General features: G+C 46.4%; 205 protein-coding genes and 3 riboswitches (1 of these 208 cut by a window edge). Of the genes, 79 read left to right on the forward strand and 126 right to left on the reverse strand.

Features of this window, described 5'->3' with window-relative positions; genetic code table 11:
• A protein-coding gene (locus MKY24_RS25385; RefSeq protein WP_339202408.1) for an ATP-dependent DNA helicase crosses the window boundary here: on the reverse strand, positions 1–1,069 show its beginning. 1,304 nt of this gene lie to the left of the window's left edge; the window shows 1,069 of its 2,373 coding nt (coding positions 1–1,069); the start codon lies at positions 1,067–1,069; the stop codon falls past the left edge of the window.
• A gap of 168 nt (positions 1,070–1,237) precedes the next feature.
• On the opposite strand from MKY24_RS25385, the gene MKY24_RS25390 reads away from it, so the two are divergent.
• Both MKY24_RS25390 and MKY24_RS25395 read left to right on the forward strand, forming a co-directional pair.
• Entirely contained in the window at positions 1,238–2,314 is a 1,077-nt protein-coding gene (locus MKY24_RS25390; RefSeq protein WP_076156555.1) for a diguanylate cyclase, read from the forward strand.
• A 134-nt stretch (positions 2,315–2,448) separates the two neighbouring features.
• On the forward strand, positions 2,449–2,622 hold the full coding sequence (locus MKY24_RS25395) for an aspartyl-phosphate phosphatase Spo0E family protein (protein ID WP_013312483.1): 174 nt from the start codon (positions 2,449–2,451) through the stop codon (positions 2,620–2,622).
• A 105-nt stretch (positions 2,623–2,727) separates the two neighbouring features.
• Here MKY24_RS25395 and MKY24_RS25400 read toward each other — a convergent pair whose 3' ends face one another.
• A complete protein-coding gene (locus MKY24_RS25400) occupies positions 2,728–3,627 on the reverse strand; it encodes a LysR family transcriptional regulator (RefSeq protein WP_023990853.1) in 900 nt (299 codons plus the stop codon).
• Between the two features lie 131 nt (positions 3,628–3,758).
• On the opposite strand from MKY24_RS25400, the gene MKY24_RS25405 reads away from it, so the two are divergent.
• Positions 3,759–4,130 (forward strand): CidA/LrgA family holin-like protein, encoded by a 372-nt coding sequence (locus MKY24_RS25405; protein ID WP_013312485.1) that lies wholly within the window; start codon positions 3,759–3,761, stop codon positions 4,128–4,130.
• A complete protein-coding gene (locus tag MKY24_RS25410) occupies positions 4,127–4,804 on the forward strand; it encodes a CidB/LrgB family autolysis modulator (RefSeq protein ID WP_013312486.1) in 678 nt (225 codons plus the stop codon). Before MKY24_RS25405 ends, MKY24_RS25410 begins: the two co-directional genes overlap by 4 nt.
• A gap of 115 nt (positions 4,805–4,919) precedes the next feature.
• Here MKY24_RS25410 and MKY24_RS25415 read toward each other — a convergent pair whose 3' ends face one another.
• From MKY24_RS25415 to MKY24_RS25425, 3 genes are all read right to left on the reverse strand, one after another.
• Positions 4,920–6,623, reverse strand: a complete 1,704-nt coding sequence (locus MKY24_RS25415; RefSeq protein WP_279833472.1) for an FAD-dependent oxidoreductase — start codon at positions 6,621–6,623, stop codon at positions 4,920–4,922.
• 228 nt (positions 6,624–6,851) lie between these two features.
• On the reverse strand, positions 6,852–8,342 hold the full coding sequence (gene glpK, locus MKY24_RS25420) for a glycerol kinase GlpK (protein ID WP_339201108.1): 1,491 nt from the start codon (positions 8,340–8,342) through the stop codon (positions 6,852–6,854).
• Positions 8,343–8,398: 56 nt separating this feature from the next.
• Positions 8,399–8,956, reverse strand: a complete 558-nt coding sequence (locus MKY24_RS25425) for a glycerol-3-phosphate responsive antiterminator (protein ID WP_272639411.1) — start codon at positions 8,954–8,956, stop codon at positions 8,399–8,401.
• A 369-nt stretch (positions 8,957–9,325) separates the two neighbouring features.
• Between MKY24_RS25425 and MKY24_RS25430 the strand changes: the two genes are divergently transcribed.
• Positions 9,326–9,823 carry a DUF1036 domain-containing protein gene (locus tag MKY24_RS25430; RefSeq protein ID WP_025721808.1) on the forward strand — a complete coding sequence of 166 codons (498 nt, stop codon included), beginning with the start codon at positions 9,326–9,328 and terminating at the stop codon, positions 9,821–9,823.
• Positions 9,824–10,027: 204 nt separating this feature from the next.
• Here MKY24_RS25430 and MKY24_RS25435 read toward each other — a convergent pair whose 3' ends face one another.
• On the reverse strand, positions 10,028–10,981 hold the full coding sequence (locus MKY24_RS25435) for an alpha/beta hydrolase (protein WP_068939039.1): 954 nt from the start codon (positions 10,979–10,981) through the stop codon (positions 10,028–10,030).
• A gap of 260 nt (positions 10,982–11,241) precedes the next feature.
• Here MKY24_RS25435 and MKY24_RS25440 point away from each other — a divergent pair, with 260 nt between their 5' ends.
• Complete coding sequence (locus tag MKY24_RS25440) at positions 11,242–11,877, forward strand: NAD(P)-dependent oxidoreductase (protein ID WP_023990858.1); 636 nt, start codon at positions 11,242–11,244, stop codon at positions 11,875–11,877.
• A gap of 158 nt (positions 11,878–12,035) precedes the next feature.
• Here the strand turns inward: MKY24_RS25440 and MKY24_RS25445 are convergent, their stop codons facing one another.
• The 8 genes from MKY24_RS25445 to kduI form a co-directional block, all read right to left on the reverse strand.
• The gene (locus MKY24_RS25445; RefSeq protein ID WP_339201109.1) at positions 12,036–13,223 is read right to left on the reverse strand and encodes a cation:proton antiporter; all 1,188 of its coding nucleotides are present in this window, start codon (positions 13,221–13,223) and stop codon (positions 12,036–12,038) included.
• 313 nt (positions 13,224–13,536) lie between these two features.
• Positions 13,537–14,124, reverse strand: coding sequence for a GNAT family protein (locus tag MKY24_RS25450; RefSeq protein ID WP_023990860.1), 588 nt, complete (start codon positions 14,122–14,124; stop codon positions 13,537–13,539).
• A gap of 65 nt (positions 14,125–14,189) precedes the next feature.
• The gene (locus MKY24_RS25455) at positions 14,190–15,551 is read right to left on the reverse strand and encodes an MFS transporter (RefSeq protein WP_023990861.1); all 1,362 of its coding nucleotides are present in this window, start codon (positions 15,549–15,551) and stop codon (positions 14,190–14,192) included.
• A 92-nt stretch (positions 15,552–15,643) separates the two neighbouring features.
• Positions 15,644–16,795 carry a winged helix-turn-helix domain-containing protein gene (locus tag MKY24_RS25460; protein WP_339201111.1) on the reverse strand — a complete coding sequence of 384 codons (1,152 nt, stop codon included), beginning with the start codon at positions 16,793–16,795 and terminating at the stop codon, positions 15,644–15,646.
• Positions 16,776–18,014, reverse strand: coding sequence for an MFS transporter (locus MKY24_RS25465; protein WP_025721977.1), 1,239 nt, complete (start codon positions 18,012–18,014; stop codon positions 16,776–16,778). The genes MKY24_RS25460 and MKY24_RS25465 overlap by 20 nt, the downstream gene beginning before the upstream one ends.
• Before the next feature lie 247 nt (positions 18,015–18,261).
• A complete protein-coding gene (kduD, locus tag MKY24_RS25470; protein ID WP_028540798.1) occupies positions 18,262–19,038 on the reverse strand; it encodes a 2-dehydro-3-deoxy-D-gluconate 5-dehydrogenase KduD in 777 nt (258 codons plus the stop codon).
• A gap of 49 nt (positions 19,039–19,087) precedes the next feature.
• On the reverse strand, positions 19,088–19,732 hold the full coding sequence (locus MKY24_RS25475) for a bifunctional 2-keto-4-hydroxyglutarate aldolase/2-keto-3-deoxy-6-phosphogluconate aldolase (protein WP_025683172.1): 645 nt from the start codon (positions 19,730–19,732) through the stop codon (positions 19,088–19,090).
• A gap of 79 nt (positions 19,733–19,811) precedes the next feature.
• Positions 19,812–20,642 carry a 5-dehydro-4-deoxy-D-glucuronate isomerase gene (kduI, locus tag MKY24_RS25480; RefSeq protein WP_076264530.1) on the reverse strand — a complete coding sequence of 277 codons (831 nt, stop codon included), beginning with the start codon at positions 20,640–20,642 and terminating at the stop codon, positions 19,812–19,814.
• Between the two features lie 340 nt (positions 20,643–20,982).
• On the opposite strand from kduI, the gene MKY24_RS25485 reads away from it, so the two are divergent.
• Positions 20,983–21,939, forward strand: coding sequence for a sugar kinase (locus MKY24_RS25485; RefSeq protein ID WP_339201112.1), 957 nt, complete (start codon positions 20,983–20,985; stop codon positions 21,937–21,939).
• Here MKY24_RS25485 and MKY24_RS25490 read toward each other — a convergent pair.
• From MKY24_RS25490 to MKY24_RS25500, 3 genes are all read right to left on the reverse strand, one after another.
• A complete protein-coding gene (locus MKY24_RS25490) occupies positions 21,936–22,112 on the reverse strand; it encodes a hypothetical protein (RefSeq protein WP_175405226.1) in 177 nt (58 codons plus the stop codon). The genes MKY24_RS25485 and MKY24_RS25490 overlap by 4 nt on opposite strands.
• A 9-nt stretch (positions 22,113–22,121) precedes the next feature.
• On the reverse strand, positions 22,122–23,135 hold the full coding sequence (locus MKY24_RS25495) for a LacI family DNA-binding transcriptional regulator (RefSeq protein ID WP_023990869.1): 1,014 nt from the start codon (positions 23,133–23,135) through the stop codon (positions 22,122–22,124).
• 224 nt (positions 23,136–23,359) lie between these two features.
• On the reverse strand, positions 23,360–24,769 hold the full coding sequence (locus MKY24_RS25500) for an MATE family efflux transporter (protein WP_023990870.1): 1,410 nt from the start codon (positions 24,767–24,769) through the stop codon (positions 23,360–23,362).
• Positions 24,770–25,126: 357 nt separating this feature from the next.
• Between MKY24_RS25500 and MKY24_RS25505 the strand changes: the two genes are divergently transcribed.
• From MKY24_RS25505 to MKY24_RS25515, 3 genes are all read left to right on the forward strand, one after another.
• On the forward strand, positions 25,127–26,134 hold the full coding sequence (locus tag MKY24_RS25505; protein WP_339201113.1) for an acryloyl-CoA reductase: 1,008 nt from the start codon (positions 25,127–25,129) through the stop codon (positions 26,132–26,134).
• Positions 26,135–26,417: 283 nt separating this feature from the next.
• Positions 26,418–26,978: an RNA polymerase sigma factor gene (locus tag MKY24_RS25510; protein ID WP_339201114.1), complete on the forward strand. Its 561-nt coding sequence runs from the start codon at positions 26,418–26,420 to the stop codon at positions 26,976–26,978.
• Positions 26,938–28,623 carry a DUF4179 domain-containing protein gene (locus tag MKY24_RS25515; RefSeq protein WP_339201115.1) on the forward strand — a complete coding sequence of 562 codons (1,686 nt, stop codon included), beginning with the start codon at positions 26,938–26,940 and terminating at the stop codon, positions 28,621–28,623. The genes MKY24_RS25510 and MKY24_RS25515 overlap by 41 nt, the downstream gene beginning before the upstream one ends.
• A 108-nt stretch (positions 28,624–28,731) precedes the next feature.
• On the opposite strand, the gene MKY24_RS25520 is transcribed toward MKY24_RS25515, so the two are convergent.
• The 13 genes from MKY24_RS25520 to MKY24_RS25580 form a co-directional block, all read right to left on the reverse strand.
• On the reverse strand, positions 28,732–29,556 hold the full coding sequence (locus MKY24_RS25520; protein WP_339201116.1) for a carbohydrate ABC transporter permease: 825 nt from the start codon (positions 29,554–29,556) through the stop codon (positions 28,732–28,734).
• Positions 29,556–30,422, reverse strand: coding sequence for a sugar ABC transporter permease (locus tag MKY24_RS25525; RefSeq protein ID WP_339201117.1), 867 nt, complete (start codon positions 30,420–30,422; stop codon positions 29,556–29,558). Before MKY24_RS25525 ends, MKY24_RS25520 begins: the two co-directional genes overlap by 1 nt.
• 16 nt (positions 30,423–30,438) lie before the next feature.
• Positions 30,439–31,671: an extracellular solute-binding protein gene (locus tag MKY24_RS25530; RefSeq protein WP_339201118.1), complete on the reverse strand. Its 1,233-nt coding sequence runs from the start codon at positions 31,669–31,671 to the stop codon at positions 30,439–30,441.
• Positions 31,672–31,825: 154 nt separating this feature from the next.
• Positions 31,826–32,626, reverse strand: coding sequence for an ABC transporter permease (locus MKY24_RS25535; protein WP_339201119.1), 801 nt, complete (start codon positions 32,624–32,626; stop codon positions 31,826–31,828).
• Positions 32,623–33,351 (reverse strand): ATP-binding cassette domain-containing protein, encoded by a 729-nt coding sequence (locus tag MKY24_RS25540; RefSeq protein ID WP_339201120.1) that lies wholly within the window; start codon positions 33,349–33,351, stop codon positions 32,623–32,625. The genes MKY24_RS25535 and MKY24_RS25540 overlap by 4 nt, the downstream gene beginning before the upstream one ends.
• A 345-nt stretch (positions 33,352–33,696) precedes the next feature.
• Entirely contained in the window at positions 33,697–35,775 is a 2,079-nt protein-coding gene (gene abc-f / locus MKY24_RS25545; RefSeq protein ID WP_339201121.1) for an ABC-F type ribosomal protection protein, read from the reverse strand.
• Positions 35,776–35,878: 103 nt separating this feature from the next.
• Positions 35,879–36,022, reverse strand: a complete 144-nt coding sequence (locus MKY24_RS25550) for an RAxF-45 family protein (protein ID WP_016822706.1) — start codon at positions 36,020–36,022, stop codon at positions 35,879–35,881.
• 80 nt (positions 36,023–36,102) lie between these two features.
• A complete protein-coding gene (locus MKY24_RS25555) occupies positions 36,103–37,281 on the reverse strand; it encodes an MFS transporter (protein WP_023990880.1) in 1,179 nt (392 codons plus the stop codon).
• A gap of 69 nt (positions 37,282–37,350) precedes the next feature.
• Positions 37,351–37,450, reverse strand: a riboswitch (purine riboswitch).
• A 57-nt stretch (positions 37,451–37,507) separates the two neighbouring features.
• Positions 37,508–38,467 carry an alpha/beta fold hydrolase gene (locus MKY24_RS25560; protein ID WP_071558075.1) on the reverse strand — a complete coding sequence of 320 codons (960 nt, stop codon included), beginning with the start codon at positions 38,465–38,467 and terminating at the stop codon, positions 37,508–37,510.
• 11 nt (positions 38,468–38,478) lie between these two features.
• Positions 38,479–39,528 carry a glycoside hydrolase family 130 protein gene (locus tag MKY24_RS25565; RefSeq protein WP_028540809.1) on the reverse strand — a complete coding sequence of 350 codons (1,050 nt, stop codon included), beginning with the start codon at positions 39,526–39,528 and terminating at the stop codon, positions 38,479–38,481.
• Positions 39,529–39,588: 60 nt separating this feature from the next.
• The gene (locus tag MKY24_RS25570; protein WP_028540810.1) at positions 39,589–40,422 is read right to left on the reverse strand and encodes a carbohydrate ABC transporter permease; all 834 of its coding nucleotides are present in this window, start codon (positions 40,420–40,422) and stop codon (positions 39,589–39,591) included.
• Positions 40,423–40,424: 2 nt separating this feature from the next.
• Positions 40,425–41,309: a sugar ABC transporter permease gene (locus MKY24_RS25575; RefSeq protein ID WP_053326360.1), complete on the reverse strand. Its 885-nt coding sequence runs from the start codon at positions 41,307–41,309 to the stop codon at positions 40,425–40,427.
• A 66-nt stretch (positions 41,310–41,375) separates the two neighbouring features.
• Positions 41,376–42,695, reverse strand: coding sequence for an extracellular solute-binding protein (locus MKY24_RS25580; protein WP_068939071.1), 1,320 nt, complete (start codon positions 42,693–42,695; stop codon positions 41,376–41,378).
• Between the two features lie 235 nt (positions 42,696–42,930).
• Here MKY24_RS25580 and MKY24_RS25585 point away from each other — a divergent pair, with 235 nt between their 5' ends.
• From MKY24_RS25585 to MKY24_RS25595, 3 genes are all read left to right on the forward strand, one after another.
• Positions 42,931–44,106, forward strand: coding sequence for an AGE family epimerase/isomerase (locus MKY24_RS25585; protein WP_339201123.1), 1,176 nt, complete (start codon positions 42,931–42,933; stop codon positions 44,104–44,106).
• Complete coding sequence (locus MKY24_RS25590; RefSeq protein WP_023990887.1) at positions 44,103–45,302, forward strand: glycosidase; 1,200 nt, start codon at positions 44,103–44,105, stop codon at positions 45,300–45,302. The genes MKY24_RS25585 and MKY24_RS25590 overlap by 4 nt, the downstream gene beginning before the upstream one ends.
• A gap of 247 nt (positions 45,303–45,549) precedes the next feature.
• The gene (locus tag MKY24_RS25595; protein WP_023990888.1) at positions 45,550–46,563 is read left to right on the forward strand and encodes a substrate-binding domain-containing protein; all 1,014 of its coding nucleotides are present in this window, start codon (positions 45,550–45,552) and stop codon (positions 46,561–46,563) included.
• Between the two features lie 155 nt (positions 46,564–46,718).
• On the opposite strand, the gene MKY24_RS25600 is transcribed toward MKY24_RS25595, so the two are convergent.
• On the reverse strand, positions 46,719–46,931 hold the full coding sequence (locus MKY24_RS25600; RefSeq protein ID WP_023990889.1) for a cold-shock protein: 213 nt from the start codon (positions 46,929–46,931) through the stop codon (positions 46,719–46,721).
• Positions 46,932–47,050: 119 nt separating this feature from the next.
• Positions 47,051–47,566, reverse strand: a complete 516-nt coding sequence (locus MKY24_RS25605) for a DUF2179 domain-containing protein (RefSeq protein WP_023990890.1) — start codon at positions 47,564–47,566, stop codon at positions 47,051–47,053.
• A gap of 156 nt (positions 47,567–47,722) precedes the next feature.
• Between MKY24_RS25605 and MKY24_RS25610 the strand changes: the two genes are divergently transcribed.
• Complete coding sequence (locus MKY24_RS25610) at positions 47,723–47,899, forward strand: CsbD family protein (RefSeq protein ID WP_339201124.1); 177 nt, start codon at positions 47,723–47,725, stop codon at positions 47,897–47,899.
• A 255-nt stretch (positions 47,900–48,154) separates the two neighbouring features.
• Positions 48,155–49,198, forward strand: a complete 1,044-nt coding sequence (locus MKY24_RS25615) for a stalk domain-containing protein (RefSeq protein WP_069080708.1) — start codon at positions 48,155–48,157, stop codon at positions 49,196–49,198.
• A gap of 79 nt (positions 49,199–49,277) precedes the next feature.
• On the opposite strand, the gene MKY24_RS25620 is transcribed toward MKY24_RS25615, so the two are convergent.
• A complete protein-coding gene (locus tag MKY24_RS25620; RefSeq protein ID WP_339201125.1) occupies positions 49,278–50,075 on the reverse strand; it encodes a copper amine oxidase N-terminal domain-containing protein in 798 nt (265 codons plus the stop codon).
• Between the two features lie 332 nt (positions 50,076–50,407).
• Between MKY24_RS25620 and MKY24_RS25625 the strand changes: the two genes are divergently transcribed.
• Positions 50,408–52,963 carry a LamG-like jellyroll fold domain-containing protein gene (locus tag MKY24_RS25625; protein ID WP_339201127.1) on the forward strand — a complete coding sequence of 852 codons (2,556 nt, stop codon included), beginning with the start codon at positions 50,408–50,410 and terminating at the stop codon, positions 52,961–52,963.
• 104 nt (positions 52,964–53,067) lie between these two features.
• Here MKY24_RS25625 and MKY24_RS25630 read toward each other — a convergent pair whose 3' ends face one another.
• Together MKY24_RS25630 and MKY24_RS25635 are read right to left on the reverse strand one after the other, a co-directional pair.
• Positions 53,068–54,249: an NAD(P)/FAD-dependent oxidoreductase gene (locus tag MKY24_RS25630; RefSeq protein ID WP_023990895.1), complete on the reverse strand. Its 1,182-nt coding sequence runs from the start codon at positions 54,247–54,249 to the stop codon at positions 53,068–53,070.
• 27 nt (positions 54,250–54,276) lie between these two features.
• Positions 54,277–54,708 (reverse strand): DUF1641 domain-containing protein, encoded by a 432-nt coding sequence (locus tag MKY24_RS25635; protein ID WP_013312528.1) that lies wholly within the window; start codon positions 54,706–54,708, stop codon positions 54,277–54,279.
• Positions 54,709–55,209: 501 nt separating this feature from the next.
• On the opposite strand from MKY24_RS25635, the gene MKY24_RS25640 reads away from it, so the two are divergent.
• Entirely contained in the window at positions 55,210–55,605 is a 396-nt protein-coding gene (locus tag MKY24_RS25640) for a rhodanese-like domain-containing protein (RefSeq protein ID WP_076295219.1), read from the forward strand.
• Between the two features lie 24 nt (positions 55,606–55,629).
• Here MKY24_RS25640 and MKY24_RS25645 read toward each other — a convergent pair whose 3' ends face one another.
• Positions 55,630–56,463, reverse strand: a complete 834-nt coding sequence (locus tag MKY24_RS25645; RefSeq protein WP_076295218.1) for an HNH endonuclease signature motif containing protein — start codon at positions 56,461–56,463, stop codon at positions 55,630–55,632.
• A gap of 264 nt (positions 56,464–56,727) precedes the next feature.
• Between MKY24_RS25645 and MKY24_RS25650 the strand changes: the two genes are divergently transcribed.
• Positions 56,728–58,221 carry an alpha-amylase gene (locus tag MKY24_RS25650; protein ID WP_076295217.1) on the forward strand — a complete coding sequence of 498 codons (1,494 nt, stop codon included), beginning with the start codon at positions 56,728–56,730 and terminating at the stop codon, positions 58,219–58,221.
• Positions 58,222–58,285: 64 nt separating this feature from the next.
• Here MKY24_RS25650 and gpmA read toward each other — a convergent pair whose 3' ends face one another.
• From gpmA to MKY24_RS25675, 5 genes are all read right to left on the reverse strand, one after another.
• A complete protein-coding gene (gpmA, locus tag MKY24_RS25655) occupies positions 58,286–59,035 on the reverse strand; it encodes a 2,3-diphosphoglycerate-dependent phosphoglycerate mutase (RefSeq protein ID WP_025721385.1) in 750 nt (249 codons plus the stop codon).
• Between the two features lie 134 nt (positions 59,036–59,169).
• Complete coding sequence (locus MKY24_RS25660; protein WP_023990900.1) at positions 59,170–59,910, reverse strand: Bax inhibitor-1/YccA family protein; 741 nt, start codon at positions 59,908–59,910, stop codon at positions 59,170–59,172.
• Positions 59,911–60,058: 148 nt separating this feature from the next.
• Positions 60,059–60,346, reverse strand: a complete 288-nt coding sequence (locus tag MKY24_RS25665; RefSeq protein ID WP_023990901.1) for a hypothetical protein — start codon at positions 60,344–60,346, stop codon at positions 60,059–60,061.
• Positions 60,347–60,589: 243 nt separating this feature from the next.
• A complete protein-coding gene (locus MKY24_RS25670) occupies positions 60,590–62,884 on the reverse strand; it encodes a glycoside hydrolase family 2 TIM barrel-domain containing protein (RefSeq protein ID WP_076295216.1) in 2,295 nt (764 codons plus the stop codon).
• Positions 62,885–63,084: 200 nt separating this feature from the next.
• Positions 63,085–64,149 carry a LacI family DNA-binding transcriptional regulator gene (locus tag MKY24_RS25675; protein WP_025721381.1) on the reverse strand — a complete coding sequence of 355 codons (1,065 nt, stop codon included), beginning with the start codon at positions 64,147–64,149 and terminating at the stop codon, positions 63,085–63,087.
• Positions 64,150–64,329: 180 nt separating this feature from the next.
• Here MKY24_RS25675 and pepT point away from each other — a divergent pair, with 180 nt between their 5' ends.
• Entirely contained in the window at positions 64,330–65,565 is a 1,236-nt protein-coding gene (pepT, locus tag MKY24_RS25680; protein WP_023990904.1) for a peptidase T, read from the forward strand.
• Positions 65,566–65,765: 200 nt separating this feature from the next.
• Positions 65,766–66,602 (forward strand): methyl-accepting chemotaxis protein, encoded by an 837-nt coding sequence (locus tag MKY24_RS25685; RefSeq protein WP_023990905.1) that lies wholly within the window; start codon positions 65,766–65,768, stop codon positions 66,600–66,602.
• Positions 66,603–66,790: 188 nt separating this feature from the next.
• Here MKY24_RS25685 and MKY24_RS25690 read toward each other — a convergent pair whose 3' ends face one another.
• Complete coding sequence (locus MKY24_RS25690; RefSeq protein WP_023990907.1) at positions 66,791–67,666, reverse strand: hypothetical protein; 876 nt, start codon at positions 67,664–67,666, stop codon at positions 66,791–66,793.
• 560 nt (positions 67,667–68,226) lie between these two features.
• On the opposite strand from MKY24_RS25690, the gene hxlA reads away from it, so the two are divergent.
• On the forward strand, positions 68,227–68,862 hold the full coding sequence (gene hxlA / locus MKY24_RS25695) for a 3-hexulose-6-phosphate synthase (protein WP_013312540.1): 636 nt from the start codon (positions 68,227–68,229) through the stop codon (positions 68,860–68,862).
• 5 nt (positions 68,863–68,867) lie between these two features.
• Entirely contained in the window at positions 68,868–69,425 is a 558-nt protein-coding gene (gene hxlB / locus MKY24_RS25700) for a 6-phospho-3-hexuloisomerase (RefSeq protein WP_075154913.1), read from the forward strand.
• A 121-nt stretch (positions 69,426–69,546) separates the two neighbouring features.
• On the opposite strand, the gene MKY24_RS25705 is transcribed toward hxlB, so the two are convergent.
• The 9 genes from MKY24_RS25705 to MKY24_RS25745 all read right to left on the reverse strand — a co-directional run bounded on the left by MKY24_RS25705 (position 69,547) and on the right by MKY24_RS25745 (position 82,594).
• Positions 69,547–71,238 carry a glycoside hydrolase family 43 protein gene (locus tag MKY24_RS25705; protein ID WP_069081202.1) on the reverse strand — a complete coding sequence of 564 codons (1,692 nt, stop codon included), beginning with the start codon at positions 71,236–71,238 and terminating at the stop codon, positions 69,547–69,549.
• 50 nt (positions 71,239–71,288) lie between these two features.
• Positions 71,289–73,421 (reverse strand): endo-1,4-beta-xylanase, encoded by a 2,133-nt coding sequence (locus MKY24_RS25710; RefSeq protein WP_339201130.1) that lies wholly within the window; start codon positions 73,419–73,421, stop codon positions 71,289–71,291.
• A 61-nt stretch (positions 73,422–73,482) separates the two neighbouring features.
• Complete coding sequence (locus MKY24_RS25715) at positions 73,483–74,406, reverse strand: carbohydrate ABC transporter permease (RefSeq protein WP_028540826.1); 924 nt, start codon at positions 74,404–74,406, stop codon at positions 73,483–73,485.
• A gap of 420 nt (positions 74,407–74,826) precedes the next feature.
• Positions 74,827–75,807 carry a sugar ABC transporter permease gene (locus MKY24_RS25720; RefSeq protein ID WP_023990911.1) on the reverse strand — a complete coding sequence of 327 codons (981 nt, stop codon included), beginning with the start codon at positions 75,805–75,807 and terminating at the stop codon, positions 74,827–74,829.
• A gap of 14 nt (positions 75,808–75,821) precedes the next feature.
• Complete coding sequence (locus tag MKY24_RS25725; RefSeq protein WP_023990912.1) at positions 75,822–77,489, reverse strand: ABC transporter substrate-binding protein; 1,668 nt, start codon at positions 77,487–77,489, stop codon at positions 75,822–75,824.
• Between the two features lie 211 nt (positions 77,490–77,700).
• The gene (locus MKY24_RS25730; protein WP_264454406.1) at positions 77,701–79,464 is read right to left on the reverse strand and encodes a sensor histidine kinase; all 1,764 of its coding nucleotides are present in this window, start codon (positions 79,462–79,464) and stop codon (positions 77,701–77,703) included.
• Positions 79,461–81,092 (reverse strand): response regulator, encoded by a 1,632-nt coding sequence (locus MKY24_RS25735; RefSeq protein WP_339201133.1) that lies wholly within the window; start codon positions 81,090–81,092, stop codon positions 79,461–79,463. Before MKY24_RS25735 ends, MKY24_RS25730 begins: the two co-directional genes overlap by 4 nt.
• 273 nt (positions 81,093–81,365) lie before the next feature.
• Entirely contained in the window at positions 81,366–82,139 is a 774-nt protein-coding gene (locus MKY24_RS25740; protein WP_028540834.1) for a class I SAM-dependent methyltransferase, read from the reverse strand.
• Positions 82,140–82,252: 113 nt separating this feature from the next.
• Positions 82,253–82,594: a cupin domain-containing protein gene (locus MKY24_RS25745; RefSeq protein ID WP_071558067.1), complete on the reverse strand. Its 342-nt coding sequence runs from the start codon at positions 82,592–82,594 to the stop codon at positions 82,253–82,255.
• A gap of 224 nt (positions 82,595–82,818) precedes the next feature.
• On the opposite strand from MKY24_RS25745, the gene MKY24_RS25750 reads away from it, so the two are divergent.
• The 4 genes from MKY24_RS25750 to MKY24_RS25765 all read left to right on the forward strand — a co-directional run bounded on the left by MKY24_RS25750 (position 82,819) and on the right by MKY24_RS25765 (position 86,223).
• Entirely contained in the window at positions 82,819–84,054 is a 1,236-nt protein-coding gene (locus MKY24_RS25750; RefSeq protein WP_053326373.1) for an FprA family A-type flavoprotein, read from the forward strand.
• Positions 84,055–84,090: 36 nt separating this feature from the next.
• On the forward strand, positions 84,091–85,284 hold the full coding sequence (locus tag MKY24_RS25755) for an FAD-dependent oxidoreductase (protein WP_339201134.1): 1,194 nt from the start codon (positions 84,091–84,093) through the stop codon (positions 85,282–85,284).
• A 2-nt stretch (positions 85,285–85,286) separates the two neighbouring features.
• Positions 85,287–85,457 carry a rubredoxin gene (gene rd / locus MKY24_RS25760; protein ID WP_007432984.1) on the forward strand — a complete coding sequence of 57 codons (171 nt, stop codon included), beginning with the start codon at positions 85,287–85,289 and terminating at the stop codon, positions 85,455–85,457.
• 61 nt (positions 85,458–85,518) lie between these two features.
• On the forward strand, positions 85,519–86,223 hold the full coding sequence (locus MKY24_RS25765; RefSeq protein ID WP_048481570.1) for a Crp/Fnr family transcriptional regulator: 705 nt from the start codon (positions 85,519–85,521) through the stop codon (positions 86,221–86,223).
• Positions 86,224–86,355: 132 nt separating this feature from the next.
• Here the strand turns inward: MKY24_RS25765 and MKY24_RS25770 are convergent, their stop codons facing one another.
• The 4 genes from MKY24_RS25770 to MKY24_RS25785 form a co-directional block, all read right to left on the reverse strand.
• A complete protein-coding gene (locus MKY24_RS25770) occupies positions 86,356–88,116 on the reverse strand; it encodes a glycosyltransferase 87 family protein (protein WP_339201135.1) in 1,761 nt (586 codons plus the stop codon).
• Positions 88,117–88,215: 99 nt separating this feature from the next.
• On the reverse strand, positions 88,216–88,926 hold the full coding sequence (locus MKY24_RS25775; RefSeq protein ID WP_339201137.1) for an MBL fold metallo-hydrolase: 711 nt from the start codon (positions 88,924–88,926) through the stop codon (positions 88,216–88,218).
• Between the two features lie 360 nt (positions 88,927–89,286).
• A complete protein-coding gene (locus MKY24_RS25780; protein WP_076264553.1) occupies positions 89,287–89,928 on the reverse strand; it encodes an SDR family oxidoreductase in 642 nt (213 codons plus the stop codon).
• 100 nt (positions 89,929–90,028) lie between these two features.
• Positions 90,029–90,628, reverse strand: coding sequence for a TetR/AcrR family transcriptional regulator (locus tag MKY24_RS25785; RefSeq protein WP_053326378.1), 600 nt, complete (start codon positions 90,626–90,628; stop codon positions 90,029–90,031).
• Positions 90,629–90,871: 243 nt separating this feature from the next.
• On the opposite strand from MKY24_RS25785, the gene MKY24_RS25790 reads away from it, so the two are divergent.
• The 5 genes from MKY24_RS25790 to MKY24_RS25810 all read left to right on the forward strand — a co-directional run bounded on the left by MKY24_RS25790 (position 90,872) and on the right by MKY24_RS25810 (position 94,347).
• A complete protein-coding gene (locus MKY24_RS25790) occupies positions 90,872–91,612 on the forward strand; it encodes a phosphate ABC transporter ATP-binding protein (protein ID WP_339201138.1) in 741 nt (246 codons plus the stop codon).
• Positions 91,609–92,370, forward strand: coding sequence for an iron export ABC transporter permease subunit FetB (gene fetB, locus MKY24_RS25795; RefSeq protein WP_023990927.1), 762 nt, complete (start codon positions 91,609–91,611; stop codon positions 92,368–92,370). The genes MKY24_RS25790 and fetB overlap by 4 nt, the downstream gene beginning before the upstream one ends.
• 124 nt (positions 92,371–92,494) lie before the next feature.
• Complete coding sequence (locus MKY24_RS25800; RefSeq protein ID WP_013312557.1) at positions 92,495–92,782, forward strand: general stress protein; 288 nt, start codon at positions 92,495–92,497, stop codon at positions 92,780–92,782.
• Between the two features lie 234 nt (positions 92,783–93,016).
• Positions 93,017–93,313, forward strand: a complete 297-nt coding sequence (locus MKY24_RS25805) for a hypothetical protein (protein ID WP_339201140.1) — start codon at positions 93,017–93,019, stop codon at positions 93,311–93,313.
• Positions 93,314–93,444: 131 nt separating this feature from the next.
• Positions 93,445–94,347: an AraC family transcriptional regulator gene (locus tag MKY24_RS25810; RefSeq protein ID WP_069081064.1), complete on the forward strand. Its 903-nt coding sequence runs from the start codon at positions 93,445–93,447 to the stop codon at positions 94,345–94,347.
• Positions 94,348–94,678: 331 nt separating this feature from the next.
• On the opposite strand, the gene MKY24_RS25815 is transcribed toward MKY24_RS25810, so the two are convergent.
• Together MKY24_RS25815 and MKY24_RS25820 are read right to left on the reverse strand one after the other, a co-directional pair.
• Positions 94,679–94,852 carry a hypothetical protein gene (locus tag MKY24_RS25815; RefSeq protein WP_023990932.1) on the reverse strand — a complete coding sequence of 58 codons (174 nt, stop codon included), beginning with the start codon at positions 94,850–94,852 and terminating at the stop codon, positions 94,679–94,681.
• Positions 94,853–95,336: 484 nt separating this feature from the next.
• Positions 95,337–95,786 (reverse strand): hypothetical protein, encoded by a 450-nt coding sequence (locus MKY24_RS25820; RefSeq protein WP_339201141.1) that lies wholly within the window; start codon positions 95,784–95,786, stop codon positions 95,337–95,339.
• A gap of 310 nt (positions 95,787–96,096) precedes the next feature.
• Here MKY24_RS25820 and MKY24_RS25825 point away from each other — a divergent pair, with 310 nt between their 5' ends.
• Complete coding sequence (locus MKY24_RS25825; protein ID WP_339201142.1) at positions 96,097–97,278, forward strand: serine hydrolase domain-containing protein; 1,182 nt, start codon at positions 96,097–96,099, stop codon at positions 97,276–97,278.
• Here MKY24_RS25825 and MKY24_RS25830 read toward each other — a convergent pair.
• Positions 97,264–97,707, reverse strand: a complete 444-nt coding sequence (locus MKY24_RS25830) for an Lrp/AsnC family transcriptional regulator (RefSeq protein ID WP_028540848.1) — start codon at positions 97,705–97,707, stop codon at positions 97,264–97,266. The genes MKY24_RS25825 and MKY24_RS25830 overlap by 15 nt on opposite strands.
• A 156-nt stretch (positions 97,708–97,863) precedes the next feature.
• Here MKY24_RS25830 and MKY24_RS25835 point away from each other — a divergent pair, with 156 nt between their 5' ends.
• Positions 97,864–99,042, forward strand: coding sequence for an MFS transporter (locus MKY24_RS25835; protein WP_209940646.1), 1,179 nt, complete (start codon positions 97,864–97,866; stop codon positions 99,040–99,042).
• A gap of 134 nt (positions 99,043–99,176) precedes the next feature.
• Here the strand turns inward: MKY24_RS25835 and MKY24_RS25840 are convergent, their stop codons facing one another.
• The gene (locus MKY24_RS25840; RefSeq protein WP_023990938.1) at positions 99,177–99,884 is read right to left on the reverse strand and encodes an SDR family oxidoreductase; all 708 of its coding nucleotides are present in this window, start codon (positions 99,882–99,884) and stop codon (positions 99,177–99,179) included.
• A gap of 59 nt (positions 99,885–99,943) precedes the next feature.
• Positions 99,944–100,888, reverse strand: a complete 945-nt coding sequence (locus MKY24_RS25845) for an AraC family transcriptional regulator (RefSeq protein ID WP_028540849.1) — start codon at positions 100,886–100,888, stop codon at positions 99,944–99,946.
• A gap of 161 nt (positions 100,889–101,049) precedes the next feature.
• Between MKY24_RS25845 and MKY24_RS25850 the strand changes: the two genes are divergently transcribed.
• The 3 genes from MKY24_RS25850 (at position 101,050) to MKY24_RS25860 (ending at position 109,365) form a co-directional block, all read left to right on the forward strand.
• Positions 101,050–103,248 carry a glycoside hydrolase family 52 protein gene (locus tag MKY24_RS25850; protein WP_339201145.1) on the forward strand — a complete coding sequence of 733 codons (2,199 nt, stop codon included), beginning with the start codon at positions 101,050–101,052 and terminating at the stop codon, positions 103,246–103,248.
• Between the two features lie 35 nt (positions 103,249–103,283).
• Complete coding sequence (locus MKY24_RS25855; RefSeq protein WP_339201146.1) at positions 103,284–105,452, forward strand: alpha-glucuronidase family glycosyl hydrolase; 2,169 nt, start codon at positions 103,284–103,286, stop codon at positions 105,450–105,452.
• 319 nt (positions 105,453–105,771) lie between these two features.
• Positions 105,772–109,365 carry a family 14 glycosylhydrolase gene (locus tag MKY24_RS25860; RefSeq protein ID WP_339201147.1) on the forward strand — a complete coding sequence of 1,198 codons (3,594 nt, stop codon included), beginning with the start codon at positions 105,772–105,774 and terminating at the stop codon, positions 109,363–109,365.
• A gap of 391 nt (positions 109,366–109,756) precedes the next feature.
• On the opposite strand, the gene MKY24_RS25865 is transcribed toward MKY24_RS25860, so the two are convergent.
• The 4 genes from MKY24_RS25865 to MKY24_RS25880 form a co-directional block, all read right to left on the reverse strand.
• On the reverse strand, positions 109,757–110,785 hold the full coding sequence (locus MKY24_RS25865; protein WP_104411506.1) for an NADH:flavin oxidoreductase/NADH oxidase: 1,029 nt from the start codon (positions 110,783–110,785) through the stop codon (positions 109,757–109,759).
• Between the two features lie 318 nt (positions 110,786–111,103).
• Positions 111,104–112,408: an extracellular solute-binding protein gene (locus MKY24_RS25870; protein WP_028540854.1), complete on the reverse strand. Its 1,305-nt coding sequence runs from the start codon at positions 112,406–112,408 to the stop codon at positions 111,104–111,106.
• 106 nt (positions 112,409–112,514) lie between these two features.
• Positions 112,515–114,161, reverse strand: a complete 1,647-nt coding sequence (locus MKY24_RS25875) for a response regulator (protein WP_053326389.1) — start codon at positions 114,159–114,161, stop codon at positions 112,515–112,517.
• Positions 114,154–116,013: a histidine kinase gene (locus MKY24_RS25880; RefSeq protein ID WP_023990949.1), complete on the reverse strand. Its 1,860-nt coding sequence runs from the start codon at positions 116,011–116,013 to the stop codon at positions 114,154–114,156. The genes MKY24_RS25875 and MKY24_RS25880 overlap by 8 nt, the downstream gene beginning before the upstream one ends.
• Before the next feature lie 122 nt (positions 116,014–116,135).
• Here MKY24_RS25880 and MKY24_RS25885 point away from each other — a divergent pair, with 122 nt between their 5' ends.
• Together MKY24_RS25885 and MKY24_RS25890 are read left to right on the forward strand one after the other, a co-directional pair.
• Positions 116,136–117,032, forward strand: coding sequence for a sugar ABC transporter permease (locus tag MKY24_RS25885; RefSeq protein ID WP_013312582.1), 897 nt, complete (start codon positions 116,136–116,138; stop codon positions 117,030–117,032).
• Positions 117,032–117,862, forward strand: a complete 831-nt coding sequence (locus MKY24_RS25890; protein WP_013312583.1) for a carbohydrate ABC transporter permease — start codon at positions 117,032–117,034, stop codon at positions 117,860–117,862. The genes MKY24_RS25885 and MKY24_RS25890 overlap by 1 nt, the downstream gene beginning before the upstream one ends.
• A gap of 101 nt (positions 117,863–117,963) precedes the next feature.
• Here the strand turns inward: MKY24_RS25890 and MKY24_RS25895 are convergent, their stop codons facing one another.
• On the reverse strand, positions 117,964–119,652 hold the full coding sequence (locus MKY24_RS25895; RefSeq protein ID WP_028540856.1) for a methyl-accepting chemotaxis protein: 1,689 nt from the start codon (positions 119,650–119,652) through the stop codon (positions 117,964–117,966).
• 326 nt (positions 119,653–119,978) lie between these two features.
• Between MKY24_RS25895 and MKY24_RS25900 the strand changes: the two genes are divergently transcribed.
• Positions 119,979–121,181, forward strand: coding sequence for a GTP-binding protein (locus tag MKY24_RS25900; RefSeq protein WP_279833306.1), 1,203 nt, complete (start codon positions 119,979–119,981; stop codon positions 121,179–121,181).
• 61 nt (positions 121,182–121,242) lie between these two features.
• Here the strand turns inward: MKY24_RS25900 and lepB are convergent, their stop codons facing one another.
• Positions 121,243–121,863: a signal peptidase I gene (gene lepB, locus MKY24_RS25905; RefSeq protein WP_068939127.1), complete on the reverse strand. Its 621-nt coding sequence runs from the start codon at positions 121,861–121,863 to the stop codon at positions 121,243–121,245.
• 331 nt (positions 121,864–122,194) lie between these two features.
• Here lepB and MKY24_RS25910 point away from each other — a divergent pair, with 331 nt between their 5' ends.
• The 3 genes from MKY24_RS25910 (at position 122,195) to MKY24_RS25920 (ending at position 126,369) form a co-directional block, all read left to right on the forward strand.
• A complete protein-coding gene (locus tag MKY24_RS25910; protein WP_076295202.1) occupies positions 122,195–123,547 on the forward strand; it encodes a right-handed parallel beta-helix repeat-containing protein in 1,353 nt (450 codons plus the stop codon).
• Positions 123,548–123,659: 112 nt separating this feature from the next.
• Positions 123,660–125,192 (forward strand): MFS transporter, encoded by a 1,533-nt coding sequence (locus MKY24_RS25915; protein ID WP_028540860.1) that lies wholly within the window; start codon positions 123,660–123,662, stop codon positions 125,190–125,192.
• Between the two features lie 49 nt (positions 125,193–125,241).
• Positions 125,242–126,369, forward strand: coding sequence for a glycoside hydrolase family 88 protein (locus tag MKY24_RS25920; RefSeq protein WP_023990952.1), 1,128 nt, complete (start codon positions 125,242–125,244; stop codon positions 126,367–126,369).
• 77 nt (positions 126,370–126,446) lie between these two features.
• Here the strand turns inward: MKY24_RS25920 and MKY24_RS25925 are convergent, their stop codons facing one another.
• From MKY24_RS25925 to MKY24_RS25940, 4 genes are all read right to left on the reverse strand, one after another.
• On the reverse strand, positions 126,447–127,403 hold the full coding sequence (locus MKY24_RS25925; protein WP_028540861.1) for a polysaccharide deacetylase family protein: 957 nt from the start codon (positions 127,401–127,403) through the stop codon (positions 126,447–126,449).
• Between the two features lie 195 nt (positions 127,404–127,598).
• On the reverse strand, positions 127,599–129,557 hold the full coding sequence (locus MKY24_RS25930; protein ID WP_339201149.1) for an acyltransferase family protein: 1,959 nt from the start codon (positions 129,555–129,557) through the stop codon (positions 127,599–127,601).
• Between the two features lie 276 nt (positions 129,558–129,833).
• Positions 129,834–131,183, reverse strand: a complete 1,350-nt coding sequence (locus MKY24_RS25935; protein ID WP_013312591.1) for a sodium-dependent transporter — start codon at positions 131,181–131,183, stop codon at positions 129,834–129,836.
• Positions 131,184–131,345: 162 nt separating this feature from the next.
• Positions 131,346–133,898 (reverse strand): DUF2339 domain-containing protein, encoded by a 2,553-nt coding sequence (locus MKY24_RS25940; RefSeq protein ID WP_339201150.1) that lies wholly within the window; start codon positions 133,896–133,898, stop codon positions 131,346–131,348.
• 717 nt (positions 133,899–134,615) lie between these two features.
• Here MKY24_RS25940 and serS point away from each other — a divergent pair.
• Complete coding sequence (serS, locus tag MKY24_RS25945; RefSeq protein ID WP_339201151.1) at positions 134,616–135,905, forward strand: serine--tRNA ligase; 1,290 nt, start codon at positions 134,616–134,618, stop codon at positions 135,903–135,905.
• A gap of 113 nt (positions 135,906–136,018) precedes the next feature.
• Here the strand turns inward: serS and hmpA are convergent, their stop codons facing one another.
• Positions 136,019–137,248, reverse strand: coding sequence for an NO-inducible flavohemoprotein (gene hmpA / locus MKY24_RS25950; RefSeq protein WP_339201152.1), 1,230 nt, complete (start codon positions 137,246–137,248; stop codon positions 136,019–136,021).
• Between the two features lie 402 nt (positions 137,249–137,650).
• Between hmpA and MKY24_RS25955 the strand changes: the two genes are divergently transcribed.
• Positions 137,651–139,192 (forward strand): family 43 glycosylhydrolase, encoded by a 1,542-nt coding sequence (locus MKY24_RS25955; RefSeq protein WP_339202411.1) that lies wholly within the window; start codon positions 137,651–137,653, stop codon positions 139,190–139,192.
• A gap of 172 nt (positions 139,193–139,364) precedes the next feature.
• Here MKY24_RS25955 and MKY24_RS25960 read toward each other — a convergent pair whose 3' ends face one another.
• Positions 139,365–141,314 (reverse strand): FAD-dependent oxidoreductase, encoded by a 1,950-nt coding sequence (locus MKY24_RS25960; RefSeq protein WP_023990959.1) that lies wholly within the window; start codon positions 141,312–141,314, stop codon positions 139,365–139,367.
• Between the two features lie 36 nt (positions 141,315–141,350).
• Positions 141,351–142,622 carry an OFA family MFS transporter gene (locus MKY24_RS25965; protein WP_023990960.1) on the reverse strand — a complete coding sequence of 424 codons (1,272 nt, stop codon included), beginning with the start codon at positions 142,620–142,622 and terminating at the stop codon, positions 141,351–141,353.
• A 212-nt stretch (positions 142,623–142,834) separates the two neighbouring features.
• Here MKY24_RS25965 and MKY24_RS25970 point away from each other — a divergent pair, with 212 nt between their 5' ends.
• Positions 142,835–143,371 (forward strand): PadR family transcriptional regulator, encoded by a 537-nt coding sequence (locus MKY24_RS25970; RefSeq protein ID WP_028540865.1) that lies wholly within the window; start codon positions 142,835–142,837, stop codon positions 143,369–143,371.
• Positions 143,372–143,466: 95 nt separating this feature from the next.
• On the opposite strand, the gene MKY24_RS25975 is transcribed toward MKY24_RS25970, so the two are convergent.
• From MKY24_RS25975 to MKY24_RS25995, 5 genes are all read right to left on the reverse strand, one after another.
• Positions 143,467–144,177: a GntR family transcriptional regulator gene (locus MKY24_RS25975; RefSeq protein WP_023990962.1), complete on the reverse strand. Its 711-nt coding sequence runs from the start codon at positions 144,175–144,177 to the stop codon at positions 143,467–143,469.
• A 202-nt stretch (positions 144,178–144,379) separates the two neighbouring features.
• Positions 144,380–145,789, reverse strand: a complete 1,410-nt coding sequence (locus MKY24_RS25980; protein ID WP_339202413.1) for a glycoside hydrolase family 1 protein — start codon at positions 145,787–145,789, stop codon at positions 144,380–144,382.
• 73 nt (positions 145,790–145,862) lie between these two features.
• A complete protein-coding gene (gene celB, locus MKY24_RS25985; RefSeq protein ID WP_023990964.1) occupies positions 145,863–147,191 on the reverse strand; it encodes a PTS cellobiose transporter subunit IIC in 1,329 nt (442 codons plus the stop codon).
• An 84-nt stretch (positions 147,192–147,275) separates the two neighbouring features.
• A complete protein-coding gene (locus tag MKY24_RS25990) occupies positions 147,276–147,608 on the reverse strand; it encodes a PTS lactose/cellobiose transporter subunit IIA (RefSeq protein ID WP_013312602.1) in 333 nt (110 codons plus the stop codon).
• Positions 147,601–147,918 (reverse strand): PTS sugar transporter subunit IIB, encoded by a 318-nt coding sequence (locus MKY24_RS25995; protein WP_013312603.1) that lies wholly within the window; start codon positions 147,916–147,918, stop codon positions 147,601–147,603. The genes MKY24_RS25990 and MKY24_RS25995 overlap by 8 nt, the downstream gene beginning before the upstream one ends.
• A gap of 510 nt (positions 147,919–148,428) precedes the next feature.
• Between MKY24_RS25995 and MKY24_RS26000 the strand changes: the two genes are divergently transcribed.
• Positions 148,429–149,544 (forward strand): WG repeat-containing protein, encoded by a 1,116-nt coding sequence (locus tag MKY24_RS26000; RefSeq protein ID WP_339201153.1) that lies wholly within the window; start codon positions 148,429–148,431, stop codon positions 149,542–149,544.
• 72 nt (positions 149,545–149,616) lie between these two features.
• On the opposite strand, the gene MKY24_RS26005 is transcribed toward MKY24_RS26000, so the two are convergent.
• Positions 149,617–150,054 carry a hypothetical protein gene (locus MKY24_RS26005; RefSeq protein WP_160788296.1) on the reverse strand — a complete coding sequence of 146 codons (438 nt, stop codon included), beginning with the start codon at positions 150,052–150,054 and terminating at the stop codon, positions 149,617–149,619.
• 325 nt (positions 150,055–150,379) lie between these two features.
• On the opposite strand from MKY24_RS26005, the gene MKY24_RS26010 reads away from it, so the two are divergent.
• Complete coding sequence (locus MKY24_RS26010) at positions 150,380–151,747, forward strand: transcriptional regulator (RefSeq protein ID WP_141697523.1); 1,368 nt, start codon at positions 150,380–150,382, stop codon at positions 151,745–151,747.
• Positions 151,748–152,644: 897 nt separating this feature from the next.
• Here MKY24_RS26010 and MKY24_RS26015 read toward each other — a convergent pair.
• The gene (locus tag MKY24_RS26015; RefSeq protein WP_081327507.1) at positions 152,645–153,322 is read right to left on the reverse strand and encodes a hypothetical protein; all 678 of its coding nucleotides are present in this window, start codon (positions 153,320–153,322) and stop codon (positions 152,645–152,647) included.
• A 17-nt stretch (positions 153,323–153,339) separates the two neighbouring features.
• Positions 153,340–153,870 (reverse strand): matrixin family metalloprotease, encoded by a 531-nt coding sequence (locus MKY24_RS26020; protein WP_069081041.1) that lies wholly within the window; start codon positions 153,868–153,870, stop codon positions 153,340–153,342.
• A gap of 811 nt (positions 153,871–154,681) precedes the next feature.
• Between MKY24_RS26020 and MKY24_RS26025 the strand changes: the two genes are divergently transcribed.
• Positions 154,682–154,861 carry an aspartyl-phosphate phosphatase Spo0E family protein gene (locus MKY24_RS26025; protein WP_339202415.1) on the forward strand — a complete coding sequence of 60 codons (180 nt, stop codon included), beginning with the start codon at positions 154,682–154,684 and terminating at the stop codon, positions 154,859–154,861.
• 84 nt (positions 154,862–154,945) lie between these two features.
• Here MKY24_RS26025 and MKY24_RS26030 read toward each other — a convergent pair whose 3' ends face one another.
• From MKY24_RS26030 to MKY24_RS26045, 4 genes are all read right to left on the reverse strand, one after another.
• A complete protein-coding gene (locus MKY24_RS26030; protein ID WP_069081040.1) occupies positions 154,946–155,194 on the reverse strand; it encodes an AbrB/MazE/SpoVT family DNA-binding domain-containing protein in 249 nt (82 codons plus the stop codon).
• Positions 155,195–155,464: 270 nt separating this feature from the next.
• Positions 155,465–155,623, reverse strand: coding sequence for a hypothetical protein (locus MKY24_RS26035; protein WP_167348642.1), 159 nt, complete (start codon positions 155,621–155,623; stop codon positions 155,465–155,467).
• Between the two features lie 9 nt (positions 155,624–155,632).
• A complete protein-coding gene (locus MKY24_RS26040) occupies positions 155,633–156,199 on the reverse strand; it encodes a hypothetical protein (protein ID WP_339201156.1) in 567 nt (188 codons plus the stop codon).
• 13 nt (positions 156,200–156,212) lie between these two features.
• Positions 156,213–157,799, reverse strand: a complete 1,587-nt coding sequence (locus MKY24_RS26045; protein WP_254348344.1) for a DUF4173 domain-containing protein — start codon at positions 157,797–157,799, stop codon at positions 156,213–156,215.
• Positions 157,800–157,946: 147 nt separating this feature from the next.
• Between MKY24_RS26045 and MKY24_RS26050 the strand changes: the two genes are divergently transcribed.
• Positions 157,947–159,683 (forward strand): ABC transporter substrate-binding protein, encoded by a 1,737-nt coding sequence (locus MKY24_RS26050; RefSeq protein WP_053326412.1) that lies wholly within the window; start codon positions 157,947–157,949, stop codon positions 159,681–159,683.
• A gap of 212 nt (positions 159,684–159,895) precedes the next feature.
• Here MKY24_RS26050 and MKY24_RS26055 read toward each other — a convergent pair whose 3' ends face one another.
• Positions 159,896–161,296: a transcriptional regulator gene (locus MKY24_RS26055; RefSeq protein WP_023990971.1), complete on the reverse strand. Its 1,401-nt coding sequence runs from the start codon at positions 161,294–161,296 to the stop codon at positions 159,896–159,898.
• A 213-nt stretch (positions 161,297–161,509) separates the two neighbouring features.
• On the opposite strand from MKY24_RS26055, the gene MKY24_RS26060 reads away from it, so the two are divergent.
• Positions 161,510–161,755 carry a hypothetical protein gene (locus tag MKY24_RS26060; protein ID WP_013312611.1) on the forward strand — a complete coding sequence of 82 codons (246 nt, stop codon included), beginning with the start codon at positions 161,510–161,512 and terminating at the stop codon, positions 161,753–161,755.
• A 42-nt stretch (positions 161,756–161,797) separates the two neighbouring features.
• On the opposite strand, the gene MKY24_RS26065 is transcribed toward MKY24_RS26060, so the two are convergent.
• On the reverse strand, positions 161,798–162,757 hold the full coding sequence (locus tag MKY24_RS26065) for a WYL domain-containing protein (RefSeq protein WP_023990972.1): 960 nt from the start codon (positions 162,755–162,757) through the stop codon (positions 161,798–161,800).
• A gap of 112 nt (positions 162,758–162,869) precedes the next feature.
• Here MKY24_RS26065 and MKY24_RS26070 point away from each other — a divergent pair, with 112 nt between their 5' ends.
• A complete protein-coding gene (locus MKY24_RS26070) occupies positions 162,870–163,817 on the forward strand; it encodes a Gfo/Idh/MocA family oxidoreductase (protein ID WP_049828356.1) in 948 nt (315 codons plus the stop codon).
• Between the two features lie 25 nt (positions 163,818–163,842).
• Here MKY24_RS26070 and MKY24_RS26075 read toward each other — a convergent pair whose 3' ends face one another.
• The 16 genes from MKY24_RS26075 to MKY24_RS26150 all read right to left on the reverse strand — a co-directional run bounded on the left by MKY24_RS26075 (position 163,843) and on the right by MKY24_RS26150 (position 180,918).
• Positions 163,843–164,859 (reverse strand): asparaginase, encoded by a 1,017-nt coding sequence (locus MKY24_RS26075; RefSeq protein ID WP_013312613.1) that lies wholly within the window; start codon positions 164,857–164,859, stop codon positions 163,843–163,845.
• Between the two features lie 232 nt (positions 164,860–165,091).
• The gene (locus MKY24_RS26080; protein ID WP_254348340.1) at positions 165,092–165,859 is read right to left on the reverse strand and encodes an amino acid ABC transporter ATP-binding protein; all 768 of its coding nucleotides are present in this window, start codon (positions 165,857–165,859) and stop codon (positions 165,092–165,094) included.
• A 4-nt stretch (positions 165,860–165,863) separates the two neighbouring features.
• Complete coding sequence (locus MKY24_RS26085) at positions 165,864–166,580, reverse strand: amino acid ABC transporter permease (RefSeq protein WP_023990975.1); 717 nt, start codon at positions 166,578–166,580, stop codon at positions 165,864–165,866.
• A gap of 30 nt (positions 166,581–166,610) precedes the next feature.
• Positions 166,611–167,420 carry a transporter substrate-binding domain-containing protein gene (locus MKY24_RS26090; protein ID WP_023990976.1) on the reverse strand — a complete coding sequence of 270 codons (810 nt, stop codon included), beginning with the start codon at positions 167,418–167,420 and terminating at the stop codon, positions 166,611–166,613.
• Between the two features lie 142 nt (positions 167,421–167,562).
• Positions 167,563–168,372: a nickel import ATP-binding protein NikE gene (gene nikE / locus MKY24_RS26095; RefSeq protein WP_023990977.1), complete on the reverse strand. Its 810-nt coding sequence runs from the start codon at positions 168,370–168,372 to the stop codon at positions 167,563–167,565.
• Positions 168,373–168,410: 38 nt separating this feature from the next.
• Positions 168,411–169,235, reverse strand: coding sequence for an ABC transporter ATP-binding protein (locus tag MKY24_RS26100; protein WP_068939150.1), 825 nt, complete (start codon positions 169,233–169,235; stop codon positions 168,411–168,413).
• 20 nt (positions 169,236–169,255) lie between these two features.
• Complete coding sequence (gene nikC / locus MKY24_RS26105) at positions 169,256–170,086, reverse strand: nickel ABC transporter permease subunit NikC (protein ID WP_080682961.1); 831 nt, start codon at positions 170,084–170,086, stop codon at positions 169,256–169,258.
• Entirely contained in the window at positions 170,086–171,030 is a 945-nt protein-coding gene (gene nikB, locus MKY24_RS26110; protein ID WP_339201157.1) for a nickel ABC transporter permease subunit NikB, read from the reverse strand. Before nikB (MKY24_RS26110) ends, nikC (MKY24_RS26105) begins: the two co-directional genes overlap by 1 nt.
• Before the next feature lie 46 nt (positions 171,031–171,076).
• Positions 171,077–172,702: a nickel ABC transporter substrate-binding protein gene (nikA, locus tag MKY24_RS26115; RefSeq protein WP_339201158.1), complete on the reverse strand. Its 1,626-nt coding sequence runs from the start codon at positions 172,700–172,702 to the stop codon at positions 171,077–171,079.
• Positions 172,703–172,844: 142 nt separating this feature from the next.
• The gene (locus MKY24_RS26120; RefSeq protein WP_023990982.1) at positions 172,845–173,621 is read right to left on the reverse strand and encodes a dipeptide/oligopeptide/nickel ABC transporter ATP-binding protein; all 777 of its coding nucleotides are present in this window, start codon (positions 173,619–173,621) and stop codon (positions 172,845–172,847) included.
• Complete coding sequence (locus MKY24_RS26125) at positions 173,618–174,535, reverse strand: ATP-binding cassette domain-containing protein (RefSeq protein WP_339201159.1); 918 nt, start codon at positions 174,533–174,535, stop codon at positions 173,618–173,620. The genes MKY24_RS26120 and MKY24_RS26125 overlap by 4 nt, the downstream gene beginning before the upstream one ends.
• Entirely contained in the window at positions 174,535–175,350 is an 816-nt protein-coding gene (nikC, locus tag MKY24_RS26130) for a nickel transporter permease (protein ID WP_053326421.1), read from the reverse strand. Before nikC (MKY24_RS26130) ends, MKY24_RS26125 begins: the two co-directional genes overlap by 1 nt.
• A 14-nt stretch (positions 175,351–175,364) precedes the next feature.
• Positions 175,365–176,294: a nickel ABC transporter permease gene (gene nikB / locus MKY24_RS26135; protein WP_023990985.1), complete on the reverse strand. Its 930-nt coding sequence runs from the start codon at positions 176,292–176,294 to the stop codon at positions 175,365–175,367.
• A gap of 15 nt (positions 176,295–176,309) precedes the next feature.
• Entirely contained in the window at positions 176,310–177,890 is a 1,581-nt protein-coding gene (locus MKY24_RS26140; protein WP_076156651.1) for an ABC transporter substrate-binding protein, read from the reverse strand.
• Between the two features lie 216 nt (positions 177,891–178,106).
• Positions 178,107–178,311: riboswitch (cobalamin riboswitch) on the reverse strand.
• A gap of 688 nt (positions 178,312–178,999) precedes the next feature.
• A complete protein-coding gene (locus tag MKY24_RS26145; protein WP_279833241.1) occupies positions 179,000–180,307 on the reverse strand; it encodes a nucleobase:cation symporter-2 family protein in 1,308 nt (435 codons plus the stop codon).
• Positions 180,301–180,918: a xanthine phosphoribosyltransferase gene (locus tag MKY24_RS26150; RefSeq protein ID WP_053326423.1), complete on the reverse strand. Its 618-nt coding sequence runs from the start codon at positions 180,916–180,918 to the stop codon at positions 180,301–180,303. Before MKY24_RS26150 ends, MKY24_RS26145 begins: the two co-directional genes overlap by 7 nt.
• Before the next feature lie 158 nt (positions 180,919–181,076).
• Positions 181,077–181,180, reverse strand: a riboswitch (purine riboswitch).
• Between the two features lie 351 nt (positions 181,181–181,531).
• Here MKY24_RS26150 and rhaB point away from each other — a divergent pair.
• The 5 genes from rhaB (at position 181,532) to MKY24_RS26175 (ending at position 188,678) form a co-directional block, all read left to right on the forward strand.
• On the forward strand, positions 181,532–183,013 hold the full coding sequence (rhaB, locus tag MKY24_RS26155) for a rhamnulokinase (protein ID WP_279833237.1): 1,482 nt from the start codon (positions 181,532–181,534) through the stop codon (positions 183,011–183,013).
• A gap of 15 nt (positions 183,014–183,028) precedes the next feature.
• On the forward strand, positions 183,029–184,285 hold the full coding sequence (gene rhaA / locus MKY24_RS26160) for an L-rhamnose isomerase (protein WP_053326424.1): 1,257 nt from the start codon (positions 183,029–183,031) through the stop codon (positions 184,283–184,285).
• 52 nt (positions 184,286–184,337) lie between these two features.
• Complete coding sequence (gene rhaD, locus MKY24_RS26165; protein ID WP_023990992.1) at positions 184,338–185,183, forward strand: rhamnulose-1-phosphate aldolase; 846 nt, start codon at positions 184,338–184,340, stop codon at positions 185,181–185,183.
• A 192-nt stretch (positions 185,184–185,375) separates the two neighbouring features.
• A complete protein-coding gene (locus MKY24_RS26170) occupies positions 185,376–186,269 on the forward strand; it encodes an AraC family transcriptional regulator (protein ID WP_028540885.1) in 894 nt (297 codons plus the stop codon).
• 138 nt (positions 186,270–186,407) lie between these two features.
• Complete coding sequence (locus tag MKY24_RS26175) at positions 186,408–188,678, forward strand: GDYXXLXY domain-containing protein (protein WP_179085441.1); 2,271 nt, start codon at positions 186,408–186,410, stop codon at positions 188,676–188,678.
• Positions 188,679–188,826: 148 nt separating this feature from the next.
• On the opposite strand, the gene mmuM is transcribed toward MKY24_RS26175, so the two are convergent.
• Positions 188,827–189,774 (reverse strand): homocysteine S-methyltransferase, encoded by a 948-nt coding sequence (gene mmuM, locus MKY24_RS26180; RefSeq protein ID WP_339201161.1) that lies wholly within the window; start codon positions 189,772–189,774, stop codon positions 188,827–188,829.
• A 334-nt stretch (positions 189,775–190,108) separates the two neighbouring features.
• Between mmuM and MKY24_RS26185 the strand changes: the two genes are divergently transcribed.
• Together MKY24_RS26185 and MKY24_RS26190 are read left to right on the forward strand one after the other, a co-directional pair.
• Entirely contained in the window at positions 190,109–191,164 is a 1,056-nt protein-coding gene (locus MKY24_RS26185) for an AEC family transporter (RefSeq protein WP_025720201.1), read from the forward strand.
• A gap of 17 nt (positions 191,165–191,181) precedes the next feature.
• A complete protein-coding gene (locus tag MKY24_RS26190) occupies positions 191,182–192,201 on the forward strand; it encodes a 2-hydroxyacid dehydrogenase (RefSeq protein WP_339201162.1) in 1,020 nt (339 codons plus the stop codon).
• A gap of 50 nt (positions 192,202–192,251) precedes the next feature.
• Here MKY24_RS26190 and MKY24_RS26195 read toward each other — a convergent pair whose 3' ends face one another.
• Both MKY24_RS26195 and MKY24_RS26200 read right to left on the reverse strand, forming a co-directional pair.
• Positions 192,252–192,989, reverse strand: a complete 738-nt coding sequence (locus MKY24_RS26195; protein ID WP_069081035.1) for a response regulator — start codon at positions 192,987–192,989, stop codon at positions 192,252–192,254.
• Complete coding sequence (locus tag MKY24_RS26200) at positions 192,986–194,572, reverse strand: ATP-binding protein (RefSeq protein ID WP_339201163.1); 1,587 nt, start codon at positions 194,570–194,572, stop codon at positions 192,986–192,988. The genes MKY24_RS26195 and MKY24_RS26200 overlap by 4 nt, the downstream gene beginning before the upstream one ends.
• A gap of 290 nt (positions 194,573–194,862) precedes the next feature.
• Between MKY24_RS26200 and MKY24_RS26205 the strand changes: the two genes are divergently transcribed.
• Positions 194,863–195,045, forward strand: coding sequence for a hypothetical protein (locus tag MKY24_RS26205; protein WP_013312637.1), 183 nt, complete (start codon positions 194,863–194,865; stop codon positions 195,043–195,045).
• A 98-nt stretch (positions 195,046–195,143) separates the two neighbouring features.
• Here the strand turns inward: MKY24_RS26205 and MKY24_RS26210 are convergent, their stop codons facing one another.
• From MKY24_RS26210 to rlmN, 3 genes are all read right to left on the reverse strand, one after another.
• Positions 195,144–196,076, reverse strand: coding sequence for a dihydroorotate dehydrogenase (locus MKY24_RS26210; RefSeq protein WP_023991001.1), 933 nt, complete (start codon positions 196,074–196,076; stop codon positions 195,144–195,146).
• Positions 196,057–196,758, reverse strand: coding sequence for a dihydroorotate dehydrogenase electron transfer subunit (locus MKY24_RS26215; protein ID WP_023991002.1), 702 nt, complete (start codon positions 196,756–196,758; stop codon positions 196,057–196,059). Before MKY24_RS26215 ends, MKY24_RS26210 begins: the two co-directional genes overlap by 20 nt.
• A gap of 139 nt (positions 196,759–196,897) precedes the next feature.
• Positions 196,898–197,995, reverse strand: a complete 1,098-nt coding sequence (gene rlmN, locus MKY24_RS26220; RefSeq protein ID WP_339201164.1) for a 23S rRNA (adenine(2503)-C(2))-methyltransferase RlmN — start codon at positions 197,993–197,995, stop codon at positions 196,898–196,900.
• Positions 197,996–198,311: 316 nt separating this feature from the next.
• Here rlmN and MKY24_RS26225 point away from each other — a divergent pair, with 316 nt between their 5' ends.
• Positions 198,312–199,181 carry a GyrI-like domain-containing protein gene (locus MKY24_RS26225; protein WP_076295188.1) on the forward strand — a complete coding sequence of 290 codons (870 nt, stop codon included), beginning with the start codon at positions 198,312–198,314 and terminating at the stop codon, positions 199,179–199,181.
• A 90-nt stretch (positions 199,182–199,271) separates the two neighbouring features.
• On the opposite strand, the gene MKY24_RS26230 is transcribed toward MKY24_RS26225, so the two are convergent.
• Positions 199,272–200,177, reverse strand: a complete 906-nt coding sequence (locus tag MKY24_RS26230; protein WP_339201165.1) for a LysR family transcriptional regulator — start codon at positions 200,175–200,177, stop codon at positions 199,272–199,274.
• A gap of 157 nt (positions 200,178–200,334) precedes the next feature.
• On the opposite strand from MKY24_RS26230, the gene MKY24_RS26235 reads away from it, so the two are divergent.
• Entirely contained in the window at positions 200,335–201,075 is a 741-nt protein-coding gene (locus tag MKY24_RS26235; RefSeq protein WP_339201166.1) for an SDR family NAD(P)-dependent oxidoreductase, read from the forward strand.
• Positions 201,076–201,162: 87 nt separating this feature from the next.
• Here MKY24_RS26235 and MKY24_RS26240 read toward each other — a convergent pair whose 3' ends face one another.
• Both MKY24_RS26240 and MKY24_RS26245 read right to left on the reverse strand, forming a co-directional pair.
• A complete protein-coding gene (locus tag MKY24_RS26240; protein ID WP_076292934.1) occupies positions 201,163–201,651 on the reverse strand; it encodes a hypothetical protein in 489 nt (162 codons plus the stop codon).
• Between the two features lie 159 nt (positions 201,652–201,810).
• The gene (locus MKY24_RS26245) at positions 201,811–202,161 is read right to left on the reverse strand and encodes a helix-turn-helix domain-containing protein (protein ID WP_013312645.1); all 351 of its coding nucleotides are present in this window, start codon (positions 202,159–202,161) and stop codon (positions 201,811–201,813) included.
• Positions 202,162–202,321: 160 nt separating this feature from the next.
• Between MKY24_RS26245 and MKY24_RS26250 the strand changes: the two genes are divergently transcribed.
• Complete coding sequence (locus tag MKY24_RS26250; RefSeq protein ID WP_023991008.1) at positions 202,322–202,873, forward strand: NAD(P)H-dependent oxidoreductase; 552 nt, start codon at positions 202,322–202,324, stop codon at positions 202,871–202,873.
• Positions 202,874–202,905: 32 nt separating this feature from the next.
• Positions 202,906–203,616: an SDR family oxidoreductase gene (locus MKY24_RS26255; RefSeq protein ID WP_023991009.1), complete on the forward strand. Its 711-nt coding sequence runs from the start codon at positions 202,906–202,908 to the stop codon at positions 203,614–203,616.
• Positions 203,617–203,729: 113 nt separating this feature from the next.
• Here the strand turns inward: MKY24_RS26255 and MKY24_RS26260 are convergent, their stop codons facing one another.
• Complete coding sequence (locus MKY24_RS26260) at positions 203,730–204,458, reverse strand: YheC/YheD family protein (RefSeq protein WP_023991010.1); 729 nt, start codon at positions 204,456–204,458, stop codon at positions 203,730–203,732.
• A 281-nt stretch (positions 204,459–204,739) separates the two neighbouring features.
• Between MKY24_RS26260 and MKY24_RS26265 the strand changes: the two genes are divergently transcribed.
• The 4 genes from MKY24_RS26265 (at position 204,740) to MKY24_RS26280 (ending at position 207,341) form a co-directional block, all read left to right on the forward strand.
• Positions 204,740–205,285 (forward strand): glutathione peroxidase, encoded by a 546-nt coding sequence (locus tag MKY24_RS26265; RefSeq protein ID WP_028540895.1) that lies wholly within the window; start codon positions 204,740–204,742, stop codon positions 205,283–205,285.
• A 132-nt stretch (positions 205,286–205,417) separates the two neighbouring features.
• On the forward strand, positions 205,418–205,996 hold the full coding sequence (locus tag MKY24_RS26270) for a TetR family transcriptional regulator (RefSeq protein ID WP_075154961.1): 579 nt from the start codon (positions 205,418–205,420) through the stop codon (positions 205,994–205,996).
• A gap of 31 nt (positions 205,997–206,027) precedes the next feature.
• Positions 206,028–206,768, forward strand: coding sequence for an SDR family oxidoreductase (locus MKY24_RS26275; RefSeq protein ID WP_339201167.1), 741 nt, complete (start codon positions 206,028–206,030; stop codon positions 206,766–206,768).
• A gap of 36 nt (positions 206,769–206,804) precedes the next feature.
• Positions 206,805–207,341 (forward strand): Crp/Fnr family transcriptional regulator, encoded by a 537-nt coding sequence (locus MKY24_RS26280; RefSeq protein ID WP_023991014.1) that lies wholly within the window; start codon positions 206,805–206,807, stop codon positions 207,339–207,341.
• On the opposite strand, the gene MKY24_RS26285 is transcribed toward MKY24_RS26280, so the two are convergent.
• The 8 genes from MKY24_RS26285 to MKY24_RS26320 all read right to left on the reverse strand — a co-directional run bounded on the left by MKY24_RS26285 (position 207,274) and on the right by MKY24_RS26320 (position 214,126).
• On the reverse strand, positions 207,274–207,795 hold the full coding sequence (locus MKY24_RS26285; protein ID WP_023991015.1) for a DinB family protein: 522 nt from the start codon (positions 207,793–207,795) through the stop codon (positions 207,274–207,276). The genes MKY24_RS26280 and MKY24_RS26285 overlap by 68 nt on opposite strands.
• A 67-nt stretch (positions 207,796–207,862) precedes the next feature.
• Complete coding sequence (locus tag MKY24_RS26290; RefSeq protein ID WP_339201168.1) at positions 207,863–208,807, reverse strand: YafY family protein; 945 nt, start codon at positions 208,805–208,807, stop codon at positions 207,863–207,865.
• 109 nt (positions 208,808–208,916) lie between these two features.
• Entirely contained in the window at positions 208,917–209,273 is a 357-nt protein-coding gene (locus MKY24_RS26295) for a nucleotide excision repair endonuclease (protein WP_023991017.1), read from the reverse strand.
• A gap of 156 nt (positions 209,274–209,429) precedes the next feature.
• A complete protein-coding gene (locus tag MKY24_RS26300; protein ID WP_023991018.1) occupies positions 209,430–210,170 on the reverse strand; it encodes a YheC/YheD family protein in 741 nt (246 codons plus the stop codon).
• A gap of 16 nt (positions 210,171–210,186) precedes the next feature.
• A complete protein-coding gene (locus tag MKY24_RS26305; protein ID WP_023991019.1) occupies positions 210,187–211,299 on the reverse strand; it encodes a 2-aminoethylphosphonate aminotransferase in 1,113 nt (370 codons plus the stop codon).
• A complete protein-coding gene (gene aepY, locus MKY24_RS26310) occupies positions 211,296–212,456 on the reverse strand; it encodes a phosphonopyruvate decarboxylase (RefSeq protein WP_028540900.1) in 1,161 nt (386 codons plus the stop codon). Before aepY ends, MKY24_RS26305 begins: the two co-directional genes overlap by 4 nt.
• A complete protein-coding gene (gene aepX / locus MKY24_RS26315) occupies positions 212,456–213,355 on the reverse strand; it encodes a phosphoenolpyruvate mutase (RefSeq protein WP_023991021.1) in 900 nt (299 codons plus the stop codon). Before aepX ends, aepY begins: the two co-directional genes overlap by 1 nt.
• Positions 213,356–213,397: 42 nt before the next feature.
• A complete protein-coding gene (locus MKY24_RS26320) occupies positions 213,398–214,126 on the reverse strand; it encodes a YheC/YheD family protein (protein ID WP_053326440.1) in 729 nt (242 codons plus the stop codon).
• Between the two features lie 295 nt (positions 214,127–214,421).
• On the opposite strand from MKY24_RS26320, the gene MKY24_RS26325 reads away from it, so the two are divergent.
• Positions 214,422–215,621: a glycosyl hydrolase family 28-related protein gene (locus MKY24_RS26325; protein ID WP_339201169.1), complete on the forward strand. Its 1,200-nt coding sequence runs from the start codon at positions 214,422–214,424 to the stop codon at positions 215,619–215,621.
• 118 nt (positions 215,622–215,739) lie between these two features.
• Positions 215,740–216,363 (forward strand): GPR1/FUN34/YaaH family transporter, encoded by a 624-nt coding sequence (locus MKY24_RS26330; protein WP_023991024.1) that lies wholly within the window; start codon positions 215,740–215,742, stop codon positions 216,361–216,363.
• Positions 216,364–216,448: 85 nt separating this feature from the next.
• Here MKY24_RS26330 and MKY24_RS26335 read toward each other — a convergent pair whose 3' ends face one another.
• Positions 216,449–217,435: an aldo/keto reductase gene (locus tag MKY24_RS26335; protein WP_076156694.1), complete on the reverse strand. Its 987-nt coding sequence runs from the start codon at positions 217,433–217,435 to the stop codon at positions 216,449–216,451.
• A 240-nt stretch (positions 217,436–217,675) separates the two neighbouring features.
• On the opposite strand from MKY24_RS26335, the gene MKY24_RS26340 reads away from it, so the two are divergent.
• On the forward strand, positions 217,676–218,383 hold the full coding sequence (locus MKY24_RS26340; RefSeq protein WP_023991026.1) for a phosphodiester glycosidase family protein: 708 nt from the start codon (positions 217,676–217,678) through the stop codon (positions 218,381–218,383).
• A gap of 53 nt (positions 218,384–218,436) precedes the next feature.
• On the opposite strand, the gene MKY24_RS26345 is transcribed toward MKY24_RS26340, so the two are convergent.
• On the reverse strand, positions 218,437–218,928 hold the full coding sequence (locus MKY24_RS26345; RefSeq protein ID WP_076156697.1) for a hypothetical protein: 492 nt from the start codon (positions 218,926–218,928) through the stop codon (positions 218,437–218,439).
• 116 nt (positions 218,929–219,044) lie between these two features.
• Between MKY24_RS26345 and MKY24_RS26350 the strand changes: the two genes are divergently transcribed.
• On the forward strand, positions 219,045–220,229 hold the full coding sequence (locus MKY24_RS26350; RefSeq protein ID WP_023991028.1) for a copper amine oxidase: 1,185 nt from the start codon (positions 219,045–219,047) through the stop codon (positions 220,227–220,229).
• A gap of 203 nt (positions 220,230–220,432) precedes the next feature.
• On the opposite strand, the gene MKY24_RS26355 is transcribed toward MKY24_RS26350, so the two are convergent.
• A complete protein-coding gene (locus MKY24_RS26355) occupies positions 220,433–221,062 on the reverse strand; it encodes a YfbR-like 5'-deoxynucleotidase (protein ID WP_023991029.1) in 630 nt (209 codons plus the stop codon).
• Positions 221,063–221,249: 187 nt separating this feature from the next.
• Between MKY24_RS26355 and MKY24_RS26360 the strand changes: the two genes are divergently transcribed.
• The 5 genes from MKY24_RS26360 to MKY24_RS26380 all read left to right on the forward strand — a co-directional run bounded on the left by MKY24_RS26360 (position 221,250) and on the right by MKY24_RS26380 (position 226,320).
• Complete coding sequence (locus MKY24_RS26360) at positions 221,250–221,945, forward strand: response regulator transcription factor (RefSeq protein ID WP_076156699.1); 696 nt, start codon at positions 221,250–221,252, stop codon at positions 221,943–221,945.
• On the forward strand, positions 221,938–222,942 hold the full coding sequence (locus tag MKY24_RS26365; RefSeq protein WP_076156702.1) for a sensor histidine kinase: 1,005 nt from the start codon (positions 221,938–221,940) through the stop codon (positions 222,940–222,942). Before MKY24_RS26360 ends, MKY24_RS26365 begins: the two co-directional genes overlap by 8 nt.
• 102 nt (positions 222,943–223,044) lie before the next feature.
• Positions 223,045–223,806 carry an ABC transporter ATP-binding protein gene (locus MKY24_RS26370; RefSeq protein ID WP_053326448.1) on the forward strand — a complete coding sequence of 254 codons (762 nt, stop codon included), beginning with the start codon at positions 223,045–223,047 and terminating at the stop codon, positions 223,804–223,806.
• Positions 223,796–225,736 carry an ABC transporter permease gene (locus MKY24_RS26375; protein ID WP_076156705.1) on the forward strand — a complete coding sequence of 647 codons (1,941 nt, stop codon included), beginning with the start codon at positions 223,796–223,798 and terminating at the stop codon, positions 225,734–225,736. Before MKY24_RS26370 ends, MKY24_RS26375 begins: the two co-directional genes overlap by 11 nt.
• Before the next feature lie 188 nt (positions 225,737–225,924).
• Positions 225,925–226,320 (forward strand): hypothetical protein, encoded by a 396-nt coding sequence (locus MKY24_RS26380; RefSeq protein WP_025719181.1) that lies wholly within the window; start codon positions 225,925–225,927, stop codon positions 226,318–226,320.
• Positions 226,321–226,400: 80 nt separating this feature from the next.
• On the opposite strand, the gene MKY24_RS26385 is transcribed toward MKY24_RS26380, so the two are convergent.
• Entirely contained in the window at positions 226,401–227,375 is a 975-nt protein-coding gene (locus tag MKY24_RS26385; protein ID WP_076156709.1) for an aldo/keto reductase family protein, read from the reverse strand.
• Positions 227,376–227,537: 162 nt separating this feature from the next.
• A complete protein-coding gene (locus tag MKY24_RS26390) occupies positions 227,538–228,500 on the reverse strand; it encodes a radical SAM protein (protein WP_028540917.1) in 963 nt (320 codons plus the stop codon).
• Between the two features lie 233 nt (positions 228,501–228,733).
• On the opposite strand from MKY24_RS26390, the gene MKY24_RS26395 reads away from it, so the two are divergent.
• The 3 genes from MKY24_RS26395 (at position 228,734) to MKY24_RS26405 (ending at position 230,665) form a co-directional block, all read left to right on the forward strand.
• The gene (locus MKY24_RS26395) at positions 228,734–229,180 is read left to right on the forward strand and encodes a MarR family winged helix-turn-helix transcriptional regulator (protein ID WP_023991037.1); all 447 of its coding nucleotides are present in this window, start codon (positions 228,734–228,736) and stop codon (positions 229,178–229,180) included.
• Positions 229,181–229,247: 67 nt separating this feature from the next.
• Positions 229,248–230,063: an NAD(P)H-binding protein gene (locus tag MKY24_RS26400; RefSeq protein ID WP_339201170.1), complete on the forward strand. Its 816-nt coding sequence runs from the start codon at positions 229,248–229,250 to the stop codon at positions 230,061–230,063.
• Positions 230,064–230,188: 125 nt separating this feature from the next.
• Positions 230,189–230,665, forward strand: a complete 477-nt coding sequence (locus MKY24_RS26405; protein ID WP_023991039.1) for a DsrE/DsrF/DrsH-like family protein — start codon at positions 230,189–230,191, stop codon at positions 230,663–230,665.
• Positions 230,666–230,686: the final 21 nt, after the last annotated feature.

Consider the following 230,686-nt stretch of genomic DNA (forward strand, 5'->3'; position numbering starts at 1 on the left):
CACTGATTATACCATCCGAGGCATACGCCACATCCAGCGAAAATTCAAAGGGACATACCTTATGCTTGCGCGCATAATGCTCAATCACCGCCCGGGTCATTAACGTCTCATTCGCCAAAATATCGGATACCGCACCGTTGATCCGGTCGTAATAGCCCTCGCACATGCTGCATGATCCAGCATCACAATCATTTTCATCCTTAAAGCAAATTTTATCCTTCGCAGTCAAAGTCACCACATGCATGTGCAGCCCTTGGGCCTGCATTCTAGCGTAAGCTTCTTCGGCTGCTGCCCGAGTCGTGGTACGAGCCGTCACATAATATACTCGCCTAACCTGGCCCTCACCGATAGCCTTGATCGCAGGAAACAAGGTGGATACCGTTTTACCAATACCTGTAGGTGCTTTGGCAAACAGGTTAACCCCTTCGGCAATCGTCTTGTACACCGAACCCGCGAGAGTTCGCTGACCCGAACGATACGTATCAAAGGGAAAGTTCAACATAGCAATGCTGGCATCCCGCTTTTCCGCATGTGCTCTCAGCAGGAATGCATACGGTGCATAACCAGCAATCATCTCTTGTGCGAAAGCTTCTAGCTCAGCAAAGGATAGCTCGCGCCTAAATCGGCGAATGTCTTCACTGTGTGCCTGTACATAAGTAAGCTGGACCTGCATGGAATGCTGTTGTTCCTCACGAGCAATCATATAGGCATACAGAAATGCTTGTGCCCAGTGTACGGGTTGACCGTCACCCTGAATATCTTCGAGGGGCAAAGAGATCGATTTAATTTCATCAACCGTCCATACGCCATCCAGCTCAATCAGTCCGTCACAGCGACCTTCAATGATAAACAATTCGTCCTTATACGAAATTTCTGTACGTAAATGTACCTCTTTGCGGTCATGCTCCTTGTAACCTTTCTGGATAACCTGATGCACGCGAGTTCCTTCGAGCATACTGCTATTCGAGCGAAAGCCGCTATGAATGCTGCCGCTCCGATGCACATACTCCACAAGAGGACGCACCGATATGTGAATTGGTTCCTTCATACGATCACCCGTTCCGGTCATAGTCCTTTCACTGTACCACGTAGATAAACGAAACGTAAGGGACATAAGAATCGTTTGTGGTCGATTGGTATTCACTCATGCCTACTTTTTACCGAAATATAGAAACGAGGCCTTTTGCTTTATTCCCCACGATACTACAACTCTCATTTCAGCATAAAGGATAGGGATATGTTAAAAGAATTAATTAACAATTTTGCGTTATTAACAAGCTTCTTATTCTTTGGAAATTTATTTTTCCGGAAATATGAGCGTTACCTAAAAAAACATGTATTCATTTATCGGGTAATGAACGGTTTAATGCTGGGTCTGTTTGGCATTCTGTTAATGATGACCGGTTTATGGATCCGTGGGCACTTTGTGGTCGATCTGCGCCAATTGGCGATTATCATTTCTGTTTATATGGGAGGATCGGTATCCGGTCTGCTGACTACCTTGATCATAAGCCTGTACCGTATTTACATCACAGGTGGTTGGACAGATGTTTCTCTGACTGCTACCGTCAATTGCTTCATGACACTGGGCATTTCACTTATCTTTATTCGAGAAAAAAGCCTAACACTCCGCAAGTGGATGTCGGCCGTGCTTGGAGCTGCTATAGTGTCGCTGTTATCTACTTTCTATGTGGTTAATCCTCCTGATAATGAATCTATGATAATAATCACAACCGTTAAGTTACTTGGCGGCCTGTTCACTTATTTTATGATGTCCCATATCAAAAAAACAGAACGGGCTGTTCATCTGTTGGAAGAAGCTGCAAATCGGGATCATTTAACCGGACTCTACAGTCCGCGTGCTTTCGATGCGCTATTTGAAGAGGTCTTTCATACTTCCAAGACTACAAAACAGCCCTTTGGACTCGTGATGCTGGATATTGACCACTTTAAAAATATTAATGATACGTATGGTCATTTGAACGGAGATACCGTCTTAAGCCAATTAGGAATGCTGTTAATCCGGGAATCTACAACGAGGGCGTACCCCTCCCGTAAAGGCGGAGAGGAATTTGCCATTCTGATTGGAAATTGCGATAGTCAGAAAGCAGCAAGCTTTGCCGAAAAGATTCGGAAAGCTGTGGAAAATGAACGTTTTCTTTTGAATGACGGAACCTCGATCTCTCTAACCGTATCCATTGGAGCAGGCAGTTCACCTGTCATTGCATCGAGGCACTTACTGGAAAAGTCAGATGAGGCATTATATGAAGCTAAGCGTTCAGGACGCAATCAGGTGAAACTGGCAAAACCATAAATATTAGTCGCTAAATGTCAGGAAAGCTGGATTATTGTTAATAAAAAGTGGTAAAATGGAAATAACATCGTTATCAAAAAAACTTCTGCCGCTAGTGGAGACATGCCTTACAATCGACATGGGGGGTGGGCTTTGTGAACCTCGAACAATTGGAAAAACTCATGGAAAAAGAACGCCGTGAACTGAATCGCATGGCTGACTTACACGGATTAAAAGATGAACGTGTATTGGACAAATCCTCCAGACTTGACCGTATTATGGACAAGTACCTTCACACCAAGCGTGCAATAAACCAAACACACTCATAGAAGCAAGCTACATCGCTGCCCCTCAGGGCAGCTTTTTTATGATGTAAGCAGTATTCGTCCTCCTTCGGTGCACCTCTGCATCGTACTCACCTTCTTGTTGACTGACTATTTTCCGCCATATTCCGTCCGCAACAATTGTTGTGTGAACGATATCCATTCTCTGGCGGCAAAGGACAGATAACGATCGTTCCGCCAGATCATCCCCAAATGCCAAGGGATGACGGGGTCCACCAATGGAAGAACACGCAAGCGCTCGGAATCCAGATCTCGGCATATAGCCTCCGGCAACAGTGCTACTCCCAGGTTTGCAGCAACCATTTCGCTAATCAGATCCCATTGTGAGCTTTCGTAGACTACACGCGGCTGAAAGCCAGCACGAACACATTCCGCAATGATACGGTCATGCAGCGTAAAATCCTCACGGAACAGTACAAACGCCTCCTCCGCCAACGCAGATAATGGTACCTCCTTGCACTCTGCCAGTGCATGCGTAGGATGAACGAGCAAATTCAGCTTTTCCTCCACAAACAGAAATGTCTCAAACATATCTCCAACCGCAGGCAGCACAATCACCCCGATATCCAATGCCCCGGCTTCTACGTCCTGTTCCACTTTCTTCGCCCCGTCCTCAAATAATTGAATGGTCACATCAGGATATGCCTTATGGAATTCTCCAATGACACGCGGAAAAAAGCTTGATCCGACCATAGGGGGCAGGCCAATACGGATATGTCCCTTTTTCAGGTTCATCAAATCACTCAGCTCCGAGGACAGGCTTTGAAAGGACTTTACAATCGCTTGTGCTTGAAGCTCAATTACCTTTCCCGCGTCCGTCAGTTCGATTCTTTTGCCAATTCGGTCGAACAAAGCGACCCCCAATTCATCTTCCAGACTTTTAATCGTCTTACTGATCGTCGGCTGGGTAATAAACATGCTCTGGGCTGCCTTTGTAAAGCTACGCAACCGCGCGACTTCCAAAAAGTATTGTAAATGTCGGATATCCAAAGCTACACCTTCTCCCATAGACAAACGGAATAGATTACATTCTTTATATGCATTTTACTCATGAAAGCTTGTGATGTAAAATTTCATTACAGTTTGAAAATAACCGATCTCAAAGATAGGAGCCATTATATATGAAAAGCTTCATACGCGGTGTCCTCCAGATCGCCGTCCTGATGGCCTTTTCGCTCATCCTGAACGCGGTAGTCTCTTGGCTCCACCTGCCTGTACCCGGTAGTATCATTGGTATGCTGATCCTTTTTATTCTGCTGCAAACCGGCTTGGTCCGGCTAAGCTGGATTGAAGTTGGTGCAAATTGGTTGCTGGCCGAGCTGCTATTATTCTTTATCCCCTCCGCTGTCGGCGTTATGAATTATTGGCCGATGCTGGAACACGATGGTATGAGCATTATGCTGGTCGTGTTGCTCGGCACCTTTCTGGTGATGGCCTGCACAGGTATGGTCGCTAGTCTGCTTGGTAAACGAAAGGAGCATAAATCATCATGACCGGTCTTCTATGTATTGTATTGACACTCGCTATTTACTGGATGGCCAAACGCATGTACCGCACACTACCCAAGGTGTATTTGTCTCCATTGCTCATTACACCTATTGTTATCATTTTGATTTTGACGCTGACGGGTGTGAACTACCGTTCTTATAATTCGGGCGCTCACTTGCTGTCCATGCTGCTACAGCCAGCTACGATTGCATTTGCTGTCCCTTTGTACCGATATTTCCCTGTGTTAAAAAAACACGCGACCCAAATCGTGCTTAGCGTGCTGTCTGGGTCTGTTGTAGCCGTGTTGTCCTCCATGGCGCTTGCTAAGTGGATGCACCTGAATTCTTCGCTGCTGAGCAGCCTGATTCCTCGCTCCATTACGACGCCCATTGCGATGAATGTATCGCAAACGATTGGCGGCAATCCGACGGTCACGGCTGTATTCGTTATTCTGACCGGATTGAGCGGTCTTATTATCGGTCCGATGATTGTAAAACTGTTCCGTATCGAAAATGAAGTCTCACGTGGGGTGCTGCTCGGTACCGGTGCTCATGGTACAGGCACTTCCAAAGCATTCGAGTTCAGTTCGCTGACGGGGACGATATCCAGCATCTCGATGGTGCTCGCCGCTCTCTTTACCTTGGCGGCTGCCCCGTTCCTGTTCCACTTGATGCTGTAAGCCATCTGTATACAAAGAAGCAGCGATTCTCTTGTTATGAAGAATCGCTGCTTCTTTGCTTTCAGTCCATGTCTCAAAGCAATGGATGGCTCAAGGATATATATCCCTCGCGGCCTCAAATAGCTTTAACGTCACCGGGTTTCACCTCTACCTCTACAGGCGTTACAGCTTCATACAGGTAAGCATCCAGCTCAGCCGTATATTGTCGTTCTTGCGCGGCGCTCCAGCCTGCATGTTCGGACATCAATGCAATGGCGGGCTGTTTCCAGCGCTTCACCTCGTCAATCTGGAAGAACAGAGCCCCAGTTCGGCGTATAAAAAAGTCAGACGGTGTCACTGTCATTTCCTGTTCCATCGCATACAGGAGCGGGGCACGCACTTCCACAGGCAGCGCCGCTTCCTTCTCGGTAGCCTCCTTCATGCTCTGTGCCGCTATGGCAAACAATCGCTCTGTGTTGGAGCCATAGCGGGTAGCCCATGCTCTAGCTATATCCGGCGACAGGCCGAGCGCAACACCTGCTGCGGTTTGCTTACCTACGTACGCGTCCCAGCCCGCTGAGCCTCCTACGCTGCCACCCGAAATCGGGATATGTCTGGTGCGGCATGCCCGGAAGCTCTGCCCATGCAAGCGCCCCAGCTCCTGTACCGCACGATCCACGACGAGTTCGGACATTTTCCGGTAGCCCGTCAGCTTGCCGCCTGCAATCGTGATCAGACCTGAACGGGATTCCCAAATTTCGTCCTTGCGTGAAATTTCCGAAGGGCTTTTACCGTCTTCATAAATGAGCGGCCGTACCCCTGCCCAACTGGATTCTACATCCGTAACAGTCAGCTTTACATCCGGAAACATTCCGTTGATCGCTTGAAGCACATAGGCCCGATCTTCGGCGGTCATCCGGGGATGCGCCGTATCCCCCTCATACACCGTGTCGGTCGTACCTGCATAGGTTTTTCCATCACGTGGGATGGCAAATACCATGCGTCCATCCGGTGTATCGAAGTACACTGCCTGTTTGAGCGGAAAGCGCTCAGCATCGAACACCAGGTGAATACCTTTCGTCAGGCGAAGCACCTTGCCCTCTTTGGAGCGATCCATTTCCCGTAACGTGTCTACCCATGGTCCGGCTGCATTAATAACCAGCGAAGCTCGAATTTCGTATGGTTTTCCCGTTACCCGGTCCGTTACGCTTGCACCGCTTATTCGTCCTTCGTCATACAGCAGCTTGTCAGCCTTGGCATAGTTCACCGCCAGCGCCCCTCGTGTAACAGCTTCCTTCATGACCTCAATCGTCAGGCGAGCGTCATCTGTGCGGTACTCTACATAGCTGCCGCTTCCCTTCAGTCCATCACGCTTCAGCAAAGGCTCGCGCTCTAGTGTAGCTTGGATGTCCAGCATGCGGCGGCGCTCACTACGCTTAACACCAGCAAGGAAATCATATACCAGCAGCCCGACAGAGGTGGTGAATGCGTTAAACGTGCCGCCCTTGTGAAAAGGAAGTAGCATACGCTCGGGTATGGTCACATGTGGACCATTTTCGAATACGATTGCCCGCTCCTTCCCGACCTCGGCTACCATCTTAACTTCAAACTGCTTCAAATAACGAAGACCACCATGCACTAGCTTGGTCGAGCGACTGGACGTACCCGCTGCGAAATCCTGCATCTCCACCAATGCTGTCTTCAAACCACGATCCGCCGCATCCAGCGCAATACCCGCCCCTGTAATGCCGCCGCCAATGATTAAAATATCAAAATGCTCATGTCCCATACGTTCCAAAACAGCGGTTCTCTCCTGCGCAGCAAATCCCTGTTCTCCCATCATTTATCCCTCCAGCTTTGTATATATTCACGATGCAATCTGCCAACCGAATCATCATAAGGTACAAAAAAAGACCACGAACATCGCTGCGGCGGATGCCGAGCGGTTCATGGTCTCTCCAAGTCTCCTGACGAGTATTAACTTATCTATATCGTAGCACACACGGTACGCTATGAAAAGGGAAATCTGCCTGTTGCCAGATGGCTCCCTTCTATCGCAAAACCGTCTCTACTTGAACGCCATTGCGGCATGAACTGCCTTTTTCCAGCCACCATAAAGCTCAGTCCGCATGTCCTCACTCATGGACGGAGTAAAGGTATGATCACTCTGCGCATATCCCCGGACTTCATCCAGACTGCTCCAAAACCCGACTGCCAGTCCCGCTAAATACGCCGCACCGAGTGCAGTTGTCTCGTTCACAGCAGGTCGTTCTACAGGCAGATCGAGAATATCGCTCTGGAACTGCATCAGGAACTCGTTCATCACTGCGCCTCCATCTACACGCAATGAACGCACAGGTACACCCGAATCGCTCGCCATGGCAGTTAGGACATCTTTAGTCTGGTAGGCCAGCGATTCCAGTACCGCTCGTATAAAGTGCTCCTTGGTCGTTCCCCGCGTCAAACCAAATGTCGCGCCGCGCACGTCACTGTCCCAATACGGGCTGCCTAGACCTACAAAGGCCGGGACAAAATATACCCCTTCCGTCGAGGTCACACGCGCCGCATACGCTTCACTATCTTTGGCCTCGCGGAACATGCGCAGCCCATCACGCAACCACTGAATAGCAGACCCAGCTACAAAAATGCTGCCCTCCAGCGCATACTTTACCTGACCATTCAGCCCCCATGCAATGGTCGTAATCAGTCCATGTTCCGAGTCACAGGGTTCATCTCCGGTATTCATCAGCATAAAGCATCCCGTACCGTATGTATTTTTAATCATGCCCTTGTCAAAGCATCCCTGACCGAACAGAGCTGCTTGCTGATCGCCCGCCGCTCCGGCAATAGGGATTTCCTGCCCAAAAAAGTGATAATCCACCGTATGAGCATATATCTCAGAAGATGATTTCACCTCTGGTAGCATAGACGCAGGAACGCCGAGAATATCCAGCAGCTCCTCATCCCATTTTAGCTCATATATGTTGTACATGAGTGTGCGGGCCGCATTGGAGTAGTCCGTTACATGTGCTTTACCACCGGACAATCTCCAGATTAGCCAGGTATCAATCGTACCAAACAGCAAATCCCCGCGCTCCGCTTGAGCTCGTGCTCCTTCGACGTTGTCGAGTATCCATTTGACCTTGGTCCCAGAAAAGTAGGGATCAATGAGTAGTCCCGTTTTGCTATGAAAAATATGATCAAATCCACGGCTTTTCAATTCCTCGCAGATTCCGGTTGTTTGCCGTGACTGCCACACCAGCGCATGATATACAGGCAGACCCGTATGTTTATCCCACACCACTACGGTTTCCCGTTGATTCGTAATACCAATCCCGGCAATTTGGCTGGCTTTCACACCTGATTCCGACAGGCAGGAGGCGATGACGGCCAAAATAGAGCTCCATATTTCATTTGCGTTTTGCTCTACCCACCCCGGCTGGGGAAAATACTGTGGGAACTCCCGTTGTGCCTTGTATACCACTTTTCCCTGCCGATCAAACAAGATGGCCCGCGAACTGGTTGTGCCCTGATCCAAGGCAAGAATGTATTGCTCCATCGTTTCCCAGCCTCCTTGCATATTTATGTATTGTATCCACTTGATTCAAATAAAAGCTATTGCTTATAATGCTCGAACAGTTGTTTATTGGAGGTCGTAACTGCTGTAGCTCCCGCAGCCAACGCCGCTTCCACATCCTCTGGGGTGCGAATAAGTCCGCCCGCCAAAATAGGAATGCCCGTGCGTTCGCTGACTTCCCTAATCATCGGTGGAACAACACCGGGCAGCACCTCAATATAATCAGGTCGTGTTTTTTCCACCAGCGCGTAGCTTTTTTCCAGCGCAATCGTATCAAGCAGAAACACCCGCTGCACAGCAAGAATCCCCTTCTTTTTAGCGGTTGCAATCACCCCGGATCGGGTCGAAATAATCCCAAACGGCTTAATTTCCTGACATAAATATTCAGCCGCATACTCGTCATTCTTCAAGCCTTGCACCAGGTCGGCATGCAGAAGCATTTGCTTGTTGCGACTCCTAGCCATCTGGTACAGGTTGCGCAGCTGCGCTACATGCGTATCCAGAAAAACCGCATACTCATAAGAGCTGTCCAAAATACCCTCCAGCTGCTTCATATGCTTAGCTGCAGGTAAAATGCGTTGTCCCTGAAATGGCATGGATATCCCCCTTAAAGCTGAATGTCGGTCAAACTCGTTCAAATTTTATATTATCACTCTGTTCGACGAAGGTGAAGCGGTTTCAAAAGAATACCCCTTTATACTCCATATGTGCCTTTATTTCTAAACAACATCCATGGATCATCTCTATTGGCTGCCACATCTGCCAGGTTCCTGGGATATTGTGGTTGGAGCTCCCCATCATCCCCAACTGTGCGCTCGATTACTCCCGCCTCTTTTACTTCCCTACCACAAAAACATTGAGATATTGCTTTCTTTTTTGTGCTTTTTAAGCATCCATATGTCTATTTCATTTTCGAAAAACTCGCATAAATTAATATTAATCTTTCAAAGAATGGAGTGAATAGAATGGGTTTTTATGTTCGTAACAGTACACCTAACCCTATTTCGGTTGCTGTTGGATACTATGATTCTGGTTGTAGTCCTATCACCTATGCTAAGAGAGGGTGGTACCGTATAGAACCCGGTAGGCGCGCACTTCTTGTAGCTGGATCAGCAGCAAACCAATTTTTTTATGTCTATGGACATGACAGTTTTGGTAATTGGTGGGGTGGTGGTTTCTACACAGATGTTCCTAGAGAGGCTTTCACAAGATGCTGGATAGCAGGTTGCCAAGGTCAAGGCTGTAGAAGTGTGGGGTTCGATGAGATTAATGTTGGTAATTTCGAAAACTACACACTAAACCTTGTAGATAGTACCCAAGGTGCCTCTAAGTCAAGACGTACTCTAGTGGCGAAAAAAAGAAAGGCCAATTTTAAATTAGGGAAGTTCAGCTTTATAAAATCACCTGGAAAATTAGGGAAGTTAGGCAAGAATAGAAAACCACTATATGGTAAACGCAACTAGAATTATATATACAGAACCAAAAGAAGCACCTCCAGCCATGAACTGGGAGGCGCTTCCTTACATACTCGCTTCGTATTCCTTCGCTCGTCTGTAAAGCGTGTTTGGCTTCATGCAGATCCGATTTATTTCTGCCCTTACTGTTATGCTTTAACTGTACCCCTTTACCCAGCACGATCGCTGCTATCCTCTCAGCCTGAAGCTAATCTAGCCTTCAAACCCTCGGCGCAGCCATGAGGTAGCGAGCGTGATCGCACCGCGCTTGGCCGCTGTTTCCGACAATGGGTTCAGCATCACAAAGTCGTGGATGATGCCTTGAAAGCGTGCAGCGGTCACATCTACCCCTGCTTCACGCAGCTTGTTCGCATAGGCCTCACCTTCATCGCGCAGCACATCGGCCTCGCCTGTAATGACCAGCGCACGCGGTAGCCCTTTGAGCTGTTCTGTGGTGGCACGTAACGGGGACGCCGTGATCTGCGCTCGTTCGTTGGGATCCGTCGTATATTGATCCCAAAACCATTGCATTCCTTCGCGGCTCAGGAAATATCCTGTGGCGAACTCCTGGTATGATTCCGTGTCAAAGGAAGCGTCCGTCACCGGATAAAATAACAACTGCTGCCGGATGGAAGGACCACTGCGTTCTTTGGCCAGCAGCGTTACGGCCGCGGTCATGTTACCGCCGACACTGTCTCCGGCTATCGTCAGCGTATCGGGCTTCAATCCATGCTCGCGCCCATGCTGCGCCACCCATTGAACGACCGCGTAAATTTCCTCAATTGCCGTCGGATATTTAGCTTCAGGTGACAAGCTGTATTCCGGGAATACAACTGCTGCCTGTGAGCCGACTGCCAATTCACGAATCAGACGATCATGCGTATGGGCATTACCGAATACCCAGCCTGCTCCGTGAATATATACAATGACTGGGAGATCGCTTGTCACCTGTTGTGGACGAACAATTCTGACCTTCACCTCACCGCCAGGCCCACCTGGAATAGACAGATCTTCTACATCTGCGGCGGGTTTGTCTGCTGGACCGGATTGAACCTCATTGACCGTTTCACGTCCTTTTTCAGGACCCAAATCATATAGAAACGGAGGCTTGGCATTGTCGTCTGCAAATTTCTGCGCTGCGGGTTCAAGCTGTACTTTTTTACTCATATCGTTTCACTCTTCCTTTCTTATCTGTGCTCTACATATATCCAATATGGCTTAAGTTTGCTCATTCAGTTTCACCTTATATATTTAAACGAGTTCCTCTCTTTCCAATCGGAGGACTTTAGTTTGCCCAACAGAAGAGCTTGACTTTTGTTTTATATTGTAACTATAATAGTTACATGTTAAAGTTCGTAAATGTACCAGGTACACTTACGATCAAACTAATGAATCATCCAAATCATATTTATAGGAGGCTATCTATTATGAAAATTGCAGTTATTGGTGCAACCGGTAAAGCAGGAAGTAATATCGTAAAAGAAGCATTAGACAGAGGACATGAAGTAACCGCAATCGTCCGTGACTTGGCTAAAGTAACGGAAAGCCGTGCTACTGTAGTACAAAAAGACGTTTTTGATCTGAAAACAGATGATCTGAAAGGTTTTGACGTAGTCGTTAATGCTTTTGCCGCTCCACTCGGACAAGAGCATCTGCATGTCGATGCAGGTAACGTACTGATTGAAGCCCTGCGTAATGTATCCGGTACTCGCCTAATTGTCGTAGGTGGTGCAGGCAGCTTGTTCACTGACGAATCCCAAACACTTTTGGTAAAAGATACTCCTGGCTTCCCGGATTTCGTATATCCTACAGCAAATAACCAAGGAAAAAACCTGGAAATTCTGCGTGGTACCCGCGACCTGAACTGGACTTTCATTAGTCCTTCCGCTGAATTTGCACTGGGCAAACGTACAGGCTCTTACCAAGTGGGAAAAGACACTCTGTTGGTTAATTCCAAAGGTGCAAGCTATGTCAGCTATGAAGATTATGCAGTTGCCGTAGTGGACGAAATCGAAAAACCGCAACATCTGAACCAACGTTTCACAGTGGTGTCCGAGTCTTAATTTTTCTATTCTTGCAGCGTTTATAGCATAAAAGAGACCCTTCGCCCATTTTCTCATGCTGCATGGAAAGTCCGCTTTACTCTAAATCAGACTTTCCATGCACGCTATGAGAAGCTGAACCCGAAGGGTCTTTTTGTTATGACCTGTTGATACTCTCGTTATGAATTGTCAGTGCTGACCTTCTTTTCTATATCGTGAGCGGAAGTCTCCCTCTTATCGCTAAAACACAGCTTGAGAATCGGAGGCGAAGCCAAGGTCATCAGAATGATGGCAATGATCACCGATGTAAAATATTGCTGTGCCAACAGACCCGTCTGTAGACCGGTAGCTGCAATAATAAGTGCGACCTCGCCGCGAGATATCATCCCGGAGCCGATCGCAAGGGCAGAACGGTTATCAAAGCCCGTCAGCCGCGCCCCGAGACCTCCCCCGATTAGCTTTGTCACCAGCGCAATCAGTGTCAAAACAACAACAAATCCGAGCTGCTGCCCTACTCCCTCAAAGGAAACATTTAATCCGATGCTGACAAAAAATACAGGAACAAAGATGGAATAAGCGATGGGCTCCACCTTTTCTTCTACGACGTGCTTAAAGCTGGTTTGTGCAATGGCAATCCCGGCCGCAAAAGCCCCGATAATACCTGCCATCCCCAACATATCCGCAAAATACGCAAACCCAAAGCAAATAATCAACGCAGTCGTGATGACTGCTTCAGTCACCTTGAGTGGAGCAAGTATTTTCATAATCCATGGAACAACGAACCAGCCACCCAGAATAGCTACCACGAAGAAAACTAGCTTTTTGCCAACAAGAAGCCCCAGCGAAGTTTCTCCACCCATACCGAATATACTCATTACTACCGCTAGTAGCACCACGACGAGCACATCATCCAGCACTGCCGCACCCAGAATAGTCGAGCCTTCCCGGGTATTCAGCTTATTCATATCCTTGAGTACCTGTACCGTAATGCTTACAGAGGTAGCACTCAGAATAATTCCTAGAAACCAGCCTTCATGCACCGAGAATCCAAAGGCTTCCCCTACACCAAAACCGCAAATTAGCGGTAAAATAATACCTCCAACCGCCACAGCTACGGCAGGCTTCCAGTTACGTCGAAGTTGATCCAGATCCGTCTCCAGTCCAGCAATGAACATCAGCAGCAGCACGCCGATTTCAGACATATTATGAATCAACGAATCATTCTGAACCCATCCTAATACGGCTGGACCCAGCACAATTCCTGCGATTAGCTTTCCCAACACCGCTGGTTGAGCGAGCTTGACAGACAAATGACCCGCGACTTTTGTGAACAACAGAATCAGCAGTAGATACAATGTAAATTGCATAGGCTGATAACCTCCCTTGGTTTAATCCTTGAACTTATTTGCGCATAATTCACGATATTGAAGAAAACTAATAATCATAAAATGCTAAACAAACGTGCAAAATATGTGTCTGACCTTAACGGACAACTCGCAAAATAAAAAGGGGAACCCGAGATACAGCACAGGTTCCCCTAAAAAAGACATAAAGGAGCCTTGGTGACAGGCTCCTCCGGTAATTCATATATTCATTTGATGTTGTCGGTCATACTTGCGCAAACAAGCAACTTTATCCTTTAATTATATCTCTTCTGTAAACCCGTGTAAACGTGTTGAATTAACTTTCTGCTTTTTTCACATAGCGGTCGCGGTATTCGTGGTCCAGCATACTCATCAGAATCGAATCATGGTATTCATGATTGTAGAATAAAGCATCCCGTTGTACACCTTCACGCTGAAAGCCTACTTTTTCATAGCAACGAATGGCACGTTCATTAAAATCAAATACATTCAGCTCAATCCGATGCAGATTACAGATACCAAATCCGTAACCCAGCATGAGTACAAGCGCTTCGGTGCCGTAGCCTTTCCCCTGATTTCCCTGCTCATTGATTGCAATACGGATGTTGGCGCTGCGGTTCAAGCTGTCCATATCCTGCAGGGCTATATCCCCAATGACACGATCATCTTCGCGAAGCGCAATCAACAGAAGCAGGCTTGAGGCTTCCTGTCCTTTAGCTTCAATATAACGGGCAATTTGATCCTTGGTAAAGCTGCGTTGTGTGCCTGTCAGCCGCCTCACATCCTGATCGAACAATGTATTATAGTATAGCTCGGTGTCCTCTACGTTAACGGGACGCAAGTATACCCGTGATCCTTCAAGTAACCGTGCCACAGGCTCTGAGGATGAAGTTTGTTGAGTCATCATGATCTCTCCCATGCTAAAAATATAAATGACGAAAATCAAAGCAAATTATTGCGCAAGATCGACTACGCAAGGTCTGCATTTTGCTCCGTAGTCAGGCTAGAATCGGCGAGGGACTCGCGCCAAATTACAGATTGAAGCAACAGTCCCGTCAAACCCAGGATTCCAACAGTCATTCCGATCCAGACAAAAGCCGTGCCCGCCCCTGCTATTCGGATCAATACTCCTCCGGCAAGCGGTGAAACGACCATGATTGCTCCAATCACGGTACTTTGGATACCAAAGACGCGTCCTACCATATCAGCAGGGGTTTTGGCTTGTAATATATAGTTCTGGGTGATAATGTACAGGCCGTTGCCCACGCCCAGCACAGCCCCGATCATAAGCAGTACAGGCAATCCAGTTCCAGGTTGCGCCCAGCCTAAAGCAGCAATAGCTCCGCCAACCAGCACATATCCACCACCGAGCCCCCAGCCTGCGCTTATGCGATTCAAGCGATTAAGCACAAGCATGCAGCCGACGGCGCCAGCCCCAATGGCTGAAACCAGCCAGCCAAGCAGCGATTCATTACCTGGAGCGAGCACTCGCAGCAATGTAGGGAACTGGTAGTCGATCATGAGAATGGCGATTAAGCCGAAAAGTCCGAATATGAGCGTATGCAAAAGCATTCGACTGCGCCATAAGAACGCCCAGCCCTCACGCCATTGGTTGAAAAAACGAGATGCGCGGACATGCTCCTCCCGCATTTTAGCTTCATCAGCCTCAGGCGCTGTATGCGCAGCCGACTTTCCTTGCTTCTCGGCTGCAACAGCTTGTTGGTCTGCGCTGACCAGCGCCGGACCGATTCCGCGCAGCGGCCACAGCAGCAGGCCGGAACAGAGACGCAGCAATGCATTGAGAATAATGCATGCCTGGGGGGACAACACAGTCAAGGTCATAGCGCCCAGTAATGGCCCTGCCACTTTGGAGGCCTGATTGACCAACCCATTCAGCGAGGTTGCCCGAAATAGGTCGTCGCTGGTGACTACCGTGCGGGTCAAGCCTTGCTGTGAAGGCATTTGGAATACGCCAGCCGCCGCGCGCAGACCAAGCAAAGGCAGCAGCCACGCCGGGCCCGGGACGGCGAGGATGGCCAGCGTCAATAAGGCAATAGCTGCATCGCAGACGATCATCAGCCTGGCCTTGTGTACCCGGTCGGCTAACGTGCCCGCGATGGAACCCAGCAGCAGACCCGGTAGGGCCATCACTACCGGAATCAGTGCAATCATCATAGGGTCGGCTTCCCAGCGATAGGCAACAAGCACCTGAATGGCGATAGCATCAAACCAATCGCCAAAGGAAGCAGCCGTGTGCGCTGCAAACATCCGCCGAAAACGGCCATTGCGCCAAATGCTAGGCGTGGATTGCAGTTCTTTCTTTTCCTTCATTATCTACTCACCCTGCTCTCATTTTCAGCTTCTTTAGCAATAAGAACATTCTAGCGGGTCTATATCAGAGGAAAATCAGACAGCTAAAAACATCAGACGACAGAAAGTGTTTGTTCCAACCAGCGCCTTAGCGCTGGACGATGCAGTGTTAAACTGTTATCCCGGTCAAGCCGATCATATTGAGCCGCATATTTCTCTTCCAGCATGGGATAGGAGCCGCAAAGCTTCAAAAAACTGCGGATTTGGCAGATCGCTTTGATTTTTAGCAATTCCTGTTTAGCCATATCAAGGGTGCCCAGCCCTTCATCCATGAGCCGCTCGGCGTTGCCCACATCTCCAGTACGTAAAAGCATAAGTCCGCGCATCATGCGATAACGGCCCAGTTCGCGCAAATACGGAGCTTCCGACAGCATGCCTTCCAGACGATCAGACAGTTCCGCAGCCTTTTCCATATGATTGGAAGCCAGATGCATGTACATCTCCATCAGTGCAACAGGCATCACAAATTTATCGAGATCATCCCGCTCCATGACCCTCAAGGTCAGTGGTAGACCTTCCTGTGCGCGTTCAGGTTTTCCATTTTCCACATAAGCCTCCAGGATGTTGAGAATGCGTAATTCCCGTTCCTGATCACTGGACAGCAGCCTGCTGGAAAGCGCACACTCACATAGAGCAAGCCCCTCATCCGTCACCCCTGCTGTGCACATATATAGCAGCAGCATCCAATACAGTCGGTCTGCGCGTGTAAAGTCCTCCCGCTCCAAGAACCAGGACATATCCGCCTGTACAAAACGGGTATACATTTGATAAAAGACAGACAATTCAAAACCCATCTGCTCCTGCTGGGCAGCCAACGCTACGATGGAGTTCCCCTGCCCCAACAGCTGGTATTTCCGGAATAGTCCATGTACGGCGTCCTGCACCTCCTGATCGTGCAAGGACGGATGATTCTGTGGCTGCACGTCAGTCAAGGTCAAGCTGTAGCCATACCCTCTGACCGTATGAATACGGAGCACATCCCATGATTTAAGTTTTTTGCGCAATCTGTAGATATGATCATCCACCGTACGCTCCACCGGATACTCCAGCGGCCACACACGATCCAGCAGTTGTTCCCGGGTGAACACCTGATTCCGGTTATCGTACAGAAAGCGCAACAGCGCAAACTCTTTAGCCAACAACATAACACGACCTGCACTACAGATCACACTGTAACCGTCTGCATCAAATTGCAGTCTGATCATCCACCTCGCCTCCGACATATCGTTTCTTGGCTGCACCCAGCCCTATAAACATAAGCAGAACACTCAGGCACAAGAGCAGCAGCAGCGGAATTGTCCAGCCTTGTGTCGCATCATGCAAATAACCGAACAGTGTCGGCCCGGTCGCTGCTAGCAAATAACCAAAGGATTGCGCCATACCAGACAGCTCTGCTGCCTGCTGCGGTGTCCGCGTCCGCAAATTAAAGAACATCATCACTAACGGGAAAGCAAAACCACCCGCTATACCGATACAAATGACCCAAATCACACTCCACTGTGTAGCTCCAAGCAGAAATCCACCCAGACCGATAAAATACAGCGCAGCCATAATCAGAACCAATACCCGCTGATCCTTCACCCGTGCCGCCCAAATAGGCACAATAAAGGTAAATGGCATTTGCGAAAACTGCAGCACAGACAGCATCCATCCCGCAGTCTCTGAATCCATTCCCTGTCCGCTCATCATTTCTGGAAACCAGGCGGCAGGAACATAGAACAGAGCAGATTGCAGCCCCATAAACAGCGTCACCTTCCAAGCCAAAGACGATGTATATACATTCACGGTTCGGGCAGACACTGCCGCTTTATTGGCTGTTTTGCGTGCCTTAAGGAGCTGGGGCACCCAGAGTAAAATACCTACGACACCCACAATCCCCCATATTCCCAAAGCACCTCGCCAGCCCATACCTCCATTTATAGCCAGCGGTATACTCAGGCCAGATGCGGTTGCTGCGACCACATTCATGGATACTGAGTATACGCCGGTCATCAGTCCGCTGTTGCGAGGAAACTCCTCTTTGATCAGACTGGGCAGCAACACATTACACACGGCAATAGCCAGTCCCAGCATGGCGGTCCCGACAAATAATGCGGTCACCCCCAGCGTTGAGCGCACCACAATACCTGCGGTCAACAGCAGCAAGGCTGCAAAAATAATAAGAGACGACCCGAAGCGGCGCGACAGTTTGGCTACAAAAGGCGACAACAGGGCAAAAGCCAGCAGCGGCAATGTCGTTAATAGGCCACTCAGTGTATTCGAAATATGCAAAGAATCCTTAATCAAACCGATAAGAGGTCCTACCGAGGTAATCGAGGCGCGCAGATTGGCACCTACCAGAATGATCCCTACGGCAAGCACCCAAGGACCGGCATGCCACAAAGATTTGTATACCAAAGCTCGTTGGTGTTGCTGTGAACTCATCTCTCCATTCTCCAATCCATCTGTATTATGCTCAAAGGCTCCAACCAAGTGTACGGCTGGAGCCTAGCAATTTTTATCTCATTAAATTATAAAGGCATTCGTGCCATATGCATAGGACGGATCGATACAGCGCCCCAAGTCTTCAAGTTCACCATATAGCTTCATTGAAAAAATAAAAGCTGCCTGAAAGGATAGTTTCCTTTGGAGGCAGCTTTCAGTTCATAAACTCCGATGCGACCAGCGCTGCTTAACGTACCAACCAGCCGCCGTCCACCGCCAAGATATGACCGTTCATGTAGTCGGAACCCTGACTGGCGAGGAAAACCACAACTCCCATCAAATCAGACGGATCGCCCCAACGACCCGCAGGAATACGCGACAAGATTTCTTGATTGCGACTTTCATCCGCACGGATTGGAGCCGTGTTTGCCGTAGCAATATACCCCGGCGCAATCGCATTAATCTGAACGTTATGAACCGCCAGCTCGTTCGCAAATGCCTTGGTCAAACCAGCTACCGCATGCTTGCTCGCTGTATACGGCGGAACGAATTTGCCACCCTGAAAAGCAAGCATAGAAGCGACATTGATAATCTTCCCGCTTTTTTGCTCTACCATTACCTTTGCCACTTCCTGGCTCAGATGATATACGGCATTGAGGTTGATCTCCATGACAGCATCCCAATCCTCATCTTTATACTCCAGCAGAGGGGCGCGACGAATCGTACCTGCATTGTTTACAAGGATATCAATTTTACCGAATTCATTGACGCATTCTTCTACAATTTTTTTAATGGATTCTTTTTGCGTCAGATCCGCCTCATGAAAGACAACCTTCACACCTGTAGGTTCGAGCAGACGTCTTGTTTCTTCATAATCATCATTGTTAGCTACAATGAACAGGTCTGCACCCGCTTTGGCCAAAGCTACGGAATACCCTTGACCCAAACCACTGTTGCCTCCTGTTACAATCGCCGTTTTACCTTTTAGACTGAAAAAATCCAATGAAAAATTGTCCAGACCCATGTCTACGCCTCCATCACAAATTAGTATAAAAACCTATATTTCCTGAAGCCTACAGCGCTGCGCGTACTTCCTTATATTTAGCTACATAACGTGCTGCATTTTCTGTGATCAAGTCGTAGCGACCTTCCTTGGCTGGAGCCGTCAAATTACCCCCAATTCCCACGGCTACACATCCATTACGCAGCCAGGTTTCCATATTGTCCAGATCAACGCCACCGGTTGGCATAATCTGTACATGAGGCATTGGACCTCTGACGGCCTTAACAAAGTCCGCTCCCATTGCACTTCCTGGGAACAACTTCACGACATCGCTACCCAATTTCATGGCTTCCTTAATCTCATTCAGCGTCATACAGCCGGGCATATAAGGAATCGCGTACAAATTGCATAGCTTCGCTGTTTCTTCTTCAAAAGAAGGACTCACAACAAACTCTGCTCCGGCCAGAATAGCAATTCTCGCCGTCAGTGACTCCAATACCGTTCCTGCACCAATCACTGCCCGATCTTTAAATTCGTCTCTCAATCTTCGAATGACCTGATCCGCATCCGGCGTCGTAAATGTAAGCTCAATATTATCCAAGCCGCCTTCAATGCAGGCTTTAGACATTAGATATGCTTCCTCCGCCGTGTTTCCCCGAATGACTGCGACGACACCTACTGAAGTGATATGTTCCAAAACTTTCTTTTTCGTCATGTTCCTGATCCTTTCCACGAATGGGATGATCATGTACCCTCAGCCGCTTGCAGGTCTACGCTCCAACACACTGATCGGATTAACGCAACTCGCTCATGGCAACCTGATCCATGTCTTTGTATGTTTTATTTTCACCGGCCATGCCCCAAATGAAGGTATAGCTGCCCGTAGCCGCACCGCAGTGGATAGACCAAGGTGGAGAAATAACGGCTTCATCATTCTTCATCACCAGATGGCGCGTTTCGTTCGGTTCACCCATCAGGTGGAACATTCTCGCATTCTCATCCAGTTCAAAGTAGAAATACACTTCCATACGACGGTCATGAACATGTGTCGGCATGGAGTTCCACACACTGCCGTTCTCCAACGTCGTCATCCCCATAACCAATTGGCAACTTTGAATGCCTTCATCATGGATAAAGCGACGCAACGTACGGTTGTTGGCTGTTTCCTGCGAACCCAGACTTTCAGACGGTACATCGGCAAAAGACTGCTTTGTCGTCGGATACGTGGTATGAGCCAAAGCTGAAACGATATAAAATTTCGCAGGCTTTTCACTGGAATCGCTTTCAAAGATCAACTCCTTGCCACCTTTACCTACGTAGAGACAGTCTTTTGTGGCCAGCTCGTAAGTTTCACCGTCCACCTTGACCGTACCGCTGCCGCCGACATTAAAAATGCCCAGTTCGCGGCGCTCCAGGAAAGTTTCCGCTTTGATTTGATCGCTACCTTCCAGTGCAACAGATTTATTCACGGGATAAATGCCCCCGATAATGACACGATCTTCATGCGTATAGACCAGCTTTACCTCCTCAGGTACAAACAGTTCCTGGATCAGATAGTGCTGACGCAACTCTTCAGTCGTAAAATGCTTGGCATGTTCGGGATGAGTTGAATAACGCATTTCCATAAAAACATTCCTCCTGTTTAGATAAACTTTTTTATCAACGGAATTGTTATAAAAGCGGTTTCTAACTCTACTTCTTAGCTAGAATTGTAATAATTATCTAAGAGGGTGTCAACCCAAAACTTCACTATTCCTAGAAAAACCCTTAATACACACGAAGTTTTACACGATTTTCACCTTTTGATAAACAGAATCGAATTTTTTTATCTATATTACCCAAAAAGTTTTTAACAGATATATCAACTTCATCATTGTGAAAAACCGATTTATGTGATAATTTCAATTTATTCAGTTGGTGCATGCGCTTACAGATTAAGTTTACTAAACATAAGGAGGAATACAAATGACCGCAACATTGGATGCTGTTACCTTCGGAGAACCGATGGCCATGTTTTATGCCAATGAAGCAGGCTCTCTGGATGAGGTGCGTTCATTCACCAAAGCGTTGGCCGGGGCAGAGACGAATGTTTCAGCCGGTTTGGCGCGTTTAGGTCTACGGGCGGGACTCGTGACCAAACTCGGCGAGGATGCGTTCGGCAAGTTCATTGCCAGTGCGCTACGTCAAGAAGGGATCGACACCCAGAACGTCATGTTTACCAAAGACCACTCTACCGGCATGCTGATTAAATCCAAAGTTACAAGTGGGGACCCAGAGGTGGAATACTTTCGCAAACATTCCGCCGCCTCCACACTAAGCATCGCTGATTTTAACGAGGCTTACTTTTCCGGAGCTCGCCATCTGCATTTTACAGGTATTTCTGTCGCCCTCTCCCCTGAGTGCCGTGATTTCGCACGACATGCGCGGCAATTTATGAAAAAGGCTGGCAAAACCGTATCCTTTGATCCGAACCTCAGACCCAAATTATGGCCTGACACGCAAACGATGGTGGAGGCGATTAACGAAGCATCTGAGGGGTGCGACTGGCTTCTACCCGGCATTCATGAAGGTAAAATATTGACAGGCTACACCTCACCGGAGGATATCGCTTCCTTCTATCTTGACCGAGGTACCTCGCTGGTCATCATCAAGTTGGGAACCGAAGGTGCATATTACAAATCCGCAGATTCTGAGGGATACGTCAAACGCTTCCGCGTAGAGCATGTTGTTGATACCGTAGGCGCGGGTGACGGATTTGCCGCAGGTGTTATCAGCGCGCTACTGGAGGGCTTGCCCCTGGCAGAGGCCGTCAAACGCGGTAATGCCCTTGGCGCACTGGCTGTCATGTCAGCTGGAGATATGGACGGCTATCCGACACGAGCCGAGCTGGAATCCTTTTTGCTCAGCGCCAGCACGAATTAATCCGGTTTTATTCCCCGCATAGCCTTCACCGCTATTAGCGCAAGCTCAACAAGGCCGAATCCAAAGTCAGCCTTAACTTCCAATAGCCCGTATTCGCGTTTGTACGATCTGAGCAGCATACGCATACTCAGATCGTACAAAGGAATACGGGCTATTTTTATAATACATGACACATTGCTCGTCTACAGCGTTTTGACGGATTCTCCCCGATTAATATCCGGTACAAATCGGTAGATAATCGGAACCGATTCGCCGCCCTCCTCAATGCTGGACAGCAGCGTCTTTGCCGCTTGCTTCCCCATATCCGCAATCGGTTGTGTAATAGTCGTAATCGGCGGATTGTAAATATGGGCAAACTCCGCATCGTCAATCCCGATAATAGACAACTCCACCGGAATGCGTATACGACGGGCATTCACATATTTCAGCGCTTCTGCTAGCACAATATCATTCCCGGCCAACAGCGCAGTCGGCGGCTCTGGCAGCTGGAACAACTCCTTCAGTGTCTGCTGGATTTCTTCTCTCGGCACACTGCGCATATACTCTTCTCGAAATGGCAAGCCATGCTCCTCCAGCGCCTTTTTGTATCCGCTGAGCCGCTCCACCCGTGGAGTAATCCGATTCAAGCCAAGGGGCAAAGTAATCAGCGCAATTCGCTCATGTTTGTGAGCCACAAGTTCCTGAATCGCCAGCTTAATCGCCATTTCGTTATCCAGCAGCAGGCTGCGCGTATTCACCCCGTCTACCAAACGGTCCAAAAACACTAACGGATACTTTTCACGAATGAGCTGGTTGTAAATATCTGCATGCTTGCCTGTCGGGAAGATGATCAGGCCGTCCACCTGCCGAGCCTTGAGCATCTCAATATATTGGCCCTCCTTGTCCGGGTTTTCATCGGCGTTGCAAATGATCACCTGAATGCCAAAACGCTGCAATTCCTCCTCAATCGCACGGATAGACTGGATCGAAAGGGTATAGTCAATGTTGGCTACAATGACCCCGACCATAAACGTCCGGTTTTGCTTCAAGCTGCGGGCCAGCCCGTTAGGCTGATAGTTCAGCTCTTGAATAACCTCGGCAATCCGGTCTCTGGTCTGGTCGCTCATATATTTATATCGTTTGTTCAGAAATTGCGAGACAGTGCTTTTAGACACTCCTGCCTTCTGGGCAACATCTTCAATCGTCGGCTTCTTCATCGGTACACTCCTTGTCTTTCATGTACTGCGTTAGTGCAACAAAAGTATATCTTTTTTTTAGTAAATTTACCATACTTCTATTTATGAATGCCATTATGATATAAGTCGAACTTCAAAGTTGCCTATCGTGCCACCGTGTAGAAGTATGGTTCTCCAGCAGCAAAAAGAGGCAGCTCAAGATGTTCTCTTGAACTGCCTCCACGTAACCATAAATACTGCTCGGATCAGTGTGCTGGAACGGGCGTTGCAGACTGATCTGGTGTATCGTGCTCGACCAGCGCATGTTTTTCCCATAACCGGCTTTTCCAGCGGGCATACATGATGACAGCACGAGTCCATTCATCAGCAGCAATCGCCAGCCACACTCCGGCGAGCCCCATGTCCAGCTTGAACACAAGCAGATAACCAAGCGGCAAGCTCATGCAGACCATGGAGATCAGGCCCATAAAGACCGGGAACTTCGCATCTCCAGCAGCACGCAACGAGTTAATAATGACGATATTCGTTGTCCGACCAGTTTCTAGCAGAATGCTAAGTAAAATGACCTGTGCTCCCAAACGAATAATTTCAGGATTTTCCGTGAACAAACCAAGCAAGGGAACACGGAAAAAGATGACCACCGCATCAATAATCACGGTCACGAGCAACGCCCATTTCACACTGGTCAGTACACGTTTATAGGCAGTATCCTTCTGTCTGGCTCCCACGAGCCTTCCTACCACAATAGCCGTACCCATACCGACTGCCATACTGAACAAGTAAATATAGCTTGAAATATTATTCGCATATTGACGTGTCGCCATTGCTTCTGCGCCCAGATAAGTCACGTACAGTGTGAAGATGAGCTGACACGACTGATACATAATGGACTCCAGCGCGGATGGTACACCAATGCGCAATATTTTAGAGATGAACTTTTTGGACAGTTGGACGTAATATTTCCACTCGACACGAACCTCAGTGACCCGGTACATCAGCCAGAAGAAGATCAAGAGACAAATAAAGCGGCTACCTACTGTAGAAATAGCAGCACCCTCTACTCCAAGTGCAGGCATTCCCCAATGCCCAAAAATCAAAACATAGTTGCCGACCACGTGGATCACGTTCATAAAAACCGATACATACATCGTTTCTTTGGTAAAACCATGTGTACGAATGGTCGCGGCCAGCGCATTAATCAATGCTTGAAGAAAAATGGCACCCCCGACGATGCTCATATACGACTCCGCGTAAGCCAGAATCTCACCCTGGACATTCAGCCATTGCAACATGTGCGTACCAAATACAAGAAAAATTACGCTAAGTAAAAGACCTACCATCAAATTCAACGTAATGGCCGTACCTGTAACCTGGGCCGCTTCGACTAGTTTCTTAGAACCGATATATTGAGCTACGACGATAGCAGCGCCGTTGCCGATAACCTCCAGTACAAGGATGGCAATTGAAATAATTTGATTGGACGCGCCCACACCCGACACTGCATTATCAGATACAGAACTGATCATGAACGTGTCGACGCTCCCCATTAGCATAAACAGAAACAATTCAAGGAAAATAGGCCATGTTAAACGGAACAAATTCAGTTCCTTAGCTTCGGACAATACCGAACCTTTTTTTAGTGCTCTGGTTGTCATTCATTCACCTTTCTTCATAGATTTATTTAACGATCAAAAGGTATGTTAGCACAGTCATTCTGAAAATACATCCCGTTTACGTAAAATGATTTGCAAAATGCGTAAGAATTCATTTATCACTCTCTTTATAATTGATTATCGAACTTTATTGAAACAGAATATTGAAAGAATATACCAGGAATCTGGTCTTTTCGACGTAATTATGAGCTAAAGAGTATAATAGAATACGAGCCTGTGAGCATTGCCGCTGACAGGTTGTGAAGATTGTTGTATGCTTCCTAAGCATAATTTGTGAATTAAAGATGGAATATATAGGACATTCATAGGGTTAAAAGGTAATAAAGGAGGCTTTTACAGATGACTCAATCATTTCAAGCTCTTGTCGTCGATCAGACGCAGGACGGTGAAGTTCAAGCAGAGGTACGTTCTCTGGAAGCTAGCAGTTTACCTGCTGGAGAAGTATTGATTCGTGTCGCTTATTCCAGCATCAATTATAAAGATGGGCTTGCTGCCCGCAAGGATGGCAATATTGTCAAAGCCTATCCGTTCGTACCAGGCATAGATTGCTCGGGGACCGTCGTCTCTTCGGAGGACAGCCGCTTTAGCGAAGGACAAGCGGTGCTCGTTACCGGATACGGGCTGGGTGTGTCTCAATTCGGGGGATTCAGCCAATATGCACGTGTGCCTGCGGACTGGGTGGTTCCACTTCCAGACGGACTCACGCCGAGAGAGGCGATGATTTTCGGGACAGCTGGATTCACCGCAGCCCTGTCGTTATATCGGCTGGAGCAAAACGGCGTTACTCCGGAGCAGGGCAAGGTACTCGTCACCGGAGCGACGGGCGGCGTAGGCGGGGCAGCCATTGCCCTGCTGAACAAGAGAGGCTATCATGTCGTAGCCAGCAGTGGCAAGGCTGATGCTCACGATTACCTCAAGGCGCTCGGAGCAGCCGAGGTCATTTCCCGCGAGGAGGTCTACGACGGTGCGGAGAGCATCCGCCCGCTGAGCAAGCAGCTTTGGCAAGCGGCTGTTGATCCTGTAGGCGGAAAGCCGCTCGCTTCGCTGCTCAGCCAAATCGCCTACAACGGCTCTGTAGCCGTGAGCGGCCTGACGGCAGGCACCAAGCTGCCTACGACGGTGCTGCCGTTTATTTTGCGGGGCGTAAGTCTGCTGGGCATAGACTCTGTCTTCTGCCCATACGACACCCGCATAGCGATCTGGAAGCAGCTCGGCAGCGAATGGAAGCCGGAGCGGCTGGAGCAGCTCGTTGAGCGCGAAGTCGGATTGGCTGACCTGCCAAGCGCGCTCGAAGACATCCTTGCAGCCCGCTCGCAAGGAAGAACGCTAGTACGACTGGTTGACTAAGCGAGTAGGTCCGCAAGCTAATCCGTTAACGCGGTTTCGCGTGAAGGAATGTTCATTCCGTAAGCTCTAGCTTCGGAAAATGTAAGAAGCCTGTAAATCTGCATTTTTTGAGATTTACAGGCTTCTTTTCGTTTATTGCTACTTCCTTATCCATAGATGAGCAAACAACATAGATACATCATGGTACATTTGAAGCAGAGGATTTACTTTTCGCAACCAAATGAACCTTTTGAGGACCTCAGTTGTTATATAGATAAACTGCACGAGAAAGGAGAGCACATCATTGGAGAGTAATCGAGAGTTGTTTGATTTGTATCAACGAGATGTATACCGAACCTGCTACTACATGGTACATAATGCATCGGATGCAGAGGATTTAACACAGGAAGTGTTTATCATCCTGTTTCGCAGCAATCGTGAACAGATCGAACAACTAAAAGCCTGGATTATGAAAATTACGGTCAATCATTGTCTGAATTTCCTTAAACGCCAGAAAAGCCTGCATTTGAAGGTATCGGCTAATCCCTATCTATTTAGCAGGGCGGAAGGTAAGCCTGTAGACAGGCTGGTGGAAGAACGCGAATCGGCAGAGGAATGGGCCGTTTATATGAATCGTCTTCCAGCCAAAATCCGCGCTGTGCTGACACTCCGCTATATGCATGATTTCACGCTGGCGGAAATATCAAAACTGCTGGAAATTCCGCTAGGAACCGTCAAATCGAGGAATCACAAAGGAATAAAGTTATTGGGGCAAATACTGCGGGATGCAGGGGTACAAATTCCCGAGATGGAAGGAGAGAACTATGAACAACGTAGAAAAGGCATTGAAGCGCAAGTTAAATGATGATTCGGAGATGGCCTATCCTGACTTCGATGAGATGTGGAACCGGATGGAACAGACAGGGCATACTGCCCCTACGCTAACCGACACTTCCGATTCATTCACTCCGCACCGACACAGAAATTGGCGCAAAATAGCTATCGCCGCCTCTCTGAGTGCACTTCTCGTTGCCGTTCCCGTCTATGCCGCCATCCATTATAATTGGGGCGATCTGCTGCACGGAAGAAGCGGCATTCAGACGGCACTAAATCAAGACCTTGGACAGCCCTTGGAGCAATCCGTAACCAGAGACGGAGTGAAGCTGACGCTGCATACCGCTATTGTCGATGAGAACCGGACCGTGATTCTGTACAGCTTGGAGGTCGGAAAACGCGCAGACAACGAGTTTTGGAATGTCAAAGGCGTATCACTTAAAAGTGCTGCGGGGAAAAGCAGTGCGGGCGAGTATAGCTTTCAACAATGGGACGAGAAAAACCAACGTTATAACGGCTACTTTGAAAGCGATTGGACACCGCAGCAAGAAACAGAGAACGTGCGACTGACCGTAGATCATATTGAGCTCACCAGCGTTCAGGAACTGGATTTGCCACTCGATATCAAATCGCCTCAGATGCAGACGTTCAAGCTGGATCGTAACGGCTTACAAGATTTGAAGGTACAGGTATTCGAACAAGGGAAGGATAAGCTAATGCTGTCCTCGGCAATTACCTTCGATTCGTCCAAGCCGAGGGAATGGGACAATCCACAAATCATTGCCTACAAAGGTGGAGAACCTGTGCGGCCTCAGCCTGGAGGAGCTTTTGGTACACCCGGAGAGAATGGGGAATACACAGCCCAGCAGTATTTTACTAAAGCAGATATACCGGAAGGACAGACTACTTTCAAACTGCAATATGCGCAAACTGAGAAAAGTATAAATGAACCCATAAACCTTGATCTGCAGCTAAGCAAGAAGAAAATGGAAAGCGGAACGATTAAAAGCGTGCTGAACACCCCATTGGAGAACGGCAATCCGAATTTTACGCTAGAACAAATGATTGTCACACCTACACAAATCCGTGTCACGATCAGAAGCGAAAAAAAATTCGCCATGTTACCTTATCAAAAATACTTTCTTTCTGTGAACGGCACAACGCTGGAGGGTAGTCGTTGGTCTTCACCTGATCAGGAACACGATCTGAACACGATCCGTTTTGAACGACCGTCCAGTCTTGTGATTACCAAGGACACTCCTGTTACTTTTACAGGCAAATACAAGGTTACGACCCATTCGGATGACAAAACGCCACAGCGTTTAACTGATATTTCTGAGCAAAAGCAGACGCTAACGACGCAAATCGGTGGCTATCCTGTGAAGTGGACCTACTACAAACAGGGATCGGACTTATTCGTAGAAACCGAAAGCGAGGATGCTCACTTTGGAGGGATCAACCAGACGCATATTGGCCTGGGTAAAGAACGGATTATCGGCAAGCCAATCACAGCCAATTTCGCCGGAGACGGCAATAACAAGGCAGTGGATGTCTACAAGAACTTCAAAGGGAAGGAAGCTTCTATCTATATGTTCTATTATACAACGGACGACCCAGAAGCAGAGACAACCATACCCTTGCGGCCTCTGACAAGCAACAGCAAAGCAGCTAAATAGCAATGTTATAAAAAGAGGGTCCTCTATACCTGTGTGAACCGTGGTATAGGGAACCCCTTTTTATTTTCCTAGTAAGGCACAGTCTGCCTGAGACGATTGACTCCCGCCCTACTTCACAGAACCTTGCGTAACGCCATTGATAATCCATTTTTGTGCAATCAGATAGACAATAATCATCGGCAGCAAGGCCATCAGGTACGAAGCAAAAGCCAGATTAAAGTCGGTATTGAACTGCCCCTGGAACACATACTGAACGAGCGGCAGTGTATACTGCTCTGCATCGCTGATAATAATGAGCGGCAGCAGGAAGTCGTTATATGTGGACAGACAAGTGAGAATTCCCACCGTAGCACTAATCGGCGCCATCAGCGGGAATATAATGCGCCAAAAAGTACCCCATGTCGTCGCACCATCTACCGTGGCTGCCTCTTCCAATGCCACCGGAATGGAGCGAATATAACCGACATACACGAAGACATTAAACGCCAAACCATACACCGTATGCAGCATAATAAGACCCAACAGATTAGTCATATGAAGGCCCGAGGCCAGTTTTACAATCGGCAGCATGATGATCGGGAACGGTATAAACATGGCGCTCACAAAGTAAAAATATAATCCCTTAAAAAAGCGTCGCTGCATATTACGGGCAATCGCATAAGCGACCATCGAATTGGTTAGCAAAGTCAATATGACCGTCGATGTCGTGACCATCACACTGTTCTGAAAAGCGCTGAAGAAGTTGGTCATTTCTACTGCACGACTAAAATTTTCCCAATGCAGCTCGATCGGAAAGGCAAAGGCGGAATGCGCCATCTGCTCGGGATTTTTAAGGGCTATCGTCACCGTCATATAGAGGGGAAACAGAATAAATATTGTCCCCAACGCTACCAGAAGCAGCACAGGCCAGTTGGTACGTCTGCTTGTTTTCATCAGTTATCCATCTCCCTTCTCTGGAGGAATCGCAGCTGTAAGATGGAAATGATCGCGATCACAATAAAGTAAATAACAGAGTTAGCCGACTGATAAGCAAATTCTCCGCCTCTAAAGCCTCCGGTGTATATCAGGTGGGAAATCGACTGGGTGGCCCGTCCCGGCCCGCCATTCGTCAAAGCCACGATCTGATCGAACACCATCAGGGAATTTTTCATCGCCAATACCATATTGATCGTAAAAAATGGAGCAATTAACGGAAAGGTAATGCTCCAGAATTCGCGCCATTTACCCGCACCGTCCAAATTGGACGCCTCATACAGACTTGTCGGAATGGTTTGCAGCCCGGCCAGATAGAGAATCGTATTAAAGGCAATCCCCTGCCATACAGCTACGATGACAACCCCCACCCAAGCCAGTTGTTCGCTGCCCAAAATGTTCGTCGACAATGAGGTAATCCCTAAATTTTGCCCCCAAATCGTAAACACGTTCGAGAACAAGTAATTGAATATGTAACCCACGATTAGCACGCTCAAAATATTAGGCAGAAAATAAATACCGCGGAAAAAGTTACGAAACCGTATTTTAGCATTCAGCCCTAGCGCAATCAGCAAACTAAGGATATTAGTCGCAATGGTAACCACAATCGCAAATTTGAAAGTAAACCAGTATGCGTTCCCCATATTGTCATCCTGAAACAAATTAATATAGTTCTTAAACCCGACAAAGTGATACTGATGACCAAAGCCGTTCCAGTTCGTGAGCGAATAATAAAAGCCCTGCAAGGCAGGCAAGGTCAAAAATACAAAAAACAATAGCACCGCCGGCACCGTCATCCAGTAAAAAGTCGTTAGTCGCTTATTCATGTCTCCTCCTCCTCTCCTATCGGCGGTTAGCTACCTTATTCCACTCACTGTCTAGCTTGGCCAGATAAGCGTCGATGTCTCTGTTTTGCAGGAAGGCCTGCACAATAGAATTCAATTGGACCGCTTTGGGAATATAGTGATCGGCAAAATCAATGACGCGGCCCGATTTAAAATAAGGCAACAGCTCCGCCACACTCGGATCATCCTGCGTAACTCCCTTCACCGCCGAAAACAGCGTTTGCTCTGTAATGTATTGCTTGCTGTTCTCCGGCTTCAACAAGAAGGCAATGAACTCCTCGGCTTCCTTTTTATGCGGAGTGCTCTCCGATACGGCCAAGAGCGTATCTATACCGGACACCAGTTTGACCGCCTTTTCGTCATTCCCTGTCGGTAATGGGAAAAAACCAAGCTCCACTTTCGGGTTGGCTTTGCGAATTTCAGATATGGCCCACGAGCCCTGAATGTACATCAATCCCTGCCCGTTAGCGAAGGCACGATTACCGTCGGCATAGTTTTTGCCAAAATTATCACCATGCCCGTATTTCAATAGCTCCAGCTGCTTTTCAGCAACCTCGCGGTACTTGTCCTGAAAGGTGACCTGATTTTCACGCCGTTGCAGGAAAAAATCAATGCCCACCAGATTCGGGCCCAGCGCATTAAAGGGGAGGTTCGTTTGCCAATCATCTTTATATGTAAAATAGAACGGGATTTTCCCAGCAGCTTTGATCTTTTGCGCCGTTGCAATCAGATCATCCCACGTTTTGGGCACCTGTAATCCCATTTCCTTAAAAAGCGTTTTGTTATACATCACACCATTTGCATTCGCAGCATAAGGAATTCCATACACAGGATCGGCCCCGGTCACATCCTTAAGCATTTTGAGGTAAATCGGGTCAATCGTACGTGGCAATTCTGTATTCGCCAGATCCGTAAAAATACCGCTTTGTGCCAAAATGGAGTAGGTATCTGTGGCCCCAAGCCCCACAACGTCAGGTACATCGTTTTTGACAACCCGGGTCAATAACACGGTCTCTGCCTCTGGCGGGTTGATCTGTGTCACTTCAATACTGGGATGTTCCTGATTGAATTGAGAGATTAGCTTATCGAATGAACCCTTGGCCTCCGGCTTGTTTTGAAAAAACTCAATTTTCACCTTACCCGAAGCATCGCCCTTGTTGCATGCGCTTACAAAAACAGCCAACAAAAGGATCGCCGCCAGTGTAGACAGCTTTTTGACCCAACTCCACATGCTCATACCTCCTTTTCCCCTATGTCAATCTATGCGGGACTAGACAATTAATACCCGTCCCTTATGGAAAAGAAACGATAAAAGATCCAACTGACCCTCAAGCGGTCAATTGGATCTTTCTTTTACTTTTATGATGTTCAGGCTACGGATGCCCCTAATACAGATAATCATCAGTCACAAAACGGCGGTATGCGCCCCAAGTAAAAAAGATAAGATATAGACTAACCACGGTGATAATCGCCCTATCCACAGACGAATTCCCGATTAAGGACCTATCTAATCCTGTATGCTGCATATATGGAATAACCATAAATGCGATCACATTGTATAGGTATGGGATATGAGAAACAAAAGAGACCAATTTTAAATACAATGAATCAAACAACAAAGAGCCCAGATTGTAAACCATACAAACACCGATGGCATACGTCACACTTTTGCTATACATAGCGATAAAACAATAAAAAGAGCTTATTGCTAATAATGAGGCAAGCGCCCAACCATAGTATTTAAGCATCTGCAGTCCTTGAGATCCGGACAGCCCCGCATCACTTACATCATAGGAAAGAGTCCATACTTCAACGATCACCTGCGAGGATACTGCAAATACAATGAGAAGAAACAAAATAGTAACATTTAAAACCAGCAGCTTACTCCAGAAAATCTGTCCGCGGGTAAATCGGCGCATAAATAACAAACGCAGTTGCCCGCTTCGAAATTCCTCTGTGTATACAGCAGCAGCTAAAGCAGCCACAGCTATGTTGCATACTAAAAACAAATTCTCACGCAGACCAGTAACGACAAAGTTTAAGGATAATACCTCTACAGGAACCTTCATCGTGCGCAAAAAATATACTCCTGTCGAACAGGCTAGAATCGGTATACATAATACCATGAGCCAGAACCACTTTCGTCTCCACAATCGCTCGAACTCGCTGTATATTAATGATTTCATAGTCCCATCAATCCCATAAAAGCATCCTCTAGCCGTTGGCCGTCCTCTACTAATTGATCAGTAGGTCCCTGCCAAACTAGCCTGCCCTCTTTGATAACAACGAGTTCATCACACATCTGTTGCAGTTCATCCAACAAATGACTGGAGATAAAAAAGGCATAATTCGCTGAATCACGTAGCTGAAGCACAATATCTTTCAGCTCCTGCATTCCCATAGGATCCAGCCCATTGGACGGTTCATCCAGCAATAAAAGCTCAGGAGTCCCCAGCATGGACTGCGCAATACCTAGCCTTTGCTTCATTCCCAGCGAATAGGTTTTCACCTTGTCATCTCCCCGTGTTTCCAGCCTCACCTTTGTAAGCAACTCTTCAATATGTGTCTCCCGATCTGAGGACGCAATCTCAAAGTGTAACCGTGACAAATTGCGCAAAACCTGCCTGCCTGTCATATAATCAAAAAAAACCGGAGATTCAATAATAGCCCCCACCTTGGACAGCGCCTTTTCCCGATCCGTCTGTACATCATATGAGGCTATCTTTACAGAACCGCTGGTTGGCTGCATTAATCCGGTCATGATTCGCATCATTGTAGTTTTACCAGCTCCATTAGGTCCGATGAATCCATATATCTTCCCTTTCTGAAGTTTAAAAGAAACACGGTCTAACAAGTGCCCTTTTCCCATTTTTTTCGTTACCTGACTGACCTCTAGTAAGGAGTCCGACATACTATTCCCTCCATCCATAACAAATCACAACATAGTTCCAACGCGTGCATTTGATATGTAAGATCATGATGGATAACACAAACTTCATTTAACAATGAATCATATTATTTTATTCAATTTAAAAAGTATCATATGTTGCGAAATGCAAACAACTTTCTTTATATGTAAAATATAATAACAATAATATATCAATACCATTTATCTTAATTAATGGTCATTAATTTTTGTGATGATATCTTTGTCTTTTCACTGCAAAAAAGGTAGCCCTTCAGTAAACGTTCTACCTCAGGACTACCCTCTATATAAAATAAACTGTTTTCTATCCAGTAACTACTAGCCTGTCACCTACTCCAGCTCAACCCACTCGCCGAGCAACGCATCCAGCTCGGCTTGCAGCCGCTCACGTGCGTCCCACAGCTCCGCCATGTGGATCGTGTCGCCGCTTGTGCCGAGCAGCTCCAGCTCGGCATCCGCCGCCGCCAATTCTGCTTCTTTGGCGGCGATGGCCCGCTCCAACCGCTCGCTGGATGCAGCGGGCGTGCGTGATGGCTTCGCGGCCTTCGCTTCGCGTGCCCCAGACCCGGCAGCGGGGGCCCCCAAGCGACCTGCCGACTCGGTGCGAGCACGACCCTTATCGGCTCCCGAGGTCGCTCCCGTACGCGCAGCCGTCTCTGGGCCCTTGCTCGCTGCACTGGAATGCGCAGCCGTGCCCGAGCCGCCATCGGATGCGACTCTACTTGCAGATGCCAAGCGTACCCCGGCATCCCCCTCACTTAGCAAGCGGGCGTTTTCCAGCTCCCGCTTCTTCGCTCGGTACTCATCAAAGCTGCCCAGATAAAAGGTCAGCTTTCCAGCCTCCAGCTCCCACACGCGTCCTGCCAGCTTATTCACAAAATAGCGGTCATGTGAAATCGCCAGTACCGTTCCCGTGTAGGTGTCTAACGCTTCCTCCAGCGCCTCGCGTGAGTCAATGTCCAGATGGTTCGTCGGCTCATCCAGCACCAACAAATTTGGCTTTTTCATGACCAGCAACGCCAGCCGCAAGCGGGACCATTCGCCACCGGACAGCATGCTCACGGGCTTAAACACATCGGCACCGTAAAACAAATACTTCGCTAGCAACCCGCGCGCCTCGCCTTCTTCCACCCCTGCTTCCTCCTTGAAGTAAGCAAGCACAGTCGCTCGGCTATTCCGCTCTCTCTCTTGCTGCGCCAAATATCCATACTCCACGCGCGCACCCCACTGGACTGTGCCTGCATCCGCGCTTTCCTGACCAAGCAGCAGCTTGAGCAGCGTCGTTTTGCCTGAACCGTTATCGCCCAGCAAGGCCACCTTTTCACCGAATTCCAAGCTGCCCGTTGCCCCGTTTAATATCTGACGCTCTCCATAGGCTTTAACGATTTCTTCAAACTGTAGCACCCGGCGACCGGAACGATCCTCCAGCTTTAAGTGAAATTCCGCCCCCTGCGGGTCCAATACAGGCCGCTTCACCAGCTCCATACGCTCCAACGCCTTACGAATGGAGGCTGCTTTTTTGAAAAACTTTTCGTTGTCGCCATTGCGCCCCCACTCTTCAAAACGCCGAATGGCCTCTTTCATCTTTTTAATCCGCTTTTGCTGTTCCTTATAATCTTCAAATTGCAGTAGCAATCGTTCTTCCTTTTCCTTAACATAGCCGCTGTAGTTCGTATAATACGTAAACGCCTCGCCATCCTCAAGCTCAATCATTTTAACGGCGACCCGATCCAGAAAATAACGATCATGAGATACAACCACACACGCACCTGTGTAGCCCTGCAAAAATTGCTCCAGCCATTCCAGCCCCTTCAAATCCAGATGGTTGGTCGGCTCATCCAGCAGCAACAAATCCGGCCGCCCGATGAGCTGTGATGCCAGCGCTATTTTTGTTTTCTCTCCACCTGACAGCGAGCCGAAGCTGCGCGTATACATTCCTTTGGGAATACGCAGACCATCCGCTACCTGATCAATATTTGCATCCATTTCATAGCCGCCGTTGCGCTCAAACCGTTCCTGCAAGGCAGCATACGATTGCAGCAGCTTCTCCAGAAGGCCTACGTCTGCTGCCACAACCGGATCTGACATTTCCCGTTCCAGTGTGCTCATCTGATTGCGGCAATCCTTCAGCTCACGATAGGCGTAAGCCAGCGTTTCGTACACAGTAAAACTCTCAAACTCCGCCGGAATTTGCGGTAAATAGCCGATTTTCGTATCCTTGGCGATGACGAGCTGCCCTTCATCCGGGCGGGACAAACGTGCGATTAGGCGTAATAGGGTGGTTTTACCGCTTCCGTTGCGGCCGATGAGTCCCACCTTTTCTCCTGTATGGATATCAAACGATGCACCATCCAAAATCAGATTGGCAGCGTGGTATTTTTTCAATTGTTGACCGTTTACTATATACATGTTCAGGCTCTCCTTTATTTAGGAAGACCCTTACCTGGGTAACACAAAAAGAGCCGCAGGAGCAACCCCGCGACTCTTCGGAAGATACAGCAATCCGTTCGAGTTAAGGTAGGCGTCTTCTCGCGATGTTTACAACCGTATGATTAAAATTGGACAGACTTCTCCCGTTGTATGGAAAAGCATGAACAATGCCAGCCATAGCAATCGGCAGCTGGCTAATACGGTTGTTCAGCATCTCGTGATTCACCTACCTCACCTCCTTCTTCATAATTGTGTGTAGTATAACATGTTTGCTCGCATTATAAAAGAGGGCGATGGTTCAGCGAATTATGAAACAGAGTGGTGCCCTCTGACAGCCTGTGATGTCCCCGCTCTGGTAATCGAAAATACGCCGCAGACAAAAGCAACAATCACAAATGCCCCACCCACCCAAGCGTTCGTGGCAACAGATTCACTATTCTCAATCACTACTCCTCCCAGGGCAGAACCGAGAGCGATCCCGACCTGGAGTGCGGAGAAATTAAAGCTTTGCTGAATACTACCCGATTCGGGTGCATTTTCAATAAGATAACTTTGCATCGGGGGCGACAAGGCCCAACTCAGTATGCCCCAGATGATCAGTAGTGGCGCAAATACATAAATCGAGTGGATTGAGAATGGCAGCAAGAACATCACGGCGATAAACACGCCTACGACGACTAGAATACTTTTCGCTGTGCCGAACCGATCTGCCAAAGAGCCGCCAATAAATCCGCCGCTCACTGCCGCCAGCCCAAAGACAAAATAGGCCACACTAATCCACGAAGCGTTTAAGCCCATCATATTTTCTAAAAATGGAGTGAAATACGCATATAACGTGTAATGGCCCGCCAGTGTCAGCGTGGTCACCAGATGAGCACTGATGACTTTAACATTTTTTAAGGATTTCAGCTGATCGCGCATAGGCACAACATGTTCCGTCGGAATCCGCTCCATAAACAAGTTGATAACGATCATAGCAACGACCGTCAACAAGGCAATGATCAGGAAAAGCACCCGCCAGCCAAACGCATTTCCAATCAGCACCCCGGCTGGAATACCTAGAACGATGGAGGAGCTAACCCCCATGGAGATGACACCAAGGACACGGGCCTGATAAGCCTTGGACACCACTTTGACTGCAATGGTCAACGACAATGTCACGATCAGCGACCCGCTTGCAGCGGTAACGATACGGGATACAAACAAGACAGCATAATTCGGACTCCAGAAGGCCAGCAGACTTCCCAGAATAAAGATAAACATCGACCACAGGTACAGTCGTTTTCGTTCAATTTTGGCGGTCAACGCCAACAAAGTTGGCCCAGCAATAGCATACACGAGCGCATAGATCATGATAAGCTGTCCTGCCGTGCTTACGGAGACATTCAAATCCTGCGCAATTTGGGGTAGCACGCCACCGATAATCAGCTCTACCAAACCCACCGTAAAGGTCGCAATCGTTAAAATAACTACTTTGAAGTTCATTACATTAGCTCCTTTGCTGTCATGTAAATTCCCTCGTATTACGCAAAAAAATCCTGACCACAAGAAATGTACAAGACGTACACTTTTTGTAATCAGGATTTATCGGTTCCTGGTAGAGACCCTCAAACCATATTATTGAGGTTATACAAATGGGGCATTCATTTATTACGCATTCACGAAGGTTATAGCTATTACTATAAAGGAGCCTGTGGCTAAGTTCAACCCCCTACAGCCGCAAAAATTCGCTCATGGCACGATCCGACAGATAGGGTAGATACTCATGACCGTATTCGTGATACAGGAGTATTTCCTTGTCTGATACGATTTTATTGTACACCGCAAACTGCGTGGAGGGTGGACAGATGGTGTCCGACAGCCCTGTCACAAACAACACACGACCACGAATACGATCTGCCAAATGTTGAATATCGATGTAGCCTAGTCGGTGAAAGAGCTCCTCCTCGCGCATATGATTCGGATCAAACCAACGAAAATAATAAACCAGTTCTTCATATGCAGATGTAGTGGCATCCAGCGCCCAAGCTCTTTTATAGTCCGACAGAAATGGATATACCGGAACTGCCATACGGACACGTGGCTCCAATGCAGCGCAGGCAACCGTTAAGGCCCCTCCCTGGGAGCAGCCAAATGCGCCGATCCGTTCAGGGTCGACCTGCTCCATAGACATCAGAATGCGTACCGTCTGCACGGTATCCAAAAATACATTGCGGTAATACATCCGATCCGGGTCCGGGTCGTCAATCCCCCGGATGATATGGCCGCGAACCGTCGTTCCCTGAACCTGCAAATTGTCCTCGGACAGCCCACCTTGCCCCCGGCAATCCATAGCCAGCACGGTGAATCCGTGTGCCGCATAGCTCACCTTGTCGAACCAGTCACCACTGTCGCAGGAATATCCATGAAACATGGCCAACGCTGGACCTTGTTCCGTAAGGTGCTTAGGACGAGCCAGCTTCCCATGAACCTTCGCTCCGCCCACTCCAGTAAAATATAGATGGTAACACTCCACCATGGGAGAGACAAAATCAGCAGGCTCCAGTGTATAATCAAGCGGCTGCCGCTCCAGCTCCTGTAATGCCCGTTCCCAGTATGCGTCAAAGTCCAGCGGCTTCGGGTTACTCCCCATATATGACTGCAATTGCTGTAAAGACATATCCTCTGGCATTCAAGTTCCTCCTACATCCGGCCCGACTCACGGTCGTCTGCGACCACTTCATCCGTTGCGATAACATACTTCATAATGTCAGTTACTGTCGTGTATGCGATACCTACATACGTGTCAGCGGCTCCATAATAAATCGCAATCCGCCCAGTGTCCGCATCATGTAGCGTAGCACACGGGAAAACCACATTCGGCACAAAGCCCCGTTCTTCGTACCATTCCTCTGGGGTCAGCACGAAATTCGAGGAACGATATTTAACTTTAGACGGATCATCCAGGTCAAGAACGGCTACGCCCATACTGTATACCAGCCCATTGCACGTGCCCGTCACCCCGTGGTAGAACATCAGCCAACCCTCGGTCGTCTCAATCGGGGCCGGTCCGCCGCCAATCTTTACCGATTGCCACCAGCCCTGTCCGCCCTTGCTCATGACATGACGGTGCTTGCCCCAATAGACCAAGTCAGGACTTTCACTTAGAAAAATGTCGCCAAACGGTGTATGTCCGCTGTCGCTCGGACGGGATAGCAACATAAAGTTTCCGTTTAGCTTGCGGGGCAACAGCACACCATTGCGATTAAACGGCAGGAACGGATTTTCCAATCGTACAAAGCTTTTAAAATCCTTTGTTTGTGCTATCCCCAACGCTGCACCGTAAAAATCTGTACACCAGATGATATAATACGTATCCTCCACGCGGACCAGACGCGGATCGTAAGCATAATTAGGCTGGTAATCGCTTCCTTCCTCATCGACCAAATGCAGACGTTCTGTCTCAATGTCCCAAGCCAACCCGTCGTCACTCCAGCCTAGATGCAAATGCGGACGTCCATTAATCGTTTCAGCCCGGAATACCCCTACAAACCGTCCCTCATACGGAGCTACTGCACTGTTGAAAATACGGGCAATACCCGGCACCGGATTGCGTCCAATGACTGGGTTTTCAGTATGCCTCCACACCGGAGCCTCGCTACCTTCCGGCTTATCCTGCCACGGCATTTTCGACAGACTTTCTCCCAAAATTCGTACGTCACCTACATCCAAATCCACATTCAATTTACTCATACGTATATTCTCCTCTCACCGAGATACTTGATCTCATCATTTTTCTATTTCGCCGTTATTCTATTTCACTGAACCCTGCGCGAATCCGTTATAGATATATTTTTGTAATGATAAAAACGCAATCAGCGTCGGAATAATGGCAATGATAATGCCCGCGCTAATAACTTCCCATTGCGAGCCATATGGCCCTTTAAACTTGAACAGCGCCGTCGATATAACCTGAAGGCTTGTTTTGGGCATATACAGGAACGGGGTGTAAAAGTCGTTGTAAATATTAACGCCTTTGATAATGATCACCGTCACAATGGCAGGCTTCAGCAGGGGCAAGATAATGCGCCAGTAGATCGTCAGATAGGAGGCCCCATCCAGCATGGCTGATTCATCTAGCGCCACCGCAATGGAATCCAGAAATTGCAGAAAAATATACACTGCAATAATATCCGTTCCCAAATACAGCAAGATCGCCGCCCAAGGCGTGTTAAACAGCTCCAGTTTGTTGATAATTTGAAATGTCGATACCTGTGTCGTTACCCCCGGAATGAGGGTCGCGAGCAGGAACGCTCCGAGCATAAGACTTTTGCCCTTAAATTTAAAACGGTTCAAAATATACGCGATCATGGAACCCGTTAACGTGGCTCCGATGATCGAAATCAACAGGATAAAAGCTGTGTTCACAAATCCGGTCAGCATATTTCCGTTAATAAAGGCTTTGGTATAGTTAGCCCAATTCAGCCAGTTCACGGGGGGAGTCAGAGGACTGGTTGCCGCATATTCAGTCTTCGTCTTCAAAGATGCAAACAAAATGACGACAATCGGCAGCAGTGCAATGAACGCACCTAGTAGTAGCGCCGCATACTTGATGCTGCTAGCCAGTATTATTTTCAGCTTATACATGATTAGTCCTCCTCTCCCCGAATTAGCAACCGTTGAAGCAACGTAACAGCGATTACGATCAGCAGCAGAACAACCGCCATCGCCGAGGCCAAACCGACCTTGCTGTATTTGAATGCCACATCAAGCGTTTGAATGACGAATGTTTCGCTACCGTTGGAGCCACCGGTCATAATATACGGAATATCGAATGCACTGACCGCACCGCTAATTGCCAAGATGAGATTCAACTGCAAAATCCGCTTGATGCTCGGCAAAATAATTGAGCGGAACTGATGCCAGCGGTTGGCTCCATCGATATCGGCTGCTTCATACAAATCACTGGATATGGAAGAAATCGCACCGAGAAACACAATAAAGTTAAAGCCCATGTATCTCCAGATCGACGTGCCAGCCAGCGAAATATTGATAATCTCCGGGTTGCCCAGCCACAGCTTGACATACGAACCCAGCCCCACTGCCTGAAGCAGGGTATCGAGCGTGCCGTCTGGCTTAAAAAAGAAAAGAAAAATAAAACCAATGGCCACCCCGTTCATTAGGGAAGGAAAAAATAAAACGCCTTTAAAGAAATTTTTAAACCAGGTCTGAAAGCTGAGAATGGTTGCAAAATAAAGGGCCAGACCCATCTGTACAAACGTGGCTACAAAGTAATACAGACTGACCTTAAACACCGAGAAATACTCGGGGTCGGTAAAGATTTTGATATAGTTTTCAAAACCCACATATTCCAGACGCTTACTATAGCCGTTCCAGTCCGAAAAGCTGTATTTAAACATATTGATCACCGGCAAGTACGCAAAAGTGATCAGCAGCGCTAGCGGAATAAATGAAAAGGCAACAATAATCGCCAATCTTTGTTTGGAGTAGCTGAGATTCGAAAATTTTAACATGCTGCACCTCCTGGCTATCCGTCCATCGACTGCTACGTCGATCCTTTTTTTCGTCAGTTCAGATGGCTATTTTGCTTCCTTTGCAGCCACTTCAGCACGCGCCTTCACCCATGCATCGTTCAGGTCTTTCATAATGGCGTCATACGATTCCGGGCGGTTACCAACCGCTGCCTCAATAATGCGTTTCTTGAAATCAGGCTGCCACAAACCAATTTCGCCCATTTTATCTATTTTATCAACAATTCCTTCCTGTCCTTTTTGAGACGGAGTAAGCGTTTCAAAAACGACTCCCTGATCTTCGTATTGCTTCAAAATGCTAGGCATTGGGGCACCCTTCAGCGGACTAATACTGCCTGCCTGCTCTACAGCATAGTTGGACTTTTCGGTAAACCAGTCCACCCAAGCACGGGCCGCCGCTTTATTTTCACTGTTTACGTTAATACCGAGATTAAAATCACCCGCTAGCGGTACAAGTACCTTCGAGGCATTCGTCGGGAAAGGCATAAAACCGATATCTTCCTTGTTAGGAGCTGTGCTTTTGATCTGGTCAATCGCCCAAGAGCCAAGTACCATCGCACCGATTTTGCCTTGAGCGAGATCCGCCTTGGAGGTCTCCCAATCCGTAGTCGTTGGATCTTTTTCAATCAGGCCTTTTTTAGCCGCATCGTACAGGACCTTATACAGTTCATAGTGGGGCTGGCCCTTCGTGAAATTGTCATCTGTATTCGGTTGTGTGACATTCACATATTCCTTCGTACCCGCCAATGTTGCCAGACTAGACTCCCACTGGGTCAGTGCCCAACCAGAGGCATAGTTCGTAAACAGCGGCACTGCCTTGGTTTTGTCCTTAATCTGCTGTAACGCTGTCAGGAATTGATCCGGTGTTTTGGGAAGCTGCGTGATTCCTGCGTCCTTGAACACCTTTTTGTTATAAATCACACCAGAGTAAACCATCGCAATTGGAATACCGTAGCTGTTATGATCCACCGTACGTTCTTCAAGGCCGGTATACTTGTTTTTCATCTCCTCATAAGTACCCAGCGGCTCGAAAAAGTTGGGCAGCTCTTCAACTGGAATACTGCCAGGAATCAGCAAAACATCTCCATAATCCCTGGTCCCCATACGGATTTTAATTTGACCCTCATAATCGGCCAATGCCTGAAAATTGACCTTCACGTTCGGATAAAGTTTGTTAAATTCCTTGGCGTAATCCTGAAATACGGTATCCACAATATCAGTCCGCTGTGTGATAACCGTAATTTCACCTTCCACACCCTTCGGATCAGAGCTGGCAGCTGGCTCATCCTTCTTTGAGGTACAGCCAGTAAACAGCCCCGCTAACAAAACCACGGATAGTAATGACATCAAAACCTTGGACAACTTCATGAGACGACTCCTCCTGTTGTTTTCGAATAAGGTTATCGTTAAAGTAACAAAATCATTTTATTATGTTAGCGCTTACTATGTCAATTGCAATATTCTTTTTGTAAAGTGGAATGGGTCACATCTTATAAAAAAACACCAATTTAGCATGGTTGACAGTTTACAAACAGCTAGATATGATAATCCTGTAAAGTTAACGATAACCTAATAATTCATTTTCCGAAGGAGGCTTTGTCTCTTGGAAACATTACTGGACGAAATTAGACAGGAATGGAAGGAGCACATACTCCCATTCTGGCTTGGACTGAAGGATGAGACACACGGTGGGTTTTACGGCGAGGTGGACGTGGATCTGCACACTCATAACCAAGCCGACAAAGGCGGGATTGCCACTGCACGGCTACTCTGGTCATTCTCGGCGGCTGCCCGTGTAACAGGGGAAAATACCTATGCAGAAGCCGCACGACATGCATTCACATTCCTGCGGAATCACCTGCTTGATCCATTACATGGAGGAATGTACTGGATGGTGGACTACACCGGGCAACCCGTGGACACGTGCAAGCATGTATACGCGCAGGCATTTGCGATCTATGCGATAGCAGAGTATGCACGTGCCACAGACGACCCGAATGCATTACCACTAGCTATGGAGCTGTTCCATCTGCTGGAGCAAAAAGGATATGATCGCACCCGACAGGCATACGGCGAACAATATGACCGCTTGTGGAACACGCAGCCTAATGAGCTACTCAGCGAAAATGGGGTTACCGCGCATATCACCATGAATACGCATATTCATGTTTTGGAGGCGTATACCCAATTGCTGCGCGTCTGGCCAAATGAAGAGGTTCGAAATGCGCTGACGAACGTACTGGATATTTTATATCATCGTGTTTACGATGCTTCTGCCCGACGATTGGGGGTATTCTTCGACCGTGAATGGCGCTCTCTGCTTGACCTGACCTCATATGGTCACGACATCGAAGCCAGCTGGTTGATTGAGGACGCTATGAGTGTGCTGGGTTATTACCCGTCAGAATACGTGGATATGGTGATGGATATTGCCAATGCGGTAGCAGAGCGCGCTGTTCAGCCAGACGGATCGCTCATCAATGAGCGGGAAGGAGAGCGAGTAGACACCTCACGTATCTGGTGGGTACAGGCCGAGGGGATGGTTGGTTTTTACAATGCGTTTCAACGTACAAAAGACGAACGTTTTTTGCGAATTGTGAAAAATCTATGGTCCTATACCCGGCAATATATCATCGATCCGCGCCCCGGAGGCGAATGGTTCTGGTCAGTTCAAGCGGATGGTAAGCCTGATGCGAGAGAGATTGCAGGACCCTGGAAGTGCCCTTATCACAACAGCCGATTTTGCATAGAAATGCTAGAAAGGATGGAAAACCAATGATCCATAGCAAATACAATGAGCTGCGGTTGCAGCAAGAGGAACTGATTACACGCCCCAATGAGGTTAAAGCTACCTTTTATAATGGTATCTACGAACGCTACCTCTATCCAGTGCTCACACGCCATCATGTTCCACTTCACTGGCGGTTTGATCTGGATGCGCAAACTAATCCCTTTTTCATGGAGCGGCTGGGTGTAAATGCGGCATTGAATCCAGGGGCAATCTATCATGAAGGAAAATACATTCTTGTTTCGCGTACCGAGGGACTGGATCGAAAATCATTTTTCGCTTTAGCAGAGAGCGATAACGGCATTGATCAATTTCGATTCATTGACGCCCCCCTAGTATGGGAGGATATCGACCCAGAAGAAACAAATATGTACGATATGCGGCTGGTGAAGCATGAGGACGGCTGGATTTACGGTATTTATTGCTCAGAGAAAAAAGACCCTGACGCACCACCTCACGATACCTCCAGTGCTGTCGCTCAGGCCGGACTGGTCCGTACTCGTGATCTTCGTACATGGACCCGGCTTCCCAACATCACTACCCAATCCCCACAGCAGCGCAACGTTGTCCTGCACCCTGAATTTGTGGACGGTCAATATGCCTTCTATACTCGTCCCCAGGACGGGTTTATTTCCACCGGTTCAGGCGGAGGCATCGCCTTCGGCCTGTGCAAAGATATTACACAACCCGTGATTGAACACGAAACCGTCATTGATGAGCGTTGTTATCATACGGTGTACGAAGCCAAGAATGGTCAGGGCCCTGCCCCGATCAAAACCAGTCGCGGCTGGATTCATATCGCTCACGGGGTACGCAATACGGCCGCTGGGTTGCGGTATGTGCTGTATACCTTTGCCACCAGTCTGGAAGACCCTACGCGCGTCATCGCCAAGCCCGGCGGGCACTTTCTGGCTCCTTATGATGAGGAACGCGTGGGCGACGTTTCGAATGTTATTTTTTGCAATGGGGCAGTCGTTAACGAACAAGATGAAGTCTTTATTTACTACGCATCCAGTGATACCCGTATCCACGTAGCGACGACCACCATCGCTCGACTGGAGGACTACACCTTCAATACACCATCCGACCCGTTGCGCTCTCTCAGCAGCGCCGCTGTTCGTCGTGAGCTAATTCATCACAATGAAGCGCTATTGCAAGCACACTCCCGTCCTTCCCAGCGGACATAAGCCGCAGGCTTTATCCTGCTTGCGGAACCATGTATACTATCCATAGAACAACTGTTACCCGCAGGCTAATAGTTGTTCTATGGGCAGCCATGCTGCCAGTCTTTGTATCTTTACAGGACAGCAACCCTGCTAAGTCTTTTGGATTTTTACAGGCGGCTAAGCTACTGATATATTCCCCAGCATTTTGCATCCATTCTCTGGATTAGGCAAAATGCTTATCTTTTTAAAATTGGAAGGCGGAACAGGAATGAAGAGCAACGTAACGATGCGGGATATTGCAGATAAGCTGGGAGTAAGCAGCGTGACCGTGTCGAAGGCGCTCAATGACAAGGATGGGGTTAGCGAGGAGCTAAAAGAGCGTATTAAGACGCTCGCAGGAGAAATGGGTTATCGTTTCAATACCGTTGCCAAGTCCATGAAGGAGGGCCTCACCTATAACATTGGTGTTGTCATCCCTGAACGTTTTACCGGCCCCGGCCAATCGTTTTATCTGCACATCTACCAGCAAATTTCACGGGCACTGGAGCCATACGGCTACTACGGCATCCTTCACATCCTCCATCGCGAAGACGAAGAACAGCTTAATCTGCCACGTATCTATTACGACCGCAAGGTGGACGGCTTCATTCTCCTGGGCCAAGTGAGCAAGCCATATATTGAGCTTGTACAAACCATGGACCTGCCCAAAATGTTTCTCGATTTTTATGATGAGCATGCCGATATCGACTCCGTGGTGACGGATAATTTTTACGGAGCCTACGAGCTGACCAACTATTTGATCGCCCAGGGACACCGGGATATTGCATATGTGGGTAATATCTATTCCACCAGTAGTATTCAGGATCGTTTCCTCGGCTACTATAAATCCTTGCTGGAGCACAGGTTGCCCCTCCGTAACGAGTGGGTGCTCAGTGACCGGGACGACGAAGGTACTTATGTTGAAATGGAGCTTCCTCAGCCGCTACCAACTGCCTTTGTATGTAACTGCGATCAGGTCGCTCACAATCTGGTGCATAAGCTCATTGGTCTGGGATACCGCGTACCTGAAGACTGCTCTGTGGTCGGCTTTGACAACGATGTATACGCCACTCTTATTGTTCCGCAACTGACCACGGTCGGAGTAGACATCGAGCAGATGGCACGTACCGCGATTGATTCGATGATGAAAAAAATAAGCCATCCCGGTAGCCGCTTTGGTCGAGTCCTGGTGCAGGGACATATTGTATATCGTGATTCCGTGCAGCCCATCCAGAGACCATGATCAATGCATACCTTACTTGGGGACAGGTCACCCCTACTCTAATTTCCACAACCAAAAGCCGCTCAGCATGTCGCTGGAGCGGCTTTTGACGTTCATAAATTCTGCAGTGTGATCATCGTACTCACATTCAATTGTAGATTTTGCAAAATCCTGGACTAGGAGCGCTGGGCGACAAAGGAATTGCCCGCCCGATTGAGAATCGGCAGCATCCGCATTTCTTGCCCCATCGAGGCTTGGCAAAGTGGACAAGCTGGCTCGTTTAAAAAGGTGAAATCCGTTCGCATCCAACCGTTGCAACCCTCGTTTGTACACGACCAAATAGCCGTATTTTCCTCTGGAATGATTTCCGGGGCCTGGCGTCTGTACATCTATATCCCCCCTCGGTTTTTATAGGGTAATATCCCCTGTCGGCTTACTGTTAATTTCCACCTGTCCGGGTATTAATATGCTCTAACGTCCAAAAAATATGCGCAATTTACCAAAATGTTTATTTACGGATAGCCTTGGTCCAGAAGCCGCCATGAAATTGCTTCGGCTCTACCGTAATGACAAAAGCCTTAGGATCCAGCTCCAGAATGGACTGATACAGCTTATTCTGGTTTTTACGTTTAGCCAAAATTTCCATCACCAGGCGCTCTCCATCACGTCCACTGCCCAGCCAGGCTGTAACACCGTATCCTTTGTCCCGCAGCGCATTGGCAATTCCTCCATTGATCTCATTACTGATCACCTTAACGGTGACATAACCAAGCGCTATTTTTTCCTCAATCCATGCTCCAATAAGAATGCCCAATGCATAGCCAATGGCATATACTGCAAGACTTGCCACTTGATCCAGGTACTTAAGCACAACATTCAAGCCCAACACATAGACCGTAACTTCCACGGTGCTAATGAGCGCAGCAATGTACTTCTGTCCTTTCAGCGTCAGAATCATGCGCAGTGTATACGCCGATACGTAAATAATTTGAATAACAAGAATAAACAATAAAATTTTGAGCATGCGCTCACTCCCCACTTCACGTTCTGATTTAACCCGTATCCAACATTATACCCCCGTCTGTGATATACAGCCTCTGGTTTCGTATTACCCTCGCTCGGGTAATGACTAACTACAGCATGCTGAATGAAAGTTCGATCACATAAGGAGGGCTCCAACATGAAGGATAACGGAACTAGCGATAAAATCAAAGGTAATGTGAACAAAGCCAAAGGTGAAATCAAGGACCAAATCGGGAACGCTACCAATAATAAGTCCCTTCAAGCCGAAGGTAAACTGGATAAGGCCAAAGGCCATCTTCAGGAAACAGCAGGCAAACTGAAGGACGGCAAATAATCCTGAATGGATAACCTCGACGCACTGTTTTACCAACAAGTCTCGCTGTCTTGTGCAGCGGGCTTGTTTTGTGTTGTTCGGATACTTTTGGAAAAACTTTTGCGCAAACAGGGCAACTTTTACGGTTGCTGTTGCGTCTAACCAATATAAGCACAACCCATAATGACTCTCCAACCTGTTGGATTTTGTAGGCATTAATGTTACTCTAGTCTATGAACCAGGCTATAATTCTTAAATAAAGGGGTAGACCAACGAATGAAATCACTGAAATCTATCAAAAAACCTGTCATCATCACTGCCGTATCCGCCTTGGCCATATCCGGGGCTCTTTTCAGCCAATCCACATATGCCGCACAAGTGACTAAGCCGATCCAAGCAGTATATAACAATATCAAAATCATCTACAACGGAACCGAGGTTCCTTATGATGCCAAAACAGAACCGTTCCTGCTGGATGGCGTAACGTATATCCCACTGAAGCTGGCAGGTACAGCTTTGGATAAAAAGGTAACATGGGATGGTACAAACAAACGCGTAGTCATTGCCGACAACGGCGTTCCGATTGATCAGTCTACAGTTACGGCGTTGAACAACCAGATTACGACGCTGACTCAAGAGCTCAACACAGCGAAAGCAGCGAACACGACGAAGGACGCTACCATTGCTCAATTGCAAAAAGACAACCAGACGCTAAAAGATGACGCGAGCAAAAGCAGCTCTAGCACCTTGAAAGATCTTCAAAAGCAACTGAACAAGGATTACAGCGATTCCTACAACACCAACTCGGATATTACGCTGGATGGTAACAAAAGCGATATTACAGTAACCATTGAAATGACAAAATCCAGATGGGATGATCTATCCGATAGCAGAAGGGAAAGCTACCTGGAGGACATCGTGGATGATATTTTGAAAGAGTACAAAGATGCCGATATTGAAGGCACAGTGAAAAATTCCAGTAATAGGGATAAATTAGCAACCTTTACAACCAACAGCAAAGGTGATGTGACAATTAAGAAATTAGCCTCTTCTCTGGATACAAGTACGATCCAACGTAATTTGTCCGATAGATATGGCACCTATAGCGGAGTCGGCTTTGATTTCACCGTAAGAGGTGACAGCAGTGAAGCCACCGTTGATGTCTATGTAAATTCGGATGACTGGAATAAACTTTCCAACAATCAAAAAAACAACCTGACAGACGGCGTTATTAATTATCTTAAAGACAGAGAGTCTGTATCCAAAGTCGTGGGATACGTACGCAATAAAGGAAACAGCAGCCAAATTATTACCTTCTAAGATTAATCTTTCAAAAAAAGCGACAAAGGCCCTTAAGCCTTTGTCGCTTTTTTATGATGTACAAGCAACATACATTCCACTACTTAATTAATCTGCCAACAGAAGTAATATATTTTATATAATCTTCATCCGCATTGGTTGTATCGATATTCATTGTATAAACCAAATTACCAGGACTGGTTATTTTAACTTTGTAAAACATACTGGGTTTAGAATAAGGATATACACTATAGGTCCCTTTGCTATAAACAATCATAGGATTAAAGTCAATTTGCTTGAAGGCGGGCGATAAGTCACTCTTATACGTAGCATGAATATTCAATACACCTTGCCTTTGATCCCAGTCAAAGGAAATAAGATCAAATGCATTCGCATCAATGACTTGGGCCAAGTCTTGTCCCTTAAACCTCATAAGAACTGGACTTTCCGTAAAGCTATCATGCCTTAGCTTCAATAAGCCACGCTTGGAATCCCACTCCATCTTCGCATCTGTATCTTTCAACAAAATGGATACCGGTAAAAACATTGCATTACTTAGCATGATAGGGACTGTGTCCATTGTCATGGGTTCGCCGTTAACCGATATATCGGGTGATCCAATCGTTGCCGTTACATTACGGTCTAACAGATCAACAGAAGCGGTTTTGTTCGCTGCATTATAAGTTACTTTACCGCCCAGTATATCCTCAGCCACTTGGAGCGGTATAAGCAGCCTTCCCTTCTTATCCACAAAGGGGGATGCAGGGAAGGTGTATAAAACGTAATGATCATTGACCTTCAAGTGTATGGGGGTATGATCTTGAGCCGATGCCAAATTCGAGTTTGTAGTAGCAAAACTTAGTACAATCATAAGGCAGACCAACAGTCTGATTTTCATAATGCTCTCCTTTGTTAGCGTTTAGGCTAAAACAAAAATTTGTTCAAGTAACAGTTCTTACGACTTATTTTTCATAACTAGCTTATCCTCACAAAAACATAACGTCAACCATAATTTATAATTTTTACCTAAATAAAGACCATACCATCCAGTTGGCTCACTCTAAAATAATGAGGATTCACCTTACAGGTATATCTCGGTGTTGGATGCTAAAACCTTCCTTATAGCCATATAATTCATAAATACATTAATAATATTTATAAATAGAAAGGTATTTAGCAATGAAAGCAGAATATATCTCTGTATTCCAATTTAGAAAGGGGCAAATGTGTATGATGAGAAGTTTTGTTAAACGTAAAGTCAGGAAAAGTATTGCAATAACACTAACATTATTATTAGCAATCGCAAGCGCACCATTAGGTGCAATAGACGCGGCGGCAACGGTGCCAGACCAGAACAATAAGCAGGATGCGCCAACCTTCTCTAATGTATCGGTTCATGACCCTTCCATTGTCAAAGACGGTGACACTTATTATGTATTTGGGTCACATATCTCTGCGGCGAAGTCAAAAGATCTTACAAACTGGACTTCTTTTGCAAACGGTTACACCACGCCTGGGAACACACTTTACGGGGATTTATCGAAGAATCTGGCCGGATCTTTCGCTTGGGCGGGTGAGAATGATGCGGATAGTAAGGGAGGATTCTCGGTATGGGCGCCCGATGTATTTTGGAATGAGCATTATGTCAATGAGGATGGGACAAAAGGGGCATATATGATTTATTATAGTGCATCTTCCACCTACATTCGTTCCGCGATCGGCATTGCAGTTGCACCCAAAATCGAGGGTCCATATCAATATGTGGATACCATTATACACACTGGTTTTACGAAGGAGACTGCTTTCGATAAAGATAGCAAGGTAGATAAAAAATGGACAAATACGCCGATTCAACAACTTATTAAGGAAGGCAAGCTTGAGGGGCCCAGACCAGGATGGTTTAATACCGATGGTTCTTATGCGAATCGGATGTTCCCAAATGCAATCGATGCAAGCGTTTTTTACGATGCAAACGGTCGCTTGTGGATGACGTATGGATCATGGTCCGGGGGAATATTTTTACTGGAGCTGGATAAAGCAACTGGCAAACCCATGTACCCAGGTAAAGATGGAACTACAGAAGACGGTCGGCTCATTGATCGTTATTTTGGCACCAAGATCGCAGGTGGATACGGTGAGTCAGGGGAAGGTCCGTATATTGAATACAACCAGGAGACGGGTTATTACTATTTGTATGTAACCTACGGTGGCCTTGCAGCAGACGGAGGGTATAACATGAGGTTATTCCGTTCCAAGAGTCCGACAGGACCTTATAAAGATGCCAAAGGACAGAATGCTGTTTTTCCAGCAAACACCAAAAATATAACTTATGGCAACAAGTTAATAGGTAATTTCTTGTTCGATAGTAAAATAGGTGACCCCGGTACAGGCACTGGCTACGGCTATGTTTCCCCTGGACACAATTCTGTATACACCGATCCTGCTACTGGACAAATGTTTGTCGTCTTTCATACCCGATTCCCTCATCAGGGGGAGACACATGAGCTGCGTGTACACCAAATGTTCATGAATCAGGAGGACTGGCCCGTCGTAGCTCCTTATCGTTACGGTGGCGAGACGCTTACAAAGCTAGATGAGAAACAATTCATTGGCGATTATCAATATGTTAATCATGGCAGTGATTCTTCGGCTACGATCAAGAATACGCAATTCATTCAGCTTAAAGCAGATCATACCATTGAAGGCGATGTGCAAGGAACATGGCGCAAGTCGGGGGATTCGAATATCCAATTAACACTAGATGGTGCTGTATTGGATGGGGTGTTCTTAAGACAATGGGATCAGGTTACGAATCAATACATCCTGGCGTTTACAGTTTTATCGAATAAAGGTGAGATGGCTTGGGGCAGTAAGCTCCCTGATATGACCGATACGACAGTAGTGGACAGTGTGTATCGTGAATTAGATCTTGGCGATACAAGTCGGGTGACGGCTAGCCTGAATCTTCCGAAGGAAGGCAGTCGGCAATCCCGGATTACCTGGAAAACTTCAGACCAAAGCGTCATTACGGATACAGGTGAAATCAAGCGTCCAGGAATCGGAGAAAAGGCTGCATCTGCCACTTTGACAGCTACCATTACCAAGGGAGAACGTAGTCGGGACAAAATTTTTAACATCACGGTATCCCCTTATGAGAAGGCAACATTGACTGCGTCATACACGTTTGAAAATAATCTGGAGGATCAGCAAGATGCTTTTGCTAATGGGGAAGTTATCGGTGACCGAATCGATCGCCAGGGAGGAAGTGTGTCCTACGCTGAAGGCGTAAGAGGCCAAGCTGTAGTCCTTGATGGAAAGTCGGGCATTGCTCTGCCTGAAGGACTCATATCCAGCTCAGCATATTCCGTGTCACTGTGGGTAAAACCAAGCGAATTGACTCTGCATACACCAACTTTCTTTGGAGCTATGGATAGTAATCACTGGATTAGCCTTTTGCCCAGAGGACCTGAGAAGGATAACACAATGGTCTGGTCCGGCAGCTCATCTTGGTATACTGGCAGTACCGGCCTAAAGATCAAAACAAATGAATGGACACATCTCGCCTTCACTGTAGATCGTGGAATGTTAGCCGTGTATGTGAATGGAAAGATTCAATTTACCGGCTCAGGATTTCCAGATGTCTTTACCTCTAAATCTGGATCATTCAGCTTAGGTGTCAACTGGTGGGACCCTGCGTTCAAAGGATCTATTGATGAGCTGAGTATATTTGAAGGTGCGCTCCCCCCTGCACAGGTGGCGGAGTTAGCGAAGATGAAAGTGAATTAAGACTAATGAATCGTGAGTATCGCTAGTGTCGAAAAGAAAAGCTACAAAAAAGAGAGCGCTGAATAGCGCTCTCTTCCAATGAACCATATAAAATGTAAGAAATATTAATAGGCCAATGCAAAAAGTCCTTTGATGTGGGACAAGTAACGGATGTTACTGCCTTCCTTCATCAAAGTGGCTACAGCGCCTTTCAGTTGGGTGCCATTCGCGCCTACAGTACCAATCGCGTCTGTTCTGCCCAAGCTGCCCAGTGTACCGGAGAATACTGGTGTAAAGCGTTCCATTTTCGCTCCGTTGAAATAAGCGAAGATGTTGTAACCAACTAATTCGCCCATTTGCCAAGCCAACTGTGCAGTTGGTGGGTATGGACGCTCGCCTTCACTCGGGAACACCACTGCACTGTCGCCAGCGAGGAAGATGTCTTCGTGAGAAGTCGATTGCAGCGCACCATTCACAGTTGCGCGACCACGGTTTACTTCGATACCAGATGCGCCAACCAGTGCATTACCTTGTACGCCGCCTGTCCAGATCAGTGTGTTCGTTTTGATCGAACGTCCGTCTTTCAAGAGAACTTCGTCAGCTTTCATTTCTGTAATCGGAACACCCGCTACGATTTGAACGCCACGTTTTTCAAGGCTTGTTACTGCACGATCAACCAGTGGTTGAGGGAAGCCTGCCAAAATAGATGGTCCAGCTTCTACGCAATACAAGTTGATATCTTCGTAGTTAATACCTTTTTCGCGACAAATTGCAGGCAATTTGTCAGCATATTCGCCCACCAGCTCAACGCCAGTCAGACCGCCACCACCGATAACGATTGTAGCGTCCGCTTGGTTACCGGATTGCTTGTAAGCATCCAGACGAGCTTCCACATGTGCGCGAATGCGATTGGCTTCTGCCACTGATTTCAGCGTGAAGCTATGCTCTTGCAGTCCTGGAATACCGAAGTAAGCCGTTTCACTGCCCAGGGAAATAACGAGAGCGTCATAGCTCAACGTAGCGCCACTGGCCAAGGTTACTTTTTTATCGTCAGGCTTGATTTCGGAAACAGTATCCACTTTCAGGATAATTTCCTTGTTACGCAGCAGTTTTTCCAAAGGAAGCGCAACAGCTTTTTCAGCAATTGTACCTGCCGCCAAACGGTGCAGTTCCGTAATAATTTGGTGCGACGCAAAGCGGTTAACCACTGTAATGGTTGCTTGGCTAGCGTCCATATGCTGGCGTGCTGTAAGAGCGGCCAGCAATCCGCCGTATCCGCCGCCCAAGATCAAAATTTGCTTCGACATGTCCATCCTCCGTTCTTGATCAGGTAATTATTTGCTTTCGCGTTGGCGCTCATTCAGAATATCCAGGAAAGCCTGGCTGAAACGCAGCGTTTTTTGTACATTCGGATCTTTAAGCATTTTGAGCAGGCCAAACAGACCTACACTGCCGTCCGTAGTTTGTACACGGTCATTTGCTTCAATTGCAGCAGAAGCCAATCCTTTAGCCGAATCTGTAACAGGCTTCACAAACTCTCCCATGGAGCTTTTCATATCTCCGATAAAGACAGGGTCAGTCGCCAGACTGCGAGCTACATCATAAGCATCGGTCATCAAAGTAACCATCTCAGTCAACTTGGGCAGATTTTCTACCAGCACGGTCAGCGATTGCTGAACCTCCGGTTTCATCAATTGGTCCAATACATCCCGAGACTCTTTGGTAGCTTCTTGTGTTACTGCCACCTCTTGTTGGTTTTCAGACATGCGTGAACGTCCTCCTTTACTGTGAAAATAGAAGTCCATTCCTTTCTCGTAACCTGTATCCATAAACTCTAGCAATAAAACGTGCATTGAATTCACGCCCTTAAACATGCAAGAAGCACAGCTAAAACCGGCCTATACCCTAAAGGGCAAGACTGATTTATCGCAGATGCCAATTGTATATTGCTCAGACGGTATTCTGTTGTTACTGCTGCGGAATATCCCACGAAGCGCTCCTTCGTGACTACAACAGGCCGAAACGGAACCCTATACCTCTATATTACACCTTTCACAACACAATCGTCGAAGAAATTTTAAATTTGCACAAATTTCTGCAAAATTTTTATTGTTATTTTAGATAAAAATTAGAATAAGCTCGATTTTTGTCCAAGTTTCCCTTAAAAAAAGGGTCATTTTATGCTAGAGGAGGGTAATAGAGAGCGTACGTTTCAGTTCGATAATATGAAAATAACACAAAATATATTCATACGGAGGTTTAAAACGATGGCTAAAACATTTGGAGATATGGTTCAAGAGGCGAGACAGCACGTTCAAGGCATTGATTCACAGGAGGCACGTCAGCGAATGGAGGCAAATCCTGATACATTCGTTATCGATGTACAGGACTCCCATGATGCAGGCGCTTGCGGTCTGATTCGCGGAAGCGCCAATATTTCATTGGGCATGCTGCCCATCCGCGCTGACTTGGAGGTTCCACAGGATTTGCGTGACGAACATCTACGTGACCGCAACCGCCCGATTATCACCACTTGTGGGGCAGGCGGACAAGCTGCATTGGCAGCTTATACACTCCAGCAGATGGGCTTTACCAATGTAGCTTTTATCGAAGGCGGAACAACAGCCTGGAAGGAATCCGGCTTTGAAGTAGAACTGTACTAAGGGACCTACGCTCCAAGAATCGCCCTACGTACGTAGGGTGTCTTCAGAAGTATCAGGATTATCAGGTGCTTCGAAATCATCAGGAGACGGCTGCGGCACACCAGATTCAATGAACTCATCTACATCGCGGGCAGCCTTAACTTGATTGCATTCATTGCAAGCACATACACAATTGACCGGCGTCGTGTGCCCCCCTTTTGCCCGAGGCAGTAAATGATCAATCGTGTCACCGTAGTCTCCGCAAAAAAAGCAAGTATAGCGGTCACGCTTAAGCACATATTGACGAAATTCCTTGTTGCTATACAGTCTGCGCACGGTGTATGGATTAACAATCACCGCCATACGCTCTCTGACCAGGGTCATGGCCAGATCAAGCTCAATCTCTTGATGCCAGCGTCTCCCCTGGTCGGTTTTGCCTCTTAGCCGAATCATGCCATTGCGATTGAGCCGCAATGCCCGGGTATCCGCAGGCTTCAGCCTGCTAAGCAGATGCCGAACCCGTTGCCGGTGGCGCTCACGCGCTTTATCCGTGACCAGCTTCCTGCGGTGGCGTTGTGCCTCCATAGGTAGTGGCGCCTCCAGGCTGTGCGCAGCCGTATTTGCTTCAAGGCTATGCTGCGTCACGGGAGCAGCCGAGGGGTTCGTTTCCTCGCCGGAAGGAGCGGACGTAGCCGCACGTTCTTGCGGGGCCGGGGCCAACCCTCGGCAGGAACGGCAAGGACCACGCCGTGAATAAGGACCAGCCCGGCGACCCGTTCTGCGCTGAAAGTCCGTTAAAGGTTTCATTTCCTGACAATACGTACATTTTTTAATCAGCGGTTTGCTCGCTTCATCCTTGTTCTGCTGCGGTTCTGTCACGTCCACCCCTCCTTTCCTCTGTTGCTCGTGCTTTACGGTTTTCACCAAAACCCGAACTATTGTTAAGTTAGATTCATTTTACCGTTTTCACGTTCCCTTTTCTAGCTACCCGAGTCGTTGGGAACACTTAGGTATAACAAATTTTAATGATTTAGCATACGTTATACAGCGATCCTTGTTCTTCATTCAGCATCATATTGACCGTCTGACGTTTAGCCCCCCTCACTTGGTGGGTAACTTGTTATATATGAAGGAGGGACGCACATGAAAAGGAACCATACGATGATGCAATTTTTCGAGTGGAATGTCGAAGCTGACGGTTCTCACTGGAAGAAGCTTACCCGCCTGGCGCCGGAACTGAAGGCCAAAGGAATTGACGCGATATGGATTCCACCTGTCACCAAAGGCCAATCGCCCGAGGATACGGGATACGGCGTCTATGACCTTTATGATCTGGGCGAATTTGACCAAAAAGGTGCGGTGCGCACCAAATACGGAACCAGGGAAAACCTGCTGGAGGCTGTTGCCGCCTGCGTTCGCCACGGTGTGGCCGTCTATGTCGATCTGGTTATGAACCATAAGGCTGGCGCGGATGAAACCGAAGTGTTCAAGGTCGTCGAGGTCAATCCGGATAACCGCAATGAGGTCATTTCCGAGCCCTTTGATATCGAGGGCTGGACTAAATTTACGTTCCCCGGCCGTCAAGGTCAGTATTCCACATTTCAATGGAACTTTGAACATTTTAACGGAACCGATTACGATGCAAGCCAGGACCGGACAGGAATCTATCGTATTTTAGGTAAAAATAAAAGCTGGAGCGAAAATGTAGATGATGAATTCGGCAATTATGATTATTTAATGTTCGCCAATATTGATTATAATCATCAGGATGTGCGCAAAGAGATGATCCGCTGGGGCAAATGGCTGGTAGATACTCTGCAATGCAACGGATTCCGTCTGGATGCAATCAAGCATATTAATCATGAATTTGTACGAGAGTTTGCTACAGAAATGATTAAAAAACGCGGACAGGATTTTTATATGGTAGGCGAGTTTTGGAAACCGGATCTGGAATCGTGTCAAAAGTTCCTGGATACCATTGATTATAAAATCGACCTATTTGACGTATCCCTCCACTACAAACTACATAGCGCTTCCTTGGGTGGCAAGGATTTCGATTTAAGCACCATTTTCGAGGATACGCTTGTTCATACCCATCCCCTGAACTCGGTTACTTTTGTCGATAATCATGATTCCCAGCCGCATGAAGCGCTTGAATCCTGGGTGGAGGACTGGTTCAAGCCCAGCGCCTATGCACTTATCTTGCTGCGCAAGGACGGTTATCCCTGCGTATTCTATGGCGATTACTACGGCATCCAGGGACAAACGCCCGTCAAAGGCAAGCAGGCTGAGCTAGACCCGCTTCTATATGCCCGATACCATAAAGCTTATGGTGAGCAAAAAGATTATTTCGATGATCCCCATACGATTGGATGGGTTCGTCAAGGCGTGCCTGAGCTGGAAGGCTCCGGATGTGCTGTGGTGATCACCAACGCAAATGACGGAGAAAAGCGCATGTTCGTAGGCAAACAACATGCAGCGGAAGAATGGATAGATTTGACCGGGCGTCACGATCATACCGTAAAGATTGAGCAGGATGGCTACGGCATATTTCCCGTTCGTGCCGGCAGTGTATCGGTGTGGGCACTTCCCGCAGAGGAAGACAGCCAGGAAACAGAAGAAGAAGCGAACGCTTAATCTATACCCAACACAAAGAGGACAGGATGCGAGGAAGCGCCCTGTCCTCTTTGTGTATGGAAAGTCACTCCGTTACCTTGCTTTGGTTGGCCACAGCCTGCTTCTTAGCCTCTACATGACTCGGATCACCGAGATAAAAGCGCCGTATGGGATCTATATGCTCATCCAGCTCGTACACCAGGGGAATGCCTGTGGGAATATTCAAATCCAGCAATGCGGTTTCGTCCAGATTCTCCATATACTTGATTAAGGCCCGCAAAGTGTTACCATGTGCAGAAATGATAACTCGATCCTTTTTGAGAATCAAAGGTACAATCCGCTGCTTCCAAAACTCACCGACCCGATGCACTGTGTCCTCCAGACTTTCCCCAAGCGGCAGCTCTTCTGGCTTAATATTGCGATAACGCTCTTCCCGATGCGGACTCCGCTCGTCCTTCTCATCCAGCATGGGTGGCCGCACTGTTAGGCTACGCCGCCAGATATGAACCTGCTCCTCGCCGTATTGCACGGCGGAATCCAGCTTGCTAAGCCCTTGAAGAGCACCGTAATGGCGTTCATTCAGCTTCCATGACTTCTGCACAGGTATCCACAGATGATCCAGCTCATCCAAGATGTGATACAGCGTGCGGATAGATCGTTTTAGCACAGAGGCAAATGCCAAATCAAACGTATATCCAGCCTCCTTGAGAATACGTCCCGCCTCAATGGCCTCATGAGTCCCTTGTTCAGTCAGGTCCACGTCCGTCCAGCCCGTAAACAGGTTTTGTCGGTTATACACGCTTTCTCCATGCCTAACCAGCACCACTTGATACATACACTCACTCCTCTCCTGTCTGTCTTTATGTTTTACCCAACTTCTATGTATTTAACGTAAAATGCAATTTTTAAACCGTCTATTTAATACAAAAAAGGACGGCATTCAGCCATCCTTTTCTTCTCACCCTGCACTTAGTCCCTCTTACTGAACTTGGCCAACAGATCCAAAATCCGTACATACAGCCATACTAGAGTCACCAGCAATGCAAAAGCACCATACCATTCCATATATTTGGGTGCACCTTGATCTGCTTGCTCTTCAATAAAATTGAAATCAACCAGCAGATTCAAAGCCGCAATGATCACGATAAATAAACTAATACCAATACCCAGCCAACCCGTTTCATGGATATACGGAACATTCATACCGAAAAAGTTCAAAATAAAATCAACTAGCGTCACCAGAAAAATCGCCATCGTACACAGGACAACGAATGAGATAAAGCCGCGTGTCACCTTGATGATTCGCTGTGTGTACATAAAGAGCATTAAGAACAAAATACCCACGGTCAGCAAAATGGCATTGGCTACAATTCCAGGGTACTCATACTCCATAAAGGCTGAAACGCCACCCAAAGCAAAACCACTCAGAATCGCATATACAGGAGAGAGTAACGGAGCGGTTTTTGGAAAAAAGGATATCGCAAGTGCTACGCCTGCCATACCAATAAAGCCTGCCGTCAGCAAGGATAGCACCTCTACGGTTCCCTCGTAAGTCATGTACCAGGTAATGCTGCCAGAGACGATGAGCAGAACCAGCAGAAGCAACGTTTTGTTCACCGTTCCTCCGATGGTCATGCGTTGTTCACTAGCTTCTCTTTCATCTTCGCGCAAAAAGATGTCATCACGTAAAACTGGATTGCTAAAGCTCATACAGGGTACTCCTTTTCGATGTTGTTGTTTGCTATGCTATATGTATATATCGGCACAATATGAAAAAAGTTTCAGAAAATTTCAAACAAAAAAAACTCTAACCTTGCCATACGGCAAAGCTAGAGTTAGAGGGTCAGGTCGTTACAGGTTAAAAATCAGCCGTAGCAATTTGGATGGTGCCTGTCACAGCTCCAGCTGGAGTAGCTTGGAGAGCAGCTACCAGCAACAAAGCCACTTCTAACGTCAGACTATTGGCTGCCGGGATAACATACGTGATCACGGGAGCATTGACACGTGTAACAACCAGATCCACCGGATTGGCACCCGTGTTATTCACGGTAATTGTAGCATTATTACCGCCTTTCAAATTTTCAAAAAAGGATTTACCCACACCCGCAGCGAGATTGTAGATTTGCGAAGGTAAAAGGATCGCCATAAAACTCACCTCCCTTGCGTTTGATAGTGTATTCTATGCTTCCAATCTATGAGCGTAACGTTAAGTGACTCAGTAATAAGACACAATTTAAAAGACTCATAGATTAACATACCCTAAGCTATGCCAAAGAGGAGTTGCCCTCTCAGATCCCTTTCAGAATCTGCGGACAACTCCTTTTTTAAATAATGGAAGTCTCAAACGGTATACAAGCGGCTAGTAGGATTGTATGTTGCCTTTGCTCCCTTATTGCACGTGAATGCTCAATTCCTGCGGACCGAAACGGGAAGGCGCAGAAACCTTCACACGAATTTGTCCAGCCTCCCCCTTCGTACGAATCCAGAATGCAATGCGTCCACCAATTAGGGATAAGCTTGAAGGACCGATCAATTCACCCACCCCTTCGACCTCCACCGAAACTGGATCTGCATAGAACGGCAAGACGTTGCCGTATTCGTCCAGCGCATCCACTACTACTCGGGTTACGTCCCAATCGCCAACTTCCAGCACCATATCATCTGCAGCTACCCGCAGCTCTGTCGGCACCGGATTACGTGAATAGTATTTGCGGGTCACTTCTTGCCCATCTACGTATCCAATGAATACAGCGTCTTCCCACTTCATGCCCCAGTGGCCTGTCAGCTCGTCGATCACGACAGGGGGATGAGGAAGCGCCGGGTACTTCTCTCGGTTCGGACGATAAACACCTTTGCGCTCATGACCGTAGATGAACTCCACCTCATCACAATTGGTGAACACGACCAGCGGCACGATGCCTCCAATATTCCGCTCACCACGCGACCAGTAAGTGACCGGCTCCATAACGATTTCCTGTTCGACGTTCTTCTGGCTCCGGTACACACTCGCTGCAAATTTAGGCAGGCGGAACATATCCATGACACCGTGGTAGCAGATTTTATCACCGGAACCAAAATCAGCATGCGTGTTATAGTCAAAAGCACACCAACCAATCGCCCCGGCAATGCCCTCATCGGCATAGGAAGCATTTTGGACCCGCGTATGGCGCAGTGCATGCTCCATTACCCGTTCCTCCTGGTCAAAGCGCTTGGTCGGGTACATATGCCCGTTATATTCCGTTACCAGATAAGGGACCGGATGATCCAGCTTTGTAACGAGAGACGGCTGGCGCAAGCCTGTCGTTTCGCCATCTACGCCTTCTGTATCGTCATACGTATCAAAATTGCGAATTTCCTTCGCCAAATATTTTTTGTGCCCACCATCATGAACAAAATCATTTATCGTATATACATCTTCCAATAGCTCACTGCCTACAATATAACGCACACCACCCGTAGCACGGGTCGGATCTAGCTTTCGTGCTAGCTCATTGGTACGCGTGTACAGATCATGGTCATCCTGCGACTCATTAATTCGTACCCCCCAGATTACAATGGAGGGATGATTACGATCACGGATAATCATGTCCTCTACGTCCCTCACCGCCTGCTCCTTCCACGCTTCACCGCCAATGTGCTGCCAACCCGGAATCTCTTCGAAAACGAGCAATCCGATCTCATCACAACGGTCTAGAAAATGACGGGACTGAGGGTAGTGGGATGTCCGTACCATATTCAGCCCCAGCTCCTCCTTGAGCACATCTGCATCACGACGCTGCGCTCTTTTAGGCATAGCATAGCCAACGTACGGATAGGACTGGTGACGGTTCAAGCCAAGCAGCTTGATCTTCCGCCCATTCAAGTAAAAACCGTCCGGCTGAAATTCGGCCTCGCGGAAGCCAAAGCACACGGTCACCTGATCCAACTCTTCTCCGCTTCGTAGCAGCGTCAGCTTCGCTTCATATAGCTTGGGATCATCTATATCCCAAAGTTGCAGGCCGCCCAGCTCTTTCAGCTCCAGCGTTACTTCCGCCGCCGTCACCGCTTCCAGCCCGGTCTCCGCCTTCACGCTCGCTCCGTCCAGCAATTGCAGCGCGACCGTCAAGTCGTCCTGCTGATCGCTGATGCCCTCCAGCTCCACGACCACGCGCACCGCCTTATTTGCCGCAAGCGGCTCCGGTGTTTGGACGAATACCGTTCCGAGATGTACAGGCTCCACTATTCGCAGCTGTACTTCGCGGTAAATACCGCCATAGGTCAGATAGTCAATGACTGCCCCAAAGGGAGGGATGTCGTCCCGTTCCGTGGAATCGACAATGACCGTGAGCACATTGGGGCCGCCATATTCGGCAAGTTCGGTCAATTCAACGCTGAACGGTGTATATCCACCTTTATGCTCCCCCGCTTTTAGCCCGTTTAGAAATACCTGGGCATAGGTCATGACTCCTTCAAAATCAACATACACTCGCTTACCTTTGGCATCTGCCGGAATGTTCAACTCTCTTTTATACGTAGAAATAAACTGAAATGCCTTGTCGTCAAAATAATTATACGGAAGCTCTACATTGGTGTGCGGCAGCTGAATTGGCTCATACCGACTTGCATCAATGCCTGCGCTTACTTCTCTCTCGACATATTCAGGAAGATAAAACCATTGGTCATTCAACGGCAAAATGGTACGCATGGGCAGTCACCTCAACCTTTTATTTTTCACTCTTATACCATAGTAAAATATTTGAGTAAAAATAACGAGTAAAACTTAGTAAAATAAATATATGTTCAATGTAAGCATTTACAAGGCAATTGTCAATCCATTTTTGTATCTTTTTATATCAAAAAAACAACCCCGGTAAGCCGGGGCTGTCCAAATCAATAACGTCGATTTTATTGGGTATCGGTATGTAGCGGCGCACTGCTGTTGCGAATCATTAGCTCGGTCGGAATGATGACCTTGCGCCCCACCTCGTTTGCACCGTTGCGTACCGTATGCAGCAAGAGTTGAACGCCCGTCTCTCCCATCAGTTCGGTATGCGTTTTGACCGTTGACAGAGATGGGGTCAAATATTCCGCTGTCGGAATATCATTGAAGCCAACAATTGAGATACGTTCCGGCACCGCAAGGTGATGCTGCTCCAGCGCCTTCAACACCCCAATAGCCACCGAATCGCTCGCGACAAAGAAGGCTGTAGGCAGGCTTTCTGTTCCTGCCAGAATAGCCGCTTCCATCGCACGGAAGCCGTCTGCCGCCGTTCCGCCGCACACATGAATATCATCCGACGTGCACAGCCTGTGCTGTTCCTGATACCGCAAAAACGTCTCATAGCGGGCATCTAACTCGACTCGTTCGGAATCATGGGACTGCTCATCCTTGCCCATACCTACATATCCGATGTGACGATGGCCTGCGCCCATCAAATAATCCAGTGCATCAGCCGCAGCGTGAGCAAGGTCAATGACCACATAGTCTGCCCCTGTTCGCTCTACCGGATGATCCAGAAAGACGCAAGGAATGGGCAGTTCCAGCATACGTTCTACCTCTTCGCTGCTAAAATGCCCCAGCACGATCAGCCCATGTAGCCCTTCGGATGACGCCTTCAGCGCAGTCAGGTCCTCTCTTCTGAAAATACGCTCCAGCTGCGCCCCGCTTTGGCGGCACTCTTTTTCCACGCCAAACCGGATAGACAGATAATAAGGGTCTTCCAGTTCCTCGTACGCGCTAAACCAGTGCACCATGCCCAACCGGATGGGTCCCTCTGCCTTCTTGCGGGGCTGACGACCAATACCGCCATTTTTACGTTTAACCGTCGTATATTTCATGCGCTCGGCAACCTCAAAAATTTTACGCCGCGTTTCCTCAGAAACAGACAGTGTTTCATCATAATTCAGCACTCGGGAGACCGTGGATATCGAAACCTCTGCCTCCTGGGCGATATCTTTTAACGTAGGCATTGCAGACTCCTTTAATGGTTTTACTCTATTTTTACTTTTATTTTACTATTATCTTACTCGTCTCCCCTGTGCAACACAACCCGTCATTCCGAAAAGGGTCAACCATTTTTTTCATATTATAAGCCTAATCATGATAAAATACGTACCATAATAGAAATGACACCAAGGAGGATACACACTTTGAAACAGGAACTGATTGACCGCCTGACTACATATGTTCAGGTAGATACCCAATCTGATGAAAGCAGCCACACTTGCCCCACTACACCCGGACAGCTCACATTGGGCAACCTTTTGGTGGGCGAATTGAAAGCCATTGGTATGACAGACGTAACCATTGATGATCATGGTTATGTGATGGCAACCCTTCCTTCCAATACGGATAAAGAGGTTCCCGTCATCGGTTTTCTCGCTCACCTCGATACGGCTACCGAGCTGACTGGCGCAGGGGTAAAGCCGCAATTGACGGAAAACTATGATGGGGGCGATATCACGCTGAATGCTTCGCTTGGTGTGGTTCTTTCTCCACGTGAGTTTCCCGAACTGACTCAATATAAAGGCCACACCCTGATCACAACAGATGGTACCACCCTGCTCGGTGCAGACAACAAAGCCGGGATCGCAGAAATCATGACAGCTATCCACTACCTGATTGACCATCCAGAAATTCAACATGGCAAAATTCGCGTTGCTTTTACACCGGACGAAGAGATTGGAAGAGGACCGGAACGCTTTGATGTAGCCGCTTTTGGCGCTGAATATGCCTATACGGTAGACGGCGGACCGCTCGGAGAACTGGAGTATGAGAGCTTTAACGCCGCAGCCGCCCATATTACCATTCACGGTGTGAATGTGCATCCCGGTACGGCTAAAAACAAAATGATCCACGCTGCCAAAATCGCTATGGAGCTGCATAGTCGGTTACCTGCAAACGAAGCCCCGGAATATACAGACGGATATGATGGCTTCTATCATCTCTTGGAGTCTACAGGTACGGCAGAACAAGCTAAACTGTACTATATTATCCGTGATTTTGACCGCGAGAGCTTTGAAAACCGGAAAGCTTATTTAACAAATGTAGTCAAAGAGCTGCAGGCCGCATATGGAGAAAACCGTATTGCACTGGAGCTGAGAGATCAGTATTACAACATGAAAGAGAAAATAGAGCCAGTCAAGCATATCGTCGATGTCGCTTATGAAGCAATGACGAAGCTGAATATCGAACCTATTATCAAGCCGATTCGTGGCGGTACAGACGGTTCACAGCTATCCTACATGGGACTGCCTACACCGAATATTTTTACAGGTGGGGAGAACTACCACGGTAAGTTTGAATATGTGTCGGTGGACAACATGGTACTTGCTACCAAGGTTATTGTGGAAATCGCACAACTGTTCGAGCAACGCGGCAAGTGAACTACCTATACACAGCACTGACACGTTAAGATTAAATAGAAGGCATATCGTTCCGTAATGGAAACGGTATGCCTTTTTTTCTGAAGCTTTCATTTCCCTTTAAATTTTCAATATCTTTATAACTTTTATCCGTCTTTAGACCGACAACTATATACGAGACTATAAAAAATATATCTAGTAAAGAAAGGTAGGTTATCTATTTGAATACAATAGATGCATTAATTGCAGCCATTCCCTACATACAACAGATTATGCGTGAGAAAGTGACCCTTGCTCTCTTCGACCGCACTCATGTCCTTATGTATACCCAATCGGAGGGTATGGATCTCGGCTTTGAAACAGGCTCGGAGCTGCTCGAGGACTATAAAGATTTTGCCATGCTTAAAAATGGACGTGAGGCCAGCCTGACCCACATTCCTGCTGAAATTCTAGGGTTTCCTCTTGATATGATCAGTATCCCTGTATTTGACGAGAAAGGTGAAGTCATCGCAGCATTTGCGGCCTCTTATAATTTGACTAACAAAAATCAACTGGATCAAATCGTATCCGAGAATCGCTCCATCACCGAGCAGCTCATTGATATGGTACAGCATGTAGCGGCTCATTCCGAGGAGCTTCAGGCAACCAGTGAACAGATTTTGAAAAACACTCAAATCGCCGTACAAAACTCGGGTAAAATCAATCAGGTAGCTGTGTTCATCAAGGAAATTTCCGATCAGACCAACCTGCTTGGATTGAATGCAGCGATCGAAGCCGCACGTGTAGGAGAAGCAGGAGCAGGCTTTGGTATCGTCGCTCAAGAGGTGCGCAAGCTATCCGTAGAATCCAAAAAGGCGACGGTCGATATTGAAGGAGCCCTTAAGGATGTACAAAACTCCATTCGTCAAATGGAGCAGGAAATTGAGCAAATTGTTTCTTCTTCTCAGGAGCAGGCGACTCTGGTAGGCTCCTTCACTGAAGTGATGGAGCGTATGCAAAAGGCGAGTGAAACGATGCAACATCTGGCCAATGACCTGACTTCGTATGCCATAAAATAAATCTTGGGATAAAAAAGGGGAGCACACTGATCGCAAAATGCGTAAAAGTGTGCTCCCTTTATGTACAAAAGCCCTATCTGGCTTGATGGTCTAAATCTGAAACTCAAGCAGTATAAGAAAAAACACCATGATTTGAAGGAAACACTGGGTCTAACCCTCCCAAAATATTTCCCACCGGAAGAGCAATACTAAGAAACGCCAAGACCATAGTTACCGAGATTAATGCCTTTTTCATTATGAAGCCCCCTTAATAAAATGGTTTGGTATTGCTCTTGCTGTGATGGTGTTGCCAAATCTCGATAAGTTTCAAACAGAGCAACCAATGTCCTGAAATCGGCATCCGCTTCTACACTGGCAGAGAATTGCAGAGAATCAAGGACATAATTTAAGGCAACAGAGTATTGCTTCTTCTTGAAATGGTAAATGGCCAATTGGTTGACCAGTTTTAAATAATATACGCGGTTTGCTCTATCTTCATAACCTTCAAATATCTTAATATCATCAGCAAAATCGTTCAGCAGGTCGTCTATATTCCAATTATTCAAGTTAGCCGCTTCGGCAATACCAACCAATCCTGGAAGTAGCTCCTCTTCATTGTCGTGAAGAAATTGAACGTACTCAGGCAAAAGTTCCCTTCTCCCCGAAAGTAATTCAATCGTAAATAAATTGGCCTTGGCGAGGAAACGGAATCTCTCTACTTCTTCGTGACCGCTCTGATCCAGCCCCATAAACCAGCCCATTTCGCTATACTTCATAATATAGTTTCTGGCTTCCTCATACTTTCCCATATTCTGATAGTAAATAGACTTCGCCAGATAACTGTAAGCATAATAAAACACTAGCGGGTGTTTGGTGTCCAATGTCTCATACTTGCCGTCTGCAGCATTTCTCAGTTGGGTGTGATACAGGCTTTCAGCCAACGTATGCAGATAATCTGCTACTTTGTTCGCTTCATCCCAATCATTATGTGTGTAGCTGATTCTAAACAACTCACAAGCTTTATCGAGTTCGTGGCTGTCCGACAACAAATAAATGGCTTCCCTTTGGTTCAGGACCTCTTCCACTAAAACCCGCCTCCCTATCCTGAAAATTGCGATTACCCCTTAGCACAGCGGCTACTCTTCAGGGTAGTTATGCTCTTAGCCTCCATTTTTTGCATACCAGTATATTACAAATATAGTCAAAACCTAACTTGAAGTCAATTTAATCATCGCTACCTTCTTTTTTTGCAACCTTACATTGCTGTGTATGGTTATGGATTTTGCAAAATTCGATTCCAGTCGCTCCGAAGTGCAAGATATAGACGAACTAAACCATTTCGATCTATATCTTGTTCATTGGAAGTCGCTTATGGGATTTTTGCAAAATCCTTGGTTACGAATAATCGACTCCCCTTATAGAAATAATGCTAAAGAAGACAAAATGCAGGCTCTCTCATGAATGGTTTTTATGATGCTATAGTATCGTCGGGGTAACTACGTTACGAATTAGTGCGTACTTTTCAATCGGATATCGGGGCCTTACAATCAAACCTGTGCATGAAACCAAAGTATAGAGTAATACTCAACAGAGCATGTACCTGTTCATCAAAATATAAATTCACTTAAGGAGTGAAGTTAATAACATGGAACTTCAATTGGCTTTAGACTTAGTAGATATCCCGCAAGGTATTGCATTGGTAAAAGAAGTAGAGTCGTATATTGATATCGTAGAAATCGGTACGCCGATTGTCATCAATGAAGGACTTCATGCAGTAAAAGCAATGAAAGAAGCATTCCCGAATCTGAAAGTGCTGGCTGACCTGAAGGTTATGGATGCAGGGGGCTATGAAGTGCTAAAAGCTTCCGAGGCTGGTGCAGATATCGTTACGATTTTGGCTGTAGCTGAAGATGCGACAATTAAAGGTGCAGTAGAAGAAGCGAAAAAACAAGGCGGCAAAAAAATCCTGGTGGACATGATCGGTGTTAAAAACCTGGAGCAACGTGCGAAAGAAATCGACGCTCTGGGCGTTGACTACATTTGTGTGCATACAGGCTACGATCTGCAAGCTGAAGGACAGAGCCCGTTCGAAGCACTGCAAACCGTCAAAAAAGTCGTGAAAAACTCCAAAACTGCCGTGGCTGGCGGTATTAAACTGAGCACCTTGGCTGAGGTCGTGAAGGCTCAACCGGATCTGGTTATCGTCGGCGGTGGTATCACTGGCGAGGACGACAAAAAGGCTGTAGCTTCCCAAATGCAACAGCTCATCAAACAAGGTTAATCCCAATGGAAACCTCTCAATATTTATCCGAGGTACTCAAGGAGCTGCAATTGGTTCCACAATTGATCAGTGATACAGAATCGGAGCAGCTGATCCACTCCATCGCCGCTGCGAATAAGGTATTCGTGGCAGGTGCGGGCCGCTCAGGGTTCATGATTCGCTCGCTGGCGATGCGGCTGATGCATATGGGGGTTCAAGCTTACGTAGTCGGGGAAACCGTAACTCCTGGTTTGAGCGAGGGCGACCTGCTCATTATTGGTTCAGGCTCTGGTGAAACCAAAAGCCTGACCTCCATGGCAGAAAAAGCAAAGAAACTTGGGGCCTCTCTGGCGCTTCTAACCACTTCCCCGGGTTCCACCATTGGCAAACTGGCCGATATCATCGTCAAGCTGCCTGGTGCGGCCAAGGACCCGTCCAACAAGGACTACCAAACGATTCAGCCTATGGGCTCATTGTTTGAACAAACCCTGCTGTTATACGGTGACGCATTGGTACTCAGAACGATGGAGCTGCGCAAGCTGACCTCCAAATCTATGTTTGGCCAACACGCCAATTTGGAATAAAAATGTAATTCCTTTACGATAACAAAGCAGGCTGTCCTTTACATGTCACATGTGAAGGACAGCCTGCTTTTATGCTTGTATAAGGCGACTTTCCTATCTACACCGTTTGGACGTTTATTCTTCAGGTTTGGCTTATAAGGCTTATATAGTCCAAGCCATCGTAGGAGAAATATTGAAAGTATGCGGGAGTCGCGGCGACAGATACCGGTTCATCTACAGCGACGGTCGATACAGCATACATGCCAATCAGCGCTCCCGTGAAACCGCCATTGCTTTCAGATGAGACTACAAAAGCCGGAACCGTAGCGAGCGGTACCCAGTTGCCTGAACGCACAGCATAAGATAAGGCGAAATGATACGCATCGGATAGGATGCGAAGCTCCATACCTTCACCGCTTGGTATATCAGGAGCCGCCAGCGGTACAGAGACCCATTCGGTTCGTTTTCCCTGATCTGCGACCGAGACCACTACAGTAAGCATGTTGCCTTCTCCATCCCGACGAATACCCAGCGTAAAGTGACCGTGCTCATTAAGTCGTACCGCAAGGCCGGCTTCCTCGCCCTCATGCTGTGGTTGAAAATAAAGCCGGCTACGGACGGCGATCTGATGATGCCGCAGCCGGGTGCCGAGGAATACGCTCGGCGCTTCGTCCAGCAGCGTGTGGCGATTGCCGATGAGCGTTAGCCATCCGGGGCGCGCTTCCAGGCTGATGCAGGCTTCACACAGCCTGCACGGAGCAGCCCAACGGAAGTCCAGCCGCTGACCACCAAAGTCATCGCGCCAGCTATGACGCTTTGCAGGCGCGAGCGGCGCAGAAGCAGGCGGGCGAGCCTGCTCCGCCAGACTGAATGGCTGACGGTCTACAGACATGTGCAATTGCACCGTGCCTGCGTTGTTGTCAGCCGTAGGCCATCCGTCCGTTGTCCAGCGGACGGGGGCCAGAAAGGTTTCGCGTCCGAGCACGCTATACGAAGGTGGTACCTCAGCCTGAGGCTCGACAGCCTCCAAGCGGTCAGCCACAGGCTCGATGTCCACCACCGGACGGACACCGAGAAAAAAAGCCCACCAGTCCCCGCGAGTGTCCTCAACCAATTCGGCATGACCTGTGTTCTGAATCGGATGTGCAGGGAGAGCGTTATGCGTGAGCATCGGCTCTGTCATACGCTCGAACGGACCGTAAGGGCGCTCCGCACGATACACGAGTGTTCGATGATCACGCCCCGTTCCGCCACATGCGCAGAGCAAATAATAGTGGCTGCCGATGTGATACAGATGCGGCCCTTCGGTCCATACGCCGCCATCCCCGTGAGCAATCGCTATAGGCTCTGTCAATGCCTGACCTGTAGTGATATCAATCTCATACTGGATAATATGCGACTCGGCATCTGCCCCGGATTGTACGGTCACATACACTTTCCCATCGTCATCCAATAGCAGAGACGGATCTATATTCCCGTAAGGAATACAGATCGGGTCTGACCAAGGCCCAGCGGGGTTCATAGATATGATATAAAAATTACCTATCCCCATCACATCTGTCGTAATCAGATAAAAAACACCTTGATGATAGCGCAGTGTGGGCGCATATATGCCCTCCGAGCTTTTCCGAGTGGACAAATCAATCTGACTGCGCCGGTTCAACGCATGCCCGATCTGCCGCCAATCGGTCAGGTTTCGGCTATGAAAAATGGGCAAGCCCGGCATGTATTCAAACGAGCTTGCCGCCATGTAATAATCTTCTCCGACGCGTATCACACTCGGATCAGGATAAAATCCGGGGACAACCGGATTCGTATAGCGTAAGGTAGCCATGCTCCAGCTCTCCTTTTGAACAGCCTATTCCTCTGTTTCATTCAAACTATTCATTGGTTATTCCCCGCTGGCAACGGCGGGACTTTGGACGAATCAGCAAGTGCCCAATAGGCATATTTGGCCTTTAACCGTTCGTCGAATAGTAGCGGCTTATCCAGCCGGGCTATCGGAAACGTGCTGAGCCACGTATTTCCATCATCCGTACCCCAAATCGTCACATTGCTGATATGATTCTGCTGCCTTGAAAACATATCGAACAGCGCCCGATAGCGGTGAGCCTGCCGGATCAGCATAGATTCTGGAATCGTTTCATAGCGATCTGTGTCATTGGAATAAAGACCCATATCCAGCTCGGTAATCTGATTGTCCAGACCAAGCGAAGCAAACTTTTCTATGGACTGCTCAATCTCGCTAATAGCGGGAAACTCCAGGCGGATATGCGATTGGTGGCCTACCCCGTCAATCGGTACACCTTTAGCGAGCAGATCACGTACCAAATTGTACAGAAAATCCCGTTTCTTCGGCTCATGTGTGTTGTAATCGTTAATGAATAGTCGTGCGTTCGGGCCCGCCGCTTCCCTCGTGACACGGAATGCTTTTTCAATATAATCAGTACCAGTAATCTGATACCACTTGCTGCGGCGCATGCCATCCGGCTGATCAGGATCAATGACCTCATTCACCACATCCCAATCGGTGATGACATTTTTATATCGGGCTGCAACAGCGCGAATATGCGTCTCCAGCCGATCCAGCAAAAGCTTTTTATTCTCAGCAGTCGGCGTCATCGGCTGTCCATTCTTATCCTTGAACATCCAATCCCCAGTTTGGTTATGCCACACCAAAGTATGGAAGCGAATTTCCAGTCCATGCTGTCTAGCAAATTGCACAATTTGGTCTGCTTCCTCCCAATGGAACTGTCCCTCGGACGGTTGTAAGGAGATTGGCTTCATCGCATTCCCTGCAACGACGCTGTTAAAATGCTTCTGTACCAACTCTCCGTAAGCCCCTTCGGTCTGGAAAGCTTCAATCGCCGTGCCAATGCTAAACTGTCCCCCATATAATCCATGCAAAGAAGGAATGTCCTTTTCAATAGCCAGCGGCGGTACAAGTGACAGCTCGAAATCATCCATATAAAAGGAAGACGTTCCTTCTGCCGTTTCCAAATACATAGAAACGGTGTCTGCATCATGCGCAAGCGTATACGTACCAGACAAATGCATCCATCCCCCTGTCGTAGTAGCCGTGTCGCCTACAACAGTTTCATACGCACTATCCCCTTGGTGATCACGCTGTATGCTGAGCCTCACCTTGGCAGGCTGCTCACCCGGCGCCAGCTTCACCCAGGCACTGACCGTATATCGGCTGCCCTTTTGCATCGTAGCAGTCACATCCAGCTTGGGGCCGGCATATGTCTTTTGTCTGCCTGTTGTCAGCAGACTGTATGAGCCGGTTCGTGCATCGGCATTCGAAACCTGCACGGTCTCGGCTCCCATACGGGACACCCATCCTTGAGCCGTACCATCTTCAAACCCGGATACGATACCATTGGTTGGCTCCGTTGGCGTCTTCGATACCTGTGTTATTTCTACCTCATCCACATAATAGGCCTGCGCGGGATTCGAGCTTTCCACATACAGCTTCAATGCATCCATCCCCCCGGTAAAAGTATATTTCCCCTGAAGTTTGATCCACGATGTATCCGCCGTCTCCGTCTGCGCTACCGTCTTCCATGTCGTAGTCCCACCTGTCGGCTGCTGCTCCACTGTAAGTTTAACCATGCTCGGAACCGCAGAATGACCATCTAGCTTCACATAGCCACTAATTTCATACTCTACATCCGGCTGCAACAGCGACTTCACATCCAGCTCCGCCCCGTTCCAAGCCGCTGTGCGGGCGGTTGCCTTCAGACTGTGCGTGCCGCCATATGCTGCTTCCGTGACGGATGCAATTTGGGTATAAGTTCCCCGAGGCTTCCAGCCATCGCTGTTTCCTTGCTCAAATCCATACGTTCCAATGGTCTTATGGATATCACCCGCTGACAGCACCGTATCCGCAACGGGCGGGGAATGTTCTATAGACGTAGCTGCCTTCGCTACAGACGCTCCCCACCAACCAACAGGCGATAACAACAGCGCTCCAGCCAGCACCAGACAAAAAGGCTTAACCCAACATGGCCGCAAAGCAATCCCTCCCGCACTCAAATTTTTTGAATTCGTATTGGGCACCATTGGATTTCAGTTACTATCCTTTGACACCTCCCAAGGTCATACCCTTCACAAAGTATTTTTGCAAAAAAGGATAAACTAAAATAATAGGCACTGAAGCGACAATCGTCATCGTGGCCCGAATCGAGGTAGGCGTGACCGACTTCGCCAGATTTTCCGAACCAGCGAATTGGCTCGCATAGTCCTGAGTGTTAACAGACGTGTTGGAATTTTGCAGTATTTTCATCAGCTCATATTGAAGAGTGCTCCATTGCTCATATGACGAATTGTACAAAAACACATCGAACCAGGAATTCCATTGCGCGACCGCTGTAAACAGCGACACCGTCGCCAGTACGGGAACACACAGCGGCAAAACGATGCGCATAAAAGTGGCAAACTCCCCAGCCCCGTCAATACGCGCCGACTCTAAAATCCCTTCCGGCAATCCCTCAATAAAGGAGCGAATGACAATCACATTAAACACCCCGATCAATCCCGGCACGACATACACCCAGAAAGTCCCCAGCATCCCAAGCTCACGAATCAGAAGAAAGTTCGGAATCAATCCACCGCTAAAATACATTGTTAAAATAAAAGCAATCGAAACAAATTTGCGCAGCACATATTCCGGCCGGCTGATCGTATACGCCACCATCGCGCAGCAAAACACAGAGGTCACCGTACCCGCAACCGTACGTAATACAGAAATCAGCGTAGCATGGAAAATCGTCGCTTCCTTGAACACATATTCATAATTACTCCACGTGAATTCACGCGGCCACAAATAGATCCCGCCCCGAATCGAATCATTCGCTTCATTCAACGAAACCGCCAGCGTATTTAAAAACGGATACAGCGTGAACACCATCAGACAGAGCATAAACACGATATTGCACGCATCAAAAATTCGATCCGAGGGGGCCCGAAATCGCCCGTGTACGGCCTTCCCTTTGCCCATGACTTCCGCTCCTTTCTAAAAAATAGTTTAGGCATTTGGATCGCGCACCCTCTGCTATCTCCTTCGAATAGCACAGTCCTAAAAAACAGCCTCTAATGGCGATAGCGAAGCTGAGCCAGCTATCATGACGCCCAAGGAAGCGCGAGTCACGCGTCTTCCTTAAGCTCTCCTCTTGCCACTACCCTCAGTTCTTAAAAAAGTGACTTTATGGCGGGCAACAGCGGAGCGGGCGGAATTGTTCTGAAGAAGCGGAGCGTTCGGCTAAAAGCTTTCCAGAGGAAAGCTCGCATCGTAAGCATAAGCTAGCCCCGGATTCCAACCTCTAATGTTTTATGATAAAAAGGAATACGGGGATAACAGCGATCGGAAGAACAATCCGCACGCGAAGCGGCCGTCCCCCCACCATAACTCACTCTTTTCTCAGAACAATCTCTCCTCCCCTAACCGCTTCGCAATATGATTGGCACTAAACAGTAAGATGAAGCTGACTACCGTTTTGAACATCCCAGCAGCAATGGAAAGCGAGAAATTACCCATCTGGATCCCATATTTCAGTACGAAAATATCCAGATTCTCCGAATAATCCACGTTCATGCCGTTGCCCAGTAAGTATTGCGGCTCAAAGCCGGATTCCAGCAGATTGCCGATGTTCATAATGAGCAGGATGATAAATACAGGCTTCAATCCGGGTAATGTCACATGCCAAATCCGCTGAAAACGCCCTGCTCCATCCATCTCGGCCGCTTCATACTGCGAGGGATCAATCATCGTCATCGCGGCCAAATAAATGATGGTGTTCCAGCCGACATTTTTCCATACCTCCGATGCACCGAGAATGCCCCAAAAATAGCTTCCCTCGCCCAGCCACAGAATAGGCTCTTTAATCAACCCCAGCCACATCAGCACCTCATTGATGATGCCGCCATCCGCAGACAGCGCCGTACTGATGATACTAGCCGCGACCACCCACGAAATAAAATGCGGTAGATAGCTGATCGTCTGTACCACCCGCTTAAATACGAGCTGGCGAAGCTCATTCAGCAAAATCGCTAATGTTATAGCGGTGACAAAGCCCAGCACCAGATTAATAAAGCTCATCGCCAGCGTATTGCGCATGACCCGCAGAAAGTGTTCATCCTGAAATAGAAAATGGAAATGTTTTAATCCGACCCATTGCTGATCGAGCAACTTGCGGGCAGGCTTAAAATCCTGAAAGGCAATTGTCCAGCCCCAGATGGGCAAATACTTGAAGATAAACAGCCAGATTAAAAAAGGGACGGACATCCATACCAGTGCCCGTTGCTGATTCAGCTTGTGCATAAATCCCCTAAAGCCGGTTCGCCGCGAGGGCGGCAACTGATCCGGGGAGATCGTGACTGCTGGTGGTGACGAGTGGCCCATAGCTGCTTCCTCCTTTATTTTTTACCGGGATTCTCGATTTTTTTGGCAACCTCCTTCGTGATCAGCTCCTCATACGCCTTTACATCCAGCTTGTTAAATTCAGTAGTGTATTCACTCCAAATCGCATCAAACTGCTCCGGTGCAGACAGCACCAAACGCGGGAAATATTTGCGCTGCAGGTCCCCCTTCTTTTGCTGGAAGAGCTGCGCAGGTGAACCTTGAGCAATTGGGATACTCCAGGCCGGATACCATGGGCGCTCGTCTGGTGCGGAAAACATTTGCGAGAAGGACTCTACACCATAGACTTTTAGTAGCTTTTTATCTCCCTCGGTGTAGGACATACGCGCAACCTCCGGCTGCCGTCCGGCACCAACGGAGTTGCCGTCAGGCAGGGTAGAACCGCTACCGTATCGCGGCCAACTGTATTCAAAATATTTGAACCCGAATGATTCGCGGAACGCGTCCTGACCAGTCTGCTTAATTTGCTCCTCAGTCCGGTAAAAGCGTCCTTTTTTATCTACATCATAGGTTTCTCCCTTGATTCCCCAGTTGGATAACACCTGGTTTTCGTCGGTCAGCAGGTTGTCAAAAAATTTGATGATACGTACCGGGTCCTTGGCACTGACCGTAATTCCTATGCCTCGGTTATTAACGAATGACGACGGATCAATGTACTGATCCTTTATATTCTGGTCGTATACAACAGGCAGCCCTATATACTCCATATCATCATTGCCCGATTGCTTGGAAGCCTCCTGCAGATTATTCAGGGCCTGCCCCGCCTGCCAGCGGTAGTCGAAAAAGCCCAGCACCTTACCCGAAGTCAGCTTCGCCAGATATTGATCGTAATTGTCCACAAAGGACGATTTATCAAATAGGCCTTCTACATTGAGCTGATTTAGCTCTTTCAGATACCGCTTTGTGATTTCCATATCTCCATAATCCGTGGCCCGGTGTGTTTTCATATCAATAATCGTGCCGCCATCATTCGGATAGCCTGCCAGATGCATCGGTGCGTTCGTAAGAGCATAAAACCTATCCTGCGTGGTTAACGCCAGGTACCCAGTCAATCCCTCATCTGCATGCTTTTTCGCATAGTTACGAATCAGGGCTAAATACTCGTCAAGTGTTTTGATTTTTGGATATCCCGCTTCTTTTAATACCCTGCGTTGCACCCAAAAGGCTCCTTGCTCTAAGTTAGGCGCAGGTAAATAATCGCCTACCACCGCACTGAGCGGCAGAAAGTAAATGTTCCCATCCTCTGCCTTCATCAAGTTGTAGTACGGTCCATATACACGCTTAATATTCGGTCCATACTTGTCGATCAAATCATTCAGGGGAATAAAAGCCCCGGCATCAAGCAGCTTATCGATCGTGCCATCCGGTACTATCACATCCGGGTAATCGTTACTGGCAATAAATGTACCGATCTTCGTATTGGAATCACCCACCAAATGCTCCAGCTTCCAGTTTACCCCCGTCTGATCCTCCAGGATTTTGCCGATCCGCGTTTCTTTGGTATTAATGTCCCTCCCCGCAGTGGCATTAAAATACGTGAATGTGACCTTCTCCTTGCTATCTCCTGACGCTGGCTCCTTGCCCGAGCTCCCTGAGCAAGCAGCGATCATAGACGCCATCATAACCATTACCAGAGTGATGATTCCGAACCTTTTGCTTGTCATGCCAGACCCTCCCCTTTCGTCCTCTTTTGTCGATTGTGTGTGAATATCGTGCGCACGTACCTCAAGCACTGAAAATCCCGCACTCCCTAAATTGTAAGCACTTTCATTTTATAAAATGCTGTTCATTTCGTTCACCTGTCAATCTAAAGGTGTTACTTAGAAAACTATAGGTAAAGGTCCTTCAAAGCAAAATAGGCGTTGCTGTCTACCCTCACTCCCGATCCGCAGGAATCCTAATTCGAATCTCCGTACCGTCGCCGGGTGCGCTGCGAATGGCAAGCTCAAAGCGGCTCCCGTAGTAAAGTTTTAGACGATAGATGACATTTTGTAGACCTATACGCTCACCCATTTCTTCCTGCCTTTGCATGTAACCATATAAGCGTTGTACCTGCTCCTCAGACATGCCCACCCCATCATCCCGAACCGTTAGAATCAGTTGTCCTTCCTCATGCTCAAAATGTATCTCAATGCGTCCCCCATGCTTTAGCGGCTCAATGCCGTGGATGCTTGCATTTTCAACCAGTGTCAGCGCGACCATTTTGGGAAGCAGATTGTCCAGGTCCTCAGAGCGCGCTTGCACTTCGTACTGTATTCGCTCACCAAAGCGATATTGCTGGATTTCCAGAAAACAACGGATTAGCTCCAGCTCCTCCCGCAAAGTAACCCGATCCTTGTTCCACACCAGCGAATTGCGGAAAATCCGTGCCATGTTATGAATAATGCGCGCTGTCTCATCCTCATGCTTCATCAAGCTCCGCATGCGAATCGTCTCCAGCGCATTGAACAGGAAATGCGGGTTGATCTGGCTGTGAAGTGCATTCAACTGGGCATGTCTGCGCTGAATTTCCAGATTTTTTCGCTGAATATCGGCCATATAGACATCGTTAATCAGTCGCTTTATTTTCAACGTCATTCGGTTAAACTCACCTGTTAATTGCCCGATTTCATCTCGCGACTCTGTACCGCGAATCAGCTCAAAATGCTGGTTTTTCACCTTCTTCATGTGCTTTAAAATACGATGAATCCTCACGTTCAACGAACGTGTAATCCAAATAATGATTAATGTAGGCAGCAGCATATTTACACAGGTTAACAAGAGCACAAAATTGCGAGATTCCTGCATTTCATACAGCACTGCATCTCTCGATACCGCAGCCACAATGCTCCAGCCATTCAGATTGCTCGTAAGCACATAATTCGTCTTGAACTCCATCGTGTCCTCGGGCAGCTTGAGAGTGTTATAGGCTACATGTTTGTGGTTTATATCCACTTTGGGGTCCGTTGTATATTCGATTCCCCCTCGTTCGTTCAGCAGAAAGAGACTTCCCTGCAAATTCAGGTTATTGAAAATCTCCCGAATGGACGACATTCGCAGTTCTATTTTCAGTATTTTTTCACGACCATTTTGGGAATAAAAGTAGTTCATTCGCCGAATCAGGCTAAAAGGGTACATCTGTTCACCTGTGCTGTCATCGGTACGTACAAATATAGGCTTGGACTGGCGTCCAGGCGAGATTTTGGTATACCAGGGCAAACTTCTGACTCCCTCATCTATAAAGCTGATTCCCCCGGAATTCAGCAGCGTTGAATTATTGGTGTAGATCGTAATTCCACCTACGGAATGGTATGCAGGACTGTAAGTGTTGTTCAAGATATGACGTAAATAAGAGTCATAAGCGGCGATATAGTCAGCAGGGTGGGGATATGTTTCTTCCAATACCTCATTGAGCTGATGATCAGTATAAAAGATAGACGAGATTTCCATCGCATCTTCAAATTCACGGTAAAATTCAATTTTAATCTGTTCCAGTGCGCGCGAAATATCCTGCATACGCTGTTCCTTCACGTTTTGCGAGGTGACATGGTAAAAAATAAGATTGGTCAGCACTACAGGCGTGAAAACACAGAGAAAATAAAGCAGCAGCATTTTATCCCGCAATCGCACATGATCAAGAGTCGTTCTCAGCATCTTCATTCGCCGGCCCTCTCTGGCTCGTCGCCAATACTCAGGCTATTGCGGTATTCACTAGGCGTGGCGTGCGCCATCTTTTCAAACTGGGTAACAAAATAGTCTGAACTGCCGAAGCCCACGCGCTCAGCAATTTCATAAATCCGCAGATCCGTCTGCCGCAACAAGCGTTTCGCCTCCTGAACACGCAATTTCAGCAGAAATTCGTTAAAGTACACACCATACGTTTTCCTGAACAATTGACCGAGGTATACCGGGTTCATGTAAAAGCGAGCCGCAATACTTTTCAGGCTTATATTCTCGGCGGCATGCTGCTCAATGTAAGCACGGATGTGCTGGATGCCTCCTTGCTGACAATCCTTGCGCAGAACCCCAATATACCTTCCACTTTCCTCTGCAAAAGCTGTAAACAATCGCTGTAGTTCACCCAGGGACAGGTTCATGTCCTGCCAGTTCATCATCGGTTCTAGTGACTGAAGTGAGCGCTCATTTCCCTGCATGTTTTGAATGACCCGAACGATACTAAGTAAGCATTGATGCAGACTCATTTTCATAGCCTCAGGTGCATAACACTCCTCCCGAAAACTACTAAATAAATAATCCACGGCCACACGCAGCTCATCCAACCGCAGTTCCTCAACTTGTTCCGTCAAGCGATCCAGTACGTCCTGAGGGATGGTCTTATAGTGAAGTGGTGGCATTCCCTCCCGTAGATATACAACAATACCGCTATTGTCATAAATGTATTTATGGAGCACTGCTTCCTTTGCACAGGCGTAGGACTGCTGGATATCCTGCAACCGATTCACAGGCTTTCCTGCATAAACGAAAACCCGACTTCCCAGCTGACCTTTTAGTGTCTTCATCCCCTCTATCTCTCGTTGTAGCGCTTTCATAAAAACTTCGACCTTGCCTTCAAAACACCCCAAAAAGAAGTCCGGTACGATAAGACCAATCCGGTTACGATGCTCATGAACATAGAGAGGGTACTTGCCATCCATTAAACGATGAAGCGCTTGCTCTATAAGCTCCCTGAACTGAAAAAGTGATAGCATGACACCATCGTCACCGGAGCGCCAGGGATGTTGGTCATTCAGCTCGACGAGTACATAGTACATATACGTGGCTTCCCCAAGCCGCAGCTGCTGCTCCCACTGTGTCACCACTACATCATCCACTGGGTTCATCATCACAGTCTCTAACAGCCCACCTGCATGGTGATTCTGATATCGTTGTGCATTCTGTTGTTCACGATGCAGTCTTTCACTCAGCTTGCGCAGTGTAGCCGAAAAGTCACCCTCATCAATCGGCTTAAGCATAAAATCATGAACCCCATAGCGGATTGCCTGCTGCGCATAAGCAAAATCACTATAACCGCTTAAGATAATAAACGCGGGATGTTCTGTACTCTGTTCGAGCACAGACCGGATCAGCTCTAATCCGTCCAGCACAGGCATACGAATATCGGTAATGACCAGGTCCGGGTGAATACGGCTGATTAGCTCCAGCGCATCCTCACCGTTATCAGCTTCTCCTACGATTTCAAAACCACAGGCTTGCCAATCCATGAGTTGAAGCAGCCCTTTGCGAGTAAAGGTTTCATCATCCACCACAATGGCTCGATGCAGCTTCATAACACGCTTCCTCCTTTTGAAGTATGCCTATTTTATTATTTTAGTTAACTATTCCAATGATCTCAGTCAATATGGTAATGTAAAACATCAGAAATTGGAAATTTTCGTTACACCTATTATATGACGAATAGAGGGGTGCAAAGCATGTGCACTCCAGCAGCCAAGCCAAAGCAGCAAATATACAAAAAGGAGACGAATCCCTGAATGTGGGTTCGTCTCCTTTTTTGCTATTGCGTAAAAAGCTTTTATTATTCTCTTATTCGTGAATTCAGGCTATCGCTCAGCGATGATACTGACCGCTTGCAGATGGTCGGCGTACTTTACAAACTGCTTGCGCATACCCATAACCCTTGTCCGGGCAGCATGGTTACGCATAAGGTTAAAGGCGATTTTTCCAAATCTCAACCAGCCCTCGTCCTGAATGATACGTGGCAGATGCAATAAGTGCATGGGAACCGTATAGATTTTAACGACCTTAAAGCCTTCCTCTTTCAGCAGCTGTTCCCACTCTGACACCGTCAACGGTGTCGCATTAACTCTCATGGCTGTAGCCAAATCCTTGTAAATTTGTTTTCTGAGCGCAGGCTCAATATGGTTAGAAGCAAGGCACATCTCATGAATAGCATACTTCCCGCCCGTTTTCAAAAGCCGCCTGGCTTCCGAAATAATCTGCGCTTTCTTGGCTCTTGTGTGCATCGTCAGCATGGCTTCCCCATATACCACCGTCGCAGAGGCATCCGGCAACGGAACCTGTTCAGCATCGGCAATAATAACTTCCCGGTTTGCTCCGCTTGCATACGTTTTTACGATAGAAGCCGCCTTCTCATTCTGTTCAATCGCAATATAACGACGGGGATTAAGCCGCAGTGTGATTTGGGCAGTTATACCCAATCCGGGGGCAAACTCAATAACCTCATCCTGCCCGGTTACGTCAAGTCCCTCTATCATCCAACGTGTTGTTTTTAACCCTCCGGGCCTAAGCACGCGCTTACCGAGACTTGCTAATATCCAGTGCCCTGGCACCTGTTTGTAATCTACTGTCTGCATTGGCTATTAACACCTCTTCTTAAAATTTGATAATGATATTCATTATCAATACGAGTGAAAAAAATAACTATTTTCTTTTTTTTTTTATGAGCATGTTGCTGCTGTGTCCTCTTTTATATGTTTTGCGCATAGCTTTCACTTGGCGTTTGGGTCAACACCACATGCAGGCTGGAATTCACCTCTGCACCACCACGATAGGAAAAGTGCTCATCTCCCGTAACATGAATGATATCCCCTTGGACAACTTCCGTTGCTTCGCCGTTCACAGTTACAGTCCCGCTGCCTTCAAGAACAAGCAAATATACATTCGCTCCTGGGTGATTATGTGTTGGTAGCTCGGCATTAGGAGTAAAGTTGAGAATAAAAATTACATTGTCGGCTTCCTTATGCACAATTCGTTTTGTAAACGCAGCTTCTTTATATTCCTGAAATTGAATGAGGTTTGATTTTTTCATATTAGTTCACGCTCCTGTTTGAAATTAAATTTGCTTAAGATGGATTAATACCTTTATTGTATTGGATTATTTCGCTCGCCTTGTGATTGCAATCACAAAACTAAATTTAAGTAAAAATACTTTTAAAATATTTAAAAATTTGATTTCAATCATCTTTTTCATCGACACATCCAACTAGAATCAAATTGTGTTAGATAAACAAAACAAGCAGGAGGTTATTCCATATGAAGCCTGGATTCAAGCTGGCAAAGGATATTTATTGGGTAGGAAAAATTGATAATCGTGAGGTTCCCTTTCATCGTCTTCTACTATCAAAGGGTACAACCTATAATGCATATCTATTGAAAACTGGAAAACCAACCATTGTGGATACCGTAGATATGGCGTTCGGTAGAGAATTTGCCGAAGCTGTAACCGAATTGATCGATCCATTGGATATTCAATATATCATCGTCAATCACACGGAACCAGATCACTCGGGCGGATTGGCGGCACTTGCTTCCAAGGCAACGAACGCTACGATTGTCTGCACTGAGATTGCCGTTCCGGAAATTCAACAAATGTACAAGCTTCAGCATCGCAACTTCCTCGTAATCAAGGATGGGGATCAACTGGACATTGGAGGCAAAACGCTGCTATTCAAAGAAACTCCTTATCTGCATACAGAAGAAACCATGATTACGTATTGTATAGAAGATAAAATCTTGTTCCCTTGCGATATTTTCAGTACACACGTGGCTGTAGAGCATCTATTTGCTGATGAGGCTGGTTTTGATATCACCGAGGACTTTATCGGATACTATCAGGCTATTATTCATCCACATCGCAGATATGTGCGCACATTAATCGAAGCTGTTGCCGATCTGGAAATTGAGATGATTGCACCTTCCCACGGCTTCGCGATCCGACATGATATTGCCAAGTTTATTGATTTGTACGCCTCTATGAGTACCGAAACCAAGGAGGATAAAAAAGTAGCGATTGTCTATGCCACCCTCAAAAATAACACTAAAAAAATGGCAAACATCCTGAAAGACTGCTTTTTGGAGAACCAAATCAAGGTGGAGCTATGGGACGTGGATAAAGCGGATGGAACGGAAATATTGAAGAGTATTGCCTCAGCAGATGCTGTTTTCGTCGGTAGCTCTACCAAATATGCCGACATGACAGGCAAATTGGAAGACCTATTGCAACAAATGCAAAAGATGAATCTGGAAGGCAAGCTGGCTGCTGCCTTTGGTTCCTACGGCTGGAGCGGGGAAGCCATTGAAGTTGTACAGGATTACTTGAATGGTACTAATATGAAGGTCCAAAGCACTTCAGATGTAATCAAATCAACGGGTATGACCCATGTGGAATTCCCGGTGCGTATTCGTTTCTCTCCTACAGAAGTTGAAAAAGTGAAAAAAATTAAAAATGCCGCTGAATTTGTCTCAGATCTACTGCTTAGTGTTATTTAAAACACAGTAGCGTATAGCGAATAGGAGAGATACTGAATGGGTAACCAACATTACGTTATTATCGGAGGCAGTGTCGCCGCCGTCAACGCGGCAAAAGCGATTAGAGATCATGATGATCTGGCCGAAATTTCTATTTACGGGGAGGAAGCATCCTTTCCGTATAACAGAGTCAAACTTTCCAAGGGACTATTCACTGATTTGCACAGCGACAAAATCCTGATCAAAAAGGAAAAATGGTTTGCCAATCAACGAATTCATGTGTATTCCGGCATCAAGATAACCGAGATACATCCAGAGGATTGTACTATCAAAACAATAGATGGACAAACCGTTGCTTATGACAAGCTACTGCTGTGTACAGGAGCTCACAACCGTAAGCTTGTGCTGGATGGGGCTTCTCTAAGGAACGTTCACAATATTCGTTTTCGACAAGATGCGGATCGCCTTAAAGGGGAATTGCGACAGGGAGACCGGATATGTATCATCGGCGGCGGTATTCAAGGCGTGGAAACCGCCTGGTCCTTCCAGCAAGCAGGATATGCTGTAACCATACTGGAAGCTTCGCATCGGCTTATCCCCCGTCAGCTAGATGAAAAGGCCTCCGCTATTTTGACCGATCGGATGACCGAACAGGGTACTCAAGTACTCCTTGGGCAAGGCGTAAAACGTATTAAAGGCACAGATCACGTAGAAGGTGTGGAACTACAGGACGGCTCTGTTATCCCCTGCGAGCATGTCGTGTACTCTATCGGAATTGTACCGAATACGGAGCTTGCTCGCCAAATCGGCCTTGATATTGGACAAGGCATTCTGGTGAATGCGCAGATGGAGACCAGCTCCGCCAATATCTATGCAGCAGGTGATGCAGCCGAATTTCAGAGTAGAGTAGATGGGCTATGGGAAAGCGCAATGGAGCAGGGAAAAATAGCAGGCGCTAATATGGCGGGCGCATCCGTCAGCTATCCGCGTCCCCTCCCTGTAACCCTTTCGAACTGCTATGAATCTCCTCTCTTTTCCATCGGTCTAGTAGATGAACAAGTCTGCGACACCAGCCTGATTACTAAAAATCAAGCTTCTTATACACGTATGTTCATACAAAACGGCTCTATCTGCGGCGTGATTGGCTTTGGAGATGCCCTTGCTTCACTACCATACAAAACAGCCATCATGCAGGGACTCAAACCGGACGCACCAGAGCTTACAAAAATTTTGAATGACAAGGAGAACTAGAGATGAAAAAATATGTATGTCAGCCCTGTGGATACATTTATGATCCTGCTATCGGTGACCCCGATGAAGACGTTATGCCCGGTACAGCGTTTGAGGATCTTCCAGAAGACTGGGTTTGTCCAGTCTGTGGTGAGGATCAAAGTCATTTTGCCCCAATAGATGATACAGAATAACAACCATGCGCTATAACCTGTAGTTTCCGGTTTATGAATGGAGTGAATGAATGTGAATGAGATGTCCTGCCCCTGCCAGTGCGAAAAGGAGCCCTGTGCCCGCAAAGTGCCTATCTTTTCCTCTTTGTCCTGCGAAGATTTGTGTAAGGTCAGCTCCATGATCCGACACCGAAAATACCAGAAAGGCGAGGCCTTGATTGTGGAGGAGCAGGCTTCCGATACGCTGTACATTATTAAAAGCGGGCATGTCAAGCTGCTGAAGATGACGCCTCAGGGCAAGGAGCAAATTCTGCACATTCTGACAACTGGTGATTTTTTTGGCGAGTTGAATATTTTTAACAGCGATGAGCTGAGTAACTTTAGTGCGTATGCCTTAAAAGATACTGATATTTGTATGCTCACCAAGGATGATATGGAGCAGTTGATCCGCAACAACCCCGATATCTCTTTGAAGCTGCTCAAAACCATTACTAAACGCTTGGCACATACCGAAAACCTGGCTCAAAGCCTAGCTACCAAAGACCCGGAAATCCGCATCGCCTATATGATTCTTGAGCTTGGACATAAATACGGCAAGCCGGATGGTTCCTACATTAAAATAAACCTCCCCCTTTCACGCGAGGAAATGGCTAATTATGTGGGTGTTACCCGCGAAACCATCAGTCGCAAATTCGGAAAATTTGAACAGCTGGGGATTATTCATAGCAAGGGTACAAGAGAGATTACCATCTGCGATGTACAGAAACTGAACGAATATATGGATTGAGACACATAGATACAATGTTACTCTAACATGAGGACAACAAAAAACCGCTTCTTTAACTTATGGATTGCAGTTGATCTATCAACCACTTCCATTTCGTTAAAGGGCGGTTTTTTCACCGTATTTTATACTCCACTAACTATCAATTGTTGTGTTCACACTTGGGGAAGACGCTCCCCATGCAGGCCGCGCTGAAGGAAGTTCTGGCGAAACTCTGTCTGTGGAAGGAGCAGTCTCAATCGTGGTCGATTTGGAGCAATCCCACACTACTTTGACCAAATACCCAAACAACAACACATTGAACAATGATGTCACACACAAAATAATACCGTATTGATCCCGAGAATTGGAGCTATAGAAAATATCGAAGGTGTTTAGGAAAATCGTAAGACTGAATCCACCCGCAAGCCACAAAAATCTGCGATCCCGCAAATACAGATACGCTAGTACAGCTAACGCGGCCGCAGGGAACAAGTACCGTTCATGCATGCTGGAAGCGAAGGTAAATACACCTGCAATGAGCACCAGTGCAGCTGCCGCTGCAAATTGTGGTTTGCGACTACGGATATACATCCACCACGTAAACAGAGTCACCAGCACAATGCAGATCATACCCCATGTATGGTAACTGAACAGGAACAACGTTGTAGTGTCCTGCGTATAATTGCCACCGATCAGTGCAAAGAAATTATATGCGTTCACCGAAGCATACGGATACTCGCCGACCGTTCCCTTGTATAGGTCAAGCAGCCATAACGGCTCCTGCCCCCACGAAAATGGTAATATGACCAGAATGGTCGTCACAACGGCACCGCCAATGGACAACAGCCAAGGCTGTATTTTACGTTGTCTCAGCAGCTCAAAGAACAAAACAGGCCCATAAATAATTCCCTGCGGCTTCATCAATACGGCTACCGTAAACAATACGGCTGACCAGCCGACCCGGTTTTCCACAAGCAGCACAATCATGCCCACAATCAGCATAGTAAAGAAAGAATCCACCTGCCCCCAGAAGGTCGAATTGATAAATACAGCTGGGTTAAACACGTAGAATATAGCCAATCCAAGGCTTATTCCATAGCCGACCCGTTTGCTTGCCAACCGGTACAGCATGTACGCTGTCACGATATCGGCTAATATATTGGGAAGCCGCAGCAGTACGGACATGTAGGGACTGAAAGCATCCGTAGAGCCGATTTGACCGATCACATATAAAATATAAATATAGAACGGCGGATAATCACTTGATCCATTCGTGTAAAAGCCCGATAAGCTATCCGCTGCTGTCGTAGCCCAGTTCCGGAATAGCATTAAATCCATATGACCCGAGATCCATGGGGCGATCGCCATTCTTAAAAAGAACCCCACACCCAGCACTGTCCACAGCATCAGTCCCCGATTACGTTCCCCGAGCTTCCATTCACGAGCCCGAAAACGGTACGCAATAAACACGAATGCACCGAAGAACAAAGCAGCGAAAATCGCCAGCGGAGTAGCATAAGCAGATGAGGAGTTCCCACTTCGTCCACCACCCATACCACCGCCAGGACCGCCCATACCAGATCCGTTACCAGACATGCCACCGGGGCCTCTGTGCTGTCCGTCTCTGGCAACACCACTGCCGCCCGAAGACGTATCATTCCCGGCTGTTGTACCTTTGTCACCCGATGTCGATGTTCCCTCAGTGGAGGAGTTGGTAGGTTGCCCCGGTCCTCCCATACCTCCACCAGGTCCGCTTCCTCCTCCGAACCCGCCGGATGGGCCCTGTCTAACAGCCGCAGACTGGGACGCAGAACTACCTGAATAACTCCATAACGAAACGACACTAGCGACAGCACACAATATGAGACTAAATAGAAGTATATATTTCAGACCGTTCGCTTTCCAAACGTTCAAATCCGATGCACCTCTCTCTGTTTCTATTTTCCCATATTGTATCTGCCTTAGCTTAGGACTTTGTGAGTTCTGGCTGAATGTTGGCTGAATACCGAATCATCACACTGAAGTTTGTCGTTCCAGCTCCATAATCGCCCTTTCCAGCTGAGATTGTGGATGCTTCAGCATGTTACCGTGACCGACAGCTAATAAAGATGGATTGAAACTCAGCAGCTTTTTGGCGCTTTTCAGCGAAATTCCCTTGTTCCAGGTAGCCAGTGCCGGAAAAGGAAACAGCGGCTTAAGCCTTCCCGATACCGCTATACCACCTCGGGTCTGGAAGGCGTCGCCTGCAATCAACGCACGGGTACGAGTATCCAAAAATGCCATCGAGCCCGGCGTATGTCCTGGTGCGCTGATCGCCAACAGCGAACCTACATGATCCCCATCCTCCAGTAAAACGTCAGGCTGGGTAAGGATATGCTTCGGTACATCGCCTCGAATAGGAGTATCCGGTTCTCCTGCCTCCAACGATACATCGCCCTGTAGCAGCGGTGCGTCCCGCCTTGAAATGAACACTTGCGCGTCAGGATACCTTGCCTTGAGCTTATCCAACGCACCCACATGATCCCCATGGGCATGGGTAAGTACAATTCGAATAATCGGCTGCCCGATCCGCGCCGCAGCCTGCTCTATACCACGGGTACTGTATGGCAATCCGGCATCTACCAAGGTGAGCCCCTCCTTCTCCTCCACCAAATAACAGTTCACCGGGAACAGCCGGGGCATAAACGTCAATTGATACACATGCTGCACCTGAACAATACGCATTTTAGCTCATCTCCTTGTCTTAATTATAAACTAATCATATTAGTATTATGACTAATATAATTAGTTTTAAGCAAATATTTTTGCTCCTATTCAGTTGGAGTTGGAGCTGGAACTGCTACGGGGACGATCATACTGAGAAAACAGCAAAAAGCATCCCCAGGACTCTGCCCCCGGGGATGCCTCTCACAACAAGAATTAACCTTTTCCTCCTGTTATTAATAACGAAGCCTTCTTGGCTATTTCCTCTTTATCAAACGAAGTAATTCCTGATGACCATAAAGCGAGAAGATGACCATTGTGGCCGTCTTCTCGCTTTATGGTCATTTATAAGCGTCCTCTGTGCAACAACTTCATCCGTAATTATAGCCGGATTGCCTCAGCAATAGGCGTACTGCCAGACACCAAATTAATTGCACGATGATACGTCTGCTGTTCCTCCAGCGCTGCTACCACCGCTGCCCCCACATCTTCACGGGAAATGGTGTGGCTGGTGAGCTCCTCACCGGTAGCAACTTTGCCGGTGCCCACATCATCCGTCAGGCCACCCGGACGAAGAATCGTGTAGTCTAGGTTGCTCGCTTCCAACAGGCGGTCAGCGTAATGCTTCGCCACATAATACGGTTTAATGGATTCGGGCCACTGCTCCCGATTCTCCGCACTTAGGGCGCTGACCATAACGAAGCGTTGGATACCTGCTTGTTCGGCGGCTTCCATCGCCTTGACCGCTCCATCCAAGTCGATAAGCAGCGTTTTATCAGCTCCTGTTTTCCCGCCGGAGCCTGCTGTGAATACGACAGCATCGCTGCCTTTTATAGCTGCGGCAATTTCACCAACCGTCCCTTCGAGGTCAGCTACCACCGTTTCTGCTCCCAAACGTTCAAGCGCTTCGGCCTGATCCGAATTTCGGATCAACGCCTTTACGCGATGCGATTCATTTTGCCCCAATAGACGGACAAGATGTCTGCCTACTTTTCCATTTGCACCAATCACCAGTACGTTCACTCATACCCCTCCTGTATTCGCAGTCTCTCATCTACATTATACAGATGTATTTTACCCTTCGGGTCTGCGACGCAATCATGTTAGCTGCATCAGGTTGAAATCAGACTTCTTTGGTAAGCTCGACATCTCGCTTTTGCCGCACACGCAGACCTGCCAAAAAGGTAGCCATCATCACCTCAATACTCCGGTCCACCTCCACAGGTAAACCAAAGCCGCCCTTTTGTTCAAGCGAGGCGAATCCATGAAGCAGACTACGGAATCCCCTCGCTGCATGAATGCAATCTTCTTCCTTGAAGCCATAACCACTGGACAGGACGGTAATGACCAGCTCGGCCACGCGATCCGCAGCCTGCCTCATTTCGGTATCATTTCGATCTGTTGCATACAGCATCGCTTCATACAAACCGGGTCGCTCCCGAGCATACCGCATATACGCCTTCCCCATAGCGGTCAGCGCATCTTCGCCCGCTCTACCCACCGCTGCGCTCATCAAAGCTTCCTCCAACTGTTCGAGGCTGTGCAATGCCAGTACTTGGCGCAGTCCGTTCAATCCGTTCACGTGGTTATACAAGGACGGAGGGCGAATGTGGAGTTTTTGAGCCAGCGTGGTGAGCGTGACATCCCCCATCCCTTGTTCATTGGCAATGTCCTCGGCAGCCCGCAGGATATCTTGCAACTTTACTCCGTTTCTAGGCGACATCATCCTGTCTCCTTTCATCGAATTTCTATGTAATCCGGTTCCTTATACCTATACAGAATTGATCCAGATTCTATTTTAACTAATCCTGTTAGTTTATACAAAGAAGATGCCGTTTACAACAGCCGGCCTGCATTGAACCTTTATAGAAGAGCATAGCAGTCATTACTGATATAATAAAAAAATAAGATCATAGAACGGACCTGATCCCTTTCTCGATCCCCTACAAAGGAGCTAGCTATATCTATGGAATCCAAGCCACTTCCAGCTATTGAATTCAATCACATTATCAAATATTTCGCCGGGTCTGGACAGCAACGTGCTGTTCTGAACGGGATTACGGCAAAAGTTTCCCCCGGCAAAATCACCACGTTGGTCGGTCCATCGGGGTCTGGTAAAAGCACGTTGCTTTCACTGTGCAACCTCCTAATGACACCGGATGAAGGGGACATCCGTGTCCTCGGCAAACCGATATCGGAGTGGGAGATCCCTGAACTAAGACGGAGAGTAGCATTGGTTTTTCAGGATGCCCCCATGCTTCAGGGAACTGTCCTGTACAATCTCCAAACCGTAGAACGGCTGCACGGTACAGTGCTGGATGATCCTGCCGGCCTGTTGGAACGCGTAGGACTCACCCACGATCTGTTGGAACAAAAGGCGCAGGAACTGTCCGGTGGACAAAGACAGCGCTTGGCCTTGGCGCGGACGCTCGCGAACCGCCCGGATATTTTACTGCTGGATGAGATTACTTCTGCACTGGACCCCGCCTCGGTCAAAGAGGTTGAGGAACTGCTGCTGCAAATGAACAAAGAAGAGGGAACAACGATGATCTGGATTACGCATCATATGGAACAAGCCCGCAGGGTAGGCCACGAGACATGGCTGATGATCGACGGAAGACTAGTAGAACAAGCGGATACGGAGACGTTTTTTAATGCTCCGCAGCATAGTGAGACCCGCAGGTTTGTAGCAGGAGAATGGGCATGACGATTGTTGCCTTGATTCTCTCTCTCGGTTTTGTATTTATCGCCATCGTCATGTCCAAATCCTTCAAACTCGGTCTGGACCGAGACATTATCATCGCCACAATCAGAGCGTCGATTCAACTGCTGGCGATTGGATATGTATTACATTTAATTTTTGGGATGCAAAGCTACGGATTTATCGTATTATTCATTCTGCTCATGATTACCGTAGCCTCACAAAATGTTGCGCGCAAAGGACGATTTATCCCCGGTCTCATGTGGAAGTCATTCCTGACGCTGCTGTGTGTGGAAATCGTTACGCAGGCGTTCCTGATTGGCCTGCATATTATTCCGGCGACAGCCCGATATATGATTCCGATTAGCGGCATGATCATTGGCAGCTCCATGATTTTGTCCAGCCTGCTGGTGTCCCGGCTCAAGTCGGAAGTTCTGCTGCGCAAGCCTGAAATCATGCTCATTCTGGCGCTAGGCGGCACGCCTAGACAAGCCATCTTCCCTATACTCAAGGATTGCATACGTTCCAGTATGATTCCAACCATCGAGGGGCAAAAAACGCTGGGGCTTGTCCAGCTTCCCGGCATGATGACCGGACAAATCATCGCAGGTGCCAATCCGATTGCCGCCGTGCGTTTGCAATTGCTAATCGTATTTACTACCATGACCTCTGCTATTTTGACCAGCGTGCTGCTCAGCTTGTTCATTTATCCGGCATTATTTACCCGCCAGCAACAATTGAACACAGAAGCATGGGAACGCTGATCGAGGCGGATATATCCAGTTATTTACCAGCTTCTATAAAAAAGTAGACATGTTTAATTCCTGACATGAAGGTTAATAGATACACGAACACGCTTTACTAAAATTCGATGAGGAGTGATTGAACATGGCTAACAACAACCAAAATGGCAAACTGAGTCGCGAAGAAGCAGGACGTTTAGGTGGAGAAGCTACTGCTAAAAATCACGACAAAGAATTTTATCAGGAGATTGGCGAAAAAGGTGGCGAAGCCACTTCCAAAAACCATGACAAGGACTTCTATCAAGAAATCGGACGCAAGGGCGGTGAAGCCCGTGGCAATTCAGACCAGAGTGATAGCGACGGGAAAATGAGCAGGGAAGAAGCTGGCCGTAAAGGCGGCGAAGCCCGCGCACGTCAGCGTAGGGATAACTGATAATAGGGAATATGTGGTCGGTGCAATTGTAATGTAGAGGCACAGACTGCGTATAAACACGAAGTATAGTGGACGTTTATGTTATAAAAGCCTATCTGCCGTTGTTTTGGCAGATAGGCTTTTTGTGTGAAAGTTACTTTCGTCAACCGATCATACACCTTACAATATACATAAACAGGTTAATTAACCAATCATACATAAAATGAAAGAATGGATTATAGGAGGTTTGCGCGAATGTTGATTACAAAGAATAAAACAGCTGCAACTATTCTAAGAATTATATTTTTTTCACTGATTTTCAGCTGGATTTATTATTATTCAGATCATCACTCAGCAGAAACCGCTAAATTAGTTAAAACTACAGATGATTACTTGGTCATACAGAGAGATGCTTCTAACGGAGGTGAATATAAAGAATTATATATTTCCTCAAAGTCTGTGATCCCTCCTCTGGTTATAGGCAAACCATATTATTTCGTGTCTGATCAAAGGTACCTTCAACGCCCATATATCCGTTATGTAGAGGAGTAAAATAGAACAAGACAACAAGGACTAACATAGCCCTTGACTAAAGCTTCATGAATACAAAAGAGTGCATGCAACTCAAGTCAAATATTCCTGTATTCCGGCTGTTAAGATGGAGTCGAAAGGAGGGAACCCTCGTGTACGAATGGAACGAAATGGTCCAGCTCATGATCGATTGGATTGATAATAATCTTACTTCAGCACCTTCGTTGTTGAGAATGTCCAATCAGTTAGGCTACTCCCCTTACTACTGTACAAAACAGTTTCATTCTCTTACAGGAATGACGTTAAGGGATTATGTGTGGATGCGCCGGATTAGCCGTGCTGCACTGGAACTCCGGGATAGCAATGTCCGCATCCTCGATGTTGCAGTAAAGTATGGGTTTTCTTCACAGGAGGCTTTTACACGGGCATTTGTAAAAGCGTTTGAGGTAACTCCGGCTGTATACCAGAAGGAGCCCCGACCTATCCCGTTGGCCATTCGCGTTGAGGTGTTCTCTCCTTATCATTACCATTTGAAGGAGCGGGATAAGATGGTTAAGGATCATTTGCAAGAAGCTGAAGTCAAAATCGAGCGTATACCAGCACACAAATTTATTGGAATTTGGGATACTTCTTCACGAAACTACGGTGATTTCTGGAGAAACGGTCACAATTGTGATGAAATTTGCGGAACATTGGAAAGCATGTCTCATCTCAAGCTTCCCGAACAATTGGGCCAAACTGCGGGCTGGTTCTATCAGGATGGTCAGAAGGGCTATCTCTATGGAATACCGGTCGCCGCTGACTATGCCGGAGAGATTCCCGCAGGAATGAAGTGCCGGGACATCCCCGAATCAGATTACCTGGTGTTTTTTCACCCGCCCTTTAATTATTTAAAAAACAATGGAGACGTTATGAGAATGGTGGAGGAGAAGGCTTGGAACTTTGACCCTAGCAGCCTGGGGTATGAATGGGATGAGGAAACGAAGCAGGATTATCAGCGGCATTTCCCAGAAGGATACGGCTACGCAGTGTTACGTCCAGTGAAAAAAGTGTAGAGAAAAAGAATCCGAAGAAGCCGCTACGATTCAGGAGGCTGTTCATCGTCTTGCTAAAGTCTGTTGAAAAATAATAACAGTCTATTACTAACGGGTCCCATTTTGAGGTGCAATACACATCGAATTGACATTGTGGACACAATACGATGTAAATATAGAATAAACCGATCACTGAATCATACAGTTGTCGGTTTATTCTTGATCAGTATTTTTATTTTGTAAGTAACTATCAATGATTTTAACCCAATCCGGTAACAACGCCACATGGTGTTTTATCGTTTCACTATCTGATTCCAATACAATCACGCCATCTGAGCTGCTGACGGCTCACTCATGATAAAATATCCTGTTCTTTAATTCGTTCGACTTGACCATTACTGTACTCTTTAACAAATTGACCATCCGGCGTTTTGTAGACAATATATGTGCCATTTGCTTTAGCGTCCAGTTTTGCTCTATCTCCAGTTAGTTTGATTAGCTTGCCTAGGTCGTGTGTACGATTCATTCAGTCATCACCATCCCATACAATTCATATATCGAGAGTATATCACAAATCGAAAAGTCTGAAAGAATCCAGCGTCACTCAAAACCACACGAACACCGTACGGCTAAAAATCGTGACAAGTAAATAGGATCGAAATATCGTTCTTTTTAATACATTTTAATAAATAAATTTGGAATAAATGCTACTTCCAGCTTTTTAATTCGTCTATAACAACAAATACACTTGCGGAGGTATAGGCAATGAAATCTTTTCGTTTTTGGCTGGTCCTAATCTCATGTCTAGTTATTACTGTAAATATTACGGGGTACGACGACTACAATATACTATTAGCTATTATTAGCCCGTTGGTTTGGGTGTATGAATCATTTCGATTTGTGCGAGAGGCAGACATCCCCATAACTATTGTTTGCTTCACTACACTAGTTTTCTGGTATCTCATTGGATACGCTTTGGACCGTATGATTAGAAAATTGAAAAATTAAAATCACTTGAAATTATCTTCCAAAATATTATCTACCTTCTCAGGCTCGTACTCGACCGTTCTGTTGTCAGGAGATGAAGGAATCATATTGATCACAACATTTCTCATTTGTAGCTTGTACTTTCCTTCCTCAAAAGCAAGAACATGCTTAATGGAAGGTAACTCCATATCCTCATACTTCGTTATCGACGAAACAACAATCTTGGAAGGGTTAGAATCATCCACAGACACGATACGATAATCAATCGGTGTTCCCTGAGCTTTTAGAAAGTTAAGCCGTGCCTGTTCTGTTTTAAAGCGATAATCATCAGACAGTGAAAGCATCTTATCGTAATCGCGACTCATAGAAGCGTTCATATATTCTGAAAATGTCGAGACAGCAGCCTCTTTGGGCTTATCAGGAAGCTTATAAGGTTCCTTATCCCCTCCAAAACCTGTAGCAATTACAGTCAAAATCCTCCGAGGACAACCAAGCAAGCCAACTTATTACGCGATACAAGCCTCAATAAATAAAACCCCCTTTGTTGTAAATTTTACCACCTATTTTCAACGTATCTCAACTTAAAAAGCCACTGTAAAACGCAGTATAACTTTTTGTAAAACCCCATTCATTTAAATCCAAAGCCATTCTTTTAATATAATTTTATTTTAACGTTAATACTCACTGAACACCTTTGTTACCTTATGTAATGTCGCCTTCCCATCCTGTAAACTAAGTTCCATCAAGCGATAACCGCTGGATCATAGAGAGGATGAGATATTTATGAGTTTGGATAATAGAGTTTTTGCGATACAAGCTGGTCTGGACGGACGTGTAAATGCGGTTATAGATCAAACCCTTGCCGAGAAGCGCCTGGTCGGCGCAGTCGTCATGATATATATGGATGGTTCACCCGTGTATGTCCGAGCGGCGGGGCTGGCTGATCGAGAAGAACAACGTCCTATGCATGAGGATGCTTTATTTCGGCTTTCTTCTGTATCCAAACCGATTGTATCTACTGCGGCTTTGGTTTTGGCAGCCCAAGGATTGATTAAGCTCGATGAATCTATTGAACGCTGGTTGCCCGATTTTCGCCCCCGATTAATCAGTGGTGAGCAGCCCTCCATTACAGTACGCCAATTGCTGACACATACTGCCGGGTTGACCTATGGCTTTTTAGAGGAAGAAGGCGGCGGTTCCTATCATCGTGCAGGCGTATCAGATGGCATGGATTTTTCAAATCTTACGCTGGAAGAGAACTTGCAACGTTTGGCTTCTGTGCCTCTGTTATATACACCGGGTAAAGCGTGGGGATATTCGATTGCTACTGATGTGCTCGGCGCTATCATTAGCCGTGTATGTGGCACAACCCTTGATGCAGCTGTTAAAAAGCTCGTTACAGAACCTCTCGATATGCACGACACCAGTTTCGCGGTCGCGGATGCTGGACGGCTTGCGGCTCCTTATGTCAACGATATATCAGAACCCCGGCGGATGCGCGAGCTTGAGGTTGCGCAGGTTTTTGAAGGCACTGCAGGACTTCGTTTTCAGCCTGCACGAGCCTTTGATCCCACGGCTTTCCACTCTGGTGGCTCGGGTATGATTGGCAGCGCAAAAGATTTCATGCGGCTGCTGGAAACACTGCGAAACGGCGGCAATCCGTTACTTTCAGAGGAATGGGTCCGTGAAATGGGCACCATCCAGACCGGGAACCTCCCCTTGGCAGGCTGGCCGGGCCGGGGCTTTGGACTAGGATTCACCGTACTCCAAAATCCCGACGAAAGTGGAACAGCAGAATCACCCGGAACGTGGCGACTCGGAGGAGCTTACGGCCATTCGTGGTTCGTTGATCCCACACTAAGACTCAGTGTGGTCGCCTTTACCAATACAGCATTCGAAGGGATGTCAGGTCCGTTTACAACTGAGCTTTGCCAAGCCATTTACGGTAGCTCAAATAGGGTCTAATAAAGTGGGGGTTACATGTTTATGGTCTACAGGCGAGGACAGGACAATTAACGTGGTAGAGTGCCCGTGCTTTCCACACTCATCCCCGAACTGCTCCAGCTTGAGCATAGACTCAACCATGACTTTCAGTAAGTAATTTTGCTCGCCGCTGATTCTATGGCATTCAATGACTTCAGGTGCAGATTGGCAAAACTCAACAAATGAATTGCATTGATTCGTATGCACGAGCACGTGAGCCATGATCGGCTTTCCAACTTTCTCATGTGAAACTATGGCACGATACCCGGCGATAATACCTTTATCCTCCATGCGCCGCACTCTTTCCGTTACGGCAGGCTGGGAAAGTCCAACCTCCTTACCCAGCTCGGTCATGGAGATACGCGCCTGGTTTTGTAGACACAACAAAATTTTATGATCCACTTGATCCATCAAATCCATCTCCTTAAGTCCAAGGTAATATTACAAAAACACAATTATTATTATGTATTATTCCGAATATCGCCTTATTATTTTATGATTTAATGAAATATTAGCACGCAAAATCAAGGACGTAAAGCAGGAAGAAGTGGAGAAGGAATGAAACTAATGAAATATAGTAAGCCCCTGCTTTTCATTGCGCTTGGCCTATTTGGTGTATACACGATCGAGTTCGGTGTGGTTGGCATTTTGCCAGTCATCATTGAACGTTTTCATATTACGGCAGCCCAGGCCGGGTTTCTTGTCAGTTCATTTGCATTGATCATCGCGCTGTTCGGTCCCTTCATGGTGCTATGGATGTCCAGATTTAACCGCAAGCGAATCATGACAATGTCGTTGTTTGTTTTTGCCATAACAAGCTTGCTGTCAGCCTATACATCCAACTTTTATCTACTAGTCATTTTACGTATCATTCCGGCTCTGTTTCACCCGGTGTATTTCTCGCTTGCCTTTGTCGCCGCCACTGCGTTGTATCCCCCGGAAAAAGCAACGCAAGCTTCCGCCAAAGCCTTCCTCGGCACGAGCATGGGAATGGTACTCGGTATTCCAATTACGGCTTATATCGCCAATCAATTTTCATACGAGGCCTCCTTCTGGTTTACTGCAGTAGCGAATGGGATTGCGGGGATCGGTATTCTATTTATGCTGCCGGATACACCACAAGCCGAAATGTTCTCCTACCGGAAGCAGCTTGGCATTTTGCGTAAAATATCGCTGTGGCTCAATATCGGGGCGGCTACTTTTATTTTTGCAGCCATGTTCTCGGTGTATAGCTATTCTGCCGAATATTTGGGGCAAAATACAGGGATGAGCAGCAATGTTATCAGTTTTCTGCTTATTATTTTCGGCATCGGCGGAATGCTCGGCAATCTGTTGGCTGGCAAGCTCATGGGCTTGCATAAGGTACGCACCGCTCTTTTTCATCCAGTAGCCTTGGGGGGCACCTATTTGCTGTTGTACGGGATCAGTTCTTCATTTATCCCTACGCTCTTCATCATTATCGTGTGGGGGGCCGTTCATACCAGCGGACTGATTGTCGCCCAGATTTGGGTGATTGATGAGGCCAAAGAAGCTCCCGCGTTTGCCAACAGTCTTTATATCTCGTTTATTAACCTAGGGGTCTCACTGGGCTCACTGGCAGGGGGGTGGTTTATTGCCAGAGCGGGGATCCATGGGACGCTGTGGAGCGGTTTGCTGTTCGCCATGCTGGCGATGGTATGCATCGGGTCTAAAGTGATCTATCCACGTATTTTGCGAAAATATAAAGGGTTAGATGTGCAAAGCTAAAGAGTTGCAAGAGGCAAACCTGTTATCATAAAAAACCGGTTCAACACTTTGTATGGTGTTGAACCGGTTTTTGTTTAAAAATTGATTCCTGCCTGTCGGATTGGATCAGAATGAAACACGCACTTCGTTGCGAATTAGATCAGCGTATAACCGCCATCTGGGAACAGCACGCTTCCGGTGGTAAACTTGTTCGTCATCAGATACAACACAGTATGTGCGATTTCCTCATTATACCCCACTCGACGGAGCAAGGTTACTTCCTTGTATTCCTCAAAAGCCTGCGCCCGCTGCTCACCCTCAGGGCCGTCTCTCCAAATCGTGCCGGGGGATACGACATTAACCCGTACGGGGGCCAATTCTACTGCCAACGCCTTGCCCAAGCTTTCAATCGCGCCGTTAGCCGCTCCATATGTAGCACCAAATCCCATCGGTCGTTGACTGAAGGCCCCAGACATGAGGACGATCGAGCCGTCCTTGGAGATATGCGGTACCGCATGCTTGGCAGCAAAATATTGCGGCCAGAATTTCCCTTCGAACGGGGTTTTTGCCTTTTCCGTATCTATCGTGATCGGACCACGCGTGTAGCTGGCACCCGGTGTAAACAGATGGTCGAATGCTCCAACTTTTTCAAAAAACGCTTGAACCTCTTCCTCTATCTGATTATTCAGTTGGAAGGTTTCCACCGATTCGGCAGGGATGACCTTCTTCGCCTGCTCCAGTTTTTCTGCGGAACGCCCAGCGATCACAATGCTTGCCCCTTGCTTTGCTGCTTCTATGGCTGTTGCCAGCCCTATACCTGCACTGCCGCCAATCACGACGACACGTTGATTATGTAAATTCATATTATTCTCAGCTCCTTTATAAGGATTATATCATAACTATTTTAAAGACATACTTATTTTTATTCGAATAGGCTTTCCTGCACCGTGCTTTTGCGATAGGATGTCGGCGATTGGCCCGACCAGCGCTTGAACTGTCTGCTAAAATGCGCAATATCCCCATAGCCGAGCATATCGGCAATTTGTTGCACCGACCATTGCGGATCAGCCAACAGCAACTTGGCCTCATGCAGCACAAGCCCGGATAGATATACACGGGGAGATACGCCGAAAACGCTACGGAATACACGATTACAATGGGACACGCTAATACCTAGCTCGGATGAAATCCCCTCGATCCCATCCTGCTTTTCCACCGAGCCGGCCTGTCCATAAGGCTGATTCACTCTGCCCTGAAGACGACTGGCAATCTGATGGGCAAGCTCTGCCTGCACATATCCACGCCCCGGCAGATGGGCCGCTTCACTGGATACAGCCTCCCATAACGTTGCGAACAGTTCAAACACAGCAGATTGAATCCGCATTCGCTTTGCCACCGAATCACTACCTACTCCTATGTCTTCCGGCGCTGAAAGATCGAGCAACTTGCCCAGCGCTGGTCCCATCTGCCCTGCCACTGTTCCTTCAGCTGGAAACAGCACCTGCTCCAGACGACTCAGGAGCGAGAGAAACAGCTTATCATCAATGTCGAAATGCATACAAAAATACGTAAATCCCTCTCCGTTACTATGGCTGGAGTGGACAATCCCCGGTCGCAGCAGCACCAGATCACCCTGTCGCTGGGTATAGCTGCGACCATCTACAACCATGATCTGTTCTCCCGCAAGCACGATGTTAATCTCATATTGAGGATGCTCGTGTAGCGGATAGCTCCACTCTCTTCCGACACTTCGTGTATGAATAGCAAACAAATTGACTGTGGTTCGCACATCGGGAAAAAAGAATTCCTCTCCGGCAACTGTAAGGTCTGGATGATGGGGGCTCTTCGGTAAACGTGGTGTCGACATGTTTTCCCTCCTGGCTTATATCGATATACTCAGTATATCGCTTTCAGCGCGATTTGGATAAATAGTTGAGCGATTTGACAATGGTTCCCCACCACATGACATGCTAGGCTCTAAGTGAAGTTACTCAAAGTTAAACTTTATCATGAAAGGGGTTTCATTATATGTCGAAAAATATATTTTATAACACACAGCATGCACCTATCGGTTCTTTTTCCAGCTTTACACTTGGGTTTAAGGGTAATCGCGGCGGACTTGGTTTGGAGCTGGGCAAGCCTGCCGATGAAAATGTATATATCGGGCTGCAATCCAGAGATGGCGGAGTATACGAGGCGCTTCCCTTTTTTGCATCCACACAGGATGAAAGTGCCCGCTACGACGTGGAGAAAAAGGGTAAACGAACGGAACCGCAGCTTATGCCCTTTGCCGATTCAGACATTACCCGTGAGCTAAAAGCAGGAACGGATACATGGCAGGCTGGCGATTTGACGTTCCGGCTGTACTCTCCTGTTCGCCCAGTGCCCGAGCCGGGAACCGCGGGTATGGATGAGCTGCGGGCAGCGTTGGTCCCGGCGGTATTCGCCGAGCTAACCGTCGATAACACACTGGGGACTGCAGCGCGAAGAGCTTTTTTCGGATATCAGGGCAGTGATCCGTATAGCGGCATACGCATTATAGGAGAAGATCCGCGCAGGGACGCTACTGATTCTACCCAATTAGAAGAAAGACTTACAGGCATCGGCCAAGGACGCAGCACAGCCATTGTGACCAACAGCAGTGAAGCGGTACCTGCCAGCGGATTTGCAATGGAGAAGCTGCTTGGGGAGACCATGGCCGAGAATTTATCCTTTGGCCTGGGCGCGACGGGTGCGCTTCTGATGGACGTTCCCGCAGGTGAGAAGCGCACATATTCCTTCGCCATATGCTTCTATCGCGGCGGCATTGTGACAACAGGCATTGAAGCGTCGTATTACTATACCCAGCTGTTCAAGGATATTGAAGACGTGGGAAGCTATGCTTTGAAGCATTTTTCAAACCTGACCGCAGCCTGTGTTCAGGCTAATCGCTGGATGGAGTCGGCCGACCTGAGCCCGGACCAGGAATTTATGCTCGCTCAGGCGATCCACAGCTACTATGGCAGCACCCAACTGCTTAGTCACCAAGCGGATGGAGAACCGATCTGGGTTGTGAACGAAGGCGAGTATCGGATGATGAATACACTCGATTTGACGGCAGATCAGCTCTACTATGAATTGATTTTAAATCCATGGACGGTACGCAACGAGCTGGAGTGGTTTGTCCAAAGGTACAGCTATCGGGATGAGGTACGCTTTCCGGGAGAGGAACATACCTATACCGGTGGTATCACGTTTACGCATGATATGGGCGTGGCAAACGTGTTCTCCCGGCAGGGGTACTCCTGTTATGAGCTGGCTGGGATTGACGACTGCTTCTCTTACATGAGCCATGAGGAACTGGTGAACTGGCTTTGCTGCGCCACGGTATATATCGAGCAGACACAGGATCAGTCATTTACGACACGTATGCTGCCTGTCTTGTGTGACTGCTTCGAAAGCATGCTGCGGCGGGATCACCCCGACCCGGCACAACGAAACGGCTTGATGGGCTTGGACAGCTCTAGAACCCGGGGAGGCGCGGAAATTACGACCTACGACAGTCTGGACGTATCTCTGGGTCAGTCTCGCAACAACATTTATCTAGGCAGCAAATGCTGGGCAGTATATGTTGCACTGGAAAAGATATTTGCCTCAAAAGGGCTTAACTCCCTCTCACAGGAGGCTGGCTTACAGGCGGACAAATGCGCAGCAGCGATCACAGCACATATGACAGACAAAGGTTATATTCCTGCAGTTATTAAGGAAGGTAATGATTCGCAGATTATTCCTGCCATTGAGGGGCTGATCTTCCCTTATTTTACAGGATGTGAGGCTGCGCTTAAGCCTGATGGACGGTTCGGTGGATATATCCAAGCACTGCGGCGTCATTTGGAAACTGTACTAGTACCGGGAGTTTGTCTGTTTGAAGACGGAGGCTGGAAGCTGTCCTCGACCAGTAACAACTCCTGGCTGAGCAAAATCTATCTGTCACAGTTTATTGCCCGCGAGTTGCTGGAGCTGCCTTGGGAAGAAGCTGGGCAGGCCGCAGACGCTGCCCATGCCTCATGGCTCCTTCACCCTGAAGAATCCTATTGGTGCTGGAGCGATCAGATACTCTCCGGTATTGCTCACGGCAGTAAATATTATCCGCGCGGAGTTACCGCTATTTTGTGGATGTATGAAGGCAACGGCAACCGTCTGACTCTCCCTGAGCATATGAGTCAGGATCAGGAACAGCATGTCTGAGGATCATCTTCACCTGCCCAAAAGGAGGCTCCAATATGACCAAGCTGATGGATATGCCAAAAGAGAGCGGCTATGCGGCTTGGCTGCATTACCGCCGCAATAGTAAGGTAGAAAAGCTGCCCGCTTGGTGCAGGGTCATCGTGGTCCATGAGACAGATGAAGTGCTTGAATCGGCTGCGAGTGAGCTTCAGCACGGATTGACCTCCATGTTTGGACAGCAGCCGAAGATCAGCGCCGTTCCTGTGAATGCGCCATTCATTGCGCTGGGTACGTTCCCAGCGCATCCTTTGGTCGCAGAACGATTCAGCGCAAAAGAACAGGCAGAAGTGAGCGCAGAAGGCTACCGAATTCGCGGGATAGAGATGCCAGATCCGGCATATTCAGCTTCGCACGGTAACGATGATATCAAGGGACAGTACGTTACAATCGCGGGGCAGACCTCCAAAGGCGTATTGTACGGAGTCTTTCATCTGCTGCGCTACCTGCAGGGAGGACTAGACGGGAAGTTGAAGCCCACCACCGAATCAGTGCACGTCCCCATTCTAGACCAATTATCCAACCCTGCTAATTCCATCCGCATGATCAATCACTGGGATAACATGGATGGTAGTATTGAACGCGGGTATGCGGGTGGCTCTATTTTCTATGATAATAATGCCTTTACTACAAATATGGAGCGCCTGCGAGACTATGCCCGTCTACTCGCTTCTGTAGGCATTCAAGCACTATCCATTAACAACGTGAATGTCCATCAGGTAGAGACCGAGCTGATTACAGATAAATTCCTACCGGATGTGGCTAAAGTAGCTGCGGTATTTCGCGCCTATGGCATACAGATCTACTTGAGCATTAACTATGCCAGTCCTATTCAGCTCGGTGGGTTAACCACCGCCGATCCCTTGGAACCAGCTGTAGCTGAATGGTGGCAGACCAAAGCCCAGGAAGTTTACGCCGCCGTTCCCGATCTGGGTGGTTTTGTGGTCAAGGCCGATTCCGAAAATCGGCCCGGACCGTTCAGCTACGGGCGCCATCACGCCGATGGAGCCAATATGCTTGCAGATGCATTGCAGCCCTATGGCGGACGTGTGATTTGGCGCTGCTTTGTCTACAACTGCAAGCAGGACTGGCGCGATCGCAAGACGGATCGGGCCCGCGCAGCCTTTGACCATTTTAAACCGCTGGATGGGCTGTTTCGGGAAAATGTCATTTTACAGATCAAAAATGGTCCCATGGATTTTCAGGTGCGGGAGCCTGTCTCCCCCCTGTTCGGTGCGCTGGAATCCACTCAGATACTGCTGGAGTTTCAAATTGCGCAAGAGTACACCGGGCAACAGAAACATCTATGTTACCTTGTTCCCCAATGGAAGGAAGTATTGGATTTTGACACATACGCCCAAGGAAAAGGCTCCACCATCAAGCGTATCGTGAGTGGCGCTCTGCATTCTCCCAAGCATACCAACTATGGAGTAGCCGCTGTATCCAATATTGGTGCAGACACCAATTGGACCGGACATTTGCTCGCCCAGTCCAATCTTTATGGCTATGGTCGGCTGGCATGGGACCCGGATCTGTCCGCAGACGAAATCGCTGATGAGTGGGTTCGGCTGACGTTTGGCAGACAAGGGAATAGCGACGGCGGCACAGATTTAATTTCTACCCTTAAGCAGATGCTGCTCGATTCATGGAATGTCTACGAATCCTACACCGCCCCTCTCGGGGTCGGCTGGATGGTCAGTCCCGATCACCACTATGGGCCGGATGTAGACGGGTACGAATATTCCATGTGGGGCACCTACCATTTTGCTGATTGCAGGGGGATCGGGGTAGATCGCACGACCGCAACCGGAACGGGCTATGCAGGACAATATTTTTCTCCCAATACTGATATCTACGAATCTACGGACACCTGCCCGGATGAGCTGCTCTTATTCTTTCACCATGTTCCTTATACACACTTGCTCCACTCCGGCCAAACTGTCATACAGCACATTTATGATACCCATTTTGAAGGTGCAGAACGTGCGGCCCATCTCCGAGACACATGGGTTAGTCTACGAGGGCAACTGAATGCTGCCATGTATGAACAGGTGCTGGAGCGGCTGGAGCATCAGGCAGAGCATGCCAAAGAATGGCGGGATCGGATCAATACGTATTTCTACCGTAAAAGCGGCATTTCCGACCAGAAGGATCGCCCTATTTATTAAGTAAGCAACTATTAAACAAGCTGCCTCGGCAATACTTTCATACAGACTGGAACAAGGCTTTTATACGCTTAGGTTCACTTTCTCCTATACTGGCATTGGCTCGCACATCACTAAAAGGCATGCGTCTTACTCAGACCTATGCCTTATTTTTTTGTCTGGAAACTTTTAAGCACACGGTTGCTTACGTAAAATGTCATATTTGTCCACCCTGAGTGTGCAATAAATTCTTCTTTTTATGCAACCGCTTGCTTTATACTATTTTTGTAGACGTTTACAAAATGTTGTCGAATTAGACTATGCTTTGGGGAGGATGATCGGTTTGACCTTGTATCGAAGTCTATGGAAAAAAGGGTGCCTGATGCTATTAAGCATTGTGCTATCTCTGACCGCCTTTATTGGCTCACCCTCCAATACGGCAAGCGCAGCGGTTGCTGATGATTTTCAGGCTTCTGTCATGGGGCCGCTGGCGAAAATCAGTGACTGGGGTGCATTCAAAAAGCAACTGCAAACGCTGAAAAGTAACGGTGTGTATGCTATTACCACCGACGTCTGGTGGGGCCATGTGGAGAGCGCAGGAGATAACCAGTTCGATTGGAGCTACTACAAGACCTATGCAGATGCCGTAAAAGAAGTGGGATTGAAGTGGGTTCCTATTATCTCTACGCATAAGTGTGGGGGAAATGTGGGGGATGATTGCAACATCCCGCTACCAAGCTGGCTGTCTAGCAAGGGCAGTGCAGATGAAATGCAGTTCAAGGACGAAAGCGGTTTTGCCAATAACGAAGCCCTCTCTCCATTATGGAGCGGGACTGGTAAACAATATGACGAGCTGTATGCCTCATTTGCTCAAACCTTTGCTAGCTACAAAAGCATCATTCCCAAAATTTATTTAAGCGGTGGGCCCTCTGGAGAATTGCGATATCCTTCATACTATCCGGCAGCGGGATGGAGTTATCCTGCACGGGGCAAATTCCAAGCCTACACTGAAACAGCCAAAAATGCGTTCCGCACGGCCATGAATGAAAAGTATGGATCAATGGACAAGATTAATGCAGCCTGGGGTACCAAGCTGAGCAGCCTTGGCCAAATCAATCCACCGACCGACGGGGACGGATTTTACACGAACGGCGGGTATACTTCCACGTATGGGAAGGATTTTCTGTCGTGGTACCAAAGCGTGCTTGAGAAGCATCTGGGCGTCATCGGAGCTGCTGCACACAAAAACTTCGATTCCGTGTTCGGTGTCCGTATCGGAGCCAAGATTTCCGGTCTGCACTGGCAGATGAACAATCCTGCCATGCCTCACAGCACAGAGCAAGCAGGTGGATATTATGATTACAACCGTCTCATCGAGAAGTTCAAAGATGCGGATCTGGATTTGACCTTTACTGCTCTGGAGATGAACGACAGTGGTACAGCACCGAATTATTCCTTGCCGTCCACATTAGTAGATACTGTCTCCTCGATCGCTAATGCCAAGGGTGTTCGCCTAAATGGTGAAAATGCACTCCCAACAGGCGGTAGCGGCTTTCAAAAAATCGAAGAAAAAATCACAAAGTTCGGTTATCACGGCTTTACACTTTTACGCCTCAACAATCTCGTCAACAACGACGGCTCACCAACCGGTGAGATGAGTGGATTCAAACAGTATATTGTAAACAAGGCCAAGCCCGGCGATAACGGTGGCGGTACAGGCAACAAAGTAACTATATACTACAAAAAAGGCTTCAACTCGCCTTACATTCACTACCGCCCGGCTGGCGGAAGCTGGACTGCTGCGCCTGGTGTGAAAATGCAGGATGCCGAGATTAGCGGCTATGCCAAAATTACCGTCGATATCGGGTCTGCCTCCCAATTGGAAGCTGCTTTTAATGACGGTAATAACAACTGGGACAGCAACAACACCAAAAACTACTCCTTCAGCACGGGCACTTCTACTTACACGCCTGGTAACAGCGGCAATGCGGGAACGATCACATCAGGCGCTCCATCGGGCACGGTTCCCGGGGATGGCGGCGGTACAACTAACAAGGTAACGGTATACTACAAAAAAGGCTTTAACTCGCCTTACATTCACTACCGCCCGGCTGGCGGAAACTGGACTGCCGTACCCGGTGTGAAAATGCAGGATGCCGAGATTAGCGGCTATGCTAAAATTACCGTCGATATCGGGTCTGCCTCCCAACTGGAAGCCGCTTTTAATGACGGCAATAACAGCTGGGACAGCAATAACACGAAGAACTACCTTTTCAGCGCAGGAACTTCTACTTACACGCCCGGCTCTAACGGAGCCGCAGGAACTATCCGAACGGGGGCACCTTCGGGGAGCATCCTCAGCGTAGGGACTTCCACCTACACAACCAACCTTAACGAAGTTGCAGGACCTATCCAAACAGTGGAACTTTCGGGTGCATCCTTAAACGTAGGCACTTCTACGTACTTACCCAACCCTAACGGAGTTGAAGTAACTATTCAAACGGGGGCGCCTTCGGGCGCCTTCACTCCTATAGATCTAGGTACCCTCTCCAAGCCCACTCCCCTCAACACAGACTGGAGCAAACAGAGCATTTATTTTATCATGACAGACCGATTTAGCAACGGAGATCCAACCAACGATAATTACGGTGGCTTCAATTCCAACAACAACGATCAGCGCAAGTGGCATGGTGGCGATTTTCAAGGGATTATTAACCAACTCGACTACATTAAAAATATGGGGTTTACCGCCATCTGGATTACTCCGGTAACGATGCAAAAGAGCGAATACGCTTACCACGGCTATCATACGTATGATTTTTATGCGGTAGACGGGCATCTTGGTACCATGGACAAGTTCAAAGAGCTGGTTGGTAAGGCACACGACAAAAATATCGCTGTGATGCTGGACGTAGTTCCCAATCACACTGGCGATTTTCAACCTGGGAACGGCATCGCCAAGGCTCCTTTTGACAAAGCGGACTGGTATCATCACAATGGCGACATCACAGGAGCAGACTACAACTCAAACAATCAGTGGAAAATCGAAAACGGTGACGTTGCCGGATTGGACGACCTGAATCAGGACAACCCAGATACAGCGAATGAACTCAAAAACTGGATCAAATGGCTGCTGAACGAGTCGGGGGTCGACGGACTGCGGGTGGACACTGTGAAGCATGTACCCAAAGGGTTTTTGAAGGATTTTGACCAGGCCGCCAATACCTTCACTCTCGGTGAAATTTACAGTGGCGATCCTGCTTATGTGGGTGATTACACCCGGTATCTCGATGCCGCACTGGATTTTCCGATGTATTATACAATCAAGGATGTGTTTGGACACGATCAATCTATGAGGAAAATCAAGGAACGCTACTCAGATGATCGTCACTATCGCGATGCCCAGACCAACGGCGTATTTATCGACAATCATGATGTAAAACGTTTCCTGAATGACGCCTCTGGCAAGCCGGGTGCTAACTATGACAAATGGCCTCAGCTCAAGGCCGCCTTGGGCTTTACTTTGACCTCACGCGGGATTCCTATCATCTATCAAGGCACCGAGCAAGGCTTTAGTGGCGGAGATGATCCTGCCAACCGGGAAAACGTTGTGTTTAACGCCAATCATGATCTGTATCAGTACATCGCTAAGCTGAACCGTGTGCGCAACAGCCACCCTGCCCTGCAAAACGGGAGCCAAAAGGAAAAGTGGGTAGACGACTCCTTTTACAGCTTCCAGCGCTCTAAAAATGGAGACGAGGCCATCGTACTTATCAACAACTCCTGGAGCAGTCAAACCCGCACGATTGGCAACTTCGACAATCTGTCCAACGGCACTCGCCTGACCAACCAATTAAGCAACGACTCCATTCAGATCAACAACGGTTCGATCACCGTGACCCTCGCTCCAAAGGAAGTTAAAGTTTTCACCAAATGAGTTACATCGATTATTCAATTGTGCTAAAATAAATGATAGAAGGATATACTAAAAAAGAGCAAGGATGCTGGTAACATCCCTACTCTTGGCAACAGCCGCTTTGAAGAGCGGTCGGCTGAACAGGGCTAGCTCTATTAGAAATAGACCGTTTTCCCTTGTCCAGGGCGGTCTATTTCTTTTTGTTTTGGTTCAACGCAATAACAATCGTAACGATTAATCCGATCAACGCTACTAATAGCGTTCTATATGATATACAAAATATAACCACTACTACGTGTAAGATTGCTTACACTGTACCATCTGTCCATAAAACAAAACAGGCACCTGACGAAGCGTACACTTCGTTGCAGGTGCCTTGTTTATATATAAACAACGTGGGATTACTTAGGCCTCAGTAGCCACGTTGATATTGTTCAGGTATGGAAGGCTTCTCGCCGCGCAGCGTCACTGCTGCATGAATCGCCCAATATGGATCGCGCAGCAATCCGCGTCCCACAGCGACCAGATCGGCATCCTCGTTGCCGATAACGGACTGCGCCAAGGCTGGGTCATCCAGTGCGCCGACAGCGATCACCGGGATGTTCAGTGCCTCGCGGATTTGGCGTGCGAACGGCACTTGATAGCCCGGATAGTTGCCCGGCTTCCTGGTGCCTGCAGGTCCTTCCCCGCCCGTGCTAACATGGATCACGTCTACGCCTGCAGCCTGATATGCACGGCTCAGCTCAATGGCATGATCCACATCGTACCCACCATCTACGTATTCCACTGCGCTGATGCGTAAGATTAACGGCATACCCGCAGGCATTTGCTTGCGTACAGCCTGAATAACTTCAACACCGAAACGGGATAGCTCCTGACCATACACGTCATCTCGCTTGTTCGTAACTGGCGAATGGAATTGGTGAATCAAGTAACCATGTGCCCCGTGAAGTTCAATCGTATCCACGCCCGCTTGAACTGCACGCCGGGTAGCGTCTGCAAATTTCTGCACCATGCCACGGACTTCCTCCGTCGTAAGCGCGCGTGGCTGTTTATAATTCGCATCCGGGTATGCAATGGCCGAAGGAGCAACTGGCTCAGCTGCATCCTCAGCTTTACGGCCCGCGTGAGCAATCTGGATGCCTACCTTGGACCCGTGCGCATGAATGCCATCAACCAGCTTCTTATAAGCTGGGACATGCTCGTCTGACCAAAGACCCAGATCATAATCTGTAATCCGTCCATCTGGTTCCACGTCTGTCATTTCTATAATAATCAGGCCCGTGCCTCCAATAGCCCGACTCAGGTAATGAACATGATGCCAATCATTCGGAATCCCGTCCTTGGCTGTCACCGAGTATTGGCACATCGGGGGCATCACCACACGATTCTTTAATTCCAAATCTTTCAGTGTATACGGTGTAAACAACGAATTCGTCAAAACGTTCATCTCCTTTTTACCTTTACCACATCAATGAAAATGCGTTCCAAATTACACGGTCTATTATAAACATGATCGGCAAAGTCCAAACGGAATAAAGAGATTCCCTCCAACGGGGGATCTCTCACATTTGCAACTTGCAGTCATTATGTATGTCGTACGTTGTAGATATATTGCACACAACCTATTATCCATAACTCAATAACTTTTTGCAAGTAAATATTTAAATATTATTAAATATTTTTTTGTCTACGCACTCTCGGCCTCCTAGCTATAACACAAAAAGACGCCCTTACGGACGCCTCTGCGGAACCAATCTTATTGTGCTGAACCTAATTGCACCCATGCCTTCTCAATCTCTGCAACCGCCTGATCCTTATTCATGTTACCGCTGATATATGCTTGCATCAGCTCGCCAAATTTTTGGTGGAACGTATCCAGCGAGTAGTTAACAGACAGATCACCGGACTTCGACGTTTTCAAAATGCTTTCCATTTCCTTAGGCATTTCCAGATCAGGAAGCGGTGCATCCTTAATTGGAGGAATCACCTTCGCTACCTGGGAGAACCAGTTCTTGCCGTATTCCGAAGTGTACAGCCAGTTGAAAAATTCAATCGTTTCCTTCGATACTTCGGAATCCTTGTTGATACGCAGCGCCTGATCTGCACCGGTAATGATGACCGATTGATCAGCTTTGTCACTCACCGGATATCCCATGATGCCAATTTTAAGATCAGGATTAATTTTCTTGATTGCTTCCTCATCCCACGCACCTTTACCCGTCATAAACGCAGCTTTTCCGGATGCAAAATCACTTACTTCCGCATTGCTGTCCCGTTCCAGCGGCTTATCTGTGCCATGTTTCACCGTCAAATCAATGAAGTTAAAGAAGTTGTTGTACAGCACTGGGTAGTCCTTGATTTTTGCTTTGCCTGCGATAAAATCGCTAACGAGTTGCTTCGGTTCCACGCCCGCATCCTGCGCAGCAGCATCTACATAGTGTTGGAAGATATGCTTCCATACCCACCACTCTTTATATGCGTTGGCAAATGGAGTAATGCCCTTCGCCTCTAGCTTGGTGACCGCATCCTGCATTTCTGCAATCGTCTTTGGCGGGGAGGTTACCCCAGCCTTGGTAAGCAAATCCTTATTGTAAATCAGCGTAAACAGGTTCCCCTTCACCGGGAATCCCAGTACTTTGCCGTCACTGGAACTCATATTCGCTCGAACCGCATCCGTCATGGCTGCTGCCAGCGGTTCATTGGTCAGATCAGCGCTATAATCCGCATACGTGTCAATGTCGCCTCCTGCCGTCGTTTGGAATACATCCGGTGTACTACCTGAGGCTATTTTCGACTTCAGAATCGTGTTGTAGTCTGCCTGCATGATCTCCAGATTGATCTTCACGTTAGGTTTGACCTTCTTATACTCCTCGATATACGCGTTAAAAGCATCGGTATACTCTGGTGAAGCTGTGAACATGTTTATTGTAACCGTTTTCAAATCTTCTTTGCCGCCAGCACTTTCTTTCGACGCATCCGTGCCGCCGCTGCTTCCACATCCGCTCAACAAACCGACCGTCAAAAGCAAACTGCCGGATAACGCCATCATCTTCTTTAACATGGATACTCCCCCATTTGTTTGTGATCAACGTCCATGCGCTCATTCTAAAAAATATACTCCAATTTAAAAAGGCAGATTAGTGAAGCGTTAAGGGTAAAAAAGTGGTTTATTGCAGGCTTACGCGATACTCAGACGGTGACACCTGATAATAATTACGAAAAGCCTTACTGAAATAATTTTTATCTTTGTAGCCAAGCATATCCGAGATTTCCTGTATTTTCAGGCTAGAATCACCCAGCAGCTCCTTCGCCTTGTCCATTCTAACCTTCTGCACATATTCGTGAATACCGTAACCAAACTGCTGCTTGAACAGCTTCATCAGGTATTCCCGACTCAAAAAATAGGTTTCGGCAAAAAACGAAATTTTGATATCCTCAAAATAATAACGGTCGATGTGCCTTTTGATGTCCGTTATGTCAAAGGGCTGGTTCCCCGCTTGAGCATGTTGGACCCCAGCAATGTAAAGCTCCAGCATTCGATTCAATCTCTGACCATAATGGGCAAAACTCGTAAAATCAGCAGACAAATCGCTTTCCCCCACTTGCTCCGGTTCTTCCAAAGCTCCATCTTGATTCAACGCTGACGTAGACGCACCCAACTCAATCGCAGCTTCTCTCAGTAAAAAATGGAACTCCTTCATCATTCGATCCGCATCCTGTAAACGGAAAATAGGGCCTGATGCCAATTGTTTCAGCAGATCGCCCAGCAGTACCTTTGCCCGGTTTGCTTGACCTGTCTGAGCATCCTTTTGGATCGACAACAGTCGCTCTGTCCATGACATTTCCTCTAGCATTCCCATTTGCCGTGGCACTATATGAAGAATGGACTCCCCTTCCAGCTTCAACACATCCGTACTGTGGATAAGCGTCTTGGCATCCATATAAGCAGACGCTAGCTCCAATACATCTGTACAGAGCTTACCCAATCCGGCAGCTACCACCATGCTGAACAGCCCATGCAGGTTGGCCACCGCCTTCTGTGTCACTTGTGCCAATAGTAAGGCCATATGTTCTTCTTGTCCTGGGGCCAGGGTACAGATCGAAACGACCTCACGCTCCCGTCGCGGATGGGAGAAGCTAAAACAACTCAACCGTTCATCTGACGTCTGAGCTAACACATTGGTCACGGCAAAATCCATCAGATCGGCATCGCCATGAAAACGCGTCCTGCGAATCTCATCCCTGTTCAGCAGCCGCAGCACGATCACCCCAAAGCGATTCCCCTTCTGATCCGCTCCGATCAATGGGAGCAACGCCGTATTGGCCTGCCTTTTAAAGCTACCGTCCAAAATGGACAAATATAGCTTCTCTTTCAGCTTCGGCAGTGACATATTCAGCGTAATGTTCTGGCTAATGAACTTGTTTTTGCTTTGCTCTCGGCTTTCCAGAATGTCCACTGCTTTGCGCAGTGCCTGGTTCAGATCCTGACGATTGATAGGTTTGAGCAGATAGTCCACCACCCGGGATTGAATCGCCTGCCGTGTAAATTCAAAGTCGTTGTAGCCGCTAATGACAATCGTCAGCAGATGGGGATATGCCTTTTCGATCGCACGAAGAAATTCGATACCGTTCAGCTCAGGCATTTTCATATCGACCATCACCACATCTATATGGTGCTGACCCAACAGCTCCAGTCCCAACCTTCCATTCGTCGCCTCATAAATATGTTCGATGCCCAGACGGTCCCAGTCCCCGATAATACGAATGGCTTCGCGCAACGGCTCTTCATCGTCAATAATCAATACGTTATACATGACTACTTCCTCCCCGGGGAATTTGCATTCTCATTTCCGTTCCCGTTTCATCCGTAAGTATGAATAATCCTGCCTGATCTCCGTACAAAAGCTTCAGCCGTGTGTTCAGATTTTTCAAACCAATATGCTCGCTCTCCCGTTCTTCCCATTTTTCATGGAATGAATCCAGCACCATTCTCAGCTTGTCCTCTGAAATTCCAGGTCCGTTGTCCCTGACTGCAATTGTGGCATTTGTAGAACTCGATTCGGCTGAAATGACGATCAGAATATCGCTTGATACTTTTTCCAACGCATGCTTGATAGCGTTTTCCACCAACGTCTGCACAGATAATCTCGGGATCGGCAACTCCATCAGCGTTTCCTCCCATACCACTTCGACCCGCAGTCTCGCCCCGAACCTTGCTTTTTGCAGACCTATATACCGTTCAATGTGCTTGAGCTCTTCGCGGGCAACTACGATATCCTTGCCGTTGATGGAATACCGCAACGTTTGGGCCAATGCATCCACCATATCCGCCATGTCGAACATCTCCCGCTTTAATGCCTGTGTGGATATGGCTTGCAGGGCATTGTACAGAAAATGAGGATTAATTTCAGCCTCCAACGCCTTGAGTATGGCATTCTTTTCGACCAGCTTCATGCGATAGCGCTCATTAATAAGTTCTTCGGTTCTTTGGACCATTTCGTTAAAATGCAGCGACAAATATGCAATCTCGTCATGTCCCTTCACAGGAGCTGTTGCTCCAAAATCTCCGGTGCTAAACCGCTTCATCTGGGTGGACAGCTTATGTAAAGGTCGGGTAATGGCGTTCGAGGTCAGTGTCACTAATATAATAGACACACCTAAAAATAAAGCCCCGATGGCATAGCTCCAATTCCGTGTTGTCGTAGCTGCTTCATAAATCTGGCGGTATGGGATGGGCTTGATGAGCTGCCACCCATCTTTTTCACCAGCATCATAGACGACCAAATACTCCTGATTGCCACTGCTATCTGACCACGTTACTCGCCCGCTTCCTCCCTTGCCGATCTGTGCCAACACTCCGGAATCACGCATCCGCTCATAGAGCGGAAAGCTATTCACATAAAAGGGAACCCCTTTAGGGCTCATTAGCATCAATTGGTCCCCTTTGCCCAGTGGGATGTTCTGCATGATTTCATCCACGGCGCTCGTATTGTAATAAAAGGACAGCACCGCCTGCGGGTGACGGGATGCAATCGACCTCAGCACTCGATGGTATGCCATAAAGCTGGCTTGTGGCGCCACATAGCCCATATCAGAACGGGACCCTACAAAGGATTGAAATGATTCGTTCGTGGTACTAGCCATCGCCTCTTTATACCAAGGAAGCTTGGGAATATCCGTGTTTATTCCTTTGCGCACCGTAATGTTGTACGTCTCCCTGGTAACCACATAGTATTGATGTCGGTCCGCCACGTACAGATAGATCGCTTCCAGATCATTACGTGAATAAAACATGCTGCGCAAGTAATCTTCAATGACCATTCGCGAAGCATAGTCCCGGTTCTCATTGGCAATCGCGTTCATGATATCGTTATAACGTAGCTGTGGAAGAGCCAACTGCTGCATTCCCTCCAAGTAATCCTCCAAATTCTGATTGACCAGCAGCAGATTATTGGTCGTGCTGGCGATGCTATGGTTAACCGACTCCTTTTCAATCATCTGATAGGAAATAATTGTAAGTGAGCCCACCACCAGAATAATCACCGAGGTAAAAAGAAGAATGAGTTTGTTCACTAATTTTTGCGTGATCCTCCTCCACATGGAGCGAAGAATCGTTCCTACGCGCTCTGACATCATGATAACCGCCCCTTTTGAAAGCGTACACATTTTTACCCTCAACTGTTTTCTTAAATCCATTGGTCCGGCCCTAGGGGCTATCCTATACTTTCATTATATCTTAAACAGCTTGGAGCGAAAGAGCGGAAAATGTTGAGAAAAAGAGGTGCGTTATGCTGAAAAAAAGGGGAACCTGGGGCGACAAGGGTAGTAAACTGGAATTCGGTTTATTCACACTGCCCGTAATCTTGTGCATTACGATTGCATTTTATATTCCGTTTTTGATGACGATACGCTATTCCCTGACCAAGTGGAACGGCATATCCAAACATCCGAAATTTGTAGGTTTGGATAACTTCAAGCAAATCCTGCTTGGGGACGCCAATTTTGCACATGCAGCCTGGTTTACCGTCAAGTATGCCATCCTGTACATTGTATTGGTGAATGTGCTGGCCATTTTGCTGGCGCTCGTTCTCGATATGAAGCTGAAAAGCTCGGCTTGGCTGCGGGCGGCCTTCTTTATCCCGTATATCCTCAGTCTCGTGATTGTCGGCTTTATATGGAAATTCATCTTCATGCAAGGCTTTGAGTCACTGGGACACAGTACAGGCTGGGGTATCTTCCAGCTGAGCTGGCTGGGTGAGGAAGGGCTCGCGTTTGTTTCCATTTTGGCAGTATCGATCTGGCAATCCATTGGCTTTTACATGGTCATTTACATTGCAGGCTTACAATCTGTGCCAGAGGATCTAAAAGAAGCTGCCATTGTTGATGGCGCGGGGCCGATTCGGAGATTTTTCAGTATTATTCTACCGATGCTCGCACCTTCCATTACGATCTCAGTCTTCATGGCACTGACCAACTCGATCAAAGTGTTTGACGTCATTTTATCTCTGACCGGCGGTGGACCGGGAGGTACGACATACAGCATTGCGTATGATATTTACCGGGACACGTTCCAGAACAATCTGTATGGCTACGGAACAGCCAAAGCATTGATTTTATTCGTTGCAGTCCTGATCATTACGATTATTCAATTGTCTATTTTCAAACGCAGGGAGGTTGAAGCCTGATGCAACGCAGCCGTACGGGACGTATTTTGCTAGAAGCGGGCATGATTGTATTATCACTGTTATTTTTGTACCCGCTGTTTCTCGCCATTAACAATTCGTTCAAAAGCTTCGCTGAGGTCATGACCGACGTCATTGCGCTGCCCAAGCAGCTTTCGCTGGATAACTACGTATACGTATGGAAATTCATTGACTATCCACGCTTATTTCTGAATAACACCATTATTACCGTCGTCGGCCTGGCAGGTATCGTGCTGATATCTTCCATCGCGGCCTACAAGCTGGCAAGAACCAAAAGCAAATGGAGCTCCGTGATTTACATGCTGTGCATTATGCCGATGCTGATCCCGTTTCAGTCCATCATGCTCACTGTCTTGCGACTGGCGAAAGACTTAAATCTGGCAGACAGCACTTGGGGACTTGGCTTGCTGTATTGGGGCTTCGGCGCACCGCTGGCAGTGTTTATCTATCACGGCTTCGTGAAAGGTATTCCGGCTGAGATTGACGAAAGCGCCAAAATCGATGGAGCCTCGGGCTTCCGGCTTTTCTTTTCCGTGATTTTCCCCTTGCTGAAATCAGTCACCGCCACCATTGTCATTATCGACGTGATGTGGATTTGGAACGATTTTCTGCTTCCGCTTCTCATGGTCAACGGCTCACCCAGCACCAAAACGCTGACGCTGGCCGCCTACACCTTCGTTGGACAGTATACGTCAGACTGGCAATATGCCATGACCGCGATGGTAATGGCTGTGCTGCCTTCCATTATCGTATTTATTTTTCTGCAAAAATACATTGTCAAAGGCGTCGTCGCCGGAGCCGTCAAAGGCTGAGTCAAGTATTCGAAGCCAGATACAAAAAAGAGGACTTGCGTGTTGTTCGCGCAAGTCCTCTTGTCTTCGTGATATCCATCATGACTTCTGTACAGTATTCATTAAGCCTTAAACTGGCCTAGCGCTTTCAGCATCTCTTCCATAGCAAGCTGTAGGTCAGCAGAGCAGGTATTTAGACGGTTAATCTCTTCCATCTGGTCAGAGGCTGCAACCGATACTTCCTGTGAGCCGCCGCTCGTCCTGCGGGCGATGACAATAATTTCAGTAGCAGAAGCGGTAACTTCCTGCACACCTGCTGACATTTGTTCTGCGGTTGCTGCCATGCTTTCGATCCGTTCCGCAATGTGAGTGCTTCTTTCTACGATATGTTCGAAGCTGTCATGTGTCTCGTTCATCATCCGCAGCCCGCTGTCCACATGCGTTACCACATGTCCAATCGCTTCTGCCGAGCGCTGTACATCTCCATCAATGTTTTGGATAAGCTGCGCCACTTGGCGGGAGGCTATTCCCGATTGATCTGCTAGCTTCCGCACCTCGGATGCTACAACCTCGAATCCTCGTCCCTGCTCACCTGCGCGAGCAGCTTCAATAGAGGCATTCAGCGCCAGCAGTCCCGTCTGTTCAGATATTTCCTGAATAACCTGCATGATTCCGGTAATTTCACCTGATTGACGGTGAAGCGCTTGAATCAGAGCCTCCGTATGCTGGATGGACGAATGCAGCTCCCCCATCTGTTCCACCGTGAGGCGCGCCGTTTCCGCTCCTGCCTCCGCCTGCTGCTTGGAGTAGATAGCAGCTTCCGCAATCTCAGAAGCATTTTCCGCGACATTCTGAATGCCCTGAGCCATCTCTTCCATCGCCGTCTGATTTTCCAACACGCTTCGGGTCTGCGCTCCGGCTCCGTCTGCAACCTGCCGTATGGTGTCTGCAATCCTATTGGCCTGCCTGGTCGATGCTTCAGCAATGACAGCAAGCCGCCCCGTTGAATCGGCTACCGCTCCACAAGCATGCATGCCCTCGGAAATCAAAATGCTCAAATTTTCTCGCATTTCATTATAGTTGACACTCAGCCGCCCAAGCTCATCTCCACTCCGGTCAAGCAGGACAGAAGTAAAATCTCCCTGACCTGCCTTGGCGAGCGCTTGGCCTACACGGCCCAGCCTGCGGTTTACCCTGCTCATGTACCAGAGAATCACGGCTAGCGACACCGCAATAGCAATTACAATTACAATCATAAACTGGCGGATAAACCCGCTAATGATCCCGTCAATGATCGATTGCGATGCACCTACATACAGAATGCCAATCACAGCACCGTCCGCACTGCGGATGGGTGTGTACGCAGCTTGATACGTTTTGCCAACTACTACCGCTTGACCATAATAGGGCTGACCCTGCTTTAAGACAACGGTAGCCACCTTCTCCGATACTTTCGTGCCTACAGCTCGTTTGCCCTCCAGCATGACATTCGTCGCTACCCGTTGCTCCCCTTGAAAGAAAGTCACTGTATCGCCTGTTGCCTCGCCAATTTCATCGACGATTTCCTCATTATTGTTAATCCGTTGGCTCCCCTTATATAATTGCCCGTCCTTGATCTGCCATGCCCCGCTATACTTGTAGTCCACTAGGCGGGTTGCCATATTCAAGTCATTTTTAGCCTTTTCGGTAGCAAAAGCCTCAATACCCTCCTGCATTCGGCTAGTAGCCACATAAGCGATCACGACAGACAACACTATCAAAATGCCGATCACCATACCACTAATTTTTGTGCCTATTCCTATTGTCCGCATGTATTGGATACGTCCTCTCTAATCTGACGCCATGCCGTCACAACTCTATACAACTTAAGCCGAATCTGTTCCATCATGGATACTTATTTTATCGTACAAATTACCTAAAATTTTAATTATTTATCGATTTGAAAATTAATACAGTTCTTATCAGGTGACCTTACCTTCCTTGACAATTCCTCTTAATAATGATTTACTAATTTTACTATTCGTAATTATTACGATTAAAGAAAGACAAAGAAAGCACGTCTGCTTTCCTATCTCGCATGATACCACTACAGCACATTCGACATTTCATGATACTTTCGAAGGGAAGAGTGATTACGTTGGCAAACGCTATGGAATTGGAAAAGAAAATACCGGTCACGGTACTAAGCGGGTACCTCGGCTCCGGCAAAACCACACTGCTGAACCATGTGCTGAATAACCGGGAAGGCTTGCGGGTAGCCGTCATTGTCAATGATATGAGTGAGGTAAACATTGATGCTGATCTCGTTCGTGACGGTGGAGGATTATCTCGTGTGGATGAGAAGCTGGTGGAAATGTCCAACGGTTGCATCTGCTGTACCCTGCGGGAAGATTTATTAAAAGAGGTAGAACGACTGGCACTCGACAAAAGGTTTGACTATATTCTTATCGAGTCCACGGGTATAGGTGAGCCCATTCCGGTAGCACAGACCTTCAGTTATGTAGATGAGGAAAATGGAATTGATTTGACCAAGCTGACCCGACTGGATACTATGGTCACCGTCGTGAATGCACCGGAATTTTGGAAAGACTTCTACTCTAGGGACTCCCTCAGGGATCGCGGACAGGAAGTGGCAGAAGAGGATGCACGCGGCATCGTTGATCTGCTCATAGAACAGGTGGAATTTTGTGATGTGCTGATCATTAATAAATGCGATCTGGTATCCCCAGAAGAGCTGGAACGACTGGAAAAAGCGTTACGCGGCATTCAACCAAACGCCAAAATCATCCGTTCCGAGTACGGTAAGGTGGACCCAAAAGAGATTTTGAACACGCATCGCTTCAATTTTGAAACAGCTAGTCAGGCGGCAGGCTGGATACAGGAAATGAACAAAGAAGAGCACGTACCGGAGACAGAAGAATATGGCATTGCTTCGTTTGTGTACAAGCGCAAAATCCCATTTCATCCTGAACGTTTGTTGAAATGGCTGGCTCAATGGCCTGCTGAGGTTGTACGTTCCAAGGGATTGGTGTGGCTCGCCACGCAGAACCGCACTGCTTTTACATTCAGTCAGGCGGGTAGCTCCAAACAATTCGCACGCGCAGGACTGTGGGTATCTGCCTTGACTGAAGAAGAACGCCAATACTATCTTGGCGAAGATTTCGAAAAGACACCTGACTGGGACGAAAAGTATGGTGACCGGGTGACCAAACTCGTATTTATTGGTATCGATATGAACCGGGAAGAAATCGAGCGCACCCTGGATGAGACACTGCTGACCCCTGAAGAAATGGAGCAGGATTGGCGCAAGCTGCCTGACCCGTTTACGAAAAAAATATAATGAGGTTATAAAATAAAAGCGCCTTAAGTGAGGAATCCCCCCCCTCTTAGGCGCTCTTATATTATTTATGCTTAACCCATTGCGAGCTATCCACCGGCCAAAAAATCACATCCGCACGGCCAACGATATCTTTAATAGAAACAAAACCAATAGCACGACTATCCCTACTATTATTGCGGTGGTCGCCCATCACAAAAATATAACCCTCAGGTACCTTGGAATCGGTTATGGTTCCATTTGGAAAATCGACATTGTTATATAGTTCTCCCTTGGCGTGCGCATCCTGAATAGCTCCCTGAATGTATGACTCCTCTACTTTCTTACCGTTCACATAAAGATGATCTCCTTGATACTGAATCGTATCTCCAGCTACTCCAATAACACGCTTAATAAAGTCTTTTTGTTCCTTTCTCACATGGAATACAACAACCTCACTCGGTTTAGGATCACGAAAATCGTAAATCACCTTGTTCACGACCACTCGTTCATCTGTCTTGAAATTCGGTTCCATGGACGCTCCCTCAACAATAAATGGCGCAAATAATAGCCAACGTATAATGAACACGAGCACAATGGCTACAATAATGGCCTTAAGCCAATCGATCATCTCATTTTTCACTCGTGGCTGCTTTTCCTGCAATTGTTCGACAGTTGAATCCGTCAAATGATTTCCACTCTCCATGCACTAAACCCACCCTTTCTCACAGTTTTCATTCCTATTATATGTATAATGTTTAAGTATAATCAAATTTTCCCAGTCTAGCAAAATTGCATTTTTAGTTGAAACAAAAGTGTGAACTTTTTTTCACAATATCAAAAAAACAGTAAAAAACTGTTGATGCAAACGTTAACATATATTACACTGTGCATATACTTCTTAGAGCGTTTTGGACTAATGGTAGATCAATCTGTCCCCCCAGGAGGTGTCCTGTTTTTAGTGGAAAGACAGCATGAGTCACTTTTATAGATGCTATCTTCTTTTAAAATATGAGCTCAAATAAGGAGGAAATTACATGTTTAAACGAAATGATCGTCCAAAAAACGGATTTAACGCTCTAAGGCTCGGTGTTTCTTTTGTTTTCGCTTCTTCTTGTCTTATTGGAACCGCTTACGCAGATACGTCATCCAACGACATCCCTTCTTCTGCACTCACAGAAGAGGCAGTTAGTACAACCGACGCAACAGCTGTCTCCACAACGTTAGCGGCAGGAGATTTGTATGTGTCGCCAAATGGTAACGTGTCCAATCCGGGTACAATATCCAGTCCTACCACGCTCGAAGCAGCACTTACACAAATTGCTCCTGGTAAAACTATTTATCTGCGCGGTGGTAACTACACTTACTCCTCAACGATTACAATTCAGCGTGAAAACAGCGGCAATAACGGCTCACTCAAAGGGTTGGTCGCTTACGGTAGTGAAAAGCCGGTACTTGATTTCTCTGCTCAAGCCTTTGGTTCAGCCAATCGTGGACTTCAGCTTAACGGAGACTTTTGGCTAGTAAAGGGCCTTGAAGTAAAGGGTGCCGGAGATAATGGTATCTATATCGGCGGCAGCAATAACCGAATCGAAAACGTGGAAACCCACCACAACCGGGATACTGGACTCCAGCTTGGACGTTACTCGCCTAACGCTTCCACTAGTGAGTGGCCTTCGAACAATTTGATTTTGAATTCTTACTCTCACGATAACGCTGATCCCGATAATGGTGAGGATGCCGATGGCTTCGCGGCTAAATTAACTGTAGGATCAGGCAATGTGTTTGATAACTGCTTGGCTGCGTACAACGTAGACGATGGCTGGGATTTGTATAGCAAAACCGAAACGGGTCCCATCGGCGAAGTAACCATTTTGAACAGTGTGGCCCACCACAACGGGCAGACCTCAGATGGAACGTCTACCGCGAACAGCGACGGCAACGGATTTAAGCTGGGTGGAGACAAAATCAAAGTCAACCATATTGTGAAAAACAGCATTGCTTTCCAGAACAAAAAACACGGCTTCACCTACAATAGCAACCCCGGCAGCATTACGTTGACCAATAATACTTCGTGGGACAATGGACAAAGTAATTTTGCTTTTGACAAGGGTGATCACGTGTTCATAAACAATCTTTCCTTTGAGGGAAGCGCTAGTGACAAAACAAGCGGTACAGATCAAGACAACTCTAGCGTTTGGTGGAAAAACAAAAAATCGACAAATGCCAAAGGTCTGGTAGTCAGTGCAGACGACTTTGTTAGTCTCACGCCTTCTATCACTCGAAGTGCAGACGGTTCCATCCAGCTAGGTGATTTCCTTAAGCTGGCCAAAGGAAGCGATCTGATCGGCTCGGGTACTCCGAGCGGAAAAAATATAGGGGCACGTTAAAAGCCCCGCCTAATCAGGACGCCCTGGCCCATCTACCAACTTAGACAATTCTGCATAATATAGCGACCGGTGATTGTCCTCATAACCAGACAAAATATGAGGTGAACAGATCATGGAACGAAGAATCACACTGAAACATACACTCGCCTATGGAAGCGGTAACATGCTGGGAAGTGGCGCACTTGCTATTAGCGGTGCGTGGTTAATGTACTTTTATACAACCTTTTGCGGACTGTCTCCCGTTCAGGCCGCGGCCATTTTCTCTGTTGCCAGCATCATAGATGCGATCAGCAATCCGGTCATGGGCTTTATCAGCGATAACTTTCACCGGACCCGCTTGGGCCGTAAATTCGGCAGACGTCGCTTTTTCATCATGATGGGTATCCCGCTGATGCTCGTGTATCCGATGCTTTGGGTAGATGGGTTGGGCTTCTGGTATTACCTGAGTACGTATGTGCTGTTTGAACTGGTGTATACCTCTGTCATGGTGCCGTATGAAGCACTAGCGTCGGAGATGACCCGGGACTTCGGCGCACGCTCCAGATTGACTGGATGGAAGGCCATGTTTGGCAAAATTGCCAATTTCGCTGCCGCTTTTATCCCTGGTCGCTTTATTGCCGAGTATGGCAAAGACTCTCCATTGCCTTTCTTTTATACCGGTCTCGTTTTTGCAGCTATTCTGCTGATTGCGATGGCATTCTTATACAAAAACTCCTGGGAACGTCCAAGTGAGGAACTGCAAAAGGAACTGGAAGGTGAAGCTCCGCTTTCCTTTATAGATTCGATGAAAAAGTTGTTTGTCGACATTTCCTCTACCTTCCGAGTCAAGACGTTCCGTCATCATCTCGGGATGTACCTGGGCGGCTTTTCAGCTGAGTGGCTGTTTACTTCTGCTTTTACGTACTTTATTGTCTTCTCCTTGTTCCAAAGCTCGGAGATGGTATCCAATTTGAACAGCTTTAACTCTGTCATTCAATTGATTTCTACCTATTTCTTCATCCAATTCTGCGTGCGTAAAGGGTTCCGTATGCCTTTTATCGCCGCACTCGTTGTCGTTTGCTTTAGCGTAGCTGGTTATGGCCTGCTCTATATAACGGGAGCCTCGAATACGATGGTATGGCTATATGTCATCACCCTGTTCATGGGGCTTGGTACTGGGGGCGTCTACTACATCCCTTGGAATCAATACACGTTCCTTGCCGATGTGGATGAAGCGTTGACCGGCCGTCGCCGGGAAGGTATTTATGCAGGTATGATGACTTTTGCCGGAAAAATGGTGCGGGCCGTTGTCGTCTTCATTCTTGGCTGGGTATTACAGCATTTTGGCTTTGTATCCGGGGCTGATAGTCAGCCAGTCGCTGCTCAGCACGCCATCTTTTATGTACTCGTGGTCGGTACCATCGTTCTCGCGATCATCGGTATGATTGCGTCTGTCGTGATGAAGCTGGATATTGACAGCCACAAGAAGCTAATCGCCGAAATTGACCGCCTCAAAAACGGTGGCTCCATGAAATCAGCCAAACCGGAAGCACGAAAGGTATTCGAGGAACTGACAGGTTTCCATTACGATCGGTGCTGGGGCAACAATAACGTGGGCTTCAAGAACAAACCTGTTGACCCTAAAACACACACTCCGTCTATGTAATAACAATAACAAATACAGATTAAACATTTACTAAAGAGGTGACTGTATCATGGCAAATCCAACATCACAACCAACAACCAGTCCTACAAAAACAGATTCTTGGGCAGTACGTATGAGCGATTCCGTTCTACAACGGAGTCCAGAATTTTACGAAAAATGGGAATATGACCACGGCGTCATTTACAGAGGTCTGGAATGGGTTGGCGAACTGACAGGCGATCCCAAGTATATGGAATATATAAAGAAACATATGGATCATTTTGTTGACGAAAATGGCGTTATTCAGCGCTATAAAGTAGATGAGTACAATATTGACCATGTGAATAACGGCAAACTGCTCTTCTCTCTGTATCGTGCTACAGGAGATGAACGATATAAGAAGGCTGCCTACCAATTACGCAGTCAGCTGGAAAAACACCCGCGCACAAGCGAAGGCGCATTCTGGCATAAGCAAATTTATCCGTATCAAATTTGGCTCGACGGCTTGTACATGGGTGCCCCGTTCTACGCTGAATTTATCCGTGAATTCGGAGATCCGTCAGAGTTTGACGATGTGACCCTGCAATTCAAGCTCTGCTATGAACATACACGTGATCCTAAAACAGGCCTGCTCTACCATGCCTGGGATGAGAAAGGTGAGCAGCATTGGTGCAACCCGGAAACAGGCTGCTCCAAAAATTTCTGGGGACGCTCGATGGGTTGGTTCGTTATGGCACTCGTTGACGTGCTGGACTATATTCCAGAGGATCATGCAGACCGTCCCGTCCTGATTGATATGCTGACGGAAACACTGGAAGCCCTGCTGAAAGTGCGTGATAAAGAAAGTGGAGTCTTTTATCAAGTGCTCAACCTGGGCCATGTGAAAGGCAACTATCTGGAAGCCTCTGCTTCCTGCATGATTCTCTATGCTATTGCCAAGGGCGTTCGCAAAGGCTATCTGCCAGAGCAATATCGTCAAGAGGCAGAAATTATCCGTAAGGGAATTATCGATGAATTTATCACGATTACTGAAGAAGGACTCGTGAATCTGAACAAAACGGTGCAAGTAAGCGGTTTGGGTGGTAAAGATCGTCGGGATGGCACCTTCGCTTACTATATCAGCGAGCCGATTATAACCAACGATCCCAAAGGTATCGGGGCTTTCATTCAGGCGATGGGTGAAGCAGAACGCATCTAAACACGCGAAGTATAAACCTTAATTGCAAAAAGGACGGTGGCCATCAGCCCCGTCCTTTTCTTACATATAAACATATCCTACTTCATAACCTTAAACTCATATCCCTGTTTCTTTAGGAATTCTATAATTTGCGGCAACGCTTTTGCGGTTTCTTCTTTACCATAGGTGTCATGCATGAGTATGATGGCTTTTTCACGACCTTTGACTGACCTTATAAACTGGTTGATTAGTGCCGGTGCCTTCTTGGATTTCCCCTCTGCATCCTTCGTTAATACATTCCAATCTACCTGATGATAGTCCTTTTGATGTAAAACTTTATCCAAAGCAGCCATCCCCTGTGGATCTCTGCTATTCCATGTCATGTGGCCCCCCGGAAACCGGATCATTCTTGTGGTGAACTCTGGCCCCAGAATACTTTTTAACACCTTATTGTTCCTCTCAATATCCTGCATAACATGGTCCGTGCTTACCCGCTTGTTAGGATATAAATACTTATAATTATGAGAGTACGTGTGGTTTCCTATCGCATGACCTTCTTTAACAATTCTTTTGATAATGTTCCTGGTATGTTCATTTTCATCGGCTTCTTTTCCTACGATAAAAAAGGTTGCCTTGACCTTCTGTTTTTTCAGAATGTCTAATATTTTAGGTGTTACCGTCACGGATGGACCATCATCAAAGGATAAGTAGGCCACTTTTTTACCATCGGCTCCATCGGGCATCTGCCCTAGCATTTGCTGTTTTAAATATTTTTCGACAAAGGCACCATCTTCTACTTCGGGGTCGCTTTTTGGAGAGACTGCTTTACCATTTGCTCCCCCATTTACTTTACCTTTTGATGAGTCCTTGGATACGGAATCTGTTTTTTTAGCAAGCTCCTGTGTTGGCGCATGCGTTTTGTTATCTGAGACCTTTATCGCAATGAAAGTAATACAGCCTGCCACAAATAATATAATAGCAAGTAAAATTAGTCTTTTTCTGTTCCTCTTCAAGCGGTGTTCTCTTGTCCTACTATGTGAATAGCCCTTTTCCATTAGCTTATGTACCTCCCACTAAAATAAGAAAAACCACCGGATCAGGGTTGATGTACACGCCTTAGAATGGCCATGGGAAAAACCCTTAGGTTTAGCCGATGAAAATTTAGGGATGCACTTCAACCAGAGGACAACCTACTCCTGGTGGCTTTCTTGTCTTGCATTTGCATAATTTATGAGTATCATTGCAGTTTATTACGATTGCTTCGTTAAGGCCTGAGCCAACAAGGACGCATAAGCTTTAGCACCACTAGGTTTTAAATGTACTCCGTCATGCTCGAAATATGAATTTTTACCAGAGCTAGCTGCATACCAGTCAATCATTGTAATTCGCGGGTCCTGCAACGCTGCTTCGGCAAGATGCTTGTTCACAATACTCTCCCACGGCCGAGGCACACGGGTATTCACGAGTATAATATGCTTCGTATCCTTCAGACTGGCCAGCAAATTCGCTAACTGATCCTTGGTGAAAGCGCCGTTCGTGCCCAGCTCAATAATAACTGTCTTACCCAGCTGTCCGTTCTGTCTTAGCTGCTCCAGTACGGCAGGCGCCTCCGCCATCTGACGGCCGATCCGTCCATCTACAACAGCTCCCGGGAAGGAATCCTGAATGTACGACTGTACATCCAACATGACAGAGTCTCCAATGGCGGTCACACTCGACCCATCACCTGTAATAGGCGTAGCTTTTTTGGGTTTGTCCGAAGGTTCCGACGGTTTCGTAACATCGTCCGTAGTACCAGCCTGGACCGCCGTGTTTTTAGGCGTCTGGGCTTGAGACGGGACTGGGATCTGCACCTTGCTGCCCTCGGACCCTTGCAGCTTGATGGCTTTGGGCTCCTTGGAAGCCACGGATACCGTTCCGTGAAGCGGCGGCATCGCTTTTGCCTTTGCGACTGGCTTCTCATCACTTGATGCCGCCTGAATCGTTGCGTCAGGAGACGCCACGTACAGGTGGACGGTACCCACGAGAATACCTGCAAAAAGCACAGCCGCTGTAATTGTAGGCATCCATCTCCACCGCGCCTGTCTACGAACCGCTGAACGGATTTCTGTGATCCAGTGGCGGAATCCTCCACGGCGAATCGGCTCCTCGATATATTTAAATGAGAGAGACGCCAGCAATACGGTAGCTAGCAATTGTAAAATGATACGCATCACATGCACGCCATCGGTATCTACTTGAGGCGTCGTTAGCGTAATAACCGGAACATGCCACAGATACAGTCCATAGGAACGGGCTCCAATCCAGCGTAGCGGCTTGATTCCAAGGAGACGACCAAGGTGGCTTACCGGATGTGCCAACGCTGCGACCACAATAGCAGTGACCAAAGCTATGCCCAGCAGGCCGCCCCGGTACAGAGATGGGTCATATTCATTCGAGGCCCACGCCCAGTGACAAAGCAGCAGCAAGCTTATTGCACCGATGCTGTCCAGAAGCATACGCGCCTTAGGAGAAGCTTGCTCTTTCAGTTTGCCGCTTGGCCATACCAAGGCCAGCGCCGCACCGATCAGCAGAGCAAATCCGCGCGTATCCGTGCCATAATACACCCGGCTCGGGTCGCTTCCTGGTACGTAAATCACTGCCATCAGGAGTGCAGATATTAACGCCAGACAAGTCACCCAGCCTGCGAGCACAATACGCTTGGGCATGAATTTTAGCCCAAGCGCCAGTAGTAAAGGCCACAAGATATAAAACTGCTCCTCCACCGCCAGCGACCACAGATGCCCAAGCGGAGAAGGTGGGCCGAAACTTTCAAAATACGAAACCTGATGGAAGATAAACCACCAATTGCTCATATACACCAATGCGGCAGGTACATCTCCGCGCAAGGCCGTTAGCCGCGACGGATCGAAAAGCAACGAGCACAGGACAATGACAGCCACAACCGTCAACATGGCAGGCAGCAACCTTCTGGCACGACGCAACCAGAAATCTTTCATTTTAAAACTATGATATGTATCCCACTGACTCACCAAAATATCTGTAATCAGATACCCCGACAAAGTAAAAAACACGCCTACACCCAACAAACCACCCGGCAACCAATCCGGATTCAGATGATACACAATGACTGCGATGACCGCCAGCGCTCTTAATCCATCCAAACCTGGCATATAACGACGTTGTGACGGCAATTGTTTAGACTTCATTTCAGCCGCCGTCCTTCTTGCAAATTCAAGCTCCCTGTCTGTTTCAATGCTCTTCTGCCCTTTCCCTCTCCTGCACATCGTCTGTGCGATGCCCTGTAGCCTTTTCATTCATTATATAAAACTTCATAATCGTAATGATTTCAATGAAGTTAAAATTAATGACAATGTTTTTATTATATCATTCCTTTCCACAGTTAGGTAACCACTGATAGATATACAAAAAAAGGCATCTCTTCCCTTAGGAAGAAAATGCCTTTTTATTAGTATTCTATGCTCTTAAAATTTGATGATACCTGAGGTATGAAGGAAGACCAACAACATCAGGATCGGTGCAACATACCGGAGACCGAATAACCACACGTTGAACCAGAAGGGTTTGATGTTCGCATGCTCAGCCGCAGTCTTCCAGTAATAACCTGTGAATATAACAATCAACAAACCGCCTAACGGTAAGAAGATGTTGGAAGCGGTGAAGTCTACGAAATCAAAGAATGATTTATCCCCCACTTTTAATTCCGGCACCAGGCCCATGGACAATGCAGAAGGGACGCCCAGCATCAAGCACAGGACCGATACGACGATAACAGAGCGAACCCGGCTCCAACGCATACGCTCCATGACATAGGCTACTGGAACTTCCAGCAAGGATACCATAGAACCTAATGCAGCAACCGCCAGCAGTACAAAGAACAAACCGCCGAAGAATGCACCAAAAGGCATTGCCGAGAAAGCAGCCGGTAAAGCAATGAAAACCAGAGATGGTCCTTGAGCTGGGTTAATTCCGAAGGAGAAGGTTGTAGGGAAAATAATCATACCTGCGATAAACGCATAGATTAAATCTCCGCCACCAACTGCCAGCATGGCTCCACCCAGCGATTGACGGCGATCCACGTACGCACCGTACGTGATCATAATTCCCATCCCCAGTGAGAGTGAGAAGAAGGCATGTCCCAAAGCAACCAATGCAGACTCTATGCTTAGCTTAGAGAAGTCGGGATTCAGAAAGAAGGATACGCCCGCACCAGAGCCTGGCAGCATAAGAGCGTTAATCATCAACACGAGCAACAGGATGACCTTGGCAGGAATCAAAATTTTATTGAACTTTTCAATCCCGTTTGATACCCCAAGAGTAACCACGACTGCTGTAAATGCAAAAACAACTAACAGCCAAACCAACGGCGCATACCCGGAGGAAAAAGAAGCGAACTGTCCAGCAAAATCATTATTTGAAAACAGATTTCCGCTAAATGCCTCTACGGCATAATGCAGTGTCCAGCCTCCTACAATGGCATAGAACGATAAGATAACAAAAGGCACGATAACAAACATAATGCTCATCTTGCCCCAAATCGGGTGACCGCCTACTTTTACCATTGCAGAAGCAGCACTTCCTCGACCTGCACGACCAAGCGCAAGCTCTGCTAAAAGTACAGGCAAACCAACAAGCAACAGGCAGACAATAAACAATAAGAAAAATGCAGCTCCGCCATATTGTCCTGTAATATACGGAAATTTCCATATGTTACCTAGTCCTGCCGCACTCCCGATCGCCGCCAATATGAATCCAGCAGACGAGAAGCGTTCATTTTTATCAGACAGGCTATTCTGCCCCTTGCTCAAATTCATTATATCCCCCTCATTCTCTCTACTTACGCATAAACATGAGCATGCGCACATAAATAATTTTTACTCATTATAGCGTAAGTAGGATGTAAGGTCATGCATAATTTTTCACTATTACCGGATTTATTTTCATAATGTTCCGTATCTACAAAATACAACAGAAAACTACATATTTTCTTCAACATCCTTCTTTATTATGGTCTCTCCCATGCGATTAGATACTTTTTGATAAATATACGAAATCGCCAACAGTACAACACCAAAAGAGAAGTAGGCTACAATCGTGCTCCCCGTCGTTAACAGGTGCAGATCATACAACAACAGCTTACCTGTCGACAGCAAGGTCAAGCCCAATCCAAATCTGCGAATGTAGACCACTCGCTTGAGGAAGCCGTATACAATATACAAAATGGCCAGCAGCAAATACACCAGACTGAACACAAGACCAGCATCCCCCAGGCGGAACTGAACTCCGAGAAAGGCGGTTATGATACCCAGCAAATATACACCCATAATGACCGGATACAACTCATTGCTTCTATAATGTCGGGTCATCAGTGCGTTCAGAAAATCCCTGCTGCTGAAGAATACCAGCACATTAAAGGCTGCGAGTACCACTAACGCCACATAATCAGCAGCCGTATTTTGTGCATAATTTTCATGCAAGGTTGGAACCGTTACGGTGATCACCAGTGCCAGCGCGTAGCCTATGACGTACAACGCCAAGCTGTAGTATTTAATCACCCGATCATACAGCAACCTCACCTTAGGCAGGAAATAAGCCAACACCAGCGATACGCAGGTGTACAACAACACTTTGTACAAGGTGTAATGAGCAAACTCGTCGGATAAGACGATGTTATACCAATGCCCGGCTTCATACAAAAGGTAGAAATACACGTTCACCAAAGCTACATATTTAAATCCTTGCATGATATGCATTTCGTACAAACGATTGTTTTTGAAAGCATTCGGACGGCTAAATTGAATCGCATAGAAGATGGTAACGATCAACATTCCCAGTGTAATGAGCGTATATTTGAGTCCAAAATAGTCTGTCTCAAATCCTGACAACAGATATATAGGGAAATCGACGAAAAAGAATGCGCCCAGACACAGTAATAAAATGCCCCAGCCAGCTCGTTCCAATTCCTTCAACCGGTAACGGTGCCCATATAATGTAAGAAGAACCGCTTCGATCAACCAGCCCATGGATAACCATCTAACTCCAAACTGGAACGGCACCATAAGGATGGCAAAGGTCAACGAAGTCGCATAAAATAATATTTTGGTTTGTTTCTCCTCTGGAATATATCGACGGACCCATTGTCCCAGACCCCCGTACACCAAGCAAAAGACGAGAGCCAGCAAGCCTTTATAATCATCCAGGCCTGCATCGCCGAACAGAGAATACAGAACGGAACAGCTCACGACTGTATTCAGAGCCAAAAGGGAGAAATCCAGCCATGACAGTTTTGATTTTAAACGGAACGGCACCCACAGCGTCATCCCGAGGTACATCGCAAATGTAATGACTGCATACAGCATGCTCGCTACGGCACTTTCCGATAACCACGCCAGCACAATCATCAAGGGCGTATTAAGTAAAAAGCTGATATATTGCACGACGACCCACCGTTTGCGGAAGGATACAAGCAGAATCAGCAAGTTTAACAGGAACAAATAGCCCATGGCGATATACACGGCGTTCCCTTCCAGTCCGTTCGCTGCCATATAGGAAAAGAGCGGGAGATATCCCCCTACTAAACCAAAAGAGCATATCGTTCGGGATTCATACCTTAATGACAGGAGCACAGCGGTCACCGTAACGAGTACGGATAAGCCTATGCCTGTATACATTCCTATGATTTCTAACAAAAAGTAGCTGTAAAAAATCGATCCGTACAACACAGAAATACCGCCGCCCAAAATACCGAGCGCAAAGGTCTGCTTCTGCTTACGGTACAGCCACTCCCCGCCGCCCAGCATCAACGCTCCTAGCAGAAAGAAGGCCACGCCCTTCATATTTCCTGTAAACCAGTTCGAGTATGAGTATTTAAAAGCGGCTCCCACACCCAATATAATGAGCAAAATCCCCAGCTTGTTGATCCAGTTCAAGCCTAGCTTCATTTCAAACTGATTTTGCTTCATGCGCTTCTGCATCGTTTCCTCGCTGATCTCTTCTTCTCCGAACTGCTGGAACTCGCTTGCCGTCTGCTGAAGCAATTGGCGCTCGGCCTCCTGAAACCGCTCGCGTTGTTCCATGATCCGGTCACGAATCTCCTCTGAGAACAGTCGTAATCTGGCGACGATCTCGTCCTGATCTTCTTTAAGCTCATGCGTAGTCTGCTGAATAAGCTGGTCCACCCGGTTTTTAGCCCCATATTCAAAGGATGTCAGCCGATTTTTCCCTTCTGCGGTTCTGGAAGCAAAATAGGTCTCCAGCTTTTCACGCGAAATGCGGATCATATTCGCCTTTTCACTCAGCATTTGCTCCGTCAGCGCAGTGCGCAGCTTTCCATTTTCCTGCTCAATATGTCGTACTCGCTCTTCCAAGTGAATGCAGCGAGCCTGATAATCCTCGAACTTTTTTCGCAGAACCTCATTCTCCAGAATGATATCTGAGGCTTCATAGTCCGCGATTAATGTTTGATACTCCTTGAGCAGCTTGTTCTGTTCTTGGCGGATCGTATGTAAACGATCTTTAAAATCCTCCATGTTCTCCTCCATCGCTGTCCATTTTGGTAATCATTACATTTTACATGAAATTAAAAAGGCATTATAGAGACTATAGCCCATTTTGGACGTTAAATTGGGGCTTTTACTTATATATTCTTCCAGTTTCATGTTCGCAGATGAAGTAGAATGGATATACATATGAAATAAAGCCTACCTTTCCCCTTCGCAAACATGAAATCCAAATTGAAAGGAGATATACATGTATTCAATAAGTGGCACTATAGCTTTGATAGCAAGCATGTCCATGTTTTGGCTTTTATACGATTTGAGAGTCAGCCATTCTGTAGGCTATAATGATGCCTTTTACTTATTTCCACTTATTTTAATTACGCTGTGTATTTATTTTTATTGGAAAGATCACGATGAAAAAAGGAATTAATTCAATGTGCAGACTCATGCCCTTGATTACCCTGCCAAAAATCCGTATACTTACAAAAAAGCAAACGATATTATGCCTATGAAGAGCATCCAACTCGGAGGCGTTTACGCCAAGGACCATACGTTAGCGTAGGATATGGCGATATGTACCTAAGTAAACCGGACCCGCCCGTTACAGCGGAGCAAAGTGGATTGGAGAGTTATGACATCTGTCATGCTGTCTGGTCAATTTGGGTGGCACCGCGAGACCAAAGCGCTCCTCGTCCCATGTGGATGAGGGCGCTTTTTGTATTTTTATCCGAAAAGGAGTGCGGTGTCATGTTGGATATCAAATGGATCAGAGAGCATCAAGAACAAGTTCAGACAGCAGCAGACGGCAAAGGAATACAGGTATCGGTCGCAGAGCTGTTGACCCTGGATGATCGGAGAAAACAGCTACTTCAGGAAGTGGAACAGCTTCGGCAGAAGCGTAATCAATGTAGTCAGGATATTGGCGCGCTAATCCATGCCGGCCAGAGTGAACAGGCAGAAGCGGCAAAGCGGCAGGTCAAAGAAATTAACGGACGACTAGATCTTCTGGAAGCCCCGCAACAGGAAGTAGAGGAACAGTTTCAACAGCTTTTGCTTCTGATGCCTAATATCGTATCGCCAGATACGCCACGGGGGAGATCGGATGAGGATAATGTAGAACTGGAGCAGGTCGGGTCGGTTCCGAACTTCGGATTTGAACCAAAGGATCATATGACGCTCGGTGAGCTTCACAAGCTAATCGATGTCCCTCGGGGTGTCAAAACAGCCGGTACCCGTAACTACTATTTGACGGGAGCAGGGGTTGCATTGCATCGGGCTGTGCAGCAGCTTGCGGTGGATCTGCTGACTGAACGTGGATTCCAGTTGCTGGATGTTCCGCTGATGGTACGTGCAGAGGCCATGCGCAGCACTGGTTTTTTCCCGCTCGGACTGGATCAGACGTACCGCATTACAGGTGAGGATCAGTGGCTTGTAGGCACTTCGGAAGTGCCTCTGGTCTCGTATTACAGCGGTGAGATCGTGGATGTTACGGACCCGATTCGGCTGGCAGCCGTGTCCGTATGCTTCCGCAATGAGGTTGGCTCGGCCGGAAGGGATGTGCACGGACTGTATCGTGTGCACCAGTTTGCCAAGGTTGAGCAGGTCGTCATCTGCGAAGCCAGCCTGGACGCTTCGGAACAGATGTTTCAGGAAATTACGCGCAATGCGGAAGACCTGCTTCAACTGCTGGAGCTGCCCTACCGTAAGATGGCTGTCTGTACAGGCGACATGGCGCAAAAAACCTACAAGCAGGTGGACATTGAGACATGGATGCCCAGCCGCCAGGCTTACGGCGAGACACATTCGTCGTCCCAGCTGCTTGATTTCCAGGCGCGCCGTTCCAACATCCGGTACCGCAATGCGGACGGCAAGCTGAAATATTGTTACACGCTCAATAACACAGCGGTCGCTTCGCCCCGGATTCTGATCCCGTTGCTGGAGCATCACCAGCAAGAGGACGGTTCGATCCGTATTCCGGAGGCTTTACGCCCATATATGCCGCAAGGTATGGAATTTTTGCGTACTCCCTTGTTATGAAAACAGGAGCGCACTTTGAAAAGTAGTACCCAATGAGCAGGATTTCCCATTGTAATCATCGCAAAAAAAGACGAAGGACAACTATCCTTCGTCTTTTTTGATGTTTCATTGTGTCATTGTGCTTCTGCTTCCCATGCGCTAGCAGGACCAAAGAATTCATAGTGGATATCCGAAGCAGGGATATTCCACTCCTTCAACAGGCCGTATACCGATTGCATGAATCCCTCAGGGCCGCAAAAGTAATATTGTGCGTTACGTTCCGGTATCACGGATTGTAACCAGGCCAGATCCAAACGGCCTTCCTTGTGAAAAGCCTGTGCCAGCCGATCCTGCTCCGTTGGTCTGCTGTAACACCAGCGAACTGCAGCCTGTGCATGTGTGGCGACCAGCTTTTCTACCTCATTACGCAGAGCATGGTTATCCCCGTTGACTGCTGCGTGGACAAAGGTGATAGGCCGATGCGGAGCAGATTTCACCAAGGAAGCCAGCATACTGACCATCGGGGTTAGCCCGACCCCGCCACTGATCAGCACGACAGGTCTGCGATCTGCCCGATCCAGCGTAAAATCACCCGCCGGTGCAGATACCTGAAGCACATCGCCCTCTTGCACCTGCTCATGCAGATACACGGATACTTTACCTGCCGGACGGGACTCTACAGCATCCTCTCGCTTTACAGATATCCGGTAGTGGGAGTGGCCCGGGGCATCCGAAAGACTGTATTGACGAATGTGGGTATTATGTTCTCCCGGGATTTCCATCTTTAAGCTGATATATTGTCCGGGCTCGAATTCAGGCAACACCTGTCCATCCTGCGGCACCAGATAAAAGGACGTAATTTGGTCGCTTTCTTTAACCTTTTTCTGCACAACAAAGCTCTTAAAGTCTGACCAGCCTCCCTGCTGCTGTCCAGCCTCCTTGTACATTTCAGCTTCCACGTCTATAAATACATTAGCGATCACACCATAGGCCTCGGCCCATGCGGCAATGATCTCGTCTGTAGCCGCATCTCCCAGTACATCCTTGATCGCAGCGAGCAGATATTTTCCGACGATAGGGTAATGCTCGGGTTTAATTCCCAAACTGCGATGCTTATGTGCAATCTGGCGTACCACCGGAAGAATTTCCTCCAGACGGTCAATGTGCTGTGCAGCCGCGTATACAGCATTGGCCAGCGCTCCCTGTTGACGTCCTTGCTTCTGATTCGCGTGATTGAATATATTGAGAAGCTCGGGATGGGCCTCAAACATCATCTGGTAAAAACGCTTGGTGATTGTAGTTCCGTGTACCTCCAAAACAGGTACAGTCGATTTGATCGTTGCAATGGTTTGCTCACTTAGCATCTTTGTATCCCTCTTCTCTCCAAAATAAGATAACAAAGGGTATTTCAATATATGTCCCATTTGTAACCCTCAATTTAAAGCAAGTATACCCACATAAAGTAACCGTTTATGTGATTCCAGTCACTTTAAATTTAAAATAATGTGAACGTGTCAATGACAAAACGCACAATTACAAACGCTTCCCACATAACTGACGAGCTTTCCCCAAAGTTTCAAATATCTATATACCTATTTTGTATGCAGTGATCAGATTTGTCCTTTCTCGTAACAACAGTTTCACCATGCTAAAGACTTCAATTTATTCCACTTGTAAACGCTTCCAATTAGGGTAAAATCGAAAATGAGGTGCCGGACAAGCCATTCCGACCCATCCTATCCGTGTTAAAGGAGGCAGATGATATCGTGAAGTGGATCAACAGCAGCAAATGGTTAGCCGCATGGATTTGTATCCTATTCGCAGTGGCCAGTGCGGGTCTTCAACCCGATACAGCACACGCCAATACAACAGGCGTTACGCAAGCAACCTACGGGACCGAGGTGAACCAAGCGCTGAATGGTTTGGACGTCGCCAATGCTGAACTATCCCTGAGCGCAACAGCAAGCACAGCCATTACGAACGGAGCGGATTGGAAAGACACCGCAGGTAACCCGATTCAGGCGAACAGCGGTAATATTCTAAAAGTAGGTTCTACTTATTATTGGTACGGCGAGCACGCCGAAAACTGGAAATTTGAAAAAGTGAACGTATATACCTCAACCGATTTGAAAAATTGGTCCTTCCGCAGCAGTATTCTCACCAAAGATTCCGCCCCTGAGCTGAATTCGAGCAAAATCGAGCGTCCCAAAGTTATCTACAACAAAACCACCGGAAAATATGTACTATGGGCGCACTATGAAAATGGCACGGACTACTCACTAGGTCGTGTAGCCGTCGCTACCAGCGATACACCCGACGGAAATTTTGCCTACCAAGGCAGCTTCCGCCCACTGAATTACGAGTCTCGTGATATGACGGTGTTCACGGATACGGACGGTAGCGGCTACCTTATTACAGCTTCCCGTAAAAATGGCGGTGCCAACGATACGATGGCGATCTTCAAGCTGACAGCCGATTATACAGGCGTGCAGTCGTTCGTTGGCTGGATTTTTGAAAATGGCTATCGCGAAGCTCCTGCTGTTGTGAAAAAGAACAATACCTACTATCTGTTCACCTCGCAGGCATCTGGCTGGTATCCGAATCAGGGCGCTTACGCAACCGCCAGTTCCATGACTGGAAGCTGGTCTGCTCTGTCACCCTTCGGTGATCCGGCGGCTTACGGCTCGCAAATCCATTCCATCGCCACGATTACAGGTAGCGCAGGAACCAGCTACATCTATATGGGCGATCGCTGGAATCCGCTCAATCTGAGCGACCACAAATTCATCTGGTTGCCACTAACTCTGAATGACTCCAACAAAACAGCAACCCTGAACTGGTACAGTAGCTGGGATCTGGATGCTGCGACAGGCACAGTAATCCTGCCGTCCCTTGTGAATCAAACACAGGGCAAAACAGCGACTGCTAGCTCAGCCGCATCCGGTTCTCCAGCTTCACTAGCGAACGACGGCAACGCCCAAACCTCGTGGAAGGCTGCCTCTGCATCCTGGCCCGCTTGGTGGCAGGTCGATTTAGGCAGTACCAAGACCATCAGCGAAGTGGATATTTCATGGTTTATGTACAAAGGATCTGAAGCGTATTACAAATATAAAATTGAATACAGCACGGATGGAGCTAACTACTTCACGATTGATCGCACAGGTAATACCACGTATGGTTTTACCAGTGACAAAGTCAATTTTCAAGCTCGCTACGTGCGAATCAACCTTGTAAATGCAGTGCTATTCAATAATCCGAACAACTGGTATACCCCGACGGTGCATGAAGTAAGATTGCTTGGCAATTAACTTTCACACTTGGAATATTGCCTTAATCCTTAAAAAAATATCGCACAGCTCTTGCGCAATGTTGTACCCATTTGCAGGAGCTGTGCAATTTGTGTTGAACCGCTATGTTCGAGTACCTCTCTTAGACTCCTGAAGTGTCCCATGCCGGGCAATGATGGTGAGTCGCAGATAATCAGATATCAAGCGCTGCATGATATCCTTGATATATTGCAGTCGTGATAGTAGATGCCTTAACGCAATCTCCGATTTGTGCAACATAAGGTGCACAATCAATTAACTCATCTACTACGTTTCTTCTTGGACGTTGTCCAAGCGCACAAATGACTGAAGTACCTGGAACAAAATGTTCTTCACCATTTTGATCAGCGCAAGCAACACCTTCTTGTGTAACACTCAGCCCTTTAAATCCTAAATGAACCTGAATGTTATTCTTTTCGATTTCTTTTAGCATAATCGGACGATGTCTAATATTAGCATCCGGAGCCAGCTCCGTTCTCATCTCTACCAGATGAACCGTCTTACCTTCCTGGGCAAGGTGAATTGCTGCTTCACAGCCTGCCAGACCGCCTCCCAATACGACTACGCTATCGCTGACCCTATCCTTCTCCAGATAGTAGTTATTAACAATGACTACGTTATCACCATTCAATCCAGGAATTGGAGGAACAATTGCTGCGGAACCAGCTGCGATAATTAACGCATCAGCATTTTCTTTCTCTGCATACTCTTTAGTAACAGGTGTATTCAAACGGATCTCAACGCCAGCGTCTTTAGCCAGCTTTCCGAGAGTAACACCTAATTCATACATCTCATATTTAAAAGGAATCGCCTGCTCTCCCCTCAAAATACCGCCTATCTCGTCAGCCTTCTCACATAGAATAACTTTATGTCCGCGTTTGGCTGCAGTAAGAGCTGCATAAAGCCCGCCTGGGCCTCCACCGGCTACTAAAACCTTGCGTGGATTAGGGGAAGGGTAAATTTCTGTTCCATCCATCTCACGACCAATTAATGGGTTAACTGTACAGCGTCTTGTGGATGTTTCTGCACGTTCTGCCATACAGGTGAAGCATCTCAGACATTTAATAATGTCCTCGTCGCGGTTGCTCATCACCTTTCTTGGAAGCTCTGGATCAGCAAGCAGTGCGCGAGCCATTTCAACAACATCCGCCTGACCGCTGGCAATGATTTCTTCCATTTGTGCCGGGTCATTTAATCCGCCGACCGTTGCAACCGGAACACTTACATGCTTCTTAATCTCTGCTGCAAGATAAACATTACTTCCATGAGGCAAGAACATCGAAGGGTGTGTGATACCAAATCCTGTCTGATAGGTTCCTGCAGATACATGAAGCAAGTCGACTCTTGATTCGATTAATTTAGCAATTTCTATACCTTCTGTCAGACCATAGCCGCCTTCAAATAACTCTGAGCCACTCATTCTAAACTCGATTGGGAAGCCAGAACCCACAGCTTTACGAACACAGTCAAGAACCTCCTGTGCAAAACGCACCCTGTTTTCCAAAGATCCGCCATACTTGTCTGTTCTGCGGTTGAAATAAGGAGAAAAAAACTGATTAATTAACCATCCATGTCCGCCATGAACCATAATCATTTCGTAACCTGCTCTCTTGGCCAGTCCAGCACATCTACCATAAGCTGCTACAATGTCAGCAATTAGTTCTTGCGTAAGTTCCTTTACTTCTCTGCCGTCTGGACGTACTCCTGGACTGGGTCCCCACTGAGCAAGTCCTTGTTTCTTATTTTTGTCAGTCAGATAAGTTCCTGCATACTGTCCAGAATGAGACAATTCCACACTGGCAATTGCCCCGTGACGGCGAATAGCGTCTGCAGTATAGGTAAAACTAGCAAGAGAATCTACTGTCCCCAGATCCAGATGGTACATATGGGAAGCTTCCGTCTCAGGATGAACCACGACTTCGCTGACCGTAACTGACGCAGCACCGCCTTTTGCTCTTAATTCATAAAAAGCTGTAGATTTCGGTCCAATAGTGCAGTCAGCTGTAATATCTGTACCTCCCATAGGAGAGCCAAACATTCTATTTCTGAAAGTCACATTTCCAATTGTAATTGGTTTACATAGATTGGGATATTTTCTTTGCATGATCTCATGCTCCTTATCTGTATTTATTGCTATGGGTTAATTGATAGCTTTCTGATTCATATCCACAGCCATCTTCTGATTTTTTCGGGTAGTGAACTTATATACAAATGTTAGAACAAGTCCGGTTATGCCAAGTACGGCCGCAATGACAAAGGCTCTCTGATAGCTACTGTCTGTGCTGTAAACATGACTCATAATCGATGGGCCAAAGTATCCTGCTGTTGCAAATCCAATAAACATAATTCCATAATTCACACTATTATTTCTCACACCAAACTGATCGGCAGTAAATCCAGGAAATACCCCCATCAGTGCACCAAAACATAAACCAATAACTGAAATACCAATATAGAATGTCAACACACTACCTTCGCCTGAAAAATAAAGCAATGTGAGCCCTATGACCGAAAAGACAGAAGAAAAAGCCAGGGTATTGATTCGACCGATTTTGTCCGAAATATAGCCTGCAACGATTCGTCCGCCCGTGTTAAACAATGCCAATACGGAAACAACTGTCGTAGCGGCTGCCGCAGACATACCAATCATTTTCTGAGCTATAGGAGAAGCTTGTGATGTACACATGAGTCCGGCAAAAGCACCACACATTAATAACAAGATCATGATATAAAACAGAGGGCTTGAGAGCATGCCTTTCCAGTCTTTGTCGTTCTGAATAGAACGGCCAACATTTACAGTCTTGGGTGTCCATCCTGCAGGAACAAAGTCAGATGGACATTTCTCAATGAAGAAAGAAGCAGCACATACAATAATAAGAAATGCTATACCGATGATAATGAATGCTGATGTCACACCAGACCTACTGATTAAACTATTGGCAATAGGAGGTATAATAACTGAGCTTATTCCATAAGCAGCCGTTGTTATACCGCCAACTAATCCTCTTTTGTCAGGGAAAAACTTAATAGAGTTGCTAATTGTGCATCCGTAAACCATTCCCGTTCCTAGGCCGAGTACGATACCGTAAGCCAATACCAGGTAACCTACAGATGTTGCAAATCCTGATAAAATCATACCGCCTCCAAATAGCAAGCCCCCTACAAAGATCACTTTCTTGGGCCCGAATCGATCATTAATCCAGCCACCTGAAATCATCGTGATAGGACCTACCGAATTTGTAATCGTAAATGCAATAGCCAAATTCCCCGGTGTTAAACTAAGTCCTGTGACGCTGCTCAAATATTCTGCCATTGGGGCAGAAAATACACTCCACGCGTAAATTGATCCAATACACAGATTAATAAAACAGCTTGCAATCAGAATAATCCATCTCTTTTTTGTAAGTTCCACTGAGATCTTCTTCTCCCTCGTCGTTGTATTGTGAAATCATTCACATATTTCGAAATAATATTAACACGTGCTTTGCAATATATCAACAGGAACATGTATGTAGTTATATGTTTTATTAAATATGTTTTCAATAATATATCAATCTTATTGTGGACTCGCTAAATATGTTATACTTAACCAATAAACGACGAAAATGTTAGGAAGAGTGCCTTATGAGAACTTTAAAATATGCCATTCTGGGCTTGTTAAATAAAGAACCTATGACTGGTTATGATATAGGTAAAGAATTCAGTAAAGATTTAGGCGAATTTTGGACTGCAAAGCATAGTCAGATCTATCCAGAATTAAAAAAACTGCTTAATGAGGGACTTATCGTCTACGAGATCCAAATTAGCGGAGAAATTTTAGAAAAAAAATTGTATTCGATTACGGAGAATGGCAAAGAAGATTTTTTACAATGGCTAAAAAAAGCAGAGCCTATTGAACCCACTCCCAAAGATGTGTTTAGGCTGAGAATGTATTTTTCTAATCATCTGGATATAACAACCCGATTATATTTGTTGGAACATCAGCTGCTTCAACATCAAGATAGGCTGGAACATTTACGCAAAAATAAAGAACGTTATGAAACTATTCCTCCTCTTGATAGTGATAATTTTGGCGATTATCTTGTATTAGATGGTGCTATTTTACGCGAAACTATAACCATACAATGGATAGAAAGTTTTATTGCTTATTGTAAAAAATAAAGCATCTCATTTTCCCTTAAACTTATTGTAAACACAAAAAAGCACAAGGATTCGAGAATATGTAGCTCGAACCCTTATGCTTATTTTTTTACTAATCAACGCATTCGATTCACTGTGGTAAACACAAATTTATCGTACCGATGCCGCGAGAACGAGTATTCAAATGGTATACCTGTATCCAGATAACCCACCTGCTCAATTTCCAAGATTGGATCATCCGCTGCGCAGTCCAAATGCTCACGATCCAGTTCCGTTGACTTGGAGGCCCGGATGGTACGGTGTGAACCGACAATATTAAGTCCCAGCTCCTCCTTAATATGTTTGTACACCGAGCCGTACAGCACCTCCTCTGTAATACCGCTGATCAGCTTCGTGGGCATGTATGTGCGCTCGATAACATAGGGCTCACCCTCCACGACACGCAGACGGATCACATGATATACAGGAGAATTGGCATCAATAAATAGATGGGTCGCTACCTCTTCGGATGGAAATTGAACGTCAAAGGCGACGATTTTATTTTTGATCTCTTTCCCGCGCAGTACGTTGGTTAACCCCAGCATTTCATTTACGACAACGTTAACAGGGCCATTGTGAACTGATTTGACGATAAAGGTTCCGTGTCCTCTTTTACGATTCAGCAACCCATCCATCACCAATGTGTCCAATGCCCGCTTAATCGTCATCCGACTTACACGAAACTCTTTTGCCAGTGAGATCTCATCGGGAATAGGATCATCACTGCTATAGGTCTTATTCATAATCCGCTCTTTGACCTCTTGTGCAATCCGCTCGTATTTGTTCATCTGTCTACCACCTGTACTAAAAATTGTTTTATGTCAGCATTTTACCAAAACATCGGTAGCGCTGGTTCTTTTTGTTCTGCAGGCGGGACGTTAAGGTATTACGGTATAAGTAAGTATACCGAACATTATACTTTCTCACCAGCGACGTACAGCACAGTTCTTTGACGATGATGAAGAAAAAAAGGCGGTCCAGAGGACCACCTTAGAATCCGTTATTCTCGATCACCTGTTTGAACCAGTGCCCACTCTGTTTAACGGATCTCTTGCCACCGTCCTGAAGATCGACAGACACAAAACCATAGCGATTCTTATAAGCATTCGTCCAGGACCAATTGTCCATAAACGTCCATAGGTGATAGCCCTTCACATTGGAGCCTTCTGAGATCGCTCGTTGGACCCATTTGAGATGCTCACGGATAAAATCAATGCGATAGTCATCGCGGATCATGCCCTGTTCATCTCTGAACTTTTCTTCACCTTGAACGCCCATTCCGTTTTCCGAAATGAAGCATTCAATGTTTCCATAATTTTCTCTGACATTGGTCAGAATGTCGTAAATGCCTTTCTCATAAATCTCCCAGCCCCGCATTTCATTCATCTTGCGACCAGGCATGACGTAATAATCGAAGAAACGTTCCGGCACAAAAGGCGCATCCGGGTTTGGCAGACTTTCGCGAGCCTTGACTCTGCGTGGCTGATAATAGTTAATCCCCAGCAGGTCCACAGTGCCCTGGCGTATGATCTCCCGATCTCCGTCTTCCATGCTTGGTACATATCCCTCTTGGCGTAACAGCTCCACGAGCAAAGGATTGAATTCTCCCGTCACAGATGGGTCTAAAAAGGAACGGTTAAAGAACGCATCGCATATTTCAGCAGCCTGCACGTCTGCCGGATGCTGACTACGCGAATAAGTTGGCGTCAGGTTCAAAATAATTCCGATTTTGCCCTTATAACCGCCTTCTCTGTAAGCCTTAATAGCACTGGCGCTCGATAACAGGGTATGATATCCCACCTGTACGGCTTTACCGAAATCCACTTCATTCGGATAGTGGAAATCGTATAGATAGCCGCCTTCCACCGGGACAATCGGCTCGTTATGTGTAAACCATTTGGCTACACGATCCCCGAATAGCTCAAAGCAAGTGTTAGCGTAATCCACGTAAGCTTCGACCGTCTCCCGGTTCACCCAGCCTCCATTTTCCTGTAAAGCCATCGGCAAATCAAAATGATACAAATTCACAAACGGCTCAATACCCGCCTGATGCAACTCTTCAATGACGGCATTATAGAATTGAACCGCCTGCTGGTTTATTGCACCTTTCCCTGCCGGAAACAGACGCGACCAGGAAATAGAGAACCGGAAAGAGTTGTGACCAAGCTCTTTCATGAGTGCAATATCTTCTTTGTAACGGGTATAGAAACGGGACGTTTCGCCAGGTCCAACCCCGTCATAAAAACGGTTCGGCTCCTGCTCAAACCAATAATCCCAAATGTTCGGTCCTTTGCCGTCTCCCTCCACGGTTCCTTCTGTTTGGGTAGCCGAAGCCGATGAGCCCCACCAGAAGTCGGATGGAAAACGGTATTGAATGGTTTGCTGCTCTGTATCTTTCATTTCGGTATGATTCACAGCTCTACTCCTCTCTCTTTTGCAATGAATAAGCTGCTAATCTAGCAGCTTATCCACATTACATTCCAACAGTTTGATCCTTACCAGCAATGGCTGCTTGGCTAAGCTCCTCTTCCTGCTCTTTACGAACGTTCATCCGGTCAATAATTTTCAGGAACGGGAACCAGATGACAAAGACGACAGCCATATTAAACAACTGCAGCACGCCACCCATCAGGGAGCCCGTAGCCATCATTCCACTAAAGAACAACGGCATCGTCCAAGGAACCTGTATTCCGTTTGGCGGCGGCACAATCCCGGTGGTCATGGCAAAGTAAGTAATCAGCGTAACGATCATTGGAGAAATAACCCATGGAACAAAAATAAGCGGATTCATCACAATCGGCAGACCGAATATGACGGGTTCGTTGACATTAAACAGACCCGGTCCAAGGGCCAGCTTACTGACCTGCTTCAATTGCTTACTCTTCAGGAAGATCAGAATCGAAAGCACGACAGCCAGTGTCATACCTGTACCACCGATACCTACGGTGTAAATATCCACAAACTGCTTGGTGATGATATGCGGCAGTTCTGCTCCTTTGGAGTACGCTTCATAGTTTTCAAGTGCCAGCGTATTCCAGATTGGGTCCATAACCGAGTTAATAATAATTTGACCATGAAGCCCAAAGAACCATAAAAGCTGAACAAAGAAAATAGCAATCAATGTAGGTATAATGCCACTGCCCAAATGCACCAGAGGTGCCTGTACAGCATGATAAATCAGATCATGCAGGTTATTATGAAGGGTCAGTGTAACTACAACATTAATGATCAAAAATATGCCCAATGTAATACATGCCGGAAGCAAAGCGGCAAATGATTTGGCAACTGCCGGCGGAACGCCTGGAGGCATTTTAATGACAAAATTTCGTTGCGTCACCTTTCGGTATATCTCTGCCGCAATAAAAGCGACGATCATACCAAGGAACATGCCTTTGGCACCAATCCGATCAACCGGAATGACACCAGCAATCGTGGCACCGCTTTCTTGTGTCAGCACAAACGGGGTGAGCATCAAGAAACTAGCCAACGCAATCATGCCGCCAAATATGGGCTCGACCTTATAACTTCGAGATAGGTAATACCCAATCCCGACGATTACAAATAAGGTCATGATATTCAGTGTGGCATTAGGCGCAATGTTCAGCAGACTGCTAAAAGTCGCATAATTGCCGTCGCCCATCCACCCTTTTAGAAACGGCAGATTGATAATAACGACGATAATGGAGCCAAAAACCGTTAATGGAAATGACAGCATAAATGCATCACGCAGTACAGTAAGATAGCGGTTGTTGTTCAGTTTACCGGCAATAGGTATCAGTATCCGGCTTAATTTTTCAAACAAAGCCTATTCCTCCCCGCGAAGTGACTTGCATCAATAGGGTTGCAAGCTTTTCATGTCCCAAATTTCTCAAACTTACATGTTCCGTTATAAATTTCTGGATTTGAACAGTTCCAGCAATTCTAGAACCAGATCCTTCATGGTAACCGTGGACATCAGATGATCCTCGGCATGCATTAGAAGGAGCGAGAAAGGAGTTTGGGTACCTCCCGCTTCCTTCTTAACCATTTGAAAATGGATATCATGCGCAGCACGTAAATCCTGCTTGGCTTGTTTGAGCAGTTCGTCCGCACCTTCTACATTCTCATTTCGATATTCGGTCAGCGCCTGAATTACTTTACTGCGAGCGCTTCCACTATGAAGAATAAGTTGGAAACTAATTTGCTCTTCCGTCAGTTCAGCTATATTGACTTTATCCATTTTTGCGTTCCACCAGCTTCACTGCTTGCTCATAGGCTTTCTTACCGTCAACCATCCCGTATGCCATCATGTCAATCACTTCTACATGAATACCATATTGGGCTGCTTCCTTTTCCAGCTGTCCTTTAAGAAAACTCATTTGCGGGCCAATCAATACTGCGTCAGCCTTAGCCATATCTTCTGCCGCCTGATCTTGACCTACTGCCCAAATTTCAGCCTCGTCTCCAATGGACTTAGCATAATCCTGCATCTTAGTAACCAGCAAACTTGTAGACATACCTGAGCTGCACGCCAGCAAAATTTTCTTCATGATTGTTCCTTCCCTTCAAGGTCTGATTGGATGTTAAGTACTAGAAAACGTTTACAGCGTAATTATAAATCCAGTCTTTTGATTTGTCTATACATTTAATTTATATGTATAGACTTTTTTTAAAATGACACTGTTTCTTCACTTTTTTTCTTGAAAATGAACGTGATCTCTTATCTTTAATCTCTCAATAGTAATCGATTTTCACTATAAGAGGTTCTGCCAAATGATATGTTATTCGATTCTGTAAAATGCTAACATGAGCTTACGGAGTAACTTGATAGCCCCTCCGTAGCCAAAGAATAGCTGAGGTGAGAAGAGATGAGTAGAGATGAGAATAGCAAGTGTCATACTTGGAAGCAGGGCTTTCTCATGTGCTGAAAATTAGAAAAATTTAGAATATCAAGAAACATTCCTACATTTTTATCGTCTATATTATGGAAGACCTTACGTATGAGGGTAAGATTTTTCGAAGCCTGAAGTTAAAAAGTCAACTCACAAAGGAGCTTATACATGTTAAAAAAGTTAGGATTAGCTGCATTGATTCTGGTTACTAGCCTCTCTGTTATTGGAACAGGCTGGGCCGCATCCAGCACAACAACCATTGAAGTTTCTAAAACTGCTCTGGATTACAACGTTGCTCGCCCGCTGAGCGATGGTGCTTTTCATGATGGCTTATTAGCCGCTGAAACATCCGCTGGAAACCTCGTGTATTACAATACCAAAGGAGAGAAAGCTTTCTCACTTCCCGCCGAGCTTAAACCCATTGGTGATTTTCATGAGCAGCGAGCCGTAGTCAAAAATACAAAAACCAATCTCTATGGATACATTAACACCAAAGGGGCACTGGTCATCCCTTGCCAATATACCGAAGCCAATTTCTTTTCTGAAGGAAAAGCAAAGGTAACCATAGCAGACACCAAAGAAAATGCAATTATAGATCGAACGGGAAAAATTCTTTCTCATTTTAAAGAAAATGTGGAGTCAGAATATGTATTTACAGACGGTCTGGCCCTCGCCTACGCCCCTAACACCGGCAAGATCGGTTTTGTGAATGCCTCTGGTCAACTAGCGATTCCTTATAAATATAAATACAGTCGTGGTTTCTCGGATGGCTTGGCTATTGTTCAGAATAGCAAAGGGCTATACGGGTACATCAATACAGCAGGGAAAGAAGTCATTCCTCCTCAATATAAATCCGGTGGAGACTTCTCGGAAGGATTGGCTCCAGTCCAAAATGCCAAGGGAAAATGGGGATTCATCAATAAACTGGGAAAAGTCGCGATTCCCTTTAAATTTACGGATGCCCAGGATTTTAGTGAAGGCTTGGCGAGTGTGAAAAATGCAAAAAACGAAGTCGGATTTATTGATAAAAACGGAACGCTAGTCATTAAATATCAACAAAAATATGATGTTACTACTCCGTTCAAAGAAGGCCTTGCTTTAGTCGGTAAACAAACACAATCATCCGTCTCAGACGGCAAATTCGGTTACATCAATCGTCAGGGACAACTGCTGACTAAACTTGAGTACAGAGTGGAATCCTCCTCCTTCTCCAATGGCTATGCTGTTGCTTTTATCAAGCCAGGCAAAGCGTTCATTGTATCTAAACATTCTGTTTCGAAATAAAAAAACGACCCTGGAGGCAGATCGAATGGATCTGCTTCCAGGGTCATTAGATTGCCGATATCTCGAATCCAATTAGTCGTGTGTGTAGAATTTCACTCCAGGCAAATCTGCTGCCACCCACGAGTAGTTAATAGTGTTACTGTTATAATTTTTGGTCCCCGCCTGTGCAACCTGTACCTCCTTCAAAATCGTGATCGATGAACCCTTCGGTCTGACAACGACCACATGACCATGCCCATCTGCTTTTTTGATTCCGATGGTAGGATACCCGAGATTTGCTCTTTTTTGAGCATCCTGAAAGGTTACAGTGTACCATCCCGGCGCATTGTCGCCCAGTAAAGCATCAGCCATTTGATTGGCTAAGCCACTTGGCAGGGAAGCCGACATCGCAGACATCACATCTTGTGCAAAAATATTACACTTCGTTCCACCTACTGGCGAATACTTTTTGTTCGTTTCTACCTTAAAACCGTCAATTACAGATGCGTAAGTACTTGCATTTCTAGCCATTGAAATTCCCCCTGAATATAAGCTGTAGAGGAAATGACGGAGTCGCTTGAACATCTGAATGGCTCCACATTCATTGATGTTGGCCTCAATTCCCTCTCAACTATTAGGGTGAATTCCGGCTTACTTTAACAACGTAATATGCAAAGAAATAATCCTAATTCACAAAAAAGTAATTAGTAGAAAAGTATATATAATACATCCATAAGATGGTATAATATCTCCCAGAATGGATTTATATTTTAGCATCGGATTGTCCCAATAAATATCCTTATAGATCGCTATCTAACGGAATACATAAAATGTTACGTTAAAGGGGTTGTTACACTTGGAACCTACAACCACGATACGCGCAGAACTGGAAAACTTCATGAAACAGAATGAGTTAAACATTACTCAATTCGGTCTGGTGGCAGGTATAAACCCGGGTACAGTAAGCGGGATCGTCACAGGCAACCGTACACTTTCCGTTCAACAATTAGATCGTATTACAGCCACGTTGGGTCACCCCAAAGGACATTTTTACAAGAATTATATTGAGGAATTTTTGAGTGCAACAACCCCTAACATACGTAGAGTCAGGCCCCTTTTCTATCATTGTGCAGAATTGAACATGTTGGACTGCATTGAGCAGGTCGTTAACCTGCTCATGGAAAAGCTGGCATACGCCGATGCTCTGTTTATCATAGCTGAGGACTTTTTCCAACAAGGAAAGTTTGCAGCGTCCATCATTCTTTATGAGAGCGTAGCCGTTAGTGAGAAAAAGCAGCACTCCGAGCGACTAGCCCTTTGTCAGTACCGCATTTTTATGGCAAAGCAAGGAGACGATCAGGAAATAAACTATCAGGCTGCGATTCAATTTGAAGATTACGTTGAGCGCCTTGATGATGCTGACCAGCTCGACGCGATAAAGGATTTAGCCAATACATACCTTTCGTCACGGCGCTGGGGCAAGTTGGATAAGTGGACGAATCAATTGGAACACAAAGCTAAAATTCAGTATCATTTAGTCTACCATCAGGAGGGAAAGAAAAAGAGAAGTCCAAAGAAAACAAGTAGACCGCTATTTTACTACGTGGCCTATTCAAGCTTGCTTCATGCGTGCGTTTGTGAGGAAAAAGGTGACTATGAGCAAGCCCTACAGTATACTTACGCTTACGCAGATTTAAGTTGGGTAAAGGAGAACGATAAAGAAGCTCAACATTGGATACAATTGTTTAGAAAGTGGGCTCAAGCAAACATTTACACTAATAAACTCTTATCCGGGGATACAACTGTAATTCCTGATTACCTAAAGCTTAGCCAGTCGAGCAAAGATGAACTCCCTATCACTTTGTGCAACATTGTTGAGGCCGCCAACCGATATTATTTTAATGTGGACGATATACTTCAACGTTTCGAATTGGAAATCACTGAATTCCTTCAGCAGCGACCTGATACCATATATATATCACAAAAAAATTCTGATCTTCTTGTTCTATTTTTGCATGAGCTGGCAAAGTATTATTTAGTGAATAGTAATTTCACAAATGGTTTCCATTACTTAATCATAACTTTAGAAAAATCGGCTACATTTAATAATAAGACATTTATTATTAAATGCGTAGGTTTATTTGAGAGTTTCAAAAAACATGCAACGATTGGCACAGAAACAGCATACCAAAACATTATTAGAGAGGTGTGTGAAAGAATTTGATCAAAAAATTAGCTGTACTATTAATCGCAACTAGCTTTTTGTTCTTTGGGATCATTCCATTTCAGGCTCCTCTTCATGAGAGTGTTTACAAACCAAACACTCAACATGGGGGTGGGACATAACCATTGTACATTTTGAAGTTATTTTTCTGAGCAATTTAGCAAAGAAGTTTCTCCAAGCATCCTACCAAACTTTAATTGATGAGCTTAGTTTTCTCTTAGTGACAACATCTATCAATTCAATTCAGCATCAAGAAAAGGAGCCTTCTTACAAGCCGTCTGAAACAACACGGTAGTGTTTGATAATATCTATAGAAGCAATTTTACCTTGTAGTCAGCTCTCAGAGCTGACTTTTTCTTTTAGTAAGCCTACAAAGTAAGAGAACACATTAAACAATTAATGTTTTTTCGGCTCGTCGCCAAGCAAAAAATAAAACGCCTTCTAATGAAGGCGCCCTAAATAATTCATTTTGCTTTTTCATTTAAGCTCATCTTTTGTTTTTATCGTTCTACCGGCAACTAATGATATTAAAGAGGATCTTTTACGGTAACAAATGAAATGCTTCTAGAAACTGAGCTGTCCTTTTCAATCCTTGGACGCTTCCTATCGGGAATATCTACGGAAGCTAGATCAGCATCCATGTTAAGCGTTTGATTAAAGACAAATACTTCGTGTAAATCCTCCTTACCTTTGTGAAACACAATCTTGTCCTTTTTCCAGTTGATAAGCTCTAGCAGAGTACCTCACCACTGGGATATGCTTTTAGATTAAAAGCAGTCTAAATCCCTTATATTTGAGGTTTAGACTGCTTTACAAAAATCTATATCAGAAATTGGTATTCAGAGTTTGGCCTCATCCGATTGAGGTTGCAGCGGAAATTTATGAAAGATGCTCGTATTAAGAAGCTTCATACTTGGAAGTAAATCTTTTTCGATCTTTATCAATTTCGTTTTTATACGCATCCTGATACTTTTTATACTCATCTGTTTTGGTTAGTTCATTAGCAATGCTCTCTTCACTAAGTTTCTGGATACTGTTTTTCGAAAAGAAATCTGTTTTTACTTCTATATTAGAATTTGGCCCTGATACTAACAACGAACCATCGGGCTGAGTCGCAGCAGTAAATACGTATGCCTTTCCTTTTTGTGGGAGAAAGTCATCTTCATATAAAAGATATGTGCTCTTATCTTCACTCAATCCCCCGGACTTTTGAAGAGGAATGGAAACATCTTTCTTTAGATTACCTTTTATATTATCAAGCACTTTAATGGAATAATTCGTATAGGGACTTTTCAATTCTTTTGGTCCATCTTCCGTTTCTTTCGTTACAGGAAATTTATAATCAGTTCCAGTCATTTCTTCTACAAATCCTACAAATACATAATCTGCAAAACCTACAACCTCTTTAGGGTTATCTACATTTATATCAAATGAAGCATGTAAATAACTGGTCGGAACCTCGCCAGCCTTCGTTATATTCTTGTCTGCATTACTATTGGAGCAACCGGAAGCCAGCATGGAAATTATTGCGAAAAGGGACAAGAAAATAAAGTTTTTCTTTATGTTAATTATCATTGGTTGTACCTCCTTAATTAGTATTTTTTATAAGCAAGATCGTATGAAGCTTTATCATTAGCGCTGAGCGTTGTTATAGACGTAACATACATATACATTACATCACTACTTGTATTATGACCCAATCCAAGAGCATGACCAAGCTCATGAGTAGCAACATTTTGTTTTTGATTAGAGCTATAGGTGTTCATTCGATATTCATTGAATTTCAATGTACCCGCTGAAGAAGTTACACCGGCAGTAGTACTGACTTCGTAATAATCGGATAATGTAACATCTTCAATAGTTGATACATAGTCTGGTCTAATAATACCAAACTTATAATTTTCCCAAGAATTCACTCCTGCATTAAATGAATTTTGATAAGCTGTACTTCCTCCCCATTCTAGGTGCTTAGTAGAATCAACTAAATCCCACGACAATAAGGATGTGGTAGCAGCAGATGCTTGCAAAGAAAAAAATAATGAACTGTGTAATGCTAAAATAGTAAGTGCAGCAATTGTAACAATTTTTTTAGTCGCAACTTTGTGAATATTCCCCTTCTTCATTCTATATCCTCCCTAAATTTTAATATAATCTACTTTTTTCACAAAATGATTTTATAGATTAAATTTGAACTATATATTTCTTGAAATGTTGAGGTTTATAGTTAGCCGCATACCTCTAATTTTCCATACATGAACACCTCCCTTTATGATGTATTCCCATTAAGATGCATGAGGTTTGCACACATCCCTTTGAGTCCCTCTATTCATTAGACACTCATTGTTGCAGTTCTAAGGTGAGAGGAGAGAACTAAATCGTCTCCATATCCAAACTATAGCAATGACACCTCTTTATGTCATTGACTATAAAACTATGAAAATCCCAAAATTTATGACATGTTTATATACCTTTTTTATGCTCTATTATCCGTCTGAACGTATCCAGGTAGTTCCATCCAAGCTTGATGCAACAAGCTTTTTATAATAATTTGAGTTTAAAAGAGTACTCGTACTTTGGGTTATAATCAGTAATCTTTAAAAATATTAATTCAAAAAAATCTGAATATTCCTTTAGTGATTCATGGGATTGGTAGCCCAAATCATCGGTCCCAACTAGATATTCCCATGATCAAATAGGATAAAACCTCCCGTATATTCAACTCTTGGGTTAAACATTACCCATTCGGTCTGGTAGCAACATAAATCTAGGCATGGTAAGCGGGATCGTCACGGGCAACCGTACAATTAGATCGTATTACAGCTCCTAAAGCTGGTTTTTTAATTTTTAGAATAGATATTCTTCATGCACTTTCACTTTTCCCATAAATACACATGACATCCTAAAATAAGTATCATCTAAGGAGGGATGTATATGATGGGAAGTGAGGAAAATTTGCAACAACGATTGGAGAAGAATCGACAGCGGCTCTATGATTTGCAAGCGAAATATGGACTAGAGCATATCTATGTACTCCGTCAATCTATGGTCTTGGACGAACTGATTAATCAATATAATCGGATATACTATGCAAAATTAAAAAAGCCGATTGCTTGAAGGCAATCGACCGGGCGAGAAACTTGTGGTAGGTCACTCGCCCTTTTATTGTAACATACATGCCAAATAATCCGATTGCCAGCTTTATCGTTTATTTTTCAATTCATTCATACAAGAGATACAGATCCAAGCATTTTTAAAATATGTAAGATGTTGAAGTTCGCCACATAAGGTACAAACTTTCCCCGTGCATTGTCGCATGATCAAACCACTCTCCGTCATCCAAAACTCCATGGCTGTATGCTTGCCAATCCCAAGACGCTTTCTTATATCCACGGGGATGACAATCCGACCTAAGCTATCCAAGTCTCTGACCATTCCTACGCGATCCAAGAAACAACCTCCTTATTTCAAAAATATCAGTAGCTCAAAAATAGGCATAAATGCCTGAAATAAGGAAATATTTATCATGACATGGCAAGAACCGGAAAAAGGACCGTGTTCAACATGGAGAAAATATAAAGCGCCTTGCCGGGGAAAACCTCCCAGCAAAGCGCACAGTTACGCGTTAAAGGAGAATCATGGGTACGTTCATGCTTTTTGCCTTAATAAGCAAGACTCCCTCCCGAATATCCAACGATACGAGCGGGCAGAAGAAAAAACCTAATCATCACTTAACTGAAGGCTTTCCTCACTGATTACGGTTGGAACGATAAGCTCAGGAGGAGTCGTAGGCTTAGCTTGTGTTAAATAGTCTGCTGCCCCCATCATCAGAGCGATGCCGATAAATAGCACGACCCAATTACGATTCTTTTTCATCATCTGTACCTCTCATTCTTCACTGCGCCCGTTCAGCCACTTGAACCAATGGAGCAGATGACTGAATCGGTATTCATGCTGCAAAGCATACGTCCATACTTCAGGCTCTTCACCAGGCTCCTTCCAGACGAGCATGGAAAAGTGACCCTCTTCCTCGCTCGCAACCGACAGCAGCGAAAGACGATCATCCCCGAATCGGTATGGAGCCGATTCCACCCAGTAATTCCGCATATCGCTGATCCAGCTGCGGAACTGCTCTGTACCTGCGATCCGCAGCACTTCATCTGGCAGGAGCAGATGCTCGTCGATGTCCTTCCAATCCCCCGCATATCGGTACCGCGCTGCCAACATTGGACTGAGCGGTCGGGTTTTGCCGGGGGCCAACGTAGGCATATAGGCGACGGGAACGACCGGACCGATACTCTGGATAGCATAAGACCGAGCTTCCTCCTCACTCATTCCGTAAGACATAGCCTCCACGAGAAAATGGTTCCGTCTTACCCCAAACTGATGCTGATACTGTGACATTTCATCCTGTAGCTCCAATACCATACCCTGTACCGTTTCTGTTCCGATCATTCCCAAACACCTCTCATTCCAAAATATAGTCGTGCAATTCCCGTTGCGCTCGATACTTTGCCCAATTGAATTCAGGCCAAGCCGATTCTTCTCTCGTCATGCTCGTCAAACGGGCTTGTAAAAACTCATCTAGTGATCCATGTTCCTTACGACTAAAGTCAATCAGCAGCGGAATCGCGTCTGCCGATAGCTCACTCAAATATTCCTTATCTATCACCGATGTCGTACGATACCGTTCGAGATTATTTTCAGCAATCCGTATATCAATGCCCACATAGTTCACGACGACATAGGCGACCAGAGCGAGTACAATATAATATTTCGCCAACGGCAGTTGACGGAAATGAATGCGCACTGCTGCAATAAGCAGTAGCAAGCCCAGAAAAATCATAAACGCGTGTACCAAATAGCGGGTGTACGTATAGCCGTATGCTTCTTCGTACATAACCAGCCGGGTATATCCCGAGTACAGCATCACACCCGAACAACCCACGAGTATGTACAGCAGGCCGCTGTTCATTTTTTGCACTATACCTGAGCCAAATTCAGTCCACTTCAATACACTGATCATCAGCACAAAGTTGATACCTGTTACCATAACCAGCTCCCCGAATCCTCTTCTCGCATATTCAGCATACGAGGTTCCTTCGGGCAGAGCACCTTCCCATGCACCAAACAGATATCCGAACTGCAACACAACGAACACAACATACACCAAATTCATGACAATCAGCACCGTAGCGGTAATTACAGGATCAAACTTGATCGCGACCGGCTCGTGGTAAGGCACCGTTGGTCGGTCAATCATCACTGAAGAATGACCATCGTACTCGGTGGTTGGACCATTCGTGCGCTCATTTAACCCGTGCCATGATTGAGTCTCTCTTTGCGTATTACGCGGAGCAGGCTGTACAAATCCCCACAAGTAGCAGAAGAAACAGAAGGTGAAAAAGCAGGTCCAGATCAGCCGCAGCATGCCACTCCCAAAGGACAGGGTGCCGATCCAATCGGGTATACCAGATAACAGCTTTTCGAACATCCCATCTGCCGAAGCCAGCAAAGATATGATGATGAACAGTAGCGGCAAGGCAATAAGCAAACCGATTATCACTTTGCCCAATACACGCTTACGCTCATCCTTCACATTCCGAAGGGCTACTGTCTTAACCATCCGAAACGGGGTCACGATATGACGAAAGTTTTGATAAAACCAATGGCTTAACGCCTGACCAATAATACCGGGTTCCGACCAGCCATGCCTTTTCTCCCCAAACAGCAGCACCATATGTACGCTAATCAGAGCAGATATCGCCAGCGCATTTAACACATATAGGACCGGATTATTGAACAGCGCATATGTCAATGCCAGCATGAAAATGATCACAAACAGTAAACGCCCTATCCATGATCCTAACTGGAAACGATCTCGATTAAAGGCATACATATAGGCGTAAAACACAATAACAAAAATTGGCATAGACACGCCCAGCCCATGTCCGTAAAACAGATATTGATGAACCAGCGCCAACACAATTGCGCCAGCAAAGGCGGACAGAAACGACGTTTTCGGCAAAGACGTTCCATTCATCTTGTCATGCATGGTAAATACCTCCACAAATATGCTTTATAACCCTTATTGTAGATGATAAAATAAGAAGATAAAGAGAAATTAATTCAAACAAAATTTCCTATTTTATAAAAGTGGCTACGCTTTTAATCAAATATAGGGGAAACGGAGCAACCTTGAATGAAACTCCATGCCCAATTTTTACGGCTTCACTCACACGCAGCTGACGACAAGGACGAAAACCATACCATAGAGACGACGCTGGATGAGCTGGCGGCTATTTTTGACTGTACTCACCGCAACGCCTTGATGATCATTCAGAAAATGGAGCAGCACGACTGGATACAATGGACTCCTCGCCGAGGTAGAGGTCGCCGCTCCAGTCTGCGCTTCCTCATTCAGCCGGAAGACATTGCTGTGCAATCCATGATGCAAGCCATAGACCGCCATGATATCAAACGCGCGCTGGATGAGATCCGAGTTCATTCACGCTCCTCCACCATGCAGGAGCATTTGCAAGGCTGGCTGCTAAATTATTTTGGGCATCACGCGGAGGTGCGCAGTGATCAGCAGCAGATCGACACGCTGCGTCTGCCTATTCGCCAGCAGCTCTATACGCTGGACCCGTTGTACTTGAACTGGCTCGCCGAGTCCTTCGTATCCAGCCACGTCTTTGATGGCCTGGCCCGCCGGGCGAACGAAAGCGGTGAGATTTTGCCGGGATTGGCGCACGCTTGGGAGGTGGACGCCACTCGTACACAGTGGACCTTTTTCCTGCGTAAAGAAGTGCTGTTTCATAACGGAAAAATACTGACCGCTGAAGACGTCGTCTATACCTTTGAGCGACTGAGTCGGGCGCCGGGAAGGCGACTTTATCATTTTATCGTCCGGCAAATTCAGCACGTCCAGGCGTTGAGCCCGACGATGGTACGCTTCGTACTAAAAGAGCCGAACGAGCTATTTCTATCCTTCCTGTGTACCAGCCGGGCTGCGATTGTGCCGCGTGAGCTTAATCAGGTGGGTGAGGCCGCCTTTGGCATCCGCCCTATCGGTACAGGGGCATTCAAAGTCACGGAAATGAACGAAAGCCTGTGTACACTGGAGGCTTTCGCACCTTATTTTCAAGGCCGGGCTCATCTGGACCGAGTGGAAATTGTCCAACTCCCGTGGGCGACTAAGCTGGAATCGTCGGATACGGAAGATACCGCTTCTTCTTTTCACATTATCCATAATCCCGTATCAGCGGGAGATACGGATACCGCATGGAGCCAGATTCACTCGGCGGCTTCGGTACGCAAATTTATCACATGTAATACACACAAGGATGGACCGTTGCGCAACCCAGAAATACGTGCCCGCATTGTAGCATGTCTGGATCATCGCTCCCTTCCTCCAGCAGTGGATTCATCTAACGATTCTTATGAACCACTGGCGGCACTACAAATTGCTACCATTCCCGAGTATAAAGCGGACGCAGACCGGGTTGCGGCTCAGCTCGAATCCTGTGGGTATACCTGTAACATCGTGGCCGCATCTATGAATGAATTCAAAAGCTCATCTATCCGTATGGAGTCAGACTTAATCATCTTTTCTCTCTTTCGTGACCGTGATGAGCAATTACGCCTGTTTGACTTGTATCTCAATGTATCTGGGCATGTGGAGCCTCATAGCCGTGTGGATATCGAAAGACTGCTGCGTGAAATTGCACGGGAGGCCGATCATACTGTTAGGGCGCAGCAATTTGAACATATCGAAACTCGGCTCATGGATGAGCACCAGCTGCATATTTTATATGAAAAGCCCGTTCAGACGGCCTATCTTCCTTCTGTGCGCGGTGTATCTTTTAACAGTCAGGGCTGGGTGGATCTGCGTCATGTCTGGTTTCCGCCTGCTCAACTTCCAACTCCCCACTCTTGACGGCAAAAGTGCTCCTTCAAATGCACTTCCACATCAAAAAAAGGTATCCTCTTCTTCATAAGAGGATACCTTTTGGGTTACGACAATCTAGACCTTTTCAGGTAGATGTATCAAGGGATGAAAAAGCCCATCCCCCCAGCCCATGACTGTGGACGTCGCTAGGATCTTCCATAGGGGGGGGAACGGGTGAAAAATTCAATAGGACAAAAACATTAAATGCGAGCAGAGAAAAAACGATCTTTTTTATCATGGATGTACTCTACCTCTCCAAGTAAGTTTTTATATTCCTCTTTGTCCTCAGAAGTGGCAGTATGCCGAAACTTTTCAAATAATCCTACACATTTGATTGTGACAGGATTACCATTCAGCACGACGGAATAGGAAAGGCTCTCGAGCAGGAATTTCATACCTTTGGAATAACGATGTTTGTTGAGATCATAACAAGCCATCTCTGCCAAAAATCGTGCATAGAGATCTGCTGACATTTGCTCCGTATAGGTCCCTACCTTGACATGCTGATCTGCAAATGCCTCAATTTGTTTTTCAAAGCGCTGCAGTACATGATCTACATTAAAATCATAACGGTTGGCCGCTACCATAATTTTATGTAGCCCCACCAGAATTTCACCTTCGTTTTTTTCCAAATAATCTACATACTGTGGAATCACATCCAGGCTGCCGGACATCAATTGATATAAATACCCGTTGGCCTCAGCCCAGTTGCTACAAAGGGCCTTCAAACGCTGAGCTTCTTCCGTATCCTCTTGCACCCAGCTCAAATCAGAGTATAGGGATACAAATTCCAGCGCCTTCTGATAATCCCCGCGCTCATCCCACACCCCGGCGCGCAGCACATAAGAGTATACAATATACATAAACAAAGGACCCTTAGGTTCCTTGCCACGCTCCGATCTTCTGGTATTTCCGTATTTTTGCTCGTATTGTACCTTGGCTTTTTGAGCCATTTTTTCAGCAAACCATTCTACTTTATCCCAACGCCGCAAGGAGGCATAGGTATTGGCCAAGTCTCTTAAGGCATCCAGTTGGTCTGCTTCACCCAGTCGGTCCACAAAGCTTTCGAAATGTGTGGCTGCCCATAAGTTTTCGTCCTGGTCATCGCCAACGGCAATCGTAAATAAACGGTATTGGCAGAGCGCCAGACGCTCTGAATGTTGGTACTTTTCACTTTCCGAAACATTTTTATAAATAATTGCCGCAGCCTCGAACTTACCTTCACTGAATAATTCTTCTGCTGTCTCAAACAAAGCTGGGGCGTATATGAGATAGTCCATCATAAACTCCACGACTTGCTTAATACAATCCAGTTTGTTCAGCTCTGCACAGCGATGCAAAAAGGGGCGAACCCGTCGCCAATTCGGTGCCGTATTCCGTATAAATTCATCAATGTATAACTCATAGAGGCTCCCTTCTTCAAGCCCCATGCCTGCACCAATCCGATCCAACAGCAGCATCGCAATCGGACGATTACCGTTAATAATGGCACTGATCGTTCCTGCATTAATACCTGTGTTCTCCCCAAACTTACTAATCGTAATTCCTTCTCGTCTGATGTACTGCTCCAGCTCTGCGCGAATTGTGGTTGTTTCCTTCAAATCAGGCACCCCCAGGGATTACTTGCATGATTACAATACAAAAAAAGAAAATTCCCGTGAATATTCCCTTAATTATACAAAAGAAAGCCCACTTAGCCAACCGCTCAAGTAAATTTATATCAGAAAATTCAATAATTCTCCGAATTGCCGTATACTACGGGGAGGTGAGCCGAACAGCTACACCCAATCGGTACGCAGGAAAGGATACGACAAATGGACAACACCCCTACAACAGAACAAGAGATTGCACAATGGATGGTCGCGCAGATCCGTGAAGTGGGCACCCTGAAACAAGAAGATGCAATTGCATATGTACGCTCTGAGTATGGAGAGCAGTATGTGTTTATAAGCGAGCATGGTCATGTATCTCTGGAAAAAGAAATCAAAAAAGCATTCCGCAAGCTTCATGGTGGTAGAATTGCCTGGGATCGTGACGGATTTCTCTGGGCCTGGACTTAACAAGCAAAAGCATCTGCCCTAGGCAGGTGTTTTTTTAATCATTTATCCATATATCCTCTGGAGTCGGTTAATTTCTTCCTTCACAAACTGTCGGAGTACTGCAGGCTCCAAAACTTCAACCCTACCGATCCAATCCATAGCATCGCGACAAGCCGCTTCATAACTATACATGTTGACCTTTAGAATGAAATGACTGCCTTCCTGTACAGACTGGATGATTTCCATTCTTTTCGCTATAATTCCCGCTTGCTTCTTATTCGTTCGGATCAGAACGGGATAGTATTCTTTCTCTGTACAAAGCTGCTTAAACGCGGTTTCTTGCCTCATCCAATGATGTTCCAGCGAAAAATCGACCGGAACCTCAAACACTTCCGCAGACGGCTGAACCTCCTTGATTCGCTCACATTTAAAGGTCCGAATCTCCTGCCCAACTTCACAGAAGGCAATGAGATACCAATCTCCTTTTTTCACCACAAGTCCATAGGGATGCACATGACGGGAAGAACAGATTCCGTCAGCCTTCTCATATTGAATGGTTATTTTATGGGACCCCCACACTGCAGCTCTCACGGCCTCAAGACAAGGAATGGCTATACGTTCCGTCCACCACGGCGTATCATCAAAATAAAACCGTGCTTTGGCTTTCTTAATATCGGACTGATACGGGTCTGGCATCGTCTGTTCCAGTTTGAGCAGAGCATTCTTTAACTTCAAACCCGATTCGGTGGGCCCGCCTGTATAAATGCCCATCCCTGTTAAATACAACTGAATGACATCCCCGCCATTCAACTGTTTCAGGTTCGCCGTATAACCCTCCATTAAATAAATTCCGCCCTTCGGGCCGGATGCGGTAACAATCGGAACGCCGGCTTCAGCCAGGAGGTCGATATCCCTGTAAATGGAGCGTACAGAGGTTTCCAGTGCCAACGCCAATTCCTTGGCCTTCATTCTCCCTCTAGATTCGATACATAATAAAATCGCGATTAAACGATGCAGTCTCACAATCATACCTCCACAATAGATGGTTAACCCGAATTGAAAAGATGATGCAAAGATTGTTGACACCCTGTTGGCAGCAATAGGTGTGTATCATAGAAGTAAAGGGGTGTAATGGATTATGAATATTGGAATATTGGGGACGGGATTCGGCGCATATCATGCCTCATTGTTAAACAACCATCCCAAGGTAAACAGAATCATGGTATTTGGAAGGAACGAAACCAAGCTGCAAAAGCTGAAAGAGGAGCTAAACGTAGAAGTCACACAAAATATAGAGGATATTCTGCTGGATCCAGACGTGGATATCGTCGATCTATGCCTGCCCTCCCACCTGCATAGGTCATATGCTGTGGATGCGCTAAAGCACGGTAAGCATGTATTTTGTGAAACACCCGTTTGCTTTAATCTCGAAGACGCTCTTCTTATGCAACAAGCTGCGGAGCAATATGGCAAAAAGATTCTGGTCAACCAGTTCATTAAGTTTGATCCCGCCTATACCTATCTGTATGAGGCATACCGCCAACAGAAGTACGGAAAGCTCATTTCCTTATCTTTGAAAAGAGAAACGCCTCCCCTGTGGGGAGATCTTGGACTAAGCTCCATCCCTACTCAGTTCATGATTCATGAACTGGATTTATTGACTTGGCTATTGGGCCCCTGTGACCCATGTACAGTCTGGGGTACAGAAGTTACCCATCCTGAACAAGCACAGGTTCGTGCTTACTTTCAGCATCGGGATACATTCACAGAAGTCATCGCTTCATCCCATATGCCGGGAAGCTACCCCTTCACAGTGGCCTATGAAGCTTATTTCGAAAAGGCCAAGCTGGTATTTCATGAAAGCGACGAAAACGATCTTATACCTACCGCATTATATGAGTATACCGCATCAGGACAGCAAAAAATCAACCTCGAATCTGCCAATCCATACGAAAAAAGTTTGGATCATGCACTTGAATGCTTTGGTGGACATTCGGAAAGCCTGATTCCACTGGAATCGGCTGTACAAGCGCTGAAAGTGGCTATTGAGATTAAAAGCAGACTGGGGCAAGGCCAGCGTTAACCCGGTATCTACGGAAATCAGCTTCCTATAAGGAAGCTGTATCCGCAGGCAGGGAAACTTCGTCCGCGTAGTTCGTTGCCATAATCTTGGCTACCCCGGCCGGATCGGTCGTCTGCCCCAACGCCCACATCATTTTCGTCACCAGCGCTTCCGTTGTCATGTCATACCCCGGAATAACACCCTTCTCCAGTACCTTTTGCCCCACTTCGTAAATCGTCAAATCCCCGCCCTCATAAGGACATTGAGTAGTCACGACAATACTCATACCGTCCTTCATCAGTTCCTCGATTTTACTGATCAGGCTTCTTTCTTTAAAAGGGACGCCACCCATACCAAAGCCCTCAATGACGATACCTTTATAGCCCAAGCCCTGAATGGCATCGAAAATCGCCGGATTCGTACCCGGAATCAGCCTGAGCAGAAATACTTCGGAAGCATACCCGTCGTTGTATGGATGACGAACGGTACTGCGATTTGCAAATACGCCCTCCGTATAGACCACCTTACCGTTCTCCACGAGGCCAATGTACGGATAGTTAATACTCTCAAAGGCGTTATAGCTGCGTGTTCTGATTTTCGAGCTACGGCTACCATTGATAATTTTGCCGTTAAACACGACAAAAACCCCAGCCACCTCGCCACATGCGGTCAGGAATGAGTCAATTACATTTTTTTTGGAATCGCTGTGCTCCGCCAAAATGGAAACTTGTGAACCTGTCACAACGACGGGTTTGTCTACGGTTCCCAGCATGAAACTCAAGGCTGAAGCCGTATAAGCCATCGTATCCGTACCGTGTGCAATGACAATGCCGTCGTACTGATCGAGCGAACGATGTACCATCCGGGCGATGGAAGCCCAATCCTCTGGTTGTGTATTTGTGCTATCAATGCTCATCAGATTATGGGCATCAATCTCGCAAATCTCCTTCAGCTCCGGAATTTCCGCCAAAATATTTTCAGCCGATTGGGTCGGTGTCAGGCCGTTTTCCTGATAAGAGGAAGAAATGGTCCCTCCGGTATTAATGAACAAAACCTTTTTCATATGCCAATGTTCCTTCCCGATTACATCTTCACTGTATTGTTCTTAGAATTTATCATGAATAAGTGTGATAAGCTACTTTGCAATGGAAAAGAATTTGGGGTAAGAGGCGCCAAAAAAGCACGACAAACAAGCGCGGGCTTTCCTTCCTCCTGCGACTTGTCTAACGTGCTTTTTACTATAAGTGCAATAAGTCTACAGCGTTGTACATACCTATAACCCATCCACGTACTTTTTATGGGGATACAGGCTGCTCCTGTGGCGCTCTCTGTACCAACGCTTTGCCCAGAAACTGCCGTGTCCGTTCTTCCTTCGGATTGGTGAAAAACTGCTCCACGGGTCCCTGCTCCACGATCACACCATGCTCCATCAGCACAACCCGATCCGCTACATCTCTCGCAAAACCAAGCTCATGCGTGACAATAATCATCGTATTGCCTTCACTCGCCACCTTTTGAATCACGGACAGCACTTCATCCACCAGTTCAGGATCAAGTGAGGATGTCGGTTCATCGAACAACAACACCTGCGGATTTAGTGCCAAAGCACGGGCAATCGCAACTCGCTGCTGCTGTCCACCCGAAAGCTGGGCAGGATAATAGGTCATACGATCCTTTAACCCGACCTTTTCCAAAATGCCTTCACTGATCTCCCTCGCCTGCTTACGATCCAGCTTTTTCACACTGGTCAGACCAATCATCACATTATGGAGTGCATTCAAATTTTTAAACAACTGATATTGCTGAAATACCATTGCCGTTGCCATCCGTAGTCCGAGAATGTCCTTTTTTCCCGCCTTAGCGGCATCGACCTTTACATCGTCAATTTCAATGACTCCGCTGGTCGGCTGCTCCAAAAAATTAATGCTGCGCAGCAACGTGGACTTCCCCGATCCGCTTGGGCCCAGGATCACCACGACTTCTCCCTTGCCTACCGTCAGGTCTATGCCCTTCAACACGTGATGCTGTCCAAAATGCTTATGAATTTGATGAAGCTGAATCATGCTCTTACTCACTTCTTTCGTAAATTCGAATACGCTTCTCCAGCACGACAAGCCCGCGCTCAATAATAATGCACACCAACCAGTAAATCAGGGACACCGCAACATATACCTCAAAAAAAGCCAACGCCCGCGCGCCCATAATTTTAGCCTGTCCCATCATATCGACGACACCGATCATAAAAATAAAAGACGTATCCTTCACCGTACTGATCAGCGTGTTTCCCAGATTGGGCAAAGCCACCGTCAACGCCTGCGGCAATACAATTTTGAGCATAATTTGTGTTTGGCTCATGCCGATGGAATTAGCTGCCTCAAATTGTCCCCGGTCGACTGAATGAATCGCCGCCCGGAACGTCTCCGACAGATAACCCCCGAGATTTAGTGAAAATGACAACAATGCGAAAACCTCGGGTGGAATCACGTAGATATTTAATTGCTGTAAGAAACCGTATTCGCTCTGAAAATAATATAAAAACTTGGGTATTCCATAATATACGAGAAACAGCTGCACAATGAGCGGTGTTCCCCGGATGTAGGAGACATACAGCGTAGACAGTTGCGCCAAGACAGGCACCTTGTATATCCGAATTAACGCCGTTGCCAACCCGATAATCGTACCCAGCAGCATGGACAAAAATGCAATCCATAGCGTAACGGGTAGATACTCAACGATCCGGGGAAGGCTTTTCAGCATATAATCAAGGTCAAACAGCTTTTCCATAGGAACCTCACTTTACCCTTTACATTGTTGTTACTGCGGGATATATTCCCCACCTGTCCATTGTTCAGACAATTTTTTCAGTGTTCCGTCCGTTTTCAACTCTTTAATAATCGGGTCGATTTTAGCTTTCAGCTCTTCGCCCTGCTTATCCTTTTTGAACACCAGATTGATATCATCCGTTTGCACAGGATCACCTATCGCTTCGACCTGCAAACCTTCCTTCTTGATCGTAGCAGCCGTCATGACTGGATCATTCACATAAGCGTCCACCCGGCCATTTTGTACGTCTTGAAGGTTATCGGACGAAGTGCCTGTATCATTGTATTTCAAAATAATTTTATTCCCATTCTTCGCATTATATTGTTCCAGCAATTGTGTGTAGGAGTCGCCTACTGATGCGGCTACCTTCTTGCCTTCTAAATCCTTGAGAGAGTGTATATCCGTTCTGCCTTTTTTCACAACAATGACGGATTGTGCTTGAAAGTAGGATTCATCCGAGAACAAATATTTTTGCTCGCGCTCAGGATTTTTGGCGATTTCATCTGCTACGACCTGAATCTTGTTCGATTCCAGCGCCATGAAAATTCCGTCCCAGCCAGAAGGTACAAACTCAAACTTGTAGCCGTCCAGCTTCTTGTCGATCTCCTTGACTACTTCCACATCGTATCCGGTCAGCTCGTTTTTTTCATTCGTAAAAGCAAACGGAGGGTAGTCATTTTGTGTGCCGACATAGATTACCTTATCCCCCGATGCCGCATCCTTCGAGGAACATCCACTCAAGGCACCCGTTAATAACACAAGAGATAGGCCAATCGCTGCTACCAAAGCAGATTTCTTCATATATGACATCCCCTTTTTAATATCCAAGTAATTTACTATGATTTTATATTATAACGGGTTATTCAAATAATACAACAAGTAAATTTCATTTCGATTATTTATCCATATGTTGCACAAAAAAAGGACCCTTGCGGGTCCACTGTTATCCATGAAGCGGAAAACGCTCTGCTGGATGTTCCGGCAAAATGGACGAGATCAACCGTCGTACAGCCGGATGAGCAGATTCAAAAATCTGATCCTTCTCATCACAGCGCTCAATCAATCTTCCCTGCTCCATCACAGCAATGCCATCACAGATGGCATATGCCGCCCGAATATCATGCGTGATGAACAGATATGACAATCCAAACGAAGATTTCAGTTCTCCCAGCAGGGATAAAATATGCATCTGGTGAACCATATCGAGGCTGCTGACGGACTCATCCAGCACGATCAGCTTTGGTTTGAGCGCAATCGCCCGTGCAATGTTGATCCGCTGTAATTGTCCGCCGCTGAATTGATGCGGATATTTAATCCGATCTTCCGGCTTGAGGCCGACCCGTTCCAGCAGGCTTTCGACCGTTCTTTTTTGTTCCTGCACCGATAACCGTTCGTAATTGTCCAATGGCTCACCAATAATCTGCCCGGCGGTCATTCGGGGATTTACAGCAGAGTAGCAGTCCTGAAATACGACCTGCATATCCCGTCGCAGTCCCCTGCGGACTTGGGGGCTCGCATTATAAATGTCCTGTCCCTGGAACAGCACCTGACCCTCCTGCGGCTTCTCCAGCCCCAGAATAACCTTGCCCAGCGTGCTTTTACCGGCTCCGCTGGTACCAAGTAAGCCTAGGCAAAACCCACTTTCTATAGTAAGCGAAACGTTAGCCAACACAGGAGGACGTGGTTCAGAGCGGCCCAGCCATTTGCGCCTTCCATAGCTATGAGTTACTTTCTTCACTTGTAGCATGCGCATTCGCTCCCCTTTTGAAAGTGTAACCGTCGAACAGGCGACTAACCACCTACCTGATTTATGCCCCGAATGGACAACTTGGGTCTGACATGCAGCAGCATTTTCGTATATTCATCCTGCGGGTGATCGAATAACTGATGGACCTCAGCCTGCTCAACAATACGACCCTGCTGCATGACAGCCACTTCATCCGCCAATTGGGAAATGACGCCCAGATCATGCGAGATCAGCAAAATGGACGTATTGTATTCCGTACGCAAGCGATCCAGCTCTCTTAGCACCTGTAGCTGATTGACCACATCGAGCGCCGTCGTTGGTTCATCCGCAATAACTACTGCTGGCCGCAGGCACATGGAAATGGCGATCATGACCCGTTGCAACATCCCGCCGCTCAACTGAAACGAATACCGCTTCATCAGCTTGGCCGGATCGGGCAGATTCATATTTTCCAGAGCCGTTATGGCAAGTTCATGGGCCTGTCGTTTGGTTAATCCGGTGTGCGTGCGGACCGTTTCCATAAACTGAGCTCCGATCGTATACACTGGCGTAAAAGCGCTCATCGGATTTTGCATAATAAACGCGATTTCCTTGCCCCGAATACGGCGCATCTCCTCGGCCACCATTCCGTTCAGCTCACGCCCGTTCAGACGGACACTACCTTCCACGTCCATCGTCTGGCGATCCAGCAGTTGGAGCAACGCTTTACAGGTTACCGTTTTGCCGCTTCCACTCTCGCCGACAAGACCCAGTACCTGTCCCTTTTTCAGCTCAAAATGAGTTGGCTCCAGCAGAGATACCGCCCCGGCACCGGTTTTGAGCTTCACCTGTAAGCCGCTGACCTCCAGCACCTTCTCCCTGTCGTCCATCGTTGTAACTCACTCCCGTTTTACTGACGTTTGGCAATTCCGTATCGGTCGGACAGCGCCTCCCCCAATATATTGAAGGCCATCACCACCACCAGAATCATAACCCCCGGATAGATCATTAATTCCGGATGACTGCGAATGTATCCCGTTCCCTCATGAATCATCGCTCCCCATTCGGGGGTCGGCGGCTGAATGCCTAGACCAAGGAACGACAACGCGGAAATATCCATGATCGCCCAACCCATTTCCAGTGTACCAATGACCACAATCGGCCGCAGCACATTCGGAATAATATGCCGCCGGATAATGGCCCCTGAGGAGGACCCGCTAATCCTTGCAGCAGCTATAAAATTCCGTTCTTTCAGACTGACGACCATATTGCGGCACATTCTGGCATAATACACCCACTGCACCATCATCAAGGCAAGCAGCACCTGCATGAGGCCCGGTCCAAAAATACCGACAATGCCCAGCACAAGCACCAAATTCGGAAACGCCATAATACCTTCGCAAAACCGCATCAACACACTATCGACCCAGCCACCTACATAACCTGCAAGCGACCCGACCACAACGCCGATGCTAAGCGAGGACAGGAAAATTAATGTCGCAAAGCCGAGGGAAATCCGCGCTCCATACAGCAACCGGGATAAATTGCACCGACCCAAATGATCGGTCCCCAGCCAGTATTCTTTCGAAGGTCCCTCCAGCTTGTGCAGTAAATTGACTTTAACCGGATCATGGGGAGCCAGCCAAGGAGCTAGCGCCATAATGATAAAAAGAGCAGCCAGTACGACAGAGCAGACCACGATTACCTTTTGACCTTTGAACATTGTACGCAACCTTATCATCACTGCTCTGCTCGTCCCTTCGATGAAATTCGGGGGTCCATATACAAATGCACCAGATCAACGAGCAAATTGCATACGATGAACAGGCATGCCGCCAAAAACACATAGCATTGTATGACGGGAATATCCCGGTTAAAAATCGCTTCCACAAAATAACGGCCAAACCCGGGCCATGAAAACACCTGCTCCACAATAATTGTTCCGGTCAGAAGCTTGCCCAGATTCATACCCAGACTTGTAATCAGTGGAGCAATGGCAATTTTCAGTACATGCTTGAGCATGATCACCCGCTCATGAATCCCTCTAGTTCTGGCATACTGCACATACGTTTCCTGAAGCTGCTCCAACACACTGGAACGCAGCAGGCGCGTATATAAAGCAATCAGAACCAGCGACAGGGTCACCGTGGGCAACACCAGATGCTGCCACGTTCCTCGCCCCTCTACAGGGAGCCAATCCAATCGGACAGAGAAAAAGAAGATTAACAAATATCCCAGCCAAAACTGGGGTATAGATGCGCCAAAATATGAAATTCCTCGACTAAGCATGTCGATCCAGCCATTTTTACGCATCGCCGCCAGCACGCCCAGTGGAATACTCACCACAATAGATAGCACCATACTGCTCACAGCCAATTCAAAAGTGGCGGGCAGCCGAACCTTGACCTCATCCCACACCGGCTTGTTGGTCAGATACGAAGTACCAAAGTCCAATTGACTGATTCTTTGAAGTGTATGCATATACTGCGTCAGCAAAGGCTGATCCAGCCCGAACTCATGTCTTTTCTGCTCCAGAATCTCTGGAGTAGGATAAATATGAGCAGCCGTCAAATAGGCCTCGGCCGGATCAACTGGTGAAATATGAATCAGTGCAAAGGTAACGAGGGTGGCAAAGAGAACAATAGGAATGACCGCTACCATTCGCTTCCCGATATAGCTGATCATGAGTTGTCCTCCTATCCTGTAAACTACCGTTACCTATCGGCTTCAGCTACTTTCCGATTTCAATTCCCTCAAACGGATTTTCATCCCGATTAGCCGGGAATACAAAGTTTGTAATCTTTTTCTGGTACACTGCCGTTTTCTTAATATAAGAAATAGGCACAATGGCAGATTGCTCCTGAAGCGTCTTCAGAATCGAAGCATACAGCTCTTGACGCTTGGTTTCATCTGTCGATGAGAGCGCTTCGTGTACTTGCTGATCCAGGTCTTTCTTCATCGGGAGGGCACTCAGCACCTCGGAAATTCCGAAGCTCTTCTTGGCAATGACATTAATAAAGGAATGCGGATCATAAGGTGCACCATAGTTGTACCAGAAGTACAGATCAAACTGGTTGGATCTAAGGCGCTTGATTTGAACCGTCAGCTCCAGTCCGGTCAGGTTCACTTTGACACCCAATTCTCCCCATTCAGCCTGAATGGTTTCAGCCATCGCCTTTTGGATCGGATCAGTCTTATCAAAAATCAACTCAAAATCCAGCTGTTGTCCGTCTTTTTCCCGTACTGTACCGCCTGCGGGCAGCTTCCAGCCAGCCTCATCCAGCAACGATTTGGATTTTTCCACATCATAGCCAACAGGCTGTAAGTTTACATTCGTATACGGATAGTTTTTGGATAAAACCGTATCCGCTGTTTCCTCCAGCCCCGAGGTTACACCTTCCACCATTGCCTGCTTGTTAAAGCCATGCTGGAGTGCCAGACGTACCCGAAGGTCTGCCAGCTTGGGATTGGATGAGTTGAGTAACAGGCTTCTTGTACCTACAGGCTCGGACAGCGTGGTAACATACTGATTCGTGTCGCGAAGCTGTTTGAAAGCATCCAGACTAATGACACCCTCTCCATAAATCAGATCCAGGTCGCCTTTTTCAAAGGCCATTACACGGGTTTCGCCATCGGGAATGATTTTTACCGTAATTTTATCCACCTGCGGTGCAGTACCCCAATAGTTCGGATTACGCTTAAAGGTTGCATATTCATCTTGCTTGTATTCATCCAGCATCCAAGGTCCTGTACCTACAGGTTTCTTGATTCCTTTGGACGTATCTCCATCATCCGGGAACCCAGCTTCACCCAGAAAACGGAACGGGCGAACGACAGACAAATCCTGAAGCACTGGGTAGTATGGCTCTTTGAGCGTCATTCGGAAGGTGCTGTCATCTACAGCTTCAGTTTTGTCGAGAACGCCTACTATACCAAGCCAGCTGTGCGTCTTCTCATTTTTCATAATAGCGTCAAAGTTCTTTTTGACAATGGCCGCATTAAATAGCGTTCCATCCGAAAATTTCACACCTTTGCGTAGCTTAAACGTATATATTTTGCCGTCCTTGGAAATAGTCCAGGATTCAGCCAAAGCAGGCTCCAGCTTGCCTCCTTGCTTGTAGCTGACTAACGGCTCATAAACCATGGATTGTGCAAAAAGTTGGGAAGGATTGTATACGTGAGGATTCATCGTACCAATGTCACGCGGCCACGATAGCGTGATCGACTTTTCATTGGCAGCTCCGTCAGTAGAGGTGGATGCAGGGGTGTTCTCCTGCTTCGCGCAGCCCAAAACAACGGATAATAAGAGGAGCGCCACCAACATAAGGGTGGCAGTCTTGCGGTGTCGAACGGACATCAATGTATTTCCCCTTTTCTATATATGTGATAATGATTATCATAATCATATTTAGAATAGGTACCACGTTCTATTTTGTCAACAATATTCGACAAGCAATCCTCTTATTTATTTTAAATTTGTATAATATTAAATTTATGGCTTAATTCTCCAACGCTTGAAACAGAGTACGCGTGTACTCATGCTGTAACAAGTCTTCATCCCATTCCTTAAAGATTTCCACGATCTCCCCCTGAACCATGACGGCAACTCGATCACAAAACTGGCGAGTAGATTGGAGATCGTGAGTGATGAATAGGTAGGACAACTGACGTTCCATCTGCATTCTTTTGAGCATGTCCAGTACAGAAGACTGCGTTGTCGTATCCAGATTGGCGATCGATTCATCGAACAAGATAATATCCGGCTCCACCGCCAACGCTCGGGCAATACATACCCGCTGTTTTTGCCCGCCACTCAGCTGTGCTGGGTATTTTTCCAGACTGTCAGCCTCCAATCCTACCGATTCCAATAGGGACAGACAAATATCCAGCGCCTGCGCTTTTCGCTCAGGAAAATAGTTGTGGATCGGCTCCATTAAAATATCTCGAATGGTCATATGAGGATGCAATGAGGAGGACGAATCCTGTGCAACCAACTGGATTCGCTTGTACAGCTGAACGTCCTTCATCTTTTCGAAGTGTATAGGCTGATGATCCAGCCAAATCTCCCCTGAGGTCAACGACTCCAGCCCTAGAATACATTGTGCCAGCGTGCTTTTGCCACTTCCACTTTCCCCCACCAGTCCAAGACATTCACCCTGTCGTAACTCCAGACTCACCTTCTTCACGGCCCGCTCGCTATCTTGCGTGCTGAACCAGCCTTTTCTCCGTTTGCGGACAGGGTATGCTTTGGTCACATTCTTCAATTCCAGCATCACTGGTGCATCCTTCCTTCCGGGCTCATCTCCAACACTCGATCTGCTATGCGGCTCATACCCTGGCGATCATGTGAAATCAACAATATGGTGAGATCAAAGTCTTCTCTCAATTGTTGCAGCAATGCCAAAACCTTGTCGCGGTTGATAACATCCAACGCCGTAGTAGGCTCATCGGCAATAAAGAGGCTTGGACCTGAGCTTAACATTGCAGCCAGCAGCACCCTTTGACACATGCCTCCGCTTAGTTCAAAAGGATATGACGACAAAATATGCTCAGGATCTGTAAACCCAACCTTGCGGAGCAGAGAGCGCAAATAGGCCTCCCGCACTGGAGTAGCGCCTCCTCTGGCTATCTCCATGGCACGGATCAGCATCTGCCGCATCCGTGGCAGCACGCCCAGCGGGTGGACTTGCTGCGGTGCAGTGTGGGATGGGGCAGCACCAGCGTGCCCCGGCTCCATCTGGTCGTGCGGCATCCGACGCCGCCCGTGCAGTCTAAGCGTATCCATCAGCTGGGCGCGGACAGTCCGGATCGGATTCAACCCGCTCAGCGATTGTTGAATGAGCAGGGCAATATCCTCTCGGCGCAGCCTTTGCCAGCGCCGTTCCTGGAACGGGAGAATGTCTTCCCCGTTATAGTAGATACGCCCTTGCGTAACACCGATACCTGACTCCAGCATGCCTGCGATTGCGTGTGCGGTCAGGCTCTTGCCGCATCCGCTCGGTCCGGTCAGTGCCACAATCTCCCCTGAATATATGGAAAAGCTCACATCCCGCAGCAGTGGTTTGCCCCCACTTCCGCTTGCTCCTACGCCTGTGCGGCAGATTTCCAAATGTTCCACGTGTAACAACGGTTTTCGCCCTGCCACTTGTTCTATCGTATCCTTGCCCCCAAGGGCTATTTGATCCTCCACTATTTGGCCGCCCCCTTTTCCGAAAAGCGGTCGCCCAAAAGCTGGCAGGCAAGTACGAATAGCATAATCGCCAAGCCTGGGAAAATCATGACATGCGGAGCCACCTGAAAATATGAGGTTGCATCATGCAGCATCACGCCCCACTCTGGCTTGGGCGGCTGTACACCCAGTCCAAGAAAGGACAGCCCAGCGATCATCAGCACCACGCGTCCGATATCCCATACCGCATAAACCAACAACTGCGGCAACGCTTGTGGCAATACATAACGTCTCAGTATACGTACGTGTGAATTGCCGGATAAACGGGCATACCGAACGTAGTCCTCCTGACAGGCTTTTTGAACCAGACTACGGATATACCGGACATAGCCCGCCCACCGTACCGCAATAATCGCAAGGGTCATGTTAACAAAACCCGGGCCCAAAATGCCCACAATTGCCACCGTTAAAATAATATCAGGAAAAGCCAATACGCCATCGATTCCCCGCATGATCAGCTGATCTACACGTCCACGCACATAACCAATGAGCAACCCTATAGGCAGACTAAAGCACAGCGTAGCTACAGTAATTGCACATGCGATTAGCACGCTCGTCCGTATCCCATAAATTAGCCGTGACAGCACATCCCGACCCAGATGATCCGTACCGAAAGGATATTTCCGACTGGGTGGTGCCAGACGGTTCAAAAGATCCACTTGAAGAGGATCATGAGGAGCGACCCATGGAGCCAATAACCCAAGCAGCACGATCAGACCAAAAAGTACGCCTCCTGCCAGCAAGCTCCCTTGAAAGGAAAGCCGTATCTTTTTCATTTTCAGCTTCCCCCTTAACGCAAACGTAGCCTCGGATCTATCGCCGTCTGGACCAAATCCACCAAACACTGAACACCTACAATTAAAAATACGGCAAAAATAACATACCCCTGAATCACCGGATAATCTCGCTGGGTAATCGCATCTATAAAATACTTACCTAACCCCGGCCATGAAAAAATGGTCTCGACGATGACATTACCTGCCAGCATAAATGATAGATTGGTACCTAGCAGTGTAATCATAGGCAGAACCGCATGCTTAAATATCTCAAAAAACAGGATATGCATACGGGAAAAGCCTCGGGCCTTCGCTGCTTTCACAAAATTCCGGTCACCCAGCTCCAGCATTTGAGCACGCAGTACACGTGCTTGTACAGCTCCCAAACCTGCACCAAGAGTCAGCGCTGGGAGCACTAGATGTGTCCAGTCCTCCCTTCCCATGGATGGGAGCCAGCCCAGGCGAACGGAGAATAGATAGATCAACAGAAACCCAAGCCAAAAAGAGGGAATCGACGATCCCAGCAGGGCAAACAGCCTGCCCAGACGATCCAGTGGGCCGCTGATTTTTAGCGAGGCAGCCAGTCCCAGCCCCAGCGTAAGCACCGTCATGACGGCAAAGCCCGCAGCAGCTAGCTCCACAGTAGCAGGCAGTCTGTTCCATAGTTCGGCTAGCACGGATTCCTTGGATACATACGAGGTGCCCCAATGCCCCGTGAACACATCTCGCAGCCAGTTCACATATTGAATATGAAGCGGCTCGTTTAAGCCCAGTTCCTGCCGTAGCGTCGTCAACGCCTCCTCAGAGGCAGGGACATTATGCGCGGTGAGCAAAATAGTAGCAGGGTCACCAGGAGCGAGCCGCATCAGTACAAAAGTCAGCGTGGATACAACGAATACAATGATGAGCAGCTGCGCCACACGTTCCAGTATAAAACGAATCATAGGATACGCAGCTCGTTATTCCGTAATATCAGATTGCGCTGTAATGTAGTAATACTCGATCGGATGGGGTGTAAAACCCTCCACCCCTTTTTTCACACCAAACACATTATCAGGATGCACAATGAACGACTGTGGCAAATCCGCATTGATGATATCCAGCGCTTGTAGTGTCACAGCATTACGCTGCGCTGTATCCTTCGCCAGCTTCAAGCTGTTAAGAATACTCTCTAGCGGTTTGGAACTATACCGGCTTACATTGGCTTCGCTTTTCGAAGAATAAAACATGTCCATAAAATATTGCGGCTCTCCTGTATGAGCAGTAAGCATGCTGTACATAGCAAAATCCCAATCGTTTTTGGTCAACGCCTCGTCGATATTTTCCACCTTGCGAATCTTGACTTGGATTCCCTCTTTCAGCAATTGGCTTTGGATGACCTCAGCCATAACGGAGAGCTCTGGACGCTGAGGGAAAGTCAGCAGTGTAACCTCGAACGGCTTGCCTTGCTTAGTCCATGTCCCTTGGGCGTCTTTCTGCCAGCCATCCTTCGTCAACAGCTGCTCTGCCGTTCCGTTCAGCGCTTTACGCTCAACTTTACCGAAGGGAAGAATGCTCGGGAACGGACTGCTTGCTTCCGTACCGAAGCCCCTCATGACGGCGCTCACAATCGATGTGCGTGGAATCAGGCTGTCCACCACCTTACGGTTCGCCGCATCCTTGAATACTGGCGATTCCATATTGTACACGATCATATGGGTGCGTAAGGAGGGAGCCGACAGCACTTGTAGCTTGTCGTTCTTTTTCAGTACCTCTGCGTTATCAACCGGAATATCCGTCGCCACGTCCACCTCGCCGGATTGCAGCGCCATCAGGCGCGAATTCCCATCCGTAATGAACTTCATCGTCGCTTCAGCCAGTCGTGCCTTCTCGCCCCAATATCCGTCATAACGCTCTACGACCAAGGATTGGTCCTTGTTGAATGCTTTGATTTTAAAGGCGCCTGTCATCGCTGGGTAACTCTGCTCATCTTTCATCGATGCCACATCCAGTACAATCGTCGATGGATCAGCTAGATTGGACACCAGCGCCGCGTTCGGCTGGTTTGTCGTGATTTTCAAGGCCAGCGGGCCGCTTACATCAATGGACTTCACATTCAGTAAATCCTTTGCCAGATGGCTTTTCTCGATAGAGCGCAGCAAAGACGCTTTTACACCTGCTGCATCCATACTCTTTCCATCATGAAAAGTGACTTTATCCTGCAAGCTGAACGTCCAAACTGTAGGACTATCCTGCTTCCACTCCTTTGCCAGCCAAGCCACAGGCTCCAGCTTTTCATTCAAACGTACCAGTGTCTCACCTGCACCGGATCGCATCACATCCCAGCTATTATCTCCGTGCGGGTCAACGCCTGACGGTTTCCATGTATACGCCATTACCAGCTTTTTATCTGTCGCTGTTTGTTGTGCTGACGCGTTTTCACCCTTGCCGGAGCTATCCGACGTCTTATTGCTGGCACATCCCGAAAGAGCCATAACTGCTAGCAACAGCATCACCCCTGTACATATCAACCATGAACGCCTGCTACGATTGCTAATCATTCAATGAATCCCCCTCTATCTTGTAAAATCATATAAACCTAACGCAAAACGCGAAAAAAGCATTCCGGACCACTTGATCAGCAGTCAGAAATGCTTTCATTATAAAATGTCATAACTCACCTCGAAGCCAACTCCAAAAACATAGAAGGGATCAGATCGGTTTCAGACATTCCGTATGCAGCACGCCTAACCACCTCCCCAGCATCCCGTGGGTCTGACAGTGATGTCAAAACAGGCAGGTCTCCTGACTCCAGGCGCATCTTTCAGGCCTTCCCGGTTCTTCACAGTTCCAGTGGCTGTTCTGAAAGCTCCAGCAGTATCCTGCTGATGCCTGTATACAGTGGCGGGCCCGTGTCGGAATCAACCGAACTTCCCTTTTAAGTGAACACGCTCAACAACTATCCACATGGTCTCAACAAAACCCCGTACATAGAGTCGTCCGGCTCACACCTGTTTTCTTCCTTTATTTCTTTCCATTACGATCTTATTTTGTTGTCACAGGCTTGTCAATAAATGCTGCACAATATTTTAAATTTGAACGATACAGCGAGATTGAAGGTGATGTCTATTCATTGCGTGCACGAAATGAACGTGCTAAAATTAGGTATAGAGATAATCATCGTGTCCGTATACTAAAAAGAGTCTTCGCCGCGCCAACGGCAAAGACTCTAGGACTTGAAAGGCTGTGGATCACCACCACGGCGCGCTGCATAACTAAATGTTAATGCAAACGAAACCCACCGTTAGGGGCCAACCTAATTACGCGGTGGGTTTTCGCTTGTTCCGAAATTTTCGACGTAGCCAGCGATAAAGTTTACGAATACTAAACACCAGGCTTAGTAACGTAACCATCCAACGCAACACATCGTAGCACGACACAAGGTTGACCATCGGCTTCACCCCCTTTCGGGAAGCTGCACCGTGGTCCGAAAACATCCACCACTATTCAAAATCCATAAGGTAAATTATACCACGGCCTCGCCCACTACTCTAGCAAATTCCTCTAGTAAATAAATCAACTTAAGAGTTAACTTTAGCGCCACTGCACAGTCGGACAGGGTCAATATCTATATGTCCCCAGACGGCAAGGGTTTATTTATCCCTAATCATCAAACCTTCTGTGGAACCTCCTGAACCGTCACGCTTTTGACCGATTCGCCCTGTTTTCTTGTCAAAACGATGTTCAAGACAAGCGCTGTAATCGAACCCGAAACGATACCATTTTGCAACAGCATTTTGGCAAAGCTCGGCAGCTGGTCGAACATTTGTGGCAGAACGGCAGAGCCTAGACCCACGGCAATACTGCATGCTGCGATCAGCAGATTGCTTTCTTTCCGTAGATCCACTTCTGACAGAATAGACATGCCTGATGCAGCGACCGAGCCGAACATGACGATCATCGCCCCGCCCAGCACAGCGTTAGGAATCACTGTCGTTAAAGCAGCCAGCTTAGGCAGCAAACCGAGAACAACCATGATACCGCCCGCAGCAAAAATAACGTTCCGCGATTTGACGCGTGTGAGTGAGATCAGACCCACATTTTGCGAGAAAGCTGTATAAGGAAACGCGTTAAAAATACCCCCAAGCATGATCGCAAGTCCCTCGGAACGCAGACCATTGACGATCTGCTTCTGCTCCACCTTCTGATCAATCGCTTTGCCTACTGCCAGATAAACGCCCGTTGACTCGACCATGCTGACAATATTGACGATAATCATCGTACAAACTGCCATAATGCTAAACTCTGGCTTACCAAAATAAAACGGCTGTGCAACACTCACCCATGAAGCCTCCGCCACGGGAGCAAAATGCACCATTCCCATTCCATAAGCAACCACTGTGCCCGCGAACAAACCAATAAGCACGGAAATCGAGCGCAAAAAGCCTTTTGCCAACCGATTCACAAGCAGAATAACCAGTAGTGTGACTAAGGCCAACAGTAAATTACGTGGCTGTCCAAAGTCCGAACTGCCCTGACCCCCTGCTACATTGTTCATCGCCACCGGAATAAGGGATAGACCGATAATCGTAACGACCGAACCTGTAACCACCGTCGGGAAAAAGCGTAGCAGCTTGCCATACAACGGTGCTGCTAACACCACGAATATACCAGACAAAATAATGGCACCATACGCTGTCGCTAAATTTGAGGTCGAAGCAATCGCGATGATAGGCCCTACTGCCGTAAACGTACAGCCTAAAATGACAGGCAGTCTACTACCGAAAAAGCGTGTGCCCATAATCTGTAATAACGTAGCAATCCCGCAAGTGAACAGATCGGCAGCCACCAAATAAGCCATCTGGGCTGGCGTCAGGTGCAATGCTCCCCCTACAATTAGAGGTACAGCAATTGCTCCAGCGTACATCGCCATGACATGCTGGAAGCCCAGCGCGAATAACTTTTGTTTACTTAACATCCCACATTCTCCTTAACGGGAGGAATCACCACGCCAGCTTCCTCTATAAAATGAACCTCGCCTGGTGCCATGGAAGCGATACGCGCAAGAGAACGTACGGCAATGCCTCTTTGCTCCAACAGTCCACGACCTTCCTGGAAGCTCTTCTCAATCACACAGCCAACCCCGGCCAGCTCCGCTCCTGCTTCCTTAACAATATCCGTAAGTCCGACCAATGCTGCGCCAGTAGCCAAAAAATCATCTACGATCAGCACATGGTCGCTGGCATGGAGATATTTTTGGGAAATACTCACCTGATAGGTTTCCTGCCGAGTGAACGAATGAACCTCTGCGAAGTATACCTGCTCATTCAGCGTGATTGCTTTCTTTTTCTTCGCATAAATGAAAGGGACCCCCAAGGCAATAGCAGTAGCCATAGCAAATTGAATACCACTAGCTTCAATTGTAAGCACCTTGGTGATCGGAGCACTGCCGAAAAGGCGTGCAAACTCCTTACCAATCTCCAATGCTAATGCTGTATCTACCTGATGATTCAAAAATGAATCTACCTTTAGTACGGTATCAGATAAAATTTGTCCCTCTTGACGAATACGTTCCTCCAAAGCTTTCATTATGCGAGTATCGCTCCTTCTGTACTTTAAAATAGTATAAAACCTGCCAAAACCAAAAAAAGGACAGGCTCCCTTGAGTTGTTTCTCAAGTGAAGCCTGTCCTTGGGGTTGTAATCCCTGACGGATTGGCGCACAAATAAATGCCCGCATTCATCCAAAGCCGATGCGCTATCACTCATAGTCGGACGATTACAGTGGTCATCCGGTAGAAACTTCTGGGCCATATCCCCAATATTATACGAGTCATATGAAATTGATATCTTGTATACTACACCCTCTGGCGGGCGGTTTCAAGACTATTTTTCATACAGACAGCGGCATTTGGAGAACCTTCCACAATTGGAATATCGTAAATCAAGCCGACCTTTGTTCAAGGTATATATATTGTAAGGACTTTGCATAATCCTGATTGTAGAAAACAGATAAAAAACAAAAATACATGCAAAACAACATTTAATTTTAATTATAATTTTAGAAAACAAAAATAAAACCACAAATTATACTTCCGTTTATGTTGACTACAAAGAAAAACGGAAGTAGTATGGAGTTAGTTAAGAAAGCAAAAGGCAGACTTTCAGGCTGCCAGTATTTTATCCATGCAAGGAGATTGGGTATGAATAATTATCTTGCTGTTGATATTGGAGCTTCAAGCGGAAGGCTCGTAAGTGCAACTCTGCAAGGTGACCAGCTACACTTGCAAGAGCTTCACCGTTTCAACAACTCCTTTACCGAAAAAAACGGACACGATTACTGGAATATCGACGAACTATTGAATGAGATTATTCAGGGCTTGCAAAAAGCTAAACAGACGGGGATTCACTCCTGTACGCTCGGCATTGATACATGGGCTGTAGATTACGTGCTGCTTGATCAGAAAGGAAACCGCATTCATGAGGTATACGCTTACCGGGATGCACGTACCCTCCATGCGCCCGACAGGCTGCACCAGCTCATCAGTCGAGAGGCTGTGTATGAGAAAACAGGCATTCAGGAACTAAACTTTAATACCCTGTATCAACTGTTTGTCCATGATCGGGAACAGCTTGCCCAGGCGGATAAAATATTGATGGTCCCCGATTATCTGTACTATCGCCTGACAGGCATCATGATCAATGAAATGACGAATGCGTCCACGATGCAGCTTCTCAACGTGAACACACGAGAGTTTGATGAAGACCTGCTGTCCCTGCTCCAACTGCGACGCAATCAGTTTTCAGAGCTTGCCGAGCCTGGACGGGTTCTGGGTTCTCTTTTGCCGGAGCTTGTTCAAAAATACGATCTTCCGGACTGTCAGATCATTCTTGCGCCTACTCACGATACTGCATCGGCTGTTGCAGGTGTTCCGTCACAGCGGGAAGAATCTTGGGCCTATATTAGCAGCGGAACGTGGTCACTACTGGGAATGGAACGTTCCAAAGCCTTGAATACCAAGGCAGCCATGCAGGCGAACTACACGAATGAGTGGGGTGCTTACGGTACGTACCGTTTTCTGAAAAATATTATGGGATTGTGGATGATTCAGGAGGTTAGGAGAGAGGGCGGTTCCGCACATAGCTTTGCTGAATTGGCCGAACTGGCTTCAGCAGAGACACCGTTTGTCAGTCTCGTCCTCTGTAACCAGTCATCCTTCTTAAACCCGGATAGTATGACCCTTGAAATCCAGCGATTCTGTGAAGAAACAGGCCAGCCCATCCCCAGGACGCCGGGTTCACTCGCCCGCTGTATTTTTGACAGTCTGGCCTTAAGCTACCGCGATGCCTTACACGAACTGCAACGTTTAACAGACGAAACGATTACCAGATTGCACATTGTCGGCGGAGGTGCTAACAACGAATTACTATGTCAGCTAACAGCCGATCTTTTGGGAATTGAGGTTCAGGCAGGTCCTTCCGAATCTACAGCCATCGGCAATATTGTCGTGCAATTAATCAGCTCTGGTGCTCTTGAAGATCTCCAAGCTGCTGGCCGAACCATCGCCCGCTCCTTTCCGACTCGGCTATATGAGCCGCAATCGGTGGAAAGCATGCAAGAACTTCTGGACCGCTGGGAGCACCTCAAGATACAAGCAACATCCTCTATTCAGATATCTCAATAAAGGAGTAAAGCCGCCATGAACGAAGCTATTGAAGCCAGTTATAACGAAGCGAAAAAGCTGTACGCTCGCCACGGTATTCAAGTTGACGACATTTTACGGAAGCTTTCACAAATCAAAATATCACTGCACTGCTGGCAGGGAGATGATGTTCAGGGATTTCTGTTCAAAGACAAACAGCTTAGCGGGGGGATTGCCGTAACGGGCAGCTACCCGGGCAGAGCAGGCACGCCGCATGAGTTGCGTCAGGATTTAGAAAAAGCTCTATCGCTTATTCCGGGTAAACACAAGGTCAATCTGCACGCAATCTATGCGGACACCACAGAACAAGTGGATCTGGATCAACTGGAGCCACGCCATTTTCAGAACTGGGTAGACTGGGCCAAACAGCAAGGGCTCGGGCTTGATTTTAATCCAACTTTGTTCTCCCATCCCAAAGCGGAAGACGGCTTCACACTGAGTCACAAGGATTCGGAAATCCGCGATTTCTGGATCACACACTGCAAAAAATCACGCAGGATTGCAGAGCATTTTGGCAAAGAACTCGGTCAGCCCTGTGTCACAAACCACTGGATGCCGGATGGCTATAAAGATACTCCGGTTGATCGGTTGGCTCCAAGAGAACGTCTGCGTGATGCGCTGGACGAAATTTTCAGCGAGGAAATCAGTGAGGAATACAACATCGATGCGGTTGAAAGCAAGCTGTTCGGCATCGGCTCAGAAAGCTATGTCGTGGGCTCACATGAATTCTATATGGGTTACGCCCTGACACGCGGTAAATCTATCTGTCTCGACGCTGGTCACTTCCATCCAACCGAAGTCATTTCGAACAAACTGTCCTCTGTGCTGATGTTCACCGATCAATTATTGCTCCATGTCAGCAGACCGGTTCGTTGGGACAGTGATCATGTCGTGACGATGGACGACGAATTGCTGGACATTGCCCGTGAGCTGGTTCGCGGTGAATTGCTTTCCCGAACCCATATCGGTCTTGATTTCTTTGATGGCAGTATCAACCATGTGGCAGCATGGGTCATCGGAACACGCAACACGATCAAAGCGCTGCTTCGCGCTATGCTCGAACCGATTGAAGCATTAAAGCAGGCGGAAGAGGAACGGGATTTCACCACTCGTCTTGCTCTGGTCGAAGAGTTTAAATCGTATCCGTTTGGTGCCATATGGGATTACTATTGCGCTCAAAACGGCGTTCCTGTTCGTGAGGAATGGCTGGCCGAAGTAAAAAACTATGAACAACAGGTACTGCTGAAACGGTAACTACTGCACTGATAATGCTTATATTCATATCATACAAAGGGAGAGATTATCCATGACTACTGTGCTGGAGAATCAAAAAGAACGCAAATCGGGACTGGATATCCCATTTGTTCGCGAGATGGCGGAAATTACACAAAACATGTGGAAATTCGGCTGGGATGAACGCAATGGAGGTAATGTAAGCTATATTCTGGATGAAGCTGAGGTTGCAAAATATATAGATATTCATCAGGTCATTCGGACGATCAAACCTGCCTTCCCGGTGAATGAACTGGCTGGTAAATATTTTATCGTCACCGGATCAGGAAAATATTTTAAAAACGTAATTGCAGATCCAGAAGCTAACTTAGGAGTCCTTCGTGTCTCCCAGGATGGTGAGCAATTGGAAGTCTTGTGGGGCCTCAAACATGGCGCAGTGCCTACCAGTGAGTTACCTTCCCATTTTATGGGCCACATTGAGCGCTTGAAGGTCGATCCTAACCATCGTGTTGTGATTCATAATCATGCCACCCATGTTATTGCCATGACCTTCATTCATAGTCTGGACGAAAACCAATTCACCAAAACGCTGTGGGAAATGTGTACCGAATGTATTGTCGTCTTTCCAGACGGTATTGGTGTAATCCCTTGGATGGTACCAGGTTCCAGCGAAATCGGCCGCGAAACGGCTAAAAAAATGAAGGATCATCACGCTGTATTATGGCCTCATCATGGCATTTTCGGAACGGGCAGCTCCATTGATGAAGCGTTTGGCCTGATTGAAACGATTGAAAAAGCGGCGCAAATTTATATGCTCATTGCTCACCATGATATTCAGCAACGAATTACGGATCAGGAATTGGCCGATCTGGCGAAAGCCTTTAACGTTACTCCAAAAGAAGGAATACTGAACGTATAAACATAGGCCAACCTCATAACTCACAACTTAAAAGGCTCCATGGCTCGTCTCAAATCGACCATGGAGCCTTTGGCATACCTAGTTTTAATTATATAACCCTTAATTCCAATGAATTAACTTGTAATTACGCTTCCCTTTATATACAATAAAATCAAAATTCCCTTATCTCCACCAAAGGAGAGGTGACAAGTTATGAAAAGAGCAAAAAATGAAGATCACTTCGACATCGTGGAAGACCATTATTTCACAGCTACCGAACTGGAAAAATCCAGCGCCATTTGGCCAGTCAGACTGGGTATGGATATTTCGAAAACAAGCTGCCATGTCGGTCCCAAGGCTGTTCCTTATTTTTATTTGATTTTTGTACTTGAAGGTCAGGCTGAGTTTATTTATAAGCAGCAGAATTACCGTGTCCAAAAGTCTGATTTATTCTGTTTTTTTCCGCATCTTGCCCATGAATATTACACCGATCAGGAGCACCCGTTGCAAAAGGTATGGATTGCCTTTGAGGGACCCAAGTCCCTCGCATTGCTGGAGCGGATCGGAATTAATCCCTCTACGCCATTTATGGCTAACGCAGTGAGCGAGGAAATCCTCGGACTTATCTCCAACCTGTTTTCCATCGTACACGACAACAGCAGACAAGGCAGCGATCTGGCCCGCTTGATTACACTGCACCAGATCTTCGAGGAATTGTCCCGCAACACATCTGACGTGCTGCGCAACTTTGTATGCTCTGATTATTGGCTCCAGCAGGGGAAAGATTACATTGAAATGCATTATTGTGACCGTGTTACGATTGAGCAAATTGCCGAGCATGTAGGTGTGGATCGTGCGCATTTTTCACGTAAGTTCCATTCCACCTTCCTCATCTCTCCCGCCAAGTATTTGCAAAACCTCAAGATTAACGAAGCCAAAAGATTACTGGAGCAGACAACTTACAATTTGTCGATCATAGCCCAGTCCATCGGCTATACCGATATGTCCACCTTTTCCAAGGCATTTAAGAAAACGGCAGGGATTCCACCGCGTGAGTATCGCTTCCGACATCAGTCCCGGCAAGAGATTCGTACCGTCAACGCTTAGTCGGAATCCAGTAACGTTAAAGAGAGCCGCCGTATACGGTGGCTCTCTTTTTATGACCTGATCCTAACTTACACTTGGTTCTGAACCCTTTCAACGCTATAATAGGCTTCAAACCAACAGGAAAGGTACGTGAAATCCATGCTGCGATTCAATGCGATACGTACGGGCTATCTGCTGGGCATCTCACTGATACTGGCCGCAATTATTTATTTTTTCGCCTCCAATTGGGGCGGACTGGATCGGACATCCAAGATTGTACTTGCTGCTGCTCTTATTGTTCTGTTCTATGGCTTGTCTTTTGTATTTGCACGGATACGTGCTGTTCCCGGCCAACAAGCTTTTCTGTCTAATATGTTTTTGGTGGCTGGCTGTATAGCCTTTGGCGTTTCCGTGGCATTGCTCGGTCAAATTTACAATTCCCATGCGGACAGCTACGGATTGTTTTTCATTTGGTCGGTGCCGGCTCTGCTACTTAGCTGGATTACTCGCTACAATCCCTTTTATATGCTGTCTTATGTACTGATTCAACTTGGTTTGTGGCTTTATTTTTACCCTACGATGCAAAGTGTGCCTTATAGCGAACTTCGATCATTGTCGATTGCCGGAGTGTTCGCACTGGTCAATCTGGTGTTGTTTCTATTGGCGTTCCTTCATCGTATACGCTCTGCTCCACTACAATATATGAGCTTTACTGTTTTTCATATAGCCATGTTAGCGATGACCAACTCTTTTGCATTTGATGGGTATGGGCTGGTCATGAATATACCGTATATCGCTGTGATTGCTTTAGGATTTTATATATTTATCAAGGTGCGACTGAATAAAACGCTACTGACCTTGAATGCATTGGCGCTCTCAGCGTTTGCTGTCTTTAAATTTATAGAGCTGGCAGAGGCGTACTCCTCATCTCTGTTTTTTGTGTTTGGTTTGATTTTTGTGGCGCTGCTGCTGACGGGTAACGTGTGGTTTTTCCGTTATTTGAATCGTTTGGGAAAAACACCGCCGGAAGCAGGGATAACGGACATTAGTACATCAAAGACTGAGACGACCGTTCCCGAGGAACATGGCAGTGAATGGATCAGCAAAACCGTATCCCGTGTAATCAAAGTGGTTGGAGTGCTGATCGGTAGTATATCTCTCATCGGATTGATTATGATTAGCACGAATGTAAACCACACCGAATATGTACTGTTGGTTGTGTCGTTGCTGCTTATGATTTTGATGATTGTCATACCGGAATCGAAGCTGGATTCGGTAATACGTTATACACTGCTGACCATCAGCTATATTACAGGCTTGGCGGCCATTCTATGGTCAGATCAGTCGCTGCTTTCGGTATTATTTCTGATCGTTTCCATCGCTGGATGGTTCCGCTCCAAGGGGAAAAGGCAGTTGTTTTTTGCCTACACCTTTGTAAACCTGAATCTGGCGACCATTTTATTTCAGCAGTATCAGGAGTGGGATGGTTGGAACTGGACCTATAAGTTCATCATCTTCTCTCTTTTCATTGTCAATGCCGTGTTATATGGGGTAAGTTACTTTATATTCAAGACGGAGTTAAAAGAACATCTGCGGAATAGCTCATTATTTTTCAGCTTGTTGTTCCTGTTTTGGGCGACGTTTTTCGAGGATGTCATTCCACACTCTTATATGTTCATTAACATTTTTTATTTTGTTATCGTTACCGGGATGATCTTTGCCTTTGCCCGTCTGAAACAAAAATCGGAGACCCTCATGAGCGTTGTATTCTGGTTTATTTTTATCGGCTTCAAATACTATGATTTATTGTGGACGCTACTGTATAAGTCTTTTACGTTGGCGCTTCTGGGGGTCATTGCACTCGGCTTGACCTGGTGGGCGGATCGGCGAATGGCCCATAGCGGCAAAGCAGCATTTGATGCCGACCACCGCAGCTTTAGCTTCATGCGCTTAAGCCCGTTACTCATCGCTATTGTCATCGTGCTACAGCTGGGGATCATCGGCTATCAGACGGCGAGAAGTGAAACCCTGCTCGCCACAGGGGCTTCCATTAAGCTCAAACTGGCTCCTATAGACCCGCGCTCCCTGCTGCAAGGCGATTATGTGGCACTGAATTACGACATATCTACCCCGCCTTCCAAGACCCCTCTTCAGGAGGAGGAATGGAGCCGAGGCAAAGTCAAAGTCGTTCTCACACCAGATAGCCAAGGAGTATACGTCGCGGATCGCCTATATCAAGATGGTGAAAAACTTACCAGTCATGAGGTCGTTCTAAATGGACAATGGTATGGTTCTCGTATTCTGTACGGTATTGAGAATTATTTCATCCCTGAGGGAACCGGACGTACTGTAGAACAGAACGCACATTTTGCCCATATTCGGGTGAGCCGCAATGGGGACGCGCTGCTGGAACGTTTGGCAGAAAGCTGACCGGATCGGCGCAGGTAGTTAACAAAGCAGGCTGAACCAAGCTGCTCCATTGCTGGAGCACAACTTGGTTCAGCCTGCTTGTTCTTTTTCGGGCCATCGAGTTACCTCTTATAGATAACCTTTATCCCTACGCTACGCTTATCCTCGTTTATACATCTCTCGTCCATGATGCTATTTCCTCAATATCCAGCGGCTGAGTCCGGCAACAGCCGCCAATCAGACGAGCTCCCGCTTCATACCATTGGCGGGCACTTTGTCCAAATGTCTCTGTACAAGTGCTGCCGTGCCATGTCTTGCTGACCGGGTCATATTCCTCCCCCAGATTGGGATATACCACCACAGGCTTATCCGTGTGACTGCGTATTTCGTGAATAAGCGATGGAACGAAATTCGGCAAAGTGCAATTGATTCCTACAGCGGCCACTTGCTCATGCCCATTCAGCCACTCAGCACATGCAGCGGCAGACTCACCATTGCTGATATGCTGCCCATCCTTTGCGCTAAAGCTGATCCAGGCATACGTGCCTGGGAATTCCTTCAGCAATCGGGCGATGGCCTTGGCTTCAACCAGACAGGGTATCGTTTCACAAGCTAAAATATCTGCACCCGCCTCAATCAGAGCTTTCATACGCGGCCTGTGGAACTCCACTAGCTGTTCCTCGCTCAGCTTGTAATCGCCGCGATACTCTGACCCATCTGCCAAAAACGCCCCGTAAGGGCCAACAGAGGCCGCGACTAGCGGCTTGGGACGATGTTGCTGACTAGCAGTAGCCGTCACGTCAGCCCAAAACTCATCGCGTGCCTGCACAGCAATCCGCACCGATGATTGAATCAGTTCCAGCGCCTCATTTTCGCTTAGGCCCCGTTTAACATAGCCTTCAACGGTAGCCTGATAGCTCGCAGTAATCGCACAGTCTGCCCCAGCCTCAAAATAATCTCTATGTACACGCTTGATCGACTCCGGATGCTCATGGAGGATTTTAGCTGACCATAAGCTATCGTTCAGATCATGTCCATGACGCTCCAGTTCAGTCGCCATGGCGCCGTCCAGCACGATCAGTTGAAATTCGTCCAGTATATGTTGTATCGGATTCATGTGGCCCCTCCTGCTCGTCTTTTCTATTTAACCCACTAATCAAGTAGGGTTTAATGATTTACATTATAGCACGGAAGTTGATGAGCACTCACAAAGCCAAGAAATAATCATTCCGTGAAGACGTCCCCTCTCGTTTCATTTGCCATCTGATGTAACGTATAAATTTTTTAAATTAGTTTCATAAGTTAAATTAATTAGATATTGTTCTTTTTTTCACAAAGTCATTTTACTATAAAAGTGCAAACCAACACTTTGGCCAAAAGATCAGGGAATTGCATCGTCACATTCTGCATCGTCATTTATGTGAAAAAAGGTACAAGAGAGGGTTTTATCTATGTCTTTACTAGAAATGATTACAGCGACCTTAACAGATAACAAAATTCTCAGTTCTATCGCTTCCACCGTTTTTATTATCCTTCTTGGTTTCTTTTGCCGGAAGAAGGGGATTTTTAACGCAGCAGTAGGAAAGATGTTATCCAAGGTTGTTCTAACCGTGGCTCTACCAGCACTAGCCTTTAATTCTTTCATGCAGGATATTAATCCTACAATGTTAAAACAAGGCATGAATGTTTTAATATGGGGAGTTCTAATTTATATTATTCTCATCTTTATTTCTAAACCGTTCTTCCTGAGCTACAACAAGGATAAGCAGGATGTTTTGCGGGTGTTAACCATTTTCGGTTCTACTACTTTTTTCGGAATTCCAATTGTCGGAGCCATTTACGGTCCTACCGGAGTGATGTACAGTTCCATTTTTAACATAGGGTACCGCATTTTCTTATACTCCTATGGCTATATCAAAATGAGCGGCTTGAAAATGGAGCTTAAAAATCTCAAAACCATGTTTTTGAATCCCATCGTTATCGCCACGTTTCTAGGCTTGTTTGTTTGGTTGTTTCAAGGTTATTTGCCACAGATGAGTGTAGCTACAGAGGATGGGGCCATTCAGCAGTTCGCCTTTCTAAGAATTGATCAAACCGCTGTCTGGCTGTTCAAGCCCATGACCTACCTAGCTGGACTAGCTTCTCCATTAGCCTGGTTATCGATTGGCTCGACATTGGGGGAGATCAGCTTCAAGTCGGCAGCTACTGATAAGACCTCTTGGTATTACAGCATAGTTAAGGTTTGGCTTGTTCCTATTGTTAACATCGTCTTGCTGGCTTTGTTGACTGTATCCCATATTCTGTCAGTCGATTCTGTCGCTTTAGCTACTATTGTCATCATGATGGCTACTCCTACAGCTACCGTAGCCGCAGCCTATGCCATCAGTTTTGATAAGGAAGCCATATTAACTTCTAATGCATCGCTTCTATCTACTATCACTTCTGTCGTCATGATTCCAGTGTGGATCATTACGCTCAATGTCATTGATAAAATTGGAATTTTCTAAATCAGGGGGAAAACAACATGTTAAAAATCATTTGCTATGGTGTCCGTTCTTATGAGAAACCCTATTTCCAGGATCTCAATAAATATAACTTCCAACTAACGCTGGTAGAAGAGTTGTTAACCACTAGCAATGCAGAATTGGCACAGCATCACGATGCCGTTTTGCTAAGAGGAAACTGTGCTGCCAATCGGGAAAATATCACAAAATTCAATGAATACGGCATTCGATATGTTTTTACCAGAACAGTTGGAATCAACCACATTGATTTGGATGCCTGCAGCGAATTCGGAATGAAGGTGGCACGCGTGCCATCTTACTCTCCGAATGCCATCGCCGAGCTCTCCTTAACCTTAGCAATGATGCTGTTCCGACACACCGCTTATATGACTACCAAAAGCTCGTTCAAAAATTTCATTGTGGACGAGCATACATTCAGCAAAGAGATTCACAATTGTAAAGTTGGGATTATTGGGGTCGGCCGCATCGGTCTGACGGAAGCCAAATTATTTAAAGGATTAGGTGCTTCTGTTATCGGCTATGATGTGTACCAATCGGACGCAGCTAAGGAAGTCATTCCATTCACGACCTTGGATGAATTACTGGCAGAGAGTGATGTCGTTAGTGTGCACGTTCCTTATCTGCCGGGACAGAACGACAAAATGATTAACGCCAGCTTTTTGGCAAAAATGAAAAAGGGATCTATTCTCATCAATACCTCACGTGGAGAATTACAAGATAACCAAGCCATTTTGGACGCTTTGCTCAGTAACCATCTGGAAGGCTTCGCTACGGATGTCTTCCCTAAAGAAGATGAATTATTCTTTAGAGCATTTGAACCATGGCAAATGCTCCCGGACCCAACGATCCAGAAGCTTGTGGAGCTGTATCCAAGAGTTTTGGTAACGCCTCATGCTGGCTCGAATACCGTTACGGCGTTATCCAACATGATTGAAACTAGCTACGACAACTTCCATGATATCGTTACAACTCATTCTTCGGATAACCTAGTCCCACTTCCTGTTCTCTCTATGAAATAATTAGGAAGCTCGGTACTCTTGTTGAACAAAAAAGAACCGCTATTTCCAGATTACATCGGAAATGGCGGTTCTTTTATATCAGGATTCAACTGATAGAGCATTAGCGGCCTGCCAACCTTGTGGTATTCTATCGATTCAACTAGAAAGCCATCGTCCACCAGGAACTGAATATATTTTTTTACCGTGATACGGGACAAGTCCACTTCTCTGGCTAACGTTTCAACCGAGAATGGTCCGTCCAGCTCTTGAATATTCTTCAGTATCGTGGTCATGGTCAGTTTGGACAAATTTTTAGATAGGTTTTTCGGTAGATTATGCGATGGATGTTCAACAGGTTTTTTCTTTTCCACACCCGCATGCTCTTCTTTATTAAAATAATGGTCAATAACAGCTTGATTAATTCCGTTCCCTTCCTCCATCACCGTGGCCAGTCGCTGGATTTTCTCAACAGCCAGTCTAAAGCGTTCGAATGTAAAGGGCTTAATTAAATAGTCTGCAACACCATAAAAAACAGCTTCCTTCACCGTCTGAATATCTTTTGCAGCCGTAATTAAAATAACTGGAGCATGATACTGATGCTCCTGCATATGTGATAATAAAGTTAATCCGCTTTTTCCAGGTAAATAAACGTCCAGTAATACCAGATCCGGTGACCATTTTTGAAGGCAGTCCTGTGCTTTCTTGACGGTATCTGCCTTACATACAACATCCAAATTGTCCATGCGCTCGATAAACTGTTGATTGAGCTCAGCAACCATCGGATCATCCTCAACAATTAGAACTTTCATTCATTTGTCACCTCCAATGTACAGGGCAACTCTACATATATACTTGTTCCGAGACCCGGTTGGCTATCAAGCTCAATGATTCCTTGATGATTTTCCACCATGGTTTTAACCAGATTCAAGCCGTAGCCTCTGTCTTCTCCTTTGGTTGAAAAGCCATGCTCGAATATCCTTTTTTGCATCTCAAAATCAATCCCCATACCATTATCTTTCACTTTCAAAATGAATACATTTCCCTCACACTCATAATTCAATTTCAGCTCAATTTTGCCGGGTTCTTTTTTTTGTAAGATGGAATCTATGGCGTTGTCAAAAAAATTACCCAGGATGTGTATGACATCATGAACGATATCCTGCATCTCCACATTAGAGACATCCGAGCTTTCTGCAAGAAGAACCGAAATATTCTGTTCGCGTGCTTCGTTGATTTTACCCATAATAAAACCTGCTAATGCCGGAACTTTAATTCTCTCAGTCAAAAAGCCTACCTCATCTTGATACCGGTGATTTAGCTGCTGAATATATTGACTGACCTCCGCATATTTCCTCATTTCAATCAGGCCGGATATTACGTGCATTTTGTTCATAAATTCATGGGTCTGTCCGCGAAGGGAGTTAATATAATATTTTGTACCACTTAACTGGTTGCTGAGATGGATCATCTCGGATTGGTCGCGCAGCGTTGCAACTGCCCCAAAAAACTCATTTTCAATATATATAGGGGTTACTGTCGCAATGACTTCTATACCATTCACATAAAATGAGCGATCCTTGATTTTCTTTTTATCATCAAACACTCTCTTGAAGAGCACGTTATAAAAGTTGGTATCTAGCTGCTCGCCAATCGGGGCTTTCATCTCTTGGTTTGCCAGTTGATACTTGGACTGAGCTTCTTTGTTCATGAGCATAATTTTCTTGTCAGCCGAAATGGCTATAATTCCTTCAGCGACCTCATTTTCAATAATTTCTTTTTCGCGCAATCGTGTCGCTATCTCTTGCGGCTCAAGCCCAAATAAAATCGTTTTGATTTTCTGAGCCAGAATGATCGCGCCCAGAACTCCACTAAAGAGCCCAAGCATCAGCCCCCCAAAAATGGTATACTGCGCCTGCATCAAATCATGATTTAGGGTTCTCATGGTCAGCCCTACACATACAATGCCAATGACCTCATGCTGTTGATTAAATATCGGCGTAAAATATCGGTAACCTTTGCCCAAAATACCTATATTCTCAGAAAAATGTCCCTGACCGGATAGTGCTCTTCTGGCATCATTCAAATCAGAGAACGGTTTGCCAACCATCGTTGCATCCGGATGAGATAGCCGAATTAAATCGTGATTCAAAATGACAACGAAATCCACATTAACGTTGTGCATGACTCCAAGCGAGTAGTCTTGGATCTGCTTCACAGGAACTCCCTGCTCAACATTACGAATAACATCGTTGTCACTAGCAACCATCTTGGCAATACCCGAAAGTTTTTCCTTCGTATTATCAAAATGCTTGTTAATCACGAAATTACGAATGAGAAGCACGGATATAATTAAAGAAATAATGATAACTAAAACAACCAAAATAATAATCATGAATTGTAGCGAAACCTTGAATTGTCGTCTCGGTTTCGACTTACTTTTTAACTGCAACCCCATCACCTAGCTTCTTTGTTAAGCTCCCCATTAGGAAGAAGAGCTTATCTCTGACCCTATATTCCCTTGATATTCGACATCGTTTGACAATTTCCTTCTTATTCTGCAAGCTCTGCGCGCTCCACCGACAACCAAACGTATCCTTTATCTGAAATAAAACGATATGCTGAATAAGGAAAGATCAATTCTCCATAATAAGGACGTATACCTAATGAAATGGAGGATATCGGATGATTGACAATCTCGAAAGCAATTACAACTGCGCTAATGCAGGACAAGACCTTCATCAGCTCAAGCAGGAACTCGCTGCGCTTCAGGAACAAGGTGCAAACGACCAGGCGTCCGAGGAAGCCATTCATCGGCTGGAAAATCAAATTTCGTTCATCTTGAACAAGTGCGATATTAACCACTAGTTGATGCTTGGCTATTTCAGTAAAATAAATAAAACCGACTTGTCTTTTAAAGACAAGCCGGTTCTATATGAATTAGTGTATGCAAAAAGGTTCCAAATTCACAAAATTCCCCGTATCTCATCCAATGACTGCACCTTTTCCCGCTGCATCCATTGTTCAAGGCCATGTACCAGCTCAGCCCCTGCATGTAAATGAACAAAATTGTACGTTCCCACCTGAATGGCAGCGGCCCCTGCCATGGTGAATTCAATAATATCCTCCACCGAGCTAATCCCGCCCATCCCGATCACCGGAATCGACACCGCCTGTGCCACCTGGTGAACCATGCGCAAGGCAATCGGTTTAATTGCCGGGCCGGAAAGACCAGCATACGTGTTGGCGAAGACACTGCGACGCCGGCGTATATCTATTTTCATTGCAGAAAATGTATTGATCAGCGAAACTCCGTCTGCGCCTTCTTCCTCGCACATAACCGCCATCTGTGTGATGTTCTCTGCGTTTGGAGACAGCTTGACGACCAACGGAAGCGCCGTCACATTGCGCACCTGACGCACAACCTCCCGCGCTACCTCCGTCTGGATACCAAATTGCATTCCACCCTGCTTCACATTGGGACATGAAATGTTCAATTCCAGCATATCAACGCCTCTGCGGTTCATCGTGCGACGCTTTTGTGCGTTTTCCGTAATCATCGCTACGGCCTGAACGTATTCCTCCAGATTGGAGCCGCCCACGTTGGCAATAACAGCCGTGTTCCAGCGTGTCATGTCATCCAGCTCATCCTTCAAAAAGGCGGCAACACCCGGATTCTCCAGCCCCACACTATTGAGCATGCCCGATGCTGTCTCATGTATTCGTGATCCCGTATTACCAGCCTTCGGATGCAGGGTCAGTCCCTTGCCGACGATACCACCCAATAATTCAGGAGAATAAAATTCCGCATACTCACGTCCGAATCCAAACGTACCGGAAGCCATGATGATCGGGTTCTTGAATGGTACACCCGCAATATTACACACCATGGAGATCATCAAACTCCACCTCCTCCACCGGGAATACAGGCCCTTCTTTACATACCCTTCGATTGCCTCCACGGGTACGCATCGTACAGCCCAAACATGCGCCAATACCACAGGCCATGTGTCTTTCAGTTGAAATATATAAACGGGATGACGTATCCACCGTTTTCATGGCGAGTGCTTGCAACATCGGAGTTGGCCCGCAGGAGAACATATTTGCATAAAGCGTCGGATCAACCTGTTCGACGATGCTTCCCCCTACCTTGACCTGCACAGATGCCGCCACAGCTTCGAACGCTTCAACCCCGAAGGCTTGCTGTGCAAACCCCAAATAAACGTGCGCATGCGGGTAATACTTTGCAGCCAACAGCAACGGAGCTGTACCCATGCCACCGCCGATCAAAGCCAAACTACCCTCTACCTGCGGAAAACCGTTTCCGAAAGGTCCTTCTAAATGAATCTCCTGACCAGGCTGTAATTGGGAAAACAAATTTGTCCCCTCTCCAACAACCCGGTACAAAAAGGAAATACTCTCTTCCCCGATATCATAAATGCTGATGGGTCTGGGCAGCAGTGGGTAACCTGTCCCGCTGCGCAGCATGTAAAACTGCCCCATGTTCCCTTTAAACTTTCCCTCTATTTTCATCACATAAATGCCCGGAACGAGCGCCACATTCGAAATTACGTTAGCCATATAACCCCTCCACTAACCACTCACTATAACGTAAAAGCAGCAACTATTACGTGACTATTTTCACATTTTTGGGTAACGTTTCGCCCTGCGGCTCGTGATATAAAAAAGCGTACTCCTGTTAGAGAGTACGCTTGTGTATTTAACTAATGGCTTCGCGCTCCGCATTGCGGCTACCCTTGGCATCCTTGCGGATTTGCTTGCTGCGTAGCTGCCCGCAGGCTGCGTCAATATCGACTCCATGCTCCAGCCGAACACTACAGCTAATGCCTTGTTTTTTCAGAACATCATAGAAGCCAGTAATCGACTCCGACTCACTCCGCTGGTATTGGCTATGCTCATCCACCGGATTGTACGGAATCAGGTTTACATTGGCCAGATTACGGCGATGGCCCACCAGCTCAGCCAGTTCGAGCGCGTGCTCCTTACCGTCATTAACATCCTTCAGCAAGATGTACTCCAGCGTAATCCGACGATTTGTTTTGTCCAAATAATAATCAATCGCCTGCATAAGTTTCTCAATCGGAATCGCCCGGTTGATCTTCATAATGCGAGTACGAATCTCATTATTCGGAGCGTGGAGGGAGATCGCCAGATTGACATGCAGGTCGGAATCTGCAAATTCAATGATTTTATCAGCCAGTCCACTTGTGGAAACGGTAATATGCCGCGGCCCAATCGCTAGCCCTTTGTGATCCTTAATGACCCGAATGAAATCGGACAGGTTCACGAAGTTATCAAACGGTTCGCCAATTCCCATCACAACAACATGACTGACCTGGTCGCCCGGGCGTTCCTGATCCAAATACAGCTGGACCTTCATAATTTGCTCTACAATTTCACCGCTGGACAGGTCACGGCTCTTCTTCAACAATCCGCTCGCACAGAAGCTGCACCCAATGTTACATCCTACCTGCGTAGTCACACATACAGATAAGCCAAACTTATGCCGCATCAATACTGTCTCAATCAAATTACCATCCTGAAGCCGGAACAAGAACTTGACCGTCCCGTCTGCTGACTGTTGCTTCACGTGTTCTTCAAGTGTTTCAATGGAAAAATGCTCGGCCAACAGGCGAGTACAATCCTCATGAACCTCTGCTATCGCTGCAAAATCAGTAACCCGCTTCCGGTACAATGCGTCCCATACCTGCAATGCCCGGGATTTCTTATGTCCATGCTCGATGAGCCATGCTGTCAATTGATCTAGCGTTAATCCATAAATGGATTCTTTTTTCATGTTCGATCCTCTTTTCAAAACATTCAAATTCGTCTTCCTCTATATGAAACTAAGCACGCACCATTCGTCTCAACCATCATTGCATCATAGCATGTTTAAGTAATCTGCGCTATTTAAACGCCTCTTCCATTGTCCCAAATTTTAATTATGAACACAAGGGGGCAGGCACATGGTTTCTCCAAAATTTTAGCGTGAAATTATATCTTGAAACAAAGTACAAGCCACATTAAACTAGGCGACAGAACCTGTTCAACAAGAGCACGCAAAGACAGGATTACAGATACTCCTAATGATATGATTACAACTAAGGAAGGTGATGCGGTTGGAATGGTTGCTTCGGATCAAGAACGCACTGGATCTGATGGAAGAGAGAATGCAGCAGCCACTCGATATCGATGAAATTGCAAAGGCAGCTTACTCGTCTCCTTTCCATTTTCAGCGTATGTTTCATATGCTAACCGGCGTTACGGTTGCAGAATATGTGCGCAAACGTCGATTGACCTTGGCTGCTCAGGAATTGAGTCTTTCTTCCGCCAAGGTGCTGAATGTAGCGTTCAAATACGGATATGATTCCCCCGAATCTTTTTCTAAAGCGTTCCGAAGGGTACACGGTATTTCGCCCTCTGAGGCCAGAAGCCCTGGGGTAAACCTGAAAGCCTTTCCACGTATCACCTTCCATCTATCGTTGAAGGGAGATCAGGAAATGGATTACAAAATTATAGAGAAGGCGGCCTTTACGGTCATTGGCAAGTCCATTCAAGTCACCACTAAGAACGGCGATAATCTTCGAGAAATCCCAAAATTCTGGAATGAACTGAATGCGGATGGTACATCGGATCAGATTCATGCCTTGGGAACAGGCGACGACATCCTCGGTATTTGTTTGGATTTCAAACATGGAGAAGAGAAATTCACGTACCTGATTGCCGCAGAAGGCAGCGAAGACGTAGCGACCGCGAATGGGCTGGAATCCAGAACCATTCCGGCTTCAACCTGGGCAGTATTTACATCCATCGGCCCTATGCCTCACTCGATCCAAAAGGTATGGCAAAGAATTTTTCAGGAATGGTTCCCTGCCAGTAATTATGAGCATTCAGGCGGCCCGGAACTGGAAGTGTATACTATGGGCGATTCACATGCTGAAGACTACCGAAGTGAAGTTTGGATTCCGATTAAGAAAAAGTAAACAACGAACCGACTGCCTATTGCAGTCGGTTTTATACCGTACTGTATTTACATCAGAAGGTGACAGAAAACACAATTCCCTGCATACTCGCTACTCTAGCTTAATGCTCCCAGGCAACTCCCCAAGCTCCTGCTTCAACACAGAGTATAGGCTTGAACCTGCCGGCTTTAGCGGATAGTCTGTTGCTTTGCAAAGAAGGCCGAAGGTCATATCGATCAGGCTGCCGCTTAATTCCCTCACCGCTGTTCCTGCTGGGACAGAACTGACCAGAATTTGTGGCACAAGTGCAATACCTAAATCGCTCTCCACATAAAATTTCAGAGCCGTCATGCTGCCAATTTCCATCGTGTTTAATATGGTTATTCCATATTCCTTCATGACCATTTCAAGTTTGCGACGATATGGACAGGTGGCCGACGTAATAAGCAACCGCTGCCCCTGTAAATCCTCCGGCCCAATCTTTTCTTTTTGCGCAAGCGGGTGATTTTCAGGCATCAATACTACAAATCTCTCCCTAAATAAAGGTTCAAAATATAGCTCTGTGCCCAAATCCGGTGCGGAGCACAGCGCTAAATCAATATTCCCCTTGAGAACACGCTCGCTTAGAGTAGGGGTATTCCCAAACTCAACAGAAACCCGAATGTTCGGATAATGGGTTAAGAATCGTTTTAAAATTTCTGGTAGTCGGTAACTGGCAGTCGGTTCGGTCACTCCTATACGAAGGTCGCCTGCGGTTCCTCTTTGCAGATTGTCCATATTTTCCTGCAATTGCTCCATATCCTTTACAATATGTAGACTTTGCTCGTAAAACATCCTGCCCGCTTCAGTTAACTTTATTTTCTTGCCCCGTTCGATCAGTTGAATTCCCATATCGGACTCCAGCTTCTGTATTTGCATCGTCACGGTAGATTGTGCATAATTCAACTCTTCCGCTGCACGAATAAAACTCCCGTAATTCACAATCATTTGAAATGTTTTGAGTGTTTTAATGTCCATTCTCAAACTCCTATATGTACAATTAATTCAATTTTATTGAATTGTAAATTCAGTTAATTCAATTATACAGAAGACAATACATCTTCTACAATGATACATATCAGATCATATTATTTTTCAGACGCAAAATGAACTGGATGGGAAGGAGCGAATATATATGGATTTACATCAAAAAGTAGCACTGGTTACAGGTGGAGGTACAGGAATTGGGAGAGCCGTATGTATGGCCTTGGCAGATCGAAAAGCTACGGTAGTCGTAAACTATTCCCGCTCTAAAAACGATGCTGAGGAAACTGTACGTATGATCCTTGAAAAGGGCGGACGTGCTATCGCATTACAGGCAGATGTTTCCCGAGATCAGGAAGTTCGAACTATGGTTGATCAGATTGTCCATCAATTCGGTACGATTGATATACTCGTGAATAACGCTAGCATTACACATCACATTCCTATGGATGATCTGGAGGCAGCCACGGAAGAGGTATGGGATGATCTATTTGATGTAAATGTAAAAGGCATGTTTTACTGCGCCAGAGCCGTAGCTCCTTTTATGAAGCGTAGTAAACAAGGAGCTATCGTCAATCTGGGAAGTATAGCAGGGCAAACAGGGCTAGGTTCCTCGCTTCCCTATGCGGTATCCAAAGCGGCCGTCCACGGGCTGACCAAATCTTTAGCACGAGCACTGGCACCGGATATTCGCGTCAATTGCATCGTGCCGGGAGCCGTAGCGACAAGATGGTGGGCAGGCAGGGAAGAACAAATGAAGCAACTGTTTCCTCATTTGCTCCTACAGCACATTTCCACGCCCGAGGATATTGCTAGCATGATCTGCTCTGCTTTGGAACAGGAAGCCATGACAGGCCAGACTATTACGGTGGACAGCGGACAAACGCTGTAAAAATACTGGGATTTCTGCGTAAAAACAAGCCGCCTTCTCAGACAGAAGGCGGCTTTTGAGCTATCGTATACCGTCGTTGACTACGTTTTAGCTTAGAGATACCGCAATTCGTGTACCTTTCACGAATTTAACAAATAAGTACCGAACAAGCGGCCCCACAATTAAGAGCTGCAGAGGGAAAGCAAAAATAAAATTCTTAAAAACTAAAGACAAGTAATTTTTAAATAATGACTCTCCCGAAAGACCATTAAAAAAGTAAGCCGTCCCCAATCCATAAAGTGACATACAGAGAACCATTCCAATGACCATACAGCATGAGAGGGACAGAATCACAAATACCTTTTTAGATTTGTCGTATGGTAATGAGAAGGCTATTTTCTTTGCTAGTGGGCCGACAATAAATAATTCCAATACGAAAGCAATGATAAAACATAAAATAAATTGCAGAAACATTACTTTTAGAGATATTGTGCCAATCAAGTCATTTGTATATAGATTATAAAATGTCATGAATACGACCATCCCCAAGCACATCATTAAACCAAAATAAAAATCTTCTTTCTTCGTTGTTGGCAATTCCATCATCCCTTCTGTGTACCTTGGTAATTATATAAATAGTCAAAACCTCCACATAAGTGAACTTTCTGTGAACTTTATAGTAAGCGCTTCTTTTTTGTATATAAGAAATAGGCATCGTTCATCTCAACGATACCTTGGAATACTGCGTCATGTCCCTCAATGATCTGCTTTTAAATCTAAGCCAAATCTCTTCAGCTCAATAAAAACACCTTCCAGTCGCTTTCCTTTTTCCGTTAACGAATATTCAACACGCGGGGGAACCTCGGCATATACCTTTCTTTCTAACAGGCCGTTATCTTCAAGTTCCTTCAGGCGTAGAGAAAGCGTTTTGGGGCTAATCCCCTTCATGGATTTTTGAAGTTGGCTGAATCTCAGTGTTCCTTCGATAAGAAGGTCACGAATGATTAAAAAAGTCCATTTCGTTCCGATCAAATCAAGTGTTTGGGCAATAGGACACGGCTTGCCTGGTATTCCTTTGGTCAATTCAATAGGTTCTTGGGCGTGCATAGGAACTCCTCCAAAAATATCTGTTAAACCCAATGGTATCACAATAGTTCCATTTAGGAAACTATATGAATTAAATATCACTACTTCCCTAAATAAACTTACTACATATACAATATCGGTGTAGCAAGTCATGTTTTCTCTAATACGAGGAGGTGAAGAGATGAAAAATATACTAATCATTAACGGTCATCAAAAATATGATTCGTCTGAAGGGAAATTGAACCGAACATTGATGGACAATATGGTGCGTCTCTTAAGTGAAGAGAACAAAATCAAAACAACGTCTGTTCAAAATGGCTATACCCTCAGCGAAGAACAAGAAAAATTTTTATGGGCGGATGTAGTCATTTACCAAACCCCTATCTATTGGTTCAGCGTTCCTGGATTATTAAAGACTTATATGGATGAAGTCTATGCTTACGGTGTATTCTTCACGGGTGCTCATAAATATGGTAGCGGAGGTTTATTAACCGACAAGAAATATATGTTCTCCACGACTTGGAACGCTCCAGAAAAAGCTTTTAATGATCCAAATCAATTTTTTAATGGCGCTAGTCTAGAAGCCGCACTCAGGCATTTGCATTCTGCACATACATTTCTCGGCATGGAGCCTTTGAAAAGCTTTGCGTGCTACGATGTTATTAAAAATCCAAATATACCTAAATTTATTACTGATCTTGATATACATCTACAAGCCGTATTACATGATTAACAAATCCAGAGGAACACTAGGAGGGAATCCATTTGCAAAACCAAAAGATTGTCATTATTGGTGGAAGCTCAGGTATTGGTTTAGAAACAGCTAAGCAAGTCATTTCGCTTGGAGCGGAAGTGGTAATCGCCAGCCGCTCGGAGGATAAATTGCACAAGGCCAAAGAAATGCTGGGCCCTCGTGCTGCAATACATGTGCTGGACACGTCAGATGAGCAGCAGGTAAAATCCTTCTTCGGAAAAGTCGGCCCCTATGATCATCTTATCGTTAGCGCGGCAGAAACCTCAGGTGGGTCATTCCTTCAGTTGGAGACGGATCAAGCCCGCAAGCTATTCGAAAACAAATTTTGGGGCCAGTATTATGCAGCTAAATACGGAGCTTCCCAACTTTCAACCGAGGGTTCCATTACCTTATTTTCAGGAGTGGTGGCATACAAGCCGATGATTGGCTCCTCTGCGCTCGGTGCTGTGAATGCAGCGGTTTCGAATCTTGGTCAAACCTTGGCGTTAGAGCTTGCTCCCATCCGCGTGAATGTCGTCTCACCCGGCATTATTGATACACCTTCACGCAGCAAAATGCCTGAAAATACGCGCAATCAATTCTATGATACGATCGCGCATAAGCTTCCTGTGAAGCGAGTTGGACTTGCCGAGGATGTTGCACGAGGTGTAATTTATTTGATTCAAAATCAGTTTGTGACCGGAACAGTCCTTCATGTGGATGGCGGACACATTTTAACATAAAAGCTTCGTCTTAAATCCGTCAGTCATTTAACAAAAAAACGAAGAACGCTCCCGCATCTTTGCTTGGGCGTTCTCCTCTTTTCTTATCAATGAATGATTTCACAAACTTTATCCTAGTGATGAATACGACGTTTGTTTCTCAAAATGTTGCGAATCATCTTGTGATTGGGGAGCTGCCTGAACAACATATGTCCGGGATGCGGATTGGCCTCGATAATCCAGATTTGACCGCTCTTTTCAATAGCAAGATCGATGCCCAGCTCGCGAACCGGATGATTTGTATCTATCGTGTCGGCAATGATTCTAGAAAGCTCAGTGATCTGGTCCAGAATCTCTTTCATTTTTGTTCTGTCATTTTTAAAGACCCTTAAAAGCACTTTGGACAACGGCGCCGCATGTCCTCCCTTCCGATAGTTGGTAACGACTTTTCGAGGTGCAGCGACACGGCCGGTTATTCCTGAAATGACCCATTCCGATTCCGGCTTCTGCATATACACTCTGGCATCAAAAATGGAACCTTTGTACTTGGCTAACTTAAGTCCTTGCTGTACCAAATAACGGCGATGAGGTCTCCGATAGGTTCTAACTGCTCTTCTTACGGCGTGGGATCTAACGACTCTGCGACTGGAGCCACAACGAATCTCATATTTCCTCCCCAGCTTTTTCGCACGTATGATGCCAGTTCCTCCACTCCCATAATTAGGCTTGATGAAGACTGTGCGATAGGTATCCAGCATCCGTAAAGTCCTTGCATTACTGATCCAGCGGGTTTCGGGCAAGTGAGAACGTAAAATGGGATGTTGTCGCATTTCCTTGTATTGAATCATCTTTCCAATGGGCACGAATATCCCTCGATTCTGTTGGGTTTTTGCACACATTACATGAATATGCAACTATATTCTATCTTGGTAACGGCGAATGCCACAGTTTGCTATGAAAGAGGCAAATCTCCTACTTTCTTTAAGGCGAGTCTTCTTTGATTTCAAGAGAGAAATGAACAATGTGTTCTTTGCATGACGAAGTTATTGCAAATACCTATAAAGTTGATTCCAATAATATATTAGACCAATAATAATTCTGGATATATGATGTATTAAAAAATAACGTGAGGAGGAACGTTAATATGTCTATTTATGATTTTCAGGCAACCTCAATTAACGGGAAACCGATTGAATTCTCAGACTACAGAGGAAAGGTTCTCCTCATTGTAAACACAGCCAGCAAGTGTAGCTTCTCCAGTCAATTCGCTGATCTGCAGAGGCTCTACGAAAGACGGAGGGAACAAGGTTTTGAAATCCTTGCGTTTCCTTGTAACCAATTCAATGAAAAAGAGCCGGGTAGCCATTCGGAGGTTCAGGGAATCTGTCAAATGAACCATGGAGTAACCTTCCCGCTATTTGAGAAGACGGATGTAAGAGGCTTATCTCCTCATCCTTTATTTCAATATCTGACCCAACAGGCACCGTTTCAAGGCTTCGATACCCAGACCAAAGACGGTCAATGGATGGAGGATTTCCTGCGGGATAAGTATCCAGAAATATACGCTGGCGACGGTATCAAGTGGAACTTTTCTAAATTCTTGGTCGATCGCGATGGCCATGTAAAAGGAAGGTTTGAAGTAACAACCGAGCCCTGTGCCATTGATCCTGTCATCGAATCGCTATTGTAATTTTTCCGTTCACTTCTTTGGATTCTTTAAAAAAATAGTATCAAATGACAAAAATGAATATTTGTCATTTGATACTCTTTGTGTTATCCTGACTTCAAGGAGGTGACTCACACGGCACTTGACCGTGTCCCTATGGAAAAATCCTCAGATGTGCTAACCAAGGAACAGATTCTTATCGCTACAGAAGACACCCTTAGACGTTTTGGTGTAGCCAAAACTTCCGTGACCGATGTTGCCAAAGTACTGGGAGTAAGTCATGGCACCATTTACCGACACTTTAAAAGTAAGGCCGAGCTTCTTGAAGGCGTGACCGAAAAATGGCTGAATGAAAAGATTATTGGCCCGTTAACGGAGGTCTGTCAGAATTCATCTATACTGGGAACGCCACATTTAAAACGATATATACAGACCTTAGTCGAACTTAAGCAGTATTATGCCCGCGACGACGAGGAAATGTTTGAGATGTATACGAGGGTCACCGAGCAAGCCGCTGATTTAATCGACCTGCATATCGCCCACATTGTGGATCAGCTCGCTGATATCATTGCACGCGGGGACATCACATCGGATCAGCCAGCCCAACTGGCGCGTACCCTTTTCTATGCCACAGCCCGTTTTCATCATCCCGCTCATGCTTACGAATGGAAGAGTCCCGTGATTAATCAGGAGTTTTCGGATGTGTGGATGCTTTTAGAAAAAGGAATCACTTAAAATAGATAAAGGAAAGAAGGACAAAACACATATGAAGCATTTGGACGGAAAAACAGCAATTATCACCGGGTCCTCCAGAGGGATTGGACGTGCCATTGCCGAGCAACTTGCTGATCTGGGCGCTAATGTAGTCATCAATTATGCCAGCAGTCCGGACAAAGCCCAAGAAGTCGTGAAGAGCATTCTTCAAAAAGGCGGCAAAGCCATTGCACTTCACGCTGATCTGGGCAAAATGAGTGATATTGAAGCATTATTTACAAATACGATTGCTGAATTCGGTAAAGTGGATATTCTGGTTAACAACGCTGGGCTGATGATCACCCAACCTCTGGCTGAGGTGACCGAAGCTGATTTTGACAAACAATTCGCACTCAATGTAAAGGGCACTTTCTTTGCATGTCAGCAAGCCATGAAATATATGGAGAACTACGGAAGAATCGTGAACCTGTCTACATCCGTGATCGGACAAATGTTCCCGGCCTATAGCGTATATGCAGGTACCAAGGGTGCAGTGGAGCAATTTACCCGTCAGCTCGCCAAGGAGTTCGGAAGCAAGCAAATTACGATCAACGCTGTGGCTCCCGGTCCTGTGAACACCGAGCTTTTCCAAGCAGGAAAAACCGAGCAGCAAATCGAAGGCATGAAAAAAATGAATGCTATGGGGCGGCTCGGCGAACCGGAAGATATCGCTGATGTGATTGAGTTTCTGGTCAGCGTCAAATCACAGTGGGTTACCGGGCAAACGATCCGCGTCAATGGCGGGTTCATCTAAAAGCTGGAATACATGGAATGGAGGCTGTTTACGTTCATGATATTAAACAAAGGCGAGACCTTATTTCGACAAGGAGAATCCGGCCCTTTATATCACTTAAAGAGCGGCTTGTTAAAAATTGTCCGAGTCCATGAAGACGGCTCGCAAATTTTAGTTAATGTGATTGTGCCCGATGAAATCATCCCGCACCACTCCCTGATCAGCCCCAATCCTTATTATGGTACAGCGGTGGCGTTAGTAACCTCTGAGGTTGAGGTTTTGTCGCAAAAAGAATGGTATCAGGCGCTGGAGCAAGATCCGGCTCAATGTCGGGCTATCGCTTTGCAGCTACAGGACAAGTTGCGCATGATGCAGCAACGAATTGACCAACTCACCGAGGTGTCACCTGCCGAGAAGCTTCGGAAGCTCCAACGCTGGTTCCACTCCTACATCGCGCCCGCCACGTTAACGGACGTGCTGACGCAGGAGGAAATCGGCCAGTTTATTGGGCTGCGTCGGGAGACGATTAATCGGCTATTGCGTGCTTCAAGCGCTCCTTCTGCAAAAGATGATGACGATAATGCATCTCAATGAGCTCAAACCACTCTCCAGCATTCAACGCACCAAAACTGGGATGAGAGACGGTGAACAGCGTTGTTGATTTCCCAACGGTCGGCTCAATCTCTCTCATCTTGCGGATCACGACGTTTAATCCCTCCACAATTTCTTCTTTGCTAGTGGGTTGTTGGGGAGTGTACTGCGGGGATGGTGGAACTTGGATACGCATTGGCGGAAAGCTCCCCAGATTAAAAATGGCCGTGCCTGCCTCCGTTTTAACTCCTGTCTCCCCATTAGGCTGTAGACAAAGATCAATGTTCTTAAGATGCATATACAGTGCAGAGTTCACCAAATGAAGATACATTTGTCCAAGCGACCATTGACCCTCCTGAGGTGTGTATTGCAGTTCCTCCAAGCTAAAGCTGTCCAATTCAAGAAGATAGTGTTGTGCCGTTTCTTCGAAACGCTGCAATGTTTCAGTTGTATTCATATATTAATAATTGCCCCTCTCTATCAAAGTAGCTTTACTATACAAAAATGCTACTGACAGCATTATGTCAGTAGCATTTCAACATTTTTTCCACTTCCACACGTATCCGCTCCCTGAGCGACTCAGGCTCCAGCACAACCATATCCGCGCCCCATCCAAGTATCCATTGCAGTAGTTCCTCTGGCTGTCTGACGCGGAAGAGTACATGCAGTCCATCTGCACGCTCCTCTATGGCCTCCATATAAAAGTTGTTCGCTTCCTTCACCTTATCTGCGATATCTGAACGTGCTAATATGCGAACAGTTACATGACGGTCATCGGTTTGCTTGTAATCCTGCAAATGAAAATCGACAGGCAACTCAAACCTGTCCTCCAGCACGATAAGCTTGTCCATACGCGACAGACGGAAATGGCGAAGCTGCTGCCGCAATTCGCATTGCCCAATTAACACCCAAGAACCACGGAGCAGTACAAGACCATAAGGAGCGACCACGCGCACACTTTGACGATTCCCGTCAGCCTCTGGCATTCTTTTGGAGTAGCCAAACTGTACTTTCCGTTTTTCCAATACAGCGAGACGCAGCGTTTCCAAACAGGTTTTCTCGCTATGGTTTGCCCCTTCACCCACCGCGAGCAATCTGATGGTCGTACGCACCCGGGAAACTTCCCTGCGAACGCTCTCCGGTAATATGGCTTCAATCTTCCTGCGGGAGGTTTGCGCCTTGATACCGTAATCTGTATCAAATTTTTGTTCGACAAAATCCGTTCCGATTAGCAACGCCACAGCCTCTTCTGCGGTAAAGCTCAGGGGGGGCAGGAAGTACCCCTCCATCAAGGAATATCCAATGCCCGGTGCTCCTACAATCGGTACACCCGATTCACATAGAGCCTGAATATCCCGATAGATGGTCCTCACACTCGTTTCGAATATGGCTGCCAAATCCTCGGCTCGTAAAATATCCTTACGCTGCAACTCTAGCAAGATCGCTAGCAAACGATCTGTTTTGTTCATACCACGGCCCCTCTCTGGAAGGATCTAAAATGCAGAAATACAAAAAAGCAATAAGGGCAGTACAGTCACTGCGACTTATTGCTCTTTTTTTCATACGGAAGTTACTTCATTATTTAAAAAACACTTTTTCGACGTTATATTTAGCCTTTTGTGAATTGATGATGTAGGTTTCATAGATTTCTCGCTCTACAGCATCTTCCACAATACAAACCTCAATAATCGCTACTTCGTTCCGCTTGTCCTTGATCGGCGATACGGTATCTTCAAAATGCTTTTTGATTCTTTGTCTCAGCTTTCTTGCTTTACCAACGAACAGCAATTCCTCCTGTGTGTTGTAGAACATAAAGATACCAGCCTTATCTCTAGGGATCAGGTGAAAGTCGGTAAATCCGTAAATATGGCTGAGCTCAGGGTTAACCTGTTTGGTAATTGTGATATCCGGAGTTGGAATTGTTATATTAATCACTATGTCACTTCCTCATTCTATATAGGTGTAAATATTATCACAAATCCCGTGGTAACACCATTTAATAATCCTTGTCCCATGACTAAAACTCCCGACTTAGAAACTGTATGAGAAAAAGATGACTCTGATGAATACAGAGCCACCTTTTCATTTATGTTATCCATTTTTGTAATCCGTAATGCGGTAATACATCGTTTTATCCTTCAACTTACGGAAATGGGACCTTGCCGGATAAAGATTAGCCTCAATAATCCCGATACGTCCTTTCCGGTCTATTCCAATGTCCAGTCCATACATACGATGTCCCGGAAAAAAATTACTTAATCTCTTCGCGGAACGGATGGAAACACGATTAATATGGGACTCTAGGGCACTGGCAGACAGGTGCCGAACAGAAGATTGTTTTATGCCGGATTTAAAACTGAGTAAAGTTCCCTTACTCCGTGTATTGTTGGAAACAATATAACCTTTGCCTGCAACTTTGATAACCTTCCCTGTGACTACCCATACAGGTGAGCCGGTTCTCCGTTGAATGATGACTCTCATATCAAAAGGGCGTTTGTTGATGGTCGGACGGGTAATTCTGCGTTGAACCATATAACTGGCGTTCCCGATTTTTCTTCTAATATAATGATACGTATTGGTTCTACCCCTTACTAAAACTCTTTTATTCTCGTAATGTACGATGTACTTATGGTTTCCTAACCAGGAGACCTGGAAGATCCCCCGTCCACGACTCCCCCACACCGGTTTCACAATAACATGCACGTACTTGGAGAGAAGTTTCGAGAAATTATGCCTATCCAGGAGCCTCGTCTCGGGGACATAAGACCTCAGAGACGCATACCTTCTCAATAACAAATATTTGTACCACTTATCTTTTGCTCCTGATGCCATGGGAACTCCACCTTTCTCATCCGCATTTTATGCTACTGAGATAGCCTTCAAGCAATTCCAAAAATAACTCCATTTCCTTATACGTAATATCACCTATATTGGCAATCCGGAACGTATTTAGCTTCTCTAGCTTGCCGGGATAAATCATCATGCCTTTGCTATAAAAATAATCATGCATAGATTGAAAATCATAACCTGCACAATGAGGCTCAAGAATGGAAGTAATGATCTTGGAATGATGCTCTTCGGGAATGATATAGGTTAGGCCTAACCGGGCTAACCCGTTAATTAAGGTTTTCCAGGATGTCGCGTACCTTTCGTACCTTTTATCCACCCCTTCTTGCTTTAATTCCTCAATCGCTTGTCTAAGCGCATATAAGGTTTGGACTGGGGGAGTAAACCGCATCTGCCCATGTTCCACAAAATAGTTATATTGAGCATACAAATTCAAATAATAGCTTCTTGGTTTCTGGCCTTTCAAATTCTCCAATTTGCTTTTTTCGGCGATCACAAACGAAACCCCGGCCATTCCCTGTAAGTTTTTGTTGGAGCTTGCCGCCAGGTAGGCAATGTTCATTTCCTTCAATTGAATTGGAACGGCCGCAAATGAGCTCATGGCATCCACGATCATGTCGATTTGATAGCTTTTGCACAATTCTCCGATATCCTTCACCTTGTTAAGCAGGCCAGTTGTCGTCTCATGATGTACGACGGCCAGATGGGAGACAGTGCGTTCGGAAGATTGGATACACCTTTCTAATTCGGCCAAATCAATAGCATCATCGGGAGAACTTTTGAACTCAAAATAATCCACTCCATAAACCTTCGCTATCTCGCACATCCGTTTTCCATAGGCCCCATTGCTGACAATGATTACTGCATCGTGATTCGGGACCGAACTGATGATGGATTCCACCGCTGCAGTACCTGATCCGCCAAACAATACGGTCGCATAATCATCCGGGTCAGCAACCAACCGGGTCAGTTCTGTAGAAATGTACTCCATGATTTGGCCAAACTCGGCTTCACGAGGACAAATATCCGGAACCACCTGTGAACATTTCACACTTTCTGTAGTCGTTGCCGGCCCAGGTGTTAGCAAAATGTTTTTCTTGACGACAGAACTCATGAACCGCCCACTTCCTTGCCCTTCAAAGGATCGTTATGAATAAAACGCTGCAGACGTTCTTTTACTTCGTGAGGCTTCATATGCGGACGAGCAAGCTGATCCTTAGAATCTTTGGATATTTTCAGACACAAAAACGTAAGTTCTCTATTCATTTTCCATTCTTGTAAAAAGACTTTTAGTTCCTCGAGACTGTGAACAAGAATCGACTTTGTATACCCACAGGAAGCAGCAATATCTATAAAATCAATATTATGCGATACCGTACTTTGCCCGCCTGTTGATTCATGGGCATTATTATCTAGCATGATATGAATCATATTGGCCGTATGGTAGTACCCGTTGGTTGCCAGGCTCCCCATACGCATCAGCAGAGATCCGTCTCCGTCAATCACGACAATATTTTTGCTTGGTTGGCTCAGAGCTAACCCCAGTCCAAAAGAACCGATGCACCCCATAGAACCTACCATGTACAGGTTGTTATCTGCATCTTCAATTTCATATAGTTCGCGCCCAGTTTTACCAGTTGTTGCGAGCTGGACGGTATGGCTGTCTTTCATGGAGTTAATCGCACATAATGCATCATAGCGCGTAGGCATTTGATGATTCGCACGACCATGCTGCCGGATCTGATTTAAATGGATGGAGGTTTGCTGTTTTTTCAATGGCTCTTTGTCGAACGTGCCTTTTTTAACGACAAAAAAGAACGGGCGATTCCGGGCAATTTGCTCATTAGCCTGGATCAATTGATTTTTTACCTCCTCTAAATCCTTGGAGAGATACTGCCATTCCACATCCATCAAATCCAGCATTTGCGTTGTAATCTGGCCCATCAGTTCATGCTGAGGCTCGTCAGGTATCCCCGGTTCTCCGCGCAGACTGACAAATCCAAGCAGAGGAATACGAAAAGGGTAAGTAAGGGAGGTCAATGGCGAAACAGCGTTGGTCAGCCCCGAATTTTGCATAAGGACTACCGATTTCTTCCCCCCTATATAAGCTCCGGATGCAATGGCGACCGCATCCCCTTCGTTAGCCGCTGCAACATAATCGCATTCGTTTATGGCATAATTGATCAAGCTTTTCAAGAAGGAGCATGGAACACCGCTGAAAAAGGTAAATCCTAATTTTTTCAGCTCTTCTCCTAACAATTTCGTGTCCATTATACGCGCTCACCCGAATCCGGTTCTGACGATGGAAGATATTTCTTTTCCGCAGCTTGCAGCTCTTCGACCCCTTGAAGCCGGAATACTTCTTCGAGGGTTGCGACTTCCTTTTCGACATGAACAAGGCTTTCATCCCGATAAATTCGGCCAGATAATTGTTTCATGGCTTGAATGGATGCTCTCAAATTATGGTTTGCCCAAATCACAAGGCTAATCCCCATCTCCTGAAACCTGATGGTTGGAGTCGTATAGTATTTGGTAGGCACGATCACTACTGGCAATCTTCCAGCCCATTCTTTCATGAACGCTTCAATCTCTGCGGCATCCGATCTTTTGCTGTGTATAAATACGGCATCGGCTCCTGCCTTTCGATATGCCTCCGCCCGCTGCAGCGCCACTTTAAGCCCACTCCCGGTAATAAATGCCTCTACTCTGGCCACCACCGTAAAATCCGTGTCCGTCTGCGTATCTTTCATCGCTTTAATTTTCCCGGAAAACTCTTCGATATCAGCCAAAGTCTGCTCTTGACCGTTAATGAAAGAATTCGTTTTGGGGAACCGCTTATCTTCGATACATACCCCCGCAATATGGCGCTGCTCCAGTTTCTTCACCAAGCGCCTTGCATTGTTGAAGTTGCCGTACCCCGTATCTCCGTCCAACAAAATCGGGATAGAGGTAGCGTCACTCATGAATTCCAAAACATCCAAAACCTGCGTCCAGGAGGCCTCATTGTTGTCCCTTACTCCCATCGCTGCAGAGATGGATAACCCGCTGGCCCAAATTCCTTTAAATCCTGCCTCCTCCACAATTTTGGCTGACAGACCATTATGAGCCTCCATGATAAACTCTGGTTTTTGTGAATTGACCAAGTCTCTAAGTTGCTTTGTTTTTTTCATTGAAACTTTCTCCTTCTCCCCTAAAAATAACGTGCATGGAATCTACTTTCGAATAAGACTCTTGTTTCTCATGATGGTGTTGATCATAGTAGGATCGGGAAATTGAGTAAATAGCATATGTCCTGGGTGTGAATTGGCCTCGATAATCCAAATATGACCTTTTTTATCTATGGCAATATCAACCCCCAATTCGCGAACCGGATGCCGTTCATTGATCTTTTTGGCAATAATGACGGATAGTTTGGAGATTCTACGAAAATAGGCATCTGCTTTCGCGCGGTTGTGCTTAAAAAGGCTGAATAGCACTCGGTGCAAGGATACTGCATGCCCTCCTTTAAGATAATTGGTAACATACTTATGAGGTGCCGCGACACGGGCAGCCACCCCGGAAATAACCCATTTCCCCCTTGGCTTCTGTAAATATATCCTGGTGTCAAAAATCGACCCGTGGTACTTAGCCAACCGAAGTCCTTTCTGTACCAAATACCGATGTCTGGATTTCCGGTATGACTTAATTGCTTTTAAGACAAAACGAGATCCAACAAACTTTCGACTTGAACCGCTACGAACCTCATATCCTTTTTTCAATCTCTTGACCCGGATGATCCCGCTGCCACCACTCCCGTGATTGGGTTTTATGAAGACCGATGAATAAGTATTCAGCATCCGCGAGGTCCTTGAATCCGTAAACCAGTGGGTTTCAGGTAAATGCGAACGCAAAACGGGATGTTGCAACATTTCTTTATGCTTTTTCATTTTTCCAATAGGCACTAGTCATCCCTCTTATCTTTTTGGGTTTTTGCGCATACAGTATGCATATGCATCCAGATCCCCTTCTGCGTGGGCCGCTACCTCTGCTAGAAACCAAGATTTATGTCACAAAAAGGCATGTCCCAGCTGTTATAAATACGCCCCCCTTGGAAACACCCTTTCGGACAGACTCGGGGTTCGGACCACAGAAAATAGGCTGTCACACACTGCACTTGAAATAAAACCCATTTTTACTGAAAATATAAAGGGTAATTATGTAATTAATTCAACTATTTTGTTAGGAGGAATATGTATCATGTCAAATATCTTTAATCGGAAGGTCAGGTTTAGCTTCTTACTCGTAGCCATTATTGCGTTCGTTATTCAAAATTCTACAGGAGACATTCATGTAGCCCGAGCTGCGGACAATGTAATTAATGCCAAGGATGTTGGTGTTAAAGCCAACTCGAATTCCTCACAGTCAAAGGAAATTCAGAATGCATTAAAGTATTTCTACGACCGAGGAATGGAGGGAACCATCTATTTTCCAAAAGGAACATACTTGGTTGACGAATCTATTCGTTTATATGCCGGGGTTAGCCTGAACGGTGACGGAATGGGAAAAACGATTTTCAAAAAGACAGGGTCTAAAAGCCAATACGTCGTTGGCGATCCGATTCTACGAAACAATTCTGACCGACTAGACGTGAAGTTATCTAATCTCACCATTGATGCAGACCGTGCCAACCGTGAAGCCCGTGGCGAAAGTCAGGTAGGCGGTATTATTATGGAAATGGCCGTCTCTCACTTCACGCTGGATCACGTGGAGATTTGCGATACAACGATCGGAGCCCTTCTTCGCAGAACGAGAGATTCAGAGATTACCAACAGCCGCTTTGACCGAAATAATGGACATGCTATTGCCACTGGACACGAGAGCTTTCCGGCAGGCGAGTTCCGCAACGTCAAAATTACGAATAACCAGATTACCAATTCGGGCGGCGGCAGTGGAATCAATTTATCACGCGCAACCTACACGACAGTAACTGGGAACCAAATTATTAACAAGACCCATCAATCTGATGGATACGCAGGCATTCGCATCCCTAATAATGGCGCCAACAATACTGTAAACAATAATGTGATTGAAAATTACCCGCGCGGGATCTTTGTCTTGACTGGAGCAACAGGTAACAATGTATACGGAAATACTGTAAAAAATGCATCCTTGCAAGGTCTTTTGGTCCAATCGGATGGCAATACGTTTACCGACAACGAATTTATTCAAACCAATTCCTCACTTACTCCAGAGGCAGTCATTCGCCTTGCTGACGCAAACAACAACAAAGTTATTGGTAACGAGATGACCACATACTCCGGGTTCTCCAATATAGGAATACGGGTCACCGATTCCAACTCCAATGAAATTAAGGACAACATCACAGATACTAGAGGTAAATCAGTCAGTATTGAAGGCGGGCGTAATAACGTCAATACAGGCAACCGCAATCGGTAGAAATTTTATGAATTACCTACTATGCGAGTACGTCGGTTTCCGTTACAATATGTCAGTGTGATTCTGGCATCGGCAGATTGACGCGTACTTGAACATTATTGGAGGCTTCTATTTTTTCATGCAAAACGAATCTCATTCTAACGTAAAAATCATAACGGCCGATCCGAGTGCGATCGGCCTGTTTGGCTTGGCTATCGTAACGCTTGTGGCTTCATCCCAAAAGCTTGGTCTCACCGAAGGCTTAAGCTTCATCATCCCTTGGGCTATATTTCTCGGTGCTTTTGCGCAGCTGTTTGCCTCCATTCAGGATGCAAAACATAACAATACCTTCGGCATGACGGCATTTGGTGCTTACGCCTTCTTCTGGTTAGCCGTAGCTAGTAGCTGGATGATTAAAATGGGCGTATTCGGCCCTGAGCTGGCGTCTGCTGTAGACGGCAAGCAGCTCGGCTTTGCCTTTGCGGGCTATCTCATCTTTACGCTCTTTATGACCATTGGAGCGATGGAGACGCATAAGGTTCTATTCTTTATTTTTGTGTTGATTGATTTTCTGTTCCTCGGTCTTAGCTTCGATGCATTCGGCGTTGCACCAGAGATATTCCATACCATCGCCGCTTATGCTGAAATGGGCATTGGTCTACTCTCACTGTACGGTACAGGAGCTGCCGTTCTGAATGCTCATTTTGACCGTACATTCCTGCCCGTCGGACGTCCTTTCGGCATTTTCAAGCCACGTCCTTAACTGTATATGTAAACCCACAAAGCCGCCTTTCGCGCCGATCCGCGTAAAGGACGGCTTTTGTTTTGGGATTAATATGCTATCTTAATTATTCAGCTTGCCAATTCGGCATCCGCTCTGCCGGATAGCGAAGGCCTGCTGCCATTCCTTTGGGGATAATTGCGTTAATAGTCTCCATTTCTTCTGCGGACAAAACCACATCAACTGCTCCTGCATTTTCCTCTAAATACGTAACCCGCTTGGTTCCTGGAATCGGTACAATTCCCTCCTGCGCAAGCAGCCATGCCAACGCCAGTTGAGAAGGTTTGACCCCTTTTTGGGCAGCAAGGTCCTTAACATGCTGCACGAGGTCCAGATTTTTCTGGAAATTCTCAGGTTGGAAACGTGGCACCGAGCGACGGAAATCATCTTCTGCAAAATCATCAAACTTCTGAATTTGCCCGCTCAAAAATCCGCGTCCAAGTGGACTGTAGGCCACAAATTCGATACCCAACTCCTTACACGTCGGTATAACTTCATCTTCCGCTTCCCGGCTCCATAAGGAGTATTCCGTTTGCAGCGCTGTAATCGGATGTACCTTGTGAGCGCGTCGAATGAGCCCAGGAGAAGCTTCGGACAGCCCCAAATAGCGGACTTTTCCCGCCTGAACCAAGTCACTCATCGCGCCAATCGTTTCCTCGATAGGTACATTCGGATCGACACGGTGCTGGTAATACAAATCAATCACATCTACACCCAGTCTTTGCAGGCTGCGATCACATGCCTCTTTTACATATTCAGGACGGCCACTTACACCCATAAATGCGCCATCTTCCCCGCGCATAATGGAAAATTTAGTGGCCAATACGACTTCGTCACGGTGGCTCCGCAGGACTTGGCTAATCAGTTTTTCATTTTTCCCCACACCGTAGACATCGGCAGTATCCCAGAAGTTTATCCCTAGCTCCAGCGCACGATGAAGCGTTTTGATCGACTCCTGATCATTCAACTCACCGTAATACTCGGACATTCCCATGCAGCCCAGACCCAGTGCAGATACTTGAAGGTCGCTGTTACCCAGTTGTTTCTTTTTCAATTTTTATCACTCCTAAATTATCAGAATAGTCATCGCATTTCCTAATCACCACGTCACATCCCGTATATTACTACTTAAAGTTAACTTGAAGTCAAGCATTGTCTTGTATATGCTATTTCAAAATTTTTTAGAAAAATTTGATTTCCGGGTTGTAAGAGGCAGCTGTAAATTTCCTATATATATGAGAAACGAATTATCGCGCGAGGTTCGGTTTCAAAATAATCCAATTGGAGGTTTAACATGCCAGCAAACTACTCTTACACCAAAACGTCCGATGGTTTCCATGTTATCATCACCCCAGCTTCGAATATTCAAAATAAAAATATTCGAAGCCGGATCACACAGCAAACCGATTACGGGATTAATGGGGGCTTCTTTAACCCAATCAGCACAACAAAGGCGCCGACCGAGTGTTTGTCTATCGCGGTCACACCTAATAATACCCATGATACTAAGGCGAATGCCAAAGGGAATAGCCGTGGTACAGCATTTGTATACACGGAGAGCAACAAAACGAAAATAGGGATTACCCGTGCTTCAAGTGTGACGGATCTCAAAAAACAAATGGGGACTTCGATTACGTATAAGTCTATTATTAGCGGCGGTAGCCTGTCGCTGAAGAAAGAGGAAGAAGCATGGCTTGAGGATTTAAAAGATATTGAAAAATTTGATTTGAACGGAACGTTGCGATACACCGATTCCACCGGGCGAACTGGCCTGGGCTTCAAGGTCGTAAATAATGTTTGGCAGGTCTACCTGGTTGTTCATGAAAATGCGACACTGAAACAACTTCGCAATTATTTTATTAAACAGGATTGCTTTGAAGCCATTCTTCTTGATGGTGGAGGCTCGTCCGGTATTCAAGTTAAGAACTCTGCAGGCACTATGGTTAAGTATGAGCAAACACGTTATATCTACAACATGGTAAAACTCATTAATATCACCTAAGCCCTATGATATAACGTGCTTGTATAGGAGTAAGGAGGCCTTACCGGCCTCCTCTACAATTCATCCAGCACGACCATTTCCAATGCTAGGAAAACAGGTGTTACAGGATACACATAAGAAACTTCAATCGGTTGCCCTACCTGTAATTCTGCTGGATTGATTAATTGCCTCCGCTGACCATCCATCTGCTTATAAATATGTGTATCTGGGACAGATATATAGACCGATTGGATAGGTTTTTCCGTTGGATCATCACTTTGGGGTAGTTCTTTAGCAAATTGAACAGGCTGTTCAAATCGGACCAAATAGTCCATGGTGGGGGCTGCTAAGGGTTGTTCTACTTCTTTTTCAATTCTTTCAATACTTTCGATTTTGGCACGCCCTGTGTATACCGTTGTGCTTTCCAGACGGACTAAGTCAAAAATAGATTGAGCCACCGCTCCATTAGATTCGTTAACCGGCGTAGCCGATTCTGTTGTAGAACATGCAGGCAGTAATGCTGCCGCAAGCAAGACAAGGACAAGGGCAGAAACTCTATTTTTCATAAGTGATCCTCCCTAATCTGGTTTATAGAATATGTTCACTATTAAGACGCGGACAGGAACAATTTGGTTGCTTTAGTCTGTATTTATCCATTACATTTTGAAAGGTGTGCAATTATATGTTAAAAAAACTCAGTTTGGTAGCTCTCGCTGCATCAACACTTTTAGTAGGAAGCTCTATTACGGCAAGCGCTGATTCTACTGTAAATTACGATCATTTGCTCTCGGCAGGGACCACTAACGCTTTCCTGGCCATGGAAGATGGATCTTCATTTTATGCAACGGGAAGTAACAGTGATGGCAAGCTCGGCGTAGGCGCTGGCGGAGGGAATAATAAAACAAGCCCAATGCAAGCAGATGTATCCGACATCGCAATGATTGATGCTGGTGATTTGCATTCAACTTTGCTCAAAAAAGACGGAACCATCTGGTCTTGGGGGTTTGCAAGTTACGGCGAACTAGGGACAGGGAATAAGAGGGACACGGCAAGAGTACCTGTTAAAAACAAATATATTGATAATGTTAAGGAAGTGAGAGCAGGAGGTCAATTTACGCTTGCGCTCAAAAATGACGGCACAGTGTGGGCTTATGGAGAAAACAACTTTGGACAGCTGGGGATTGGCACAAAAGGAGTTTCCGCCTTTTCCGTTAAGCCTGTTCAGGTACAAGGTTTAGAAGATATTGTATCCATTGATGCTGGTGACAGTTTTGGCGCAGCCCTGGACAAAAATAATCAGCTATGGGTATGGGGACGTGGTTATGACGGCGCACTGGGGCAGGATGACAAAGAAAACCAGCTTACCCCTGTTCAATATCGAATTGATGATATCAAAACTTTTACTGCCGGAGCTGACCGCATTTATGTACTAACGAACAGCGGAGAAGTATATGCTTCCGGGAGTAACACTTCTGGAAAGCTTGGGGATGGAACCTCTACTTTTAGAAGATCACCCGTATTGATCAATGTTTCCAATGTAAGTAGACTGAAAGCAGGCAAAACTCAAACTTTTGCACTTAAAAATGATGGAACTCTTTGGGGCTGGGGAACCAATAATGAGGGACAGGTAGGTGACGGGACCGATGTATTTTCTGTTAAAGTCCCATCCCAAGTTGTAGATGACACAAACACGCCACTAACCGATGTAGTAGCATTCAGTGCAGCAGGAACCCACTCCCATGCTTTGACAGCCGATGGGACGGTTTGGTCCTGGGGATATAACAAAAACGGCGAACTGGGAATCGGTAGCACCAAGGAACAATATGCTGCCACGAAAACGAATTTCCCAAATCCTTTTTCGGAATAACCAATATTCTTATCCTTAATAAATTGTTTAAGGAATACGCTTAGCCCTCCGTTTTTTCCAACCCCAAAAAAGCAATAAGGGCAGTCCAATCAACTGCCCTCATTGCTTTTTATTTTCATTTAGAGCTGCTTTATTACAAATAAAACTATGATTATGTATGAACAGAAGCGCTTCAGTAGCTTCTGGACGGTAGGGAAATTCATTTACAGAGCTAAGGCTTCTTCCGTAATCTTTTTGATATCAATGGATGAAGGCGTTTCTTCCTTGACCATATCGGGCAGGATATTTTCCAAAAAATAATCAACACAGTGTAACTGAATATTCTTGATTTTCACAAGCGCATTACGATACATGACTATAAATTCTTTTTCAGTATTTCCCCGCTGTAGTTCGGCAAATGCTTCGTACACCTGATCCATCTTGTCAGCAACTTCAAGGATCAAACCTTCTACTGAATTATCTTTGCCTTCACGTAACTGTTTGCGAAAAATAGCTTTAAAATCCTCGGGAATATTCTCTTCAATAAAATACTCAATCATACCTTCTTCGACCTGCTGGATTAATAATCGTAGTTCCTTAGAGGAATGCTTAACAGGCGTTTTGATGTCCCCAATAAAAATTTCCCCGTAATCGTGACTGCTCGTAATCTCGTATAGCTTTTTCCAGTCAATACTGACACCATTTCTCTCTTCAATATCAGCCAGCGTTTTAGCGTATTGTACTACTTTCCAAGAATGTGCCGATACGCTGTGTTCCTCGAATTTAAACTTACCCGGACAACGGATGATTCTTTCCAGCTCATTTAGCGACCGAAAATACGTGTGAATTCCCATCATTGCATCCATCCTTTAACATATATGAGATAGTCAATATAAACCCCACTATAAACCTCAACTATTAACAGCAGATTATCGCAGTATCAAGTTGAATCCACACATGTAGCACATATACAATTTTTGCTATACACTTTATAAAAGGGGAGTTGCAAAATCCTAAAAAAAGGTTAAAGTGGTGAAATCGTTGTTCAAAATCCTACTAATTGAAGATGATGAAACTTTGTTCCATGAAATGAAGGATCGGTTAACTCAATGGAACTATGATGTGTATGGCATCCAGGATTTTAATAAAGTCATTCAGGAATTCACAACGATAAAGCCTGACCTGGTCGTGATAGATATTCAATTGCCGAAATTTGATGGGTTTCATTGGTGTCGAATGATTCGATCCCACTCTAACGTGCCCATTCTTTTCTTATCATCACGGGATCATCCTACGGATATGGTGATGTCGATGCAGCTTGGCGCGGATGATTTTATCCAAAAACCGTTTCATTTTGATGTACTCATTGCAAAATTACAGGCGACACTTCGCCGCGTATATAATTACAATACAGAGCCTGTCTCTCTGAAAACATGGCGTGGAGCGACGGTCGATTATGAAAAAAACGTAGTAGCCAATGGGACTGGCTCCATCGAATTAACCAAGAACGAGATTTTTATTTTGAAGCTGCTGATTGAACAAAAAAATAAAATTGTCGCACGAGAGGAATTAATTAAAAGCCTCTGGGATGATGAACGTTTTGTCAGCGACAATACCCTGACCGTCAACTTGAACCGCCTGCGTAAAAAATTAGACGAGCTGGATTTGGGCCGTTTCATTGAAACGAAAGTCGGACAAGGCTATATGGCTACAGAAGAGGCACCTGCCTATGATTAAAAAATACCTTATAGAGAGGCGGAGCTGGATTCTACTGTTTGTGTGTCAGCAATTCCTGATCCTGTTCATTGCTTATGTGGATGCAGCAATTCCGTTAATGCCGATTCTTTATATCGTCTTCTTATCTATGATGATTTTCTTGGTTTTTTTAATCATTCGCTATCCCAAGGAAACCAAATTCTATACCACACTAGAAGAATGGGAGAGCCCTCTTGAACTAACGGGTATAGGCGAACCGGAGAGTCCGTTTGAGCAAATCATTGAACAAAAAATCACTGACCAGACCGTACGGTTACAACAGATCATCTCGCAAAATCAATTGACACTTGAACATGAAAAAGATGAATTATTATCCTGGATTCATGAGGTAAAAACACCTTTGACCACCATGCATTTGATGATTGAGCGGTTGGACGATAAGCCCCTAAAAGCTCAGCTAACCTATGAATGGCTACGAATCCACTTACTGCTGGATCAGCAGCTCCATCACAAACGCATATCCTTTATTGAAAATGATCTGTATGTCGAGCAAGTGAATTTAAAATCTCTGGTTTTTAATGAAATCAAAGCATTACAGTCATGGTGCATCCAAAAAGGGATCGGTTTTGACATCCAATTGGAGCACATGGAAGTGCTGAGTGATGCCAAATGGCTGGCTTTTATCATCAGACAGCTCTTAACCAATGCCATCAAATATAGCGATGCCAGTGATATTATCATTCATAGCTATGTACAAAGGGATCGAATACAGCTTGAGGTCCAAGACTTTGGGCGCGGTATTGATCCGAAGGATATACCCCGTATTTTCGAGAAAGGTTTTACCTCCACAACCCAACATTCTGATCACACTTCAACGGGTATGGGGTTATATTTAACGAAAAAGGCAGCACAGTCCTTGCTCATACATATAGATGTGCACTCCAAACCGAATGTGGGTACAACCTTCACTTTAATTTTTCCCAAACGAAATGATTTTGTGAGCATGGTGAGCATGTGACAGAGATGTCACATGCTTTTATGTATTGTTCGCCCAATCAAAGGAAAAACATCGGCTCTATTTTTATAATAAGGCTACAAGAACAATAAGGAGTGCATCGAAGTGAATATTTTAGAAGCCCATAAAATTCATAAAAGCTACGGTAATAAGTTAAATATGCAGGAGGTTTTGAAGGGAATAGATATCGTCATTGAAGAAGGGGAATTTGTCAGTATTATGGGAGCCTCCGGCTCAGGTAAAACCACACTGCTGAATGTTCTTTCCTCTATTGATAAAGTGAGCCAAGGTTCCATTAAAATCAATGATATCGAAATGACGAAAATGAAAGAAAAGCAACTGGCTGAATTTCGCAAAAAGCATTTAGGCTTTATTTTTCAAGAGTATAATCTGCTGGATACGCTAACTGTGAAGGAAAACATCCTCTTACCGTTATCCATCACCAAAACCCCTAAAAAAGAAGCCAACCAAAAATTTCAGGAAGTAGCTACAGAACTGGGAATTTATGAGCTCAAGGACAAATACCCCAATGAAATTTCGGGTGGACAGAAGCAGCGTACATCTGCGGCCAGAGCGTTTATTCATGAGCCCAGTATTATTTTTGCCGATGAACCTACGGGTGCGCTAGATTCCAAATCGGCTTCCGATTTACTAAATAAGCTGGGCCAGTTAAATCAAAAACGCAAGGCCACCATTATTATGGTCACGCATGATCCTGTCGCAGCCAGCCATTGCAGTCGGGTCATTTTTATTAAAGATGGGCAAATGTATACGCAGCTTCACAAAGGCGAGCAGGAAAGACAAAGCTTTTTCCAGGATATCATGAAAACCCAAGGGGTCTTAGGCGGGGTCCAATATGAACATTAATCTGCTCATTCTAAAAAATTTGAAGAAAAACCTGAAAAATTATTACCTTTATGTTTTTGCTCTCATTTTCAGTGTTGCGCTCTATTTCGCTTTCGTCACATTACAATACGATCCCTCCATGGACGAAGTGAAGGGTTCTGTTAAAGGTGCAGCTTCCATACGGGCAGCATCCGTTTTACTGGTCGCCATTGTCTGCATCTTCCTTTTGTATGCTAATAATATCTTTATAAAAAGACGCAGCAAAGAAATTGGCCTATTTCAATTGATCGGAATGACTAAAAATAAAATTTTTCGCATCCTGAGTGCTGAAAACTTAATTCTATACTTCAGTTCACTATTCATCGGAATTGGGGTTGGATTTTCCTTTTCCAAATTAGTGATCATGATTTTATTTAAGACGACGGGCGTCGAAGCCATTGCCACTTTATATTTCTCTAACCAAGCACTGACTCAAACACTCATCGTTTTTGGTATCATCTATCTATTGATCATGCTCATGAATTATTCTTTTATCAAAAGACAGAGTATTTTGTCTTTGTTCAGAGTAACCTCAACCACCGAAGGGAAAATCAAAAAAATATCTATCTATGAGATGATCATCGGGATCATTGGAGTTTCATTCATCGCTTTAGGATACTATGTTTCTTCCAAATTATTTGGTGGAGACTTTACATCCATGAATGAGTTATTTATGGCTATGGTGTTTATTTTGGGCACTGTCATCATCGGAACACTCCTTTTTTATAAAGGATCTATCCGCTTTATTTCCAATATCATCAGAAAAAGTAAAGGCGGCTATTTGAACATTAATGAGGTGCTGTCTCTCTCATCCATTATGTTCCGCATGAAATCCAATGCTTTATTGTTGACCATTATTACGACGGTATCGGCACTTGCCATCGGTTTACTCTCCTTAAGCTATATCGCCTATTATTCTGCGGATCAAGCAGCTGAGGACAATGTGCCTTCCCATTTTGCAATGACGAATGTACCGGATGCTGAGAAATTCAAAACGTTACTTCAGGAGCATGACATAAAGTATCTAGAAAAGAAAATTGAAGTTATCCAAGTCAGCGTGAACACAGCGCAAATTATGGACACTCCTCTGGAAGGATTAAATATCGGTGCGAATTCCATGACGTTGCCTGTCATAAGCGATCAATCTGTGAAGGGTACGGATGTATCTCCAGGCCAAACGATTTTAACAGGCTATAATGATTTGTTACAGAAATTCATGTCCTTGAAAAACTCAGGTCCATTGGATTTGAAGGGAAATAAGGAAGTCATACACCAACAATATGTGGGTCTAAAAAAGGAGTACGTGATTCCCTACTATTTCACAGCCGGTGGATTACCCACTGTCATTGTAGACGAAAGTATCTTTGAGCGGCTAAAGAAAGATGCAAATCCTGAGATTCAAAAGAAGTCATCCTTATATATTGGAATTGATATGATAAATACAGAACAGATCAAAGAAGCCGATCGTCTCTTTACAGCTGCGAATTTTAATGATCAACAAACATCACGCCTTGAAATGAGCAGCAATCAGAAGCGGAACATGGGAGTGATCATGTTTGTAGTTGGCTTTTTAGGACTGACCTTTCTCATTACATCAGGCTGCATCCTTTATTTTAAGCAAATGGATGAGAGCGAAGACGAAAAAGCCAATTACACCGTGTTAAGAAAGTTAGGGTTCACTCAAAGTGACCTGCTTAGAGGCATTAAAATAAAACAACTCTTTAACTTCGGCATTCCACTAGTAATTGGCCTTTCACATAGCTATTTCGCCGTTCAATCTGGCTGGTTCTTGTTTGGAACTGAAATTTGGATGCCTATGATCATCGTTATGGTGCTGTACACCGCCTTATATTCCATTTTCGGGATACTATCCATCCTGTATTATAAAAAGGTCATTAAATCAGCATTGTAATCGGCAAAAAGCAAAAAAAAGCCCCAGGCGAAAGCGCTGGGGCTTTTCCAAATATTTGAGCATTTTCGTTCCTATGTGTACAATAAAATAACTATCATCGTAACCCCAAAGGGGGAGAGCTTATTTTATTATTAATCATCAATGGCATCGGCATCGTAGCCAATATCATACTCGGTTCCTCTGTAGGCGTGGCTATTATCGTAGGAATCGTCTTTTTCCTGATTGGCTTGCCTGAGTTTAAAAGATCGCCGAAACTCACGAAAAAGGCTAAAAAAGATATCACCTATATTATGTCAACCCTATTAACTCTCCTTATATTCGTAGTTATTGTTTCTTGGAATCTCCATACTTCAGGTGACCTGTTTCTTGAAGGTCCGCTAACACCACAAATGAAGTTTCACTGGGGACAAAAGGTGTTGCTGCTAGGTCTACTGGAGGGCTTATGGGCTGTCATCAGCCTAAAATGGCTGTTGCCTATCTTTTTTGATCCGCTGGATCTCAGTAAGAAGCAAATCCTTGTTTTAGTAAGCGGGATTGTATTTAGTGTGGTTTCAGGTATTTATGCCATGCTTGAAGCAAGTTAAAAAGTCTCGCTCTTCTCTGTTAAGGACAGGAAGAGTGAGACTTTTTTATTAATGGTTCCCCTCTACAGAGGCTAGAATGCTTAACGCAAAGGTTCAAAACCTTCTGCCTGCTTGAGAATCCGCTCAATTTCCACGCATGTCTCCGGTTGCAGCGTCACTTCGACTGCTTTTACATTTTCTTCGATTTGTGCCGGTTTAGTGGCCCCAATGAGTGCAGCGCTGATACCCGGTTCTCTCAGAATCCAGGCAAGCGCGAGCTGTGACAGGGTAATACCCAAATCCTTCGCCAGCTTATCCAGCTCCTGGACACAGTTTAGAACGGTATCGTTCATGTAACTGCTGATGACATTATTGACAGAGGCATCAGCCCCGCGGCTGCCCGTCGGTAAAGGTTGTCCAGGCTTGTATTTACCCGTGAGGATACCTTGGGCCAGAGGCGAAAATACAATTTGGCCGATACCTACCTGCCCGGATACGGGAAGTACCTCATGTTCGATATAACGTTCGAACATATTATAGATTGGCTGATTGGCAATCAGTGGCCGCAAATTCAGCCTTTTTCCAATCCCATAGGCATCCGTGAGCTGGGCAGCACTCCATTCACTGACAGCAGCGTACAGAATCTTACCCTGAGCCTGAAGGTCATCGAGCGCTCGCAGCGTCTCTTCCAAAGGAGTACCCGAATCATAACGATGACAGAAGTACATGTCGATATAATCCGTGCCAAGACGCTTCAGACTCGCTTCACATTGCTCCATAATGTGCTTGCGTGACAGTCCCCTGTCATTGGGACCAGAATCCATAGGGAAGTACACCTTGGTAGATAACACATAGCTCTCTCTTCGATAAGGCTTCAAGGCAGCTCCCATAGCCTTCTCGCCTTCTCCCCGGTTATACGCGTTCGCGGTATCAAAGAAATTAATCCCGAGTTCAAAGGCTTTGGCAATACAGGTATGAGCTGCTTCCTGCTCGGCAGCTGTACCGTACGTTAACCAGCTACCCAGACCGATTTCACTAATTTTAAGACCACTGTTGCCTACATTTCTATATTTCATATCTACTCCTTCTTTCATAAGAAGATCATATTTTTATATTTTAACATGTAAACCCTTTCATTAAAATCATTGATAAAGGACTCATGGAGTTATATGAAGGATATCTACCACCCTAACTGTTAGGGTGGTAGATGCTTATAGCCTCACAATCTCAAATCATATTTACTTGCTTCCTACAGGAAAAAGCGCATCATATGCGGGACAAGGCAGTTTGTCGAGAAACTCCTGAAGCTGCTTCGGTTTATTTTTGTAAATATCCTTTAGGGATGTTCCATTATAAATATTGCCGATGACCACAGGATGGCATAGCTCACAGATCAGGATGTCCCCGTTCCCGTGAAGATGGAGCTGTTTTTTACCATCAACACAGTTGGAAAAATAAACACCAGGCTGTTCCTTGAAGCCCAGCGCTTCTGCAAAACGGTCCATACAGGTGAAATACAACACAGTATCATCTTTTTTATGTGCAATCAGGTCATGAACGGAACGGACGAGCGCTTCCTTGGTGGAAATAGCATTCCAGTTCGTATGATCCATCACAATGCTGTTTTGGATTTCATGGATGCGCACACCGAGTTCATATACCTTTTCGCTAATCGCTGGCATGTTGTTCTGCGTCTCCGCAAACAGCAACGTCTCCAGCACCGTTTCCAGCTTGGCTTCGGTACATAATCGGATATTTTGAACGATTTTCTCATACATGCGAGGATGAACATGATAATAGGTTGCATATTTATCGGCATCCGTGAAGTTGAAAGAGATATGAATGTTGGAAAGTCCTGCATCACGTAGTTTCTCAATTCGTTCAGGGCTGAGCAAGCTGGCATTGGTATTGAGCTGCGTAGCGATGCCCTTGCTTGAGCAGTGAGCCACAATGTCCAGACAATCCTCATACTTCAAGGTCACTTCTCCCCCGGACAGTCGCACACGTTTTAACGTTGGAATATCATCAATAATATCAATGACCTCTTTGCTGCTAATGCATTGCCCATCGTTCCGCTGATACGCGCAGCAGTAATCACACTTGAAGTTGCAATTAGAGGTGACCCCGACTTCCAGTCCCTCCAGCTCGTAGATGCCCGGCTTTTCCAGCTCAAGTGCTTTATATTTGTTGTCTATACTCACTTTCTCATGATCCTCCCGATCTCAGGCTTATGTCTTGAATTCCCTTGAGATTATACAGAATAGGAGCGGTTTGTAGATATGACATTGGTAACGGTGGGGCCAAACAGATACCATAGCGGTAACGGCCTTGGAATCCTCCTATCAGCGCTGAAAAAATTAATTTGACAAGTACTGCCGAACTTTAGTAAATTCATATTAGTTAAGCCATTAACTACATTTATGGTGGTGATCGTTTGAAAGACCTACAGGATTATGTACTTGATTTGCCGCTGCATTCTCTGGTTTTCTTTTCACTGGTGGAAACGACAGCCGGATTAGTTGATGTCTCAGAAAAATACTGGCATTCGAAGGGAACCAATGGAGCCAGAATTCGAATTCTAGTTGAAATCATGAAGGAAGGAGGTACAATTCTCCCATCTGTGCTCGCCCAAAGGATCGGTGTCACCAAATCAAATATTAGCCTGCTGCTCACCCCGCTCGAAAACGAAGGATTCATTCGCCGGGAAGGCCATCCCATGGACGGTAGAAAATCGGTAATTTCTATAACAAGCGAAGGGCAAAGCCTTCTGCTGTGTAATTTACCCGAAAACCGGCAGAGGATTGCGGAAAAAATGCAGGTGTTGAATGATCAGGAATTGAAGCAGCTCCTTTCCCTGCTCAACAAATTAAAGAGGACGTAACGGCTTTTCTACTCAATTGGTTAAGCCCTAAACTAAAATCCCATTTGTATAAAAAGGATGATATTCCATGTCGATCGTTATTACTGGAGCCAATGGTCAATTGGGGAGCCTAATCATACAACAGCTCCTTCAAAAAGTCTCACCTCATGAAATTACCGCTTGTGTTCGCCACCTTGAAACCGGAAAACACTATGAGGCACAGGGAATTACAGTACGATTAGGTGACTACGATCAACCCGATTCGCTTGAGCAAGCATTCGCGGGTGCTTCCCAACTGTTGTTGATTTCAAGTTCACATCCCGACGATACGATTCGTATTCGTCAACATACTCATATCATAGAAGTAGCTAAAAAATGTAAATTAGAACACATTTTATACACCAGCTTTGCCTTTTCTGAAGCCAGCTCTATCCCCCTCTCCAATCTGCATTTGGCTACAGAACACGCCATTTGCACCACCGGAATTCCTTACACTTTTCTACGGAATGCATTATATACCGATTTTGTCAAAACTCTCGACCTGAACGCCGCCATAGCGAAGGGCGCACTCGATATTTACCCTGGAGAGTGGAAATTTAACACCGTCACGCGTTGGGATCTTGCCAGAGGGATCGCAGCAGTGCTATCCGATCCAGACCGCCATAAGAACAAGAAATATGAATTTGTCTCCTCCAGTCCCTGGACCTTTTCAGATTTAACAGCAGCTTTGACCGAGCTTACAGGCAGATCCGTCTCCCTCCGTCAAGACCCCCAAATCAAAAATTGGATATTTGGGTTTTTGGGCAAAATAGATACGCGCTCCACGTCGGATGATTTGGAACAGTTGATCAGTGGTCCGCTCACTTCACTGAAAGAAAGCATCCGGCCCTTTATCTCCACATGAAAAGCAACGCTAAAAATTTTCTTACCAACACCCACTCCATAAATTGTGAGCGATATGTGAACTGGGCATACTTCTCATTCCCAAATCCATACTGAATATATCTGTTGGTAATGGAGGCGGGAATTGTGGATAAAAGGATGAATCTGCTTATGTTCAGCGGCGATTATGATAAGGCAATGGCTGGACTGATTCTGGCAAATACAGCGCGGGAATTGGACGTGGATGTGACGATGTTTTTTGCGTTCTGGGGACTATTTCTGGTTCGTGATCCTGACAAGATGACGTTTGAGGACAAGACGATTTATGAAAAAATCATGGGCTGGATGACTCCAAAAGGACCCGAAGAGTTGCCATTATCCAAAATGAATTTTAGCGGCCTTGGCAAGCTGATGCTGACGGAAATGATCGAAGATAACGAAGCCCCGAAGCTCATTCATTTCTTGAAAGGAGCACGGAAGAAAAATGTGAAATTTTATGCCTGTAAGCTATCGGTCGATATTATGGGCTTTAAACCGGAAGAATTTATACCTGAACTGGAAATTATCGAGGCCAAAACGTATTTAAAAGATGCGCTCGAATCCGATATGCAGTTGTTTATATAAGATAAACTTGCGCCTTATCCG

Origin of the sequence: Paenibacillus sp. FSL P2-0322 (assembly GCF_037975315.1) — a bacterium.
Classification (GTDB): Bacteria; Bacillota; Bacilli; order Paenibacillales; family Paenibacillaceae; genus Paenibacillus; species Paenibacillus polymyxa_B.

Excerpts from the sequence above, each read along its gene's own strand:
- MKY24_RS25390 (WP_076156555.1), top strand. The coding sequence starts at position 1,238 with ATGTTAAAAGAATTAATTAACAATTTTGCGTTATTAACAAGCTTCTTA.
- MKY24_RS25405 (WP_013312485.1), top strand. The coding sequence starts at position 3,759 with ATGAAAAGCTTCATACGCGGTGTCCTCCAGATCGCCGTCCTGATGGCC.
- MKY24_RS25410 (WP_013312486.1), top strand. The coding sequence starts at position 4,127 with ATGACCGGTCTTCTATGTATTGTATTGACACTCGCTATTTACTGGATG.
- MKY24_RS25415 (WP_279833472.1), bottom strand. The coding sequence starts at position 6,623 with ATGGGAGAACAGGGATTTGCTGCGCAGGAGAGAACCGCTGTTTTGGAA.
- glpK (WP_339201108.1), bottom strand. The coding sequence starts at position 8,342 with ATGGAGCAATACATTCTTGCCTTGGATCAGGGCACAACCAGTTCGCGG.
- MKY24_RS25425 (WP_272639411.1), bottom strand. The coding sequence starts at position 8,956 with ATGCCATTTCAGGGACAACGCATTTTACCTGCAGCTAAGCATATGAAG.
- MKY24_RS25430 (WP_025721808.1), top strand. The coding sequence starts at position 9,326 with ATGGGTTTTTATGTTCGTAACAGTACACCTAACCCTATTTCGGTTGCT.
- MKY24_RS25435 (WP_068939039.1), bottom strand. The coding sequence starts at position 10,981 with ATGAGTAAAAAAGTACAGCTTGAACCCGCAGCGCAGAAATTTGCAGAC.
- MKY24_RS25440 (WP_023990858.1), top strand. The coding sequence starts at position 11,242 with ATGAAAATTGCAGTTATTGGTGCAACCGGTAAAGCAGGAAGTAATATC.
- MKY24_RS25445 (WP_339201109.1), bottom strand. The coding sequence starts at position 13,223 with ATGCAATTTACATTGTATCTACTGCTGATTCTGTTGTTCACAAAAGTC.
- MKY24_RS25450 (WP_023990860.1), bottom strand. The coding sequence starts at position 14,124 with ATGACTCAACAAACTTCATCCTCAGAGCCTGTGGCACGGTTACTTGAA.
- MKY24_RS25455 (WP_023990861.1), bottom strand. The coding sequence starts at position 15,551 with ATGAAGGAAAAGAAAGAACTGCAATCCACGCCTAGCATTTGGCGCAAT.
- MKY24_RS25460 (WP_339201111.1), bottom strand. The coding sequence starts at position 16,795 with ATGATCAGACTGCAATTTGATGCAGACGGTTACAGTGTGATCTGTAGT.
- MKY24_RS25465 (WP_025721977.1), bottom strand. The coding sequence starts at position 18,014 with ATGAGTTCACAGCAACACCAACGAGCTTTGGTATACAAATCTTTGTGG.
- kduD (WP_028540798.1), bottom strand. The coding sequence starts at position 19,038 with ATGGGTCTGGACAATTTTTCATTGGATTTTTTCAGTCTAAAAGGTAAA.
- MKY24_RS25475 (WP_025683172.1), bottom strand. The coding sequence starts at position 19,732 with ATGACGAAAAAGAAAGTTTTGGAACATATCACTTCAGTAGGTGTCGTC.
- kduI (WP_076264530.1), bottom strand. The coding sequence starts at position 20,642 with ATGGAAATGCGTTATTCAACTCATCCCGAACATGCCAAGCATTTTACG.
- MKY24_RS25485 (WP_339201112.1), top strand. The coding sequence starts at position 20,983 with ATGACCGCAACATTGGATGCTGTTACCTTCGGAGAACCGATGGCCATG.
- MKY24_RS25495 (WP_023990869.1), bottom strand. The coding sequence starts at position 23,135 with ATGAAGAAGCCGACGATTGAAGATGTTGCCCAGAAGGCAGGAGTGTCT.
- MKY24_RS25500 (WP_023990870.1), bottom strand. The coding sequence starts at position 24,769 with ATGACAACCAGAGCACTAAAAAAAGGTTCGGTATTGTCCGAAGCTAAG.
- MKY24_RS25505 (WP_339201113.1), top strand. The coding sequence starts at position 25,127 with ATGACTCAATCATTTCAAGCTCTTGTCGTCGATCAGACGCAGGACGGT.
- MKY24_RS25515 (WP_339201115.1), top strand. The coding sequence starts at position 26,938 with ATGAACAACGTAGAAAAGGCATTGAAGCGCAAGTTAAATGATGATTCG.
- MKY24_RS25520 (WP_339201116.1), bottom strand. The coding sequence starts at position 29,556 with ATGAAAACAAGCAGACGTACCAACTGGCCTGTGCTGCTTCTGGTAGCG.
- MKY24_RS25525 (WP_339201117.1), bottom strand. The coding sequence starts at position 30,422 with ATGAATAAGCGACTAACGACTTTTTACTGGATGACGGTGCCGGCGGTG.
- MKY24_RS25530 (WP_339201118.1), bottom strand. The coding sequence starts at position 31,671 with ATGTGGAGTTGGGTCAAAAAGCTGTCTACACTGGCGGCGATCCTTTTG.
- MKY24_RS25535 (WP_339201119.1), bottom strand. The coding sequence starts at position 32,626 with ATGAAATCATTAATATACAGCGAGTTCGAGCGATTGTGGAGACGAAAG.
- MKY24_RS25540 (WP_339201120.1), bottom strand. The coding sequence starts at position 33,351 with ATGTCGGACTCCTTACTAGAGGTCAGTCAGGTAACGAAAAAAATGGGA.
- abc-f (WP_339201121.1), bottom strand. The coding sequence starts at position 35,775 with ATGTATATAGTAAACGGTCAACAATTGAAAAAATACCACGCTGCCAAT.
- MKY24_RS25555 (WP_023990880.1), bottom strand. The coding sequence starts at position 37,281 with ATGAACTTCAAAGTAGTTATTTTAACGATTGCGACCTTTACGGTGGGT.
- MKY24_RS25560 (WP_071558075.1), bottom strand. The coding sequence starts at position 38,467 with ATGCCAGAGGATATGTCTTTACAGCAATTGCAGTCATATATGGGGAGT.
- MKY24_RS25565 (WP_028540809.1), bottom strand. The coding sequence starts at position 39,528 with ATGAGTAAATTGAATGTGGATTTGGATGTAGGTGACGTACGAATTTTG.
- MKY24_RS25570 (WP_028540810.1), bottom strand. The coding sequence starts at position 40,422 with ATGTATAAGCTGAAAATAATACTGGCTAGCAGCATCAAGTATGCGGCG.
- MKY24_RS25575 (WP_053326360.1), bottom strand. The coding sequence starts at position 41,309 with ATGTTAAAATTTTCGAATCTCAGCTACTCCAAACAAAGATTGGCGATT.
- MKY24_RS25580 (WP_068939071.1), bottom strand. The coding sequence starts at position 42,695 with ATGAAGTTGTCCAAGGTTTTGATGTCATTACTATCCGTGGTTTTGTTA.
- MKY24_RS25590 (WP_023990887.1), top strand. The coding sequence starts at position 44,103 with ATGATCCATAGCAAATACAATGAGCTGCGGTTGCAGCAAGAGGAACTG.
- MKY24_RS25595 (WP_023990888.1), top strand. The coding sequence starts at position 45,550 with ATGAAGAGCAACGTAACGATGCGGGATATTGCAGATAAGCTGGGAGTA.
- MKY24_RS25600 (WP_023990889.1), bottom strand. The coding sequence starts at position 46,931 with ATGTACAGACGCCAGGCCCCGGAAATCATTCCAGAGGAAAATACGGCT.
- MKY24_RS25605 (WP_023990890.1), bottom strand. The coding sequence starts at position 47,566 with ATGCTCAAAATTTTATTGTTTATTCTTGTTATTCAAATTATTTACGTA.
- MKY24_RS25610 (WP_339201124.1), top strand. The coding sequence starts at position 47,723 with ATGAAGGATAACGGAACTAGCGATAAAATCAAAGGTAATGTGAACAAA.
- MKY24_RS25615 (WP_069080708.1), top strand. The coding sequence starts at position 48,155 with ATGAAATCACTGAAATCTATCAAAAAACCTGTCATCATCACTGCCGTA.
- MKY24_RS25620 (WP_339201125.1), bottom strand. The coding sequence starts at position 50,075 with ATGAAAATCAGACTGTTGGTCTGCCTTATGATTGTACTAAGTTTTGCT.
- MKY24_RS25625 (WP_339201127.1), top strand. The coding sequence starts at position 50,408 with ATGATGAGAAGTTTTGTTAAACGTAAAGTCAGGAAAAGTATTGCAATA.
- MKY24_RS25630 (WP_023990895.1), bottom strand. The coding sequence starts at position 54,249 with ATGTCGAAGCAAATTTTGATCTTGGGCGGCGGATACGGCGGATTGCTG.
- MKY24_RS25635 (WP_013312528.1), bottom strand. The coding sequence starts at position 54,708 with ATGTCTGAAAACCAACAAGAGGTGGCAGTAACACAAGAAGCTACCAAA.
- MKY24_RS25640 (WP_076295219.1), top strand. The coding sequence starts at position 55,210 with ATGGCTAAAACATTTGGAGATATGGTTCAAGAGGCGAGACAGCACGTT.
- MKY24_RS25650 (WP_076295217.1), top strand. The coding sequence starts at position 56,728 with ATGAAAAGGAACCATACGATGATGCAATTTTTCGAGTGGAATGTCGAA.
- gpmA (WP_025721385.1), bottom strand. The coding sequence starts at position 59,035 with ATGTATCAAGTGGTGCTGGTTAGGCATGGAGAAAGCGTGTATAACCGA.
- MKY24_RS25660 (WP_023990900.1), bottom strand. The coding sequence starts at position 59,910 with ATGAGCTTTAGCAATCCAGTTTTACGTGATGACATCTTTTTGCGCGAA.
- MKY24_RS25665 (WP_023990901.1), bottom strand. The coding sequence starts at position 60,346 with ATGGCGATCCTTTTACCTTCGCAAATCTACAATCTCGCTGCGGGTGTG.
- MKY24_RS25670 (WP_076295216.1), bottom strand. The coding sequence starts at position 62,884 with ATGCGTACCATTTTGCCGTTGAATGACCAATGGTTTTATCTTCCTGAA.
- MKY24_RS25675 (WP_025721381.1), bottom strand. The coding sequence starts at position 64,149 with ATGCCTACGTTAAAAGATATCGCCCAGGAGGCAGAGGTTTCGATATCC.
- hxlA (WP_013312540.1), top strand. The coding sequence starts at position 68,227 with ATGGAACTTCAATTGGCTTTAGACTTAGTAGATATCCCGCAAGGTATT.
- hxlB (WP_075154913.1), top strand. The coding sequence starts at position 68,868 with ATGGAAACCTCTCAATATTTATCCGAGGTACTCAAGGAGCTGCAATTG.
- MKY24_RS25705 (WP_069081202.1), bottom strand. The coding sequence starts at position 71,238 with ATGGCTACCTTACGCTATACGAATCCGGTTGTCCCCGGATTTTATCCT.
- MKY24_RS25715 (WP_028540826.1), bottom strand. The coding sequence starts at position 74,406 with ATGGGCAAAGGGAAGGCCGTACACGGGCGATTTCGGGCCCCCTCGGAT.
- MKY24_RS25720 (WP_023990911.1), bottom strand. The coding sequence starts at position 75,807 with ATGGGCCACTCGTCACCACCAGCAGTCACGATCTCCCCGGATCAGTTG.
- MKY24_RS25725 (WP_023990912.1), bottom strand. The coding sequence starts at position 77,489 with ATGACAAGCAAAAGGTTCGGAATCATCACTCTGGTAATGGTTATGATG.
- MKY24_RS25730 (WP_264454406.1), bottom strand. The coding sequence starts at position 79,464 with ATGAAGATGCTGAGAACGACTCTTGATCATGTGCGATTGCGGGATAAA.
- MKY24_RS25735 (WP_339201133.1), bottom strand. The coding sequence starts at position 81,092 with ATGAAGCTGCATCGAGCCATTGTGGTGGATGATGAAACCTTTACTCGC.
- MKY24_RS25740 (WP_028540834.1), bottom strand. The coding sequence starts at position 82,139 with ATGCAGACAGTAGATTACAAACAGGTGCCAGGGCACTGGATATTAGCA.
- MKY24_RS25745 (WP_071558067.1), bottom strand. The coding sequence starts at position 82,594 with ATGAAAAAATCAAACCTCATTCAATTTCAGGAATATAAAGAAGCTGCG.
- MKY24_RS25750 (WP_053326373.1), top strand. The coding sequence starts at position 82,819 with ATGAAGCCTGGATTCAAGCTGGCAAAGGATATTTATTGGGTAGGAAAA.
- MKY24_RS25755 (WP_339201134.1), top strand. The coding sequence starts at position 84,091 with ATGGGTAACCAACATTACGTTATTATCGGAGGCAGTGTCGCCGCCGTC.
- rd (WP_007432984.1), top strand. The coding sequence starts at position 85,287 with ATGAAAAAATATGTATGTCAGCCCTGTGGATACATTTATGATCCTGCT.
- MKY24_RS25765 (WP_048481570.1), top strand. The coding sequence starts at position 85,519 with ATGTCCTGCCCCTGCCAGTGCGAAAAGGAGCCCTGTGCCCGCAAAGTG.
- MKY24_RS25775 (WP_339201137.1), bottom strand. The coding sequence starts at position 88,926 with ATGCGTATTGTTCAGGTGCAGCATGTGTATCAATTGACGTTTATGCCC.
- MKY24_RS25785 (WP_053326378.1), bottom strand. The coding sequence starts at position 90,628 with ATGTCGCCTAGAAACGGAGTAAAGTTGCAAGATATCCTGCGGGCTGCC.
- MKY24_RS25790 (WP_339201138.1), top strand. The coding sequence starts at position 90,872 with ATGGAATCCAAGCCACTTCCAGCTATTGAATTCAATCACATTATCAAA.
- fetB (WP_023990927.1), top strand. The coding sequence starts at position 91,609 with ATGACGATTGTTGCCTTGATTCTCTCTCTCGGTTTTGTATTTATCGCC.
- MKY24_RS25800 (WP_013312557.1), top strand. The coding sequence starts at position 92,495 with ATGGCTAACAACAACCAAAATGGCAAACTGAGTCGCGAAGAAGCAGGA.
- MKY24_RS25805 (WP_339201140.1), top strand. The coding sequence starts at position 93,017 with ATGTTGATTACAAAGAATAAAACAGCTGCAACTATTCTAAGAATTATA.
- MKY24_RS25815 (WP_023990932.1), bottom strand. The coding sequence starts at position 94,852 with ATGAATCGTACACACGACCTAGGCAAGCTAATCAAACTAACTGGAGAT.
- MKY24_RS25825 (WP_339201142.1), top strand. The coding sequence starts at position 96,097 with ATGAGTTTGGATAATAGAGTTTTTGCGATACAAGCTGGTCTGGACGGA.
- MKY24_RS25830 (WP_028540848.1), bottom strand. The coding sequence starts at position 97,707 with ATGGATCAAGTGGATCATAAAATTTTGTTGTGTCTACAAAACCAGGCG.
- MKY24_RS25835 (WP_209940646.1), top strand. The coding sequence starts at position 97,864 with ATGAAATATAGTAAGCCCCTGCTTTTCATTGCGCTTGGCCTATTTGGT.
- MKY24_RS25840 (WP_023990938.1), bottom strand. The coding sequence starts at position 99,884 with ATGAATTTACATAATCAACGTGTCGTCGTGATTGGCGGCAGTGCAGGT.
- MKY24_RS25845 (WP_028540849.1), bottom strand. The coding sequence starts at position 100,888 with ATGTCGACACCACGTTTACCGAAGAGCCCCCATCATCCAGACCTTACA.
- MKY24_RS25850 (WP_339201145.1), top strand. The coding sequence starts at position 101,050 with ATGTCGAAAAATATATTTTATAACACACAGCATGCACCTATCGGTTCT.
- MKY24_RS25855 (WP_339201146.1), top strand. The coding sequence starts at position 103,284 with ATGACCAAGCTGATGGATATGCCAAAAGAGAGCGGCTATGCGGCTTGG.
- MKY24_RS25870 (WP_028540854.1), bottom strand. The coding sequence starts at position 112,408 with ATGTTAAAGAAGATGATGGCGTTATCCGGCAGTTTGCTTTTGACGGTC.
- MKY24_RS25875 (WP_053326389.1), bottom strand. The coding sequence starts at position 114,161 with ATGTATAACGTATTGATTATTGACGATGAAGAGCCGTTGCGCGAAGCC.
- MKY24_RS25880 (WP_023990949.1), bottom strand. The coding sequence starts at position 116,013 with ATGTGTACGCTTTCAAAAGGGGCGGTTATCATGATGTCAGAGCGCGTA.
- MKY24_RS25885 (WP_013312582.1), top strand. The coding sequence starts at position 116,136 with ATGCTGAAAAAAAGGGGAACCTGGGGCGACAAGGGTAGTAAACTGGAA.
- MKY24_RS25890 (WP_013312583.1), top strand. The coding sequence starts at position 117,032 with ATGCAACGCAGCCGTACGGGACGTATTTTGCTAGAAGCGGGCATGATT.
- MKY24_RS25895 (WP_028540856.1), bottom strand. The coding sequence starts at position 119,652 with ATGCGGACAATAGGAATAGGCACAAAAATTAGTGGTATGGTGATCGGC.
- lepB (WP_068939127.1), bottom strand. The coding sequence starts at position 121,863 with ATGGAGAGTGGAAATCATTTGACGGATTCAACTGTCGAACAATTGCAG.
- MKY24_RS25910 (WP_076295202.1), top strand. The coding sequence starts at position 122,195 with ATGTTTAAACGAAATGATCGTCCAAAAAACGGATTTAACGCTCTAAGG.
- MKY24_RS25915 (WP_028540860.1), top strand. The coding sequence starts at position 123,660 with ATGGAACGAAGAATCACACTGAAACATACACTCGCCTATGGAAGCGGT.
- MKY24_RS25920 (WP_023990952.1), top strand. The coding sequence starts at position 125,242 with ATGGCAAATCCAACATCACAACCAACAACCAGTCCTACAAAAACAGAT.
- MKY24_RS25925 (WP_028540861.1), bottom strand. The coding sequence starts at position 127,403 with ATGGAAAAGGGCTATTCACATAGTAGGACAAGAGAACACCGCTTGAAG.
- MKY24_RS25930 (WP_339201149.1), bottom strand. The coding sequence starts at position 129,557 with ATGAAGTCTAAACAATTGCCGTCACAACGTCGTTATATGCCAGGTTTG.
- MKY24_RS25935 (WP_013312591.1), bottom strand. The coding sequence starts at position 131,183 with ATGAATTTGAGCAAGGGGCAGAATAGCCTGTCTGATAAAAATGAACGC.
- MKY24_RS25940 (WP_339201150.1), bottom strand. The coding sequence starts at position 133,898 with ATGGAGGATTTTAAAGATCGTTTACATACGATCCGCCAAGAACAGAAC.
- serS (WP_339201151.1), top strand. The coding sequence starts at position 134,616 with ATGTTGGATATCAAATGGATCAGAGAGCATCAAGAACAAGTTCAGACA.
- hmpA (WP_339201152.1), bottom strand. The coding sequence starts at position 137,248 with ATGCTAAGTGAGCAAACCATTGCAACGATCAAATCGACTGTACCTGTT.
- MKY24_RS25960 (WP_023990959.1), bottom strand. The coding sequence starts at position 141,314 with ATGCAAAGAAAATATCCCAATCTATGTAAACCAATTACAATTGGAAAT.
- MKY24_RS25970 (WP_028540865.1), top strand. The coding sequence starts at position 142,835 with ATGAGAACTTTAAAATATGCCATTCTGGGCTTGTTAAATAAAGAACCT.
- MKY24_RS25975 (WP_023990962.1), bottom strand. The coding sequence starts at position 144,177 with ATGAACAAATACGAGCGGATTGCACAAGAGGTCAAAGAGCGGATTATG.
- MKY24_RS25980 (WP_339202413.1), bottom strand. The coding sequence starts at position 145,789 with ATGAAAGATACAGAGCAGCAAACCATTCAATACCGTTTTCCATCCGAC.
- MKY24_RS25990 (WP_013312602.1), bottom strand. The coding sequence starts at position 147,608 with ATGGATAAAGTCAATATAGCTGAACTGACGGAAGAGCAAATTAGTTTC.
- MKY24_RS25995 (WP_013312603.1), bottom strand. The coding sequence starts at position 147,918 with ATGAAGAAAATTTTGCTGGCGTGCAGCTCAGGTATGTCTACAAGTTTG.
- MKY24_RS26000 (WP_339201153.1), top strand. The coding sequence starts at position 148,429 with ATGTTAAAAAAGTTAGGATTAGCTGCATTGATTCTGGTTACTAGCCTC.
- MKY24_RS26005 (WP_160788296.1), bottom strand. The coding sequence starts at position 150,054 with ATGGCTAGAAATGCAAGTACTTACGCATCTGTAATTGACGGTTTTAAG.
- MKY24_RS26015 (WP_081327507.1), bottom strand. The coding sequence starts at position 153,322 with ATGATAATTAACATAAAGAAAAACTTTATTTTCTTGTCCCTTTTCGCA.
- MKY24_RS26020 (WP_069081041.1), bottom strand. The coding sequence starts at position 153,870 with ATGAAGAAGGGGAATATTCACAAAGTTGCGACTAAAAAAATTGTTACA.
- MKY24_RS26025 (WP_339202415.1), top strand. The coding sequence starts at position 154,682 with ATGGGAAGTGAGGAAAATTTGCAACAACGATTGGAGAAGAATCGACAG.
- MKY24_RS26035 (WP_167348642.1), bottom strand. The coding sequence starts at position 155,623 with ATGATGAAAAAGAATCGTAATTGGGTCGTGCTATTTATCGGCATCGCT.
- MKY24_RS26040 (WP_339201156.1), bottom strand. The coding sequence starts at position 156,199 with ATGATCGGAACAGAAACGGTACAGGGTATGGTATTGGAGCTACAGGAT.
- MKY24_RS26045 (WP_254348344.1), bottom strand. The coding sequence starts at position 157,799 with ATGCATGACAAGATGAATGGAACGTCTTTGCCGAAAACGTCGTTTCTG.
- MKY24_RS26050 (WP_053326412.1), top strand. The coding sequence starts at position 157,947 with ATGAAACTCCATGCCCAATTTTTACGGCTTCACTCACACGCAGCTGAC.
- MKY24_RS26060 (WP_013312611.1), top strand. The coding sequence starts at position 161,510 with ATGGACAACACCCCTACAACAGAACAAGAGATTGCACAATGGATGGTC.
- MKY24_RS26075 (WP_013312613.1), bottom strand. The coding sequence starts at position 164,859 with ATGAAAAAGGTTTTGTTCATTAATACCGGAGGGACCATTTCTTCCTCT.
- MKY24_RS26080 (WP_254348340.1), bottom strand. The coding sequence starts at position 165,859 with ATGATTCAGCTTCATCAAATTCATAAGCATTTTGGACAGCATCACGTG.
- MKY24_RS26085 (WP_023990975.1), bottom strand. The coding sequence starts at position 166,580 with ATGGAAAAGCTGTTTGACCTTGATTATATGCTGAAAAGCCTTCCCCGG.
- MKY24_RS26090 (WP_023990976.1), bottom strand. The coding sequence starts at position 167,420 with ATGAAGAAATCTGCTTTGGTAGCAGCGATTGGCCTATCTCTTGTGTTA.
- nikE (WP_023990977.1), bottom strand. The coding sequence starts at position 168,372 with ATGCGCATGCTACAAGTGAAGAAAGTAACTCATAGCTATGGAAGGCGC.
- MKY24_RS26100 (WP_068939150.1), bottom strand. The coding sequence starts at position 169,235 with ATGGACGACAGGGAGAAGGTGCTGGAGGTCAGCGGCTTACAGGTGAAG.
- nikC (WP_080682961.1), bottom strand. The coding sequence starts at position 170,086 with ATGATAAGGTTGCGTACAATGTTCAAAGGTCAAAAGGTAATCGTGGTC.
- nikB (WP_339201157.1), bottom strand. The coding sequence starts at position 171,030 with ATGATCAGCTATATCGGGAAGCGAATGGTAGCGGTCATTCCTATTGTT.
- nikA (WP_339201158.1), bottom strand. The coding sequence starts at position 172,702 with ATGTCCGTTCGACACCGCAAGACTGCCACCCTTATGTTGGTGGCGCTC.
- nikC (WP_053326421.1), bottom strand. The coding sequence starts at position 175,350 with ATGAAAAAGATACGGCTTTCCTTTCAAGGGAGCTTGCTGGCAGGAGGC.
- nikB (WP_023990985.1), bottom strand. The coding sequence starts at position 176,294 with ATGATTCGTTTTATACTGGAACGTGTGGCGCAGCTGCTCATCATTGTA.
- MKY24_RS26140 (WP_076156651.1), bottom strand. The coding sequence starts at position 177,890 with ATGATTAGCAATCGTAGCAGGCGTTCATGGTTGATATGTACAGGGGTG.
- MKY24_RS26145 (WP_279833241.1), bottom strand. The coding sequence starts at position 180,307 with ATGTTAAGTAAACAAAAGTTATTCGCGCTGGGCTTCCAGCATGTCATG.
- MKY24_RS26150 (WP_053326423.1), bottom strand. The coding sequence starts at position 180,918 with ATGAAAGCTTTGGAGGAACGTATTCGTCAAGAGGGACAAATTTTATCT.
- rhaB (WP_279833237.1), top strand. The coding sequence starts at position 181,532 with ATGAATAATTATCTTGCTGTTGATATTGGAGCTTCAAGCGGAAGGCTC.
- rhaA (WP_053326424.1), top strand. The coding sequence starts at position 183,029 with ATGAACGAAGCTATTGAAGCCAGTTATAACGAAGCGAAAAAGCTGTAC.
- rhaD (WP_023990992.1), top strand. The coding sequence starts at position 184,338 with ATGACTACTGTGCTGGAGAATCAAAAAGAACGCAAATCGGGACTGGAT.
- MKY24_RS26170 (WP_028540885.1), top strand. The coding sequence starts at position 185,376 with ATGAAAAGAGCAAAAAATGAAGATCACTTCGACATCGTGGAAGACCAT.
- MKY24_RS26175 (WP_179085441.1), top strand. The coding sequence starts at position 186,408 with ATGCTGCGATTCAATGCGATACGTACGGGCTATCTGCTGGGCATCTCA.
- mmuM (WP_339201161.1), bottom strand. The coding sequence starts at position 189,774 with ATGAATCCGATACAACATATACTGGACGAATTTCAACTGATCGTGCTG.
- MKY24_RS26185 (WP_025720201.1), top strand. The coding sequence starts at position 190,109 with ATGTCTTTACTAGAAATGATTACAGCGACCTTAACAGATAACAAAATT.
- MKY24_RS26190 (WP_339201162.1), top strand. The coding sequence starts at position 191,182 with ATGTTAAAAATCATTTGCTATGGTGTCCGTTCTTATGAGAAACCCTAT.
- MKY24_RS26195 (WP_069081035.1), bottom strand. The coding sequence starts at position 192,989 with ATGAAAGTTCTAATTGTTGAGGATGATCCGATGGTTGCTGAGCTCAAT.
- MKY24_RS26200 (WP_339201163.1), bottom strand. The coding sequence starts at position 194,572 with ATGATTATTATTTTGGTTGTTTTAGTTATCATTATTTCTTTAATTATA.
- MKY24_RS26205 (WP_013312637.1), top strand. The coding sequence starts at position 194,863 with ATGATTGACAATCTCGAAAGCAATTACAACTGCGCTAATGCAGGACAA.
- MKY24_RS26210 (WP_023991001.1), bottom strand. The coding sequence starts at position 196,076 with ATGATCTCCATGGTGTGTAATATTGCGGGTGTACCATTCAAGAACCCG.
- MKY24_RS26215 (WP_023991002.1), bottom strand. The coding sequence starts at position 196,758 with ATGGCTAACGTAATTTCGAATGTGGCGCTCGTTCCGGGCATTTATGTG.
- rlmN (WP_339201164.1), bottom strand. The coding sequence starts at position 197,995 with ATGAAAAAAGAATCCATTTATGGATTAACGCTAGATCAATTGACAGCA.
- MKY24_RS26225 (WP_076295188.1), top strand. The coding sequence starts at position 198,312 with ATGCGGTTGGAATGGTTGCTTCGGATCAAGAACGCACTGGATCTGATG.
- MKY24_RS26230 (WP_339201165.1), bottom strand. The coding sequence starts at position 200,177 with ATGGACATTAAAACACTCAAAACATTTCAAATGATTGTGAATTACGGG.
- MKY24_RS26235 (WP_339201166.1), top strand. The coding sequence starts at position 200,335 with ATGGATTTACATCAAAAAGTAGCACTGGTTACAGGTGGAGGTACAGGA.
- MKY24_RS26245 (WP_013312645.1), bottom strand. The coding sequence starts at position 202,161 with ATGCACGCCCAAGAACCTATTGAATTGACCAAAGGAATACCAGGCAAG.
- MKY24_RS26250 (WP_023991008.1), top strand. The coding sequence starts at position 202,322 with ATGAAAAATATACTAATCATTAACGGTCATCAAAAATATGATTCGTCT.
- MKY24_RS26265 (WP_028540895.1), top strand. The coding sequence starts at position 204,740 with ATGTCTATTTATGATTTTCAGGCAACCTCAATTAACGGGAAACCGATT.
- MKY24_RS26270 (WP_075154961.1), top strand. The coding sequence starts at position 205,418 with ATGGAAAAATCCTCAGATGTGCTAACCAAGGAACAGATTCTTATCGCT.
- MKY24_RS26275 (WP_339201167.1), top strand. The coding sequence starts at position 206,028 with ATGAAGCATTTGGACGGAAAAACAGCAATTATCACCGGGTCCTCCAGA.
- MKY24_RS26280 (WP_023991014.1), top strand. The coding sequence starts at position 206,805 with ATGATATTAAACAAAGGCGAGACCTTATTTCGACAAGGAGAATCCGGC.
- MKY24_RS26285 (WP_023991015.1), bottom strand. The coding sequence starts at position 207,795 with ATGAATACAACTGAAACATTGCAGCGTTTCGAAGAAACGGCACAACAC.
- MKY24_RS26290 (WP_339201168.1), bottom strand. The coding sequence starts at position 208,807 with ATGAACAAAACAGATCGTTTGCTAGCGATCTTGCTAGAGTTGCAGCGT.
- MKY24_RS26300 (WP_023991018.1), bottom strand. The coding sequence starts at position 210,170 with ATGGCATCAGGAGCAAAAGATAAGTGGTACAAATATTTGTTATTGAGA.
- MKY24_RS26305 (WP_023991019.1), bottom strand. The coding sequence starts at position 211,299 with ATGAGTTCTGTCGTCAAGAAAAACATTTTGCTAACACCTGGGCCGGCA.
- aepY (WP_028540900.1), bottom strand. The coding sequence starts at position 212,456 with ATGGACACGAAATTGTTAGGAGAAGAGCTGAAAAAATTAGGATTTACC.
- aepX (WP_023991021.1), bottom strand. The coding sequence starts at position 213,355 with ATGAAAAAAACAAAGCAACTTAGAGACTTGGTCAATTCACAAAAACCA.
- MKY24_RS26325 (WP_339201169.1), top strand. The coding sequence starts at position 214,422 with ATGTCAAATATCTTTAATCGGAAGGTCAGGTTTAGCTTCTTACTCGTA.
- MKY24_RS26330 (WP_023991024.1), top strand. The coding sequence starts at position 215,740 with ATGCAAAACGAATCTCATTCTAACGTAAAAATCATAACGGCCGATCCG.
- MKY24_RS26340 (WP_023991026.1), top strand. The coding sequence starts at position 217,676 with ATGCCAGCAAACTACTCTTACACCAAAACGTCCGATGGTTTCCATGTT.
- MKY24_RS26345 (WP_076156697.1), bottom strand. The coding sequence starts at position 218,928 with ATGAAAAATAGAGTTTCTGCCCTTGTCCTTGTCTTGCTTGCGGCAGCA.
- MKY24_RS26350 (WP_023991028.1), top strand. The coding sequence starts at position 219,045 with ATGTTAAAAAAACTCAGTTTGGTAGCTCTCGCTGCATCAACACTTTTA.
- MKY24_RS26355 (WP_023991029.1), bottom strand. The coding sequence starts at position 221,062 with ATGGGAATTCACACGTATTTTCGGTCGCTAAATGAGCTGGAAAGAATC.
- MKY24_RS26365 (WP_076156702.1), top strand. The coding sequence starts at position 221,938 with ATGATTAAAAAATACCTTATAGAGAGGCGGAGCTGGATTCTACTGTTT.
- MKY24_RS26375 (WP_076156705.1), top strand. The coding sequence starts at position 223,796 with ATGAACATTAATCTGCTCATTCTAAAAAATTTGAAGAAAAACCTGAAA.
- MKY24_RS26385 (WP_076156709.1), bottom strand. The coding sequence starts at position 227,375 with ATGAAATATAGAAATGTAGGCAACAGTGGTCTTAAAATTAGTGAAATC.
- MKY24_RS26400 (WP_339201170.1), top strand. The coding sequence starts at position 229,248 with ATGTCGATCGTTATTACTGGAGCCAATGGTCAATTGGGGAGCCTAATC.